We start from the raw sequence: 222,177 nt of genomic DNA on the forward strand, positions 1-222,177 counted from the left end.
GTCGGCGCGTCCGTCCGCGCCCACGTCACCAGCGCCACCCCCACCCCCCCCCCCGCGGCGGCCGCCCGGGCCCCCCCCCCCCCACACCCACCCCCCCCCCCCCCCCCCCCCCCCCCCCCCCCCCCCCCCCCCCCCGACTGCACGAGTACTGCGGGTGTTGCGCTCAGCCCCGGTCGGACTTGAGTGCCTCCATCGCCCGCTCGGTCACGTCGGTGACCTTGCCGAGCGCGGAGATGGTGACCACCAGGCCCTGGGACCGGTAGTAGTCGATGATCGGCTCGGTCTGGGTGTGGTAGACCTCCAGCCGGGTGCGGACCGTCTCCTCGGTGTCGTCGTCCCGCTGGTACAGCTCGCCGCCGCAGACGTCGCAGACGCCCTCGGTCTTCGGCGCGTTGTACTCCACGTGGAAGACGTGCGAGCCGTCGTTCCGGCAGATCCGGCGGCCGGCGATGCGCTTGACCACCTCGTCCTCGGGGACCTCCAGGTCCAGGACCGCGTCGAGCTTGGTGCCCTCGTCCTTGAGCATGGCGTCGAGTGCCTCGGCCTGGCCCACGTTGCGCGGGAAGCCGTCCAGCAGGAAACCGCCCTCGGCGTCCGGCTGGGACATGCGGTCCTTGGCCATCCCGATGGTGACCTCGTCCGGCACCAACTGACCGGCGTCCATGTAGGCGCGGGCCTGCTTGCCAAGGTCGGTGCCCTGGCTGATGTTGGCACGGAAGAGATCGCCCGTGGAGATCTGCGGAATCGACAGGTTCTTGGCAAGGTACGCAGCCTGCGTTCCCTTGCCGGCACCGGGCGGCCCGACGAGGACGATTCGCATCAGCGGAGGAACCCTTCGTAATTGCGCTGCTGGAGCTGACTCTCGATCTGCTTCACGGTCTCCAGCCCCACACCCACGATGATCAGGATGCTCGTCCCGCCGAACGGGAAGTTCTGGTTGGCACCGTTGAAACCTGCCAACGCCATCGTCGGCACAAGAGCGATCAGACCCAGGTACAGCGAGCCCGGCCAAGTGATCCTGTTGAGCACGTAGCTCAGGTACTCGGCAGTAGGTCGACCTGCCCGGATACCCGGGATGAAGCCACCATACTTCTTCATGTTGTCGGCGACTTCCTCGGGGTTGAACGAAATCGCCACATAGAAGAAGGCGAAGAAGACGATCAGGAGGAAGTAGGCCGTGATGTAGTACGGGTGGTCGCCCTTGACGAAGTGGTCCTGGATCCATGTCGCCCAGCCCGCGGTGGAGTTGGAGAACTGGACGATCAGGGCGGGGATGTAGAGCAGCGAAGAAGCGAAGATGACGGGAATCACACCCGCCTGGTTCACCTTCAGCGGGATGTACGTCGAGGTACCGCCGTAGGAACGACGGCCGATCATGCGCTTCGCGTACTGCACCGGGATGCGGCGCTGGGCCTGCTCGACGAAGACGACGAGGCCCACCATCACGAAGCCGATCAGGATGACGGTGCCGAACTCGATCCAGCCGTCGGCCAGCTTGCCGCTGGTCTTGATGGCCCACAGGGCGCCGGGGAAGCTGGCGGCGATCGAGATGAACATCAGGATCGACATGCCGTTGCCGATGCCGCGGTCGGTGACGAGCTCACCGAGCCACATGACGGCCGCGGTGCCCGCGGTCATCGTGATGACCATCACGATGGTGGTGAAGATCGACTGGTTGGGGACGATCTGGTTGGCGACCGGGCAGCCGCTGAAGAGCGCGCCGCTGGTGGCGACGGAGACCAGGCCGGTGCCCTGGAGGATGGCGAGCGCGACGGTCAGGTAACGCGTGTACTGCGTGATCTTGGCCTGGCCGGACTGCCCCTCCTTCTTGAGTGCCTCGAGTCGGGGAATCACCACGGTGAGCAGCTGAAGGATGATGCTGGCCGTGATGTACGGCATGATGCCGAGCGCGAAGATCGTGATCTGCAGCAGCGCACCACCGCTGAACATGTTCACCAGGCCGAAGAGGCTGTTGTTGCCCTTACTGGCCTGATCCACACAGATCTGGACGTTCTCGTAGCTCACTCCCGGTACCGGGATGTGGGCCCCGAGTCGGTAGATCACGATGATGCCGAGCGTGAAGAGCAGCTTCTTGCGCAGGTCGGGCGTCTTGAACGCCCGGGCGAACGCGGTGAGCACGGTGCCTCCTGCGACCCCCGCGCAATGCGAAGAGGTGACGGTCTTGAGGTTCGACGAATAGGTAAACGGTCAAAGGTCCCGGGCAGTGCCCAGGGGGTACCACACAACAACGCACGCCACCTTACCGGCGACCATGCCCCCCTAGGAACGACCAACCGGGGATGCCCCATATGAGAGGCATCCCCGGTCGGATGTTCAGGCCATCGAGTTGTCTCAGACGAGCTCGGTGACGGTACCGCCGGCGGCGGTGATCTTCTCCTTGGCGGAGCCGGAGACGGCGTCAACCGAAACCTGCAGCGCCACGGAGATCTCGCCCTGTCCGAGGACCTTGACGAGGTGGTTGTTGCGCACGGCACCCTTGGCGACCAGGTCGGCCACGGTGACCTCGCCACCCTCGGGGTAGAGGGTCGCGAGCTTGTCCAGGTTCACGACCTGGTACTCGGTGCGGAACGGGTTCTTGAAGCCCTTGAGCTTCGGGAGGCGCATGTGGAGGGGCATCTGCCCACCCTCGAAGCGCTCCGGAACCTGGTAACGGGCCTTGGTGCCCTTGGTGCCACGACCGGCGGTCTTACCCTTGGACGCCTCACCACGACCCACACGGGTCTTGGCGGTCTTGGCGCCCGGGGCGGGCCGGAGGTCATGGGCCTTCAGCGGCTTGTTCTCCGCCATGTCAGTCGACCTCCTCAACCGTCACGAGGTGGCGGACGGTGTGCACCATGCCGCGGAACTCGGGGCGGTCCTCCTTGACGACCACGTCGTTCAGGCGCTTCAGCCCGAGCGAACGAAGGGTGTCGCGGTGGTTCTGCTTGCTGCCGATGTACGACTTCGTCTGCGTGATCTTGAGGCGAGCCATTACGCACCCGCTCCCGCACGCGCACGAAGCAGAGCCGCGGGGGCGACGTCCTCGAGCGGCAGACCGCGGCGGGCCGCGATCTCCTCGGGACGCTGCAGGCCCTTGAGGGCCTCCACGGTCGCGTGCACGATGTTGATCGCGTTGTCGGAGCCGAGCGACTTCGACAGGATGTCGTGGACGCCGGCGCACTCCAGGACGGCGCGCACCGGGCCACCGGCGATAACACCGGTACCGGGGGAAGCAGGCTTCAGCAGGACGACGCCCGCAGCCTTCTCGCCCTGGATCGGGTGGGGGATGGTGCCCTGGATGCGCGGGACCTTGAAGAAGTTCTTCTTGGCCTCTTCCACGCCCTTGGCGATGGCCGCGGGAACTTCCTTGGCCTTGCCGTAGCCGACACCGACGGTGCCGTCACCGTCGCCCACCACGACCAGCGCGGTGAAGCTGAAGCGACGACCACCCTTCACAACCTTGGCGACGCGGTTGATCGCGACGACGCGCTCGACGTACGCGGTCTTCTCGGCGGCAGCTGCGCCGCCGTCACGGCCCTTCCGGTCCCGCCGCTCGCCGCCACCGGCACCGCTTCCGCGGCGCTGGGGTCCAGCCATTGGATTTACCTCTCTCTGTTACGTCCGCTGTGCGTAGGAACCGGGCTCAGAACTTCAGACCGGCTTCACGGGCGGCGTCAGCCAGAGCGGCAATCCGCCCGGCGTACTGGTTACCACCGCGGTCAAACACGACGGCCTCGACGCCTGCGGCCTTGGCGCGCTCAGCGACCAGGGCGCCGACCTGCTTGGCCTGGGTGCTCTTGTCGCCCTCGCCACCACGGATGGAGGCGTCCAGGGTCGACGCCGACGCGAGCGTGTGGCCCGCGATGTCGTCGATGACCTGAGCGACCATGTGGCGGTTGGACCGCGTCACGACCAAGCGCGGGCGCTCCGGCGAACCGGAGATGTGCTTGCGGACACGGATGTGGCGACGCTTGAGGGCGGCACGCTTGTAGGCGTCGCCCTTGGCGATCTTCACGCCGTATGCCATGGCTACTTACCAGCCTTTCCGACCTTGCGGCGGATGACCTCGCCGGCGTACTTGACGCCCTTCGCCTTGTACGGGTCGGGCTTCCGCAGCTTGCGGATGTTGGCCGCGACTTCGCCGACCTTCTGCTTGTCGATTCCCTCGACGGACAGCTTGGTCGGGGACTCGACCTTGAAGGTGATGCCTTCCGGCGCCTCGACGACGATCGGGTGGCTGTAGCCCAGGGCGAACTCCAGGTTGGAGCCCTTCGCCTGGACGCGGTAACCGACACCGCTGATCTCGAGCGCCTTGGTGTATCCCTTGGTCACACCGGTGATCATGTTCGCCACCAGCGTGCGGGACAGGCCGTGGAGGGCCTTGTTCTGACGCTCGTCGTTCGGGCGGGTGACGTTGAGAACGCCGTCCTCACCCTTGGTGACCTCGATCGGCGACGCGACGGTGTGCGTGAGGGTGCCCTTGGGACCCTTCACCGCGACCGTGCGGCCATCGATGGTGACGTCCACACCGGCGGGAACCTGGATGGGGAGCTTGCCGATTCGCGACATGAGCTATTCCTCCGTTCCCGACTACCAGACGTAGGCGAGGACTTCCCCACCTACGCCCTTCTTGCTGGCCTGCTGGCCGGTCAGGAGACCGTGGGACGTGGAGATGATCGCCACGCCCAGGCCGCCGAGGACCTTCGGCAGGTTGGTGGACTTTGCGTAAACACGCAGACCCGGCTTCGAGATGCGCTTGATGCCGGCGATCGAGCGCTCGCGGTTCGGGCCGAACTTCAGCTCGAGGACGAGGTTCTTGCCGACCTCGGCGTCCTCGACCTTCCAGCCGGTGATGAAACCCTCCTGCTTGAGGATTTCCGCGATGTGCGACTTGATCTTGCTGTGCGGCATCACGACGGAGTCGTGGTACGCCGAGTTCGCGTTGCGCAGACGCGTGAGCATGTCTGCGATGGGATCAGTCATGGTCATGAATTGGCCTTCGGCCTCTCTCGCCGGGGTTTCCTGTATGCGCCATCCCTCTCCCCACTCAGTGGCGGGACGGGTGCGGTGCGGGGACCTACGGCGTAGTAAGTCGGTCTTGGGCGGCAGGCGCCCAACCCTTCAAGCCTACGGCATGAAAGGCGGGGCTCCTGCCGACCAGATGCTTACCGAGAGCTTCCGGGTACTTCCAACGCCCAGGGGGCGAGGGAGAGTTACCAGGAGCTCTTGGTCACGCCCGGCAGCTCGCCACGGTGAGCCATCTCACGGAGGCACACGCGGCACAGGCCGAACTTGCGGTAGACGGAGTGGGGCCGGCCGCAGCGCTGGCAGCGGGTGTACCCGCGGACGCCGAACTTCGGCTTACGGGCGGCCTTAGCGATCAGAGCCTTCTTCGCCACGGTCAGTTCTCCTTGAACGGGAAGCCGAGGTGACGAAGGAGGGCACGACCCTCGTCGTCGTTGGTCGCCGTGGTGACCACGGTGATGTCCATGCCCCGGACCCGGTCGATCTTGTCCTGGTCGATCTCGTGGAACATGACCTGCTCCGTGAGACCGAAGGTGTAGTTGCCACGGCCGTCGAACTGCTTCGGCGACAGACCGCGGAAGTCACGGATACGCGGCAGCGCGAGCGACAGCGTACGGTCCAGGAACTCCCACATCCGGTCACCGCGGAGGGTGACGTGGCAGCCGATCGGCTGGCCCTCGCGCAGCTTGAACTGCGCGATGGACTTGCGGGCCTTGGTGACGGCCGGCTTCTGGCCGGTGATCGTGGTGAGGTCGCGCACGGCGCCGTCGATCAGCTTGGAGTCGCGGGCGGCGTCGCCCACACCCATGTTGACCACGATCTTGACCAGGCCGGGGATCTGCATGACGTTCTCGTAGGAGAACTCCTCACGCAGCTTGCCGGCGATTTCCTCGCGGTAGCGCGTCTTGAGACGCGGCGCAGTGGTGGCAGTCATCAGATGTCCTCACCGGTCCGCTTGGCAACGCGGATCTTGTTGCCCTCGTCGTCGAAGCGGTAGCCGACGCGGGTGACGACCTTCTTGCCGTCCTTCTCCACAACCAGCTGTACGTTGCTGACGTGAATCGGGGCCTCGGTGGTGACGATGCCGCCGGTCTGCGAACCGCGAGCCGTCTGACCGGCCTTGGTGTGCTTCTTGACCCGGTTGACACCCTCGACGAGGACACGGTCCTGAGCCGGGTAGGCCACGATGACCTTGCCCTGCTTGCCCTTGTCCTTACCGGTGATGACCTGGACCAGGTCGCCCTTCTTGATCTTCATGCTTACAGCACCTCCGGCGCGAGCGAGATGATCTTCATGAACTTCTTCTCGCGCAGTTCCCGGCCCACGGGGCCGAAGATGCGGGTGCCGCGGGGGTCGCCGTCGTTCTTCAGAATGACGGCGGCGTTCTCGTCGAAGCGGATGTACGAGCCATCCTGACGACGACGCTCCTTGACGGTGCGAACGATGACGGCCTTGACGACGTCACCCTTCTTCACGTTGCCACCGGGGATCGCGTCCTTGACGGTGGCGACGATGACGTCACCGATGCCCGCGTAGCGGCGACCCGAACCACCGAGAACACGGATGGTGAGGATTTCCTTCGCACCCGTGTTGTCGGCGACGCGAAGTCGCGACTCCTGCTGGATCACGTCTATCTCCTGATCGTCTGCCGGTTCCCGGCGGGGGCCGCACAGGGTGACCTGCGCGGCTCCCCGCCGAGCCTGGCGGAACTTGCCTGAGGGGAATGCCCCTCAGGAATTACTTGGCCTTCTCGAGGATCTCGACGATGCGCCACCGCTTCGTGGCGGACAGCGGCCGGGTCTCCATCAGGAGGACGCGGTCGCCGACGCCGGCGGCGTTCTGCTCGTCGTGCGCCTTGAGCTTGTTCGTACGGCGGATGACCTTGCCGTACAGCGCGTGCTTGACACGGTCCTCGACAGCGACGACGACGGTCTTGTCCATCTTGTCGCTGACGACCAGACCCTCACGGGTCTTGCGGAAACCGCGGTCGGTGTTCGTCTCAGTCACAGTCTTCTCGCTCATCAGACGCTCTCCACCGTCTCGATGCCCAGCTCGCGCTCGCGCATCAGGGTGTAGATCCGGGCGATGTCCTTACGGACGGACTTGAGCCGACCGTGGTTCTCGAGCTGCCCGGTCGCCGCCTGGAAGCGGAGGTTGAACAGCTCTTCCTTGGCCTCGCGGAGCTTGTTGAGCAGCTCCTCGTTGCCCAGCTCGCGCAGCTCGGACGCCTTGGTTCCGGCCGACATCACGCCTCACCTGCCTCGCGCCGAACGATGCGGCACTTCATCGGAAGCTTGTGAGCAGCGCGGGTGAGCGCCTCACGAGCAATCTTCTCGTTCGGGTAGGACAGCTCGAACATCACCCGACCGGGCTTGACGTTCGCGATCCACCACTCGGGAGAACCCTTACCGGAACCCATGCGGGTCTCGGCGGGCTTCTTCGTGAGGGGGCGGTCCGGGTAGATGTTGATCCAGACCTTGCCGCCACGCTTGATGTGGCGGGTCATCGCGATACGAGCTGCCTCGATCTGGCGGTTCGTCACGTACGCCGGGGTCAGCGCCTGGATGCCGTACTCGCCGAACGCAACCTGCGTGCCACCCTTGGACATACCGCTGCGCTTCGGGTGGTGCTGCTTGCGGTGCTTGACCCTACGGGGGATCAGCATTTCGGTCAGGCCTCCGTTCCGGTGCTCTCGGCGGCCGGAGCGGCAGCGGCGGGAGCCTCGGCCTTGGGGGCCTCGGCAGCCGGGGCCGACTGCTGCTGCGGCTTGCGGCCGCGGCCGCCACGCTCGCCACCGCGGCCACGACCGGCCGGACGGTCGGCGCCGCCACGGGCCGGGCGGTTGCCGGCGCGGGCAGCGGCGTTCTCGGCGCGGACCTCGGCGATGTTCTTGACGTCGCCCTTGTAGATCCAGACCTTCACGCCGATGCGGCCGAAGGTCGTCTTGGCCTCGAAGAAGCCGTAGTCGACGTTCGCGCGGAGGGTGTGCAGGGGCACACGGCCCTCGCGGTAGAACTCCGAGCGGGACATCTCGGCGCCGCCGAGGCGGCCACCGCACTGGATCTTGATGCCCTTGGCGCCGGCCTTCATCGAGGACTGCATGCTCTTGCGCATGGCCCGACGGAAGGAGACGCGGGAGGAGAGCTGCTCGGCGACGGCCTGGGCCACCAGCTGGGCGTCCACCTCGGGGTTCTTGACCTCGAGGATGTTCAGCTGGACCTGCTTGCCGGTCAGCTTCTCCAGCTCGCCGCGGATGCGGTCGGCCTCGGCGCCGCGGCGGCCGATGACGATGCCCGGACGAGCGGTGTGGATGTCAACGCGGACGCGGTCGCGGGTGCGCTCGATCTCCACCTTGGAGATGCCGGCCCGCTCCATGCCCTTCGTCATCATGCGACGAATGGCGACGTCTTCCTTGACGTAGTCCTTGTACAGCTTGTCGGCGTACCAACGGGACTTGAAGTCCGTGGTAATGCCGAGCCGGAACCCGTGCGGGTTTACCTTCTGGCCCATTACCGGGTTCCTTCCTTGCTGCTGACGACCACGGTGATGTGGCTGGTCCGCTTACGGATCCGGTAGGCACGGCCCTGGGCACGCGGACGGAACCGCTTCAGGGTCGGGCCCTCGTCCACGTACGCCTCGCTGATGACCAGCGTGGAGGCGTCGGTGTGGTCGTAGTTGTGTGCAGCGTTGGCAATGGCGCTGTCCAGCACCTTGCCAACCGGCACGCTCGCGGCCTGCGGGGCGAAACGCAGGACCGCCTGAGCCTCCGTGGCATCCATGCCACGGATGAGGTCCACCACGCGGCGGGCCTTCATGGGCGTGACGCGGATGTACCGCGCCTGGGCCCTGGCTTCCATGGTTGTCCCTTCGGTGTAAGTCATGAGTCGTTCCACCCCGCGATTAGCGGCGCTTCGACTTCCGGTCGTCCTTGACGTGGCCGCGGAAGGTGCGAGTCGGCGAGAACTCGCCGAGCTTGTGGCCGACCATCGACTCGGTGACGAACACCGGGACGTGGATCTTGCCGTTGTGCACCGCGATGGTGTGACCCAGCATGGCCGGGACGATCATCGAGCGACGGGACCAGGTCTTGATGACGTTCTTGGTGCCTGCCTCGTTCTGAACTTCCACCTTCTTGATGAGGTGGCCGTCGACGAAGGGCCCCTTCTTGAGACTGCGCGGCATCTAAACCCGCTCCTAGCGCTTCTTGTTCGTCTTGCGGCGGCGGACGATGTACTTGTTCGATGCCTTCTTCGGCGAACGAGTACGACCCTCCTTCTGACCCCACGGCGAGACCGGGTGGCGACCACCGGAGGTCTTGCCCTCACCACCACCGTGCGGGTGGTCAACCGGGTTCATCGCGACACCGCGGACGGTCGGGCGGACGCCCTTCCAGCGCATGCGGCCGGCCTTGCCCCAGTTGATGTTCGACTGCTCGGCGTTGCCGACCTCGCCGATCGTGGCACGGCAGCGGGCGTCGACCAGGCGGATCTCACCGGACGGCATGCGGAGGTGGGCCATGGTGCCCTCCTTCGCCAGCAGCTGCACGGAGGCACCCGCGGAACGGGCGAACTTCGCGCCGCCGCCGGGCCGCAGCTCGATGGCGTGGATGGTCGTACCGACCGGGATGTTGCGCAGCGCCAGGTTGTTGCCGGGCTTGATGTCGGCGGCCGGGCCGTTCTCGACACGGTCGCCCTGCGTCAGGCCACGGGGGGCGATGATGTAGCGCTTCTCGCCGTCCGCGTAGTGCAGGAGCGCGATGCGCGCGGTGCGGTTGGGGTCGTACTCGATGTGCGCGACCTTGGCCGGCACGCCGTCCTTGTCGTGACGACGGAAGTCGATCACTCGGTAGGCGCGCTTGTGGCCACCGCCCTGGTGGCGAACGGTCACACGACCGGCGTTGTTACGGCCGCCCTTGCTGTGCAGGGGGCGGACCAGCGACTTCTCCGGCGTGGACCGCGTGATCTCGACAAAGTCGGCGACGCTGGAGCCACGACGGCCCGGGGTCGTCGGCTTGTACTTGCGGATACCCATTTCTCAGTCCTCGTCCGATTCCGGACGACTCGACCTCCGTCAGGAGGTCGGGCCGCCGAAGATGTCGATACGGTCGCCCTCGGCGAGGGTCACGATGGCGCGCTTCGTGTCGGCGCGCTTGCCGAAACCGGTGCGGGTGCGCTTGCGCTTGCCCTGCCGGTTGATCGTGTTGACCCCGGTGACCTTGACCGAGAAGACCGCTTCCACGGCCTGCTTGATCTGGGTCTTGTTGGAGCCGGGCGCGACGATGAACGTGTACTTGTTCTCGTCGAGCAGCGCGTAGCTCTTCTCGGAAACAACCGGCTTGACGAGAACGTCGCGCGGGTCCGTGAAGGTCTTGCTGGTAACGGTCGCCTCGCTCATCAGGCGTCGCTCCCTTCGGTCTCAGCGGTCTGGGGGCCAGACACGAAGGACTCGAAGGCGGTCTGGGTGAAGACCACGTCGTCAGAGACGATCACGTCGTACGTGTTCAGCTGGCCCGGCTCCAGGATGTGCACCTGGGGCAGGTTGCGGGCGGACAGCCACGCGGCCTCGTCGGCGCGGTCGACGACCAGGAGCAGGTTCTTGCGCTCCGAGATCTTGCCGAACAGCGTCTTGGCGGCCTTGGTGGAGACGGCACCCTCGACCACGCCGGTGACGACGTGGATGCGGGAGTGACGGGCCCGGTCCGAGAGGGCACCGCGCAGGGCGGCGGCCTTCATCTTCTTCGGGGTCCGCTGCGAGTAGTCACGCGGCTGCGGGCCGTGGACGACGCCACCGCCGGCGAACTGCGGCGCGCGGGTCGAGCCCTGGCGCGCGCGGCCGGTGCCCTTCTGGCGGTACGGCTTGCGGCCACCGCCACGGACCTCGCCGCGGGTCTTGGTCTTGTGCGTGCCCTGACGGGCAGCTGCCAGCTGAGCGACGACGACCTGGTGGATCAGCGGAACGCTGGTCTTGGCGTCGAAGATCTCCGCGGGGAGCTCGACGGTACCGGCCTTGTCGCCCGCCGGCGAAAGGATGTCAATGGTGCTCATTACCTCAAGCCCCCTTGGCCGCGGTACGGACCAGGACGAGGCCGCCGTTCGGACCGGGGACTGCGCCCTTGATGAGGAGCAGACCCTTCTCCGCGTCAACCGCGTGGATGGTCAGGTTCTGGGTGGTGACACGCTCGTTGCCCATGCGACCCGCCATGCGCATGCCCTTGAAGACACGGCCGGGGGTGGCACAGCCGCCGATGGAGCCAGGCATGCGGTGCACACGGTGGGCACCGTGGGACGCCTTGCCGCCCTTGAAGTTGTGACGCTTCATGACACCGGCGAAGCCCTTGCCCTTGCTCTTGCCCGTGACGTCGACCTTGACGCCGGACTCGAACACCTCGGCGGTGACTTCCTGGCCGAGCGTGTACTCGCTGGCGTCGGCGGTGCGGAGCTCCACCAGGTGACGGCGCGGGGTCACATCGGCCTTGGCGAAGTGACCCTTGAGGGGCTTGTTCACCTTGCGGGGGTCGATCTCGCCGAAGGCGATCTGGACTGCCTCGTAGCCGTCGGTGTCGTTGGTGCGGACCTGGGTGACGACACAGGGCCCGGCCTTGACGACGGTCACCGGGACGACCCGGTTGTTCTCGTCCCAGACCTGGGTCATGCCGAGCTTCTCGCCCAGGACGCCCTTAATGTTCTTAGCCATCTCGCGCGTCACCTCAGAGCTTGATCTCGATGTCGACGCCCGCCGGCAGGTCGAGACGCATCAGCGAGTCAACCGTCTTCGGCGTGGGGTCGAGGATGTCGATGAGGCGCTTGTGCGTGCGCATCTCGAAGTGCTCGCGCGAGTCCTTGTACTTGTGCGGCGACTTGATGACGCAGTACACGTTCTTCTCAGTGGGCAGCGGCACCGGGCCCGCGACCGACGCACCAGTGCGGGTCACCGTCTCGACGATCTTCTTCGCCGAGGAGTCGATGACCTCGTGGTCGTAGGCCTTGAGCCGGATGCGGATCTTCTGTCCCGCCATGGCTACTAGTAGTCCTGTCTCTCGCTAACGCTCTGGAACCCGGGAGCTCTGACGACTCCACCTCCGACCCACGCGGTCGGGCGTGTCGCATCCCCTCTACGCAGATCTCCCGAAGGATTTCCCAACCAAGGGGGTGCGGGCCCGAGGACCGCAGGACCGGGGGCGAAACACCCACCGGGCGCCTGGCCGGTGCCCCACTGACGCTTCCCGGAAGATTCCCGTACGTCCGACCCGCAGGGGGTCGACGAGTACTGTGGGACTCGCTTCCGGTCCTCCCGGCGGGAGGCGCGCAGCATTGACACTCAACCGAGCAACCTGGTCAGTGTGCCATACGGGGCGTGGGCCTGGCCAATCGGGCGGAGGATCTTACCCCGCGTGGTCGTCCGGTCAAACGCGGGCGCGCGGCGGTGCGCGCGGAGGCTCCGCCTCCGCCGGCCGCACCGGGTGTCGCGGGCCGTCTCTCCCCCGTTTGCCCGTTCGCTGTTTCCCGTCCGCCCGGCCGCCGCCGCTCCCGGAAATCCGGTCGAGCACCGCCCTCCCCCGCCCCTACAGTGACGGGTCGGGCAACACCGTCGGCACCAGGGGCTTGCATCATGCGTACGCACTATCCGCGCACCGCGCACCTGCCCTGGTCCCCCGGGGCCACCTCGGACGACGTGCGGATCGCGGACCTCTCCGGGCTGACCGGCCGCGAGGTCGTCGTCACCGAGAAGCTGGACGGCGAGAACACCACGCTCTACCCCGACGGACTCCACGCCCGCTCCCTCGACTCCACCCACCACCCCTCACGGGGCTGGGTGAAGGCCCTCCAGGGCCGGATCGGGGCCCGCATCCCGGCCGGACGGCGGATCTGCGGCGAGAACATGTTCGCCCGTCACTCCCTGCCGTACGACGGTCTGGAGAGCTACTTCTACGGCTTCTCCGTCTGGGACGGGGAACGGTGCCTGGACTGGGACCGGACCGTGGCGTTCCTGCGCGACCTGGGGATACCGGTGCCGCCCGTGCTGTGGCGCGGGGTGTTCGACGCCCGCGCCGAGAAGACCCTGCGGGCGCTGCGGCCGGACACCGGACGACAGGAGGGGTACGTGGTGCGCCCCGCCGACGGTTTCGACGCCCCGGACTTCGGCCGCCTGGTCGCGAAGTGGGTGCGCCCCGGGCACGTGCGGACCGACACGCACTGGATGCACGCCGCCGTGGTGGAGAACGGGCTCGGCCCGGCCGCCGCCCTGTGGGCCGTACGGTCCGGGGCCCCGGTCGACCCGGCGGCGCTGGCCGCCACGACGGGCACGGAGACCGGGGACGAGGGGGCCGCCCGCGCGATGGTCACGGCCCTCGACGCGGCGGGCCGCACGGGCGACGACCGGCTCGCCGGGGTGCTGGCCGCGCTGCTGCGCCGTTCCCCCCGCGCCGCGCTGGCGCCCGCGCTGGCCCGGACGGTGGGGATGCCGCTCGCCCGGCGCGTCGCCGACCTGGTCGGGCTCCACCCCTCGCTGCACCGCCCGTACCCGGACGAGGAGCGCCGTACGGGCCTGGTCCGGATGTCGTTCGCCGCCGATCTGCCGCTGCTGCACGCGCTGGCCGGCGCGGTCGCGGAGGACGACGCGGCCCGCGAGCAGGTGGAGTGGTCGGCGCTGCACGCGGAGGAGCTGCGGGAGCCCGAGGGGCTGCGGGACGCCTTCGCGGGCCTGGCGCCGGACGCCGCCGACCGCTGCCTGGCGCAGGCCCGCGAGGCGTACGCGCTGGGCCGGGTCGCCACTGCCGAGGAGGCGGTCGCGGCGACCTGGCGGTGGCGGTCGGGGGACTTCCCCCGCCTGGTCCACCTGGTCGGCCCGTCCGGCAGCGGCAAGAGCACCTTCGCGCGCGGACTGCCCGGGGTCGGCGCGTACGTCTCGCTGGACGACCTGCGGCTGGCCCGGGGTTCGCGCGCCAGCCAGAAGGCCAACGGCGAGGTGCTGCGCGAGGGGCTCGACCGGCTGGACGCGGCGCTCGCCGCGGGCGGCACGGTCGTCTGGGACGCCACCTCGCTCAACGCGCACCAGCGTTCCCTGGTGCACGCGGTCGCCCGGCGCCGGGACGCGCTGCTCACGCACGCCGTGGCCCTGGTCGACGAGGCGGAGCTGCTGCGCCGCAACGGCCGGCGCGACCACCCGGTGCCCCCGGAGGTGCTGGCCTCCCAGCTGCACCGGTTCGTTCCCCCGTACCCCGGCCAGGCGCACCGCACCTGGTACATCGGGGCGAGCGGAACCGTGGAGGACAGGGCGTGACGACGGAGGGCGGGGCGTAGATGCGCACCAGCGAGGAGATCTACCACCGGGTCCGCTGGGACGCCCGGTTCGACCCGGCGCGCTTCGTGCTGGGCGTGGCGCAGCGCGGGACGGTGCCCAAGCGGGTGCCGCTGCCCCGGTTCACACCGGGCGGGGACGTCCCCTGGCACCGGGTGCTGTTCTTCGAGGCGGACGGCGAGGTGGTGTGGGACCGGTCCACGGGGGTGGACCGGATCGACGCGACGGACGCCGGGCGGGTGCGCGCCCCGCGCCGGCTGCCGTCCCCGTACTTCACCTCCCGCACGCCGCACGCGTACTCCGCCCCGCGGGCCGCCTGGACGCCGGTGCCCGAGGACGCGCCCGCGCCCCCGCGGGGCTCCGGGCCCCCGACCCTGCTGACCTGGAACACCCTCTGGGACCGCTACGACAGCGACCGCATCGACACCGCCCGCCGCAGGCCGCTCCTGCTCGACGCGCTGGAGGCCGCGGACGCCGACGTCATCGCCCTCCAGGAGGCCGAACCCGCCCTGCTCGCCCTGCTGCTGGCGGCGCCGTGGGTCCGCCGGGACTACACGTTCTGGGCCGATCCGGCGGGCCGGGACGTCGCCGACTGCGGGCTGCTGCTGCTCAGCAGGTGTCCGGTACGGGAGGCGGGGCTGCACGCGCTCGGCCCGCACAAGGCGGTCGCGGCCGTCGTCGTGGAGACGTCCGACGGACCCTTCACGGTCGCGGTCACCCATCTCAGCAGCGACCACTCGTCGAACGGCGCCGGACGGCGCGCCGCCGAACTGACCGATCTCGCAACGGGGCTGGCGGCGGTCGAGGGCGACGTGGCGCTGCTCGGCGACTTCAACGACGGCGGGGACACCCCGCAGGAGCGGCTGGGGATGGCGGACGCCTGGAGCCGGGTGCACGGCGCCGGTGACCGGACGCCGACCTTCGACCCCTCGGTCAACCCGCTGGCCGCGGTCTCCTCGCTGACCGGGCGCGCGTCCCGGCTGGACCGGGTGCTGCTCCGCTCGGAGCGGCTGCGCCCGGTGGCGGCGGTGTTGCTGGGCGACACGGCGGCGCCGGACGGGCTGTACGTCTCGGACCACTTCGGGGTCCGGGTCGAGCTGGTCCGTTCCGCGGGAACGCCCGAGGCCGATGATTCGGCGGAAACGGAAGCTGCCGTCGCCGCGGAGGGCGTGCTGGCGGCGGAGATCGTGCGCCGGGTGGCCGCCGCCCTGCCCGAGGGGTGCGTCCACCTGGTCGGTTCGCGCCGCACGGGGTGCGCGCTGCCCGGCGCCGATGTGGACCTGGTCGCGGCGCTGCCGGGCGACGGGGACCTGCCGGGGGTACGGGCGCGCCTGGCCGCCGCGCTGCCGGAGGCCGTCGGGACGCGCGAGGTGGCCGGGGCCCGCGTGCCCGGTCTGCGCTTCGAGGCGGACGGGCTCCGGGTGGACCTGGTGACCGTCGCGACGGGCGATGTGCCCCCGGCCGGGGCGGTCGCCCGCCGTACCGGACTGGGTGCGGCGGCGGCCGTCGCGCTCAGCGCGGTGAGCGACGCGGACGCCGTGCTCGCGGCGGCGGGCCCGCACCGGGAGGCGTTCGTCCGGCTCGCCCGCGACGTGAAGGCGTGGGCACGGGCGCGCGGCCTGGACTCCGCCCCGTGCGGCGGGCTGCCCGGCCTCGCCTGGTCGGTGCTCGCGGCCCGTACCGCCCACGAGGCGGGCGACCTGCCGCCGCTCGCCCTGCTGCGGCACTTCTTCGCGAGCTGGGCGGCGTGGGACTGGGACCGCCCGGTCGGCGGGGAACCGCCCTCCGGCGACGCCGACGGATTCCCCCTCACCGTGCTGACCCCGACCGCCCCCGTGCGTTCCTGCACCGCGCAGGTCTCGGCGGCGGGCCGCGACCTCGTCGCCGAGGAACTGTTCCGCGCCTGGGAGATCCTGGACTCCGCCGCCGACTCCGACCCCGTGCCGCGTGCCCGGCTCTGCGCCCCGCCGCCCCTGCGCGAACGGCACGCCGCCTGGGCGGTCGTCCCGGTGCGACGGGGCGAGGACGAGGGCCGCTTCCGGGGCCGCCTCCTCGCCCTGCTCGCCGCCCTCGCCGACGCGGGCTCCCCGGACGCCCACGCCTGGCCACGGCCGTACGCCGCCGACGCCTCCCACCTCCAGTACGCCATCGGCCTCGGCCGCACCCCGCCCGCCGCGTCACGGCTGGCGGAGATCGGCGGCGAGCTGCTGCGCGGCATCCAGGGGGCGGAACTGCGCCGGGTGGACGGGGACGAGATGCGGAACCTGCGGTGAACCGCGGGACCACGCCCGCCCCGAGCCCGGCCCGAGCCCAGGCTCCGGCCCGCGGGTATCCGTCCACGAGCACCACCGCCACGGCCTGGTCCCTGCGCCCCGCGCGACCCGGGGACGTCGAGGAGCTGGCCGAGCTGCGGGCCGTCGTGATGCGTCCCGACCTGGAGCGGCTCGGGCGCTACGACGAGCATCGGGTGCGGCAGCGGTTGCGGGACTGCTACGCACCGGAACACACCTCGATCGTGGTCGTGGACGGCGCCCTCGCGGGCTCGGTCACCCTGCGCCCGGTCGGGGGCGGGCTGTGGCTGGAGAACTTCTACCTTTCCCCCACCCTCCAGGGGCACGGCATCGGCACCGCCGTGCTCCGTCCGCTGCTCGCGCGGGCCGACGAGGAGGGCGCGACCGTCCGCCTGGACGTGCTCCGGGGCAGCGCCGCCCGCGCGCTCTACGAGCGTCACGGCTTCACCGAGGAGCGGCGGGACCCGATCGACGTGTTCATGGTCCGGCCGCCGACCCGCCCGGCCTGATCCGTTCCGGGCCCCGAAGAACCGCTCAGCTGCCGCAGACGTACGAGACGAAGCCTTCCCACGCCCCCGCCGTGAAGGAGAGCCGGGGCCCCTGGCAGTCCTTGGAGTCACGGACCCGCACCGCCCCCGGGGCGGACGCGACCTCGACGCAGTCGTTCCCGTCGCCACTGCTGCTGTAGCTGCTCCTGAACCACGCCGATTCGGAGCCGTTCCCGACAGAGGTCTTCCGGATCATGTCTCCCCCAGCAGTTTTTCGATGAAGGCCGGCGATTCCCGTGGCGTCAGCGCCTGGGCCCGGATCATCCCATAGCGCATCTCAAGGATCCTGAGCTGCTTCGGATCGGAGACCGGACGGCCGCTGAACGCTCCCTCGGAACGGCCCACGGCGGTGCCGTCGGGGAATCTCAACACCTCGATCAGCCCGCCCGTCCCGGGGTGCTCCTCGCACAGGGTCGGCAGCACCTGGATCGACACGTTCCGCAACTGCCCCAATTCCAGGAGGTGTTCAAGCTGTCGGCGCCACACCGTCCTGCCGCCGACCGGACGGCGGAGCGTCACCTCTTCCTGTACGAAACTGAGCGCGGGGAGGGAAGCCCGCTCGAAGATCGACTGGCGTGCCGTGCGGGCGGCCACCACACGCTCCATCTCATCCACCGTGTAGGCGGGGAGCCACGATGCGAACAGAGCCCGCATGTGTTCCTCGGTCTGCAGAAGGCCATTGATGTTGTGGTTGTGGTAGGCCTCCAGCTCAACCGCTTTCGCCTCCAGCTTCGCCAGATCCCGGATCTTCTTCGGGTACCGGACCTCCGCCACGTCCTGCTTCATCGCGGCGATCTTCCCGCCCGCCCCCAGCACCTCGTCCGCCTTGTCCAGGAACTCCGGTCGGGGGATCCGCCGTCCACCCTCCACCTTGTAGACCAGGTCCTCCCCGTACCCCATCGCCGCGCCGAACTCGCCGGCCCGCAGCCCCGCGGCCTCCCGCCAGGCCTTGATCTGCCGCCCCACGGCGGCGACCACCGCGACGCCCGACTCGTCGTCGGGATCGACGTCCCAGCCCGGCTCGTCCGCCCCGCCGTCACCGCTCCGCTCCGTACCGACTCCGTCCACGCTCATCCGTGCCCCGCTTCCGACCGCGCCCACCGTTCCTGACCCAACCCCTGGTGTCCCCCGCACGTCACCCCGGACAGCCCGGACAACACCGGGCGAGCCCCGGACAACTCCCGTACGCGCAGGGCTCATCGCCCCTCACAGTACGGAGACCCGGTCGCGCCGGGAGACATGGTCCGAGAAGTCACCCGAACCGGATATTCCGCCTGTGTCCCGTCCCACTGCCCGGACCAGGCAACCCTCCCCCGTCGATCTTCGTCTATCCCCCCGCGGCAACCGCTCACCCCCCTCCGGCGGTCCGCACGCGAATCGGCACGCAGCACAGGGTCGCCCGACCGCCCGCTGCGGGGGAACGGACGGAGCACGGTGTGACGGATCGACCCTTGTCGCGCGCATCCCGCACGGGAACGACGCGGCGCACCCTGATGACGGCGGCGGTCGGCGCGACCGGGATCGCGGCCCTCACCTCCTGCGCGGCGCCCTCCTCGCCCCGGCGCCGCGACCCGGCCGCGGACCCCCTGCCCGGTCTGCCGATCAGCACCTCGCACCCGGCCCTGATGATGCAGTTCCTCGCCCACCCGGACGACGACCTGTACTTCATGAACCCGGACACCCAGCAGGCCCTCGACGCCGGTAACCCCCTCGTCTGCGTCTATCTGACCGGCGGCGAGGCCGACGGCGTCAACCGAATACCCGGCCGCCCGCTGCCCCCGCCCGACAAGGCCGCGTACTCCTCGTCCCGCCACCAGGGGCTCCGCCAGGCGTACGCGACCCTGCTCGGCCTCGACCGGTTCACGGCGTGGGACAAGTCCGTCGTCGAACTGCACGACGGCCACCGCGCCGAGATCAACACCCTCTCCTCCGGCGGCCGCAGGGTCGAACTGATCTTCCTCAACACCGCCATGCACACCTCGTACGGCCGCCTCGGGCTGCCCAGTCTCTGGCAGGACCGGCGGCTCGTCCTGCGCACCGTCGTCGCCGACGACTCCCCGCTGACGAAGGCGGGCTCGTACACCTACGACGGGCTGATCGACGTGCTGGTCGGGCTCCTGGACCGGTACCGGCCCAGCGTCGTGCACACCCTGGACCCGGACCCGGACATCCAGCACAGCAGCGAGGCCGTCCGCCGCCGGGACAGCGAGCAGCCGGGCTACTCCGACCACCCCGACCACACCGCCGCCGCGTCGTTCACCTGGGCGGCGCTGATCCGGTGGGTGGCGCGGTCCACCCGGGACGGCGACGGGGTACCGGCCTTCACCACCACGTCGTTCCGGGCGTACTACAACCGGCACTGGCCGAAGAACCTGCCGCCCGCGGTGCTGGCCGAGAAGGCCTCGCACCTGGTGCCCTACGGCGGCTCGGTGGACTGGCGGTGCGGCAACCCGGCGGGCTGCGGGGACTACAACGTGGGCGGCGACCGGCCGCTGACCAACCGCAAGGGCTGGGTGCGGTCCACCCACCACCGCCACCCGGGCCCCCGAGCGCAGGTCGCCGCCGGGGCGGACGGCCGGCTCACCCTGTACGGGGTGCTGGGGCTGCGCGCGGCCCGGTGGCGCGAGAGCGCGCCCGGCAGCGGGCTCTTCGAGGCAGCGGACGACCTCGGCGGCGGTCCGCTCGCCCCGGTGCTGGGCTCGGCGACGACGGCGGACGGGCGACACCTGCTGTTCGGGCTGCGGTTCGCGGCGCTCGGCGGGCACGGCTCGGACAACGAGCGCGAGATCGTGCTGCTGGAGCAGGGCGCACCGGGCGGCCCCTTCCGCGCCTGGCGCGGGCTCGGCAACCCCTCCGCCGGAGCGGACCACGGGCGGCGGATCGGCGTGCCCGTCGCCGTGGCGGCCCCGGACGGCCGCGTCCACCTCTTCGTACGGAACGCGGAGAAGGGGCTGAGCACCCGGGTGCGCGACGCGGGGTCGGGGCGCTGGAGCGAGTGGCGCGATCTGGGCGGCGGCGAGGTGCAGGACGGGCTGACCGCAGTCGTGGACACGGCGGGGTGCGTCCATGTGTACGCGGCCGGGCACCACTCCGTGCACCACTGGACCCAGGACTCCCCCGACACCGACGTCACCGCCCGTGCCCAGCTCACGGACGCTCCCACACCGGCGCACGCCCCCGGCGCGCTCCCCGCGCCGGACGGGTCCGTGGAGCTGTACTACCGGCCTGCCGCACGGTCGGAGCTCGCCGTCGTACGGTCCGGCGGCGGCCCCGCGCCCCGCTTCGGGGGGTACGGTCCGGTGACCGCCGCCGCCGCGCCGGGCGGCCCGGTCCTGCTGGGCCGGACCCCGGAGGGCCACATCCGGCTGCGGACCGCCGGGGGCTCCGCCGTACGGTCGCGGGGGCCGGTCGCCCTGGATGGCACCGCGCTCCACGTCGGCGCTGACGGGCGGCCGGTCGTCGTGGGGTTCGGGGTGGACGCCGCACCCTGGGCGTGGCGCCCGTAGAGGCGGCCGTATCCGCCCCAACTGCCGTTCCATAAGGCCGTGTTATTCCCAAACGCTAGTACCTCTGCCTCGTCGCGCTCCGGCACCCTGTTGCCCACCATCCCCCATGGACACGCCAACCCCAGCGTGTCGCGCGAAACGAGGAAGCATGCGTATATCCAGGCTCGTGCCCGCTGCCGCCGCCGCAGCGGCCTGTGTCCTCGCCCTCTTCGCACCGTCCGCGTCGGCCGCCCCGGAGCCTCCGCTCCAGGACTCCCCGCCGCCCACCACCCAGATCATCGGCGGCGGTCAGGCGACCAACGCCCCCTGGGCCGCCCGCCTCTTCTCGAACGGCAGAGAGACCTGTTCGGCGACGATCATCGCGCCCACCTGGATCCTCACCGCCAAGCACTGCGTCGCCGGCGGCGGCCTGTCGTTCCGCATCGGCAGCCTCGACCAGCACAGCGGCGGTGTGGTCGCCAACGGCACCCAGACCTACACGCACGGCTCGGACCTGGCACTGGTGCGCCTGGACCGTTCCGTGCAGGCGACCTACTCCCGCCTCGGCTCGCCCGGCTCGGTGAGCATCGGGCAGAGCGTCCAGGTCTGGGGCTGGGGCGCCACCTCGCAGTGCGGCTCCGAGGCCAACTGCCAGTCGCGCTACCTGAAGGTCGCCAACGTGACGGTCACCGGCGGCTGCAGTGACGCGTACGGCGGCTCGGCGATCTGCGCCCGGCGCGGCAACGGCATCACCGCGGGCGGCGACTCCGGCGGCCCGATGACCGCGAACGGCATCCAGGTCGGCGTCGCCTCCACCAGTGACCGGCAGACCACGACCGCGTACACGAACGTCACCGCGTACCGGTCCTGGATCCAGTCGATCGCGGGCGTCTGACCGACGCCGCCGACCGGGACGGCGGGCACCTGACCGGCCCGCCCTCCCCGTGAACCGCAGGGCCCCGGTACCTCGCCGCTCCGAGGTACCGGGGCCCGCACCCGCTCCTGGCCCCGCCCGATCCGTACCGCGTCGACGAGGATGCGGACGTGCAGCTTGCCGACCGTCGACGAGAGCTGGTCGCGTACAGTGCCGACGCCGAGGAACAGCTCGGCGACGATCTCCCGGGAGTGCCCCCTGCGGCCGGCCGCAGGACCTCGGCCTCCCGTCCGGTGGGCGGGCTGGCGCCTCGCATCCGGAGGTCGGCTCCCCGGCCGCCCGCGGCGATCCGCCGGATGGCGTCGGCGGTCCGCGCGGGGTGGCGCTCCTGAGCAGGTACCCGACGGCCCCGGTTTCCAGCGCCCGGCGCCGCGGTGACCTCGCGCACCCGGCAGGATCGGCGGAGTGCCGGCGCCGGGGGCGGTCCGGCCGCGCTGCCCGGGGCGGACGGCCCCGTCGAGCTGTTCCGCCGCGCGGCGGCGAAGGCCGCCCCGCCGACCGTACGGACCGGCCGGACGGCGGCCGGGGCCGGTCCCGGCGGCCCCGCGCACCGGGCCGTCGACCTGCCGGGCCTCGACGGGTACGGTGCGGTGGCCGTGGCCCGTACGCCGCGCGGCCCGGTGCTGCTCGGCCGTACCGCGAAGGGCCTGATCCGGCTGCGTACGCCGGACGGGACCGTCGTGCGGCGGCAGGGGCCGCCGGCGTCGGACGGACCCGCGCTCCGCGTGGGGAAGGACGGGCGGCCGGTGGTGGCCCTGGGCCCCGACGCCCCGCCCCGGGTCCGGCGCCCTGATCGGCTGTCCCGGAACCGGCCGGGGCCCCCGCCGCCCCCGGTCCCGACCGGGGTTGACCCTCGACCTGGTCAAGGGCCCAGAGTTCCGGACGTGGAGATCGACATGCGCAGCATCGGCGAGATGGCCCGTGACAGCGGACTGGGCGTGAGTGCCCTGCGGTTCTACGACGGGGCCGGCGTGCTGGTCCCGGCCCGGGTGGACCCGGACAGCGGCTACCGCTGGTACGGGCCCGAGCAGCTCGCGGAGGCCGTGCTGCTGGCCGGGCTGCGCCGGACCGGTATGCCGCTGGCGGACATCCGGCTGGTGCTGGCCGGGTGGTCCGCCGCCGACACCGAGCTGATCCGGACGCTGATGCGGACGCATCTGCACCGGCTCGAAACAGGTCTGTCCGATGCCCGTGCCGAGTTCTCCAGGATCCGAGCCGTACTCGAACGCAGGGAGAACCCCATGGCCTCGCTCCGCACCACAACGCTCCGATCGGCCGTTTCCGGCCCCGGGCTGGCCGCCGCCCTGGACGCGGTCCGCTTCGCCGCCGGCACCGACCCCGAGCTCCCCATGCTTCACGGCGTCCTGTTCGACTTCGAGGACGACGGGCTCCGGGTCGTGGCCACCGACCGCTACCGGCTGGCCGTCGCACACACCGGCACGACCGGGCACGAGGGCCCCGGCGTGCAGATCGTCGTACCGTCCCCGCTCGTCGACGCCATGCGGGCGCTGCTCACCGACGGCGCGGACACCCGCCTCACCGTGGACGGCGACCGGGTGGCCCTGGAGGCGGGCGACCGCCAGGTGGCGGGCCAGTGCCTCGATCACGGCTTCCCCGACTACCGCCGCCTCGTCCGCCTGCCGGCCGGGCGCCGCGTGACCGTCGACGTCCCGGCCCTCCGGCAGGCCGTCGAGAACGGCCCCGTCCGTACGGACCCGGCCGGCGAACAGGACGGACCGGGCGGCGGGCTCACCCTGCTCGCACCGACCGACGAGGGCACCGTGGCCGTCCACGAGGACGCCGACGGCCACCGGGACGACCTGATCGCCCTCAACCGGGAGTTCCTGCTGCACGCCCTCGCCGCCGGGGCCCGCGACCGGCTGGTCCTGGAGCTGGGCACGCCGACCGCCCCCGTCGCGATCCGCCGGACCGACTCCGAGGACACCTTCTCCCTGCTGATGCCCGTCCGGCTGGACAACTGACCAGGGGCCCCGTACCCACACCGGAAAAGCCCCTCACACACCGAGAAACCCCCCGCACACACCGAAGGGCCCCGGTCCACCGCTCACGCGGCGGGCCGGGGCCCTTCTTGGTGCTCTGTGCGGAGCAACCAGGTCAGACGGTCAAATAATTACTTGACGATCTTGGTGACCTGGCCGGCGCCCACGGTCCGGCCACCCTCACGGATGGCGAACTTCAGGCCCTCCTCCATGGCGACCGGCTGGATCAGCTGGACCGACATGACGGTGTTGTCGCCCGGCATGACCATCTCGGTGCCCTCGGGGAGGGTCACGACGCCGGTCACGTCCGTGGTACGGAAGTAGAACTGCGGGCGGTAGTTGTTGAAGAACGGGGTGTGACGGCCACCCTCGTCCTTCGACAGGATGTAGGCCTGGGCCTCGAACTCGGTGTGCGGCGTGACCGAACCGGGCTTGATGATGACCTGGCCGCGCTCGACGTCCTCGCGCTTGATGCCACGGAGGAGCAGACCGACGTTCTCACCGGCCTGGCCCTCGTCGAGCAGCTTGCGGAACATCTCGATGCCGGTGACCGTGGTGGTGGTCTTCTCGTTCTTGATACCGACGATGTCGACGGTCTCGTTGACCTTGAGGACACCACGCTCGATACGACCGGTGACGACGGTGCCACGACCGGTGATCGTGAAGACGTCCTCGATCGGCATCAGGAACGGCTTGTCGACGTCACGCTCGGGCTGCGGGATCGCCTCGTCGACGGCGGCCATCAGGTCGAGGACCGACTGGCCCCACTCCTTGTCGCCCTCGAGGGCCTTGAGCGCCGAGACCTTGACGACCGGAACGTCGTCGCCCGGGAACTCGTACTCGGAGAGCAGCTCACGGACCTCGAGCTCGACGAGCTCCAGGATCTCCTCGTCGTCCACCATGTCGGCCTTGTTCAGGGCGACGACGATGTACGGAACGCCGACCTGGCGGGCCAGGAGCACGTGCTCCTTGGTCTGCGGCATCGGGCCGTCGGTGGCGGCGACCACGAGGATGGCGCCGTCCATCTGCGCGGCACCGGTGATCATGTTCTTGATGTAGTCCGCGTGACCCGGGCAGTCGACGTGCGCGTAGTGACGCGACTCCGTCTGGTACTCGACGTGCGCGATCGAGATGGTGATACCGCGCTGGCGCTCCTCGGGAGCCTTGTCGATCTGGTCGAAGGCCGAGGCCTCGTTCAGGTCCGGGTACGCGTCGTGCAGCACCTTGGTAATGGCGGCCGTGAGGGTCGTCTTACCGTGGTCGATGTGACCGATGGTGCCGATGTTGACGTGCGGCTTAGTCCGCTCGAACTTCGCCTTCGCCACTGGGTCCTCCTGTGGAGTGGTTCTGTACGCCTTGCTTCATCGGCGCCAGGGTGATCTTTGCTGGGATGCCGGGGCCGGGGGCATTCAACACATTGCCTTCGCTCTGCGAGGAATGCCCCACCAGGCTCCGGTGACAAGCCTAAAGCGTGAGCTCGGGAGAGTTACTCGCCCTTGGCCTTCGCGATGATCTCCTCGGCGACGTTCCGCGGAACCTCGGCGTAGGAGTCGAACTGCATCGAGTAGCTTGCGCGACCCGAGGTCTTGCTGCGGAGGTCTCCGACGTAGCCGAACATCTCCGAGAGGGGCACGAGGCCCTTCACGACGCGAGCGCCGCTGCGCTCCTCCATGGCCTGGATCTGGCCACGGCGGGAGTTGATGTCGCCGATGACGTCACCCATGTAGTCCTCGGGCGTGGTGACCTCGACGGCCATCATCGGCTCGAGAAGAACCGGGGACGCCTTCCGCGCGGCCTCCTTGAAGGCCTGCGAACCGGCGATCTTGAAGGCCAGCTCGGAGGAGTCGACCTCGTGGTAGCCACCGTCGAGAAGAATGACGCGAACGCCCGTCATCTCGTAGCCGGCCAGGATGCCGAACTGCATGGCTTCCTGGGCACCCGCGTCCACCGACGGGATGTACTCCCGGGGGATGCGGCCACCGGTGACCTTGTTGACGAACTCGTACGCCGCCTCGCCGCCCTCGATGGGCTCGATCGCGATCTGCACCTTGGCGAACTGACCGGTACCACCGGTCTGCTTCTTGTGGGTGTAGTCCACGCGCTCGACGGCCTTGCGGATCGTCTCGCGGTACGCGACCTGCGGCTTGCCGACGTTCGCCTCGACGCGGAACTCGCGCTTCATGCGGTCGACGAGCACCTCGAGGTGAAGCTCGCCCATACCGCCGATGACGGTCTGGCCGGTCTCCTCGTTGGTGTGCACCTGGAAGGAGGGGTCCTCCTCGGAGAGACGCTGGATGGCAACACCCAGCTTCTCCTGGTCGCCCTTGGACTTCGGCTCGATCGCGACCTCGATGACCGGCGCCGGGAAGTCCATGGACTCCAGGATCACCGGGTTCTTCTCGTCGCAGAGCGTCTCACCGGTGGTGGTCTGCTTCAGGCCCATGACGGCGATGATGTCGCCGGCGCCCACCGACTCGATCTCCTCACGCTTGTTCGCGTGCATGCGGTAGATCTTGCCGATGCGCTCCCTCTTGCCCTTGACGGAGTTCAGCACCGAGGTGCCGGACTCCAGGCGGCCCGAGTAGACCCGGACGAAGGTGAGCTTGCCGAGGTGCGGGTCGCTCATGATCTTGAACGCCAGCGCCGCGAGGGGCTCCTCGTCGGACGGCTTGCGCTTGACGACGACCTCGGCGTCCTTGACGTCCTGGCCCTCGATGGCCTCGACGTCCAGGGGCGAGGGGAGGTAGCGCACGACGGCGTCGAGCAGGGGCTGAACGCCCTTGTTCTTGAACGCGGTGCCGCAGAACACCGGGGTGACGGTCGTCTCGCCGCCCTTGCCGGAGTTGATGGTGATGCGACGGATGCCCTCGTAGAGCTGCTCCACGGAAGGCTCTTCGCCCTCCAGGTAGAGCTCCATGAGCGCCTCGTCGTTCTCCGCGGCGGCCTCGAGGAGCTTGGCCCGGTACTCCTCGGCCTGCTCCGCGAGCTCCGCGGGGATGTCGACGATGTCGTACGCCTCGCCCTTGGTGGCTTCCGCGGGGTAGACGAACGCCTTCATCGTCACGAGGTCGACGACGCCGGTGAAGTCGGCCTCGGCACCGATCGGGAGCTGCATGACGATCGGGGTCGCACCGAGGCGGTCCGTGATCATCTCGACGCAGCGGAAGAAGCTGGCACCGGTGCGGTCGAGCTTGTTGACGAAGCAGATGCGCGGCACGCCGTAGCGGTCCGCCTGACGCCAAACGGTCTCGGACTGCGGCTCGACGCCCGCGACACCGTCGAACACGGTGACGGCGCCGTCGAGGACGCGGAGCGAACGCTCCACCTCGACGGTGAAGTCGACGTGACCCGGGGTGTCGATGATGTTGATGGTGTGGTCAACATCATTGAGCGGCCAGTGGCAGGTCGTCGCGGCGGACGTGATCGTGATGCCGCGCTCCTGCTCCTGCTCCATCCAGTCCATCGTGGCAGCGCCGTCGTGGACTTCACCGATCTTGTACGAAACGCCGGTGTAGAACAGGATCCGCTCGGTGGTGGTCGTCTTGCCCGCGTCGATGTGGGCCATGATCCCAATGTTGCGGACCTTGGCCAGGTCAAGCGAAGTGGTGGCCATAAGGCTCAGTCTTCTCTCGGTCTCGATGTGGGTAGCGACTACCAGCGGTAGTGCGCGAAGGCCTTGTTGGACTCGGCCATCTTGTGGGTGTCCTCACGCTTCTTGACGGCAGCGCCAAGACCGTTGGAGGCGTCGAGCAGCTCGTTCATGAGGCGCTCGGTCATGGTCTTCTCGCGGCGGGCGCGGGAGTAACCCACGAGCCAGCGCAGCGCGAGGGTGGAGGCGCGACCGGGCTTGACCTCGATCGGCACCTGGTAGGTGGCGCCACCGACACGGCGGGACTTGACCTCGAGCGAGGGCTTGACGTTCTCAAGCGCGCGCTTCAGCGTGATGACCGGGTCGTTGCCGGTCTTCTCGCGGAGGCCCTCCATGGCGCCGTACACGATCCGCTCGGCGGTGGAACGCTTGCCGTCCAGCAGGATCTTGTTGATCAGCGAGGTGACAAGAGGAGAGTTGTAGACCGGGTCGATGATGACCGGGCGCTTCGGGGCGGGGCCCTTACGAGGCATTCTTACTTCTCCTTCTTGGCGCCGTAGCGGCTGCGGGCCTGCTTGCGGTTCTTGACACCCTGGGTGTCGAGCGAACCGCGGATGATCTTGTAACGAACACCCGGCAGGTCCTTCACACGGCCACCACGCACGAGCACGATGGAGTGCTCCTGCAGGTTGTGCCCCTCACCCGGGATGTAGGCCGTGACCTCGATACCGGAGGTCAGACGCACACGCGCGACCTTACGGAGTGCCGAGTTCGGCTTCTTCGGGGTGGTCGTGAACACACGCGTGCAGACGCCGCGGCGCTGGGGCGAACCCTCGAGTGCGGGCGTCTTGTTCTTCTCGACCTTGTCCTGCCGGCCCTTCCGGACCAGCTGCTGGATCGTAGGCACTACTTCTCCGGTTTCTGTGTGCCGTTCGTGAAACTAACCTGGAACGTCACCGACCCACGCGGTCGGGTGTGTCGAATGCTGCGGACTCCTGCCGCAAGGCAGAGGCAGCGCAGATCACGGTGGCCCCTGACGGACTCGCCATGCGGTTGAGGACACGCACACGAGCCCAGGCACACCCCAGGCACAAGGTCTGAGCGTACCTACCTCACCGACTCCGGTCAAAACAAATGCTGTCCACCGGAACACGCCGAGGTCCTGATCCGTCTCCACGGCAGCCTTTGCCGCACCTTCGGGCCGAGGTATTCGCCTGGAATCAATCCCCCTGCCCGCTCTTCAGCCCGTGGTCGTTCAAATAGTTCTGAATCAAGACGAGATCCTCTCGGTCCTTCCAGCGATTGGATCTCCTCTTCCAGGAGGCCACCTCGACGAGCGGGCAGAACGGTATGCCCTGGATGAACTCGGCTGTCTCGATCAGTTCGTCGGGCCCTGCGGAGCCGGGCAGCCAGCGGTCGAACACTTCCAGGCAACCGTCGAAGAGCAGCACCATATGGCCGTGCCCGGACGGTGCCGGAACGGGGTCGGCCAGGCCGGCTGCCGTCTTCCAGGCCGCCCCCCTGGCCACGACGTCCAGGTCCCCCACGGTCTTCCTGAGCCCATGCGCCAGCATGGGACCGCTGCCCGCGACGACATAGTCGCCGAGTGCCAGGTCGAGGGACAGGAGCTTCCGGACAAATGGATGTTCGGTCAGGTCCAAAGGCCCTCCTCCTAGAGGACGGGCAGCCCAACCGCGGAGCGAGCGGCCATGCCCATCGCCAGGGACGCGATGACACTGGCCAGCGTACCGATGAGGAAGTATTCCGAGGCGTGCTTGCCGTGGTCGTTCGTCGGTACGCGTGCCAGCGACTTGGCCGCCAGGACCAGAGCGGCGGCTTCGGGCTGACCGGCGGCAATGAAAGCGAAGAGAAGTCCGCGCTCCAGCAATCCGATGTTCTTGCTGCCGCTCATGAAATCCAGGGCCTTGGTCTTTTCCGGTCCGTCCTGCATCGACTCGACTTCGGCACGGACCGGATCCGTGGCCGCCTTGGCCAGAGATCCGCCGCCGAACACCGCGAGGAGAAGGGCCGACAGAAAGATCGCCGCTCGGTCACTGTGCAACAGGTCGCCGCCCAGGGTGACTGTTGTCCCACCCGCCGTCCACAGCGACAGCAGCGCGGCGACGATCAGCAGGGCCGCACCCGCACGTCTCGTCGCCGGCGAGGAGCCCGCCGTCAGGGGAAGCGTGATCGAGAAGCCCGGCGGCGGCATCGCGGCCGCGCCATGGAGCAGAACCGATCCGTGGGCGAGCAGCACGGCGGTGGCCAACGCCGACCAGGACCTCGGCTCGTGCACGTACGGAGCGATGGTGTACACGCCGTACAGGGCCACGAAGGCAACTGCCGACCACGGACGAGTCCGCTGCCAGCCTGTCCCCCATGGCACCGATAACGCCGCCGTCATACCGAAGAAGACACGTGCCGTCTCCAAACCCGCCCCCATGCTCAACCGTCGAGCCCCTCGGCCGAGAGCGGACTTTACCCGGGCGCCCCCGCACACACCGCGACTTCGCCGAACCGACACGCACGCCGGAGGGCGGCCACCCCGTGCGATACGGGGTGGCCGCCCTCCGGTTCGTTCAGGCGACTCGCACCTGCCTACTGGTTGTACGGACCGTAGTCGTAGTCCTCCAGCGGAACGGCCTGGCCGGAGCCCGTGCCGAACGGCGAGTAGTCCATGTCGTCGTAGCCGACGGCCGAGTACATCGCGGCCTTGGCCTCCTCGGTCGGCTCGACCCGGATGTTGCGGTAGCGGGACAGACCCGTACCGGCCGGGATGAGCTTACCGATGATGACGTTCTCCTTGAGGCCGATGAGGCTGTCGGACTTGGCGTTGATCGCCGCGTCCGTCAGGACTCGGGTCGTCTCCTGGAAGGAGGCGGCCGACAGCCAGGATTCCGTCGCCAGCGAGGCCTTGGTGATACCCATCAGCTGCGGACGGCCGGAGGCGGGGTGACCGCCCTCGGTGACCACACGACGGTTCTCGGTCTCGAACTTCGAGCGCTCGACGAGCTCGCCCGGCAGCAGTTCCGCGTCGCCGGACTCGATGATCGTCACGCGGCGCAGCATCTGCCGGATGATGATCTCGATGTGCTTGTCGTGGATCGACACGCCCTGCGAGTTGTAGACCTTCTGGACCTCGCCGACCAGGTGGACCTGGACCGCGCGCTGGCCGAGGATGCGGAGCACGTCGTGCGGGTTGGTGGCACCCACGGTGAGCTTCTGGCCCACCTCGACGTGGTCGCCCTCGCCCACCAGCAGACGGGCGCGCTTCGAGATCGGGAACGCCGTCTCGTCGCTGCCGTCGTCCGGGGTGACGACGATCTTCTTGGTCTTCTCGGTCTCCTCGATGCGGACGCGGCCGGCCGCCTCCGAGATCGGGGCGACACCCTTGGGCGTACGGGCTTCGAAGAGCTCGACGACTCGGGGCAGACCCTGGGTGATGTCGTCACCGGCCACACCACCGGTGTGGAAGGTACGCATCGTCAGCTGGGTACCGGGCTCACCGATGGACTGGGCGGCGATGATGCCGACCGCCTCACCGATGTCGACCAGCTTGCCGGTGGCGAGCGAGCGTCCGTAGCAGAAGGCACAGGTGCCGACCGCGGACTCGCAGGTCAGGACCGAGCGGGTCTTGACCTCCTCGACGCCGTGCATGACCAGCTGGTCGATGAGCACGTCACCGAGGTCGACGTTGGCGGGCGCGATGACCTTGCCGTCGACGACGACGTCCTCGGCGAGCATGCGGGCGTAGACCGAGGTCTCGACGTCCTCCGTCTTGCGGAGCACGCCGTCGGCGCCCTTCTCGGCGATCTTCAGCTTCAGGCCGCGGTCGGTGCCGCAGTCCTCCTCGCGGATGATCACGTCCTGCGAGACGTCCACCAGACGACGGGTCAGGTAACCCGAGTCGGCGGTACGCAGGGCGGTGTCCGCCAGACCCTTACGGGCACCGTGCGTGGAGATGAAGTACTCCAGAACGGTGAGGCCCTCACGGAAGGACGCCTTGATGGGACGCGGGATCGTCTCGTTCTTGGCGTTGGACACCAGACCACGCATACCGGCGATCTGACGCATCTGCATCATGTTTCCTCGGGCACCCGAGTCAACCATCATGAAGATGGGGTTCGTCTTGGGGAAGTTCGCGTTCATCGCCTCGGCGACCTCGTTGGTCGCCTTGGTCCAGATCGCGATGAGTTCCTGCGTGCGCTCGTCCTTGGTGATCAGACCGCGCTCGTACTGCTTCTGGACCTTCTCGTCCTGCGCCTCGTAACCGGCGACGATCTCCTTCTTGGCCTCGGGGACCACGACGTCGGAGATGGCCACGGTGACGCCGGAGCGGGTCGCCCAGTGGAAGCCGGCCGCCTTCAGGTTGTCGAGCGTCGCCGCCACGATGACCTTGGGGTAGCGCTCGGCGAGGTCGTTGACGATCTCGGAGAGCTGCTTCTTGCCGACCGAGTAGTCGACGAACGGGTAGTCCTCGGGCAGCAGCTCGTTGAAGAGCGCGCGGCCCAGGGAGGTCCGCAGCCGGAACGAGTCGCCCGGCTGGAACTCGCGCTCCCCGACGCCGTCGTCCCCTTCCTCGGAGACCGGCGGCACCCAGCCGCGCGGCGGGATGGTGCCCACCGGGAAGCGGATGTCGACCTTCGCCTGGAGCGACAGCTCGCGGGCGTCGAAGGCCATGATCGCCTCGGCCGTGGAGCCGAAGGAGCGGTCCTGTCCGATGACGTTGCGCTCCTCCTCGTCCGTGGTGAGGAAGAACAGGCCCAGCACCATGTCCTGGGTCGGCATGGTGACGGGACGGCCGTCGGCCGGCTTCAGAATGTTGTTCGAGGACAGCATCAGGATGCGGGCCTCGGCCTGCGCCTCCGCGGAGAGCGGCAGGTGGACGGCCATCTGGTCACCGTCGAAGTCCGCGTTGAACGCGGTGCAGACGAGCGGGTGGATCTGGATGGCCTTGCCCTCGACCAGCTGCGGCTCGAAGGCCTGGATGCCGAGGCGGTGCAGCGTGGGCGCACGGTTCAGCAGCACCGGGTGCTCGGCGATGACCTCTTCGAGGACGTCGTACACCACGGTGCGGCCGCGCTCGACCATGCGCTTGGCCGACTTGATGTTCTGCGCGTGGTTCAGGTCGACCAGGCGCTTCATCACGAACGGCTTGAAGAGCTCCAGCGCCATGGCCTTCGGCAGACCGCACTGGTGCAGCTTGAGCTGCGGACCGACGACGATCACGGAACGCGCGGAGTAGTCCACGCGCTTGCCGAGCAGGTTCTGACGGAAACGGCCCTGCTTGCCCTTGAGCATGTCGGACAGCGACTTCAGCGGACGGTTGCCGGGGCCCGTCACCGGGCGGCCACGACGGCCGTTGTCGAAGAGCGCGTCGACGGCCTCCTGGAGCATGCGCTTCTCGTTGTTCACGATGATCTCGGGCGCGCCGAGGTCGAGAAGCCGCTTCAGGCGGTTGTTGCGGTTGATCACGCGGCGGTACAGGTCGTTCAGGTCGGAGGTCGCGAAGCGGCCACCGTCCAGCTGCACCATCGGACGCAGGTCCGGCGGGATGACCGGCACGCAGTCGAGCACCATGCCCTTGGGCTTGTTGCTGGTCTGCAGGAACGCGGAGACGACCTTGAGGCGCTTGAGCGCGCGGGTCTTCTTCTGGCCCTTGCCGGTGCGGATGATCTCGCGGAGGCGCTCGGCCTCCTCGTCGAGGTCGAAGGACTCCAGGCGCTTCTGCAGGGCGGCGGCGCCCATGCAGCCGTCGAAGTACGTGCCGAAGCGGTCACGCAGCTCGCGGTAGAGCAGCTCGTCGCCCTCCAGGTCCTGGACCTTGAGGTTCTTGAAGCGGCTCCACACCTCGTCGAGGCGGTCGATCTCGCGCTGCGCGCGGTCGCGCAGCTGCTTCATCTCGCGCTCGGCGCCCTCGCGCACCTTGCGGCGCACGTCGGCCTTGGCGCCCTCGGCCTCCAGCTCGGCCAGGTCGGTCTCGAGCTTCTTGGCGCGGGCTTCGAGGTCGGCGTCGCGGCGGTTCTCGATCTGCTGGCGCTCGACGGAGACGTGCGCCTCCAGCGAGGGCAGGTCGCGGGTGCGGCGCTCCTCGTCCACGAAGGTGATCATGTACGCGGCGAAGTAGATGACCTTTTCCAGGTCCTTCGGCGCGAGGTCGAGGAGGTAGCCCAGGCGCGACGGGACGCCCTTGAAGTACCAGATGTGGGTGACAGGAGCGGCGAGCTCGATGTGTCCCATGCGCTCACGGCGCACCTTGGCGCGCGTGACCTCGACGCCACAGCGCTCACAGATGATGCCCTTGAAGCGGACACGCTTGTACTTGCCGCAGTAGCACTCCCAGTCCCGGGTCGGACCGAAGATCTTCTCGCAGAAGAGTCCGTCCTTTTCGGGCTTGAGGGTGCGGTAGTTGATGGTCTCCGGCTTCTTCACTTCGCCGTGGGACCAGGTCCGGATGTCGTCCGCGGTGGCAAGGCCGATCCGCAGCTCGTCGAAGAAGTTGACGTCGAGCACTTGTCGTCAATCCCTCTTTCGGGGGTTCGAGCCCCCTCGCGTCAGGCGAGAAAACGGGGCACTTCAGCAATGGTCTGAACGGGTCCGGGGAGAGCCGGCCGGATCACTGGGATCCGGCCGGCCAACCCGTCAGACCTCTTCGACGCTGCTCGGCTCGCGCCGGGACAGGTCGATACCGAGCTCCTCCGCCGCGCGGAAGACGTCCTCGTCCGTGTCGCGCATCTCGATGGACATGCCGTCCGAGGACAGCACCTCCACGTTGAGGCAGAGCGACTGCATTTCCTTGATGAGCACCTTGAAGGACTCGGGGATGCCGGGCTCGGGGATGTTCTCGCCCTTGACGATGGCCTCGTAGACCTTCACGCGGCCGGTCACGTCGTCGGACTTGATCGTCAGGAGCTCCTGGAGGGCGTATGCGGCGCCATAAGCCTCAAGGGCCCACACCTCCATCTCACCGAAGCGCTGTCCACCGAACTGGGCCTTACCACCGAGCGGCTGCTGGGTGATCATGGAGTACGGCCCGGTCGAACGCGCGTGGAGCTTGTCGTCGACCAGGTGGTGCAGCTTGAGGATGTACATGTACCCGACCGAGACCGGGTCCGGGAACGGCTCGCCGGAGCGGCCGTCGAACAGCTTGGCCTTGCCGGAGGGCTGGACCAGGCGGTCGCCGTCGCGGTTGGGGATCGTGGCGCTGAAGAGACCGGAGATCTCGTCCTCGCGCGCACCGTCGAAGACCGGGGTGGCGACGTTGGTGCCGGGGGCGACCTGGTCGGCGCCGATGGCCTGCAGGCGCTTGGCCCACTCGTCACCGAGGCCCGAGACGTCCCAGCCGCGGCTGGCGAGCCAGCCGAGGTGGATCTCCAGGACCTGTCCCGGGTTCATTCGGGACGGGACACCCAGCGGGTTGAGGATGATGTCGACCGGGGTGCCGTCCTCCAGGAACGGCATGTCCTCGATCGGCAGGATCTTCGAGATGACGCCCTTGTTGCCGTGACGGCCGGCGAGCTTGTCACCGTCGGTGATCTTGCGCTTCTGCGCGACGTAGACGCGGACCAGCTGGTTCACGCCGGGCGGCAGCTCGTCGCCCTCCTCGCGGTCGAAGACGCGGACGCCGATGACCTTGCCGATCTCACCGTGCGGCACCTTCAGCGAGGTGTCGCGCACCTCGCGCGCCTTCTCACCGAAGATCGCGCGGAGCAGGCGCTCCTCGGGGGTCAGCTCGGTCTCGCCCTTGGGCGTGACCTTGCCGACGAGGATGTCACCGGCGACGACCTCGGCACCGATCCGGATGATGCCGCGCTCGTCGAGGTCGGCGAGGACCTCCTCGGAGACGTTCGGGATGTCCCGGGTGATCTCCTCCGGGCCGAGCTTGGTGTCACGGGCGTCGACCTCGTGCTCCTCGATGTGGATCGAGGAGAGGACGTCGTCCTGCACGAGGCGCTGCGACAGGATGATCGCGTCCTCGTAGTTGTGGCCCTCCCACGGCATGAACGCCACGAGGAGGTTCTTGCCGAGCGCCATCTCACCGTTCTCGGTGGCCGGACCGTCGGCGAGGACCTGGCCCTCGATGACCCGGTCGCCCTCGGAGACGACGACCTTCTGGTTGACCGAGGTGCCCTGGTTGGAGCGCGAGAACTTGGCGATGCGGTACGTGGTGTACGTGCCGTCGTCGTTGGTGACGGTGATGTAGTCCGCGGAGACCTCCTGGACCACACCGTCCTTCTCGGCCTTCAGCACGTCACCGGCGTCGGTGGCGCAGCGGTACTCCATGCCGGTGCCGACGAGCGGGGCCTCCGACTTAATCAGCGGCACCGCCTGACGCATCATGTTCGCGCCCATGAGGGCACGGTTGGCGTCGTCGTGCTCCAGGAAGGGGATCATCGCGGTGGCGACGGACACCATCTGGCGCGGCGAGACGTCCATGTAGTCGACCTCGGCCGGCGGCACGTAGTCGACCTCGCCGCCGCGGCGGCGGACCAGGACGCGGGGCTCGGTGAAGCGCAGCTCGTCGGAGAGGGTCGCGTTCGCCTGGGCGATGACGAAGCGGTCCTCCTCGTCGGCCGTGATGTAGTCGACCTCGTCGGTGACCTGGCCCTCGACGACCTTGCGGTACGGCGTCTCGATGAAGCCGAACGCGTTGACGCGGCCGTACGAGGCGAGCGAACCGATCAGACCGATGTTCGGGCCTTCGGGGGTCTCGATCGGGCACATGCGTCCGTAGTGGGACGGGTGCACGTCTCGGACCTCGAAGCCGGCCCGCTCACGGGACAGACCACCGGGGCCCAGCGCCGAGAGACGACGCTTGTGCGTCAGACCCGACAGCGGGTTGTTCTGGTCCATGAACTGGGACAGCTGGCTGGTGCCGAAGAACTCCTTGATGGAGGCGACGACCGGCCGGATGTTGATCAGGGTCTGCGGCGTGATCGCCTCGACGTCCTGGGTGGTCATGCGCTCGCGCACGACGCGCTCCATACGGGCGAGACCCGTACGGACCTGGTTCTGGATGAGCTCGCCGACGTTGCGCAGGCGGCGGTTGCCGAAGTGGTCGATGTCGTCGGTCTCGACGACGATCTCCCGGCCCGACTCACCGATCGTCTCGGTCTCACCGGCGTGCAGCTTGACCAGGTACTTGATGGTCGCGATGACGTCGTCGGTGGTGAGGACCCCGGCGTCCAGCGGCTCGTCCGCACCGAGCTTCTTGTTCACCTTGTAGCGGCCGACCTTCGCCAGGTCGTAGCGCTTCGGGTTGAAGTAGAGGTTCTCCAGCAGCGTCTGGGCGGCCTCGCGCGTGGGGGGCTCGCCCGGACGGAGCTTGCGGTAGATGTCGAGCAGCGCGTCGTCCTGGCCCTGGGTGTGGTCCTTCTCCAGGGTGGCGCGCATGGACTCGTACTCGCCGAACTCCTCCAGGATCTGCTCGGTCGTCCAACCGAGGGCCTTGAGGAGGACGGTCACGGACTGCTTGCGCTTGCGGTCGATGCGCACACCGACCATGTCGCGCTTGTCGATCTCCATCTCCAGCCAGGCACCCCGGGACGGGATGATCTTGGCGGAGAAGATGTCCTTGTCGGACGTCTTGTCGATGGAGGAGTCGAAGTAGACACCCGGCGAACGGACCAGCTGCGACACGACGACACGCTCGGTGCCGTTGATGACGAAGGTGCCCTTGTTGGTCATGAGCGGGAAGTCGCCCATGAAGACCGTCTGGGACTTGATCTCGCCGGTCTCGTTGTTGGTGAACTCGGCCGTGACGAAGAGCGGGGCGGCGAACGTGAAGTCGCGCTCCTTGCACTCGTCGATCGAGTTCTTCGGGGGCTCGAAGCGGTGGTCGCGGAACGTAAGCGACATCGACCCGGAGAAGTCCTCGATCGGGGAAATCTCCTCGAAGATTTCCTCCAGGCCGGACTTGGTGGGGACGTCTTGTCCACTGTCCAGAGCAGCCTCGACGCGAGCCTTCCAGGCGGCATTGCCGAGGAGCCAGTCGAAGCTCTCGGTCTGCAGCGCGAGGAGGTTCGGAACCTCGAGGGGCTCCTTGATCTTTGCAAAGGAGATGCGCAGCGGGGCGGTGCTGGCACCGTTGTTCGTATTCGCGGTCGAGGCGTTGCGCGAGGCGGCCAAGAGGGGGTCCTTCCGAGGGCTCGGACTCACTACGCGCGTACCGGTCCCAAGCCGGCCACGTAGACAGTCCGTTCCTGAGTCGGCCGGAAAAGGCCAGGTCAGGGGCGTTCGGTCATCGGTGCTCTAGCGTGGGCATGCCCCTGGTGACGGGCAGGGGGCAGCTAACAGGCAGCGCAAAGGGTCAGTGTAGCCAAACGGCACACTGATGTCCAGTCGGGGTTCTCAGAGACCCACGTTGCTCTCAACAGCTGTTCTCAACACCCATGACTCGGTTGTCGCGCGTGGTGCGCTCTTCTTTACTGCCCGCTCCGCCCACGATCCATGCCTCGGATTCGGATCGATGTGGCGACGCGTCCTGAGAATTGCGCGCCGCGTGCGGTTCGTCAAGGCCCCCCAGCGGGGTCGGTCGCCCCGAGGTCCTCGCCCGGGCGCCTCCCGGCGCCGGTCGGCCGCCCCGCGAGGCAACGGCGATGATCACCATACTCGTCACCGCCGGAAGAGCAAGGCAGCCGCCTCGGGTACGCCGAAGGGCGACCACCCCGATGGGTGATCGCCCTTCGTCAGATGACGTCCGTGCCGTGCGGCACGGGGCGCCAGGAGGAGTCAGAGGACTCCCTGAGTCACTTGACCTCGACGGAAGCGCCGGCGGCCTTGAGGGACTCGGCAGCCTTCTCGGCGGCCTCCTTGGCGACCTTCTCGAGGACCGGCTTCGGGGTGCCGTCGACGAGGTCCTTGGCCTCCTTCAGACCCAGCGAGGTCAGCTCACGCACGACCTTGATGACCTGGATCTTCTTGTCGCCGGCACCGGTGAGGATGACGTCGAACTCGTCCTGCTCCTCGACGGCGGCGGCGTCGCCACCAGCGACACCACCGGCGGCGGCAACGGCGACCGGGGCGGCGGCGGTGACGTCGAACTTCGCCTCGAAGGCCTTCACGAACTCGGAGAGCTCGATGAGGGTCATCTCTTCGAACTGCGCGAGCAGGTCGTCCTGGGACAGCTTCGCCATGATGGCGTCCTTCCACTAATTCGGCTGGTGCCGGATGTACATGTAGGCGGGCGTACGTTCGGCCCGCTGCGACCGTCGCCCGGGTGGGCGTCGATCAATGCGCGAGCCGAATTACTCGGCACCGCCCTGCTCGGCCTGCTTGGCACGAAGCGCCTCCGCGGTGCGGACGAACTTCGAGGGAAGCGCCTGGAAGAGCGCGGCAGTCTGGGACTGCTTGCCCTTCATGGCGCCCGCCAGCTTGGCGAGCAGAACCTCGCGGGACTCGAGGTCCGCGAGCTTCTTGATCTCATCGGCGGACAGCGCCTTGCCGTCAAGGACACCGCCCTTGATGACGAGGTTGGGGTTCTCCTTGGCGAAGTCACGAAGACCCTTCGCCGACTCCACCGGGTCACCGGTGACGAAGGCAACCGCCGTCGGACCCGTGAACAGGTCGTCGAGCGCGTCGATCCCGGCCTCGTTGGCCGCAATCTTGGTCAGCGTGTTCTTCACCACGGCGTACTGGGCGTTCTCACCGAGCGAACGGCGCAGCTGCTTGAGCTGGGCCACGGTGAGACCCCGGTACTCGGTCAGCACGGCGGCGTTCGAGCTGCGGAACTGGTCCGTCAGCTCGGCTACCGCGGCAGCCTTGTCGGGCCTTGCCATGAGCGTCGGCCTCCTTCCGGGTGATGAGGACCGCTCAGAAGGGGCCGGGAAAGACGAAACGCCCCGGCACAGGCGCCAGGGCGTAGCTCGACCGAACATGATCCGGGAGCTTTCCACAGTCACCTGCGCAGGTCGCCCGTACTCAACGGATCCTTCGGTCGCCATCTCCCTCTTGCGAGGACACGGCAACGACCAGCGGTCTTTGGCTTCTGCAGAAGATTACGCGACCGGGGCCGCGTCGAGCAAATCCGTCCCCCCGCGGGGGATCCGGGAGGGTCAGGAGGCGCCGCCGGCGGCGCCCTGCTGCTGCTTCAGGAGCTCCTTGAAGTCGACCGTGTCGGAGGCCGCGGGCATCTCGACCGAGGCGTCGGTGCCGTAGTCGCTGTAGTACACCGTGGAGTTGAGCTCCCCGGTCTTCATCTGGCCGCGCTCGGTCTTCTTGACCAGCAGGTCGTTCTTGTCGACCCAGATGTCGACCTGCTCCGTGGTGATGCCGGCGTCGCTCAGCTGCTTCTTCAGCTGGGCGAGCTGGTCGGCGTCGAGCTCGGAGTTCTTCGCGGTCAGCTCGGCGACGTCGACGGTGCCCGAGTAGTGCGTGGTGGGGACACCGCGCACGTCCTCCTCGCCGACCTTCTTCACGTCGCCGGAGGCCAGCAGCGACTTCACGCCCTGGTCGGGGGTGGTGTTCTCCATCTGCTGCTTCATCGCCTCGCCGGAGGCGCCCGCCATCTTGGCGATGTCGGCGTAGCTGTAGTTGATCCAGTGCTTGCCGCCGGACTGCTTGGCGAACGCGTCGCCCATGTTCACGACGTAGCCGTTCTTGAAGTACCGGGCCTGCATCGTGCCGTTGCCGCCGGACTGCTTGATGGCGTCCGCCATGCTGCCGCCGGTGTAGGTGATCTCCATGGCGCCGGTGAGGCCGTCGGACCAGTCGATGGAGCCGGTCTGCTTCATGGACATGGTGGTGCCCATCTGCGTGGTGCCCTCGACCTTGGCCGAGCTCTGCCCGTTGGTCTTCTTCTGGACGTCGAGCAGCGCGGCTATGGGGTCGGCCTTCGCCACGCCGCTGCCGCGGTCCGTGCTCTTCCCGCTCTTGTCGCTCTTGTCGCCGTCGGACCCGTTGCAGGCCGCGACCGACGTCAGCGCCGCCGCCACTGCCACCGACAGGCACACGCGTCGTACGGTACTGGTCCTCATAGCTTCCACCCCTCGTTCGGCTCTGTCGGGGGCTCACGCTAACGCACGGGTCCGACAGCGCCTTTCGGTACGTACATACGAGGACGGGCCCCGCACCTCGAAAGGTTGCGGGGCCCGTCGATGTCACACGTGACACGGCGTGCTGCGGAGCGCGAGGGCTCAGACGGCGGCCGGGTCCTCCTCGACGAGGAGGTTACGGGTGCGGTTGGCGTCCAGCGGGATGCCGGGGCCCATCGTGGTGGTCAGGGCGGCCTTCTTGATGTAGCGGCCCTTGGCGGCGGACGGCTTCAGACGGAGGACTTCCTCCAGCGCCGCCGCGTAGTTCTCCACCAGCTTGGTGTCGTCGAACGAGACCTTGCCGATGATGAAGTGCAGGTTCGAGTGCTTGTCGACGCGGAACTCGATCTTGCCGCCCTTGATGTCGGTGACGGCCTTGGCGACGTCGGGGGTGACGGTGCCGGTCTTCGGGTTCGGCATCAGACCACGCGGACCGAGCACGCGGCCGAGGCGGCCGACCTTGCCCATGAGGTCCGGGGTGGCGACGACGGCGTCGAAGTCCAGACGGCCCTTCGCCACCTCGTCGATGAGCTCGTCGGCGCCGACGATGTCGGCGCCCGCGGCTTCCGCGGCCGCAGCACGGTCACCGGTCGCGAAGACCAGGACCCGGGCGGTCTTGCCGGTGCCGTGCGGGAGGTTCACGGTGCCACGGACCATCTGGTCGGCCTTGCGGGGGTCGACACCCAGACGGAAGGCGACCTCGACAGTGCCGTCGAACTTCGTGGTCGCGGTCTCCTTGGCGAGACGGACGGCCTCGAGCGGGGCGTAGAGGCGCTCCCGGTCGACCTTGGCGTCCGCAGCCCGGAGGTTCTTGCTGCGCTTCACTTCTGCTCCTGTGGTTTCAGGGTGTGGAGTCGTGGTGCGGGCCAGCGCTTGGCCCTACCACTGAGGACGTGAGGGGCTGATTCAGCCTTCGACCGTGATGCCCATGGAACGGGCGGTGCCAGCGATGATCTTCGACGCGGCGTCGAGGTCGTTGGCGTTCAGGTCGGGGAGCTTCGTCGTGGCGATCTCACGGACCTGGGCAGCCGTCAGCTTGGCGACCTTGGTCTTGTGGGGCTCGCCGGAGCCCTTCTCCACGCCCGCGGCCTTGAGGATCAGCTTGGCGGCCGGCGGAGTCTTGGTGACGAAGGTGAAGGAACGGTCCTCGTAGACCGTGATCTCCACCGGCACGACCATGCCGCGCTGCGACTCGGTCGCGGCGTTGTAGGCCTTGCAGAACTCCATGATGTTGACGCCGTGCTGGCCGAGCGCGGGGCCGACCGGCGGGGCCGGGTTGGCGGCGCCCGCGTTGATCTGGAGCTTGATAAGCCCCGTGACCTTCTTCTTCTTGGGAGGCATTGCTCTCTCCGGGTCCTAGTGAGAGTGTTTCGCCGCCGTCCGATCATCCGGATGGAGGCATACCGCACAACGATAACGGGTATGGCTGCGCGTCCAAAAACCGAGCAGGTCAGACCGGCTTTTCAGCCGGTCTGACCTGCTCGGTAGGCATGTGCCCAGAAACCGCCGCCGGTGGCGTCAGTTCTTCTGGATCTGGTCGAAGCTGAGCTCCACCGGGGTCTCGCGGCCGAAGATCTCGACGAGGCCCTTGACCTTCTTCGAGTCGGCGTTGATCTCGTTGATCGTCGCCTGCAGCGTCGCGAACGGGCCGTCGGTGACGGTGACCGAGTCGCCGACCTCGAAGTCGAGCACCTGGACCTCGACCTTGCGGGCCGGAGCCGGCTTGCCCTCGGCCTCGGCGGCCTCGCGGGCGGCCTTCTCCTCGGCCTCCGGGGCGAGCATCTTGACGATCTCGTCCAGGGTCAGCGGGTAGGGGTCGTAGGCGTTGCCCACGAAGCCGGTGACGCCGGGGGTGTTGCGGACGACGCCCCAGGACTCGTTCGTCAGATCCATGCGCACCAGGACGTAGCCCGGGAGCTTGTTCTGGCGGACGTTCTTGCGCTCGCCGTTCTTGATCTGGACGATCTCTTCCTCGGGCACTTCGGCCTGGTAGATGAACTCCTCGACGTTGAGCGAGACGGCGCGCTGCTCCAGGTTGGCCTTCACGCGCTTCTCGTACCCGGCGTACGTGTGGATGACGTACCACTCGCCGGGGAGGCCGCGCAGCTCCTCGCGCAGGGCCGCGACGGCGTCGACGGGGGCGGCCGGCTCGGCCTCCTCCGCCTCGTCCTCGTCGCCCTCGGTCTCCGCCTCGTCCTCGACGTGCAGGGCGTCCTGCTCGGCGGGCTCGCCAGCGGCGGCGTCGGCAGCCTCGGCCTGGTCCGGCTCCTCGGCGTCCGCCGCCTCGACGATGTCGAGCTCGTCCTCGGCGGACTCGAAGGCGCCCGCCGTCGGCTCGACGGCGTCGTTCAGGTTCGGGTCAGACACGGTGGCTGCTTCTTCCTGGATACAAATGGGTGGAACATGCGAAAGGGGCGCCTTCTGTGAGGCGCCCTCCGCGGGATCAGCCGAAGACGTACTTCATGACCCGCTGGAAACCGAAGTCAACCACGGTGACCAGACCGATCATGACGACGACGAAAACAATCACCACTGTGGCGTACGTCGTCAGCTGGCTCCGGGTCGGCCAGACGACCTTGCGCAGCTCGGCGATGATCTGGCGGTAGAACAGCGCAAGGCGGCCCAGAGGGCCCTTCTTCCCGCGCTTTCCGCCCTTCCGGGTCTTCTTCCTCGACTCGGGTACTTCATCCTCGGCATCAGGCATGTCGATGGAGCCCACGGCGTCCGTCACGCTTCTCACCTGATTCCGGGTCATGGCCGTGCCGCGCCCGGTGGAGCCGCACGGCGGTGCATTGAAGTACGTACATGCGCACACATCCTGGCGAAGGAGTGTGTAGCAGGGCCGGAGGGACTTGAACCCCCAACCGCTGGTTTTGGAGACCAGTGCTCTACCAATTGAGCTACGACCCTTTGTGGTTTCCACCAACCTACCGCATCCCCCGGGATGACCCGAGTGCGGGAACGGCGCGGCTGGTGAAGGCCAACGACAGGTGAGTGTACGTGTTCAGCGGCCCGGCGTCGAACAGATACCTCCGGGCGACTCGCGGTCCGGGTCCGTCCGCATGCTGTCGGAGTCCTGTCCGGTCCTTGAAACCCGTGCGCTGCCGGGGATCGGGGTCTGGGACCATGGGGGCCATGAGCGCTGCAACTTCCCCCTCCGAGCGCCGGGTCTCCGCCCGCATCGGTGCGATCTCCGAGTCCGCCACCCTCGCCGTCGACGCCAAGGCCAAGGCCCTCAAGGCCGCCGGTCGTCCGGTGATCGGCTTCGGCGCCGGTGAACCCGACTTCCCGACCCCCGACTACATCGTCGAGGCCGCGGTCGACGCCTGCCGCAACCCGAAGTACCACCGTTACACGCCGGCGGGAGGGCTCCCGGAGCTCAAGGCCGCCATCGCGGAGAAGACGCTGCGCGATTCCGGCTACGAGGTCGACGCCTCCCAGATCCTGGTGACCAACGGCGGCAAGCAGGCCATCTACGAGGCGTTCGCCGCGATCCTCGACCCGGGCGACGAGGTCATCGTCCCGGCCCCGTACTGGACCACCTACCCCGAGTCGATCCGCCTCGCGGGCGGCGTCCCGGTGGAGATCGTGGCCGACGAGACGACCGGTTACCGCGTCTCGGTGGAGCAGCTGGAGGCGGCGCGCACGGAGCGGACCAAGGTCGTCCTGTTCGTCTCCCCGTCCAACCCGACCGGCGCCGTGTACAGCGAGGCCGACGTCGAGGCGATCGGCCGCTGGGCCGTCGAGCACGGCCTGTGGGTGCTGACCGACGAGATCTACGAGCACCTGGTCTACGGGGACGCGAAGTTCACCTCGCTGCCCGCGGTCGTGCCCGAGCTGCGCGACAAGTGCATCGTGGTCAACGGCGTCGCCAAGACGTACGCGATGACCGGCTGGCGGGTGGGCTGGGTCATCGGCCCGAAGGACGTCGTCAAGGCCGCGACCAACCTCCAGTCGCACGCCACGTCCAACGTCTCCAACGTGGCCCAGGTCGCCGCGCTGGCCGCCGTCTCCGGGAACCTGGACGCGGTCGCCGAGATGCGCACCGCCTTCGACCGGCGCCGGCGGACCATCGTCCGGATGCTCAACGAGATCGACGGCGTGCTGTGCCCGGAGCCCGAGGGCGCGTTCTACGTGTACCCCTCGGTGAAGGAGCTGCTCGGCAAGGAGATCCGCGGGAAGCGCCCGGCCACCTCGGTCGAGCTGGCCGCGCTGATCCTGGACGAGGCCGAGGTCGCGGTCGTACCGGGCGAGGCCTTCGGCACGCCGGGGTACCTGCGCTTCTCGTACGCCCTGGGCGACGACGACCTCGTCGAGGGCGTCTCCCGGATCCAGAAGCTGCTGGCGGAGGCCAGGGCGTAGGCGTTCGCGAGAACCCATGGGCGACCCCCGGCCCCCGGCCGGGGGTCGCTCGTTTGTTCCGGCTTCACCCCCGATTGGCGAAGCGGCTACCGGAGCACCCCGCGGATGCGGCAAGATCCGGGGATGGAGCGTGATGTACGGCTGTTGCCCAAGGCCCACCTGCACTTGCATTTCACCGGGTCGATGCGGCCCACCACCCTGCTCGAACTCGCCGACAAGTACGGCGTGCACCTGCCGGAGGCGCTGACCGGCGGCGAGCCGCCCAAGCTGCGGGCCACGGACGAGCGCGGCTGGTTCCGCTTCCAGCGTCTCTACGACATCGCCCGCTCCTGTCTGAGGGAACCCGACGACATCCGGCGGCTGGTGCGCGAGGCCGCCCAGGAGGACGTCGCGGACGGCTCCCGCTGGCTGGAGATCCAGGTCGACCCCACCTCGTACGCCCCGCTGCTCGGCGGGCTGATCCCGGCCATCGAGATCATTCTGGACGCGGTGGAATCCGCGTCGCGCGAGACGGGGCTGCCGATCCGGGTGGTGATCGCGGCGAACCGGATGAAGCACCCGCTGGACGCCAGGACGCTCGCCCGGCTCGCGGTGCGGTACGCCGACCGGGGCGTGGTCGGGTTCGGGCTCTCCAACGACGAGCGCCGCGGGATGGCCCGGGACTTCGACCGGGCCTTCGCCATCGCCCGCGAGGGCGGTCTGCTGGCGGCCCCGCACGGCGGCGAGCTGTCCGGCCCCTCCAGCGTGCGGGACTGCCTGGACGACCTCGACGCGGCCCGGATCGGGCACGGGGTGCGGGCCGCCGAGGACCCGCGGCTGCTGCGCACGCTGGCGGAGCGCGGGGTGACCTGCGAGGTCTGCCCGTCGTCGAACGTGGCGCTCGGCGTCTACGACAAGCCCTCCGACGTCCCCCTGCGCGCGCTGTTCGAGGCCGGGGTGCCGATGGCGCTGGGCGCGGACGACCCGCTGCTCTTCGGTTCCCGGCTGGCCGCGCAGTACGACCTCGTGCGGCGCCACCACGCGTTCACGGACGAGGAACTGGCGGAGCTGGCCCGGCAGTCGGTGCGCGGGTCCGCCGCCCCGGCCGCGGTGCGGACGGAGCTCCTGGCCGGCATCGACGCCTGGCTGGCGAGGCCCGCGGGCTGAGGCCGGGCCCCGGCCGCCGGGCTCTCCAGCAGCCCGGGACCCGGTCCGTCGGGCCCGACGGACCGGGGAAGCGGCCTACGGCCGGGGCACTTCTTCCCGCCTACGCCCCGACGCCGCGCATCAGCACCCGGGCCAGGGACGCGGCGAACTCGTCGAGGGGCTGCGGGGGCTCCCCTCCCGTCATGGCCTCGTAGGCGAACGCCCGCTGCGCGCAGGCCCCCATCAGCAGCGACGCGGCCGCGTACGTGTCCGCGTCGGCCCGTACCCGTCCGGCGGCCTGTTCGGAGCGCAGATAGGCGTCCAGGCCCCGGATGGGCATGTGCGGGCCGGTGCCGAGCTCCCGCATCGCCTCGTTGTGGCGTTCCTTGAGCCGGGGGTCGGCGTACAGCGAGGCGGCGATCGGGAAGCTCTGCTCGTAGAAGAGGGCGGCCTGGCGGGCGATCTCGGTGAGGTTCTCCTCGACGGTCCGCTCCCCCGCCCCCGGGGAGACCAGGAGCCGCTTCAGCAGCGGGTTGAGCCGGGGCAGCCGCTCCTTGAGCACGGTCACGAACAGCTCCTCCTTGCTCGCGAAGTGCTTGTAGAGCGCGGCCTCCGAGCAGCCGGCCGCGCGGGCGATCTCCTTGGTGGTGGCGCGGGCCAGGCCGATGGTGAGCATCAGCTGGTGGGCGGCGTCGACGATCCGGACGCGGGCCGGCTTCTGCTCCATGTGCGCTCCCGAGGGCTTGACGGGGTGGTGAGTGCCCACTCACCCTATGGGTAAGTGAATACTTACTCACCTCGGGAAGGTGCGCAATGAGGATCACGGTGTTCGGCGCGACGGGCGGTGTGGGGCAGGAGATCGTGCGCCAGGCGGTGGCGGCGGGGCACGAGGTGACGGCAGTGGTCCGCGATCCGGCGGGGCTGCCCGTACCGCTCTCCGAGGTCCAGGTGTGCGCGATGGCGCGGCTGGACGATCCGGAGGCGCTGTGCGAGGCGGTCGCGGGCCGGGACGCGGTGCTCTCCGCCCTCGGCTCGCGCACCCGGCGGGCGGACGGCGTCGCCGAGCGGCTCACCGGTTCGGTGCTGGCGGCGATGGAGGCGGCGGGGACGCGGCGGCTGCTGGTGGTCAGCGCGGCCCCGGTCGGGCCCCGAGCGGCCGACGACCCGCTGCTGGACCGGCTGGTGCGCAAGGGGGTCGGGGCGGTCCTGAAGGAGGTCTACGCGGACCTGACGCGGATGGAGGCCGCGCTGGCCCGCAGCGCGACGGACTGGACGTCGGTGCGGCCGCCGAAGCTGACGAACGGGCCGCTGACGGGGAGGTACCGCACGGTCGTCGGTGGCTTCCCGCGCAGCGGCCGGACACTCTCCCGGGCCGACGTGGCGCACGCGATGCTGGCGCTGGCCGACGACCCGGCGGCGGTGAAGCAGGGCGTGGGAGTGGCGTACTGATCCGGCACGCCAACGGCGCACCGGCGCGGCGGAACAGCCGCGCCCTCGGGACGAGGGGCCCGGTTACAGACTCACGCCGACCGTCACGGGCTCGTTGACGAGCGTGACGCCGAACGCCTCGCGGACCCCGGTGACGACCTCGCGGGCGAGCGCGAGGAGGTCCTCGGTGGTCGCCTCGCCGCGGTTGGTGAGGGCGAGGGTGTGCTTGGTGGAGATGCGGGCCGGACCCGTGCCGTACCCCTTGGTGAAGCCGGCCCGGTCGATGAGCCAGGCCGCGGAGGTCTTGACGCGTCCCCCGTCCGCGGGGAAGGCGGGGGGCGTCACGTCGGGGCCGAGGCGTTCCCCGACCCGGGCGAGGAACGCCTCGTACTCGGCCTGTTCCAGGATCGGGTTGGTGAAGAAGGAGCCGGCCGACCAGGTGTCGTGGTCCTCGGGGTCCAGCACCATGCCCTTGCCGGCGCGGAGTCCGAGCACCGTCTCGCGGGCGGCCGCGGCGGGCACCCGGTCGCCCTGTTCGACGCCCATGGCGCGGGCCGTCTCGGCGTACCGCAGCGGCGCGGACAGCCCGCCCGCGTCCTCCAGCCCGAACCGGACCCGCAGCACCACGAAGCGGTCGGGCTCGGCCTTGAAGCGGCTGTGCCGGTACGAGAACGCGCAGTCGGCGTTCGGGATGGTGACCGTTTCGCCGGTGCGGCGGTCGTGGGCGACGACCTCCGTGATGGTGGCGGAGACCTCCTGCCCGTAGGCGCCGACGTTCTGGATCGGCGTCGCCCCGGCGGAGCCGGGAATGCCTGCCAGGCACTCGATGCCCGCGAGACCGGCCTCGACGGTGCGGGCCACGGCGTCGCTCCAGACCTCGCCCGCGGCCAGCTCCAGGGTCGTGCCGTCCAGGGCGAAGCCCTTGGTCGCGATGCGCAGGGCGGTGCCCTCGAAGCCCTTGTCCCCGATGACCAGGTTGCTGCCGCCGCCGATGATCAGGAGCGGGGTACCGGCGTCGTCGGCCTCGCGCACGGCTTCGATCACCTCGGCGTCGGTCGTCGCCGTGATCAGGCGGGTGGCCGGGCCGCCGAGCCGGAAGGTGGTCAGGGGGGCGAGGGGGGCGTCATGGAGTTCCTGCACGGGGACAAGAGTACGGTCCGGTGCCCCGCCACTCGGGCGGGGCACCGGACCGTACGTGTGGAACCGCGGCCCGGGCGGCGACGGGGACGATCCCCCGGCCGCCCCGGGCCCGGGGCGGCCGGGGCGGCCTCAGGCGAGCTGCACCACGGCGCGGGACATGCCCAGCACCTTCTTGTCCTCGCTCGTCACCGTCAGGTCCACCCGCACCCGCCTGTCGTCAAGCAGGGCGGCGACCTTGGCGCCGACCTCGATCAGGGCGCCCTTGTCGTCGTTCGGCACGACGACCGGCTTGGTGAACCGCACCCCGTACTCGACGACCGCGCCCGGGTCGCCGGCCCAGTCCGTGACCACCCGGATCGCCTCGGCCATGGTGAACATGCCGTGCGCGATGACGTCCGGCAGGCCGACCTCACGGGCGAACTTCTCGTTCCAGTGGATCGGGTTGAAGTCGCCGGAGGCGCCCGCGTACTCCACCAGCGTCGCCCGGGTCACCGGGAAGGACTGCGCCGGCAGCTCCGTACCGACCTCGACCGACTCGTATGCGACCTTCGCCGTCATCACGCCTCCTCGGCGGCACGCGCCACCAGCTTCGTCCACGCGGTCACGACGTGCTCGCCGGACTCGTCGTGGACCTCGCCGCGGACGTCCAGGATCTCGTTGCCCGCCATGGACTTGATGGCCTCGATCGTCGAGGTGACCGTCAGCCGGTCCCCCGCCCGCACGGGGCGCGTGTAGGCGAACTTCTGGTCGCCGTGCACCACACGGCTGTAGTCCAGGCCCAGCTGCGGGTCGTGGATCACCTGGCCGGCGGCCTTGAAGGTGATGGAGAAGACGAACGTCGGCGGCGCGATCACATCGCTGTGGCCGAGCGCCTTGGCGGCCTCGGGGTCGACGTACGCCGGATTCGTGTCGCCCACCGCCTCGGCGAACTCGCGGATCTTCTCCCGCCCGACCTCGTACGGCGGGGTGGGCGGATAGGTCCGCCCGACGAAGGACTGGTCGAGCGCCATGGGCTCGCTACCTCCTGGTGAAAGATGAACAGGCCGAAGTACAGCCTTCATACAACGACACGAGGCCGCCCCCTAAGGGGGCGGCCTCGTGTACGAGCCTGATTCAGCGCGTTTCGCGGTGCGCGGTGTGCGAGTTGCAGCGCGGGCAGTGCTTCTTCATCTCAAGACGGTCCGGGTTGTTGCGCCGGTTCTTCTTGGTGATGTAGTTCCGCTCCTTGCACTCCACGCAGGCCAGCGTGATCTTCGGGCGGACGTCGGTGGCAGCCACGTGAGTGCTCCTTGGACGGACGGATGGACGGATGAACGCAAAAAAGAGTAGCCGATCGAAGGACCGACCCCACAATCGGCTACCGTAAGTAGCGGTGACCGGACTTGAACCGGTGACACAGCGATTATGAGCCGCTTGCTCTACCGACTGAGCTACACCGCTTTGATGAAACAGGTCCCCCCGCCGAAGCGGGGATTCCCGATCACCAGAGCCCCAATGCGGAATCGAACCGCAGACCTTCTCCTTACCATGGAGACGCTCTACCGACTGAGCTATTGGGGCGAGCGATGAAGACATTACACGGTCTTTCGCCGATCGCCCAAATCCGTATCCGGGCCCCCGCCGGAGCCCCCGATCGACGCCCCGCCGATCGCCCGCCGGCCCCTCCTCGATTCCGCGGCCGACCGGCTCCGTACCGACCTGGCAGCGCCGTGATCAGCGCCTCCGTCGCCCCGCGGTGCACGACCGCCCCGGCCGTGCACTCACGCACCAAGTGCCCCTGCGGCCACACCGGTACGACTATTTCGCTCCTCCTCGAACCGGGCCGAACACGCCCCTAGGCTCGACTCACTCTGCGTGACCTTGTCCCCATATTTCTCAGGAGCGCGATGCCCGACAGCCAACCGTGGCAGCCGGACGACCACCCCGCCGACGGCCCCGGCCCCGCGGCCGGGACCGGCACCCTGGTGCTCTGCGGGGCCCGTCTCACCGACGGCCGTGTCGTGGACGTACGGCTCGGCGGCAGCCGCATCGAGGCGGTCGGCACCGCGGGCAGCCTGACCACGACCGGTCCGCGCCTGGATCTGCGCGGCTACCTGCTGCTCCCCGCCCCCGCCGAACCCCACGCCCACAGCGACACCGCGCTCACCGCCGCCGGGGCGGGGCCCGGCGGCCCCGGGCCGGTGTCGCACCGCCCCGAGGACATCCGGCGCCGCGCCACCGAGGCCGCCCTGCTCCAGCTCGGCCACGGCGCGACCGCGCTGCGCTCGCACGTACGGATCGGGGACGTCCGGGGCCTCACCGCCTTCGAGGCCGTCCTGCAGGCGCGCCGCTCGCTGAGCGGGCTCGCCGACCTGACCCCGGTCGCCGTGCCCCGGCTGCTCACCGGCGTCGCGGGCGCCGACAACCTGGCCCAGCTGCGCGACGCGGTGAAGATGGGGGCCGGGGCGGTCGGCGGCTGCCCCGACCTCGATCCCGACCCCGCCGGGTACACCGAGGCCGTACTGGAGATCGCCGCCGAGCAGGACCGCCCCGTCGACCTGCACACGGACGGCGACGACCCCGCCCGGCTCGGCCGGCTCGCCGCCATGGCCGGCGGACTGCGGCCCGGAGTCTCCATCGGCCCGTGCGCGGGCATCTCCCGGCTTCCCTCGCACGCCGCAGCCCGGGTCGCCGACCAGCTGGCCGCGGCCGGTGTGACGGTGATCTGCCTCCCGCAGGGCGGCTGTTGCGGGGTGGAGGGCCCGGGCACCGCGCCGGTACGGCTGCTGCGCGCGGCCGGGGTGCGGGTCGCGGCGGGCGGCGGGGCGCTGCGCGACATCGCCAACCCCGTGGGGCGCGGCGACCCGCTGGAGGCCGCCTACCTGCTGGCCTCGCAGTACGGGCTGCGGGCCGGCGAGGCGTACGGGGCGGTGTCCTCGGTCGCGCGGAAGGCGATGGGGCTGCCCGAGGTCCGGGTCGAGGCGGGTTTCCCGGCCGAGCTGCTCGCCGTGCGCGGGGAGGAGCTCTCCGGCGTGCTCTCGCTCGCCTACAGCCGGATCGTGGTGCACCGCGGCCGGGTGGTGGCGCGGACGAGCGCGGTGCGCGAGTACTGCGATTCGGAGGCCGTCGTCGCCCTCGACCTGCCCCGCCAGGGAAGATCCGCACCCGGTGCCTGCGGCGGGCCCTGAGCGCGGTCGGCCGGTGCGGCGTACGGTCGGGAACATGCGCATTGTCATCGCAGGTGGACATGGTCGGATCGCACTGCGGCTGGAGCGGTTGCTCGCCGCGCGCGGGGACGAGGCCGTGGGCGTCATCCGCAGTCCGGAGCAGGCCGGGGACCTGCGGGCGGCGGGTGCCGAGCCGGTCGTGCTGGATCTCGAATCGGCCTCCGTGGAGGAGACCGCGCAGGTGCTGCGCGGTGCCGACGCGGCGGTCTTCGCGGCCGGCGCGGGCCCGGACAGCGGCGCGGAACGCAAGGGGACGGTGGATCGCGGGGCGGCGGTGCTGTTCGCGGACGCGGCCCAACTGGCGGGCGTCCGGCGCTTTGTCGTGGTCTCGTCGATGGGCGCCGACCCCGATCATCCGGGCGACGAGGTCTTCGACGTGTATCTGCGGGCGAAGGGCGCCGCGGACGCGTACGTGCGCTCCCAGGAGGCGCTCGACTGGACGATCCTGCGCCCCGGCATGCTGACGAACGACGCGGGCACGGGGCTGATCCTGCTGACCGCCTCGACCGGACGCGGCCCGGTGCCGCGCGACGACGTGGCGGCGGCGCTCCTGGAGCTGCTGGACACCCCGGCGACGGCGGGACTGACGCTGGAGCTCATCTCGGGAAGCGTGCCGGTGTCGGTCGCGGTGAAGGACATCGCGGGGAACTGACCCCGGGGCCGGGAGACGGCCGCATCGCTGCGGACCGCGCTTCCGGGGCCTCCCGTCCCGCGCACCGGCCCCGTGGCCCGGCTCAGTCGCGCGGCGCCGGGCGGACCGTGATGCCGTGGCGGGCCAGCAGGGCGACGGTGACGCCGTCGCCCTCGCGGAGCGTGCCCGTGAACGTGCCGTCGTAGAGCGTTCCGCACCCGCAGGACGGGCTGCGGGGCATCAGGAGCGCCTCCGTGCAGCCGGCCCGGCGCGCTGCCTCCAGGGCGCGTTCCGCGCCGTCCACGAACTGCGCCGTCACGTCGTGCCCGGTGTCGTCGACGACGCGGGCGCGGCCGTCGAGCACGTCGTGCCCGTCGCCGCCGACGATCTCCGCGGGGCGGCGCGGGGTGGACAGTCCGCCGGCGACCTCGGGGCAGAAGGCGACGGGGCGGCGACCGGCGAGCGCCTCGGCCACCGCTCCGGACGCCCTGCCCCGGCCGTCGTAGCGGCAGGGCACACCGCGCAGGCAGGCGCTGACCAGTACGGGTTCCATGTCCATGCCCTTCGTGGTCCGACTCTTCGCGAGGGCTCGCGGGGAAACGAAGAAGGCCCCCGTCCTGAGACAGGGGCCTTGTTCCGTGGCGGCGCCAGGATTCGAACCTGGGAAGGCGAAGCCGGCAGATTTACAGTCTGCTCCCTTTGGCCACTCGGGCACACCGCCGGGAATTGCTGCTGTGGGAACCGTTTTTCGCGGTGCTCCCTGGCAACGACGTAAACGATACCTGATGCCCGGGGGTGCTACGCCACCGGATTGATCAGCGGTCCGATCGGGCTCGGGTGGCCAAGGGCTGTCCCGTAATCCCTGGTGGATCAGCGCGCGGCGTCAGATGCGGTGCATCGCAAGGCGGAAGGGCGTCCGCATACTGGATGTATTCGGACGTTCCGACAACGCAGCGAGGTGCCGTAGCTGTCGTCGTGCGCCCGCCGGGGATTACGGGACAGCCCTTAGGCTTTGATCGGCGGGGCCGGGCGGACAGGCCCGCCGCCGCCTGTTTGTGCACCCCGTTTCCAGGACCCCCGATACAAGGAGCCACACGTCATGGCCGACTCCAGTTTCGACATCGTCTCGAAGGTCGAGCGGCAGGAGGTCGACAACGCCCTCAACCAGGCCTCCAAGGAGATCTCGCAGCGCTACGACTTCAAGGGCACCGACGCCTCGATCTCGTGGTCCGGCGAGAAGATCCTGATGCAGGCGAACGGCGAGGAGCGGGTCAAGGCGATCCTCGACATCTTCCAGTCCAAGCTGATCAAGCGCGGCATCTCGCTGAAGTCCCTGGACGCCGGTGAGCCGCAGCTGTCCGGCAAGGAGTACAAGATCTTCGCCACGATCGAGGAGGGCATCTCCCAGGAGAACGCCAAGAAGGTCGCGAAGGCCATCCGCGACGAGGGCCCGAAGGGCGTCAAGGCGCAGGTCCAGGGCGACGAGCTGCGGGTCAGCTCGAAGAGCCGGGACGACCTGCAGGCCGTGCAGGCGCTGCTGAAGGGCAAGGACTTCGACTTCGCGATCCAGTTCGTGAACTACCGCTAGTCCGCCGGTTCGTCCGGCCGTCGCTCGGGGTGGGGCCGTGGACGGCTCCACCCGCCTCCCACCGGGGCGCGATGTCCGAATACCGCCGGTCCCGGTGCGGCGGGCGACGCAGACTGGTGCGTGCCGGAGGGCGGCCGGGTCGAACGGCGACCCGGCGGGGCTTCGGCCCGAGGGCGGAAAGAGGGACGAGCCATGACCATGTACGCGACGGTCGACAGCCCGCTGGGCGAACTGCTGCTGGTCGGTGAGGAGACCGCGGACGGCGGGATCGCGCTCGCCTCGCTCTCGCTGCCCGGCCAGAAGGGCGCGGCGGTCGTCGAGGACGGCTGGGTCCACGCGCCGGACGCCTTCGCCGGCGTCGCCGCGCAGCTGCGCGCGTACTTCGAGGGGCGGCTGACCCGCTTCGACCTCGTGTACGCGGACGGCGCGGGCACCGACTTCCAGCGCCGGGTGTGGGCCGCGCTGGACACCGTCCCGTACGGGGAGACGGTGTCGTACGGGCAGATCGCCGAGCGGGTCGGCGCCTCCGGCGCGGGTGTCCGGGCCGTGGGGACGGCGATCGGGCGCAATCCGCTGCTGGTGGTCCGGCCCTGCCACCGGGTGATCGGCGCCGACGGGACGCTGCGGGGCTACGCGGCGGGCGTGGAGCGCAAGGAGCGGCTCCTGGGGCTGGAAGGCGCCCTGGCGGTGCGCTGAGGTGTCCGGGCTCTTCCCGCGTCCGCGGACCGTCGTCGCGCCGGGGGCCGTGCACGTACCGGAGTGGCTCCCGCCGGAACGCTGCCGGGAGCTGGTGGCGGCCTGCCGGGATTGGGCTCGCGGTCCGGTGCCGCTGCGGCATCCGGTGCTGCCGGGCGGCGGGGTGATGTCGGTGCGGACGGTCTGTGTGGGCCGGCACTGGCAGCCGTACCGGTATGCGCGCACGGCCGACGACGTGAACGGCGCGCGGGTGGCCGAGTTCCCCGACTGGCTGGCGGAGCTGGGCCGGGAGGCGCTGGTGGCGGCGTACGGGGACGAGTGCCCCGTGGGGGCGTACGCGCCGGACGCCGCGATCGTCAACTTCTACGACGGCTCGGCACGCATGGGCATGCACCAGGACAGGGACGAGCGCTCGGGTGCCCCGGTGGTGTCGCTCAGCATCGGCGACACCTGCGTCTTCCGCTTCGGGAACACGGAGAACCGCGCGCGGCCCTACCGGGACGTGGAGCTGGCCTCCGGCGACCTGTTCGTCTTCGGCGGGCCGTCGCGCTTCGCGTTCCACGGCGTGCCGAAGGTCTTCCCGGGGACGGGCGGTCCCGAGTCGGGGATGGCGCGCGGCCGGCTCAACCTGACCCTGCGCGAGACCGGCCTGGACTGATGCCGGACCTCGCCGGACGGGGCGGACCTCGCCGGACGGGAGCGGGCCGGACCGGGCGTGGTGATCTTGGAGTCGTACGGTCGTGGCAACCGTACGGCCCCCGGATGCGTCTTGCCCCGGACGCCGTTTCGTCGCGGCGTGCGGGCCCGGGACCGATACTGACGATGCACAGCGACGACGGGCAACACCCGTGGAAGGCGAGTGACCATGAAGCTCCTGCAGCTGATCCTGAACATCCTGTGGGTGGTGTTCTGCGGATTCTGGATGGCCCTCGGGTACCTGGTCGCCGCGATCATCTGCTTCGTGCTGATCGTGACGATCCCGTTCGGCATCGCGTCCCTGCGCCTCGCGGGCTACGTGCTGTGGCCGTTCGGGCGGACGACCGTGGAGCGGCCCGACGCGGGTGCGCCCTCCTGCGTGGGCAACGTGATCTGGCTCGTCTTCGCCGGGTGGTGGCTGGCGCTGGGGCACCTGCTCACCAGCATCCCGCTGTTCGTGTCGATCATCGGCATCCCCTTCGGCTGGGCGAACCTGAAGCTCATCCCCATCTCGCTCATGCCGCTGGGCCGTGAGGTGGTCCCGAGCGACCAGCCCTTCGGGGCCCGGTAGGACCCTCTCCCTCATCCGCCCGTGACGGTGTTCGGCCGCTGCCCCCGGGGGCAGCGGCCGAACACCGTCACGGGCGGTGGCCCGCCATCTGTTCCAGTCTGGCGATCCGTTCCGCCATCGGGGGGTGGGTCGAGAACAGCTTGGACAGGCCCTGTCCGGGCCGGAACGGGTTCGCGATCATCATGTGGCTCGCGGTCTCGATCCGCGGCTCCGGGGGCAGCGGAAGCCGCTTCGTGCCCGCGTCGAGCTTCCGGAGGGCACCGGCCAGGGCGAGCGGGTCGCCGGTCAGCTGGGCCCCGGAGGCGTCCGCCTCGTACTCGCGGGAGCGGCTGACGGCGAGCTGGATGACGGAGGCGGCGACCGGGCCGAGGATCATGATCAGCAGCGTGCCGAGGAAGCCGGGGCCCTCGTTGTCGTTGGACCGGCCCGCCGGGATCAGCCAGGCGAAGTTGACCAGGAACATGACGACGGAGGCCAGCGCCCCGGCGACGGACGAGATCAGGATGTCGCGGTTGTAGACGTGGCTCAGCTCGTGGCCGAGCACTCCGCGCAGCTCCCGCTCGTCCAGGATCTGGAGGATGCCCTCGGTGCAGCAGACCGCCGCGTTGCGCGGGTTGCGGCCGGTGGCGAAGGCGTTGGGCGCCTGCGTCGGGGAGATGTAGAGCCGGGGCATGGGCTGCCGGGCGGCCGTGGAGAGCTCCCGGACCATGCGGTAGAGCTGCGGGGCCTCGAACTCGCTGACGGGCCGGGCCCGCATGGCCCTGAGTGCCAGCTTGTCGCTGTTCCAGTACGCGTAGGCGTTGGTGCCGACGGCCACGAGGACCGCGACGATCAGTCCCGTACGTCCGAAGAAGCTTCCGATGACGATGATGAGGGCGGACAGGCCCCCGAGGAGTACGGCAGTTCTCAGCCCGTTGTGCCGGCGGTGCACGGTACGCCCTCCAAGTGGTGCGGCAGGGGAACCCTTTGCTCGGTGGTCTCCACTCCCCCAGTGGAGCCTCCCGTACAGGTCAACGCCAGGCGGGAGGAGCTGGTTCCCCGGCCCCGCGCCGCCGCGGGGCGGGGCCGGTCCGGCGCTCACGGGCCGGAGAGGGCGCTGGGCCGTACGGGTCAACGGCCGCGCGTACGGCTCCGGCACCGGGCGCCCGAGGGCCGTCCCGGTGCCGGAGGGGGTGGCTCAGCGCTGGGCGGGGAGCCCGGCGACCGCGAGGGCCTCGGGGTCCGGCACGACCTCGCTGGTGCAGTGGGCGCAGCGGGAGGCGATGGCCGGGATCTCGGTGTAGCAGCGGGGGCAGTCGCGCAGGGCGGCCTTGATGTCGACCTTCTCCTCCGCCTTGGCGAAGCGGTTCTGGACCTTCGCCATGGGGACGACGACGCCGAAGTAGAGCACCGCCGCGGTGATCAGGAACGCGATGGCGGCGGCGAGGAACTTCCCGTACGGGAAGATGGCGCCCTCGACCGAGAACTGTGCCGAGCTGAAGTCGCCGACGGACCCGGTGGCGAGGCCGATCAGCGGGGTGATGAAGGCCGTGCTGAAGCCGGTGACCACTGCGGTGAACGCCGCTCCGACGGCCAGACCGATGGCCATGGAGATGATGTTTCCGCGCAGGATGAAGTCCTTGAACCCGTTCAGCACTGCTTTCGCTCCTCTGGGAATGGCTCTGGTGGGGGGATGTGCGGGCAAGACCATGCCCTGTACGAGCCTTTCCGGGCAAACCGATCTTCAGTAAGTCGGAAGAGTCGGGTGCCTCGGGGAGGGTGTCAGAAGAGGCTGACGGCGGCGAACCTGAGAACGGTCTGCGGGGCGCCGGAGAGCACGATGCCGGCCACGGCGGTGAGGGCGATCGCCGCGGTGAGGGAGGCCGGGACGCGGTGCTCCGCGGGGGCGGGCGCGGGGGTGGTCACCGCGGGCTCCGGGGTCTCCTCCCCGGCCTCCCCGGGGGCGCCCTCCGGGGCGCGGAAGAGCGTCGCAGTCCACTGGAGGTAGTAGTAGAGCGCGATCACGACGTTGACGGCCATGACGACGGCGAGCCAGCCGAGTCCGGCGTCGACGGCCGCGGAGAAGACCGTGACCTTGGCGAAGAGGCCGATGATGCCGGGCGGCAGGCCGGCCAGGCAGAGCAGGAAGAAGGCCATCGCCAGGGCGGCGAGCGGGCGGGTGGCGTACAGGCCGCGGTGGTCGGTGATCCGGTTGCCGGGGTTCGTACGGGAGACGAGGGCGGCCACCGCGAAGGCGCCGAGGTTCACTACGGCGTACATGAGGGCGTACGCGACGGTGGAGCCGATGTGTTCGTCGCTGGAGTACCCGGCCGCGGCGATCGGCACCAGGAGGTAGCCGGCCTGGGCGACGGACGACCAGGCGAGCAGCCGTACGGCGCTGCGGGCGCGGCCGGCGTCCTGGCGCAGGGCGGCGACGTTGCCGACCGTCATGGTGAGCGCGGCGAGGACGGCGAGGGCCGGTCCCCAGACGTCGGCGTACGCCGGGAACGCGATCACGGTGACGAGGACGAGGCCGGAGAAGCCGACCGCCTTGCCGACGACCGAGAGGTACGCGGCGATCGGCAGGGGGGCGCCGACGTAGGTGTCGGGGACCCAGAAGTGGAAGGGCGCGGCGGCCGTCTTGAACGCGAAGCCGACCAGGGTGAGGGCGACGCCGGCCCCGGCGAGGGTGGTGAGTCGGTCGGGCACGTCGTCGAGCCGGGCGGCGATCTCGGTGAGGTGCAGGGTGCCGGTGACCGCGTACACGAAGCTGACGCCGAGCAGCATGACGGCGGTCGCGACGACGGAGGAGAGGAAGAACTTCAGCGCGGCCTCGGAGGAGCGCCGGTCGCCGCGCTTGATGCCGACGAGGGCGAAGGCGGGCAGCGAGGCGACTTCGAGGGCGATGACGAGGGTGGCGAGGTCGCGGGCGGCGGGCAGGAGGGCGGCGCCGGCCGCGGAGGACAGCAGCAGGAACCAGAACTCGCCCGCCGGGAGCCTGCGGGTGTCACCGGCCGAGAGCAGGGCGGTGAGGAGGGCGCCGCCGAGCACGAGGGCCTGGATGACCAGGGCGAAGTGGTCGGCGGTGTAGCTGCACGCGGTGCCGCCCGTCGCGGCGGCCTCGGTGAGGCAGAAGGTGGAGCGGTCGCCGGAGCGCAGCGGGACGAGGAGGGCGAGTGCGGCGACGAGTCCGGTGACGGCCAGCGGGCCGAGGAGCCGCTTGCGCCCCTCGGGGAGGAACAGGTCGGTGACCAGGACGATCAGGGCGAAGGCCGCCACGACGACCGGGGGTGCGATGGCGAGCCAGTCGACGGACTGGACGAGGCCGGTCACGTCCTCGGCCGCGGCGGTGACGAGGCCGGGGGCGCTCCCGGCCGCGGTGGTGACGGGGCCGGTGGTGCTCCCGGCCGCGGTGGTGACGAGGTCCGGGGTGAGGACGGCTGCGGTCACGACTTGCCTCCTGCGAGGAGCTTCTGCACGGCCGGGTCGGTGAGGCCGAGGAGGACGGCGGGCCACAGACCGGCGAGGACGGTGAGCGCGACGAGCGGGGTCCAGGCGGCGAACTCGTACGCCCGGACGTCGGCGAGTTGCGGCTCCGCACGCTTCTCGCCCATGCAGACCCGGCGTACCACCATGAGCATGTACGCGGCGGTGAGCAGGGTGCCGAACGCGGCGATCGACATGAAGGTGAGGAAGGCCGGGCGGCTGAGGCCGTCGGCGGGGTCGAAGGAGCCGAACAGGGCGAGCATCTCGCCCCAGAACCCGGCGAGGCCCGGCAGTCCCAGGGAGGCGACGGCGGCGAAGGCGAGGAGACCGCCGAGGCGGGGGGCCCGGCCGTAGAGCGCGGCGCCGGTGGCGCCGGAGAGGGTGTCGAGGTCGGCCGTGCCGTACCGGTCCTTGACCGCGCCGACCAGGAAGAACAGCAGGCCGGTGATGAGGCCGTGGGCGATGTTGGCGAAGAGCGCGCCGTTGACCCCGGTGGGCGTCATGCTCGCGATGCCGAGGAGCACGAAGCCCATGTGGCCGACGGAGGAGTACGCGATCAGCCGCTTGAGGTCGCCCTTCGAGCCGGGGCGGACCAGGGCCAGGCAGGCGAGTGATCCGTAGATGATGCCGACGACCGCGAAGGCGGCGAGGTAGGGCGCGAAGGTGTGCATCCCGTCGGGGGCGACGGGGAGCAGGATGCGGACGAATCCGTAGGTGCCCATCTTCAGCAGGACGCCCGCGAGGAGGACGGAACCGACGGTCGGGGCCGCCGTGTGGGCGTCGGGCAGCCAGCTGTGCAGCGGCCACATCGGGGTCTTCACCGCGAGTCCGATGCCGATCGCCAGAACGGCGATGACCTGCGTGGACGCGGTGAGCCCGCGGCCGTTGTCAGTGGCGAGTGCCACCATGTCGAAGGTGCCGCTCTTCAGCCCGACGAGGAGCAGGCCCAGCAGCATGATCACCGAGCCGAGCAGTGTGTAGAGGATGAACTTCCAGGCCGCGGCCTGCCTCTGCGCGCCGCCCCAGCGGGCGATGAGGAAGTACATCGGGATGAGCACCATCTCGAACGCCAGGAAGAACAGCATCAGGTCGAGGACGGCGAAGGTCGCGAGGGTGCCGGACTCCAGGACGAGGAGGAGCGCGACGAATGCCTTCGGGGAGGGGCCCGCGGGCATCTTGAAGTAGCTGTGGAGCGCGCAGAGGAAGGTCAGCAGCGCGGTCAGCACGAGAAGGGGGAGCGAGATGCCGTCGGTGCCGAGGTGGATGCGGACGTCGAGCGCCGGAATCCAGCTGATGTCGGTGGTGGCCTGCATCTTCGACGGGTGGCCGTGGTCGAAGCCCGCGGCGAGCAGGATCGCGGCGAGCAGGACGGCGCCGGTGACGGTCACGCCGTGGCGGAGCACGGCCTGGTCGGGGCCGCTGCCCTTCAGCCCGGGCGGGGCGGGCAGCAGGGCGGCCACGGCGCCGAGGAGCGGGGCGGCGACGATGAACGCGAGAAGGAACTGCATCACGGATTCGCTGATATCGATCACGGCTCACGACCCGGCGTTGAGGTTGGCGAGGACGACGGCGGCGATCGCCAGGACCAGGGAGCCGGCGAGCAGCGCGCCGAGGTAGGTCTGCACGTTGCCGGTCTGGGCGCGGCGGACGGCGGTGCCGAGCAGGCGTGTGCCGGCTGCGGAGCCGCGTACGTAGGTGTCGACGACCTCGCGGTCCAGGAAGCGGACGAGGCTCGCCGCGGCCCGGACGGGGCGGACGAAGAGCGTCGTGTACAGGGCGTCGAGGTGGAAGCCGGCGGCGGCCGGGCGGTGGAGCGGGCCGAGCAGCAGGCGGCCGGGGTCGGCCGGGTCGGGGACCTCGCCGTCGGTCCCGTAGGCGGCGGTGTGTGCCGACAGGGCCTGGGCCTCGACGAGGGCGGGTTCGGTGTCGGGGTGGGCGACGACCGTGCCGACGGGGGTACGGGCGGCGAGCGCCGAGGTGCGGAGCCAGGCGGCGTAGGTGACGAGGCCGCCGGCGAGGCCGACGCCGGTGGAGAGGACGGCGGTGGTCACGGACGGGGTGAGGGCGTTGCCGTCGAGCCACTCCGTGAGCGCGCCGGCGGCCAGTCCGAAGGCGATGGTGGGGACGGCGAGCACCCACAGGGGGGCGGTCATCGCGGTGGGCTGCCTGCCGTGGTCGGGGGCCTCGGCGCCGCGGCCCCGGAAGGCGAGGAGCCAGAGGCGGGTGGCGTACGCGGCGGTGAGGACGGCGGCGAGCAGCCCGGCGACGAGCACGGTCCAGCCGGCGGCGGCCGGGGCGACGTCCCGGTCCCCGAGCGCGGTGTGCTCGGCGGCGACGAGGACGGCTTCCTTGGAGAAGAAGCCGGCGAACGGCGGGATGGCGGCGAGGGCGAGCAGGGCGACGGTCATCGTCCAGTAGGCGTCCGGGACGCGCTTGGTGAGGCCGCTCATGCGGGACATGGCGGCCAGCGAGTTGGTCCCGGCGGCGTGGATGACGACGCCCGCCGCGAGGAAGAGGACGGCCTTGAACGCGCCGTGCGACAGGAGGTGGAAGACGGCGGCCCCGCGGTCGCCGACGGCCAGGGCGCCGGACATGTAGCCGAGCTGGCCGATGGTCGAGTAGGCGAGGACGCGCTTGATGTCGTCCTGGGCGAGGGCGGCGAGGCCCGAGCCGATCATCGTGACCGCCGCCATGACGGCGAGGACGACGAGGGCCGCGCCGGAGGCGGCGAAGACGGGGAGGAGGCGGGCCACGAAGTAGATGCCGGCGGCGACCATCGTCGCGGCGTGGATCAGCGCGGAGACGGGGGTGGGGCCGGCCATCGCGTCGGGCAGCCAGGTGTGCAGGGGGAACTGCGCCGACTTGCCCGCGACGCCCGCCAGGAGCAGCAGGGCGATGAGGGTGGGGTGGTCGAGGCCGCCGTGGGCGACGGCACCCAGGATGCCGGTGATGCGGAAGGTGCCGGTGTCGGCGGCGAGCGCGAACAGGCCGATCAGGAAGGGGACGTCGCCGAGCTTGGTGACCAGGAACGCCTTGAGGGAGGCGGCGCGGGCCTCGGGGGTCTCCCAGTAGTGGCCGACGAGGAAGTACGAGCAGATGCCCATGATCTCCCAGCCGACCAGGAGCACCATCAGGTCGCCGGAGTAGACGACGAGCAGCATCGCGGAGGTGAACAGGGAGACGAGCGCGGCGTACGAGGGGTAGCGGGGGTCGTCGCGCAGGTAGGCGGTCGAGTAGATCTGCACGCAGGTCGCGACGAGCCCGACCAGGACGGCGACGAGGACGGCGAAGCCGTCGAGGTGCAGGGCGAGGTCGATCGGGACGGAGCCGGTGGGCGTGAGCTGTGTCGCCGCGTCGATGGCCCGGCCGCCGCCCTGGCGCGAGGCGACGAGGACGGCGAGGACGAAGGCGGCGAGGGTCGGCAGTACGGCCAGGGGGCGTACGTATCCGGGGGCGGTGCGCCCCAGAAAGAGGCCGGCCGCGGCGCCCAGGAAGGGGAGGAGGGGGACGAGGACGGCGAGGGTCGTGGTGGTCACGCGGTGGCCTCTGCCTTCTTTGCCTTCCCTGCCGCAGCAGTGGCCTGGTCTTCGGTGCCGGTCCCGGTCTCGGTGCCGGGTCCGTCGTCGGGGAGGGATTCGGCGGCGTCGGTCTCGGCTGTGTCGCGGAGCCGGTCGACGTCCGAGGTGCCGCGGTTGCGGTACACGGCGAGGACGATCGCCAGGCCGATGCCGATCTCCGCCGCCGCGACGGCGATGGTGAAGAGGGCGAGGGCCTGGCCGGCGTGCAGGGTGTCGCGGAGCCAGACGTCGAAGGCGACCAGGTTGAGGTTGACCGCGTTGAGCATCAGCTCGACGGACATCAGGACGAGGATCGCGTTGCGGCGGGCGAGCACGCCGTACAGCCCGACGCAGAAGAGGAGGGCGGCGAGCACGGCGGGGTAGGCGAGGTGCATCAGCTCTGCTCCTTACCGCTCTTGCGGGACAGGACGACCGCGCCGACCAGGGCGGCGAGCAGCAGGACGGAGAGCGCTTCGAACGGCAGCACCCAGTGCCGGAAGAGGAAGGAGCCGGTGACCTCGGTCGAGCCCCGGGCGGGGCCGTCCAGGTCGATCCAGGTGGTACGGAAGGCGTCGACGACGACCCAGACGAGTGCGCCGGCGGCGGCGACCGCCACGCCGAGGGCCGCCCACCGGTTGCCCGAGTCGGCGTCCGGGGAGCGGCCGATGGGGGCCTTGGTGAGCATCAGCCCGAAGAGGAGGAGGACGACCACGGAACCGACGTAGATCAGTACCTGCACCCAGGCGATGAACTCCGCGGTGAGCAGGAGGTACTCGACGGCGAGCCCGCCGAGCGCCACGACCAGCCAGAGGGCGGCGTGCACCAGCTGCTTGGTCGTGACGGTGACGAGGGCCGCGCCGAGGGTGGCGAGGCCGACGAGGAGGAAGGCGATCTCGACGCCGGTCGGCGAGAGGAAGCCGGAGGGGGCCGTGGTGGTCGCGGGGGGCGCGGTGACCGCTGTGACCGCAGTGACCGCGGTGGCTGCGAGTGTCACTCCTCCCCCTCTGCTTCCTTCTGGTCCTGCCGGGTTTCCTGGGCTTCCTGGGCGCGCTGGGCTTCGAGTTTCTCCGCGGTCTTGCGGGCGGCGGCGATCTCCTTCGGCTCCTCGGCGCCGGGGTCGAGCGCGGGCGGTTCGGGCACCGTCCACATCCAGGCGCGGAGTTTGTCGCGCTCATGGGTGAGTTCGAGGATGTCCGTCTCCGCGTACTCGAACTCCGGTGACCAGAACAGCGCGTCGAAGGGGCACACCTCGATGCAGATGCCGCAGTACATGCAGAGCGAGAAGTCGATCGCGAAGCGGTCCAGGACGTTGCGGCTGCGTTCGCGGCCGCCGGGGGCGGCGGCGGGCACCGTCTCCTTGTGGGAGTCGATGTAGATGCACCAGTCCGGGCACTCGCGGGCGCAGAGCATGCAGACCGTGCAGTTCTCCTCGAACAGCGCGATGACGCCGCGGGAGCGGGGCGGGAGTTCGGGCTGGACGTCGGGGTACTGGGCGGTGACCGTCTTCCGCGTCATCGTCCGCAGGGTGACGGCCAGGCCCTTGGCCAGGCCGGATCCGGGGATGCGGGGCCGGGAGGACGGGTGTGACGCGGTCATCAGTTGATCGCCACCTTCACGATGCCGGTGAGCGCGATCTGCGCGAGGGCGAGCGGGACGAGGGTGGTCCAGGCGAGCTTCTGCAGCTGGTCCTCGCGCAGCCGGGGGTAGGTCACCCGCAGCCAGATGACGACGAAGGCCAGGACGGCGGTCTTGAGGAGCGTCCAGACCCAGCCGAGTCCGTCGGCGCCGAGCGGACCGTGCCAGCCGCCGAGGAAGAGGACGCTGGTCAGCGCGCACAGGACGACGATGCCCGCGTACTCGGCGAGCAGGAAGAGCGCGAAGCGCAGCCCGGTGTACTCGGTGTACGCGCCGAAGATGATCTCCGAGTCGGCGACCGGCATGTCGAAGGGCGGGCGCTGGAGTTCGGCGAGGCCGGCCACGAAGAAGACCAGGGCGCCGACGATCTGCCAGGGCAGCCACCACCACTCGAAGGCGTCGAGGATGCCCGTGAGGGAGACGGTCCCGGCCGCCATCGCGACGGACGCGGCGGCGAGCAGCATCGGCAGTTCGTACGCGAGCAGCTGGGCGGCGGTGCGCAGGCCCCCGAGCAGGGAGAACTTGTTGGCCGATGCCCAGCCCGCCATCAGCGAGCCGAGCACCCCGATGCCCATCACGGCGAGCACGAAGAAGATGCCCGCGTCGACGGCCTGCCCGACCGCGCCCTCGCCGGGCCCGACCGGGATGGCGACGAGCACGAGGAGGTACGGCAGGAGCGCGACGGCCGGGGCGAGCTGGAAGACCCTGCGGTCGGCCCGCTCCGGGACGATGTCCTCCTTCTGCGCGAACTTCACGCCGTCCGCGACGAGCTGTGCCCAGCCGTGGAAGCCGCCCGCGTACATGGGGCCGAGGCGGCCCTGCATGTGGGCCATCACCTTGTGCTCGGTCTGCCCCACGACGAGCGGGAGGACCATGAACACGGCGAAGACGATGACGAGCCGGAGGGCGACGTCGAGTACGTCGTTCACGCGGTATCGCCTCCGGCGGGGGTGTCCGGGGCCTCGGGAGTGTCCGGGGTTCCGGTGGATTCGGGGGTTCGGGGGGTCTTGGGGGCCTCGGGAGTCCCAGGTGCCTCAGGAGTCCCGGAGGTCTCGGATGCCTCAGGAGTCCCGGAGGTCTCAGGAGCCCCGGGGGCCTCAGGAGTCCCGGAGGTCTCAGGAGCCCCAGGGGCCTCAGGACTCTCGGGCGCCTCGGGGGGCGTGTCCGGGTCGAAAGCCGGGCGGGCGTGGTGCCAGGGGGCGTCGCTCGTGCCCGTACCCGTGTCCGCGCCCGGCTTCGCCGGGGCGGGGGACGGCTCGTCCGGGGCGGGGGCCGGCTCGCGGTGCTGGCTGGCCGAGCCCTGCGAGGCGCTCCGGTTGCGGCGCGGCCGCGCGGCACGCGCCGTGCCGGGAGCGCCCGCATCCGGAGCGCCCGCCTCCGGGGCGGCCCCGGGAGCGGCGCCCTCGGGAGCGGGTGTCTCGGGCGCAGGTGTCTCGGTGGCGGGCGTCGCGGCGCGCTGACCCGCCGAACCCTCGCTCGCGCTGCGGCTGCGGCGCACGGGGCGGTCGCCCGCCGCGCGCGGGGTGCGGGCCGGACGGGACGGCGCGGGCGGGAGCTGCCCCTTCAGGGGGCCCCACTCGTTCGGGTCGGGCACGCCGGGCGGCAGCATCGTGCGCCGCTTCGCGCCGCCGTGCTCCGACTCGCCCGGTTCCTTCGCACCCGGCCACGCCTTCGCGACGCGTGCCGCCAGCACGAAGTCCTTGCGCAACGGGTGCCCCTCGAACCCCTCGGGCAGCAGCAGCGGCACCAGGTGCGGGTGGCCCTCGAAGCCGATGCCGAACATCTCGTGGGTCTCGCGCTCGTGCCAGGCGGCGCCCGCGTAGACGCCGACGGCCGTGGGAAGGACGGCGGCCTCGTGCGGAACGGTCGTACGGATCAGGAGCCGTCGGACCCCCTTGCCGGTCAGGGCCACGACATGGGCGCAGACCCGGAAGCCGGTGCCCGGTTCGTCGACCGCGCTCAGCCAGTCGAAGTAGGTGCAGCCCAGCCGGTCGCGGGCCGTTTCGAGGGCGGGGATCCAGGAGGCGGCCGGTACGTCGACGGTCAGCAGCTCGTGGGCGTGCTCGGCCGTCGCGCCCTCGCCGAAGAACTCGGCGGCGGCGTCCGGCAGCCGGTCGTGGGCGTCGGCGGCGTCGGTGCCGGTCATGCGCGGTCCTCTCCCGGAGTCTGCGGGGCTTCCGAGTTCTGCGAGGCTTCCGGGGCCGAGGGGGCTCCGGGGTCCGACGGAGCTTCCGGGGCCTGCGGGGCGGTGATCAGGCCGCTGCGCAGTGCGGCGGTGGAGGGTCGGCCGCCGCCCGTCGCGTACCGCTCCCCCAGCGACTCGCGGGCGATCTTCTCCTGGAGCTTGAGGATGCCCTGGAGCAGCGCCTCGGGCCGGGGCGGGCAGCCGGGGACGTAGACGTCGACCGGGATGATCTGGTCGACGCCCTTGGTCACGGAGTACGAGTCCCAGTACGGGCCGCCGCAGTTGGAGCAGGCGCCGAAGGAGATGACGTACTTGGGCTCGGGCATCTGCTCGTACAGCCGCTTCACGGCCGGGGCCATCTTGTCCGTCACCGTGCCGGAGACGATCATCAGGTCGGCCTGGCGCGGGCCGGGCGCGAACGGGATCACGCCGAGCCTGATGAAGTCGTGCCGGGCCATGGAGGCGGCGATGAACTCGATGGCGCAGCAGGCGAGCCCGAAGTTGAAGACCCAGAGGCTGTAGCGGCGGCCCCAGTTCAGGACCACCTTCATCGGCTCGGGCGCCAGGCGCGACAGGACGCCGAGCCGCTTGGGCTCCGGCAGGAAGGTCGGCACGGGCTGCTGCCCGGCTCCCCCGTCGTCCGGCGTGCTGGTCACGTCCATTCGAGGACGCCCTTCTTCCATGCGTAGAGCAGTCCCACGGCCAGGAAACCGAGGAAGATGAACATTTCGATCAGCGTCGTCGCCCCGTAGCCCGGCGCGGCGAATACCGTCGCCCACGGGAACAGGAAGATCGAGTCGACGGCGAAGATCACGTACAGGAAGGCGTAGACGTAATAACGGACCTGGGTGTGTGCCCAGCCCTCGCCCACCGGGTCCACGCCGCATTCGTACGTCAGGAGTTTCTCCGGCGTCGGCACCACGGGGCGCAGCAGTCGGCCGGCCCCGAAGGCGACGGCGACGAACAGCACGCCGATCACGGCGAGCAGTCCGACCACTGAATATCCGTGGAAGTAGTCCGACGCGAGAACGGCCGGTGTCGATTCCGGCAGGTCCGGCAGGTCCGCCACGTGCGCCCCTCGCTCCCCTGGAATCCGTACGGTGATCTGTACGCACGGGAGTCTAGGCCCTGTTAAAGGGCGGGTAAGCAGCCGCATCGGGCAAAAGAGTCCTCCGGGAATGTCCCGGGGTGGGGTTATCCCCACCCCGCCCCACCCATGAGCCCCATGGCGTGCGCCGATCCGTACCGGCAGGCTGGACGCATGACCATGAGCCCCCAGGTGCCGGACGAAGACCGGCCGCCACCCGCCCGCATCATTCCCGACCCATGGACGTGGAAGGAGATCAGTCATCTCCTGGCCGACCTGCCGCTGACCATCGTCGGGTTCGTCTACGCGGTGGGCATGATCGGGGTCGGCGTGGCGCTCACGGTCACCGTGGTCGGGCTGCCCCTGCTCGCGGTCTCGCTGCACGGGGCGCGGCTGATCGGCCGGGTCGAGCGGGGCCGGGCGCGGATGATGCTCGGGGTCCGGATCGACGAGCCGAGCCCGGTGGTCCTGTCGCGCCGGGAGACGGGGTTCTTCCCGTGGCTGTGGTCGAGCATCAAGGACCCGGTGGGCTGGCGGGCCGTGCTCTACTCCTTCATCCGGCTGCCCTGGGGCGTGGTGGCCTTCGGGGTGACGCTGGTGAGCCTGATCGTGCTGTGGCCGGTGCTCCCGTACATCACGCGGTTCCTCGGCAACGCGGACCGGGCGATGGTGCGCGGGCTGCTCTCGCCCTCCGACGAGCTGGAGCGCCGGATCGCGGAGCTGGAGGCGGACCGGGGGGTCGTCGTCGACACCGCCGCCGCCGACCTGCGCCGCATCGAACGCGACCTCCACGACGGCGCACAGGCCCGCCTCGTCGCCCTCGCCATGGGCCTGGGCCTGGCGAAGGAGCGGCTGACCGAGGACCCGGAGGCGGCCGCGCGGATGGTCGACGAGGCCCACGGCGAGGTCAAGATCGCCCTCCAGGAACTGCGCGACCTCGCCCGCGGCATCCACCCCGCCGTCCTCACCGACCGCGGCCTCGACGCCGCACTCTCCGCCATCGCCTCCCGCTGCACCGTCCCCGTCACCGTCGGTGTGGACCTCCCGGCGCGCCCCGCGGAGGCGATCGAGGGCATCGCGTACTTCACCGTCTCCGAGCTGCTCCAGAACGTGAGCAAGCACTCCCGGGCCACCCGCGCCTCCGTCGAGGTCTGGCGCACCGGCGACCGGCTCATGCTCCAGGTCACCGACGACGGCCGGGGCGGCGCCCGGATGGACGGCGGTACGGGGATGGCGGGGCTGGCCGAACGGCTGGGCGCCGTGGACGGGCTGTTCGTCCTGGACTCGCCGGCCGGCGGGCCCACCACGGTCACCGCCGAGCTGCCCTGGCGCGACCGCGACCCGGCCAAACGGACCGGGGCCGAGCCCCTCCGGCGCGGCTGAGCACCCCCCGCCAACAGCAGCACCCCGCACATGAGCAGCAGGAACCGAGAGGAAACGGACACACCCATGGCCACGGCATACGGACCGGACACGCGGGACCCCCAGCGGTCCGGGGCCGGCTCCGGGGAACCCTCCCCGCTGAAGCGACTGCTGCCCGCCGCGCTGCGGGCCCCGTTCGAGGGCAGGACCTGGCGCGAGTTCACGTACCTGGTGCTGAGCCTGCCGATCAGCCTGGTGCTGTTCAGCTCCTCGATCGTCCTGATGTCACTGGGCGTGGGAACGCTGATCACCTTCCTCGGGGTCCCGATCCTGGCCGGCACGCTGGCCCTGTGCCGGGGCTTCGGCGTACTGGAGCGGGCGCGGGCACGGGCGCTGCTCGGGACGGACGTGGCGGCCCCGGCGCCGGTGCGCGGGGCCACCGGCGGTCTGATGTCGTGGATGGGCGCTTCCCTGAAGAGCGGGACGTCCTGGCGGCACCTGCTCTACTCGCTGCTGCACCTGCCGTGGGCGCTGGTCGTCTTCTCCTTCGTGGTGCCGCTCTGGACCTGCGGCTGGGTCGTCGTCACGTATCCGCTGTGGCACTGGGTCCTCCCCTCGGACCTGAGCCGCGGCGGCATCCAGGTGTACTCCGACCGCAACCACACGACGTCCATCGACACCCCCGTCGATCTGGTGCTGTCCTTCGCGATCGGCCTGGTGCTCCTGCTGGTCATGTCGTGGGCCATCCGGGCGCTGGCGGGCGTGGAGCGGTTCCTGGTGAGCGGGCTGCTCGGCCCGTCCCGGCTCGCGACCCGGGTCTCGGAGCTGGAGTCGGACCGGGGGGTCGTCGTCGACACCGCCGCCGCCGACCTGCGCCGCATCGAACGCGACCTCCACGACGGCGCACAGGCCCGCCTCGTCGCCCTCGCCATGGATCTGGGCCTGGCGAAGGAGAAGCTCACCGCCGACCCGGAGGCGGCCGCGCGGATGGTCGACGAGGCCCACGGCGAGGTCAAGATCGCCCTCCAGGAACTGCGCGACCTCGCCCGCGGCATCCACCCCGCCGTCCTCACCGACCGCGGCCTCGACGCCGCACTCTCCGCCATCGCCTCCCGCTGCACCGTCCCCGTCACCGTCACCGTGGACCTGACCGACCGGCCGGCCCAGGCGATCGAGGGCATCGCGTACTTCACCGTCTCCGAGCTGCTCCAGAACGTGAGCAAGCACTCCCGGGCCACCCGCGCCTCCGTCGAGGTCTGGCGCACCGGCGACCGGCTCATGCTCCAGGTCACCGACGACGGCCGGGGCGGCGCCGACCCCTCGGCGGGCAGCGGGCTGGCCGGGCTGACCGAACGGCTGGACGCGGTGGACGGCGTGCTGGCCGTGGACTCCCCGCAGGGCGGCCCGACCCGGATCACCGCCGAGCTGCCCTGGCGCGGCTGAACCGGCCCGTACGAGGAGGGCCCGCGCGGCGGGGCGGGCGCCCGCGCGGCGGGGCGGGCGCCCGCGCGGCGAGCAGCCCGTACGGTGCCCGCGAGTGCGACAGGACGCGGAGGACACCGCACCACCGATTACTGGGATGCTGGAACCGTACAAACGGACCGAACAGCAGAGACGGACCAGTGGGGGACGCGGCTTCATGGTGGAGGACAGGGTGCGAGTGGTCATCGCCGAGGATTCGGTGCTGCTCAGGGAAGGGCTGACCCGGCTGCTGACCGACCTGGGGCACGAGGTCGTCGCCGGCGTCGGGGACGCCGAGGCCCTGATCAAGACGGTGAACGACCTGGCGGGGCAGGACGCCCTGCCCGATGTGGTGGTCGCCGACGTGCGGATGCCCCCGACGCACACCGACGAAGGGGTGCGGGCGGCCGTGCGGCTGCGGAAGGAACACCCCGGCATCGGGGTCCTGGTCCTATCGCAGTACGTGGAGGAGCAGTACGCGACCGAGCTGCTGGCCGGGTCCAGCCGGGGCGTGGGCTACCTGCTGAAGGACCGGGTCGCCGAGGTCCGGGAGTTCGTGGACGCGGTGGTCCGGGTGGCGCAGGGCGGGACGGCGCTGGACCCGGAGGTGGTGGCGCAGCTGCTGGGCCGGAGCCGCAAGCAGGACGTCCTGGCCGGGCTGACGCCGCGCGAGCGCGAGGTGCTCGGGCTGATGGCGGAGGGCCGGACGAACTCCGCGGTGGCCAAGCAGCTGGTGGTGAGCGACGGCGCGGTGGAGAAGCACGTCAGCAACATCTTCCTGAAGCTGGGTCTGTCCCCCAGCGAGGGGGACCACCGGCGCGTCCTGGCGGTGCTGACCTACCTGAACTCCTGACCGTCCGCAACCGGCCCGGGGCGGTGCGACCGGCCCCGGGCGATGCGGTCGCGCCCGCACGATGCGACCGGATCCCGCACGATGCGGCTGCGCCCCGCACGATGCAGCCGTACCTCCATGGATATTTGACGACCCGTCAGATAACGTGCCGCCCCTCGGGGCCACCCTCCCCGATCGAAGGCCGCCCGCGCTCCGGCCCACTCCCGGTCCAACCCCGGTCGAGGCCGACGGGAGCGGACGGGGTCCTAGCACCAAAGGATGAGGCCGCAGAGGCTTCGCCGGGCGAGCGAGGGGCATGCAAAACGCGACAAAAAGGGATCGATTCGCGTCCCGAGATCACGTCCATCATGTGATCGGTCCAGGGAAGGGGACCCTTGCAGTCGTAGGGTGGGCCTTGGGGACCGTCGGCGGGCCGGCCGGTCCCGAGCCGCCGCCCCGAGGGAGGTCCAGTTCAGTGACCAGCCAGGTCAGTAGCCCAGCCGAACAGGCCGATGAGGCCAGCGAGGCGCTCGTCGGGGGACAGCGCGCCCCCCGCTCCGATCGCGCTGGAGCCGGCGACAAGGAGATTCGTCGTCTGGACCGGGTGATCATCCGTTTCGCGGGTGACTCGGGGGACGGTATGCAGCTCACGGGTGACCGTTTCACTTCGGAGACGGCGTCGTTCGGGAACGATCTGTCGACGCTGCCGAACTTCCCGGCCGAGATCCGTGCTCCCGCGGGGACGCTGCCGGGGGTTTCGTCGTTCCAGCTGCATTTCGCGGACCATGACATCCTCACGCCGGGTGATGCGCCGGACGTGCTGGTCGCGATGAACCCGGCCGCGCTGAAGGCGAACATCGACGACGTGCCGCGCGGCGCGGAGATCATCGTGAACACCGACGAGTTCACCAAACGCCCGATGGCGAAGGTCGGTTACCACACCTCTCCGCTGGAGGACGGGTCGCTGGAGGGGTACCGGGTGCATCCGGTGCCGCTGACGACGTTGACGGTCGAGGCGCTCAAGGAGTTCGGCCTGTCGCGCAAGGAGGCCGAGCGTTCGAAGAACATGTTCGCGCTGGGCCTGCTGTCGTGGATGTACCACCGCCCCACGGAGAACACCGAGGCGTTCCTGCGCCGCAAGTTCGCCAGGAAGCCGCAGATCGCCGAGGCGAACGTGGCCGCCTTCCGGGCCGGGTGGAACTTCGGGGAGACCACCGAGGACTTCGCCGTCTCCTACGAGGTCGCTCCCGCCACCCACGCCTTCCCCCCGGGCGTGTATCGCAACATCTCGGGGAACCTGGCCCTGTCCTACGGGCTGATCGCCGCCTCCCGCCAGGCCGACCTGCCCCTGTACCTGGGCTCCTACCCCATCACCCCGGCCTCCGACATCCTGCACGAACTGTCCCGCCACAAGAACTTCGGCGTGCGCACCTTCCAGGCCGAGGACGAGATCGCCGGGATCGGGGCCGCGCTGGGCGCCGCGTTCGGCGGCTCCCTGGCGGTGACGACCACCTCCGGGCCGGGTGTGGCCCTGAAGTCCGAGACGATCGGGCTGGCGGTCTCCCTGGAGCTGCCCCTGGTGGTGGTGGACATCCAGCGCGGGGGGCCCTCGACGGGGCTGCCGACCAAGACCGAGCAGGCCGACCTGCTGCAGGCCATGTACGGGCGCAACGGCGAGGCCCCCGTCCCCGTCATCGCTCCCCGGACCCCGGCCGACTGCTTCGACACCGCCCTGGAGGCGGCCCGCATCGCCCTGACGTACCGCACCCCCGTCTTCCTGCTGTCCGACGGCTACCTCGCCAACGGCTCCGAACCCTGGAAGATCCCCGAACCCGACGAACTGCCCGACCTGCGCGTCCAGTTCACCACCACCCCCAACCACCAACTGGCCGACGGCACCGAAGCGTTCTGGCCCTACAAACGCGACCCCCACACCCTGGCGCGCCCCTGGGCGGTGCCCGGCACCCCCGGCCTGGAACACCGCATCGGCGGCATCGAGAAACAGGACGGCACCGGCAACATCTCCTACGACCCGGCCAACCACGACCACATGGTCCGCACCCGCCAGGCCAAGATCGACGGAATCGAGGTCCCCGACCTCACCGTCGACGACCCCGACCACGCCCGCACCCTGGTCCTGGGCTGGGGCTCCACCTACGGCCCCATCACCGCCGCCGTCCGCCGCCTGCGCAACGACCACACCCCCATCGCCCAGGCCCACCTGCGCCACCTCAACCCCTTCCCCCCCAACCTCGGCACCATCCTGGCCCGCTACGACCAAGTGATCATCCCCGAGATGAACCTCGGCCAGCTCGCCACCCTCATCCGCGCCACCTACCTCACCGACACCCACAGCCACACCCAGGTCAACGGCATGCCCTTCAAAGCCGAACAACTCGCCACGGCCCTCAAGGAGGCCATCGATGCCTGACACCGACGTGGCCAACCAGCTCCTGAACCTGGTCCCCAGGGCCGAAGCCGAACAGACCATGAAGGACTTCAAATCCGACCAGGAAGTCCGCTGGTGCCCCGGCTGCGGCGACTACGCCGTCCTGGCCGCCGTACAAGGCTTCATGCCCCAACTCGGCCTCGCCAAGGAAAACATCGTCTTCATCTCCGGCATCGGCTGCTCCTCCCGCTTCCCCTACTACATGAACACCTACGGGATGCACTCCATCCACGGCCGCGCCCCCGCCATCGCCACCGGCCTGGCCACCTCCCGCCGCGACCTGTCCGTCTGGGTCGTCACCGGCGACGGCGACGCCCTGTCCATCGGCGGCAACCACCTCATCCACGCCCTGCGCCGCAACGTCAACCTCAAGATCCTGCTGTTCAACAACCGGATCTACGGCCTCACCAAGGGCCAGTACTCCCCCACCTCCGAAACCGGCAAAATCACCAAGTCCACCCCGATGGGCTCCCTGGACGCCCCCTTCAACCCCGTCTCCCTCGCGATCGGCGCGGAAGCCTCCTTCGTCGCCCGCACCATCGACTCCGACCGCAAACACCTCACCGGCATCCTGCGCGCCGCCGCCGACCACCCCGGCACCGCCCTGGTCGAGATCTACCAGAACTGCAACATCTTCAACGACGGCGCCTTCGAAGCCCTCAAGGACAAGGAACAGGCCCAGGAAGCGGTCATCCGCCTCGAACACGGACAGCCCATCCGCTTCGGCACCGACCACAACCGGGGCATCGTCCGCAACCCCGACACCGGCGACCTCGACATCGTCACCGTCACCCCGGACAACGAACACCGCATCCTGGTCCACGACGCCCACAACCCCTCCCCCACCACCGCCTTCGCCCTCTCCCGCCTCGCCGACCCCGACACCCTCCACCACACCCCCATCGGCGTCCTGCGCGACATCCAACGCCCCGTCTACGACACCCTCATGGCCCAGCAACTCGACACCGCCGTCGAACAACAGGGCAAGGGCGACCTCGCCGCACTCCTGGCCGGCAACGACAACTGGACCGTCATCGGCTGACCCCCCACCACCCCCACCACCCGCACCCGCACCACCCGCCGTCCCGCCGGACGGGCCACACCACGGCCCGTCCGGCAACGCCGTACCAGGAACCGGCCCGGCCGACGCGCACCATGGCCCCATGGCCTCCGACCGCCCCGCGTACCGCATCAAACGACGCCTGCTCGGCAGGCCCCTCACCACGGAGCGCATCAGCGAGGAGAAGCTGAGCAACCGCACGGCGCTCGGGGTCCTCGCCTCCGACTGCATCAGTTCGTCCGCGTACGGCTCCGAGGAGATGCTCCGGGTCCTCGTACCCGTCGTCGGGGCCGCCGCCTTCACCCTGCTGATGCCGGTGACCGGCGCGATCCTGCTGGTCCTGCTGCTCCTGACGCTCTGTTACAGCGACGTCGTCATGATCTACACCCGGGCGGGCGGATCGTACGTCGTCGCGCGCGAGAACTTCGGGCCGAACGTCGCGCAGATCGCCGCCGTCGCCCTACTCGTCGACTACATCGTCACCGTCGCCGTGCAGGTCTCGGCCGGCACCAACGCGCTGATCTCGCTCGCCCACCTGGTCGGGGAGGACTTCACCGGCCTGGACCACCTCCAGCTCCCGGTCTCCGTCGGCGTCATCGTGCTGCTCGCGTACGGGAACCTGCGCGGCATCCGCGAGGCGGGCCGGGCCTTCGCGCTGCCCGCCTACCTGTTCATGACCGCCATCGGGCTCGTCCTCGTCGTCGCCCTGCTGCGCGAGCTGACGGGCGGGCTGCCGCACGCCGACCCGCACGCGGCCGGGGCCGTGCCGTTCGGCACCCCGGGCGAGGGCTGGCTGTACGGCGCCTCGCTCTTCATCGTGCTGCGCTCGTTCGCCAACGGCGGCTCGTCCCTCACCGGGCTCGAAGCGATCTCCAACGGCATCTCCGCGTTCCGCGAACCGCAGGGCCGCAACGCCCGCCGCACCCTGATCGCGATGAGCTGCGTGCTCGGCGTCCTGGTCCTCGGCGTCTCCACGCTGGCGCACTTCACCCACGCCGTCCCGTACGTCGACGGCACCCCGACCGTCATCGCGCAGGAGGCGCACCTCGCCTTCGGCGACGGGCCGGCGGGGACGGCCGGGCTGGTCCTCGTGCAGCTGGCGACCGCGCTGGTCCTCTACACCGGGGCCAACACCCCGTTCACCGGCTTCCCGTTCCTCGCCAGTTTCGTCGCCGAGGACCGGTTCCTGCCCCGGCAGCTGACCCGGCGCGGGCACCGGCTGGCGTTCTCCAACGGCATCGTCGCGCTGGCGGTCGTCTCGACGGCGCTGCTGCTGGTCACCGACGCCAGCGTGGACAGGCTGGTGGCGCTGTACGCGATCGGCGTGTTCACCGCCTTCACCATGGCCGGTGCCGGGCTCACCGCGTATCACCTGCGGCGCCGCGAGCCGTACCGCCGGACGAAGATCGCGGTCAACGGGCTCGCCGCGGTCATCTCGGCCGCGGTCGTGCTGATCTTCGCGGTCACCAAGTTCACCGAGGGGGCCTGGCTGGTCGTGGTGGTCTTCCCGCTCGGCGTGTGGGCGCTGACGCGGATCAACCGCGAGTACCGGCGCGAGGCCGCCGCGCTCCAGAGCCTTCAGCCGCCGGGGGCCGACCGGCCCCGGGGCCGCCGCCATCTGGTCTTCGTCCTCGTCGAGACGCTCGACCTGGCGACGATCAAGGCGCTGCGGTACGCGCACGAGCTGCGCCCGGACGAGATCAGGGCCGTGCACTTCGCGATCGACGAGGCGCACGGCCGGCGGCTGGCCGCCCGCTGGGAGGCGACGGCCGCCACGTCCGTACCCCTGGAACTGGTGGCCTGTCCGGACCGGCGGCTGCGCCACGCGATGGAGGAGCTGGCCGTCCGCACCACGCAGGACGGGACGACGGGGCTGACGGTGCTGGTGCCGCGGCGGATGTACACGAACGTGCTCGGCAAGCTGCTGCACCGGGGCACGGGCGAGCAGATGGCCAAGACGCTGGCGCGGCTGCCGCACGTGGCGGTGACGATCCTGCCGTTCGACGTGTCGCATGCGCTGCGCGAGCTGGAGGAGGGACGCGCGCCCCAGCCGGACTGAACCCGCGCACCGTGCGGGTGCGCGGGGCGTGCGGAGGGGTTACGGGGTGCGCGAGGCGTGTGCCTTCTGTTCGTCGTACGCCTCGCGCGCCGCCCGCACCGCGTCCAGCCGGCTCTCGGTCCAGCGCCCCAGCGCGACCACCTGCTCGGCGGCCTCCCGGCCCAGGCCGGTGAGCGAGTAGTCGACCCGGGGCGGGATCACCGGCTTCGCGTCCCGGTGCACGAACCCGTCGCGCTCCAGCGTCTGGAGGGTCTGGGCCAGCATCTTCTCGCTGACGCCGCCCACCTCGCGGCGCAGTTCGCTGAAGCGGTACGAGCGCTCCAGCAGCGCGGCCAGGATCAGGACGCCCCAGCGGCTGGTGACGTGTTCGAGCACCAGCCGGGAGGGGCACATCTGCCCGCTCACCACCTTCACACCGGGCCACCGGCCCTGGTTGCTCACTTCCATGCCAGTACCTTACTTCAAAGTGGGTACTTTCGATTAGTTAGTGAACCTCTTACGGTGGGTCCAGGAGCCCGAACAAGGACAGGCGCCACCCCCAGAAGGAGAAACCCATGAGCATCGTCGTCACCGGAGCCACCGGAGCGCTCGGCCGTCTCGTCGTCGAGGAACTGCTGGCCACCGTGCCCGCGAGCGGGATCGCCGCCGTCGTGCGCGACGCGGAGAAGGCGGCCCCGCTGGCCGGCCGCGGCGTCGAGCTCCGCATCGCGGACTACAGCCGGCCGGAGACCCTGAAGGACGCCTTCCGGGCCGGTGACCGGGTGCTGCTCATCTCCGGCAGCGAGGTCGGCCACCGCGTGCCGCAGCACACCGCCGTCATCGAGGCGGCCAAGGAGGCGGGCGTCGCCCAGCTCGCGTACACCGGCATCCTGGGCGGCCCCGACGCCGACTTCCGGCTGGCCGACGAGCACCGGGCCACCGAGCGGCTGATCCTCGAATCCGGCCTGCCCCACACCTTCCTGCGCAACGGCTGGTACACCGAGAACTACACGGCCAACCTCGCCCCGGTCCTGGCGCACGGCGCCGTCGTCGCCAACGCGGGCGAGGGCCGGATCGCCTCCGCCACCCGCGCCGACTACGCCGCCGCGGCCGCCGCCGTACTGACCGGTGAGGGCCACATCGGCGCGGCCTACGAGCTGAGCGGCGACGTCGCCTGGTCGCTGGCGGAGTACGCGGCCGAGATCGCGCGGGCCACCGGCAGGGAGATCGCGTACCGGAACGTCCCCGCCGCCGCGCACCGGGACATCCTGGTCGGCGCCGGTGTGCCCGAGCCCTTCGCGGAGATCCTCGTCGACGTCGACGAGGCGATCGGGCGCGGCCGGCTCGCCGGCACGAGCGGCGACCTGGCCCGGCTGATCGGCCGCCCCACGACCCCGCTCGCCGAGACCGTGGCCGAGGCCGTCGCCGCGGCCTGACCCCGGCACGCCCCCGGCGGACCGGGCGCCTCACCGGCGCCGCCCCGCCGGGGCCGCCCCATCGGGGCGCCTCCCGCGCGGCCCGGCGACCGGCCGGCGCCCCGGCGCACCACTCCCGCCGCGAAAGCGCCCCTGCCGCATCACCACCCCCACCCGCCCCGGCAGTCGGGCGTCATGACCGTAATGCGATACGGGTATGACTTGCGCCCCGCACGGCGCTACCGTCATGCAGTTGACGGAGCAACCGAATCGACCAGCCGGGAGGGCCCGTGAAGGGGAACAACGAACAGCGGGCCGGACTCCTGTCCGGCTTCGCGGCGTACGGCATGTGGGGGCTCGTCCCCCTCTTCTGGCCGCTGATGAAGCCCGCCGGGGCGGTCGAGATCCTCGCCCACCGCATGGTCTGGTCCCTCGGGTTCGTCGTGATCGCGCTGCTGGCGCTGCGCCGATGGGCCTGGATCGGCGAGCTGGTGCGACAGCCCCGCAAGCTCGCGCTGATCTCGGTGGCCGCGGCCGTGGTCACGGTCAACTGGGGCCTGTACATCTGGTCCGTGAACCACGACCACGTCGTCGAGGCGTCGCTCGGCTACTTCATCAACCCGCTGGTCACCATCGCCCTGGGCGTGCTGGTCCTGGGCGAACGGCTGCGCCCCGCCCAGTGGGTGGCGGTGGGCATCGGCGCCGCGGCGGTGCTGGTGCTGGCGATCGGCTACGGGCGGCCGCCGTGGATCTCGCTGACGCTGGCGTTCTCCTTCGCGCTGTACGGGCTGGCGAAGAAGAAGGTCAACATGGGCGGCCTGGAGTCGCTCACCGCCGAGACCGCCGTGCTGTTCGTGCCCGCGCTCGGCTATCTGCTGTGGCTGGGCGCGCGGGGCGAGTCGTCGTTCACCTCCGAGGGGCTCGGCCACACGGCCCTGCTGGCCTCGACGGGCCTCGTCACGGCGGTCCCGCTCGTCCTGTTCGGGGCGGCGGCGATCCGGGTGCCGCTCTCCACGCTGGGCCTGTTGCAGTACCTGGCACCCGTCTTCCAGTTCGGCCTGGGCGTCCTGTACTTCCACGAGGCGATGCCGCCGGAGCGGTGGGCCGGGTTCGCCCTGGTGTGGCTGGCCCTCACCCTGCTGACCTGGGACGCGTTCCGGACGGGGCGGCGCACCAGGATGCGGCTGCGGGAGGCCGGCCCGGCGACGGACCGGCCGGAGCACCCGGAGCGGCGGCCGTCCCCGGCACCCGTCCCCCACGAGGCCGCGGACACACAAATTTAGTTACTTGGTTGCTTCTTTAACTCGGTTGCGTTTTCCTGGAGGTCCACGGAAACACGACTGAGGAGTCCGCATGTCCGCAACAGCGCCCGTCACCCCCGTACTCGTCGTCGGTTCGGGCCCGACGGGTCTGACCCTCGCCTGCGACCTGGCCCGGCGCTCGGTCCCCGTACGGATCATCGACCGGTCCGAGGAGTTCCCGCGCAGCTCGCGGGCCAAGGGCCCCAACCCCCGCTCCCTGGAGATCCTGGAGGACCTGGGCGTCGTCGACCGGGTGCTGGCGGAGGGCTCCGCGCCGCTGCCCATGCGCAAGTACCGCGACGGGCTGCCGGTCGCCGACGCCGACCCGTCCGCGGGGACGCACCCCACGCCGGACGCCCCGTACGCCCATGGCCGGCTGATCGCCCAGTGGCAGCTGGAGGAGATCCTGCGCGACCGGCTGGCGGAGCACGGCGTCCGGGTCGAGCTGGGCACCGAGGCGGTCGGCCTGTCGCAGGGGCCCGAGTCGGTGACCGTCGCCCTCGCCGACGGCCGGAGCATCGAGGCGCGGTACGTGGTGGGCTGCGACGGCGGCCACAGCCCGGTGCGCAAGATGCTCGGCCTCCCGTTCGAGGGCAGGACGGCCGAGGAACAGGTGATGGTCTGCGGGGACGTCGAGGCGGAGGGACTCGACCGCGCCCTGTGGCACCAGTGGTTCGACGAGGACGGGGCCGTGATGCTGTGCCCGATCCCGGGCACGCGGACGGGCTGGTGGTTCCAGGCGGGGCCGGAGCGGGACGGGGCGGGAGCCCCGGTGCCGCCCTCCCTGGAGAGCTTCCGGCGGCTGTTCGCCAAGCACACCCGGCTGCCGGGCGACCGCCTCACGCGGGCCACCCTGCTGTCCACGTACCGGGTCAACGAGCGGATGGTGGACCGCTACCGGGTGGGCCGGGTGCTGCTGGCCGGGGACGCCGCGCACGTGCACTCCATCGCGGGCGGGCTGGGCATGAACACCGGCATCCAGGACGCGTTCAACCTGGGCTGGAAGCTCGCCCGGGTCGCCACCGGCCGGGCGTCGTCCGCACTGCTGGACACCTACGAGGAGGAGCGGCTGCCCGTGGCCGCCTGGACGCTGGACGTCTCCTCGGAACGGCTGCGGGCCACCCTCGAAGCGATCAAGCGACCGGGCGGCGGCCTGGACACGGCGATCACCGGGCAGACGACGGGGCTGGACCGGGGCTACCGCTGGAGCTCGCTCTCCCCCGCCGGTACGGTCGCCATCGGCCTGCGGGCCGGTGACCGCGCCCCCGACGCCCCCTGCCGCGACACGGCGACGGGCGAGCCGGTCCGCCTGTTCGAGGCGTTCGCCGGACCGCACTTCACGCTGCTGGGCTTCGGCCCGGACACGGCGGACGCGCTGCGGACGGTGGAGGCGGCGCACGGCGACACGGTGCGGGCGTACGGGGTGGACGCGGGGGCGCCGCGCGACCTGACCGACGAGGCGGGCCACGCCCGTACCGCGTACGGGGCCGGACCGGACACCGACGCCCTCGTCCTGGTCCGCCCCGACAACCACGTGGGGCTGATCGCCCCGGCGACGGAGGGCGGGGCGGTCGTGGACTACCTCGACCGGCTGGTGGGGACGGCCGGCGCGGCGTGATCCCGGTCGGCGGGGGGCCTTCCGGGCGCCCCGCCGACCGGACTTCCGCCCCACCCCGCCCCCTTGGCGCCGGCTCCGGTCAGCAGAGCGCCCCGGCGATCTCGTCCATCACCCGCCGCCAGTGCGCGCGGCGCTCCTCGCGTTCCGCCGCGTCCGCCAGGTGCTCCTGGTGGAAGCGCAGGACCGACTTCGTGCCGCCGGCGCCGGGCGCGGGCGAGACGGTGACCTGGACGGTCGTGGACCCGTGGGTGAGCCTGATCCGGCTGCCGGGGCGGTGGCCGCGCAGCTCGCCGGCCACCCCGTCGGTGGTGCGGTACGGCTCGCCCTTCTCCGTGGGCAGCCCGCCCGCCCCTTCGACCGGCCCGAGCCAGAGCCGTACGCCCTCCTGACCCGTGAGGAAGTCCCATACGGCCGCCGGGGGCAGGGGCAGGGTCCGCGAGACGCCGATCTCCCAGCCCGCGTCCTTCGTCAGTCCAGTGGGCATCATGACTCCTTCGGAGTGTGCCGGGCGCGGTGCGCCCGTACCTTGTGGAGGTTTCCGCAGCGCTCCATCGCGCACCAGCGCCGCCTGCCCGGCCGCGAGGTGTCGACGAAGAGCAACTTGCAGCTGTCGGAGCCGCATTCGCGGACGCGGTCGGCGTACGGGCCGGTGAAGAGTTCCACCGCGTCCCGGGCGACCGTCGACAGCAGGGCGGCCCCGGTGGCGTCCGGCGCCCAGGCCAGGGCCCCGGTGCCGGGGTCGATGCGGGGGACGAGCGGCGGCCCGGCCGCCGCCGCGTTCACCACGGCGAGATCGGACCGGGCGAGGGCCCGGCCGTGCGCCCGGTCGGCGGTCAGGCGCCACAGCGCGGCCCGCAGCTCGTGCGCCCGCGCCAGCTCCTCCTCGCTCACCGACAGGGAAAGCCCGCCCGGCAGCCGGCTCTCGCCCGCCCAGCGCACCAGGTCGTCGGGGGTGTGCAGCACCTCGTACGCGGTGTACCGCGAGTGCCCCCCGGTGGGCAGCAGCTCCAGGCACAGGGCCCCGGGATCGAAGCGGTAGGGACGGCCCTCCGGCGTATGAAGTACCAGCCCCGGAGCGTCCGTTGACGACTCACTCATGTAACCACTATAAACGGTTTCCATGACTCTGCACTGGAAAGTCGTCATCGACTCGACCGACCCGCACGCCCAGGCCGCCTTCTGGGGCGAGGCCCTCGGTTACCTCGTGGAGGACCACAGCGTCCTGATCGAGCGCCTGCTCGGCTTCGGAGCGGTCCCCGAGGACGTCACGCCGATGACGAACGGCCGCCGCGCCTGGCGCGACCTCGCGGGGGTCCGGCACCCCGACGACCCGTACGACGAGGACAGCGGGGCGGGCCTCGGCCGACGGCTCCTGTTCCAGCGCGTCCCGGAGGCCAAGACCACGAAGAACCGCCTCCACCTGGACGTCCACGCCGAACCGGGCCGACGCGAGGCCGAGGTCGAACGCCTGGTGGCCCTGGGCGCGACGGTGGTCCGCGAGGTCGCGGAGCAGGGCGGCACCTGGACGACGCTCACCGACCCGGAGGGCAACGAGTTCTGCGTGCAGTGACGCGGGTCGGCGCCCGGACCGCCTCCGGCCGACCGGAGGCGGTCCGGGCGGGTCGGGGACGAACGGGTCGGGCCCGTCGGCGGTTCTCAGACGGGCCAGGCCCGGTCCGGGGTGTCCAGCCAGACGGTCTGCCCTTCCGCCGTCACGGTGAGCCCGAACCGCTCGTGCCCGGGCCTTCCCTCGCCCTCCCACCAGCCATGGGCGGCCTCGGCCTCGTCCCAGAGCCGGCGGGGACCCGACTGCCAGACGCGGGCGGTGCCGCCGTCGCGGAACATCACGCACGCCCAGGAGCGGTCGGTGAGTCCGTAGAACCAGACGGGCCGTGCCCCGTCCCGCTTCTCCGCGACCACGTGGTGGCAGTGGGGCACCCGGAGACCGACCGCGAATTGCCGGGGGCCGAACCGCTCCCCCAGGAACGCGTCCTCCGTGAGCCGGGTGGACGACGCGTCCCGGCCCTCCGGACCGCTCGTCACGTAGTCGCCGTGGACGACCGGGGAGAGCCGCTGGGCCCGGAGCTTCATGAACTCGACCGGTCCGGTGAAGGACCCGGACGCGCTCCTCCCGTCCGGGGCGACGACGAGCCGGGCCACGCCGTCGCCGTTGCCGTAGTGCGTCCCCCAGGGAACGACGATCAGCCCGCCCGGCCGGGTCTGCTCCACCCAGGCGAAGGGGATGCGGCGTGCCCCGGCGGTGACGACGGCCCGGTCGTACGGGGCGCCCTCGGGGTGGCCTTCGTACCCGTCCCCGTGGACCACCCGCACCGCGGCCCCGAACCGGTCCAGCGCGGCTTGTGCCCGCTCGGCGACCACCCCGTCCACTTCCACCGTGACGACGTTCTCCGCACCGGCCCGGTGGGCCAGCAGAGCCGCGTTCCAGCCGGTACCGGTGCCGATCTCCAGCACCCGGTGCCCGGGGCGTACGTCCAGGTCCCGGAGCATCCGGAACACCACGCTCGGCATGGATGCCGACGACGTGGACACCTGCCCGGGCTCACGCCCGGCGTGCCGCCCGTCGTCCCACTGGGTGACCACGGGCACGTCCGCGTCCGCGTACCGGTGCCAGCTCTCCGGTTCGTCCGCGCGGGACACGGCGACACTCGCCCCCGCGCCCATGTCGAAGGGCCACATCAGCTCGGGAAGGAACGCCGACCGGGGCACGGCCTCGAAGGAAGGCACCCACTCCGGGTGGAGGGCCCCGCCCGAGATGAGGGCGCGCCCCAGTTCGGTCCAGCCCGGACGGCCCTGACACGTATCGGCAGTCATGGGTGCCCCCTCACTTCTTGGGCGGGTTGGGAACGCCGGGGCCTCCGTCCGGAGTCGGCGGAAGGGGCGGTCCGGGCCACGGCTCGCCCGGCAGACCGTCGCCCCCGTCGCCGCCATTGTTCTGAAGAATGCAGTAGGTCATGCCAGTTCCTTCCTGTTGTCGCTCAGTCGATTGCGCTCGGCGAGGCGATTGCGGATCAGACGGTTCGCTCGGGCCGTACGGAGAGGGTGTAGGTGCAGTCGGCGTCGGGGACGACGACGAGGAGCGGGTGGCCGTTCTTGAGGTGGGCGTGGGCGGCGCGCTGGCCGTGCTGGTCCCGGTACCAGGCGCGCAGTTCGGCGCTGTGGTCGGGGCCGGGGGTGTCGGGGAGGCGCATGGAGGGCTGGACCCAGGCGGAGCGGTGGGGGTCGGGGTCGAGCCGGTCCACGATCCACAACGCCTGCCCGCCCAGCCACCGCACCGCGAGCACGGGCGAGATGGTCCGGAAGGTCCCCAGCACGTACCGGGCCGTACGCCCGACCCCGTACACCGGCCCCTCCGCCACCGCCTCGCACCAATAACTCCCCGGCTGCACACGCCCGTTGATCTCGGCGTTCATGCGGGGCCGTCCATCCACATCACCCACGGCCGCTCGACCATCTCGGCGAAACCCGTGTGATCGGGATTGGCCCGCCAGTGCCCGAACGCCCACTCCTGCGCCCGCGAGGGATCGGTGAACGCGGCGGAATGCGCCCCGCACTCGTCGTCGAAATCATCCAGCGCGACGCACCGGAACCGATGGGTGACGGGCGGTGCGTCCGGCTCGGTGTCGGGCCGCAGCACCCACTTCACGAACCGGAACCTGCGCACGCTCACAGAATCCGCCCCGCACTGCGGGCATTGCACCGCGCGATCTCGGCCCTCAACCGCTCCATGGGCTCCGGAGCCCGGACGTTCGCCGGCTCGGCCTCCCACTCCGTACCGCCGCACACCGGCCGTAACGACCAGTACGGACCGGACACACCCCGGAACTCACCCACCCGGTTCCGATGGCCGGTATCCACCAACAGCGTTCCGGTAAGCGGAACTTGTGGGGGTTCCTGCTGACTCGCGGCAGTATTCTCTTCGGACACCGCCGACTCCTCTCCGTAACGGTTCCGCTACCAAGGGGGATCAGCGTGGCCTAGAGTCAGGAACCCTTCAAGTAACCGAAATAGAAGGAAGGGATGCGTGGAAGCATGGTCAATCGCAAGCAGTTAGACCCTGAAGCCGGCCCGGAAGCGGCCTACGGAGCCCGTATGCGCAGGCTGAGAGAAGGGCACGGCTGGAGTCAGGAAGACTTGGCCAGGCTGCTGGGATATTCCAGCCAGCATATTTCGGCCATTGAAACTGCTCGGAAGTCAGCAACCCTTCCGTTCTCGTCCAAGCTTGATGCCGCCTTCGGCGCCGCCGGCTCCGCCGACTCGTTCGAACGGGAGTGGCACAAGATCCGGCACGGGGTGCTGCTGCAAGGGTTTCCCGAGTACGTGGGCTACGAAGGCCGAGCAGCAGAGATTCGGCTCTACAACGTCGGAATCATTCCCGGTCTGCTCCAAACACCGGCGTACGCAAGAGTGTTGGCGGACAGCGCTGTACGGCGGGGAGCGATCACACCTGACCAGGCTGCCGAACGAGTCGCGTTTCTGGCCGAACGGCAAGCAGCACTGAAACGGCCCCATCCCCCCATGATGTTTGTGACCATGGACGAGAGCTGCATCCGTCGGCCCATTGGCGGGACTGATGTCATGGACGCCCAGCTGGCATACCTGCAAGAGTTTGCCGAGCTGCCGAACGCCCTGCTCCAGGTGGCGCCGTACGAGATAGGCGAGCGACGTACGTTCGACCTGCCCGTCAATCTCCTGACGATGCCTGATCGATCCGTGATCTGCTACGCCGAGTCCCAGGCCCAGGGACATCTCGACCGTGAGAGTGCGTCTGTACTGCCCATGTTGACGGCCTACCATCAGTTGCAGGGCGAAGCGCTGTCTCCGGCAGCGTCCATGGCCATGATCAGCCAGTTGCGAAAGGGCACCCCGTGACGACCGAATCCCCCCGCTGGTTCAAGTCCTCGTACAGCAACAACGGCGGCGACTGCATCGAGGTCGCCGCCAACCTTGTCGCCTCGCGCGGCGTGGTTCCCGTCCGCGACTCCAAGAACCCGCACGGCCCGGTGCTGAACGCCTCCCCCGCCTCGTTCACCACCTTCGTCGCAGGCATCAAAGCCGGAGAGTTCGGCGCCATCTGACCAGCAGGACCAGCGCATCCGCTCCGAGAGCACCCCGCCGCACAACACACGGCGGGGTGCTCTCGTTGTCGTGAGTTGGGGGCTGTTGGTTTGTTCTCCCGGCCCGGAGGGCACCTGGCACGCGACACGACCCCGGACTCGAAAGGGCACCCCGTGACGACCGAATCCCCCCGCTGGTTCAAGTCCTCCCACAGCGAGAACGGCGGACAGTGCGTGGAGGTCGCCACCGACCTCACCGCCGTCCGCGACTCCAAGAACCCGCACGGCCCGGTGCTGAACACCTCCCCCGCCTCGTTCACCACCTTCGTCGCAGGCATCAAAGCCGGAGAGTTCGGCACCATCTGACCATCGGGGGCCCTGCCGGAGGCAACGCCCGGTCTGGTCGGCGGATCATCGGTCTCGGGAGGCCGGACATGGACCCTTCCCGTCGCAGCGTGCTCGGTGCCGCCCTGTTCTCCGTCGCGCTGACCGTCCCCGACTGGCCGGACGTGGTGGGGCGCATGGAGGCCGTGCAAGAAGGCACCCGAACCCGCATCGGCATGTCCGACGTGCACACGGTGTCGGCCATGACGGAACAACTCTCGTCGATGGACGATCAGTTCGGGGGCCGGACCGCCCGTCCCCTCGCTGCGGCCTTCCTGGTGAACACCGTTGCCCCGTTCCTCAGGACCGACGGCCCCGAGTCCGTGCGCAGAGCCATGATGTCCGCCGCCTCCGACCTCTGCTACCTCACCGGGTACATGGCGGTCGACGAGGGCCTGCACGGGCTCGCCCAGCGCTACTACCTGAAGGCGCTGGAGCTCGCGGGAGCGTCGGAGGACCATCTGACGTACTGCACCACGCTCCGGGGAATGAGTGTGCAGGCGGTGGATCTGGGGCAGGGGCCGATCGCCATGCGGCTCGCGGATGCCGCTGCGGCCTCCTCTCCTCAGGCCGGACCGCGCATGCGTGCCTTTCTCGTCGGCCAGCAGGCGCACGCCGCCGCACAGATCGGTGACCGTCGTTCCGCGCTCATACATTTGCAGGAGGCCGAGACCGCCATGGACAAGGCGGAGTCCCGCGGGAAGACGTTCGGCTCGTACGACCCCGCGTCGCTCAACTACCACACCAGCCAGGTGCGGTTCGAAATGGGCGATGTGCACGGCGCCGTTGCCGCCATGCAGGAGTCGGACCGGCTCCGGCACGGCGTCTACCGGCGCACCCGTGTCAAGGAACGGGCGATCCTCGCCGAGCGGCAGCTCGCCGTGGGGCACCTCGAAGCCGCGTGCCGGACCTGGGGGCTCGCGCTGGACGACTACCCGCTGGTCGACTCCGGGCGCATCGACAAGCGGATGACGGACATGTTCGATCTCATCCGCCCCCACATCCGGAACCACGAAGCCCAGCAGCTGTACGAACGTGCGCGGGAGACCGTTCGCCCCGAACTCGTCCCGGCATGACGAGCGCCCTCGGGCGGGCGGCGCGAGGTCAGTGGTCAGGGGCGGACAGGTCCTCGTCGCACAGGCCGGTTCGGCAGCACACGGGCAGCCAGTCGGCCGCGACCTCCCGGACCCGTTGCAGGCGTGCCCGGTCCGGCTCCACCACCGTGAGGATCTCGAACGCGGCGCCGGCGGTGCCGAGGGACCGGTTCGACATCACCTCTCCGTAGAGCAGCCAGAGGCCCTGCCGGGCGAGGCCCCGGCACAGTTCCGGAAGATGGAGGCCCCGCCGGGCGGATTCCCCGTCCGTTCCCTCGCCCGCCACCAGGTGGTGCAGGAGGTCGAGGAACCGCTCCCGGGCCGTCGGTACGACGTCGTCGTCCGCGAGGGCGGCCAGGGCGACGGACGCCACCGCGGGGGCCGGCTCCCACAGAACCACCGCGGACCAGACGTGCTCTTCGAGGTCGACGCCGCCCGGTTCCCGCCCGGCTCCCCCGCCCGCCAGCCGCCGCAGGTCCCGGGCCAGGTGCTGCGCCGGGCCGCCGCATCCGCACAGCATGCCGCCCCAGTCGTGCCGGGCGATCTCCATCTCGACAAGTCGCATGGCTCCCGTGCCTCAGGTGGTCATGCCGGTCGATGACGCGGCGGCGGGCGGGACGGGCGTGGCCTGGTGGTAGTACATCTGCCACGTCCCGGCCGCACCCTGCTTGCGCCAGAGCGAACTGCGCCGCGCCCGCTCGCCGTCCAGCGTGGTCTCGTAGGTGAGGTGCACCAGCCCGGGTGCCAGCAGGACACCGGTGAACCCCGAAGGTTCGTAGTGCGGACCGCTTTCCGTCGCGCTGTCCATCTCGGGCAGCGCGGCGAGCATCTCGTCGTACGTCCACCGTCGTCCCGAAGCGCCGACCTCCACGAATTCCGGGTCCAGCAGCTCTCGGGCGAGTGCGCGTGACATGCGGACACCGGGGTCCATGAGGCGCAGCTCGCCCGCGATCGCTTCGTTTACCTCGTCCGTCTCTCGGCTCATGCGGGCATCCTCGCCCGGGGGACCGGGTCCGCCGCAACCGGGTTACCGCGCGCAGGGCGCAGCCGGCCTCCGAGCCGGGTCCGAAGACGTCCGTTCCGCGGATCGACGCGCTGCGACCATGGATGGATGACAAGCCACAACGAGCCCGTCGACTGGCAGGCGCTGGCCGACAGCATCGGCGCCGATCCGCAGTCCGGCGGCGACCGCACCGCCCGGCGGGCCATCTCCTTCCTGCTGGGTGACGAGGCGATGCGCGGGGCGGTGGACTGGTACGTCGAGGGCCTCCCGGCCTCCGAACACGCGCGTTCGGTCCTGCGGCTGCTGCAGCCCGACGCCGCCCGGTCCCGGTGCCTGGAGATCTACCGCACCGACCCGGATCCGGAACGTCGGCGCCTCGCCGTCGAGTTGCTGCGTGTCGTCGCCACGGCCGATGACCTCCCGCTGGTCGGCGAGTTCCTCGCCGACGCCGATCCGGCCGTCCAGACCTGGGGCATCGGCGTGCTCGACCAGCTGTTGTTCCGCGGCCACATCGACGCCGACGACGCGGAGCCCTTTCTGCGAGCCGCGGAACACCATCCGAACCCGCAGGTCCGCGAGAAGCACGCGTACCTGCGGGCTCACCTGGAATCCTCCGCCCATCGCGGTTGAACGCCGGTGCGGCCCCGCCGGGTTCTCCCGATGGCCCGGCGGTGCGCCGGACGAATTCCGGGCCGGCTCCTCCTAGCCGAGGCGCGCCATCTCCTCCTCCGAGAGACGCAGCGCGCCGGCCGCCACGTTCTGGGCGAGGTGGTCCGGGTCGCCGGTGCCCGGGATCGCCAGGACGTGCGGGCCCTGGTGCAGGGTCCAGGCCAGCCGGATCTGCGCGGGGGTCGCACCGTGCGCGCGGGCGACGGCACGCACCTCCTCGTCGGCGCCGGGGGCCGGGCCCGCCTCCCGGCCGGAACCGGCGATCGCGAAGAACGGGACGAAGGCGATGCCGAGTTCGCCGCAGCGCCGCAGGAGCGCCCGGTCCTCGCTCGCCGCGCCGATCCCGTACGGGTTCTGCACGCAGACGACCGGGGCGATGGCCAGGGCCTCGGTCAGCTGCCCGGACGTGACGTTGGAGACGCCGAGGTGGCGGATCAGCCCGGCCTCGCGCAACTCGGCCAGGGCCCCGAAGTGCTCGGCGATCGACCCGTTGCGCCGGCTCGGCGGCACGCGCAGGTTCACCACGTCCAGGTGGTCGCGGCCGAGCTGGCGGAGGTTCTCCTCGACCTGGCCGCGCAGCTGCTCCGGGTCGGCCCACCACCACGCGCCCGAGGGGTCGCGGGCCGGCCAGACCTTGGTGGTGATGACCAGGTCGTCCGGGTACGGTGCCAGCGCCCGGTTGATCAGTTCGTTGGCGGAGCGCGTCGCGGAGAAGTAGAACGCGGCGGTGTCGATGTGGTTCACGCCGAGTTCGACCGCCCTCCGGAGCACACCGATCGACCGCTCGCGATCACGCGGGACGCCGCCGAAGGGCTCGGTACCGGTCAGGCGCATCGCGCCGAACCCGACGCGGTTGACGGTCAGGTCACCGAGCCGCCAAGTCCCGGTTGTTTCCTGGGGGTTCGTCCGTATGTTCATGGCATGGCCCATCTCTTGCGGGTCGGGAAACGAGGAACCGGCGGGCCGCCCGGAGGGTGTCTCACGACAGGCCCCCACCGGCGCCGGGGCAGGCCCCGGGCATGAAAAAAAGCCTCCCCGGCGGATCGGAATCCGCGCCGGGAAGGCTCATCTGCTGGTCGGGACTTTAGCAGGCGGTCGAACACGGGGACTGCGGAGGGGAAGGTTTCCCGGTGGCCCAGCAGGGGGCCTCGGCAGCGGGGTTCTCGGCAACGGTTGAGGAGCCCGTACGCCCGGCCCTCCGTCACCGGGGCGGGGCGTACGGGTCACAAGTCCGGTGATCCGGTTACCGGCAGCACCCTCCGGCCCCGGGGCCGGTTTCGGCGGCCTCCCCGGCCGCGGCGGGAGTGCCGAGCTGGACGAGCTGCGGCTCGGGCGCGCAACAGCCGCCGTCGCCCCGAGCGGCTTCGGGGGCGTCGAAAAGGCCGGCGCCGCCGCAGACCCCGGTCTCGGGCAGGGTGAGTTCCACGCGGTCGGCGGACTCGATGTCGCCGGCGAGGGCGGCGGCGACGGAGCGGACCTGCTCGTAGCCGGTCATGGCGAGGAAGGTCGGGGCGCGGCCGTAGGACTTCATGCCGACCAGATGGACGCCCTGCTCCGGGTGGGAGAGTTCGCGGTGGCCGTGCGGGTAGACGGTGCCGCAGGAGTGCTGGTTGGGGTCGATCAGCGGAGCCAGGGCGACGGGGGCCTGGAGTCGTTCGTCGAGGCCCAGGCGCAGCTCGCCGAGGAAGGACAGGTCGGGGCGGAAGCCGGTCAGCACGATCACCTCGTCGACCGGGTCCAGGCGGCGCCCGTCCTCGCCGACCAGAACGAGGCGGCCGTCGGCGCCGGGCTCGATCGCCTCGGTGCGGAAGCCGGTGACCGCGTCCGCGTGACCGGCGTCGACGGCGGCCTTCGCCGCCAGGCCGAGCGCGCCGCGGGCGGGGAGCTGGTCGGCTTCGCCGCCGCCGAAGGTGGTGCCGGAGATGCCCCGGCGCAGGATCCACACGCCCTTCGTACCCGCACCCTCGTCGGTCCCGGCGAGGTCGGCGAGTTGGGCGAGAGCGGTGAAGGCGGAGGCGCCGGAGCCGATGACGGCGGTGCGCCCGCCCGCGTACCGGGCGCGCACGGCCGGGTCCCTCAGGTCCGGGACGCGGTAGGTGATCCGGCCCGCGGCGGCCTTCTCGCCGAGCGCGGGCAGCCCGCTGCCGCCGGCCGGGCCCGGCGTGGCCCAGGTGCCGGAGGCGTCGATGACCGCGCGGGCGAAGAGGCGCTCCTCACGGCCGTCGGCGGGGGTGAGGTGCACGACGAACGGCTGCCGCTCACGGTCGGCGTCCACGATCCGGTCCCGGCCGGCCCGGGAGACACCGGTGACGGTGGCGCCGGTGCGGACGCGGTCGCCGAGCGCGTCGGCGAGCGGCTGCAGGTAGAGGTCGGCCCAGTCGCCGCCGGAGGGGTAGGCGGCCGGGTCGGGGTGTGTCCAACCGGTGGGGGTCAGCAGCTTCTCGGCCGCGGGGTCGACGACTTCGCCCCAGGTGGAGAACAGGCGCACGTGCGACCACTCGCGCACCGCGGCGCCGGCCGCCCCGCCCGCCTCCAGAACCAGGGGCTCGACGCCCCGGTCGAGCAGGTGGACGGCGGCGGCCAGGCCGACGGGCCCGGCCCCGATCACGACGACGGGCAGCTCGGTGGCAGTGGACGCGTGCACGGCGACTCCTCACTTGTTTCGACATCCGTCGATGGCTTGCACGGCCCAGAATGACACCTGCATCGATGAGCGTCAACATAGACATTCATCGAAATCAGGCGTTCACCGATGGAGCGCATCCACGGCACCGCCGCCGGCGCTCTCGATACCACCGGGGCGACCGGACGCCGCCGACATACCTCCTCCCACTGGTTCGACATGTGTCAACATAGATACATGTCGAATGCGAAGGTGCTGCCGCTGCTCGAACCCGTCGACGGCCGGAGCGTGGCGCCGTGCTGCCCGCCGCTGACCGAACGCCCGATGACCGCGGAAGAAGCCGGGACGGCCGCGCGGATGTTCAAGGCGCTGGGCGACCCGGTCCGGCTGCGGCTGTTCTCCGCCGTGGCCTCGCACGAGGGCGGCGAGGCATGCGTGTGCGACATCTCCGACGTCGGCGTCTCCCAGCCGACCGTCTCCCACCACCTGAAGAAGCTGAAGGAGGCCGGGCTGCTCACCTCCGAGCGGCGCGGCACCTGGGTGTACTACCGCGTCGAGCCCTCGGTGCTCGCCGCGATGGGCAAGCTGCTGACTCCGTCGGCCGCGGCCTGACGGTCGTCGGGGAGGGGGGAGAAGCGTTGAGCGGAGCATCGGGCGCGGTGGTCGTGCCGCTGACGGCGGAGCACGCCGAGCAGGTGCTGGCCATCTACCGGGCGGGCATCGACGAGGGCGACGCCACCTTCGAGACCAGCCCGCCGACCTGGGAGGAGTTCGACGCCGCGAAGCTGCCCGAACACCGCTTCGCCGCCCTCGACGAGGCGGGGGCGGTGCTGGGCTGGGTGGCGGCGAGCCGGGTCTCGGACCGGTGCGCGTACGCGGGTGTGGTCGAGCACTCCGTCTACGTCCACCCCGCCGCCCGCGGCCGGGGCGTCGCCTCCGCCCTGCTCAAGGCCCTGGTCGACTCCACCGAACGGGTCGGGATCTGGACGATCCAGTCGGGGATCTTCCCCGAGAACACCGCCAGCCTCGCCGTTCATCGGCGCACCGGTTTCCGGGTCATCGGCACGCGCGAGCGGATCGGACGCCACCGCGGCGTCTGGCGCGACGTGGTCCTCGTCGAGCGCCGCAGCCCCGCCGTCACCTGACCGTCAGTCCCGCCGTCACCCGCCTGCCGGGCCCGCCCCTCGGTCCCGCCCGGCGGTCGCGCGGGCGGCGTCGCGGGCCGGGCGGCCGACGCCGATGAGGGTGGCCGAGGCCGGGCCGGTCCAGTCCCCGTAGCCGAGCAGGTGCAGCCGCGGCTCGCCGAGCGCCCGCGTACCGGCGGTGGGGATGTGTCCGCGCGCGCCGCGCAGATCCAGCGGGGCGAGGTGGGACAGGGCCGGGCGGAAGCCGGTGCACCAGATGACCGCGTCCACAGCGGCGTGGCTGCCGTCGGCCCACCGGACGCCGTCGGCGGTGAGCCGGTGGAACATCGGCTTCGCGGTCAGGAGTCCGGCGTCGCGGGCGGCGCGTACGGGCGGCACCGCGACGATGTCGCCGAGCGAGGCCACCCCGCCGGTGTCGTCGCGGCCGGCGTCGAGTGCGCGGCGGCGGGCGGTGGCGACGTCGAACAGGGCGCGGCCGTCGATGTCGTCCGGGAGGAAGCGCGCCGGGCGCCGGGTCGCCCACGTCACTTCGACGCGGCCGTCGAGGGCGAGGTCGGCGGCGATCTGGGCGCCGGAGTTGCCGCCGCCGACCACGAGGACGCGTCGGCCGGCGAACCCGGACGGGGAGCGGTAGTCCACGGTGTGGAGCTGTTGCCCGGTGAAGACGCCGCGGCCGGGGACGGCGGGGAGGAAGGGCCGTGACCAGATGCCGGTGGCGCTGATGACCGCGCGGGCCCGCCAGGTGCCGCAGTCCGCCTCGACCAGGAGGCGGCCCGCGTCGCGGCGTACCGCCTCCACGCGGGTGCCGTGCTGGACGGGAAGGTCGTAGCGCTTCTCGTAGTCGGCGAGGTAGCTCACCACGTGTCGGGCGTCCGGGTACGTCTCACCCGTCTGTGCGGGCATGAGGCGGCCGGGCAGGGAGGAGTGCTGTGCCGGGGAGAACAGGTGCAGCGAGTCCCACATGTGCTGCCAGGCCCCGCCCGGCGCCGGATCGGCGTCGAGAATCACGAAGTCCAGGCCCTGGCGGCGCAGGTGGTAGCCGGCGGCGAGACCTGCCTGGCCGCCGCCGACCACCACCACGTCGGTGCGCCGGGTCATGGAGCCGTCGTCACCGCGTCGGCGGCGAACTTCCTTCGCCAGGCGAGCGCGACGTACACGAGTCCGATCAGGACGGGTACTTCGATGAGCGGTCCGACGACGCCGGACAGGGCCTGGCCGGAGGTGACGCCGAAGGTGGCGATGGCGACCGCGATGGCCAGTTCGAAGTTGTTGCCCGCCGCGGTGAAGGCGAGGGTTGCCGTGCGGTCGTAGGCCAGGCCCAGCCCCTTGCCGAGCAGGAAGGTGCCGAAGAACATGACCGCGAAGTACACCAGCAGCGGCAGCGCGATCCTGACCACGTCCAGGGGCTGCGAGGTGATCGTCCTTCCCTGGAGGGCGAAGAGGACGACGATCGTGAAGAGCAGCCCGTACAGGGCCCACGGGCCGATCTTCGGCAGGAACTTCGCCTCGTAGCCGGCGCGGCCCATCTTCCGCTCGCCGATGCGGCGGGTGAGGAAGCCGGCCAGCAGCGGGATGCCGAGGAAGATGATGACGTTGAGGGCGATGTGCCATACGGAGACGTCCAGGCCCTGGCCGTCGCCGAGGTTCAGCCACCTGGGCAGCAGGTCGAGGTAGAACCAGCCGAGCAGGCCGAACGCGAGCACCTGGAACACGGAGTTGAGGGCGACGAGGACGGCGGCGGCCTCGCGGTCGCCGCAGGCGAGGTCGTTCCAGATGATGACCATGGCGATGCAGCGGGCGAGCCCGACGACGATCAGACCGGTGCGGTACTCGGGCAGGTCCGGCAGGAAGATCCACGCGAGGGCGAACATGACGGCCGGGCCGACGATCCAGTTGATGACCAGCGAGGAGACCATCAGCTTGCGGTCGCCGGTGACGGTGTCGAGCCGGTCGTAGCGGACCTTGGCCAGCACCGGGTACATCATGACCAGCAGGCCGAGCGCGATCGGCAGGGAGATCCCGCCGATCTCGATCCTCGCGAGCGCGTCGTTCATCCCCGGGACCAGACGCCCCAGCCCCAGGCCGACGGCCATGGCCAGCAGGATCCACACCGCGAGGTAGCGGTCGAGGGTGGAGAGCTTCCGGACGATCGAGTCGTCCCCGGCAACCCCGGCAGCGGTGGTGGGTTCGGCGGGGGTCACGGGCAGGCCCTCTTGTTCTCGGCGGCGGTGCGGGCGGAGGCGGCGAGTTCGGCGAACTGCTTGGACAGACCGGCCATGACCTCGGGCCTGAGCCTGTAGTACGTGAACCGGCCGCACGGCTCGGTCTCCACGATCCCGGCCTCGCGCAGCACCTTCATGTGGTTGGACAGGTTGGTCTGCTTGGCTCCGGTCTCCTCGACCAGGTGCGTCGTGCAGAGCGTCTCGCGCGCCAGCAGAGTCACGATCTTCAGGCGGAGCGGATCGCCCAGCACCCGGATCACATCAGCGTCGACTGAAGTCAGCATGCACTGATACTGTCACATCACCGCCCGCTGATACCAGTGGGGGCTGAACCCATCGGCGGCCTCCGCCGCGTGACGAAAGAGAACGATCGCCATGGCCGAGTCCTCCGACAAGCCGTCCGTCCTGTTCGTCTGCGTCCACAACGCCGGCCGTTCCCGGATGGCCGCGGCCTGGCTCGCCCACCTCGCCGGGGACCGGATCGAGGTCCGCTCGGCGGGGTCCGCCCCGGCCGATTCGGTCAATCCGGCCGCCGTCGCGGCGATGGCCGAGGTCGGCATCGACATCTCCGCCGAGGTCCCCCAGCTCCTGACCGTCGATGCCGTCCGGTCCTCCGACGTCGTCATCACGATGGGCTGCGGGGACGCCTGTCCCGTCTTCCCCGGCAAGCGCTACCTCGACTGGCGGCTCGACGACCCGGCGGGCCTGGGCGTCGAGGCCGTCCGTCCGATCCGGGACGAAATCAGGTCCCTGGTGGAGGAGTTGATCGCCGGGATCGCGCCCGCCTGAGCGGGTCCGGCCCCGGGGGCATGTCCGCCGCTACGGGTCAGGCGGGGGTGCAGCGGCTGTCGGTCCGGCCGACCGGCCCGTTCGGGGGGCGTCCGTGAAGGGGCGAGACGTCGGCGGGCCCTGCCGGCGTACTTCTTGACTGCGGGCACCGTCACGCCGAGCACGTGCGCGATGTGGTCGAACGGCACGGCGAACAGGTCGTGCAGGACGTGGGCGACCCGTTGGGGCGGGGTCAGCCGGTTCAGCGGACCACGAGGGCACGGAAGACGCCCCCTTGCGGAGCAACTCCTCGTCCACGGTCAGCTGTTCGGCCGGGATCTCGAAGCAGCGGTGCCCGAACGGTGCTGCCCTAACCCTGCTGGGTGGCGAACAGTTCCAGGTGCCCGCAGTGGGGGCACCGGTAGGCGTCGATCTGCAGATGCGGCCGGCCCATCCGCTTGGCATTGCCCAAGGGGCCCTTCTCAAGGGGGCCCGCGACCCACTGAGAGAACCCGCGGGCTCCCTGTCCGAGGTCTTCGATGAAGCCCTGTTCCAGCCCCACCGCACCGCATTGGGTGCACCGTATGTTGTTCGACATGCTGTTCATCGGGGGAGTCTAGACGGCGGTCGCGGGCGTGGGAGCCCCTTGGGACCCGGCCCTTCCCGTCGCTCCGGCCGCCCCCACCGGCGGGCCGGGGATCAGGCGTCGGCGTACTGGGCCGCGTACTCCTCGCTGGGCGGGACGACCGTGATGACGTCGATCAGCACGCCGTCGGGGGCGGCGACGATGAAGTGGCGCTGGCCGAACTCCTCCGTGCGCAGCGACAGCACCTCGGGGAGGCCGGCCACCGTCACGAGCCGCCGGTGCTCGGCGTCCACGTCGTCCACCTCGAAGTTCAGCAGCAGGCCGCCCCGGAGCGCGCTCCGGTGGCTCTCGGGGTAGGTCGGGTGGGTGTGGTCCAGCAGGGCCAGCTCGTACTGCGGGGCGTCGGAGCGGCGCAGGCTCACGTACCAGTCCGCCTCGAAGGTCACCTCGAACCCGAGGTGGCGGGTGTAGAAGTCGCGGGAAGCGGCCACGTCGCGGGTGGCCAGCACCGGGTAGAAGCCGCCGAGTCCGGCCGGGCGGCCGTCCGTGGTGGCAGCGCGGCCGTCCGTGGTGGCAGGGGTCTTCGTCATGGCAGGGTCCTTCCGTCAATTTCACATACCCCGGGTATGTGAATCGTGATGTTAGCGTACCCCGGGTATGTGAATGGAGAGGGAGGTCCGCACGCGATGGCGGTCAACCGGGCGGAACAGCGGGCGGCCACGCGGCGGGCGCTGCTGGACGAGGGGCGGCGCCGGTTCGCGGCCGACGGCTACCACCACGTGGTGCTGGCCGAGGTGGCGCGGGCCGCCGGGGTCACCAAGGGGGCCGCCTACCACCACTTCGACAGCAAGGCGGGGCTCTTCCGGGCCGTCGTCGCCGAGGTCCAGCAGGAGCTGGGCGAGCGGGTGGCCGCCGCGGCCGAGCGGTACGAGGACCTCTGGGAGCAGCTCCGGGCCGACTGCCGGGCCTTCCTCGCCGCGGGGACCGATCCGGCCGTGCGGCAGATCCTGCTGGTCGACGCGCCGACCGTACTGGGCTGGGACGAGTGGCGGGCCATGGACGAGGAGTCCTCGGCCCGGCACCTCGCGGAGGCCCTGGCGGCGCTCGCCGGGGCCGGGATCATCGCGGATCAGCCGGTGGAGCCCCTGGCCCGGCTGCTCTCGGGGGCGATGAACGAGGCAGCGCTCTGGATCGCCCGGGGCGGGGATCCGCAGGCCGCGGAACAGGCGCTCGACCGGCTCCTGTCCGGGCTGCGCGCCCCGGCCTGAGCTCCCGCGCAGCCGCAGGACGGCGAGGGCCCGGACGGCCGGGGACGCCGGAAGGCCCGGGATGCCAGGGGCCCGGACGGGCGGGGACGCCGGAGGCCGGGGCCTTTCGGTTCCCCGGCCGTACCGGTCATCGCCCGGCGGGCCCTTCCGTCACTTGCGCCAGAACAGGTGGTGCGTCACGCCGCTCGGGCTGGGCACGACGTCGAGGTGGAACCGGTCGAGCAGTTCGTCGGGGGACTCCCAGAGCCGCGAACCGGCCCCGAGCTTCACCGGTGAGACCGCCACGTGCAGGGTGTCGACGAGATCGGCTTCGAGGAACTGCCGGATGGTCGCGGCCCCGCCGCCCAGCCGGACGTCCTTGCCCCGCGCCGCCTCCCGCGCCTTTTCGAGCACCGCGGCCGGTTCGTCGTCGATGAAGTGGAACGTGGTGTCGGAGAGCGTGAACGAGGGCCGCGTGTGGTGCGTCATCACGAACACCGGGGTGTGGAACGGGGGTTCGTCGCCCCACCAGCCGAGCCAGTCGTGGTTCTGCCAGGGTCCGCGCTGGGGGCTGAACTTGTTGCGGCCCATGATCTCGGCGCCGATGTTGTTCGCGAAGTCCCGCGTGAAGTAGTCGTCGAGGCCGCGGCTCCCGCCGGGGTCGGTGCGGTTGGGCCAGCTCGCCGTGGCCCCGGCCCAGCTGAACATGGTCCCCGGGTCGGCGTGTCCGAACGGCCTCTCCAAACTCTGGCCCTCACCAGCGCCGAACCCGTCGCTCGACACGTTGAAGTTCTGGACCCTCAGCAGTTGTTGCACGTACTTCCTCCTGTGCTCGGCATCGGTGAATGAGACGGTTCGGACCGGGAAAACTCATCGGGGCCGGGCCGGCGTCGGCGCACGGTCGCGACCGACAGCCGCCCGCGCTTCAGGCCCACACCACTTTGACCATGGCCCGCCCTGCCGAAGCCGCCCGCCCGTAGAGCCGGCGAAGATCTTCGTGATGACGCAGGAACTCCTGCCTGACCTGCGCTTCTCCTCCGAAACGGCCGCAGGCCCCCGCACCGGCGAGGCTCCACAACTCGTCGAAGGAGACCCTCGCGAGGAAGTCCGCGGCCCGCGCCACCCCGGGCGGCTCCAGAAGCATCATGGGCGGGTCGGAGGGGGCGGCACCGGCTCCGTGCGCCACGGGGCGGCCGCCGTAGACCGGTAGCTCCCAGATCCTGCCCCCGCCCCCGTCCACGTCCATGTCCGTGTCGGGGGCATCGGCCGCGGCGTAGAGGTCGTTCACGAAGCCGAAGACCTTCTCGATCGAGCCGGCCACACCCTCCGCGTACTCGGCGGGGTGGTTCTGCCACGCCTCGTACATGAACGCCGCGAGCCAGGTGTGGTCGTCCCGGATCTCCGACTGCGCGACGGCGCGAAAGTGCAGGTGGATACTCATCGCGACGAGTCCCCGGTTCAGCGGCCCCTGGTCGGGCCGGGCGGACAGACCCTATTCGACGGCACTGACAATCGAGGGCCCGTCTCCCGGCGGTGCGGCGATCCGCTTCTCGAACCAGTGGTGGGCGTACGGCTCGTCGTTGAAGGCCGCGACCTCCTGGAAACCGAAGGACCGGTACAGGTTGATCGCGGCGCCGAGCGCCCTGTTGGTGTCCAGCCGCAATGTGTCGCAGCCGTGCCGGGCGGCCCGGTCCTCCAGTTCGGCCAGGAACCGGCGGCCGAGTCCGAGCCTGCGGGCCCGGGGGGCGACCCACATGCGCTTGATCTCCGCCGGGCCCCCGGGCGGCAGCTTCACACCGGCGCAGCCGACGGGCTCGCCGTGCAGCCGGGCGACCAGGAACAGGCCGCGCTCCGGCCGGAGTTCGCCCGCGTCGGGCAGCAGGCTGAGCGCGGGGTCGAAACCGGTCTCGAAGAGCCCGCGCACCTCGTCGAAGTAGGACGTGAGGCAGTACCGGGCGTCGGGGTGGTCGGGGTCGACGACGTCCAGGGCGACCGTCGCCGCGGTCAGCAGCCGGTCCACCTCGGCCATGGCCGCGACCAGCCGGGCGCGTTGCGCGGAGTTGAGCGGTTCCAGGAGGGAACCGGCCAGCTCGTTGCTGCGGTCGTCGATCAGGGACCGCTCCGCCCGCCCCCTCCCCGTGAGCCGCACCGTGCGCACGCGCCCGTCCCGGGGGTGCGGCTCCACCACCACCAGGCCGTCGGCCTCCAGGGAGCGCAGCAGCCGGCTGACGTACCCGGAGTCGAGCCCGAGCCGCTCGCGCAGACGCCGTACGTCCAGGCCCTGTTCGCCGATCTCCCAGAGCAGCCGGGCCTCGCCGACCGGCCGGTCGCGGCCCAGGTAGTGGTCGTGGAGCACGCCCACGCGTTCGGTGACGGTGCGGTTGAACCGCCGTACCAGGTCGATCCGTTCATCCATTCTCTGACCTTAGTCAGAGAATGCTGCGGAGGCGGGGCGGATGCACCGTGCCGCGGCCCCGGACGGGGAGCGTCCCCCGTCCGGGGCCGCGCCCGGCCGGTCAGTCCTTCACCACGTCCTGCGGGTACCAGCGCAGCTCGACGGTGTTGCCGTCCGGGTCCCGGACGTACACCGACTGCGCCTCGCCCCGGGCGCCGGACCGGGAGACCGGGCCCTCCAGCACGTCGAAGTCGCCCGAGTCGATGACCTCCTGCCAGTCCAGCGGCTCGACGACCAGGCAGATGTGGTCCACGTTCGACTCATGGCGCGGCCGGCCCAGCAGGTCGATGATCGTCACCGGGCTGACCCGTACCGAAGGGAACGGGAACGTGCCCGCCCGCCACTCGTCCACCTTGATCGGCTCCAGGCCGAGAAGGCCGCAGTAGAACTCCAGGGATCGCTCGACGTCCTGCACGTTGAGCACCAGATGGTCGAAGTCCTTCACTCTCACTCGCACGTACGGCCTTTCTCCCGCCCGAAAGCGGTTCTGTCCGATTCGGTTCTGTCCGATTCGGTTCGGTTCGCATGGCTCAGGGAGCCGGGGGCGCGGGAGGCCAGGGGATGCCGGCCAGCAGGGGCAGCAGCTGCTCCTCCTCGTGGTCGAGGTGCGCGTTCAGCTCCGTGGACATCCTGTCGAGTTCGGCGCGGAAGCGCTCGGGGTCGGCGGCCGCGATGTCCGCCAGCAGGGTCACCAGCTCACCCTGGAGGCGGGCGACCGTGCGGTGCTCCTCGGCGAGCCGGTCGAAGGTGGCGGCCAGTGCCGGGTGGTACCGGGCGATCCCGGGGAACAGGTGCGCGTCCTCGCTGGTGTGGTGGAACTCCAGGGTCCGGCAGAATGCCAGGCAGCGCTGCCTGATCTGCAGCCCGAGGCCCGGGGCCGGGGGCGCGCCGGGGCCCCGGTGGGCGGCCCGTGCCGCGAAGTGGGCCGCCACCTCCTCCTGGACCTGGCGCAGCTGGTCGCGCAGCCAGGTGTGGACCTCCATGAGCTTCCCGGCGAGGGTGGTGACCTCGCGGGGTTCCCAGCCGTCGGGCTCGGCGCGTTCCAGCGCCACGACCGGCAGGAGCCGGGTGGTGGCGGCCTGGTAGGCGGCGTATCCGGGGGACGTCCGCACGACGTGCTCGAACAGTTCCCCGCGCCGCTCCCCCTCCGCGGGGACCGCGAGGGCCTCGAACGTACGGGTGCCGGCCTCGACCCGGACCACGGGGTGGGCGAGCAGGTTGTGGTACCAGTCCGGGTGCTTCGGGGCACCGAGGTTGGAGCCGACGACCAGCAGGGTGCCGCCGTGCCGGACGTAGCCGAGGGGCGTGGTGGTCTCCTTGCCCGACCTGGCGCCGGTGGTGGTCAGCAGGAGCAGGTCCCCGCCTTCGAAGGGGCCGCCGACCTTTCCTCCGTTGGCGCGGAACTCGTCGATGACCGATTGGTTGAACGGTGTGGGCATACGGGTCTGTGTCTCCGTGGGTCCGGATGCGGCCGGGGCCGCGGTGAGCTGCGGGAACGGGTGGTCATGACGCGCGAGCGCGTACCGGTCCGTGCGGGGATCGCGCACGCGGGACGGCGGACCGCACCCGGTCCACGGCGCCGGACGCGGACGGCGCACGGCGACGGAACGGGGTGCCCGGTGCGAAATCGCGGACACGGGACGCGGGGCGCGTACGACGACGTGCGGCCGTGCCGCCACGTCGGGCGTCGGCGTCAGGCGCAGGGCGTGGAGTATGAACTCATGAGGGCCCCCTCGTGCGAAGGGTGTTCGCCCGACCACCGGCCGGCCCACTGCTCTTGGCCGGCGTCACGCGACACCGCGCCCATTACACGCACCCCGGCGGGAGCTGTCAACGCGGGTCCGGTCGCCCGCCGGGCGCTTCTACCCTTTGCACCATGCACATTCCGCCCGCACATGCGCTCGTGGCCACCGACCTGGACGGCACGCTGCTGCGCCGTGACGACACCGTGAGCACCCGCACCCGTGCCGCGCTCGCCCTGGCCGCCCGCGCCGGGGCCCGGCACCTCGTGGTCACCGGGCGGCCCGTGCCCGGGACGCGCGCACTGCTCGCCGGGCTGGGGTACCGGGGCCCGGCGGTCTGCGGGCAGGGCACCCAGCTGTACGACGCCGGGTCCGGGCGGCTGGTGCGCACGGTCACCCTGGACCGGGAGGCGGCCGGCACCGCGCTCGGCAAGATCGAGGCCGAGGTGGGGCCGGTCTTCGCGGCCGTGGACCAGGACGGGCCCGAGGGCCGCACCCTGATCGAGCCGGGCTACCGGATGCCCCACCCGACGCTGCCCGCCCAACGCACCCGCAGCCGCCACGAGTTGTGGTCCGCGCCCGTGGTCAAGGTGCTCGTCCGGCATCCGGAGCTGACCGACGACGCACTGGCCGAGGCGGCCCGCGGGGTCGTCGGCGACCTCGCCACCGTCACGCACTCCGGCCCCGGCACGGTCGAACTGCAGCCGTACGGGGTCGACAAGGGGACCGGTCTCGCGCTGGCCGCCGAGTACCTCGGGGTGGCCGTGGACACGGCGATCGCCTTCGGGGACATGCCCAACGACCTGCCCCTGTTCCGTACGGCCGGGCACGGCGTCGCCATGGCCAACGCCCACCCGGACCTGCGCGCCGCGGCGGACGAGGTGACGTCGTCGAACGAGGACGACGGGGTCGCGAAGGTGCTGGAGCGGGTGTTCGGCTGAGCGCGAGCGGCGCGGGCGCGGGACGGGGAAGGAATCCCCCGCCGGTGGCGGAAGGTCAGAGCGACATCAGGCAGTACAGCCGGTGCGGCTCGCTCCGGGACGCGGCCTCCTCGGCCAGCTCCGCCAGCCCTCCGAGGAAGTCGGACAGGTCCTCGGGCCGGGCGTTTCCGCCGAACTCCTCGATGTGCGACCAGGATTCGGCCACCGCGGCGAATCCGCCGGGCCGCGCGGCCACCAGGGCGTCACGCAGTTCGTCGGTCAGCGTGACCAGCCAGCGGGAATCGTCCTCGGGAGAGCTGAGCAGCCGGTTGAAGCGCGGCAGCGGCGTGATCTCGTCGTACGGCGTGCCGGTGAGCAGGCTCTCGGCCTGCCCCAACTCCACGTACGGGTCGATGCCCTTGACCGGGAGCACCGGCAGTCCGGCGGCCTCGGCCCCCTCGTCGAACGCCGTCAGGGCCGTCGGGTCGTCCGGTGCGCTGAAGTAGTCGTACAGATTTCCCATGCGCGCATGCTCGCACGGCCCACCGACAACGGGGCCGGACGCGGCACACCCCCCGTGCGGGGTCCGGGTGCGGGGCGTCGTTCGCCCTCAGGGTTCCGGCGGTGCCCCGATCGCCCGCAGCACGTGCGCGACCAGGGCGGCGATCTCCTCCTCGTCCTGGATCGGCATGCGCAGGACGTGGCGGTAGTACATCGGGCCGTACAGCATCTCCACGGCCAGCGGGAGATCGGCGCCCGGCGGGATCTGGCCCTGTTCCTGGGCCCGGCGCAGCCTGGCGACGGCCTCCTCGCAGCGGGGGGCGATCAGCTTCGACCTGACGATCTCGGTGAGGGCGTCGTCGTGGTGCATCTCGGAGAGGATCCCGGAGTACGCGGGGCCGAAGGGCGGCGTGGAGATGAGCCGCACCGCGCCCATCACGTTGCTCCGCAGGTCGGCGGCGATGTCCCCGGTGTCGGCGAACGGCGTCGTGCCGACCAGGGCCTCGGTGAACGCCTCCAGGATCACCGCGCTCTTCGACGGCCACCAGCGGTAGATCGTCTTCTTGCTGACGCCCGCCCTGGCCGCGATGGCCTCGACGGTGACGCGCCCGTACCCCTTCTCCGTGCACAGTTCGAGGGCCGCCTCCAGGGTCGCCCTGCGTGATCTCTCGCTGCGGCGCAGTGAACTCGGCGATGTGATCATTCGGTGAGCATAGGGGTGTGTGGACCGGGTCTTGTTGACAGCCTGTCGCCAAAGGTCGAACAATACCCAGGCGGAAACGGAACGTGCCGTGTCGTGTCGTTCCCGTGACCCGCACCGTTCGTGCCGTTCGTGCCGCGACGAGCCGATCGGGGGACGGCTCGCCCGGCCGACGGCGCGAGCGGTGACCGCACTCCGCGCTCCGCTCACCGGACCGGAACCGGCCCCGTGCTCCGCATACCGGACCGGAACCGCTCCCACGCCCCGCGCACCGCACGGCCGGCCGGGGGCGCCCCCGTGCGTCAGGCGGTGATGTCCTTCGCCGTGAAGCGGGCCCAGGCCGCCGAGCCGAACACCGCCGCGTACAGGCTCTGAAGCCCCAGGTTCTTGACCACTTCGTCCCAGTAGACCGGGGCCCGCATCAGGTCCGCGTACGACATCCAGTAGTGCGGGAAGAGGTAGGGGTGGATTCCGCTCAGCTGCGGGATGCCGTCCACGATCTGGACCGTGATCAGTATCCCGACGGTGGCGGCCATGGCCGCGATTCCGCTGCCGGTGAGGGTCGAGATGAACAGGCCGACGGCCGCGAACCCGATCAGCGACGCGGCGACGACCACCGCGACCAGTCCGGCCCGCAACAGCCCCTCGCCGAAGCCGATCCGCGTCCCCGAGATGGTCGTGACCTCCCCGACGGGGAAGAGCAGCGCGCCCACGGCGAGCGCGGACAGGGCCACGACCAGGGTCGCGACCAGGCAGAACACCAGCACCGATGCGTACTTCGTCAGCAGCAGCCGGGTCCGGCCGGCCGGGGCGACCAGCAGGTAGCGCAGCGTTCCGGCGCTCGCCTCGCCCGCGACCGAGTCACCGGCGACGACCCCGACGGCCATCGGCAGGAAGACCGGGAGGGTCACCGCGAGGGCCGCGAAGACCAGGAAGAGCCCGTTGTTGGTGACCTGGGAGAGGAACGCCGGGCCCGCCCCGCCGCCGCCCGGCCCGTGCGGGGAGCCGCCGCCCGTCTCGATCCGCACGGCGATGCCGATCAGCACGGGCACGGCGGCCAGCACCCCGAGCAGGGCCAGGGTGCGCCAGCGGCGCAGGGTGGTGACCAGCTCGGAACGGAGGATGCCGAAGGTCCACAACGGGTTCCTCCGGATCCTCGCGGCCCGGGGCGCGCTTTCAGCCTGCGACATCGAAACCCTCTCCGGTGAGTGCGACGAAGGCGTCCTCCAGCGAGGCCCGTTCGACGCCGAAGGACCGCAGGCGCACTCCTGCGTGGACCAGTGCCGCGCTGAGGTCGGCGAGTTCGACGTCGCCCGGCGGCGCCTCGGCGCTCACCCGGTCGCCGTCGGCCGTGACGCCGGTGACGCCCAGTTCCGTCAGTACCCGGGCGGCGTCGCCCGGGTCGGGGGTGGTGACGGTCAGCCGGCCGCGGGTGCCCGCCGCCAGTTCCGCGACCGGGCCCTGGACGACCAGCCGGCCCCGGGCCATCACCGCGGCGTGCGTGCAGACCTGTTCGATCTCGTCGAGGAGGTGCGAGGAGAGGAAGACCGTGGTGCCCTCCGCCGCCAGCTCCCTGACCAGGGCGCGGATCTCCCGCATGCCCTGCGGGTCGAGGCCGTTGGTCGGTTCGTCGAGGACGAGCAGGCGGCGCGGCCGGAGCAGGGCGGCGGCGAGCCCGAGGCGCTGCTTCATGCCCAGGGAGTACGCCCTGGCCTTCTTGCCGGCCGCCGCGGCCAGCCCGACCCGTTCCAGGGCCTGCTCCACCCGGGCCCGGCGGGTGCGCGGGTCGGCGGTCGGGTCGGCGGAGTCGTACCGCAGCAGGTTGTCCCGGCCGCTCAGGAAGCCGTACAGCGCGGGCCCCTCGATCAGCGCGCCGACCTGCGGGAGCACGGTGCGGGCGGCGTCCGGCACGGGGTGGCCGAGGAGCCGCGCCGTGCCGGCCGTCGGGGTGATCAGGCCCATCAGCATCCGGATGGTGGTGGTCTTGCCCGAGCCGTTGGGGCCGAGGAAGCCGAAGACGCTGCCGGCGGGAACGCTGAGGTCGAGGCCGTCCACGGCGAGCTGTCCGCCGCGGTAGCGCTTGGTGAGGCCCCGGGTCTCGATCACGGCCGCCGGATCGTCACCGCTCCCCGGCCCGTTCCACGGACCGTCATCGGGCCCGGGGGTCTCGGACGCCTCGGGGCTGCCGGGCGCCCCGGGGCTGCCGGCCGGGCCGGTGGCCGCTCCCGGCTCGGGAGCCTCTTTCGGCTCGACCTCGGTCCCGGGCTCTGTCATGCGTACTCCCCATGGGTCGGCAGGGTTCGTCCGGCCGGGCGGACCGGACGTTCCTGGGCCGTGCTCCGGCGGTGCCGCCCGCCCGAGGGGCGGACGTGGCGAACCGCCCCGCCGTACGGAGCGTACGGCGGGGCGGGTGAACGGTGTCGGGGCGCGCGGCGCGCCCCGGCGTCAGGAGGCGTTGTTCGCCGCCTCGACCAGCGCGTCCTTCGTGACCGCGCCGACGTAGACCTTGCCGTCGTCGGTCATCAGCGCGTTGACCAGGCGGGTCTTGAAGACCGTGCCCGAGCCGAACTTGCCGGTGACCTTGTCGCCGAGCGAGTCCAGGAACTGCTGGGCCTCGGCCGGCATCCCGTCCGACTCCTTCGAGGGGAGACCGGTGCCGCCCGGGGTGCTGATCTCCGCGATCGTGTTCCAGCCCTCGCCGATGATCTTCGTGTCCTCGGCCCTGCCGCCCCCGGCGCCCAGCCGGTCGGCGCCCGGGAACAGCCCGTCGAGGCCCTTGCCCAGGTCCTTGGCCGGGCCCTTGCCCCGCTCGTGCTGCGCCTTCGCGTCGTCGGCCTCGGTCACCTCGGTGCCCTTGGGCGGGGTGAACGTGAACAGGGAGGCGTCCGGCTTCGCGAAGTCGACCTCGGTGAACCCGGCGTCCACGACGGGCTTGCCGCCGGCGCTCGCGAGGAGGGTGAACTTCAGCGGCACGCCGTTCTCCGCGTCGACCGCGACCGTGGCCGAACCGATCGTGGAACCGCCCTGCTTCGGCTTGACGACCAGCTTGTACGCGTCGCGTCCGGCGACCCGGGCGGTGCCGTCGACCGTCACGGACGTGGTGGGGCCCGCCGTCTCCAGCAGCTGCTCGGCCAGCTCCTTCGGGGTGGCCGGGGCGCCCTCGGGGGCGGGGTGCGCGGACTTCCCGCCGGTGCCCCGCGCGGACTTGTCCGCGGTGGCGTGGTACGCCTGGTCGGAGCCGCTGTCGTAGGCCCAGACCTCGTCGCCGTTGCGGATCAGGCTGTACTCCGAGGCGTTGTCCATGATCGACAGCCGCTGCTTGTCGGGCCCGTCCGCGGCGACCCGGAGCGTGTGCGTGCCGGACACCAGCTCCGTCATCCGCTCCTGCGGGTCGGCGCTCGCGCCGCCCCGGCCGGCCCCGCCGCCCTGGACGAAGGCGTCGGCCAGGCCGCCGAGCGAGGGGATGCCGAGGTCGGTGCTGATGCGCACCGTGCCGGAGAGCCGCTCGGTGTCCGAGGCGGCGATCCTCTCGATGAGTTCCTGCGCGGTGATCTTCGGCAGATCGGGGTCACCGGTGCTCGCGAGCGCCGGCACGAGACCGATCGTCGCGGCCGCCACTCCCGCCACCGCGACCGGGACGATGTAACGCGCCGCCTTGCGACGGCCGACGGCGGTGCCCCTGGTCCCGCCGCCGGTCTCTGCGCTGTCGTTCGGTGCCATGTGTGCCCTACCTCCGTGGTCGGCGGCTTCCGTCCGGTTGCACTCGTCCACTCCGTGCCGCCATTCTCACCGATTTGGTCAGGAGTGGACGTTCTCCATCTGACCAAACCGGTGGCCCGAAGGCGTCAGCCCGCGGGAGCAACTCCGCCTACCTCTTCGGTATGACACCGCGCGGATGCGGCTCCCTCGTCCCGTAGGGGGCGTGCGACGGGGGAAGTTGGGGTCGCGGTCCGCGCACGGACCCGTGACCGGCGTCCGCCGTCCGGCCGGGAGGCCGTCCGACGGGTACTCAGCCCGCCCGGTGCACCACCGCGTCGCACAGCTCCTCCAGCGCGGCCTTCGCGTGGCTCCCGGGCAGCGGCGCCAGTGCCGCCCGTGCCTCCTCCGCGTACCGGATGGCGTCCCGCTTGGCCTGCTCCAGCGCCGGGTGGGCGCGCAGCCTGCGCAGCGCCTCGGCGTGCCGGGCGTCGTCCTCCAGGCCGCCGTCCAGCAGCGCGACGAGCTCCAGGTCCTCCGGCCGGCCCTCGGCCGCCGCCCGCGCCCGCAGGTGCAGCACGGGAAGGGTCGGGATGCCCTCGCGCAGGTCGGTGCCCGGGGTCTTGCCGGACTCGTGGGAGTCGGAGGCGATGTCGAGCACGTCGTCGGCCAGCTGGAAGGCCATGCCGAGCCGCTCGCCGTACTGGGTGAGGATGTCGACGGTCGACTCGTGCGCACCGGCCATCATCGCGCCGAACCGGCAGGCCACCGCGATCAGCGAGCCGGTCTTGCCGCGCAGCACCTCCAGGTAGTGCTCGATCGGGTCGCGGCCCTCCGCGGGGCCGGCGGTCTCCAGGATCTGGCCGGTGACCAGCCGTTCGAACGCCTCCGCCTGGATGTGGACGGCCTCCGGGCCGAGATCGGCCAGTATGTGCGAGGCGCGGGCGAAGAGGAAGTCGCCGGTCAGGACGGCCACCGAGTTGCCCCAGCGGCTGTTGGCACTGTCGACACCGCGGCGCACGTCCGCCTCGTCCATCACGTCGTCGTGGTAGAGCGTCGCGAGGTGCGTCAGCTCGACGACGACGGCGGCGGGCACCACGCCCGGCGCGTCGGGGTCGCCGAACCGGGCCGCCAGCATCGCCAGCAGTGGCCTGAAACGTTTGCCTCCGGCTCGGACGAGATGCTGCGCGGCCTCCGTGATGAAGGGCACGTCGCTCTTGGTGACGTCGAGCAGCCCGGCCTCGACAGCAGCCAAACCGGCCTGGACATCGGCCTCAAGAGCATGGTCCCGCACGCTCAGTCCGAACGGCCCGACGACGGTCACGAGGGGATCTCCTGTCTGCTGACGATCACACGGAATGTCGATGTGTCGCTGCCATCACTCAAGTCAGCGTATCCGGTCCGCTTTGGATCACCGTGGGCGCCTTCCCGCCACCGCCGGTATGTTCGTGATCAGCTCGTACGATCAGGAGTATCCCCTTTGTCCAACGCAGCCGCAGACACCGGATCGACACAGCCCCCTCCGGGCGATGACCAGGCATTTTTCGGCCAGCCTCGGGGGCTGATGACCCTGTCCGGCCTGGAGGTCTGGGAACGGTTCTCGTTCCTCGGCATGCAGGCGATCCTGGTCCTCTATTTCGCCGACACGGTCGCCCACGGCGGCATGGGCATGGAGCCGGGCACCGCCGCGTCCGTCTCGGCGGCCTACGGAACCCTGGTCTACCTGGTCTCCGTGGCGGGCGGCTGGCTGGCCGACCGGATGCTCGGCTCGTACCGCGCCGTCCTGTACGGCGGCATCCTCATCGCCTGCGGGCATTACGCCATGGCGGTGCCCACCGACGCGATGACCTGGATCGGCCTCGGCCTGATCAGCGCCGGCACCGGGCTGCTCAAGCCCAATGTGGCCACCATGGTCGGCAAGCTCTACCGCACCGAGGACGAGCGCCGCGACGCGGGCTTCGCCCTCTACTACATGGGCATCAACATCGGGGCGTTCCTCGGCCCGCTGATCACCGGATGGCTCGGGGACCACGCGAGCTGGCACTGGGGCTTCTCGGCCGCCGCCTTCGGCATGACCCTCGGCCTCGCCCAGTACGTACTGGGCCGGCGTCACCTGGCCGGGCGAAGGCACGGTGCCGAATTCGCGCTGGCACCGGCGCCCATGCGCCGCGCCGTCCGGCTGATCGTCGCCGGTGCCGTCGTGGTCGCGGCCCTCGCCACCGTCCTGGCCCTGACGGGGTGGCTGACCATGGACCGCTTCGTGAACCTGCTCACCCTCGTCTCGGTGATCGCGCCGGTCGTGTACTTCGTGGTGATGTTCCGCAGCCCGCAGGTCACCGGCGAGGAACGCGGCAGGCTGCGCCCGTACGTGGTGCTGTTCCTGGCCTCCGTCGTCTTCAACTTCATCCTGTTCCAGGCGTACTCGACGATGATGCTGCTCGCGTCGACCAACGCCCGCACCGAGATCCTCGGCTTCCACTTCCCGGCGAGCTGGTACGCCTCCGCGCTCGGCGCCTTCGAGGTGGCGCTCGCCCCGGTGGTCGCCGCGGTCTGGGCCCGGATGGGCCCGCGCCAGCCGCACGTCTCCAACAAGATCGCCCTCGGGGTGATCCTCGGCGGGCTGTCCTTCCTGCTGATGGTGGTGCCGACCTCCGGGCACTCCGGCGACACCTACCGGATGGCCGCCTGGTGGATCGTCGGCTCCTACCTGCTGCTCGGTCTCGGCGACATCCTGCTGGAGACCTCCGGCATGTCCGCGACCACCAAGCTCGCCCCCGCGGCGTTCGCCAGCCAGACGATGGCGCTCTGGTTCCTCTCGCTGGCCCTCGCCAACGGCATCCAGGCCCAGGTCGTGAAGTTGTACGGAGAGGTCTCCAACCCCGCCTACTTCGGTGTCAACGGCGCGATCGCGGTGGTGGCCGGTCTGGCCGTCGTCGCCGCCGCGCCCTGGCTCAAGCGCACCATGCACCCCGTCCACTGAGGTGACGCCATGCACATCCGCACCACGTTCCCGTACGACACCACCCATGAGGACGTCCGCATCCCGTTGCCGGACGGCACCCGGCTGTACGCCCGGATCTGGCGGCCCGTCACCGACGAGCCGGTGCCCGCGCTCCTCGAATACCTGCCGTACCGGCTGAGCGACTGGACCGCGCCGCGCGACTGGCAGCGCCACCCCTGGTACGCGGGCTACGGCTACGCCTCCGTCCGGGTGGACGTGCGCGGCCACGGCAACAGCGAGGGCCTGCCGGGCGACGAGTACGACGCGACGGAACTGGCCGACGGCGTCGAGGTCGTGCACTGGCTGGCCCGGCAGGACTGGTGCTCCGGCCGGGTCGGCATGTTCGGCATCTCGTGGGGCGGCTTCAACTCGCTCCAGATCGCCGCCCTGGCCCCCGAACCGCTGAAGGCGGTCGTGACCGTCTGCTCGACCGACGACCGCTACGACAACGACGTCCACTACATGGGCGGCTCGGTGCTCGCCGTCGACATGCACGCCTGGGCGGCCACCATGCTGGCCTTCGTCGCCCGGCCGCCGGACCCGGCACAGGTCGGCGAGGGCTGGAAGGAGATGTGGCGCGGCCGGCTGGCGTCCGTCGAGCCCTTCATCCACACCTGGCTGGCCCACCAGACCCGCGACGACTACTGGAAGCACGGCAGCGTCTGCGAGGACTACTCCGCGATCCGGGCGAACGTCCTCGCGGTGGGCGGCTGGCACGATCCGTACCGCGACACCGTCCTGCGGCTCGTCGAGCACCTCGACCCGGACCGGGTGCGCGGGCTGATCGGGCCCTGGTCGCACCAGTACCCGGACCGCGGGCTGCCGCCGGGCCCGTCGATCGGCTTCCTCCAGGAGACGCTGCGCTGGTGGGACCAGCACCTGAAGGACGAGGACACCGGCGTCATGTCCGAACCGCTGCTGCGGGCCTGGATCAGCGACTCGCACCGCCCCGCCACCGTGTACGAGACGCTGCCGGGACGCTGGGCGGGCGAGACCCGCTGGCCGTCGCCGAACGTCACACCGGTGGCTTACGCCTTCCGGGGCGGACCGCGGATCGTCGACTCGCCGCAGCAGACCGGACTGGACGCCGGGCGGTTCTTCCCGTTCGGCAACGACGCCGACCTGCCGCCCGACCAGCGCGACGAGGACGCCAAGTCGGTCTGCTTCGAGTTCCCCGTCGAGGGCGAGCCGATCGAGATCCTGGGCCGCCCCCGGGTGAAGCTGCGGATCCGGATGGAGGCCCCGCGCGGCCAGGCCATCGCCCGGCTCTGCGACGTGGCGCCGGACGGCTCCTCCACCCTGGTCACCCGGGGTGCGCTCAATCTGGCCGCCCGGCACGGCCGCGACCGCGCCGACGACTGGCCGGTCGGCGCCACCGAGGACGTGACCTTCGAACTGAACGCCATCGGGCACTCCTTCCCGCCCGGCCACCGGATCAGGCTCGCGGTCTCCTCCACGTACTGGCCGTGGATCTGGCCGCAGGCCGGATCGGCCGGATTCACCCTGGACGCCGAGGGCAGCCTCCTCGAACTGCCGGTGCGCCGCCGCACCCAGGACCCGAACATCCGCTTCGAGCGCCCGGAGCAGTCCGAGCCGCTCGGCGTCGTCCACCCGGTGACGCTCGACGAACAGCGCCCCGAACGGCTGGTGGTCCGCGACGTCGCCAAGGGCGAGTGGCGGCTGGAGGTGGACCCGCGCTACGGCGGCACCCGCATCTACCCGGACGGCCTGGAGTTCACCGAGGACGCCCTGGAGACGTACACGATCCGGGAGGACGACCCGCTCACCGCACACGCCCGCTCCGACTGGGCGATCCGGCTGCACCGGCCGGAGATGGCCTGGGACGCCCGGATCGAGACCCGCTCCGAGATCGGCGCGGACGCCACCGACTTCATCACGTCCAACGAGGTGATGTGCAAGGAGGGCGGCGAGGTGATCTTCCACCGCACCTGGGAGAAACGGATCCCGCGCACGGCGGGCTGAGCCTCCGTCACGCGCCGTGCCCCGGGAGGGGCACGGCGGAACTTTCCGGGCATCAGGGGTGGTTGGGGCACTCCCGCCGGGCGGCGGCACCCACGTAACGTGTCCCCCAAGCGACCTGGAAAGCGAGGCAGCAACACATGCCCGAGCAGAGCAGCCCGCTCGATCTGGCCGAGGGCGACCCCTTCGGTCCGCACAACCTTCCGTACGGAGTGTTCTCCACCCCCGACCACCCCGAGGAGCGCCGGGTCGGCGTCCGCATCGGCAACCACGTCCTGGATGCCGGAGCCGCCGCGCACGCGCTCGGCTCGCCCTACGCGCAGCTCCTCGGCCGGCCGGACCTGACCGCGCTGCTGGCGGCGGGCCGCACCGCCTGGCGGGACGTCCGGCGGGCCCTGACCGCCTGGGTCACGGTCCCGGCGCACCGCGCCGACATCGAACCGCTGCTGCATCCGCTCGACACCGTGACGCTGCACCTGCCCTACGCGGTCGCGGACTACGTCGACTTCTACGCCAGCGAGAACCACGCCTCCAACGTCGGCCAGATCTTCCGGCCGAACGGCGAGGCGCTGACGCCCAACTGGAAGCACCTCCCGATCGGCTACCACGGCAGGTCCGGCACCGTCGTCGTGTCGGGCACGGACGTGGTGCGCCCCTCCGGCCAGCGCAAGACGCCGGCCGACCCGGCCCCCGTCTTCGGCCCCTCCGTCAAGCTGGACATCGAGGCCGAGGTCGGCTTCGTCGTCGGCGTCGGCTCCGAGCAGGGCATCCCCGTCCCGCTCGGCGACTTCCGCGACCACGTCTTCGGGCTCTGCCTGCTCAACGACTGGTCGGCGCGGGACATCCAGGCATGGGAGTACGTCCCGCTCGGCCCGTTCCTCGGCAAGTCCTTCGCCACGTCCGTGTCGGCCTGGGTGACCCCGCTGGAGGCGCTGGAGTCGGCCCGGATCGCACCCCCGGCCCGCGACCTCCCGCTGCTCCCCTACCTGGAGGACGCGGACGAGGACGAGGCCGGCGGCTTCGACCTGCGGATCTCCGTCGCGATCAACGGACAGGTGGTCGCCGAGCCGCCGTTCGCCACCATGTACTGGACGGCGGCCCAGATGCTGGCCCAGATGACGGTGAACGGCGCGTCGCTGCGCACCGGCGACCTGTACGGCTCCGGCACGGTCAGCGGCGCCGAGCCCGGCCAGCGCGGCTCCCTCCTGGAGCTGACCTGGAACGGCCGCGACCCGCTGGACCTCCCGGACGGCAAGCGCACGTTCCTGGAGGACGGCGACGTCGTGACGATGACGGCCTGGGCACCGGGACCGGACGGCACCCGGGTCGGGATCGGCGAGGTCACCGGAAGGATCGTGCCCGCGTCATGACGTCCCCCGCCCCGGAGCTCACGCTCCCCGAGGAACTGCTGTTGCTCGCGCTGGACCCGCTGCGCGGCAAGTCGCTGTGCCGCGACCGCTTCCTGGAGTACGGGGTGGCGGGCGCGGCCCTGCGGGAGCTGGAATTCCAGGGCCGGATCGTCGAACGGTCCGGGTGGATCCGGGTGGTCGACCCGCTCGCTCCCCCGGACCCGTTCCTCGCCCAGGTGCTGGGAAGCCTGTCGGCCCCGGAGGCGGGCGGGTCCGGGGGCGGGGCCGACGTGCGGCGCTGGGTCCGGCAGGCCGGCCGGTACGCCGGGGAGCTGTGCACGGAGCACCTGGTGCGCCGCTCGGTCCTGCGCCGGGAAACCCACCGCCTCCTCGGCCTGCTGCCGTACCACCGCCACCCGGCGACGGACCCGGCCCGGTCCCTCGCGCTCCGGGACCGCTTCGCCGCCGCCGGTGCCGCCCGGTTCCCGGACCAGCGCGGCCGGGCCCTGGCCGCGCTGGTCTCGGCGGTCGACCTGGCGGCCGAGGTGGGCGGGGGCGGCCTGCGTGCGCGTTGGGCGATGCGCGCCCTGACCGACGACGACTGGGCCGCCCACGCGGTGCACGAGAACGTCCGCCGGGACCGGTCGTCCGGAAACCGCGGACCGCTCTTCAGCTCGAACAGCAGCTCGGGCGACGACTGAGGGTGCCATCAGGCCCTGGAAAACCGCCGGTCAGCTGCATGCGGGGGGTTCACACGTCCGGGGGGCCTTCCCCTGTTTCCGACGGACAGGGGGGAAGGCCCGCGAGGCTCTGTGCCATGGAAGCACCGATGAGCACCGGCCCCGAGGACCCCGAGCCGCGGTGGGCGGTTCCGCCCGTGGGCGGCTGGACCGCCGATGACCTGGACACACTCCCGAATCTGCCTCCGCACACGCAACTGATCGACGCGAGTCTTGTTTTCCGGCCTCCGCAGACCATGTTCCACATGCGAGCGGTCGATTTCTTCACCTGGCAGTTGCAGTCGTGCGCGCCACACGAACTCGAAGTCGTGCGCGAGTTCACCATCGACATCGACCGCCACAACCGGCCCGAACCCGATGTGGTCGTCGTGCGCGCGGACGTGGTCGAAGGACTGAGGCAGACCCGCTTTCCCGCGGACGGCGTGCTGCTGGCCATCGAGGTCGTGTCCGAGGAATCCGTCACCCGGGACCGCGAGACCAAGCCCGTGAAGTACGCGCGGGCGAAGATCCCGCACTACTGGCGGGTGGAGAACCACGACGACCGGGCGGTGGTCCACGTCTTCGAGCTGGAGCCGTCGACCGGGGCCTACACCTCCACCGGCATCTTCCACGACCGGATGAAGGTCTCCGTACCCTTCCCCGTCGACCTCGACCTCACCGCGATCACCGCGCGCCGCCGGGCGGCGGAGCCGCAGTAGTCCGCCCCGCCGCCCGCCCCGTACCGCTCGCTCGTACCCGGATCACTCGTACCCGGATCACTCGTACCCGGATCACTCGTACCCGGATCACTCGTACCCGGGTCAGTCGTACTCGGGTCAGTCGTACTCGGGGGGCTCCTCGTCCCAGCCGAACTCCGGGTCGTCGTCGGGGGCCGCCGGGGCCGCGGGTGCCGACGGGACCCGTGCGGCTTCCGGGGCCGGGGTGGACTCCAGGGACGGCTGTTCCGAAGCCGGGGCCGGAGCCGGGGCCGCCGTCGTTCCCGTCTCCCCGAACGTGGCCAGGACCTCCAGCACCCCCTCCCCGTACGTCGCCAGCTTCTTCTCGCCCAGGCCGCTGATGCCGCCCAGCGCGCTCGTCGAGTCCGGTCGCACCGTGGCGATCTCGCGCAGCGTCGCGTCGTGGAAGATGACGTACGCCGGGACGCCCTGTTCCTTCGCCCGTGCGCCGCGCCAGGCCCGCAGCGCCTCGAAGACGGGGACGGCCTCGGGTGCCAGCTCGGCCCCGGCCGTCTGCGACTTCGCCTTGCGTTCGCCCTTCGTGGACCGCGACGCGGGCTTCGGGGCCTCCTTGCGCAGCAGCACCTCGCGCCCGCCGCCGAGCACCGAGCCGCTCTCCTCGGTCAGCACCAGCGTGCCGTACTCGCCCTCGACCGCGATCAGCCCCTGGGCCAGCAACTGCCGTACCGTGCCGCGCCATTCGGCCTCGGTCAGCTCGCCGCCGATGCCGAAGACCGAGAGCTGGTCGTGGTCGAACTGGATGACCTTGGCGGTCTTGCGGCCGAGCAGGATGTCGATGATCTGGCCCGCGCCGAACTTCTGCCCGCGCTCCCGCTTCAGCCGCACCACGGTCGACAGCAGCTTCTGGGCGGCCACCGTGCCGTCCCAGTTCTCCGGCGGGACGAGGCAGGTGTCGCAGTTGCCGCAGGACTCCTCGGTCGGGTCCTGGCCGAAGTACTTCAGGAGCTGGCCGCGCCGGCACCGGACCGTCTCGCACAGGGCGAGCATCGAATCGAGGTGGGCGGCGGCGCGGCGGCGGAAGGACTCGTCGCCCTCGCCGCCCTGGATGAGCTTGCGCTGCTGCACGACGTCCTGGAGTCCGTACGCCATCCAGGCCGTGGACGGCTGCCCGTCACGGCCGGCCCGGCCGGTCTCCTGGTAGTAGCCCTCGACCGATTTCGGCAGGTCGAGGTGGGCGACGAAGCGTACGTCCGGCTTGTCGATGCCCATCCCGAAGGCGATGGTCGCGACGACGACCAGGCCCTCCTCGCGCAGGAACCGGGACTGGTGGGCGGCGCGGGTGCCCGCGTCGAGCCCCGCGTGGTACGGGACGGCCTCGATGCCGTTGCGGCAGAGGTACTCGGCGGTCTTCTCCGTCGAGTTGCGCGAGAGGCAGTAGACGATGCCCGCGTCCCCGGCGTGCTCCTCCTTGAGGAAGGAGAGCAACTGCTTCTTCGGGTCGGCCTTCGGCACGATCCGGTACTGGATGTTGGGCCGGTCGAAGCTGGCGACGAAGTGCTTGGCGTCGGGCATGCCCAGGCGCCGGGTGATCTCCTCGTGCGTGGCGGCGGTCGCGGTCGCCGTCAGGGCGATGCGCGGCACCTCGGGCCAGCGCTCGCCGAGGACCGACAGGGCCAGGTAGTCGGGGCGGAAGTCGTGGCCCCACTGGGCCACGCAGTGCGCCTCGTCGATCGCGAAGACGGAGACCTCGCCGCGGGAGAGCAGCGCCAGCGTGGAGTCGAGGCGGAGCCGTTCCGGAGCCAGGTAGAGCAGGTCGAGCTCACCGGCGACGAACTGCGCCTCCATCGAGCGGCGCTCGTCGAAGTCCTGCGTCGAGTTGATGAAGCCGGCGCGCACGCCGAGCGCCCGCAGGGCGTCCACCTGGTCCTGCATCAACGCGATCAGCGGGGAGACGACGACGCCCGTGCCCGGTCTGACCAGGGACGGGATCTGGTAGCAGAGCGACTTTCCGCCACCGGTCGGCATGAGGACCACGGCGTCCCCGCCGGCCACCACGTGGTCGACGATCGCTTCCTGCTCGCCCCGGAACGCCTCGTATCCGAACACCCGGTGCAGCGTCCGCCGTGCGTCGCTCTCGGTCACATCCATGGTCCCGCCCGTCGTGCCATCGTCCTGTCCCGGCTCCGTCCCGGACCGGTCGCGGCTCGTCCTTGTCCGCCGCCGTCCCCTGCCACGATAGGCGCCGCGTACGACAACGCCGGACGGGCTTGACTTCCAGGGCCCGTCCGGCGTCGTCGCTGCTGTGCGCGTTGTGCTACCGCACGAAGACTCCCGCCTGGCTCGCCAGGTCCAGGAAGTACTGCGGGGCCAGGCCCAGCACCAGGGTGACGGCGACGCCGACCGCGATCGTCGTCATCGTCAGCGGGGACGGGACGGCGACCGTGGGGCCGTCCGCCTTCGGCTCGCTGAAGAACATCAGCACGATGACCCGGATGTAGAAGAACGCGGCGATGGCCGAGGAGATCACACCGACCACGACCAGACCGCTCGCCCCGCCGTCCGCCGCCGCCTTGAAGACGGCGAACTTTCCGGAGAAACCGGAGGTGAGCGGGATGCCGGCGAAGGCCAGCAGGAACACCGCGAAGACCGCGGCGACCAGCGGCGAGCGGCGGCCTAGCCCGGCCCACTTCGACAGGTGCGTGGCCTCCCCGCCCGCGTCGCGCACCAGGGTGACGACGGCGAACGCGCCGACCGTCACGAAGGAGTACGCGCCCAGGTAGAAGAGGACCGACGAGATGCCGTCCGGCGTCGTGGCGATCACACCGGCGAGGATGAAGCCGGCGTGGGCGATCGAGGAGTAGGCGAGCAGCCGCTTGATGTCGGTCTGGGTGATGGCGACGATCGCGCCGCCCAGCATCGTGACGATCGCGACGCCCCACATCACCGGGCGCCAGTCCCAGGCGAGCCCCGGCAGCACCACGTACAGCAGGCGCAGCAGCGCGCCGAACGCGGCGACCTTGGTGGCCGCGGCCATGAAGCCGGTGACCGGGGTCGGGGCGCCCTGGTAGACGTCCGGGGTCCACATGTGGAACGGGACGGCGCCGACCTTGAAGAGCAGGCCGGTCAGGAGCAGCGCGCCGCCGATCAGGAGCAGCGCGTCGTTGCCCATGGTGTCGGCGAGCGCCGGGTCGACCTGGGTGACCGAGCCGTCGATCACCTGGGCGATGCGCGCGTACGAGACGGAGCCCGCGTACCCGTAGAGCAGGGCGATCCCGAAGAGCAGGAACGCCGAGGAGAACGCGCCGAGCAGGAAGTACTTCACCGCGGCCTCCTGCGACATCAGCCGCTTGCGGCGGGCGACGGCGCACAGGAGGTAGAGCGGGAGGGAGAAGACCTCCAGGGCCACGAAGAGGGTCAGCAGGTCGTTGGCCGCCGGGAAGACCAGCATGCCGGCCACCGAGAACAGGACCAGCGGGAAGACCTCGGTGGTGGTGAATCCGGCCTTGACCGCGGCCTTCTCGCTGTCGCTGCCGGGGACCGAGGCGGCCTGGGCGGCGAAGGAGTCCACCCGGTTGCCGTGCGCGGCCGGGTCGAGGCGGCGCTCGGCGAAGGTGAAGACGGCGACCAGCGACGTCAGCAGGATGGTGCCCTGCAGGAACAGCGTCGGCCCGTCGATCGCGATGGCGCCCATCGCGGCGATGTGGGCCTTCGTCGTGGCGTATCCTCCGGCGGCCAGGCCGATGACCGCGGCGAACGCGGCGGCCAGGGCGACGACCGTCAGGAAGACCTGGGTGTAGTGGCGGGCCCGGCGCGGCACGAATGCCTCGACGAGCACGCCCAGGACGGCCACACCGATCACGATGAGGACCGGCATCAGCTGGGTGTACTCGATGACCGGCGCCTCGAACCTCTCGCCCGGGGCCGCCGTCGTCACCTCTCCCGCCGTCGTCCACAGGTTGTGGACAGCTGTTGCGCTCACTTGGCGGCCTCCACCTCGGGCTGGGGGTCCTTCTTCTGGACGTCCGACATGGTGTGCTGCACCGCCGGGTTGACGATCTCGGTCAGCGGCTTCGGGTAGACGCCCAGGAAGAGCAGCAGCCCGATCAGCGGGACGACCACGGTCAGTTCCCTGACCTTGAGGTCCGCCATGCCCCGGACCTCTTCCTTCACCGGGCCCGTCATCGTCCGCTGGTAGAGGACGAGGACGTAGAGCGCGGCGAGCACGATGCCGGTCGTGGCGACGATGCCCGCCGCCGGGTAGGCGCTGAACGCGCCGACCAGGACCAGGAACTCACTGACGAACGGGGCGAGTCCGGGCAGCGACAGGGTGGCCAGACCGCCGATCAGGAAGGTGCCGGCCAGGACGGGCGCCACCTTCTGCACCCCGCCGTAGTCGGCGATGAGCCGCGATCCGCGCCGGGTGATCAGGAAGCCCGCCACCAGCATCAGCGCCGCGGTCGAGATGCCGTGGTTGACCATGTAGAGCGTGGCGCCGGACTGGCCCTGGCTGGTCATCGCGAAGATGCCCAGGATGATGAAGCCGAAGTGCGAGATCGACGCGTAGGCGATCAGGCGCTTGATGTCGCGCTGGCCGACGGCGAGCAGCGCCCCGTACACGATGCTGATCAGCGCCAGGACGACGATCACCGGGGTCGCCCACTTGCTGGCCTCCGGGAAGAGCTGGAGGCAGAAGCGGAGCATCGCGAACGTGCCGACCTTGTCGACGACCGCGGTGATCAGGACGGCGACCGGGGAGGTCGCCTCGCCCATGGCGTTGGGCAGCCAGGTGTGCAGCGGCCACAGCGGGGCCTTCACCGCGAAGGCGAAGAAGAACCCGAGGAACAGCCAGCGTTCGGTGCCGGTCGCCATGGACAGCGAGCCGTCGGCGCGGGCCGCGGCGATCTCGGAGAGCGAGAACGTCCCCGCGACCACGTACAGCCCGATCACGGCGGCCAGCATGATGAGCCCGCCGGCCAGGTTGTAGAGGAGGAACTTGACCGCGGCGTACGAGCGCTGGGCCGCCGCGTTCTCGTCGCTGCCGCTGTGCGCCCGGTCCCCGAAGCCGCCGATGAGGAAGTACATCGGGATGAGCATGGCTTCGAAGAGGATGTAGAAGAGGAAGACGTCGGTGGCCTCGAAGGAGAGGATCACCATCGCCTCGACCATCAGGATCAGGGCGAAGAAGCCCTGGGTCGGACGCCAGCGCGAGGAGCTGGTCTCCAGGGGGTCGGCGTCGTGCCAGCCGGCCAGGATGACGAAGGGGATCAGCAGCGCAGTGAGCGCCATGAGCGCCACCCCGATGCCGTCCACGCCCAGCTCGTAGCGGACGCCGAAGTCCTTGATCCAGGCGTGCGATTCGGTGAGCTGGTAGCGGTCGCCGCCGGGCTCGAAGCGGGCGAGCGCGACGCCCGCCAGGACGAGCGTGGCCAGCGAGAACACCAGCGCCGTCCATTTGGCGGCGGTGCGCCTGGCGGCCGGGACGGCGGCGGTGGCGACCGCACCGATCGCCGGGAGTGCCGCCGTCGCTGTCAGGAGGGGAAAGGACATGGTGATCAGACCGCCCTCATCAGCAGGGTCGCGGCGATGACGATCGCCGTACCGCCGAACATCGAGACCGCGTAGGAGCGGGCGTAGCCGTTCTGCAGCTTGCGCAGCCGGCCGGAGAGCCCGCCCATCGAGGCGGCCGTGCCGTTGACGACGCCGTCGACCAGGGTGTGGTCGACGTACACCAGGGAGCGGGTGAGGTGCTCGCCGCCGCGGACCAGGACCACGTGGTTGAAGTCGTCCTGGAGGAGATCGCGGCGGGCGGCCCGGGTGAGCAGCGAGCCGCGCGGGGCGACGACCGGCACGGGCTTGCGTCCGTACATCGCCCAGGCGATGGCGACGCCGATGACGAGCACCACCATCGTCGCGGCGGTGACCGTCGTGGCGCTGACCGGCGCGTGGCCGTGGCGGTGGCCGGTGACCGGCTCCAGCCAGTTCAGGAAGCGGTCGCCGATGGAGAAGAAGCCTCCGGCGAAGACCGAGCCGAACGCGAGGACGATCATGGGGATGGTCATCGACTTCGGGGACTCGTGCGGGTGGGGCTCGGTGTGTTCACCGCGGGTCTCGGCCGCCGGCTCGACGTCCGGCTCGGCGGGCGAGGGGGTCGATGTCCGCCACCGCTCCTCGCCGAAGAACGTCATCAGCATCACGCGCGTCATGTAGAACGCGGTGATCGCGGCGCCCAGCAGGGTCACCGCGCCGAGGATCCAGCCCTCGGTGCCGCCCTTGGCGAAGGCCGCCTCGATGATCTTGTCCTTGGAGAAGAAGCCGGACAGTCCGGGGAAGCCGATGATCGCCAGGTAGCCGAGGCCGAAGGTGACGAAGGTGACCGGCATGTACTTGCGCAGGCCGCCGAACTTCCGCATGTCCACCTCGTCGTTCATGCCGTGCATGACCGAACCGGCGCCGAGGAAGAGCCCGGCCTTGAAGAAGCCGTGCGTCACCAGGTGCATGATCGCGAAGACGTAGCCGATCGGGCCGAGCCCGGCGGCCAGGATCATGTAGCCGATCTGCGACATCGTCGACCCGGCGAGGGCCTTCTTGATGTCGTCCTTCGCACAACCGACGATCGCACCGAAGAGCAGCGTGACCGCTCCGACGATCACGACGACCAGCTGTGCGTCCGGCGCGGCGTTGAAGATCGCGCCGGACCTGACGATCAGGTACACGCCCGCGGTCACCATCGTCGCGGCGTGGATGAGGGCCGAGACCGGGGTCGGGCCCTCCATCGCGTCACCGAGCCAGGACTGCAGCGGCACCTGGGCCGACTTGCCGCAGGCCGCGAGCAGCAGCATCAGGCCGATCGCCGTCAGCTTGCCCTCGCCGGTCTCCCCGGTCGCTTCGAGGACCGGGCCGAAGGCGAAGGTGCCGAAGGTGGTGAACATCAGCATGATCGCGATCGACAGGCCCATGTCGCCGACGCGGTTGACCAGGAACGCCTTCTTGGCGGCCGTGGCCGCGCTGGGCTTGTGCTGCCAGAAGCCGATCAGCAGGTACGACGCCAGGCCGACGCCCTCCCACCCGGCGTACAGCAGCAGGTAGTTGTCGGCGAGGACCAGCAGCAGCATCGCCGCGAGGAACAGGTTCAGATAGCCGAAGAAGCGGCGACGGCGCTCGTCGTGCTCCATGTAGCCGATCGAGTAGATGTGGATCAGGGTGCCCACACCGGTGATCAGCAGCACGAACGTCATCGACAGCTGGTCGAGCTGGAAGGCCACGTCGGCCTGGAAGCCCTCGACCGGAACCCAGCTGAACAGCTTCTGGTGCAGCGTCCGGTCCTCGGCGCCCTTCCCCAGCAGGTCGAGGAAGAGCACCACGCCGATGACGAACGAGGCGGCGGCGAGCAGGGTGCCGAGCCAGTGTCCGGCGCGGTCCAGCCGCCGGCCGCCGCAGAGCAGGACCGCCGCTCCGAGCAGAGGCGCCGCGACGAGCAGCGCAATCAGATTCTCCACGATTCAACGTCCCCTTACAGCTTCATCAGGCCGGCGTCGTCGACCGAGGCCGAGTGGCGGGAACGGAACACCGACACGATGATCGCGAGCCCCACCACGACCTCCGCGGCGGCGACGACCATCGTGAAGAAGGCGATGATCTGGCCGTCGAGATTGCCGTGCATCCGGGAGAAGGTCACGAGCGCGAGGTTGCAGGCGTTGAGCATCAGCTCCACGCACATGAACAGCACGATCGCGTTCCGCCGGATCAGCACACCGGACGCGCCGATCGTGAACAACAGGGCGGCGAGATAGAGGTAGTTGACCGGATTCACTTGGCGACCTCCTCTTCGTCGGCCCGGTCGGATTCACCGGTGCGGCCGGGCTCGGCGGTCCGGCCGAGCCGCTCGCCGGAGCGCTGCTCCAGCGCCTTGAGCCGGTCCAGCGACTCGTGCGACACGTCGCGGATCTGACCGCGGTCGCGCAGCGTGCGCATGACGGTGAGATCGGCCGGGGTGCCGTCCGGGAGCAGCCCCGGGATGTCCACGGCGTTGTGCCGGGCGTACACACCGGGCGCGGGCAGCGGCGGCAGCTGCGTGCCGCGCACCCGCTCCTCGGACAGCTCCCGCTGGGTCCTGGCCCGCTCGGTGCGCTCCCGGTGGGTGAGCACCATCGCGCCGACCGTGGCCGTGATCAGCAGGGCGCCGGTGATCTCGAAGGCGAAGACGTACTTGGTGAAGATGAGGCTGGCCAGCCCCTCCACGTTCCCGCCGTGCGCGGTGTTGGCGGCGCCCAGTCCGTTGAAGCTGTTCAGCGAGGCGTTGCCGATGCCCGCGATCAGCAGGACGCCGAAGCCGAGGCCGCAGCCCGCGGCCAGCCAGCGCTGCCCCTTGAGGGTCTCCTTCAGCGAGTCGGCCGCGGTGACGCCGACGAGCATGACCACGAAGAGGAACAGCATCATGATCGCGCCGGTGTAGACGACGATCTGGACGATGCCCAGGAAGTACGCGCCGTTGGCGAGGTAGAACACCGCCAGGACGATCATGGTCCCGGCGAGGCTCAGCGCGCTGTGCACGGCCTTCTTCATCAGTACGGTGGACAGCGCGCCGATCACGGCGACGACGCCCAGCACCCAGAACTGGACGGCCTCGCCGGTCGAGGCCGCGGCGGCCAGGGCGGTCATGCGTCCACCTCCCGCGCCGAGCCGTTGCTCTCGTGGGCGTCGTCCGAGGGCTTCTCGCCCTTGGAGACCGCGGTCTGACGCTCCGTGCCGGGGGCGGCGCCGGAGACCAGGCCCCGGTAGTAGTCCTGCTCGTCCATCCCCGGGTAGATCGCGTGCGGGGTGTCGACCATGCCCTCCTCCAGGCCCGCGAGGAGCTCGTCCTTGGTGTAGATGAGGCTCTCGCGGGTGGTGTTGGCGAGCTCGAACTCGTTGGTCATCGTGAGCGCCCGGGTGGGGCACGCCTCGATGCACAGCCCGCAGAGAATGCAGCGCGCGTAATTGATCTGGTAGACGCGTCCGTAGCGCTCGCCCGGGGAGTAGCGCTCCTCGTCGGTGTTGTCCGCGCCCTCCACGTAGATCGCGTCCGCCGGGCAGGCCCAGGCGCACAGCTCGCAGCCGACGCACTTCTCCAGGCCGTCCGGGTGGCGGTTGAGCTGGTGCCGGCCGTGGAAGCGCGGCGCCGTCACCTTCGGCGTCTCCGGGTACTGCTCGGTCAGCCGCTTCTTGAACATGGCCTTGAAGGTCACGCCGAAGCCGGCGACGGGGTTCTGGAACTTCTCGGAGGATTCCGGGGACTTCGAAGATCCCGAGGACTCTGATGACTCAGACACCGTCCGCCTCCTTTCCGTCACTCGCGTGTTCTTCACTCTGAGTATCCGACCCGCCACTGACAACGAGCTCCCGCTCGCCCCGCGGCCTGCGGCGCGGCACCGGCGGCAGGGTCTGGCCCGGCAGCGGCGGTACGGGGAATCCGCCCGCCATCGGATCGAACTCCGGCTCCGGGCCCGCCTTCTCGGCCTCCGCCCGGACCTTCTTGTCGCGGAAGACGTCGACGACGAAGGAGATCAGCAGGATCGCGAGCACCGTGCCCGCCACGTACAGCACGATCCGGGAGAAGTCGTAGCCCTCGTTGCTCAGCGCCCGCACGGTGGCGACCATCATCAGCCAGAGCACGGAGACCGGGATCAGGACCTTCCAGCCGAGCTTCATCAGCTGGTCGTAGCGGACCCGGGGCAGCGTGCCGCGCAGCCAGATGAAGAAGAACAGCAGCAGCTGGACCTTGATGACGAACCAGAGCATCGGCCACCAGCCGTGGTTCGCGCCCTCCCAGAAGGTGCTGATCGGCCACGGGGCCCGCCAGCCGCCCAGGAAGAGGGTCACCGACACCGCGGAGACCGTCACCATGTTCACGTACTCGGCGAGCATGAACATCGCGAACTTGATCGACGAGTACTCGGTGTTGAAGCCGCCGACCAGGTCGCCCTCGGACTCCGGCATGTCGAACGGGGCCCGGTTGGTCTCGCCGACCATCGTGACGATGTAGATGATGAAGGAGACCGGCAGCAGCAGGATGAACCAGCGGTCCTCCTGCGCCTCCACGATCTTCGAGGTCGACATCGACCCGGAGTAGAGGAAGACCGAGGCGAACGCGGCCCCCATCGCGATCTCGTAGCTGATCATCTGCGCGCAGGAGCGCAGACCGCCCAGGAGCGGGTACGTCGATCCGGACGACCAGCCCGCCAGCACGATGCCGTAGATCCCGACCGAGGCGACCGCGAGGATGTAGAGCATCGCGATCGGCAGGTCGGTGAGCTGCATCGTCGTGCGGTGCCCGAAGATCGAGACCTCGTTGCCGGACGGGCCGAACGGGATCACGGCGATCGCCATGAACGCCGGGATGGCGGCGACGATCGGCGCGAGCACGTACACGACCTTGTCGGCACGCTTGACGATGACGTCTTCCTTCAGCATCAGCTTCACGCCGTCGGCCAGCGACTGGAGCAGGCCCCAGGGCCCGTTCCGGTTGGGGCCGATGCGCAGCTGCATCCAGGCGACGACCTTGCGCTCCCACACGATGGAGAAGAGCACCGTCACCATCAGGAACGCGAAGCAGAACACCGCCTTGATGCCGACGAGCCACCACGGGTCGGTGCCGAACATCGACAGGTCCTCGGCGGCGAGTACGGCACCGTGCGGCGCCGCGGCCAGTTCAGCGAAGGCACTCACGCCCCCACCTCCGATGCGATGTCGTGGGAGCCCGGCGCGGCGGGGCCGATCCGGACCAGGCCGCCGGGCCGGGCGCCGGTGTCGGCCGGGACGCCCCGCCCGACGGAGTTCAGCGGCACCCAGACCACCCGGTCCGGCATGTCGGTGACCTTCAGCGGGAGCTCGACGACGCCCGTGGGGCCGGTGACGGCCAGCAGGTCGCCGTCCTTGACGCCCGTCTCGGCCGCGGTGGCGGCGGAAAGCCGGGCGACCGCGGCGTGCCGGGTGCCGGCCAGGGCCTCGTCGCCCTCCTGGAGCCGGCCCAGGTCGAGCAGCATCCGGTGGCCCGCGAGGACCGCCTCGCCGGTGCCGGGCCGGGGCAGCGGTCGCGCCGTCTCGTTCGGGTCGTCGGCGTGCGCGCCGGTCCAGCCGCCGAGCCGGTCCAGCTCACGGCGCACGGACCGCAGGTCCGGCAGCGCGAAGCGGGCCGGCCCCTCGGCGTCCGTGACCCCGGCCAGGGCGTCGGCCAGCATGTGCAGCACCCGGGCGTCGGTCGGCGCGAGGGTGCGTGTCATCTGCTCGGGCTTCAGCGCCGCCTCGAACATCCGCGCCCGACCCTCCCAGTTGAGGAAGGTGCCGGACTTCTCGGCCGCAGCGGCGACCGGGAGGACCACGTCGGCGCGTTCGGTGACCTCGCTCGGCCGCAGCTCCAGCGAGACCAGGAAGCCGACCTCGTCGAGCGCCTCCAGGGCCCGTGCCGGGTCCGGCAGGTCCCTCGGCTCGACCCCGGCGACGAGCAGCGCGCCCAGTTCGCCGGTGGCCGCGGCCTCCACGATCTGGCCGGTGTCGCGGCCGAAGCGGGAAGGGAGTTCGGCGACGCCCCAGACGGCCGCCACCTCGTCCCGGGCCCGCGGGTCGGTCGCCGGGCGGCCGCCGGGCAGCAGCGACGGCAGCGCGCCCGCCTCCACGGCGCCGCGCTCACCGGCCCGGCGCGGGATCCACACCAGTCCGGCCCCGGTCGCGGTGGCGGTCCGTACCGCGGCGGTCAGGGCGCCGGGCACCGCGGCGAGCCGCTCGCCGACCACGATCAGGGAGCCCTCGCCGCGCAGCGCCTCGGCCGCCACGGCTCCGTCGCCTTCGAGGCCGACGCCGCCCGCGATCGCGTCCAGCCATTCGGTCTCGGTGCCGGGAGCGGCGGGAAGCAGCGTGCCGCCCGCCTTCTCCAGGCCCCGGGTGGCGTGCGAGGCGATGGCGAAGGTGCGCTGTCCGTGCTTGCGCATCGCCTTGCGCAGCCGCAGGAAGACGCCGGGCGCCTCCTCCTCCGACTCGAAGCCGACCAGCAGCACCGTCGGGGCCTTCTCCAGCGAGGTGTACGTGACCCCGGTGCCGTCCAGGTCCCGGCCGCGTCCGGCGACGCGGGCGGCCAGGAAGTCGGCCTCCTCGCCGCTGTGCGCGCGGGCCCGGAAGTCGACGTCGTTGGTGTCCAGCACGACCCGGGCGAACTTGCCGTACGCGTAGGCGTCCTCGACGGTCAGCCGGCCGCCGGTGAGCACGCCCGTCCGGCCGCGCGCGGCGGCCAGTCCGGTGGCTGCGGCGGCCAGGGCCTCGGGCCAGCTCGCCGGTTCCAGGACGCCGTCCGCGTTGCGCACCAGCGGGGTGGTGAGCCGGTCGCGCTGCTGGGCGTAGCGGAAGGCGAAGCGGCCCTTGTCGCAGATCCACTCCTCGTTGACCTCGGGGTCGTCGGCGGCGAGCCGCCGCATGACCTTGCCGCGCCGGTGGTCGGTGCGGGTGGCGCAGCCGCCCGCGCAGTGCTCGCACACCGACGGCGAGGAGACCAGGTCGAAGGGCCGGGAACGGAACCGGTACGCCGCCGAGGTCAACGCCCCGACCGGGCAGATCTGGATGGTGTTCCCGGAGAAGTACGACTGGAACGGGTCGCCCTCGCCGGTGCCGACCTGCTGGAGCGCGCCGCGCTCGATCAGCTCGATCATCGGGTCGCCCGCCACCTGGTTGGAGAACCGGGTGCAGCGCGCGCAGAGCACGCAGCGTTCGCGGTCCAGCAGCACCTGGGTGGAGATCGGGACGGGCTTCTCGTAGGTGCGCTTCTTCCCCTCGAAGCGGGAGTCCGCGTCGCCGTGCGACATCGCCTGGTTCTGCAGCGGGCACTCGCCGCCCTTGTCGCAGACCGGGCAGTCCAGCGGGTGGTTGATGAGCAGCAGCTCCATCACACCCTTCTGCGCCTTCTCGGCGACGGGCGAGGTCAGCTGCGACCGCACCACCATGCCGTCGGTGCAGGTGATGGTGCAGGACGCCATCGGCTTGCGCTGGCCCTCGACCTCGACGATGCACTGGCGGCAGGCGCCGGCCGGGTCGAGGAGCGGGTGGTCGCAGAAGCGCGGGATCTCGATGCCGAGGAGTTCGGCGGCCCGGATGACCAGGGTGCCCTTGGGCACGCTGATCTCGATGCCGTCGATGGTCAGCGTGACCAGGTCCTCGGGCGGGATGGCCGCCTCGCCGCCCCCGGAGGGCGCACTCGTGGTGACTGTCATGCGTTCACCCCCTGGTGAGCGTTCTTGTCGTCGGCCCAGAGGGTCGATTTGGCGGGATCGAAGGGGCAGCCCTTGCCCGTGATGTGCTGCTCGTACTCCTCGCGGAAGTACTTCAGCGAGGAGAAGATCGGCGAGGCGGCGCCGTCGCCGAGGGCGCAGAAGGACTTGCCGTTGATGTTGTCGGCGATGTCGTTCAGCTTGTCGAGGTCGTCCATCCGGCCCTTGCCCGCCTCGATGTCGCGCAGCAGCTGGACGAGCCAGTACGTGCCCTCGCGGCAGGGCGTGCACTTGCCGCAGGACTCGTGGGCGTAGAACTCGGTCCAGCGGGTGACGGCGCGCACGACGCAGGTGGTCTCGTCGAAGCACTGGAGCGCCTTGGTGCCGAGCATGGAACCGGCGGCGCCGACGCCCTCGTAGTCGAGCGGGACGTCGAGGTGTTCGTCGGTGAACATCGGGGTGGACGAGCCGCCCGGGGTCCAGAACTTCAGCCGGTGCCCGGGGCGCATGCCGCCGCTCATGTCGAGCAGCTGGCGCAGCGTGATGCCGAGCGGGGCCTCGTACTGGCCCGGGCTCGCGACGTGTCCGCTGAGCGAGTACAGCGTGAAGCCGGGTGACTTCTCGCTGCCCATCGACTTGAACCAGTCCTTGCCCTTGTTCAGGATCGCGGGAACCGAGGCGATGGATTCGACGTTGTTCACCACGGTGGGGCAGGCGTACAGACCGGCGACCGCGGGGAAGGGGGGGCGCAGCCGGGGCTGGCCGCGGCGCCCTTCGAGCGAGTCGAGCAGTGCGGTCTCCTCACCGCAGATGTACGCGCCGGCGCCCGCGTGCACGGTGAGTTCCAGGTCGAGCCCGGAGCCCAGGATGTCCTTCCCGAGGAAGCCCGCCGCGTACGCCTCGCGCACGGCCTCGTGCAGTCGCCGCAGTACGGGGACGACCTCGCCGCGCAGGTAGATGAAGGCGTGCGAGGAGCGGATCGCGTAGCAGGCGATCACGATGCCCTCGATGAGGCTGTGCGGGTTGGCGAACAGGAGCGGGATGTCCTTGCAGGTGCCCGGCTCCGACTCGTCGGCGTTGACCACCAGGTAGTGGGGCTTGCCGTCGCCCTGCGGGATGAACTGCCACTTCATCCCGGTGGGGAAGCCCGCGCCGCCGCGGCCGCGCAGGCCGGAGTCCTTGACGTAGGCGATGAGGTCGTCCGGTGCCATGGCGAGGGCCTTGCGCAGTCCCTCGTAGCCCTCGTGGCGCCGGTAGGTCTCCAGGGTCCAGGACTCGGGTTCGTCCCAGAAGGCGGAGAGGACGGGGGCGAGCAGTTTCTCGGGGCTCTCCCCGCTTCCGTGGCCGCTTCCGTTGTCGTTGATCTCGGTCGCCAACGTCATCACTCCCCCTCCTCGGCGGTCGGGCCGGCCGGGTGGTCCGGGTCGGAGGCCGAGGTCTGCTGCGGTGCGTCGTGCGAGCTGAGGTGCTCGGACGGCGACGGGTCGTGGGGCTGGGCGCCGGTGGGGCGTTCGCCGCGCGGGGCGACGACGCGCGGGTGCGGCTCCTCGCCCCTGGCGAGCCGGAGGCCGGTCAGCGAGGCGGGGCCCGCGCCGCCGGACGCCTCGACGGCGCCGGGGCGCTCGTCGGGGAAGCCGGCCAGGATGCGGGCGGTCTCCTTGTAGGAGCACAGCGGGGCGCCACGGGTGGGTTCGACGGTGCGCCCGGCGATCAGGTCGTCGACCAGGCGGGTCGCGCTCTCGGGCGTCTGGTTGTCGAAGAACTCCCAGTTGACCATGACCACGGGGGCGAAGTCGCAGGCCGCGTTGCACTCGATGTGTTCAAGGGTAATCTTCCCGTCCTCGGTGGTCTCGTCATTGCCGACGCCGAGGTGTTCCTTGAGCCGGTCGAAGATGGCGTCGCCGCCCATCACCGCGCACAGGGTGTTGGTGCAGACACCGACCTGGTAGTCGCCACTGGGCCTGCGCCGGTACATCGTGTAGAAGGTGGCGACGGCGGTGACCTCGGCGGTGGTGAGGCCGAGCACGTCCGCGCAGAACGCCATGCCGGTGCGGGAGACGTACCCCTCCTCGGACTGCACCAGGTGCAGCAGGGGCAGCAGGGCGGAGCGGCTGTCGGGGTAGCGGGCGATCACCTCCTCCGCGTCCGCTTCGAGCCTGGCGCGCACCTCGGCCGGGTAGGCGGGGGCGGGGAGCTGCGGCATCCCCAGACTGACTTCCTGACGTGCTTCGGTCACCGGTCGACGCCTCCCATCACGGGGTCGATGGACGCGACGGCGACGATGACGTCGGCGACCTGGCCGCCCTCGCACATCGCCGCCATGGCCTGGAGGTTGGTGAAGGACGGGTCGCGGAAGTGGACCCGGTAGGGGCGGGTGCCGCCGTCCGAGACGACGTGCACGCCGAGCTCGCCCTTGGGGGACTCGACGGCGGTGTACGCCTGCCCGGCCGGGACCCGGAAGCCCTCGGTCACCAGCTTGAAGTGGTGGATCAGGGCCTCCATGGAGGTGCCCATGATCTTCTTGATGTGGTCGAGCGAGTTGCCCAGACCGTCCGGGCCGAGCGCGAGCTGGGCCGGCCAGGCGATCTTCTTGTCGGCGACCATCACCGGCCCGGGGGCGAGCCGGTCGATGCACTGCTCGACGATCCGCAGCGACTGGCGCATCTCCTCCAGGCGGATGAGGAAGCGGCCGTAGGCGTCGCAGCTGTCGGCGGTGGGGACGTCGAACTCGTAGTTCTCGTACCCGCAGTAGGGGTCGGTCTTGCGCAGGTCGTGCGGGAGTCCGGCGGAGCGCAGCATCGGGCCGGTGACGCCGAGCGCCATGCAGCCGGTCAGGTCGAGGTAGCCGACGTCCTGCATGCGGGCCTTGAAGATGGGGTTGCCGGTGGCGAGCTTGTCGTACTCCGGCAGGTTCTTCTTCATGGTCTTCACGAACTCGCGCAGCTGGTCGACCGCGCCGGGCGGCAGGTCCTGGGCGAGTCCGCCGGGCCGGATGAACGCGTGGTTCATGCGCAGGCCGGTGATCAGCTCGAAGAGGTCGAGAACGAGTTCACGATCGCGGAAGCCGTAGATCATGATCGTGGTGGCGCCGAGTTCCATGCCGCCGGTGGCGATGCACACCAGGTGCGAGGAGATCCGGTTGAGCTCCATCAGCAGCACGCGCAGGACGCTGGCCCGGTCGGGGATCTGGTCCTCGATGCCGAGGAGCTTCTCGACCCCCAGGCAGTACGCCGCCTCGTTGTAGAACGGCGTCAGGTAGTCCATGCGCGTGACGAAGGTGGTGCCCTGGGTCCAGTTCCGGAATTCGAGGTTCTTCTCGATGCCGGTGTGGAGGTAGCCGATGCCGCAGCGGGCCTCGGTGACGGTCTCGCCGTCGATCTCCAGGATCAGCCGCAGCACCCCGTGCGTGGACGGGTGCTGGGGACCCATGTTGACGATGATGCGCTCGTCGTCGGACTTGGCCGCGGACTGGACGACCTCGTCCCAGTCGCCGCCGGTGACTGTATATACAGTCCCCTCGGTCGTGTCGCGGGCGTCCGAGAGGGGCGTCCCGGAGGGTTCCGACGCGGTGCGGTGGGGGTGGGGAGTAGACATCAGGAGTACGACCTCCGCTGGTCCGGAGCCGGGATCTGGGCGCCCTTGTACTCGACGGCGATGCCGCCGAGCGGGTAGTCCTTGCGCTGCGGGAAGCCCTGCCAGTCGTCCGGCATCATGATCCGGGTGAGGGCGGGGTGCCCGTCGAAGACGAGCCCGAAGAAGTCGTAGGTCTCGCGCTCGTGCCAGTCGTTGGTCGGGTAGACCGGGACGAGGGACGGGACGTGCGGGTCGCTGTCCGGGGCCGACACCTCCAGCCGGACCAGCCGGCCGTGCGTGATCGAGCGCAGGTGGTAGACGGCGTGCAGCTCCCGGCCCTTGTCGCCGGGGTAGTGGACGCCGCTCACGCCCGTGCAGAGCTCGAAGCGCAGTGCCGGGTCGTCGCGCAGGGTGCGGGCGACCTGGACGAGGTGTTCGCGGGCGATGTGGAAGGTGAGCTCGCCGCGGTCGACGACGGTCTTCTCGATGGCGTTGGCGGGCAGCAGGTCCTGCTCCTCCAGGGCCCCTTCGAGTTCGTCCGCGACCTCGTCGAACCAGCCGCCGTACGGCCGGGAGGCGGCGCCCGGCAGGGCCACCGTGCGGACGAGGCCGCCGTAGCCGGAGGTGTCGCCGCCGTTGTCGGCGCCGAACATGCCCCTGCGTACGCCGATGACCTCGCCGCCCTCGCCGCGCGGGGCGGGCACGCCGTTGCCGTCGCGCTCCTCGTGGTTGTGGCTCTCGCTCATCGCAGCAGCCCCTTCATGTCGATCAGGGGCAGTGCCTTGAGGGCCGCTTCCTCCGCCTCGTGGGCGGCCTCCTGCGCGTTGACCCCGAGCTTGGAGCCCTGGATCTTCTGGTGGAGCTTGAGGATCGCGTCCATCAGCATCTCGGGCCGCGGCGGACAACCCGGCAAATAGATGTCAACCGGAACAATGTGATCAACACCCTGAACAATGGCGTAATTGTTGAACATTCCGCCCGATGATGCGCAAACCCCCATGGAGATCACCCACTTGGGGTTGGGCATCTGGTCGTAGACCTGCCGCAGGACGGGAGCCATCTTCTGGCTGACCCGTCCTGCCACGATCATCAGATCCGCCTGCCGCGGCGATCCGCGGAAGACCTCCATCCCGAAACGGGCCAGGTCGTAACGCCCGGCTCCGGTCGTCATCATCTCGATGGCGCAGCAGGCGAGGCCGAAGGTGGCGGGGAAGACGGAGGACTTCCGTACCCAGCCGGCGGCCTGCTCGACAGTGGTCAGCACGAAGCCGCTGGGCAGCTTCTCTTCGAGTCCCATGGTGTGCCCCTCAGCCCCTCAGTCCCATTCCAGGCCGCCGCGACGCCATACGTACGCGTAGGCGACGAAGACGGTGAGCACGAAGAGCAGCATCTCCACGAGCCCGAAGATCCCCAGGGCGTCGAAGGTGACCGCCCAGGGATAGAGGAAGACGATCTCGATGTCGAAGACGATGAAGAGCATCGCCGTCAGGTAGTACTTGATGGGGAAGCGGCCGCCTCCGGCCGGTGTCGGAGTGGGCTCGATGCCGCACTCGTACGCTTCGAGCTTCGCCCGGTTGTACCGCTTGGGGCCGATAAGCGTGGCCATGACCACGGAGAAGATCGCAAACCCTGCCCCGAGGGCGCCGAGCACGAGGATGGGCGCGTAGGCATTCACGCTCCTCGCTCCTTCCAGTCGTCCTTGACCGTTGGACCGCATCGGGCGACCGGCTCACCACCCCAGCAAGATCGTGCACATGTGAGGCAGTTCACAAGCCCGACTGCCCCGCATCCTATGCCCGTCGTCCTGTGATCTGCGACACGGGGTACAGCAACGTCTTTGTGATCTCCACCACCTGACGAAGGATCATGAAGTCGGATGAGCGGTGATCTTCACACGTGAAGCGGTCGAGTGATCACGAGACGTGACATCTGATGCTGTTACCGCTGGTCAAATGGGTGTCGCACTATCAAGAGATGGCCCTGCCAAGCAAATTGGAGCTGGACGGCCCGGGGTGATAGAGGAGCCCGACGATCTACGACCCCGATCCGGTCCCCTTCGGTCCCGGCCGGACCCGCTCCGGCGATCCGGGATCCTCGCCCTCCGGCCGGGGCACCCGACCTCACCCGAGCGAGGGATCACAAAGGCGCGAAGTGGACACATATGAGCATGTGCGATTTTCGGAGCGAACGGGACATCGCCCGTCACCCGGCGCCGCCCTGAGGGTCCGTCGCGCGCGCGGGAGCCACACCGGGACTGACACGTGACCTGCGTCACACCGTCAAGGCCCCGACAAAAGCGGGCTTGGCCATCGGCGTGAACGGATGGTAGGCGGCGGGCAATTCGGACGTATTACCGAAAGCCCGTGATCACAGCCGTGATCACTCATGCCCGCTTTGTCCGTTACGGCGTCAATAAGGGCCACCGGAAAGCGGATTCACAGATTCCGTACGTAACTGTGTCGCAACACACGTTTCTTGATGGGAGCCCCGGGGCCTGATAGCGCTAGTACTCATGTCCCACACCGCTCACATACCCAGCCACCGGAAGCCCCGCCGAAACGCCCCCAAGACGGCGCTGCGGGCCGGAGTTGCCGGTGGCGTCCTCAGCACCATCGCGGTCGCAGGCGCTGCCGGTCCGGCCCAGGCCGAGCCGGTGACCCAGACCATCGAGATGCCCACCATCACCTCCGGGCTCTCCACCGCCGTCGCCGCGTCCGCCCAGGCCACGCAGCAGGTCGCCCAGGACCTGCAGACGCAGGCCCAGCAGGACGCCGCGGCCGCCAGCGCCGCCAAGGACGCCAAGAAGGCCAAGGCCGAGGCGGTCCGCAAGGCGGAGGCGAAGAAGAAGGCCGAGGCGGCCGCCAAGGCCAAGGCGGAGGCAGCCGAGCGCGCCTCCCGCACCGCCGAGCGCACGACGCTCAGCGCGAACTCCGGCTCCTCGTCCTCCTCCGCCCCGTCCTACTCGTCGTCGAACGCGACCGGTTCGGCCGCGGCCGTCATCGCCTTCGCGAAGGCCCAGATCGGCGACGCGTACGTGTCCGGCGGCACCGGCCCCTCCTCGTGGGACTGCTCCGGCCTCGTCCAGGCCGCGTTCCGTTCGGTCAGCATCGACCTGCCGCGCGTCTCGCAGGCCCAGTCCACCGCCGGCACCCAGGTCTCCCTGAGCAACCTCCAGCCCGGCGACATCCTGTACTGGGGCGGCGCGGGCAGCGCGTACCACGTCGGGATCTACGTGGGCGGCGGCGAGTTCGTCGGTGCGCAGAACTCCAGCACCGGTGTGGTGCAGCGCCCGCTGTCCTACGACCCGCCGTCGGGCGCGGTCCGCGTTCTCTGATTCACAAGCGCCTTCGCGGCGCGGTCGGAACGCGCGTGGAACAGCACGCACGAAAACGGTGAAGGGCCGTCGCTCCCCCGCTCGGGAGCGACGGCCCTTCACCGTTCGCGGCGCTGCGGTCCTACGGTCCTGCGGCGCTGCGGTCCTGCGGTCCTGCGGCGGGTACGCGACATCACCCCCGGCCGGTGACGTCGACGTCGTGAACCTGCCGGACACCGTGCACCGCCGCTTGTGAACTGGGGCGAACAGCCCCCGCGTCACCGAGCACAGGACGGCACCGCCATGACCGGCACCACGGCCACCACCCCCGCCGAACGCACCGTCCCGCCTCCCCGCACCCCCGTGCGCGGCCGGCTCGCCGTCGTCTCCGTCATGCTGGGCATCTTCTCGATCGTCACCACCGAGATCCTGCCGATCGGCCTGCTGACCTCGATCGGGTCCGACTTCGCCGTCTCGGACGGCACGGCGGGCCTGATGATGACCATGCCCGGACTCCTCGCGGCCGTCTCCGCCCCCGTGGTCACGGTGGCCACGGCGCGGGTCGACCGGCGCGTGATGCTCTGCGCCTTCATGCTCCTGCTGGCCCTGGCCGACTTCCTCGTCGCCGCCGCGAGCGACTACCGACTCGTCCTGGTCTCCCGGGTGATGGTCGGGATCACCATCGGCGGCTTCTGGTCCATCGGCGCCGGACTGGCGGGCCGGCTGGTCCGCCCGGCATCGGTCGGCCGGGCGACAGCGGTGATCTTCTCGGCCGTCCCGCTGGGCTCCGTGCTCGGCGTCCCCGCCGGTACGTTCCTCGGCGGCCTGGCCGGCTGGCGGACGGCGTTCGTGGTCATGGGGGCGCTGAGCGTGGGCGTACTGGCCCTGATGCTCCTGGTGGTTCCGCCCCTGCCGCCCGCACAGGTCACCCGCGCGCGCCTGCTGGGCACGGTACTGGCCCGGCCCGGCACCCGGTTCGCCCTTCTCCTCACCTTCCTCGTCGTTCTGGCCCACTTCGCGACGTACACCTACGTCACCCCCTTCCTGGAGCGGGTCACGCACGCCGGTCCGACACTGATCACGGTGTTCCTGCTGGTCTACGGAGCCGCCGGGATCGTCGGCAACTTCGTCGGCGGCGCACTGGTGACGCGCCGCCCGCGCCTCGCGGTCTCCCTCGCCGCGGGCCTGATCGCCGCCTCGGCCGCCCTGCTCCCGGTCCTGGGCGGGCGGCCGGCCGGAGCCGTCGCGCTGCTGGCCGTCTGGGGAGTGGCCTACGGTGCGGTGCCGGTCTGCTCGCAGACCTGGTTCGCCGGGGCCGCGCCCGAGGCGCCCGAAGCCGCGTCCGTCCTGTTCACCGCGTCCTTCCAGGCGACCTTCGCCCTCGGTGCCCTGACGGGCGGAGCCGTACTGGACCACGTCTCCGTGTCGGCGGTCATGACGCTCGGCGGCGCGACCGCGGCCCTCGCGGTGATCGCGGCGGCCGTGGCGGGGCCACGCCCCGGGAGCCCCCGCGTCCGGGCGCGGGGGTGAACCGCACCGCCCCGGGCACGGTGGCCCGCCCCCGTACGTGGTGGGGAGAACCCCACCACGGCATGCGGTGCTGGCACCCCGATGAATTCGGGGGGCCGCTTTACTGCCCGATTCTTCTGCCGACAGCACGATGTGTGTATGCAGCAGACGCAGGCTCATTCACCCGGTCGCGGCCGTGATCCATTCATAGATGTCATCAGGGCACTGTGCGTGCTGGCAGTTGTTTCCCAGCACTGGCTCATGCCCGTACTCGCCTACGAGAACGGGCACTTGAGCACCGGAAATGCGCTCGCGAGTCCCGGCTGGTGGATCGTCACCTGGCTGACTCAGGTCATGCCCATGGTTTTCTTCGCCGGTGGCGCCGCCAATTTCTTCTCGTTCCGGCCGACGAAATCGACGCGCGCCTGGCTCCGGAGCAGAATCGCGCGCCTCCTGGTGCCGGTCGTGCCCCTGGCGGCCGTATGGCTGCTGCTGCCCCATGTGCTGATCGGCGCGGGGGTGCCGGAGCAGCCGGTGCTGCTGGCGGGCAGGATCGCCGGTCAACTGCTCTGGTTCCTCGCCGTCTACGTCCTCGTGGTCGCGCTCACCCCGGTGATGTACCGGTGGTACCGCCGGTACGGGTGGCGCGTGGTCGGCGTACTCGCCGCCTGCGCCCTGGTCGTCGACGTGCTGCGCTTCGAGGCCGGCCCCGCGATCGGTTTCGTGAACGCCCTGTTCGTCTGGCTGGCGGTCCACCAGATCGGCTTCCACTACGCCGACGGCGGTCTGCGCGTACGGAGCGGATGGCCGTCGGCTGTGCTGTCCGCGGCCGGCTTCGGCCTCACCGCGGCCGCCGTGTTCTTCGGGCCCTACCCGGCGTCGATGATCGGAATGCCCGGCGCCCCGGTCTCCAACATGAGCCCTCCGACCGCGCTGATGCTGTCGCTGGCGGTCGGCCAGCTCGGACTCTGGCTGACGCTCCGGCCCGTCATCACCCGGCTCGCCGCACGTCCGTCGGCCGCCGCCGTCCTGCGGTGGTGCGGAACCCGGTTCATGACCCTGTATCTCTGGCACATGCCCGCGCTCGTGATGACGGCGGGAATCGCGATCGTCGGACTCGGATTCTCGACACCGGTCCCCGGCAGCCCGATGTGGTTCGCGGTGGCACCGCTGTGGGTCGGCGTTTCGGGAGTATTCCTGATGTGCTTCACCAGGACGTTCGGCCGGTTCGAATTCCGTCGCCGTTCCGGTACGGCATCGGAAATGGGACTCGGCAAGCTCGTTCTCGCCGCGGTCCTTTCCGCCGGCGGCCTTCTCGGGCTCGCCGCCCAGGGATTCGTCTCCCCCGGAAATCCGCTCGCTCCGGTGCTCTGGGTGGCCCTGGTGCTGACGGGACTGCTCGTCGTACGGGAGCGGACCGCCCCGGCGGCCATGGCCGGACAGGGCGCCCGCCTCGTGCCCGTTCAGCTGGGTGTGCGCCATGAGGATGCCGGGAGCGAGGGCGCCCGCACCGAGGAGGTCCGGGGCGGGAACGCCGGGGATGAGCATGCCCGGACCGGGGAGGTCCGGGGCGAGGAGGTCCGGGTTCTCGCCCGGCACGGCAGCGGGTGAGGGTCTCGCACTCCGGTGCGGGGGCCGGGCGGGGGTTCCCCCGCCCGGCCCCCGCGCTTCCGCGTCTCACGCCCCGTCGGCCGCGAGTTGTTGCCGGACCAGTCCGACCAGACCGTCGACGAGGGGGCCGGGCCCGATGGACGGGTCGAGCGACCGCTGGAGCAGATAGCCGTCGATCGCCGCCGTGAGGGTGACCGCCACGGCGAGCGGGTGCGCGACACCCCGGGCCCCGAACCAGTCGCACAGCCGCTGCCGCAACTCGGCCAGCAGGGCGGCGATCTCGGCGCGCAGCTCGTCGTCCCGGCTCGCGGCGACGAGGGACTCGTAGAGCAGCAGCAGTTCCGGATCGCGCGGATCGTTGGCGGACAACGCCCGGAGCATGGTCTCCACCGCCTCGGCCGGATCCTCCGACGACAGGGCCCCGTCGATCCGGTCGAGGAAGAACGTCCGGATCTTCCGCACCGCGGCGATGCGCCGGAGTTCGCCGATGCTCCCCACGTGGTAGTGGATCACCCCGGTGTTCACACCCGCGCGCTCCGCCACCCGCCGACTGCTCACGTCGCCCCAGCCCAGCTCGGGAATGAGGGAGGCGGCGGCTTCGATGATCTTCTCGCGGGTCTCCGTCCCGCGCGAGGAGTTCGCGGGCCCGTCGCTCACAGCCGTACCCCCTGGATCGCGATCACGGCGAGCACACCGGCCGAGGCCAGCGCGATCGCTTCGAGAACGAGCAACTGTACCGGCAGGGGGTCGCGCACGACGGGGAAGACCGCCCCGAGGTCGGCCGCGAAGACCGCGACGTGGCCGAGGCTCAGCACCAGCGCCGCCACGAAGGCCCAGTGCTGCCCGGCCATGGCGAACCCGGCCACCACGAAGCCGGCCAGCCCGAGGGAGGTCAGATACACGTTGAAGCCGTTGTACTGCCACCGGGGAAGCGAGGAGAAGTCCCTCGTGTCGATCAGCTTCCCCGGGACCATGGGAATCAGCAGCAGCGTCTCCCAGACCAGGAGTGCCGCGGTCACCGTCGCCAACAAGGATTGATTCATCACGCTCTCCGTCACCTGTGCGGGGGAAGTCGGCCGTCCTTTTGGACGATAGTCCTGGACAGTCGTCCAAATCAACCGGAGAGGTAGTCCTCGTCGCAGCCGGCCTCCTCCGCGCCCACGGTCGGCCTGCCGTCACGCACAGCACCAGCGCGACGCGCCACAACCCCGAGGGCAGGACACACAGCGGAGTGACAGGGGCGCCCCGGACCGCCCGGCGGGGAACGGGCCCGACGAGCTCACGGCCGGGCGCGCGCCGACCGGCGCCTCCGAGAAGGGCGTCGGCACATCGAATGCCCCAACCGCACGAAAATCCGCATGGGCTAGGCTCGCCGGGGTGCAGTGAGGGGCCTCGAACAGGGTCCGGGTCACCCGTGCCGCCGGATCGGAACCGCCACCGGCCCCGCCCCGCCCTGAGCAGCAGCCCCGGAGAAACCGGAAGAAACTGTTCAGGTATCGGCCCCATGGGCCGGGATGTGAGGCCGCCCGTGCGGGACTACTTGCTCATGCTGCTCATCACGGCCGCGGTGACCCTTCTCCTGACCGGCCCCGTCCGGAAGTTCGCCATCTCGATCGGGGCGATGCCGGAGATCCGGGCCCGCGACGTCCACCGCGAACCCACCCCGCGCCTGGGCGGCGTGGCCATGTTCGGCGGGCTGCTCGCCGGGTACCTCGTGGCCTCGCACCTGCCCCATCTCGAAGAGATCTTCGCCCAGAGCTCGACACCGCGGGCCCTGCTGTCCGGGGCCGCCCTGATCTGGCTCCTGGGGGTGCTCGACGACAAATGGGGCGTCGACTCGCTGATCAAGCTCGGCGGCCAGGTGATCGCCGCCGGGGTGATGGCGTTCCAGGGCCTGACCATCCTCTGGCTCCCCGTGCCCGGCACCGACGGGATCTACCTCTCCGACGGCCAGGGCACCCTGCTGACCGTGGCGTTGATCGTGGTCACCATCAACGCGGTCAACTTCGTCGACGGCCTGGACGGACTGGCCGCCGGAACGGTGGGCATCGCGGCGACGGCGTTCTTCCTGTACGGCTACCGGCTCTGGTACGGCTACGGGATCGAGGCCGCCGCGTCCACCACGCTGTTCTCCGCGATCCTGGCCGGCATGTGCCTCGGCTTCCTGGTCCACAACTCGCACCCGGCCCGGATCTTCATGGGCGACTCCGGCTCGATGCTGCTGGGGCTGCTCATCGCCGGATGCGCGGTCTCCGTCACCGGCGAGGTGGACCCCAGCCTCCTCAAGCAGTCGGTCGACGGCTCGTCCGGCTCGGCCGCGATGGTGCCGGTCTACATCCCGCTGCTGCTGCCGCTGTCCGTCATCGCACTGCCGGTCGCGGACCTGGTGCTCGCCGTCGTCCGGCGCACCTGGAACGGGATGTCCCCCTTCGCCGCCGACAAGGGCCACCTCCACCACCGCCTGCTCCAGCTCGGCCACTCGCACCGCCGGGCCGTGCTGCTCATGTACTTCTGGTCGGCGCTGTTCTCGTTCGGGATCGTGGCCTTCTCGGCACGCGGCGCCAAGTCCTGGATCCTGTACGGCGTCGCGTTCGTCTGCGGGGTCGGCCTCCTCCTGCTGCTCCAGCCCCGCTACGGCTCCGGCCTCACCCTCCGCCGGAAGCGACCCGAACCCCCGACGACACCCTCCAAAACCCCCGACCGACGCATCCCCGCGAACACCGGCCACCGAAACGGCTGACGACCCGCCCCACCCGAACGGCTCCCTCTCTCAACTTCCGCTCGGCGAGCCCGTGGGAATCGGTTCGCTCGACGACCAGAAGGAATCATTCACGTTGGGCCGCGGAACGGGGTAGTCGTAGTCGGGCCCGTTCGGGGAGGCAGAGGGCGCTGCCACTTCCGACTTCTCGACGCAGGGAGAGTCGGCGGAAAAGGTGAACTGCCCCTCCCCTCCCACGCTCACGGAGATCCCGAATCCGTCATCCGTCGCCGCGAAGATCGCAGGAAACTCGCGACTCCTGTTGACGGACTTGATTGCGTACCCACGCTTCTCCCACGAACGTTGCACCATGCCGAGCAGGTTGCCGCGCCGTTCCTCGGAGACGATCGTCATCACCACCCGCCGTCGGGTCACATCGCACTTTCCCGTCGTGGTCGCACCATGCGTCCAGCGCAGGCTGGGCATGATCGCGTTCATCGTCGCATCCAGCATGCCGTCCTGGCGCTGCGCGGCTTCTTGCATGGTCATCCCCATGGCCTTCTCATGCTCCCCTGCCGTATCTCCGGAAGTATCCCCATTCGCGCTGCACGCCGAAGCCGCCAGGCAGGCGGCAAAAGCGACCAGAGCGGCCCTGCGAATCTTCGTCACCGTGGCTGCTCCCTGCTGATTTCGCTCGAATTACCGGACACGATCAAAGAAATGTTTCTCTCCGACTCGGACGGCCGCCTGGCACCCACTCCGTCATTGACGTCGAAGTAGTCGGAGTGGGCAGGAGTCGCACCTTCACCACCGATGAATGGCGCTGGGCCGTCATCCACCGCAAAACGTGTCGCACCGAATTCACGGTGGGACGGATCGGTTCCGAACCACACCTGACTGCCGGAAGGGTCCGCAAGCACGGCAGGAATGATCCCGCTCACGAGCCCCGCAGCCTGCGTTCTCGATGGCAGCCTGGTCACCAGGTCATTGTCGGACGCTCCGACAAAAACATGGCTCTTGTCCACGTTCAATTCCTGGGCATGGCTGGCACCCGTCCCGGGGCTGCCCACCAGGACGATGTCGTCGGCGCCAGGAATCCCGCCGTCACGTTGCGCAGCCTGGCCGACAGTGAAGGATCCATACGAATGGCCAATCGCTGTGATGTGCGGATCGGCGTGCTCGTTCGTTGCGGAGATTCCTGCCATGAAATTGTTGTAGGACGTAGCTCCGGCACTTGCCTTCTCCGCACCCATGACGTCAAGGTTTCGAATGTTTTGCGGCAAGTCGCTGTCAAAGCCGATCTGCGGGGCGTCGTAGCCGAGCCAGGCGATCGAAGCACTCGATGCATCGAACGACTGGGCATCGATAGCGATGTCACTGGCCCGTTTGAGGTCGCCCCCTGCGAAACCTGCATCCAGTGACGTGCCCAGACCGGGAACGTAAGCAGAGACATTCCTCGCCGTGTCGGGGTTCCCGTAGGCGACGATGGCCCGGCCGTTCCCCTCGGCAGCGATCCCCAGCAGATACATGGGAGGAGCCTTCGGATCCTGGTGCAGCAGCTTGCGCTGGATCTCTTTCAGCCCCTCCACCATGGTCTGGGACTTCGCGTCCTGTTGACCGTCCAGCTGGGCAATGAGCATCTGGAGGTTCTCGCAGTTCGCCTCGTCGCGTGCCAGGGCCGGGATGCCGTCCAGGTTGCCGATCAGCCCCGGGAACGCGGAGATGTACTCCTCGCGCTGCTCCTCGCTGAGGTGGTCCCACCACTCCTTGCGTTCTGCGGGGGACCTGTCGAGCGGGAGGTTCTTCCCCAGGTGCTCCCTCGCGGCCCCGCTCACCGCATCGGCGTCGGACGCGACGTCCGCCCACGTCCTGCTGTCGACCGTGAGGCCCGGGGCGGCCCTGAGCTTGTCGAGTGCCGAGCTGTACCGCTCGTCGATCTCGTGCGCCTCCCGCAGGGCGTGGGCGATGCGGTCGGCGATGTCCTGGGCCTTGGCGCGGTGCGGGTTGGGGTTCTTCGGGGTGGGGGTGCCGGGGGCCCTGGCGGGGTCGTACATGCCGTTGGCGTCGTAGTACAGCCCCGGGTTTCCGGCGCCGATGAGGCCGTTGTCGCCCACCACGGAGCCACCGGGGAAGGTGTCGCCGGTCAGCTCGTTGCTGCCGCCGGCCGGGTAGTCGACGCTGCCGTTGTCGTCGACGGTGTACCCGAGGGAGACCGCGTCGGCGAGGGCGTCGCGTAACTTGCGTTGTGGGGCGGACAGTTCGTCGGCCAGCCCGTCGAGGGTGCCTCGGATCAGGCCGGTCTCGGTGTGGACGTAGTGGTAGTTCTCGCTCAGCCGCCCCAGCCGTTTCACGGCCGCCCGGGCGGACTCGCTGTCCTGGGTTCTGGTGAGCCTGCCGCTCATGTCGCCGTCGACGCGTTCGCGGGCGGCGTCGGCGAACGCGGAGGCGGCGCGCCAGCCGTCGGCCGCCTCGGTCAGTTCCGCCGGCCTGAGGTCGCGAAGACGCTGCCAGGTCAGCCCGGGTGCTGCGCCCATGGCCTACTCACCCCTCCGGGTGCCGGGCACCGTGACCGCCTCGGCGCTGTTCCCCACCTCGGCGTCCACTTCGCCCAGGATCACGGCCACCTGCCGCAACTTCGGTTCCAGGGAACCGCATTCGTCACGGAGCCTGCCGAGGCGTTCGTCCCACGAGGCGAGTACGGACTTGAGCGCTCCGAGGCAGGCCAGCCCGGTCAGCCCGTCGGCGGTGCCTTCGTGGGACCTGCGCAGGTCGGCCCGCGCGGTGGTGGTACCGGTCCGGAGGTCGCCCGCGGTGCCGGCCGCCCGTGTCCACGGGGCGCCCCCGTGCCTGAGTGTTCCGGCGCCGCCCCCACCACCGCTCTCCGGCAGGCCGTCGATCCGTAATCGCGTGGGGTGCTGCCCGGCGGCCTGTTCCTTGAGTCGTTCCCACTCGTCCCACGCCATGCGCGCGTCCTCCCGTGCCCGAGCACCCCGCCCGCGGCGGCCCGTGCTCGTCGTGACTGTCGCCACAGACGTTACGGACGGGCGCTGGGTGTCACGTCCGTACGGTCACTCGTATGAGGTATGAGTACCCGTACCTGTCCGCCGGGGCCGGGGGACGTGCGCGGCCGGTCAGGCCCTCGGGGCCACCTTGGAGAGGCCGTTGATGATGCGGTCCATCGCGTCGCCGCCCGTGGGGTCGGTGAGGTTGGCGAGCATCTTCAGCGTGAACTTCATCAGCAGCGGGTGCGTCAGGCCGCGCTGGGTGGCGATCTTCATGATCTTCGGGTTGCCGATCAGCTTCACGAAGGCGCGGCCCATCGTGTAGTAACCGCCGTAGGTCTCCTTGAGCACCTTCGGGTAGTTGTTCAGCGCCAGTTCGCGCTGCGCGGGGGTGGTGCGGGCGTGGGCCTGGACGATGACGTCGGCGGCGATCTGGCCCGACTCCATGGCGTACGCGATGCCTTCGCCGTTGAACGGGTTGACCATGCCGCCCGCGTCGCCGACGAGCAGCAGGCCCCTGGTGTAGTGCGGCTGGCGGTTGAAGGCCATCGGGAGGGCGGCGCCGCGGATCGGCCCCGTCATGTTCTCCGGGGTGTAGCCCCAGTCCTCCGGCATCGAGGCGCACCACGCCTTGAGGACCTCGCGCCAGTCCAGCTCCTTGAAGGCGGAGGAGGAGTTGAGGATGCCGAGGCCGACGTTGGACGTACCGTCGCCCATACCGAAGATCCAGCCGTAGCCGGGCAGCAGCCGGTCCTGGGGGCCGCGGCGGTCCCACAGTTCCAGCCAGGACTCCAGGTAGTCGTCGTCGTGGCGGGGCGAGGTGAAGTACGTGCGCACGGCGACGCCCATCGGGCGGTCCTCGCGGCGGTGCAGGCCCATGGCGAGCGACAGCCGGGTGGAGTTGCCGTCGGCGGCGACGACGAGCGGGGCGTGGAAGGTGACCGGGGTCTTCTCCTCGCCGAGCTTGGCGGTGACGCCGGTGATGCGGCCGGTGCGGTCGTCGACGACCGGGGCGCCGACGTTGCAGCGCTCGTACAGCCTCGCGCCGGCCTTCTGCGCCTGGCGGGCCAGCTGTTCGTCGAAGTCGTCGCGCTTGCGGACCAGTCCGTAGTTCGGGTACGCGGCGAGGTCCGGCCAGTCCAGCTGGAGGCGGACGCCGCCGCCGATGATCCGCAGGCCCTTGTTGCGCAGCCAGCCGGCCTCTTCGGAGATGTCGATGCCCATGGCGACGAGCTGCTTGGTGGCGCGCGGGGTGAGGCCGTCGCCGCAGACCTTCTCGCGGGGGAAGGCCGTCTTCTCCAGGAGCAGGACGTCCAGTCCGGCCTTGGCGAGGTAGTACGCGGTCGTGGATCCGGCCGGGCCTGCCCCGACGACGATCACATCCGCGCTGTGCTCGGAGAGGAGCTGCTCGGTCACGGTCGGATCTCCCGAAGACTCGAAATCGCGTGCCGCGCGGCACCTGTCCCGTGCAGTCTATGGGGGTCTGCTGATCAACTTCCGAAGGGCTCCCAGATGTCGACCGAGCATTCCGGCGTTCCCTCCGCTCCCTCCCTGCGGCTGCGCGTCCCGACCGACGAGGACGCGCTCGCCTGGCACCGCGCCTTCGACGACCCCGAGGTGATGGAGTTCTTCGGCGGCGTGCCGGAGGAGCTCTCCCTGTACGAGGAGTGGACCGCCCGTCAGCGCAAGCTCGACGCGGAGCTCGGCTACTGCCTCTGGACGGTGCTCGACGAGGACGGCGAGGTGGTCGGCTTCACCGGTGCCCAGCCCTGGCCGCGGACCGAGTACGGCCCGGTGGGCGAGATCGAGATCGGCTGGCGGCTGGCCAGGCCGGCCTGGGGCCGGGGGTACGCCACCACCGCCGCGCGCATCACGATGGAGCGGCTGCGCGCGGCGGGGGTGGAACGGGTGGTCGCGTTGATCGACGCGGGCAACGAGCGGTCGATCGCCGTGGCCCGGCGGCTGGGCATGGAACGGGCGGAGAGCTTCACCGACCCGGGGACGGGACGGCGGGTGGACTGCTTCCGGCCGGCATCGTGACCGGGGCCAGGGTCTTTCGTTTGGATCGGGCCGGCTCAGTGACCGGGGCACGCGAGCCCGGCCCGATCCGAACGAGAGGTCCTAGCCGTCCATGAGGAACAGCACGCCCGCGGTGGCGCCGCCGCCGACGAGCAGCGCCGCGAGGAGCGTGCCGGTCCAGACGAACGCGGTGCGCCTGCGGGAACGGGCCGCCGGGGCGGGCCGGGAGACGGACGACGTGCCGGGCGCGGCCGACAGCTGCGCGTCGTACGGGCCGGGTGCCTGGGCCTGCGGCTGGATCGAAGTCTGAGCCGGGTCCTGGGGCGGGGTCGGCGGAGCCGGATGTTCCGGAGTCGCCCGGGGCGGTGCGGGGTGGGCCGGGGTTCCCGGGGCCGCGCCCGGTTGCGCCGGTACGACCGGGGCCGCGCCCGGGTGCACCGGGGGCACGCCCGGGGGCGTCGGGCCGGGCGTGCCGGGCGGGGCGGGCGGAGTGCCCCGGCCCGTCATGCGCAGCAGGTACGGCGCCACGAACACCGCACCGCCCACCCACAGCAGTCCGAACAGCAGCGCGTCCGGCACGCTCGGCGCGAACTCCGCCGTGCCCTGCCCGCCCATCTCCGCGAAACCGCCCGACAGTTCCGTGGACACCCCGCCGATACCGCACAGCACCAGGAACATCGCGAGGAACAGGGCGCCCGCGGCGGCCTGTTCGCGCCGGTCCGCCGAGCGCCGCGCGGCCATGATGCCCACCGCGAGCGCGCACACCACACCGGTCACCACCGCGCAGGTCACCGCCCAGCCGCCGACCTCGTCGCCCAGTTCGGAGAGCCCGAAGCCGCCGTGCTCCGTCCCCGAGCCGAGGTAACCGACCCGGCCCCGCACGTCGTACTCGACCGGGGCGCCCCAGCACACGCCGAGCACCGCGATCCCGATGTTCGGCAGCAGCGGCAGCGCGATCAGCATCGCCTCGCCGTCCACGTCGTCGATGTTGGCGTAGGAGATGAACCCGATCAGGGAGCAGAGCAGGAGCACCGCGCCGAGCGCCCGTACCGCCGTCCCGGCCACCCGGGCCGCGGCGTGCACGGCGGGCCGCTGCGTCCGCCACCGGCCCGAATCGTCGAGGCACAGCGCCCCGGTGGTGACGAGCAGCGACAGGACCAGGGCCCCGAGCGTGGCGAGCAGCGGCGCGGACGAGACCGAGACCCCGGCGATCTCGGGCTGGGAGAACAGCCCGAGCACCAGCACGACGGCCGAGGCCACGAGGCTGATCCGGACCGCGGACTCCATGCCCTCGCCCCGCTTGCGGGCCGCCCTGGCGGCCAGGAACAACGCTCCCAGCCACAGCACGGTGACGGTCAGCGGGACGACGGAGAGCACGGCGCCCCGCGTCACGTCCCCGTCCAGGCCGTAGCCGTCGGAGTCGTAGCCGCCGCCGTAATCGCTTCCGTAGTCGTTCCCGTAGTCCTCCCCGTAGCGGCCGGCCGGACCCACGGCCCGCAGTTCGAAGTTGCCGCCGAACGCCTGGAGCAGCATCGCCAGCGCGATCCGCAGCCGGTCCGTCCAGCCGACGACGACCGTGTCGTCCTGCCCGTACGTGGGGATGGCGAGCGCCACCGCGAGGGCTATCAGCAGTCCGCTGGGCCAGGCCGCCGCCTTCGCGGCACCGGCCCAGCCACCGCGCAGGACGCGGCCGAAGAACTCCCCGACGGGCGACGGCCCGGCAGGGGCCATCGGAGGGGCCGACGGCATCGGCGCGTACCCGGGCGCGGGAACGCCGTACGCGGGAACGCCGGTGGTGGGGGCTCCGGTTGCCGGGGCTCCCGGCGCGGGGCCGGTGGGCGGCGGGGGCTGGAGCGGTGGTGGCTGGAGCGGCGGGGCCGGGGACACCGGCGGCCGGGACGGGGGCTGTGGGGGTGCCGCGTCCGGCGTCGGCGGCGCGGCGGCCTCCGCCGGGGGTGTGTCCGGACGCTCGCGCCCGCATTTCATGCAGAAGCGGGCCTCGTCCGGGGCCGGGGTTCCGCAGAAGGGGCAGTAGGACGACATGAAGGCTCCGACGGCAGATACGGAAACGGGAACAGGGCGCGGGAAGACGTGACCTGTCAGGGACACATCTTCACCGACGCCCGGTTCCCGTCGGCGAAAGTCACCGGAGCGTTACGTGGCGGGCCCGCGCCCGCCGGGGTTCAGGGGCGTACGCCCCGGTGCAGCGCCACCACGCCGCTGGTGAGGTTGCGCCAGGCGACCTTCGACCAGCCGGCCCGCTGGAGCGCTGCCGCGAGACCGGGCTGGTCGGGCCAGTCTCGGATGGACTCGGCGAGGTAGACGTACGCGTCGGGGTTGGACGAGACGGCGCGCGCGACCGGCGGCAGCGCCCGCATCAGGTACTCGGTGTAGACCGTGCGGAACGGCTCCCAGGTCGGCTGGGAGAACTCGCAGATCACCACCCGGCCGCCCGGCTTCGTCACCCGGTACAGCTCGCGCAGCGCGGCGTCCGTGTCCTGGACGTTGCGCAGCCCGAAGGAGATCGTCACCGCGTCGAAGGTCTCGTCGCGGAACGGCAGCCGGGTGGCGTCGCCCGCGGTGAAGGGCAGCCAGGAGTGGCGCTTCTTGCCCTCCTCCAGCATGCCGAGGGAGAAGTCGCACGGCACGACGTACGCGCCCGTCGCGGCGAACGGCAGCGACGACGTCGCCGTGCCCGCCGCCAGGTCGAGGACCTTCTCCGCGGGCCGGGCGTGCACCGCCTTCGCGACCTCCTTCCGCCACAGTCTGGCCTGGCCGAGGGACAGCACGTCGTTGGTGAGGTCGTAGTTCGCCGCCACCTTGTCGAACATCGTGGCGACTTCGTGCGGCTGCTTGTCCAGGGAGGCTCGGGTCACCCGTCCATTCAAGCAGCCCGGTCCGCGGCGCCACGCGTCGGCCGGGAGTCACCGTCCAATGGACTGAACCAACCGGGTCCGTCGGCGGTCAGTACAGGAGGGGGCACCGGGCCTCCCGGGGCCGGGGAGGCACGGATGTCGGTACGGAATGCGCGTCGGCGGGGGCGGCCGGAGCGGGGCCGCGGCCGGCTGTGGGCCGTGGTCGTCGTACCGGCGGCGCTGGTCTGTGCCGTGGTCGTGGCGGGGCCGCCCCGGCTCACCGGGGACGGGGAGGAGCCGGAGGCGCCCGCCGCGTCCAGGACGTCGCCGGACGGCACCGGCGCGTTCGCCGTCGCCCGCGCCGAGCCCCGGGACGGCAGGAAGCGGGACGGCAAGCCGTACCGGGTCGAGGTGGAGAAGGGCACGGGCGTCGATCCGGACCGGGCCGCCGCCGAGATCGCCCGCGTCCTGGCCTCGCCGCGCGGCTGGTCGCACCACGGCGAGCACACCTTCCGCCGGGTCTCCGAAGGACCGGCCGGTCTGGTGATCCGCATCGCCACGCCCGCGACCACCGACACCGTCTGCGGCCAAAGCGGCCTCGACACCCACGGCGAGGTCAACTGCCGGGTCGGCACCGACGTCATGGTCAACCTCAAGCGCTGGCAGCAGGGGTCGCCCGAGTTCCGCGGCCCGCTGGCCGAGTACCGCGCCCTGATCATCAACCACGAGGTGGGCCACTGGCTGGGCCGGGGCCACGAGACCTGCCCGGGCAGCGGCCGCCCCGCCCCCGCGATGATGCAGCAGATATACGGGCTGAAGGGCTGCGTCTCCAACGCCTGGCCGTACGACGCGAAGGGGCGCTACCTGGGCGGCCCCGCGGTGCCGTGACGGGGCCGGGCCGAAGCGCCCCTCAGCGGCGCCGGAAGACCAGCCGTCCGTCGAGCACCGTCGCCGTGCAGCACCCGGCGCCCTCGGCGAGCAGCGCCGCCAGGTCCGGTGCGTCGAACACCGCCAGGTCCGCCGGGCCGCCGATGTCGAGGGCCGTCGCGAACGCCCCGGCCGGTCCCGGACCGGCGGCCAGCGGGTCCAGCGCCGCGGGTCCCGCCGCCGGTCCGGCGGGGGCGTGGACGCGCAGGCCCGAGCGGGCGACGGCGGTGCGCACGGCGGGCCGGACGAAGGGGCCCCGGACGGCGGTCGTGCCGTGCCGCAGCATGCGTTGCAGTCCGCGCCGGGCGCTCGCGCCCCAGCGTGCGTCGTCCATGCCGAGCGCGGCGAGCGCGTCGCCGGTGAGCGGCCGGTCGCCGAGCTCGTCCGCCTCTCGCGGGTCCGGGTGGTAGGCGGCCTCCAGCAGTTCCGGGGCACCCGCGTTCAGCAGCCCCGGGGTGATCAGGCCGGACCACCGCCGGATCCGGGCCGCCGGCCGGGCGGCGGCCAGTTCCGCGCACGGCCCGACGGCGACGACCACGGCACCGTCCACGGCCACGGCGTCGGCCCCGTCCGGTCCCCCGTGCACCGCGTCGGCGGCGTGGATCGTCAGCAAAGCGGCCTCAGTTGGCGTTCAGGAGCTTCAGTTCGGGGTGCGCCGTGCCGCCCTCGATCGCCGTGGACGAGATGTGCGAGACCACCCGGTCGTCGACCGGGTCGTTCGCCGGGTCGTCGTGGACGACGAGGTGCTCGTACGTGGTGGCGCGCTGCGCCGGTACCCGGCCCGCCTTGCGGATCAGGTCGATGATCTCCATCCGGTTGGAGCGGTGCTTGGCACCGGCCGAGGAGACCACGTTCTCCTCCAGCATGATCGAACCGAGGTCGTCGGCGCCGTAGTGCAGGGTCAGCTGGCCGACCTCCTTGCCGGTGGTCAGCCAGGAGCCCTGGATGTGCGCGACGTTGTCGAGGAAGAGCCGGGCGATGGCGATCATCCGCAGGTACTCGAAGAGCGTGGCCTGCGTCCGGCCCTTCAGGTGGTTGTTCTCCGGCTGGTACGTGTACGGGATGAACGCCCGGAAGCCGCCCGTCCGGTCCTGGACGTCGCGGATCATCCGCAGGTGCTCGATGCGCTCGGCGTTGGTCTCGCCGGTGCCCATGAGCATGGTGGAGGTGGACTCGACGCCGAGGCCGTGCGCGATCTCCATGATCTCCAGCCAGCGTTCGCCGGACTCCTTGAGCGGGGCGATCGCCTTGCGCGGCCTGGCCGGCAGCAGCTCGGCACCGGCGCCCGCGAAGGAGTCGAGACCGGCACCGTGGATGCGCCGGATGGCCTCCTCGACGGAGACCCCGGAGATCCGGGCCATGTGCTCGACCTCGGAGGCGCCCAGCGAGTGGATGACCAGTTGCGGGAACGCCTTCTTGATCGCGGAGAAGTGCTCCTCGTAGTACTCGACGCCGTAGTCCGGGTGGTGGCCGCCCTGGAACATGATCTGGGTGCCGCCGAGTTCGACGGTCTCCGCGCAGCGGCGCAGGATGTCGTCGAGGTCGCGGGTCCAGCCCTTGGCGGTGTCCTTCGGCGCGGCGTAGAAGGCGCAGAACTTGCAGGCCGTGACGCACACGTTCGTGTAGTTGATGTTGCGCTCGATGATGTACGTCGCGATGTGCTCCGTACCGGCGTAGCGCCGTCGGCGAGCGGCGTCGGCGGCCGCGCCCAGGGCGTGCAGCGGCGCCGAACGGTAGAGGTCGAGCGCCTCTTCCGCGGAGATCCGACCGCCTTCGGCGGCTCGGTCGAGGATGGGCTGAAGGTCGGCCTTCTCGGTCACCGGGCTGTCACCTTTCGGCGGTTTTTCAACGATCTACGGACCGGTTCAGCGTACGCCAGCCCCTGTCGGGGTCAGCCGCCGGACCGGGCCAGCGTGCCGTACGGAAGCCCCGCGCCCCGTTCCTCGGACCGGAACTCCAGGGTGCCCTCGGCGGTGCGGGTGAAGTGGACGACGGCGGTGGTGGAGGTGCACAGGCCGGGGGTGCTGGGGCGGTCCGGGTCGGTGCGTTCCGCGAGCGTCACCTCCTTGCCCTCGACGGAGGTGAGGGTGGCGACGCTGTTGCAGCTGACGGTGATGCCGAGGCTGGTCAGCTCGGTGTTCATGCGGACCACGTCCGCGCCCTTCTTCCCGGCGGTGAAGACGGCCGTCAGCGTTCCGTGCGGCTGCCCCGAGGTCTTCTCGGTGACCGGGCCCTTCCACGTACCGACGAACTCCTTCGGGAGTGCGGCGACCTCGGCCGCACCACCCCCGGAGTCGCCCGATCCGCTGGGCCGCGAGGGGCTGGGCCGGGAGGCGCCCGGCTCGGGGCTGTCGGTGCCGTGCCCGGCGTCGGCGTGGGTGTTGCCGCCCGGCATCAGGTCGAGGAGGAACGCGCCGCCCACGGTCACGGCGGCGAGTGCACCCGCCACGGCGAGCGCGACGGTGCAGCTCAGCCTCCGGCCGCGGTTCGCGTCCGGCCGGGCCGGGGTGGCGTCCGCGCCGACGGTGACGGAGAAACGGGGGTCGGCGGTCCGCGGTCCGGGCAGCCCGGACGTGTCGGACCGTCCGTACGGCCCGGCCGTCCCCGGCGCCCCGACCGGCTCGGCCGCACCGGACGCCGTGGGCCAGGAGGGCAGTATGCCCGGATGGGACAGCCGGGTCGGGTCGTGCGTGGGGAAGGGCTCGACCGGCGGCCCGAAGCCGCCGCCCGCGCCGGCGGGCCCGCCGGTGTTCCCGTTCCCGTTCCCGCCGCCCGTGCCCCACGCCGCGCCGCTGAACGGCACCGGCCCCGACTGCACCGGCGCGTCCTGCGGCTCCAGGTCCAGCAGCGCGACCGCCGCCCGGCTGACCTCGCGCACCAGCGGTCCGGGCAGCCAGCCGGCCGCCACCAGCGCGGCGGCCCCGTTCGGCGCCAGCCGCCGGGCCAGTTCCAGGGGCGTGGGCCGGTCCCGGGGGTCCTTCATCAGGCAACCGGCGACGATCTCCCGCAGGTCCCCCTCCAGCTCGCCCAGCTCGGGCTCCTCGTGCACCACCTTGTAGAGGAGCACGGCCGAGGAGTCGCCGAGGAAGGGGGCGGCCCCGGTCGCCGCGTACGCGAGCACCGCGCCGAGCGAGAAGACGTCGGCCGCGCCCGAGACGTCGACGCCCCGGATCTGCTCGGGCGCCATGTAACCGGGCGAGCCGACCGACACCCCGCTGGAGGTGAGCGAGGCGGTGGCACCGAGGGCGCGGGCGATCCCGAAGTCGATCAGGCGGGGGCCGTCGAGGGCCAGCAGCACGTTGGACGGCTTCACGTCGCGGTGGATGAGGTCCTGCGCGTGCACGGCGGCCAGCGCCTCCCCGAGCCCGGCGCCCAGCGTCCGCACCGCGTTCTCGGGCAGCGGCCCGTGCTCGGCGACCGCGGCGGAGAGCGGCGGCCCGGCCACGTAACCGGTGGCGACCCACGGAATGGGCGCGTCCGGGTCGGCGTCCAGCACCGGCGCCGTCCACTGCGCGCCGATCCGCCGCGCCGCGTCCACCTCGCGCCGGAACCGGGCGCGGAACTGCTCGTCGAGGGCGAAGTGGGGGTGCACGACCTTGACCGCCACGGTGCGCCCTCCGGCGCTGCGCCCCAGATAGACCCGGCCCATGCCGCCCGCACCGAGCCTGCCGAGCAATCGGTAGGCGCCGATGCTCAACGGTTCGCCGGCTTCCAGCGGCTGCATATGGACTCCCCCTGTGTACCGGCCCGACCTCCGACCGAAGCCTAGGGGGCGAAGGTCATCGGGTCACAGAGGAAACCATCCGCCTATTTCGCCCCTGAGGGAACGAACGGCAACTTTCGGCACAACAAAAGGCGTGAATGAGTCGTTCACCCGAGCGATTACGGTGCGCCCACCGGCTCGTCGTCCCTCGCCTTCGGGCAATCGGCTATTCGACGCGCATTGCCCCGAATCGATGGCCGGACGGACCGGGAACGGAGCGAAGGGAACAGAAGGGGCACGGAAAGGGGCGGGAAGAGAGCGGGAAGAGGGGGCGGGAGCGGATAAGCGCCCGGGAAAGTACAGGATTCATCCATGTCCGGCGCATTCCCCCGGCGGCCCGATCCGCACATTCGCCTCCCGCCGCCTCCCGCGCCCACACCCGCGCCCCGCGCCCGCGCGGTCAGCCGCCGAGCAGCTCGACCTTCACGTCCGCCGGGAAGCCGGTCGTCGGGCCGACCCGGCGCGCGAACTCCGCCACGCCCGCCAGCTGGTCCGGCCCGAAGCGGAAGTCCAGGGTCGTGAAGTACCGCTCCAGCACCTCCGAGTCGAACGCCTCCCAGCGCGCCGCCTGTTCCGCGACCTTGGTGACCTCCTCCAGGGAGAGGTCCCGCGAGGCCAGGAACGCCTCGTGCACCTCGCCCACCCGGTCCGGCTCGATCGCCAGGTAGTCCTTGCGGGCCGCCCAGACCGCGAAGACGAACGGCAGCCCGGTCCACTCCTTCCACATCTGCCCGAGGTCGTGGACCTGGAGGCCGAGCCGGGGGGCGTCGTGCAGGTTGGCGCGCAGCGCGGCGTCGCCGATCAGCACGGCCGCCTCCGCCTCCTGCATCATCAGGCCCAGGTCCGGCGGGCAGGTGTAGTAGTCCGGGTTCACCCCGTACCGCTCGGCGAGCAGCAGCTGTGCCAGCCGCACGGAGGTGCGCGAGGTCGAGCCGAGCGCCACCCGGGCCCGGTCCAGCCGCTCCAGCGGGACCTGCGACACGATCACGCACGACATGACGGGGCCGTCGCAGCCCACCGCGATGTCGGGGAAGGCGACCAGGTCGTCGGCGTTGCGCAGGAACTCCACCAGCGTGACGGGGCCGATGTCCAGATCGCCCCTGATCAGCTGCTCGCTGAGCCTTTCCGGGGTGTCCTTCGACAGCTCCAGGTCGAGCAGGGTCCCGGTGCGCGCCAGCCCCCAGTACAGCGGCAGGCAGTTGAGGAACTGGATGTGGCCGACGCGCGGCCGGTTGCGGCGGCCGTCGCCCGCGACGGTTGAAACGGTTGAATTGTCCACATCGCGAGGCTAGACCCGCGGCACCGCCCGCACGGCACCGGGGGCGCGGGGGGCGTTCCCGGTCCCACCCCCCGGAGTACTCCCGCCGCATTCCCCGGAGTGTTCGCGTCCGGTTCCCGGAGTGCCCGCGTCCGGTTTCCGGTGGCATCCGCGCCGCCTTCCGGAAGTGCCGCGAGGACCCCTTCCGTACTCCTGGAAGACCCCTCCGCGACACCCTCCGGTGCGCCCACTTCGCGAGGTCATCGGCACGGCAATCAAACATCCGAGTGAAGTGATCTTTCCCTCTACCCCTCGATACACGCTGCGTGCTAGGCTCGACGCAAGTTGCAGTTTGGTTTCCCTTGCAGTACAGAGCCTGCGGAGCATGTAACCCGCAGGCTTTTGTAGTTTTCAGACTTCTATGCAGGTTCTGGAGCAGGGCAACCCTTTGGCCCAAGGAGGGCTTATGGCTACCGGAACCGTCAAGTGGTTCAACGCTGAAAAGGGCTTCGGCTTCATCGCCCAGGACGGCGGCGGCCCGGATGTCTTCGTCCACTACTCCGCGATCAACGCGTCCGGGTTCCGCTCCCTCGAGGAGAACCAGGTCGTGAACTTCGACGTCACTCAGGGACCCAAGGGTCCGCAGGCTGAGAACGTCACCCCGGCCTAGTTGCCCGGGTCGGCCGATCGCGGCCGGCTAGTAGTACCCAAGGAGCCCCGCTCCTCCGCCTCGGCGGGGAACGGGGCTCCTGCCTTTCCCGTTTTTTTGCTTCCCGCGCCTTCCCGCCCACCCCTCCGTTTCCCTCCCCCTCCCCCCTCTTCCGCAGGGTTTTGCCGCCCGCGCGCGGGTGCACCGGCGACGGAACGGAATTCCTTCCCGCCGGCCGTTCCCGCGCCTGCTCCCCGCCCCTTCCTTTTCCGCTTCCGCGGCTTTCGGTACGACGGCGCTTGACCTTGACACCGTGTGAAGCCGTGGAGTGAAGACATCATGTTCACCATCGGAGACTTCGCCCGGTACGGGCGGGTGTCGGCCCGGATGCTGCGCCACTACGACGCCATCGGGCTGCTGCACCCCGACCGCACCGACCCCGCCACCGGTTACCGCTTCTACGGGGCCGCCCAGCTCGCCCGCCTCAACCGCATCATCGCCCTCAAGGATCTCGGCTTCACGCTCCAGCAGGTGCAGGCCATCCTCGACGAGCAGGTGGGGCCGGAGGAGCTGCGCGGAATGCTGCGGCTGCGCCGGGCGGAACTGGAGGAGGCCATGCGGGCCGCCGCGGCGCGGCTGGCGCAGGTCGAGGCGAGGCTCCGGTCGATCGAGAGCGAGGGACACATGTCCACGAACGATGTCGTCGTCAAGAAGGTCGCGGCGGTACGGGTCGCCGAGCTGACCGGCACCGCGGCGAGCTACGCGCCGGAGCACATCTCCCCCGTGATCGGCCCGCTGTACGAGCGGCTGTTCCCCCTGCTGGAAGCGGCGGGCACCGTGCCGAGCGGGCCGGGGATCGCGTACTACGAGGACGCCCCGGAAGGCGGTGCGGTCGTCGTCCACGCCGGGATCACGGTCTCCGCCCCGGTGGGTCCGGTCGGTGACACCGGGATCACGGTGGTCGAACTTCCGGCGTTCGAGGCCGCGACGATCGTGCACCGGGGGGCGATGGACGGCGTGCTGCCGACGTCCCAGACCCTGGCCCGCTGGATCGACGCCCACGGTTACCGGTCCGCGGGGTACGCCCGCGAGATCAGCCTGGAGTGCCCCGAGGACCGGGACCAGTGGGTGACGGAGCTCCAGGAGCCGATCACCCGGGCCTGATCCTCGCGGTCCGGCCCGGGGCCCGGCCCCGGCTCCGGTCCCCTCCGATGCGCTTCGGGCGCGCCTCGGGTGCGGGAGGAACGTGACACTCCGCCCCGGAGCGTCACGTTCTTCCCGCCCCCTACCGCTTTCCCCCGCTCCCCGCCCACAGCCCGTCGTCCGTCAGCCCCAGCAGGTCGATCGCGTTGCGGCGCACGATCCGGTCCACCACGTCGGCGTCCAGGTGCCCCATCTGCGCCTCGCCGACCTCGCGCGACTTGGGCCAGGTGGAGTCGGAGTGCGGGTAGTCCGTCTCGTACAGGACGTTCCCCACCCCGATCGCGTCCAGGTTCCTCAGGCCGAAGGCGTCGTCGAAGAAGCAGCCGTACACGTGCTCGGCGAACAGCTCCGACGGCGGGCGGTGGACCTTGTCGGCGACGCCGCCCCAGGCCCGGTTCTCCTCCCAGACCACGTCGGCGCGTTCCAGGACGTAGGGGATCCAGCCGATCTGGCCCTCCGCGTACATGATCCGCAGGTTCGGGAAGCGTTCGAACTTGCCGCTCATCAGCCAGTCGACCATGGAGAAGCAGCAGTTGGCGAAGGTGATGGTGGACCCGACGGCGGGCGGGGCGTCGGCCGAGGTGGACGGCATCTTCGAGGACGAGCCGATGTGCATCGCGATCACCGTCCCCGTCTCGTCGCAGGCCCGCAGGAACGGGTCCCACTCGTCCGTGTGGATGGAGGGCAGGCCGAGGTGCGGGGGTATCTCGGAGAACGCCACCGCGCGCACGCCGCGCGCCGCGTTGCGCCGGACCTCCTCGGCGGCCAGGTGCGCGTCCCAGAGCGGGATCAGGGTGAGCGGGATGAGCCGGCCCCGCGCCTCGGGGCCGCACCACTCCTCCACCATCCAGTCGTTGTAGGCGCGCACCCCGAGCAGCCCCAGCTCGCGGTCGTTCGCCTCGGTGAAGGTCTGGCCGCAGAAGCGGGGGAAGGTGGGGAAGCAGAGGGCGGACTGGACGTGGTTGACGTCCATGTCGGCGAGCCGCTCGGGCACCGAGAACGAACCCGGACGCATCTGCTCGTACGTGATGATCTCCAGCTTGATCTCGTCCCGGTCGTAGCCGACCGCGGTGTCGAGCCGGGTGAGCGGCCGGTGCAGGTCCTCGTACACCCACCAGTCGCCGATCGGTCCGTCGTCGCCCCGCTCCCCCATCACGGGTGCGAACCTGCCGCCCAGGAACGTCATTTCCTTGAGCGGCGCGCGGACGATGCGCGGACCTCGGTCGAGGTACTTGGACGGGAGCCGGTCCCGCCAGACATGAGGGGGCTCCACCGTGTGGTCGTCCACCGAGATGATCTTCGGGAAGGTCTCCATGCCCACCACGGTAGCGCCGATCTGACGAACCGTCAGCTATCTGTGCGGCCACCCTTTCCGAAATCGTTGTCGAGGGCTTGTGCAGAGCGTCACCCACTGCTGTCGTGCCCGCCCAAGACAAGGCAGACTGTTGAGCGCGATACCAGCGGTACCGAGCAATCCGGATCCATCCGACCCGGACCGGTACAGGGACGGGTGATCCGGACGGGCGGCACCGGCACGACCGGCGGCACCGGCGGGGCGAGCAGGGCAGGAGGCAGCAATGGACCGTGATCACGGGCCGCGCGCGCGTGTTCCGGAGCAGCGTGCTCCGCAGCAAGGGGCGGCACACGGTGCCGACCTGCGCTTCTCCGTGCTCGGTCCGGTGCGGTCATGGCGCAACGGCGAGACGTTGCCGTCCGGTTCACCGCAGCAGCGCGCTCTGCTGACCGCGCTGCTGCTGCGCGAGGGCCGCACGGCCACCGCCGCCGAACTCATCGACGCCATCTGGGGCGACGAGCCGCCCTCGCAGGCGCTCGCCGCCATACGCACGTACGCCTCCCGGCTCCGCAAGGTGCTGGGCCAGCAGACGCTGATCAGCGACGCCGGCGGGTACGCGATCCGGGCCGACCGGGACGCCCTCGACGTGAACGTGGTCCGGGACCTGGCGGCCGAGGCGGAGAAGGCCCGTGCGGGCGGCGACCGCGCCCAGGCCCGCGCCCTCCTCGGCAAGGCGCTCGGGCTGTGGGACGGCGAGGCGCTGGCCTCCGTGCCCGGCCCGTACGCCGAGAACCAGCGGACCCGGCTGGAGGAGTGGCGGCTCCAGCTCACCGAGACCCGCCTCGACCTGGACCTGGAGGTCGGCAGCCACGCGGAGGCGGTCTCCGAACTGACCGCGCTCACCGCCGCGCACCCGCTGCGCGAGCGGCTGCGCGAACTGCTCATGATCGCCCTGTACCGCAGCGGCCGACAGGCCGAGGCGCTCGCGGTGTACGCCGACACCCGCCGGCTGCTCGCCGACGAACTGGGCGTCGACCCGCGCCCCGAGCTGGCCCAGCTCCAGCAGCGCATCCTCCAGGCCGACGAGGAACTGGCCCGCCCGACGGACGAGCCGGCCCCGGCCCCCGCGCCGGTGCGCCCCGCCCAGCTCCCGGCCACCGTGCCGGACTTCACCGGCCGCACCTCCTTCGTGCGCGAGCTCGGCAACCGGCTGGCGACCGCCGAGGGGTCCGTCATGGCCGTCTCGGCCCTGGCCGGCATCGGCGGCGTCGGCAAGACGACCCTCGCCGTGCACGTCGCCCACCAGGCCCGCCAGCACTTCCCGGACGGCCAGCTGTACGTGGACCTCCAGGGCGCGGGGGCGCGGGCCGCCGAACCGGAGACGGTCCTCGGCGCGTTCCTGCGCGCCCTGGGCACGGCGGACTCGGCGATCCCCGACTCGCTGGACGAACGCGCCGCGCTGTACCGGTCCACCCTGGACGGCCGCCGCATCCTGGTCCTCCTCGACAACGCCCACGACGCGGCCCAGATCCGCCCCCTCCTCCCCGGCACCCCGGGCTGCGCGGCCCTGGTCACCAGCCGCGTCCGCATGGTCGACCTGGCCGGCGCCCACCTCGTCGACCTGGACGTGATGTCGCCCGAGGAGGCGCTCCAGCTCTTCACCCGGATCGTGGGCGAGGAACGGATCAACTCCGAACGCGAGGCGGCCCTCGACGTGGTCGCCGCCTGCGGTTTCCTCCCCTTGGCCATCCGCATCGCCGCCTCCCGCCTGGCCGCCCGCCGCACCTGGACGGTCTCCGTCCTCGCCGCCAAGCTCGCGGACGAACGCCGCCGCCTGGACGAGCTCCAGGCCGGTGACCTCGCGGTGAAGGCCACCTTCGAACTCGGCTACGGCCAGCTCGAACCCGCCCAGGCCCGCGCCTTCCGCCTGCTCGGCCTGGCCGACGGCCCCGACATCTCCCTCGCCGCGGCGGCCGCCCTGCTCAACCTGGACGTGCACGTGGCGGAGGACCTCCTGGAGGCCCTGGTCGACACCAGCCTCGTGGAGTCGGCGGCCCCGGGCCGGTACCGCTACCACGACCTGGTGCGCCTCTACGCCCGCTCCTGCGCGGAACGCGGCGAGGAGCCCCCGGAGGAGCGGGAGTCGGCCCTCTCCCGCCTGCTGGACTTCTACCTGGCGACGGCGGCGGGGGTGTACGCACTGGAGCGGCCGGGGGACCGCGCCGTCGCCCATCTGGTGGGCACCGAGCACCCCGGGCTCGAATTCGCCAACGGGCACGAAGCGGTGGACTGGCTGTACAGCGAAGCCGATTCGCTGCTCGCCTGCGCCCACCAGAGCGCGTCGAACGGAATGCTGCAGCGGGCCGTCGACCTGCTCTGCGCGGCGAAGGACCTCGCCGAATCGGGGGCGAACTCCCGCCAGTACGAAATCACCGGTGCGGCCCTGCGCGATGCCGCGCGGGCTGCCGCCGACCCCCGTTCCGAGGCGCGGGCCCGCGCCTCGCTGTCCACCGTCTACCTCGTCTCCGGCCGTTTCGCGCTGGCCGACGAGGAGGCCGGGCACGCGATGGAGCTGGCCAGGAGCACCAAGGACCCGATCCCCGCGTGCTGGGCGCCCAACGACCGCGGCATCATCGCGTTCTACCAGGGTAGGCACGAGGAGGGCGAGGAGTTCCTGCAGGAGGCGATAGACCGCTACCGGGCGGACGGAAACCTGGTCGGCGAGGCCTCCGCGCTGTGCAACCTCTCCCGCATCCACGTGAACATGGACCGCACGGCCAGCGCGGTCGAGCTCGCCCAGCAGGGCACGGCCATCTTCGACGGGATGGGGCTCAGCCTCCGTACCGCCAACGGCCGCTTCGCGCTGGGCATCGCGCTCACCCAGGCCGGGAGGCCGACCGAGGCGCTGAAGGAGCTCGACGAGGCGCTGCGCGTGTTCCAGAACAACCGCCAGCGGCTCTGGGAGGGGTCGACCCACTTCCGGATGGCGGAGGCACACCTCGCCGACGCGCGCCCCGCGCGGGCGGCCCAGCACGCGGAACAGGCACTCGCCCTGCGCGTCATCGGGGGCGAGTGGATGCGGGGCAATGTTCTGATCACTCTGGGACACGCCCTCGAACGCCTCGGCCAGATCGACCGTGCCCATGCATGCTGGACCGAAGCCCTGGCCATCCACGAGCAGTTCGGGGCCGTGGAGGCCGACAAGGTCCGGGCCCTGCTCACTCCGGTCGACACCGTCTGAGACGCCTGAGCCGGAAGAGAACCGTCGGCGTTCATCGAACGTTTATCGCCACTCGTCAGTCTTAGGTCCATCGATCCGCCGTGTCGGGGGGCAGACGGATCGCAGGGGGGACCACACCGCTAGGGTGAACGGCCCTGAGATGCCCGTCCAGCAGTCCACGGGGGAACAGCTGGACGGGCATCGCCGACCGAGCAAGCAAGATTTCTGGGGAGTTGACAGGCATGAGCGACGCACTGAAGCCGAAGACCGGTGCCGCGATCACACAGGAGAACCACGCCGGCAGCCCGAGCAGCGGGGGGACCGTCAAGCCGCTGGAGAACCACGCGGGCAGCGTCGGCGAGGACATCACGACCCTGGAGAACCACGCCGGCAGCACGCCGAAGGACCTCCTCAAGACGCAGGAGAACCACGCGGGTTCCGAGAAGGCCTGAAACCTCACTCGACGGGGGAGCGGCCGCGGCGGCGCGGAGGGGGAGCCGTCGCGGCCGCCACATGTTCGCGGACGCGGGCACACAGCGGTGGAAGGGGCACGGGCCGGTCGGGCTCGTGCCCCTTCGTCATGCCCGTCCCCACAGCCCCCGGACCAGCACCTCCGGGCCGCACAGCTTCCCCATGCCGTCCTCGTCCGAGGTGAGGACCACCACCCGGCCCCGCTGCCGCCCCGCGATCACCGCGAGGGCGGCGTCGATGGCGTATTTGTGACCGTGCGGGCCGGTGTCCGCCAGCAGGCCGATCGCCTCGTCCGCGACCTCCTTGGTCACGGGTTCGACGACGACCCGGGACATCGCCCGGTTCCACTCCGCGCGCCGGATCCCGTCGTGATGCGCCTCGATGAGAGTCATGGAGCTGGTCAGGACCCGAATGTTCGCCCGGTGCGCGTCCTTGAGCTTGGCCTTCATCCCCGGATCTCCGAGTGCGGCCCGCGAAAGCGCCTCGCAGTCCAGCACGTGGCAGACGGCCGCCATCAGGAAGCGTCCCCGTGCGCCTTCACGTCCGCCTCCTGGGCGTCGAACCAGCGCTCGATCTCACGACGTTCGGCCTCCGCCGCCGCCAGTTCCTCCTCCGTGGGCGGCCCGCCCTTCTCCTGCATCCACGCCACCAGCTCCCCCAGCCGGTCGTGCTCGCGCCGGCGCTCCATGGCACGGGTGACGTACGCGCTGAAGGCCCCCGGGCCCACCTCGCTGCGGATCTCCTCCGCGAGCTCCTCCGGCAGCGTGACCGTGTATTTCTTGGTTGCCATACCGGTCACCATGCCCTCGGACGGATCCGGCCGACGACTCCGCTCGCTCCATGGAGTGAGCGCCCCCTCAGCCCCCCGCCCGCCCCCGCAGCTCCCCCTTCAGCACCTTGCCGCTCGCGTTGCGCGGGAGGCCGGGGACGAACTCGACCGTGCGGGGGACCTTGTAGTTCGCCATCTCGCGTCTCGACCAGGCGATCAGGTCGTCGGCGGTCGTCGTCGCGCCCGGTCTGCGGACCACGTACGCCCTGCCGACCTCGCCGAGCCGGGGGTCCGGGACGCCGATCACCGCCACGTCGGCCACGTCCGGGTGCAGGCCGAGGAGCTGTTCTATCTCGGCCGGGTACGCGTTGAAGCCGCCGACGATGAACATGTCCTTGATCCGGTCGGTGATCCGGAGGTTGCCCGCCGCGTCGAGGACGCCCACGTCGCCGGTGCGGAGCCAGCCGTCCGGGGTGATCGCGGTGGCCGTGGTCCCGGGGTCCTCGAAGTAGCCCGCCATCACGTTGAAGCCGCGGACCAGGATCTCGCCGGGCTCGCCGGGCTCGGCCAGGACGCGGACCTCGGTGCCCGGGATCGCCCGGCCCGAGGTGGCGGCGATCGTCTCCGCCGGGTCGCCGCGGCGGCACATCGTGACGATGCCGCTCGCCTCGGAGAGGCCGTACGCGGTGAGGACCGTCGCGATGCCGAGCTCCGTGCGCAGGCGTTCCACCAGTTTCAGGGGGACGGCCGCCGCGCCCGTCACCACCAGGCGCAGGGCGGAGAGGTCGTGGGCGGAGCGTGCCGGGTGGTCCAGGAGGGACTGGTGGAGGGTGGGCGGGCCGGGCAGGACCGAGATGCGTTCGGCGGCGATGTTGGCCAGGGCGGTGTCCACGTCGAACACCGGTTGCGGGACCATCGTCGCGCCCCGCATCAGGCACGCGATGACGCCCGCCTTGTAGCCGAAGGTGTGGAAGAAGGGGTTCACGATCAGGTAGCGGTCGCCCTCGCGCAGACCGGCCAGTTCGCTCCAGATCGCGTAGCAGCGCAGGGTCTGGGCGTGGGTGATCACCGCGCCCTTGGGCCGGCCCGTGGTGCCCGAGGTGTAGACGATGTCGGAGGGGTCCGAGGGGGCGATCGCGTCGGCCCGGGCGCGCACCTCGGCCCCGGACACCTCCTCCCCCGCCGCCAGGAAGTCCTTCCAGGTGACGTAGTCGTCGGGGGCGGAGTCGGCGAGCACCACCACCCGTTCCAGGTGCGGGAGCGGCACTCCGGCCCGGCGCAGGGAGGCCACGTAGGAGGTGCCGAGGAAGGTGCCCGTCACGAAGAGGAGCCTCGCCCGGCTGCGGTCCAGGACGTATGCCGCCTCCGCGCCCTTGAAGCGGGTGTTGAGGGGGACGAGGACCGCGCCCGCCGTGACCGCGCCGAGTGCGGAGACGATCCAGTCCAGGCTGTTCGGGGCCCAGATCGCGACCCGGTCCCCCGGTTCCACGCCCGAGGCCAGGCACGCGGCGGCGGCCCGTTCGACGCGTTCGCCGAGTTCGGCGTACGAGATCCGGGTCCGGCCCTCGACGACCGCCTCCCGGCCCCCGTACCGCCGCGCCGCCGCCCGTACCAGCTTCGGGATGCTGCCCCACTCCTCGTCGCCGCGCATCGCTCGCCCTCCTGACGCAATAGCTGACTATCCGTCAGATTAGCTGTAGCCTCAGCCGCTGTCAGCAGTCATGACTGCCTGGGAGGTGGCGGTGACGGCGCTCAAGGACGCGACGGCGATAGCCGGCATAGGACAGACGGACTTCGCGAAACGGCTCCCCGAATCCGAGAAGACCCTGGCCTGCCGGGCCATCGTCGCGGCGCTCGACGACGCGGGCATCGCCGCGTCGGAGGTGGACGCGTTCGCCTCGTACACGATGGAGGAGACCGACGAGGTCGAGATCGCCAAGTCCATCGGGGCGGGCGATGTCACCTTCTTCAGCAAGGTGGGGTACGGGGGCGGCGGCTCCTGCGCGACGATCGCGCACCTCGCCGCCGCCGTGGCGACCGGGCAGGCGAGCGTGGGTGTCGCCTGGCGGTCGCGGAAGCGGGGCTCGGGCCCCCGGCCGTGGAAGAACACGGCGGCGCAACTGCCCACCCCCGGCCAGTGGACCCGCCCGTACGGGCTGCTGCGGCCGGCCGACGAGATCGGGATGCTGGCCCGGCGGTACATGCACGAGTACGGGGCGACCCGCGACCATCTCTTCAACGTCGCCCTCGCCTGCCGCAACCGGGCCAACCAGAACCCGGACGCGATGATGTACGAGCGGCCGCTGACCCGCGACATGTATATGACCTCGCGCTGGATCAGCGAACCGCTCTGCCTGTTCGACAACTGCCTGGAGACGGACGGGGCGCTGGCCTGCGTCGTGGTGTCGGCGGAGCGGGCCCGCGACTGCCGCCGCAAGCCCGTCTACATCCACTCCGTCGCCCAGGGCCTGCCCGCCCAGCACCACGGGATGGTCAACTACTGGAACGACGACCCGCTCTCCGGCCCCGCCTGGACGGCCGCCCGACAGCTCTGGAAGCAGGCCGACTTCGGCCCGGACGACGTCCATGTGGCGCAGATCTACGACGCGTTCACCCCGCTCATCCCGCTCTCCCTGGAGGGCTACGGCTTCTGCGGGCGCGGCGAGGGCGCGGCGTTCACCGAGGGCGGGGCGCTGGAGAGCGGGGGCCGGCTGCCGATCAACACCGGGGGCGGCGGGCTCAGCGAGGCGTACGTGCACGGCTTCAACCTGATCACCGAGGGCGTGAAGCAGTTGCGCGGCGTCTCCACCGCCCAGGTCCCCGGTGCCGCCACGTGCCTGGTCACCGCGGGCGAGGGCGTGCCCACGTCCGCCGTACTGCTGAGGAGTTGAGGGAGTTGACCGGGATGGACGGAATGCTGCTGCCCGTCGTGGACGAGGACGGCGCCCCGTTCTGGGAGTACGCGTCCCGGGGCGAGCTGCGGGTGCAGGCGTGCGCGGCCGAGGGGTGCGGGAAGCCCCGTTTCCCGCCCCGGCCGTGCTGCCCGCACTGCCAGTCCTTCGACAGCGAGTGGCGGCCGACGAGCGGGCGCGGGCGCATCTGGTCGTACGTGCTGCCGCACCCGCCGCTGCTGCCCGCGTACGCCGCGCAGGCCCCGTACAACGCCGTGGTGGTCGAACTGGCCGACGCGCCGGGCATCCGGCTGGTCGGGAACGTGGTGAGCGGGCCGGACGCCCCGCTGGACTCGGTCGATCCGGCGCGGCTGCGGATCGGCGCACCGGTGCGGGCGGTGTTCTGCCCGGCCGGGTCCGGGGCGACGCTGGTGCGCTGGCTGCTGGAGAGGTGAGCGGCGGTGGCACTGCGCACGGAGCGGAACGCGGAAACCGGGGTCGCGCTCGTCACCCTCGACCGGCCCGGCCGGCTGAACGCGGTCGACCTGGAGACGGCGGACGAACTGGCCGCCGTCTGGCGGGCGTTCCGCTTCGACGACGGGGTGCGGGCGGTCGTGGTCACGGGAGCGGGCGGCCGGGCCTTCTGCACGGGGATCGACCGGGGGGTGGACGTGCCGCAGCCCTCGTCCCCGTACGCGATCGACGACCCGCTGATCGCGATCGGGCCCAAGGCCAACGACCTGTGGAAGCCGGTGATCGCGGCCGTGGAGGGAATGGCCTGCGGCGGGGCGTTCTACCTGCTGGGCGAGGCGGAGTTCGTGATCGCGTCCGAGGGGGCGACGTTCTTCGACCCGCACACCACGTACGGCATGGTCAGCGCGTACGAGGCGATCTCCATGGCGCAGCGGATGCCGTTCGGCGAGGTGGCCCGGATGTCCCTGATGGGAACGGCCGAACGCGTCTCGGCCCGGCGCGCGTACGAGATCGGGTTCGTCGGCGAGGTGACGGAGGACGGCGGCGCGGTGGCGGCGGCGCTGCGGGCGGCGGAGGTCATCGCCTCGTACCCGACGGCGGCGGTGCAGGGGACGGTACGGGCGGTGTGGTCCGCGAAGGAGGCGGCCAGGGCGCAGGCCATGGCCCATGCCCCGCACCTGATCGCGCTGGGGAACCTGCCGCCGGAGCAGCAGGCCGAGCTGTTCCGGGGCCGGGGACCCGGCGGCGGCCGGGACGGCAGCGGGGGCGGGTTCCGGACCCGGTGAGGGCGGGGACCCGGCGGCCGGCCCGATGGAGCCGGCCGCCGGGTCCCCCACCGGGTGGGGTCAGTAGCTCAGCTCGGCCTCGACCCGGCAATTCTTCACCTGGGAGACCTTGCGCGAGCTGTCCATCCGCACCTTGACGGCCTTGGTCTCGCCGCCCTCGGCGGTCACGGTGGTGTGACCGCGGTCGATGGTGTTGCCGGCCGCGTTGAGGAACTCCACCTCGACCTCGTAGGTGTGCGAGCCGGTGGCGTTGGCCGTGAGCCGGACGGTGGAGGCGGTGACGGCCTTGCGCTTGCCCTTGCGGGGCTGGGCGCAGCGGACGACGTCCGCCTGGGGCGCGTCCGAGGCGGTGGGGGCCGGGGTGGCGTAGTCGGTGCCGCCGGAGGAGGAAGAGGAACTCGACGAGTCGCCGTAGTCGTAGTCGCCGCTGCCGCTGCCGTAGTCGCCGCTGCTGCCGTTGCTCTTCTTGGAGTTGGAGCAGCCCCCGCCGCTGCTGCTGCTCGACCCCTTGCTCTTGCCGCTGCGACCGCCGTGGCTGGACGTGGAGAACCCGGTGAGGGCGAGTACCACCACGACCAGTACCGCGGAAAGCTTGATGTGCTGCCGCATCATCGATGCAGCCCCCCTTGTGTTGTTGTCCATCTCAACTGCTTGTCGAACGACCGCGCGACACGCTAGCGCACGGTGGCGGGGGTGAGGGGGCGGGCGTAGCGTCGAGGCCGAGAGCGGTGCAGAAGCGATGCAGAGCTGTCATACCTGCCCGTACACCGCGGGAGGCCGGTGATGATCCGCAACGTCCTCGGCGCGGTCCTCGCTCTCGCCGGAGCGGCGGCCGCCGTGCTGAGCCCCTTCCGTGACTGGTACGACGGCCGCCCCGGGCCGGGGTGGGGCGTGGCCCAGGCCGCCGCGGGCTGGGTGCTGCTGCTGGTGGGCGTGGTGGTGATGTCGGGGTGGCCCGGCCGCAGGGCGCGCGACCGGCCGTACGCGGCGCCCGGTTCGGAACATCCGGACACCTGGCCGCCCACGCAGGAGCCGGGCCCGTCCGTCCAGACCAGCACGCTGCCGGAGCCCGAACCGGAGCTGTACACGGGACCGCCCCCGGGGCACCACGAGGACGCGGACCGCGGGGGTCAGGACGCCGCCCCGCGCCCTTCCGCGTCGGCCGAGGACGAGGGTCCGGGCGCCGGTCGCCCGCCGGGCGGCTGACACCCGCGGGTCCCCGGGCGCGGGCGCCTCACGCCCGGGCCCGGCCTCCCGTGCCCGTGCCCTTCAGCGCGTCCAGCGCGTACACGCAGCGGTCCTTGCTGCACGCGTACACGACGCCGCCCTGCGCCACGGGCGAGCCCGTGATCTCGCCGCCCGTCGCCAGCTTCCAGCGGAGCTGTCCGCCCGCCGCGTCCAGGGTGTACAGGACGTGGTCGGCGGAGCCGAAGTGGACCCGTCCGTCGGCCACCACCGGGGAGCCCACCACCTCGCCGCCGGCCGCGAACCGCCACTTCGGGGTGCCGGTGACCGCGTCGAGCGTGTACAGGGCGCTGCCGCTGCCGACGTGCACGTTCCCGGCCGTGACCAGGACCGGTTCGATCGACTGGCGGGCCTCCGTGGCGATGCGCCAGCGGTCCTTGCCTGTCGAGGCGTCGATCGCGTAGACCGTGCCGAGGTAGTCGGCGAGGTACACGCCGCCGCCGGTGACGGCCGGGCCCGGGGCGAAGGCGGGCGGGGAGAGGAAGACCGAGGGCGACTCGAAGTGCCAGCGGACGTGGCCGGACATGGTCTCGACGGCCAGCACCCGGGCCCCCGCGCTGACGTAGACGTAGCCGTCCGGGGCGGCCGTCACCCGGACCGGCACGCCGCCGCAGGAGGCCGCGTCGCCGATGGGGTAGGACCAGCGCTCGATGCCGGTGCGGGCGTCCACGGCGCGCAGCCGGGCGTCCTGCCACAGGTAGACCGTGCCGTCGTGGATCACGGGCCCGGCCTCGGCCGTCTCGAAGTCGGTCTGCAGGCCGCTGCTCTCCCACAGCTTCTCGCCCGAGGACGCCTCCCACGCCTGGACGCCGCCGCCGCGGGTGCCGGTGACGACGGTGCCGCGCCCGGCCTTGAGGGAGTACACCCAGGCGTCCGTCTGCAACCGCCACTGCTCGGTGCCGGTCGCCGCGTCCAGGGCGTACAGGGACGGGCCGTCGGAGGCGTGGATCCTGCCGCCCTCGACGGCCATCACCCAGGCCACGTCGCGGGTCTTGAACTGGCGCCGCCCGTTGCCGACGTCCAGGGCGTGCACCTCGAACGACGTGACGTAGAGCAGGTCCCCGGCGACGACGGGCGTTCCCCACACGTCGTTGGACATCCGAAACCGCCAGGGCCGCCAGCGGTCCGGCTCGGGCGGGGGGTCGGCGGGCTGCGCGGGGCCGGGCACGGGGGCGGGGGCGGGAGCGGTCCGGGTGGCGCCGTTCACCCCGGCGGGCGGGCGCACCCAGCCGGTCGCGGGACCCGCGTCGGCGACGGCCGGGGCCGTGGCGCGCACGTCCTGGGCCCGCGGGCCGGGGCCGATCGGCACCTTCGCCCCGGGCAGCCGCACCGGGCCGCCCGGGTCGGGGGCGTGCGCCGGCAGGGAGGCCGAGGAGCGCGGATCGGGGGCGGGGCGCCGTCCGCCGTCGGGGGCACCGGGCGGCGGTCCGGGCGGCGGGGGCGGCGGGGCGACCGGAGAGGCGGGCGCGGGCCGTCGGCCGCCGCGGCGCTGCTCGATCATCGTGGTGGCGGAGGCCGGCAGCCACGCCGAGGCCGTACCGCTGTCGTCGCCGCCGGAGGCGAACAGGTGCGGGGCGAGCTGGGCCTGGAGGTCGGCGGGGGTGGGCCGCAGCGAGGCGTCCATCTGCATGCAGGACTCGATCAGCGGGCGCAGCTCATCGGGCAGGCCCTCCAGGTCCGGGCCCTCGCGCAGCAGCATGAAGACGGTCTCGACGGGGTTGGCGCCGTGGAACGGGGCGTGGCCGGTGGCGGCGAAGACCAGAGTGGAGCCGAGCGAGAAGATGTCGCTGGCGCCGGTGACGCTGCGCGAGTCCCTGGCCTGCTCGGGCGACATGTAGGCGGGGGTGCCGACGGCGACGTTCGTCATGGTCAGGCGGGTGTTGGAGACCCCGGACGCGATGCCGAAGTCGATCACCCGGGGGCCGTCCTCGACGACGAGCACGTTCGACGGCTTCATGTCGCGGTGGACGAGCCCGGCGCCGTGGATGGACTGGAGCGCCTCGGCGATCCCGGCGGCCAGCCAGCGCACCGCCTGGACGGGCATGGGCCCGCACTCGGTCACTATCTCTTCCAGCGAGGGGGCCGGCACGTAGGCGGTGGCCAGCCACGGCACGGCGGCCCGCGGGTCGGCGTCCACCACCGCGGCCGTGTAGAAGCCGCTGACGGCCCTGGCCGCCTCCACCTCGCGCGTGAAGCGGACCCGGAACAGCTGGTCCTCGGCGAGCTCCGTGCGCACGGTCTTGATCGCCACCCGCCGGCCCGAAGCCGAGCGGGCGAGGTAGACGAGCCCCATGCCGCCGGCGCCGAGCCGGCCCAGCACCTCGAACGGGCCGATCCGCCTCGGGTCGTGCTGCGTCAGCTGCTCCACCACTTGCCCTGCCACCTCCCCGTACGGGCCTCAGGAACAGAAGCCCGCGAAAACCCGCCCTGTACGGCGTCTCACCACTGGGCACCACCCGGCGGTGCGCACCCCCGATTCTTCCTGGCTGAGCCCCCGGTTGCGAACCCGGGGGCGGATCGGGGTGTCACAGCTCACTCCACCCCCATCCCGGACACAGAGGGACGGAACGCACCGAACCCGACGTCGCGGCCACCCCGCCGAAGCGGCGTCCGGACCGTCGCACCACGGTTCGCAGTAGCACTTTTGCCGCACTCCCGCCGCTTCCCGGACACGAAACGATCGCGCCACGTCCGCACTCCGGCCGCGGTCGCCCGCCGTCGCACCGGAAACGGTGCACATCCCGCCCACCCGCGCCCCACGACCCATTTCGGTGACACTCATCACAGTTGCGGCGACGACGGGGCGTGCGGGACATCCACTGGCCCGACGAAAACGAACAAAGTTTCGATGGAAAAGTTCCATACTCACAGCATCACGGAAAGTTATCCACGGAAGTTATCCACAGGCTGTTGATACGACTTACCGTTGAGCGGTGCGCATCCGTCGAAATCCGGCCACTCCCCCCACCGCTCCTGCGGGGCTCCCCATTTGCACTCGGCCGAATCGCGCTCCGATCACCCCTCGGTAAGCTGACGGCATGACAGGACAAGTACGCACCGTCGACGGCCGCGTGGCCGGTCGACGCGGACAGGCGACGCGGCAGAAGCTGCTCGATTGCCTCAGCGAGATGCTCAGCTCCTCGCCGTACCGGGACGTCAAAGTCATCGACGTCGCCCGGAAGGCGGGGACTTCCCCCGCGACCTTCTACCAATACTTCCCCGACGTCGAGGGCGCCGTCCTCGAAATCGCCGAGGAAATGGCGAAGGAGGGTGCCGGGTTGACCGAACTGGTCGCCGGACGCTCCTGGGTCGGCAAGGCCGGCTGGCAGACGGCCGAGGAGCTCGTGGAGGGCTTCCTCGACTTCTGGCGGCACCATGACGCGATCCTGCGCGTGGTCGACCTCGGTGCGGCCGAGGGCGACAAGCGCTTCTACAAGATCCGCATGAAGATCCTGAACTCGGTCACCAACTCCCTCACCGAATCGGTGAAGGAGCTCCAGGCCAAGGGCAAGGTCGACAAGGACGTCAGCGCCGCCGCGATGGCGGGCTCGCTGGTCGCGATGCTGGCCGCGGTCGCCTCGCACCAGAAGGGCTTCACGACCTGGGGCGTTAAGCAGGCCGAACTCAAGCCGAACCTCGCCCTGTTGGTACATCTGGGCATCACCGGCAGGAAACCGACGAAGTAGCACCGGCGCCAACGCCCCATCCCCCACTGGGCATCGCGCGGCAGTTCCGGGCGCCCCAGGTCCTGTCTCACCGACGGCGGACCACTCAGGTGGTCCGCCGTCGGTGTACCCGGACCGTTTCACGCACACGGCGCACGCCCCCGTACGCGTCCGACACCTCCGTACGCGTACGTACGCCACCACGCGCCCCACACACCGTCACGCGCTCCGCATGCCCCGAGTGCCCCGAGTGCGCCCGCATGCTCCGAGTGCGCCCGTATGCCCTCCCGCGTTCGCGTCCGGTTCAGGACGCCGGGTCGTCCCGCCGCTCCAGTCTGAACAGCCTGATCTCCCGGTCGACCCGCGCCTGGTAGGCCGCATACGGCGGCCAGAACTCCAGCGCCCTGCGCCACACCGCCTCCCGTTCCGCCCCCTCCAGCAGCACGGCCCGTACCGGGATGTCCCGGCCCCTGCGGTTGACGACGGCCTTGTCGGGGCCGGCCAGCAGGTTCGCGGTCCAGGCCGGATGCCCCGGACGGCCGAAGTTGCTGCCGATCAGAATCCAGCCCGTCTCCGCCCCGCCCCCGCGCCTGCCCCCGCCCTCGTTCCCGTACTCCGGCATGCAGGCCAGCGGCGTGACCCGGGGCCGGCCGCTCCGCGCGCCCGGCACCGTCAGGACCAGCCCCGGCAGCATCTGCGCACTGAGCAGCACCCTGCCGCGCGTGAGCCGGTGCACCGTACGGTCCATGGCGGGGACGACGTGCGGGGCGATCCGCGCGAACGTGCGGGTGGCGGAGACCTTGCGGACCAGCCGGACGCCGGGGGTCATCGGACCACCACCCGTTCGGCCGCTTCCGGACCGGCGGAGGAGTCGGCGGCCGGGACATCGGCGCCCGGCGCACCGGCGTCCGGTGGGGCGAACAGTCCGGCCTGCCGGGCCGCGTGGTCGCGGAGCGCGTGCACCGGGCCGAGGAGCAGTTCGGCGGCGGCGGCCCGCTTGAAGTACAGGTGCGCCTCGTGTTCCCAGGTGAAGCCGATCCCGCCGTGCAGCTGGACGGTCTCGGCGGCGGTCAGCCGCAGCGCCTCCAGGGCCTGGGCGAGGGCGAGCCCGCCGGCCGTCGGGTCCCAGGCCGCGTAGTACGCGGCGGAACGGGCCGCCCGCACCTGTACGTACAGGTCCGCCAGGCGGTGCTTCACGGCCTGGAACGAGCCGATCGGCCGGCCGAACTGTTCGCGCGCCTTCACATGTTCGACGGTACGTTCCAGCGCGCCCGCCGCCGATCCCACCGCCTCCGCGGCGAGCAGCGCGGCGGCCGGTCCGCCCACCGCGGCCAGGGCGCCGGTGACGTCCCGTGTGTCGTCCGCGCCGAGGAGTTCGGCCCCGGTGTCGCGGAGTTCGACGCGGGCCGAGGGGCGGGTCCCGTCCAGCGTGGTGTGCCGGGTGCGGACGAGACCGGTCGCGGCTTCGGGGCGGACCAGGAAGAGGAGCGTACGGCTGCGCGGGAAGCCGCCGGTGTGGGCCGCGACCAGGAGGAGGTCCGCGCTGTGCCCGTCGAGGACCTGGTCCACCTCCCCGTAGAGCCGCCGGGCCGTCGCGCCGTCGGCGGCCGTCGTGCCGGTGGCGGCCGAGGCCGCCTGCACGCCGCCCGCCCGGCCGCCGCCCGACCAGGTGCCGCCGGTGGGGTCGGCGGTGAGGCCGAGCGCGGCGGTGAGCGCGGCACCGGGGACGGCCAGGGCCGCGGTCAGTTCACCGGCCGCGATGCGCGGCAGCAGCTCGGCGCGCTGGGCGGCGGTGCCGAGCGCGGCGATCAGGGGTGCGGCGAGGGCGGCGGTGGCGATCAGCGGGGAGGGCAGCAGGGCCCGGCCGGTCTCCTCGCAGGCGACGGCCAGCTCGGCGAGGCCGCAGCCGACGCCCCCGTACTCCTCCGGCAGGGCGAGTCCGGGCAGCCCGAGGTCGCGGGCCAGCCGTCGCCACAGGGCGGTGTCGTACCCGTCGGCGGTGAGCGCGGCGCCCCTGACGTCGTCGGGTGTGCCGTGCCTGGTCAGCAGTGTGCGCAGGGTGCGTCGGATCTCGTCCTGTTCCGCGCTGAAGGCGGCGTCCATCGGCGGGCTCCTTCCCCCGGGGGCTTCCGTTTTCCCCGCGGGGGCTTCCGCCCCCGATCTGACGGGCCGTCATATTAGGGGTGAATCCACGAGATGCCCAGAGTCGCGCGGCGTCGCCTCCCTCACCTCCCCGCGCCCGGACGCCGCCCCGCAGGGGAGGTTCCCCCGTCCCACATCTGATGTACCGTCAGATCCATGCCTTCTTCCCACCGCAAGGTCGCTGTCGTCGGCATATCCCTCGCCGACTGCGGGCGCGTCGAGACGGCCACCCCGTACGCCCTGCACGCCCAGGCCGCCCGCCGGGCGCTGGCCGATTCGGGACTGGACCGGTCCGTGGTCGACGGTTTCGCCTCCGCCGGGCTCGGCACGCTCGCCCCGGTCGAGGTCGCCGAGTACCTGGGGCTGAAACCCACCTGGGTGGACTCCACCTCGGTCGGCGGCTCGACCTGGGAGGTGATGGCGGCCCACGCGGCGGACGCCATCGCGGCGGGGCACGCCAATGCCGTACTGCTGGTGTACGGGTCGACGGCCCGGTCGGACGTGAAGGCGGGCCGCCGCACCTCCAACCTCTCCTTCGGCGCGCGCGGCCCGCTCCAGTTCGAGGTGCCGTACGGGCACTCGCTGATCGCCAAGTACGCGATGGCCGCCCGCCGCCACATGCACGAGTACGGGACGACCCCGGAGCAGCTCGCCGAGGTGGCGGTCCGGGCGCGGGCGAACGCGGCGGCCAACCCGGACGCCATGTTCCGGGACCCGATCACCGTGGACGACGTGCTGTCGGGGCCGATGATCGCGGACCCGTTCACCAGGCTGCACTGCTGCATCCGCAGCGACGGCGGCTGCGCGGTGCTGCTGGCCGCCGAGGAGTACGTGGCGGACACCGCGAGGACCCCGGTGTGGGTGCTCGGCACGGGGGAGCACGTCTCGCACTCCGCCATGTCCGAGTGGGCGGACTTCACGGTCTCCCCCGCGGCGGTCTCGGGCCGCCTGGCGTTCGAACGGGCCGGGGTGCGGCCCGCGGACGTCGACCTCGCCGAGATCTACGACGCGTTCACCTACATGACGCTGGTGACGCTGGAGGACCTGGGTTTCTGCGCGAAGGGCGAGGGCGGCCCGTTCGTGGAGAAGGGCCGGACGGGGCTGACCGGCGAGCTGCCGGTGAACACCGACGGCGGCGGTCTGTCCGCCTGCCACCCCGGGATGCGCGGGCTGTTCCTGCTGGTGGAGGCGGTACGGCAGCTGCGCGGCGAGGCGGGCGACCGCCAGGTGCGCCGGGCCGGCGGCCGGCTCCCGGAACTGGCGGTGGCCTCGGGCACGGGCGGCTGGTTCTGCTCGTCGGGCACCGTGGTGCTGGGGCGGGGATGAGAAACGGGCGGGGCCCGCGACCGGCCGGCCGGTCACACCGGGACGACGGTGAGCGCCCCCTCCAGCCCCTTGAAGTCGTCCGCGTCGCGCGTGTAGAGCGGCAAGCCCCTGACCGATGCGATGGCCGCGATCATCAGGTCCATACGGCGGGGGCGGGGATCGCGCCGGGTGATGGTCTTCATGCGGACAAGCGTGGCAGGCCGTGTCCCGCCGTGCTACAGACGTGCCCCGCCCGCCGCGCCGTGCGCTGGAATGGGGGCATGAGCGACGCACAGAAGAAGACCGGCGCGGCGGCTGCCGACGCGCACCGGGAGTTCCTGGAGCTGCTGCACGCCCAGCGGGTCTGGGACGTCGGGCTTCCCGCCTTCGATCCGGCCGCCGCGCCCGCCGCCCCGCTGCCCCTGTTCCACGCCTGGTTCGCCGGGGCCGTGGCCGCCGGGCAGGTGGAGCCGCACACGATGTCGCTGGCCACCGCGGACGAGGCGGGACGGCCCGACGTGCGGACGGTGATGCTGCACGACGCGGACGAGCGGGGCTGGCACTTCGCCACGCACCGCACCAGCGCGAAGGGCCGCCAGCTCACCGCCCGGCCGCACGCGGCCCTCGGCTTCTACTGGCCCGCGCAGGGCCGGCAGGTACGGGTACGGGGCCGGGTCACGGCCTGCACGCCCGCCGAGAGCAGCGCCGATCTGCACGCCCGCTCCACCGGGGCGCTGGCGTCGGCGCTGGTCGGGCGGCAGAGCGAGGTGCTCGGCTCGTACGAGGAACTGGGCCGCGCCTCGGACACGGCCTGGCAGCGGGCACGGGCGGAACCGGACGCGGAGGTCGCGAGCTGGACCAGGTACGTGGTCGAGCCGCAGGAGGTCGAGTTCTTCCAGGGCGACGCCGGGCGCCGGCACGTCCGGCTGCGCTACCGCCGGCGGACGGACGGCGCGGACGCCGCGGACGGCTGGGAACGGGAGCTGCTCTGGCCCTGACGGCGAGCGGGGCGGGGGCGGGGCGCGCCGGTACGGCAACCGCCCGACGCTCCCCGCCCCGCTCCCGTCAGTCGACGGTGATCGCCTGTACCGGGCAGGCGCGGGCCGCCTCCTTGACGAGGGGGCCTTCCAGGGCGTCCTCGTAATCGGGCAGCAGCTCGCTGAATCCGTCGTCGTCCTGGGTGAACACCTTCGGTGCGGTGAGCGCGCACTGCCCCGCGCCGATGCACCGGTCCCTGTCGATGCCGATACGCATCCCGGTATTCCTTTCCGATCCGGTCCCGTTCACCGCGTGACGGGAATCGTTCACCACGTCACGGGCATTTCGATCAGCCCCTGGATGGTGTCCCCGGGTTTGAACGGGACCTCCTCCGCGGGCACCGCGAGCCGCAGCCCCGGAAGGCGCCGGCAGAGGGTGCGCAGCGCGATCTCCATCTCGGCGCGGGCCAGGTTCTGGCCCAGGCACTGGTGGACCCCGAAGCCGAAGGCGACGTGGTTGCGGGCGTTGCGGCCGAGGTCCAGTTCGTCCGGCGACTCGTACGCGGTCCCGTCCCGGTTGATCGTCGACGTGGACAGGATGACGCCGTCGCCCTTCCTGATGGTCACGCCGCCCGCCTCGATGTCCTCGACGGCCACCCGGGAGATCCCGTCGGCGATGGACAGGAAGCGCAGCAGTTCCTCGACCGCGGAGGGCATCAGATCGTCCGAGTCCCGCATCCGGGCCAGCTGGTCGGGGTGCTGGAGCAGCGTGAACGTGCCGAGCGAGATCATGTTCGCGGTCGTCTCGTGACCGGCCACGAGCAGGATCTCCGCCAGCCGTACCAGCTGCTCGCGGTCCACGGCCCCGGTCTCCAGCTGCTTCTCGACCAGCTCGTCGAGCAGTCCCTCGCCGGGGGCGGCCCGCTTCCGGTCGATCAGCACCCGGAAGTACTCGTCCAGGGCCTCCCGCGCGGACTCGACGTCGGCGGCGGCCGGGCCGCGGAGCAGCTTGCGCGACTGTGCCTCGAAGAACTCGTGGTCGGCGTAGGGGACCCCGAGGAGCGCGCAGATGACCATGGAGGGCACCGGCAGCGCGAAGGCGCCGACCAGGTCGGCCGGCGGCCCCTGCTCGATCATCCGGTCCAGCAGCCCGTCCACGGTCCGCTGGATCTGCGGGCGCAGGGCCGCGGTCCGCTTCACGGTGAAGCTCGGGATCAGCATCCGGCGCTGGACGTTGTGCTCGGGGTCGTCCACGCCGAGCAGTTCCACGCGCCGCAGGCTGGACGCGGCCAGCCGTTCGGCGAACAGCGGGAAGTCCGGGTTCTCCCGGTCGGACGACAGCCTGGGGTCCACCAGGAGGGAGCGCGCCTCGGCGTGTCCGGTGACCAGCCACACCACCCGGCCGTCGAAGAGCCGGGCGGGTGACACCGGCCGCCGGTCGCCGGAAGTGCCTCGGTACTGCGTGGGCGGCTGATAGGGGCAGGTGCGGTTCTGCGGGAACGGGATGGTGTCGGCGTCTGCCATGTCGGAGCCTCGCAAGGGGGGAGGGAGTCCTACCGATCTCCGCCCACTAGATGCCTGGGGCACCTAATGGGTCCAGGTAATGTTCGGCCAAATATCCTCCGGCGCCCGATCGGGCACCCCCCTGATCCTTTTCACCTCTGTCTGCCATGTTCCCGCAGCATCTCCGGGCACGCTTTCGAGCCAGCTCCAGAAATCCGATTTCCCCTGCGAAAGGGGCAATATGGAAGGCGTCGGGGGGAATGGAGGCGACAATGAGCCGAACCCGCTCCCGCTACGCCCCGGACCGCGGGCTGACCACGCGCATGGTCGGCACCATGTTCCTGATCGGCCTGCTGTACGTGGTCCTGGTCGGGGTGCTGCTCGCCGTGCTGCGCGGTGCCTGGCCGATCATCCTGCTCCTCGTCGGCGGCATGTTCGTCGCGCAGTTCTGGTTCAGCGACCGCATCGCGGCGTTCGGCATGGGGGCCCGCGAGGTCACTCCGGAGGAGGCTCCCGAGCTGCACGGCGCCGTCGACCGGATCTGCGCTCTTGCCGACATGCCGAAACCGCGCGTGGCCATCGCCCGGAGCGATGTGCCGAACGCCTTCGCGACCGGCCGGAACGAGCGGACCGCCCTCGTCTGCGCCACCACCGGGCTCCTGCGCAGACTGGATCCCCCGGAGCTGGAGGGGGTGCTCGCGCACGAGATGTCGCACGTCGCCCACCGCGACGTGGCCGTCATGACGATCGCCTCGTTCCTCGGCGTGCTCGCCGGCCTCATCACCCGGGTCGCCCTGTGGGGCGGGCTCTCCCGCAACAGCCGCGGCAGCGACCCCATCGGCATCGCGATCCTGCTGATCCCGCTGGTCAGCGCGGTCGTGTACGCCCTGGGCTTCCTGCTGACCCGGCTGCTCTCGCGCTACCGCGAGCTCTCCGCCGACCGCACCGCCGCCCTGCTCACCGGACGCCCCTCCGCGCTCGCCTCCGCGCTCACGAAGGTGAGCGGCCAGATGGCCCGCATCCCGACCGAGGACCTGCGCAAGGCGGAGCCGTACAACGCCTTCTACTTCGTCCCCGCGTTCTCGTCCAAGGAGAGCCTGGGCCGGCTGTTCTCCTCGCACCCGCCCCTCGAACAGCGCCTCGACCAGCTGGCCCGCATCTCCGCCGACCTCGCCCGCCCGTGAAGCCCGCTCGCGAAGCCCGTCCATGAAGCCCGTCCGTGAAGCCCGCTCGCGAAACCCGTCCGGAGGTACGTCCATGGGCCTTCTCGACACCATCCTCGGCCGCAGCAAGCCGGTCCGCCCCGACCTCGACCAGCTCTTCGCCGTGCCGTCGGCGGCCCTCACCCTCCGGGCGGGCGCCGGGTTCGCCCCGACCGGTCTCGGGTCGGTCTGTTTCGCGGGCGTCGAGGGCGGCGCCTTCAACCGCCTCCAGCAGGACGTACGCGAACTGCTCGACGCCGACACCGGCCGCGGCGGCATCCCGGTGCGGTTCAGCCAGGACGGCTACGGCTACACCTGGCTGCTGGCCGAGCACTCCCCCGACGACACGGCCGGCCTGGTCAACGACCTGCACGCGGTCAACACCCTGCTCCAGGACGGCGGGTTCGGCCCGCACCTGCTCTGCTCGCTGATCGGTTTCCGGGACGAGCGGGACCGGCCGCTGGCGCTGGTCTACCTCTACAAGCGCGGCACGTTCTACCCGTTCGCACCCCTGCCCGGCGGTTCGGAACGGCGCGACAACCAGCTGGAACTGGAGGTCAGAGCGGTGCTCGGGGACGACCTCCGCGTCGAGCGGGACCTGGCCCGGTGGTTCCCGGTGTGGGGCGCGCCGGGGCTGTGACCCGAAGGACGCCGGACGGGCCGGGGCGCCCGGTGCGGGCCGTACATATCATCGCCCCCATGACTGTCGACCCCTCACGTTCCGCCGGCCGTATGCGCGCTTCCGACGCCGATCGGGAGGCGGTGGTCGAGCAGTTGCGGGAGGCGGCGGCCGACGGCCGCATCGACATGGAGGAGCTGGACACCCGGCTCGGGCAGGCCCTGTCCGCCAGGACCCACGCCGAGTTGGCGCCGCTCACCGAGGACCTCGGCCCCGTGGTACCGGTCGAGCCGCTGGTCCTCAAGGGGGGCATGCACGGGGCGAGCCGTTCGGGCCGCTGGGAGGTGCCCCCGGTGATCCTCGCCCACGCGGGGATGGGGAGCGTCAAGCTCGACTTCACCCTCGCCGAGTGCCGGCCGCGCGAGGTCGAGCTGGAGGTGTACGGCGAGATGGGCGGGATCATGATCGTGGTCCCGCAGGGCTGGACCGTGCGGACCGAGGCGCTGGACCCCGCCATCGGCGGCCTGAAGGACCGGACCGGGGGCACGGGCACGCCCGGCGCCCCGGTGCTCCGGCTGACGGGCTCCTGCGGCATGGGCGGAGTGACCGTCCGCCACCCCAACTTCCGCGAACGCCGCAAGCTGCGCGACGCCAAGTAGCCCGGCACCGAGCGGCGTGCCGAAGGCCCCGCGCCGTCCACCGCTCAGGGCCGGAAGACCGGTACGGCCTCCTGCCCCTCCTCCCGCCTGAAGGTCACCCGCAGCGCCATGCCGATGGCGAGGGCGGACTCCGGGCACTCCACGATCTCCGTCATCATCCGCGGCCCCTCGGCCAGATCGACCACGGCGGCGACGTACGGGACCCGGGCGCCGAACGGCGGCAGGTCGTTGCGGTGGACGACGGACCAGGTGTAGAGCGTGGCCCGCCCGCTCGCCGGCTGCCAGACGACGTCCTCGCTCCAGCAGTGCGGGCAGAACTCGCGCGGGTAGTGGTGGGTCCGCCCGCAGGTGCGGCAGCGGCGCAGCAGCAGCTGCCCCCGGGCCGCGGCGTCCCAGTAGGGCCTGGTGAAGGCGTCGGGCTCGGGCAGGTCGAAACGTGCTGCCGCCGCGGTCACGGGAAGAGTCCGATCGCCGCGTCGAGGGACCAGGTCTGCCAGGCCATCGCGAACAGCGCGACGAGCGAGATCAGCGCCATCATCGCGTTCTGCCCCTGCTCCGCCCAGTCGTGGATCATCAGCACCAGGTAGAGCAGGTTGAGCAGCAGCCCGGCGACCAGGGCCACGGGGGTCAGGAACCCCGTCACCAGGCCGAGCCCCAGGGCGAGTTCCGCGTACACGACGACATGGGCCATGAGCTTGGGGCGCGGCGCGACGATCCGGTCGAAGCCCCTGCCCACCACCGGCCACCGGTGCTTGCCCGCCACGTCGGCGGCCCAGGCGATGCCCGTACCGCGTTCGAACCAGCCCTTCTTGTCCTTGTGCCGCCAGCTCTCCAGCCACCACAGGCCGAGCCCCACCCGGAGGACGGCCAGCCACTCCGCTCCGCTGAGCCAGATCGTCTGCACGGTGCCTCCCCAAGGAATCTGACGGTACGTCAGTTCACCTGATGACGACCGCCGTGCGCAAGGGTCGTGCCGCAGGCGGGTGAGGGGGCGGGCCGGGGGCGGGCGACAGGCGTGACCAATTCGCAATCGATTCCGGTCTTGACCGAGACCCATCAACCGGGTGCGCGATTACGCTCCGGTTCATGTCCGACAGCGCACGTACCGCCGATGGTTCCGTCCCGGCCCCCCTCGTTCTCACCGAGGACCGGCCCGTCTACGTCGTCGGCGGCGGTCCGGGCGGTCTCGCCGTCGCCGCGTCCCTGCGCGAGCGGGGCGTACGGGCGGTGGTGCTGGAGAAGTCCGGGGACGTGGGCGCCTCCTGGCGCCGCCACTACGACCGGCTGCACCTGCACACCACCCGCCGCTGGTCCGCGCTGCCGGGCCTGGCGATGCCGCGCCGGTTCGGGCGCTGGGTGGCCCGGGACGACATGGTGCGCTACCTGGAGAAGTACGTCGAACACCATGAGCTGGAAGTGGTGACGGGCGTCGAGGTGTCCCGGATCGACCGCGCCCCCGACGGCACGGGCTGGCAGCTGACCGCGAGCGGCGGCCGGGTGCTGACCGGCCGGGCCGTCGTCGTCGCCACCGGCTTCAACCACACCCCGCGGCTGCCCGACTGGTCCGGCCGCGACGGCTTCACCGGTGATCTGGTGCACGCCGCCGAGTACCGCGACGCCGCCCCCTACGCGGGCAAGGACGTCCTCGTCGTCGGGATCGGCAACACGGGGGCGGAGATCGCCGTCGACCTGGTGGAGGGCGGGGCGGCCCGGGTACGGATCGCGGTGCGCACCGCGCCGCACATCGTGCGCCGCTCGACGGCGGGCTGGCCCGCCCAGGCGAACGGCGTGCTGGCCCGCCGGCTGCCGGTCCGGCTGGTGGACCGGGCGGCGGGCGCCATGACCCGGTTCGCCGTGCCCGACCTCACCGAGCACGGGCTGCCGCGCCCGGACACCGGCCTGTACACCCGGGCCAGGCAGGGCGCCATCCCGGTGCAGGACGTGGGGCTGATCGACGCGGTGCAGGGCGGCCGGGTGGTGCCGGTCGCGGCCGTCGAGTCGTTCGACGGGGACGCGGTGGTGCTGGCCGACGGGGAACGGATCACCCCGGACGCGGTGATCGCGGCGACCGGCTACCGGCAGGCCCTGGAGGGACTGGTCGGCCACCTCGACGTGCTGGACGCCCGGGGCCGCCCGGTGGTGCACGGCGCCCGCACCCCCCGGCAGGCCCCCGGCCTGTACTTCACCGGCTTCACCAACCCGATCAGCGGCATGCTGCGCGAACTGGCCCTGGACGCCGGGAAGATAGCGAAGAAGCTGGCCTCCGGGAAGTAGCCGAACCGCTCCGGCCCGGCTTCCCCGGCCGCCGCGGTGACCGCGCCCGTCCCGGCCGGCCCCTTCCCGAGCCCGGACCGGAGCCCGGCACCGGACGGACCGGACCCCGGCACCGCACAGCGCCGCCAGGAGCCCGTCAGGAGCTCGTCAGGACGACGAGCTGCCGGGTCGCGCGGGTCATCGCGACGTAGCGGTCGACCGCCCCTTCGACGCCCTCGCCGAACGACTCCGGGTCGACGAGGACGACCAGGTCGAATTCGAGCCCCTTGGACAGCTCCGGGGTCAGCGCCCGGACCCGGGACGTCGCCCGGAACGTCGCCCGGAACGCGGCATCGCCGATGACACAGGCGGTGCCCTCGTCGTGGGCGGCGAGCCAGGCGTCCAGGACCGGGCGAAGCTCCGAGACAGGTCCGTGCACGACGGGTACGCCACCGGCCCGGATGGAGGTCGGCACATTGGCGTCCGGGAGCACGGCCCGGATCACCGGCTCGGCCTCCGTCATGATCTCCTCCGGCGTCCGGTAGTTGACGCTCAGGGAGGCCAGGTCGATCCGGTCGATCCCGACCCGCTCCAGCCGCTCCTGCCACGACTCCGTGAACCCGTGCCGGGCCTGGGCCCGGTCCCCGACGATGGTGAAGCTCCGGGACGGGCAGCGCAGCAGCAGCATCTGCCACTCCGCGTCGGTCAGCTCCTGGGCCTCGTCCACGACGACGTGCGCGAACGGACCGGCGAGCAGGTCCGGTTCGGTGCCGGACACCTCGCTCCCGTCGACCAGGGTGTCCTTCATGTCCTGGCCGTGCAGCATCGTCATCACGCCCTCGCCGTCGGGGTCGGCCGCGATCAGGGAGTCGACGACCTTGGCCATCTGCTCGCGCTCGGCGGCCACGGACGCCTTGTGCCGACGTCTGCGCCGGGCCGCCTCCGGGTCGCCGATCCGCTGCCGCGCCGCGTCCAGGAACGGCAGGTCGGACACCGTCCAGGCCCGGGCGTCCGCCCGCTGCAACAGCCGTACCTCGTCGGGGCCGAGCCAGGGCGCACACCGGCGCAGGTACGCGGGTACCGACCACAGGTCCCCGACCACGTCGGCCGCCTCCAGCAGCGGCCACGCACGGTTGAAGGCCGTGACCAGTTCCCGGTTCCGCGTCAGCGACCTGCGCAGCAGCTCGGCCGGGGCGTCGCCGTCGTGCTTGTCCATCAGGATCGTGAGCAGCTCCTCCCAGACCTGGTCGCGCGCCTCGTTGTGCGGGGTGCCGGGGTCCGCCGCCTCGAAGGCCACGGCCCAGTCCTCGGCGGTCAGCTCGATGCCGGACCAGTGGGTCGTGACCGTCATGCCCCGGGCGGGCGGTTCCTCGTAGAACCGGACGGCCGCCTCGACCGCCCGCACCAGCCGCGCGGACGACTTCAGCCGGGCCGCGTCCGGGTCGGTCTCGGCCGTGGCCCCGGCCCCCTCGGCGACGAGGTCCCGCAGGGTGCAGGTCTGTACGCCCTCCTCGCCGAGGCTGGGCAGGACGTCGGCGACGTACCCCAGGTAGGGCTCGTGCGGGCCGACGAACAGCACGCCGCCCCGCCGGTGCCCCAGGCGGGGGTCGGAGTGCAGGAGGTAGGCGGAACGGTGCAGGGCGACGACGGTCTTGCCCGTGCCCGGCCCGCCGTCGACGACGAGCGCCCCGCGGGCCCCCGCCCGGATGATGGCGTCCTGGTCGGCCTGGATGGTGCCGAGCACGTCCCGCATCCGCTCCGAGCGGTTGCTGCCGAGGCTGGCGATGAAGGCGGACTGGTCGTCGAGCGCGGCGTGCCCGGCGAACGCGTCCGGGGTGAACACCTCGTCCCAGTAGTCGCTGATCCTCCCCCGGGTCCAGCGGTACCTGCGGCGGCTCGCCAGACCCATCGGGTTGGCGTGGGTGGCCCCGAAGAACGGCTCGGCGGCGGGGGAGCGCCAGTCGATCAGCAGCCGGCGCCCCGTGCTGTCGGTGAGGCCGAGCCGTCCGACGTACAGGGGCTCGGAGCCGTCCGCGCCGACCATGTGCCCCAGGCACAGGTCCAGGCCGAAGCGGCGCAGCGCGCGCAGCCGGGAGGACAGCCGGTGGATCTCCAGGTCCCGGTCCATCGCCTGCCGCCCCGCACCGCCGGGCGCCCTGCGTTCGGCGTCGAGCCGGTCGGACAGTTCGGCGATCGTCTCGTCGAGGCACCGCGCGATGGCCGCGAAGTGTTCCTCGTCGCGGGCGGTCAGCGCCGGGTCGGCCTTGGCCGCGAGACGCTCGGGAAGGTCGAAAGCACTGGTGGCGAGGGGGTTCACGGCGTCTTCTCCGATTCCGGGTCCACTGCGGGACCGCTTGAGAACGGAGATTCTGCGCCATCTTGGGGGCCTTGCCGCAAGTCCCCCCGTGCGCTATAGCTTGAGAGTGGCAAGGAGTGGGTACTCCTCCTGCCCTTCCCGTACGCCGGAGCCGAGGCCCGGCCCCGAGGCCGGACCCCGCATCGCGGCGATCTTCCCGCCCCGGGTACGGCAGGTGCCGTCGGCGGGAACGTCACCGTTCGGGCAGTCGTGATGTTCTGCCGCCAATGCCGCCTGACCGCACGCGGTGTCCGTGGCCCGAAGGTGCCCGGTATGACTGAGCTCACGCCGTGGCGGCGCGGTGCAGCGTGAACCAGAACGTCGGGACGGGGTTCGTGCCGGGCGTCACGTCGACCAGCTGCCACCCGGCGAACCTGGCGCGGAGTTCGTCCGCGGTGACGCCGGACCACGAGTCGTCGAACGCCCCGGGCCCGTAGCCGAACATCAGCAATCGCGCACCGGGGGCGGCACGCTCGGTGAGACCGGCGGCGTAGGCGTCGCGGCGGTGCGGCGGAATCCCGCAGTAGCAGCTCAGGTCGAAGAACAGATCGTACGGGCCGTGCACGCCCACCTCGTCGAGCCGGGTGGCGTCTCCGCACAGCACCGTGACGTCCGCTCCGGCCGCGTCGGCCTTCTCCCGAGCCTGCCGAACCGCGCGGTCGACCAGGTCGACGGCCGCCACCCGCCAGCCGTGCCGGGCCAGGTACACCGCGTTGGTCCCGGTGCCGCAGCCGAGTTCGAGCGCCTGGCCCGGCATCAGCGCGCCGGGCCCCTCCACCAGGGCCACCAGCTCGGGCGGCGTGACGCCGCTGTCCCACGGTGGCTTGCCGTCCCGGTAGAAGTCCTCCAGCACGCTGCGCACAGCCGCCTCTTGGTCGAGCTCCGCAGCCGTCCGATTCTTGCTCATCGCTACCTCTCCAAGAATCTAGAGTTCAACTCCAGTGACTGACTCTAGAGATAGACTCTCGACATGGATGCGGTCAAGGGATCCGATGGACAGAACGTCAAGCGCCCCGACAAGCGGGCCGAGCGCTCGCGGCGTACCCGCGAGAAGATCGTCGCGGCGGCACGGGACCTGTTCGTCGCGCAGGGGTACGGCGTGACAAGCCTTCAGGAGGTGGCGGATCGCGCGGGTGTGGCCGTCCAGACCGTGTACTTCGTCTTCCGCAACAAGCGCGCGCTGTTCAAGGACGTCGTCGACACGTCCATCGCGGGCGACGTCGAACCGGTCGCCACGATGGACCGCGACTGGTTCCGCGCCGCGTGCGCCGAGCCCACCGCGGCCGGGCAGCTGCGCGCCCACGTGCGGGGCGTACGTGACATCCTCGGCCGGGTCGCCCCGATCATGCCGCTGATCGCGGCTGCGGCGGCCACGGACCCGGAGATCGCCGCGCAGTGGCCCGCCCACCCCGACCCGCGCTACACCGTCCAGCACGCTGCGGCGAAGGCACTGACCTCCAAGCCCGACGCCCGCCCCGAGGTCGACACCGCCCGCGCCGCCGACCTGCTGTACGGGCTGCTCAGTCCGGAGCTGTACCTGATCTTTGTCCGCGACCGGGGCTGGTCCCCCGAAGCCTGGGAGGAGTGGGCATGTGTGGCCCTGACTGCCCACCTCTGCGCAGACCCCGAGTAGGCCACCGGTCCTTCGGCGGCGGCAGGTGTCGTCGACCGGGTCGACGACGCGGAGCACGTGCCCGGCCTCGGCGATCCGCCCGTACTCGGCGAATGCCTGCCCCAGCGGGTTCGGGCGGCCCTCGCGTCCGAAGCCCTTCGGGGACGCGGGGCGGCGTTGATGGTGCGGACGGGAACGAGGAACCCGTAGCCCGTCGGCCGGGGCCGGCAAGGCCGTCGCCCCGGTACCGCACGATCGGCACCCGGCCCTGCGCCTCGATCAGTGCGGCGTTCGCCGCGGCAATGATGCCGACCCGCAGGCAGAACTGGTCGACGTGCACCGGCCGGGAACGGTGAAGCGCCTCATGTGCGGGGTTGGATGATCGGGGTCATGCCGATGTTGCACGCCTCCGAGACCAGAAGGGCCACCAGTGAGGTGGTCAGATCCCTCATGCGGGTCGTGCCGTCGCCCAGGTGCACCAAGGCGTCCAGGAACCCGGTCCAGCCGTGCACCTCGAACAGCGGCTCCGGCAGGTCGATCTTCGGAAGCGTCTTCTCCACCCGCCCCCGTGGCCACGCCGACGGCCTCGGTTCACCCAGTGCGCCCAGTTCGGACACGTTCAGCTTCACCCCGGCCCGGCGGAACCGGTGAGGTCGGCCACCACCGACTCGGCCGCCCGTACCGGGTCCCCGCCGACGCGGGCGAGCAGCGCGGCCACGTCGTAGGCCGCGTCGGCCGTCCCCCGGTGGGTCACTTCCATCCCGTGCACCGACGCGTAGCGCGGTGAGCTGAGCGCCGCCCCGAGGTCGGGGCGCAGCCGTTCCAGCTCCACGACGACCGCCCAGGCGTCGTCCTCCATCCGGACCCGCCGCACCGGGTCGCAGGCCGCGACGGCCCGGTCGGCCTCGGCCGGGTCGGGCTCGTAGGCGGCCAGAGCCGGCAGGAGTTCGGGAACGCCCAGGATCTCCGCCGCGTCGAGGGTGAAGACGTGGGCCCCGTCGTCGGATTCCAGCAGCCGCGCAATCAGCGGGACGGCCCGTGGATCGTGCCGCCTGGCCAGCCCCCGCGCGCCCTCTTCCCGGACCTCGCCGTGCTCATCGGTGGTGCACTCCCACAGTGCGTCCCTGATGGCGGTCGTGTCCTGGTCCAGCTGGAATCCCAGCGTGAAGGCCGCCCAGTTGCGAACCTCGGGGTCCCGGTCCCGGGTGAGCCGGATCAGCGCCCGGACGTCGGGCCCGTCGGGCAGCCCGCTGTTGACGAAGGTGAGCTCCGAGGCGACCTGACGCCTCAGGTCGGCGTCCTCGTGTCCGGAAAGCCTCACCAGTACGGGAACGGCGCGCGGGTCCTTCGCCCGGCCCAGGCCGCAGACGAGGGACGACAGCACGCAGGTCTCCGTCTCCACCTCGGCCAGCGCCATCAGGGCGGTTGCCGCCTCGCCGCGCAGGGCCTCGTGCGCGTCGGCCACGTTTCCCACCAGGTCGCAGCCCACCTTCCGCCCCAGGGCCTCGGCCGACCGCAGCAACCCCGCCCCACAGTGCAACGCACTCGCCCGGTCCTCCCCGCTCTCCCCCTCCGCGGTCTCCCGGACCAGCCTCCAGTAGGCATGCTCGTCGAGGTCCTCCCCCGAGCCCGCCGCCACTCGCGCCGCAGCCATCAAGTGCCCGGCCATCCCCGCCGTGTTGTCCATGTGCGCATTCTCGCCGGGGGCCCTGTACCGGGCACTGATTTTCCCCGCCGCCCCCGCCCGTACCGGCACTCCGCCCCACCGCTCCGGCGGTGGGGCGGTAGGGCGACGGTGAGAACGAGAGTGTCCCGCCACTCACTGCATGGCGGGACACTCTCGGATCACACTCACTGCACCTGCCGATATCAGACGGCGCCGAACTCTCCGGCCTTGACACCCGCCACGAAGGTGGCGAAGGAGACGGGGGACGTGTTCAGGACGGGGCCGTGCGGGTTCTTGGAGTCACGGACGGGGACGACGCCGAGCGAGGTGGCGAGGTTGGCGGCGACCTCGATGCAGGCACCGCCATTGCTGCTGTACGAGGATTTGAACCAGAGGGGGGATTCAGTCGTCACGGGGAGCCCTTTCGAGTCCGGAGTCGTGTCCGGGGCCAGGTGCCCTCCGGGCCGAGAGAACAAACCAACAACAACGAGAGCACCCCACCGCATGTTGTGCGGCGGGGTGCTCTCGAATCGGACGCGCTGGACCTGCCGGTATCAGACGGCGCCGAACTCTCCGGCCTTGACACCCGCCACGAAGCTGGCGAAGGAGACGGGGGACGTGTTCAGGACGGGGCCGTGCGGGTCCTTGGAGTCACGGACGGGAACGACGCCACACGAGGCGACGAGGTTGGCGGCGACCTCGATGCAGGCACCGCCGTTGTTGCTGTACGAAGATTTGAACCAGAGGGGGGATTCGGTCGTCACGGAGAGCCCTTTCGTAACTGGCTGATCATGGCCACGGAGGCGGCTTGCGAGAGCGCCTCGGCCTGTAGTTGATGGTAGGCCGTCAACAAGGGGACCACCGAAGCGCTTTCCCGGTCGAGATGGCCCCGGTGGGAAGACTCGGCGTACGACATGAGCTGGCGATCCGGCATCGTCAGCACATACAGAGGCAGGTCAAATGGACGGTGCTCCGCCATGTCGAACGGAGCGATCTGAAGCACGGTGTTGGGCATCCTGGCGAACTCGATCAGCCGCGCCAACTGAGCGTCCATGACTTCGGGTCCACCGATGGGGCGACGGATACAGCTTTCGTCCAACACCATCAGGATCAACGGCGGGTGTGTGCGGGCGAGCGCGGCCTGCCGCTCAGCGACGAGCGAGATCCGCTCCTTCGCCTGGTCGCTGGTGATCGCCCCTCGCTTGACGGCGCTCTCCGCGAGCACGGTCGCGTACTCGGGCGTCTGGAGCAGGCCGGGCACGACGCCCACTTCGTACACCCGGACCTCCGCAGCCCGGCCCTCGTAACCGACGTATTCCGGGAAGCCCTCCAGCAGTGAGCCGTGCTGAATCTCCCGGTACTGGCGTTCGAACGTGTCAGCTGTATCTCCAGTGCCGAAAGCACGGTCCGCACTCCGCGAGAAACGCAAGGTCGGAAGTTTCCGACTGGTTTCGACCGCCGAAATATGGGTGCTGGAGTACCCCATCCGGTCGGACAAGTCCTCCTGCGTCCAGCAGCGCTCCTCACGTGAGCTGCGAAGACGTGCACCGAAGGCCGCCCCCGGGGAACTGTCCGGGTTCAACTCCTTGCGGTTCAAAGGATTATCACCAACCTTCCATCCAGGTTCGGCACGTTGATCGGGTTCCGACTGTAGGTCACCCTGAATCGCCTTGGTAGTGGGATCGCTACGGAGCGGAGTTGACGATGCCCGAAGAAGACATTCCCCCCACCCAACAAGAACCCCCACAAGTCCCGCTTACCGGAACGCTGTTGGTGGATACCGGTCACCGGAACCGGGTGGGTGAGTTCCGGGGTGTGTCCGGTCCGTACTGGTCGTTACGGCCGGTGTGCGGCGGTACGGAGTGGGAGGCCGAGCCGGCGAACGTACGGGCTCCGGAGCCCATGGAGCGGTTGCGGGCCGAGATCGCGCGGTGCAATGCCCGCAGCGCGGGGCGGATTCTGTGAGCGTGCGCAGGTTCCGGTTCGTGAAGTGGGTGCTGCGGCCCGACACCGAGCCGGACGCGCCGCCGGTCACCCATCGGTTCCGGTGCGTCGCGCTGGATGATTTCGACGACGAGTGCGGGGCGCATTCCGCCGCGTTCACCGACCCCTCACGGGCGCAGGAGTGGGCGTTCGGGCACTGGCGGGCCAATCCCGATCACACCGGCTTCGCCGAGACGGTCGAGCGGCCGTGGGTGATGTGGATGGACGGCCCCGCATGAACACCGACACCAACAACCTTGCGCAGCCGGGGAGTTATTGGTGTGAGGCGGTGGCGGAGGGGCCGGTGTACGGGATCGGGTACACGGCCCGGTACGTGCTGGGGACCTTCCGGACCATCTCTCCCGTGCTCGCCGTGCGGTGGCTGGGCGGGCAGGCATTGTGGATCGTGGACCGGCTCGACCCCGACTCCCACCACTCCGCCTGGGTCCAGCCCTCCATGCGCCTCCCCGACACCCCCGGCACCCCCAGCCCCGACCACAGCGCCGAGCTCCGCGCCTGGTACCGGGACCAGCAGGGCCAGCGCGCCGCCCACGCCCACCTCAAGAACGGCCACCCGCTCCTCGTCGTCGTCCCCGACGCCGACTGCACCTACACCCTCTCCGTACGACCCGAGGCTCCCCCGGCCGGGTGACGGGGCCGGTACCGCAGGGCTTCGGCGGCGATCACATGGGGGCAAACAGCGGTCGAGGGCCGCACTCCACTCCGGGAGTGCGGCCCTCGATGCATGTGGTTACGAGGGCCAGCCGCCGTACGGAACGGTGATGAGTTCCATGGCGTGGCCCGCCGGATCCATGAAGTACACGCCGCGACCACCGTCGTTGTGGTTGATCGCGCCGGGCTGCTTCCGCTGGGGGTCGGCGTAGTGCTCGATGCCGCGCTGACTGATCTGCGCGTACGCCGCGTCGAACTCCTCCTCGGAAACCAAGAAGGCGTAGTGCTGAGGGGTGATGGTGTCCGCGGGGACAGTGGCGAAGTCCAGTGTGACGCCATTGCTCAGGCCGACCGCGATGAACGGGCCCCACTCTGCGGTGATCTCAAGGCCGAGCAGATTCGCGAAGAATTCTGCGGACTCCCGGTTGTTCCGGGCGTGGACGATCGTGTGGTTCAACTCAACTGACAAGGAATGCCTCCGACGGCATGTCCCGACACCTCCATGCCTCACCCAGCCGGTGACCGACACGCGATGTTGTCGTGGACCCTACCACGGGGAACAGCCCAGCTCCACGCGCTCCACCCCATGATCGACCCAACGGGCAATCACCCCACAGGACTTCGTCCAGGATCACCGGCAGGGTCCAGCCGACAGGGGGCCGGTGGCGTCATGTCTGGATGGCGTACAGGCTGCGGTCCTTGCTGCCGACGTAGACCACATCGCCCACCACCGTCGGGGAAGCCCCCAGACCAGCGCCTGTATGGAAGGCCCAGTGCTTCTTCCCTGTCCGTGCATCCACCGCGTACAGGTTGCCGTCCTCACTGCACACGTAGACCACCCCGTCCTCCACAGCCGCGGCGGGGAAGACACTGTTCTCGGTTTCGAAAGCCCAGCGCTTCTTGCCTGTCGCGGCGTCCAGCGCGAACAGATACTCGATGCTGTCGCCGACGTACACCACGCCGTCGGCCACCGTCGGCGCCGAGAAAGAACGGTGGCCGGGCAGCATCTTGTATTTGATGCCGGTGCGGGACCATCGCTGCTTCCCCGTTGCGGCATTCACCGCGTACAGGCGGCTGGTGGAGATGTAGACCAGGCCGTTGGCCACGACCGGGGCGGAGTTCACGCCGTCGAGCATGGGGAAGGCCCAACGTCGTTTTCCCGTCCCGGCGTCCAGCGCGTAGAGATGGTTGTCGTCGCTGCCGAAGTACACGACACCGTTCGCCACGACCGGCTGCTCCGTCACCGAGCCGTTCTTGCGGCAGCGAAAGCTCCATATCTTTTTGCCCGTCACCGCGTCCACCGCGTAGAAGTGCTCGTCACCGCTTCCGACGTAGACGACGCCGTCGACCACGGCCGGCGACGCGCATTCCGATCCGCCGGTGGCGAAGACCCAGCGTTTCTTGCCGGTTGCGGCGTCCACCGCGTACAGGCCGTTGTCGTAAGTGCCCACATAGAGCAGATCGCCCACGACGACGGACGTCGAGTAGAGCACACTGCCGGTGTCGAGCGACCAGCGCTTCTTGCCCGTGGCAGCGTCCAGCGCGTACAGGTTGCGGTCGTTGCTGCCGAAGTAGACGACGCCGTTCGCAACGGTCGGCTTCGTCATCACCTCGTCGCCGGCGTAGAAGGACCAGACTTTCTGGCCCGGCTTGCGGGGGGCCGGTGGAGCGGTGGTACGGGTGGGCTTTCGCGCGGATGGCTGGAGGGCGGAGGGCGAGCCGGCGGACCCGGAACCCCTGTCGGCGGTCTTCCAGACCGCGACGGCGAGTCCGGCGGCGGCTGCCGTACCCGTCACGGCGAGCAGGACGCCGCGCCGGGAGAGGGGCGGGGGCGGGGCGCCGGGGCTTTGCGCGGCATGGTCGGCGCTCTGGGTGAGTGCGTCGTGCAGGGCCGGGGCGGCGGCCGGGGAAGTGTTGTCGGTCGCGGCGGGCGTCGCGGGCGCGGCGGGCGTCCGCACCGGTTCGGGCGCGGCTCCGTGCGGTGCGGCGGGTATGTCCGGCGCGGTCGGGGTCGGGGTCGGTACTGCGGCGGGCGTCGGCGTCGGGGCGGGGTTGCGGGGCAGCGGGGTGGCGGCCTTCGCCCGGACCAGCCGGTCGACCTCGTCGGGCATCCAGCCGGGCTCCGTGAGCAGGGGCGCCGCTTCGGCCGTATCCCCCTCGCCCGGGGTGGTCAGCCGGTGCAGCAGGTCGGCCACGGTGGGCCGCCGATCGGGCTCCTTGGCCAGGCAGGCCGCCACGATTCCGCGCAGTTCCGGCGGAAGGGCGTCGAGGTCGGGCTCCTCGTACACGGCGCGGAAGTGCAGGGCGTGAGGGGTGCCGGTGCCGAATGGGCCGATGCCGACAGCGGTGTGGGCGAGCACCGCGCCGAGTGCGAAGACGTCGCTGGCTGGGCCGACGGACCGGCCGGTGAGTTGTTCCGGGGACATGAAGCCGGGCGTGCCGATCGTCATGCCGGTGTGGGTCAGCGCGCTGGCCTCGCTCGCCGTCGAAATGCCGAAGTCGATCACTCGGGGACCGTCGGGGGCCAGCAGGACGTTGGAGGGTTTCAGATCGCGGTGCACGACGCCGGCGGCGTGGATCGCCTCCAGCGCCTCCGCCAGACCGGCGCCGAGTGCCAGCACGTGCTCGGCCCGCCACGGCCCGTGCCGGGCAACCGCCTCGCCCAGCGACACACCGGATACGTAGACGGTTGCCAGCCAGGCCGGTGAACCGTCGGGTTCGGCGTCGACGACCCCGGCGGTGAAAGCCCCGTTCACCCTGCGGGCCGCCGTCACCTCACGAACGAAGCGGCGCCGGAAGTCCACGTCCCGGGCCAGCTCCGGACGCACCACCTTCAGCGCGACCGGACGGCCACCGGGCGAACGCCCCAGATACACCTGCCCCATGCCGCCCGCGCCGATCCGCGCCACGATCCGGTACCGCCCCACCTGCCGCGGGTCCTCCGGCTCCAGCCCGTCGAACACGGCCCCTCCTCTGCGAACGGCGCAGCCCTCCCAGGCACTGACAGCGCATCATGCCAGAACGGGTCGGGGCGGGAGAGCGGAGCGTCAACGGGGCCACTGGGACTCAACTACCCAGTCGGTTATCCGGTGTTGGGCCGTCCGGGCCCGGCAGATCGGGCCGCGCACGGCACCGCACGGCAGCGGTCAATGAAGCCGGCACTCCCAGGGCTCGATGTCCGGCTCCCCCGGAGGCAGCTCCCCGGTGCAGTACCGGTGGAGCCAGACCGCGGCCCGGCGCTCCGCGTGCTTCTCGTTGACCGGTTCGCCCCGCTCGTCCAGTTCGAGGACGTTGGCGAAGATCGCGACGCAGATCTCCATCTGGGAGGGCGACTCGCGCAGCTCTTCCCAGTAGTCGATCCCCTCCAGCATCGGATGGCCCACCGATCCTCGGGCGAGCCATCCGGCGAAGCGTCGCAGGGCCCCCGAAGCGCCATGACTGAGGTGCGAAGACATGCGAAGAATCTAGTCCCGGCCTTCCCGGATCGTTCCCTGGCCCACCACTCCGGGAGCCCGCCGAGGTCCTGGGCCGACGGCTGCCTGCGGCCTGTCCGCGCCGCACACGGCCGGTCTTCCGGTCGGCCCCTTCCACGAGGGCCGCCAAGGCGCCCCGCCCGCGCGGCACCTGGCGGATCGCCCGTGACGAGTGCGCCCGGCCGGGCCTTCACGCACCCATCCGAGTCATCCGTCGGGGGACTCCGGCAGCGAAGAGACCGTATACCGGGACAATGCATGACACGTTCCATTCATGAAACTGATCAGCGCCATCGTGGCGACAGCCGCAGGTGCCGCACTCGCGGCCGGGCCGGTGCCGGACGCGTCGGCACAGCGGTACTGGAACAAGAAGGTGCGGTGCGAGCAGACCGATCCCGAGGGACGGGTGATCCCCACGCGGTACGGGAATGGCGAACTCGGCTGGAACCACTTCTCCGGCAAGCACAACATCAAGAGGTGCCGGATCGTCGAGGCGGCTCTGGCCGGGAAGGTGGACAAGAAGAACGGGGGACGCCTGGAGTACCACGGGGTCGCCCGCAACGGCACCCGACTGGTCAATATCGTGGTCATCGTGCAGTACGCCCGCCGTACGGCCGACGGCGAATACGACGCGGGCAAGGGCAAAAAGGTCGGCGTGATCACGGCCTACTGCAAAGGCGTCAACAAGTGTCCGGACTGGATCAACCAGTGAACGGCCCGTACGAGGAGACGGTCGAGCAGCAGGCATACGTCACACAGTTCCTCCTCGACCACACGGCGGTGCCTTTCGTCGGCGGGACCTTCCTGCGCGGGGTGCTGCCGACACGGGATGCGGTCCGGGTCGTGACCGGCACCGGCATCGACACCGACGCCGTGGAACCGGATGCACCGGTCGTCTACGAGGTACCGCTAGTGGACGACGATGACGAGCCGGTCACCGCCCCGCTGGTACTGGGCTGGGTCCGGACGCTCGTGGCCGACGGTCCCCCACGTCCGGATGCGTCCGTGATGGGCATGGGTCTGGTCCGGGTGGACGCCTCCGCCGTCGAACCCGCCCCGCCGACACGCACGGACCGCGTGCTGCGCGTGCTGCGAACCCTGACCCGGCCGTTCGCCGAGACACCGCCGGACCCCCCGCTGTGCGGCTTCCTGCTCACCGGGCAGGACAGGATGAGGCTCTACGTCGCGGTCGAGGAGGCCGACGGGCCGGTCGCGGTCGATGTGCGTCTCACCGGTGCGCTGACCGCGCTGCTCGCCGCGCTCCCCGCCCTCGTACGCGAGGAGGAGCGCTGGACGACCGACGGAACCGATCCGCACTGCGTCCGCGCGGTCGACCTCACCGCCTGGTGAGAAGGGGGTCCGCGGGCTCGGGGTGCGGGCTCGGGGCGCGGGCTCGGATATGGGCGCGGACCATGACCGAAGAGACACCTGGGTCGCCGAAAAAACTCGGTTGATCCGGAGCCCGGCATCGGAATACTGGCCGTCGTCCCAGTCGATCCGGACTGCCTCCTTCGTTTCGGACCGGACCAGTGGAAGGGCCTGCCAGATTGGCCATGCACGATGACCAAGTGCACGTGACCACCGACATCGTCGCGACCTTGATCAAGGAACAGTTCCCTCGGTGGAGCGGCAAGGCGGTCCGGCACCTGACGTCGACCGGTACGGTCAACGCCGTCTTCCGCATCGGGGACGACCTCTCCGCGCGTTTCCCGCTGCGTCCGACCGATGCCGCGGAGGCGCTGGCGGTCCTGGAACGGGAAGCCCGGGCGAGCGCGGAACTGGCACGGGTGTCCCGGTTCCCCGTTCCGGAACCCGTCGCCCTGGGAGAGCCCGGAGCGGGTTACCCCATGCCGTGGTCGGTCCAGACATGGCTGCCGGGGACGGTCGCCCTCGATGCCGACCCGAGTGGGTCGGACGCTTTCGCCGAGGACCTCGCGGCCTTCATCGCAGCCCTGCGGGGCGCCGGGACGCAGGGGCGGCGCTTCAGCGGCGAGAACCGTGGGGGCGTTCTCGCCCACCACGACGACTGGGTGGCGAAGTGCTTCGAGGAGAGCGAGGGGCTGCTCGACGTACCCCGGCTGCGCAAACTGTGGAGCCGCTTCCAAAAGTTACCGCGCACGGCCGCCGACGTGATGAGCCATGGTGACCTGATTCCCGGCAACGTACTGGTCGCGGGAGGCCGGCTCAGCGGCGTGCTCGACACCGGCGGCTTCGGCCCGGCCGACCCCGCCCTGGATCTGGTCGGCGCCTGGCACCTGTTGGAGTCAGGGCCCCGGCAAGTGCTCCGGCAGGCACTGGCCTGCGACGACCTGGAGTGGGAGCGCGGCAGGGCATGGGCCTTCGAGCAGGCGATGGGTCTTGTCTGGTACTACGCCGAGAGCAATCCGGCGATGAGCGGAATGGGGCGCCGGACACTCGACCGCATTCTGGAGCCGACGAAGTGATGCCGCCCCGTTCGTACGAGCCGGAACGGGCGGTCGGCACCCACTGACACAGGTCACCCGGAACCGTCGGCAGTGCCCCGGAACTGTCGGTGGTGACCGGGAACTGTCAGTGCCACGGGCGAGGATGAGCGTGCACGGCCCCGGCGGTCCGGGAGGCCCCTTCTCCCGGCCCGCGCCCGGCCCCAGGACGGGCATCGGCCCGACGTCCCCGAAGGAAACCCGTGACGGCAACGCTTCCGGAAATCACCGCCCTGCTGGGCGAGCCCCACTTCAACTGGACCGATCCGGCCCCGTGGACCGAGCTGGAACGGGAGCTCGGGGTCACGTTCCCCGAGGACTTCCGCGAGATCGTGGACGCCTACGGTTCGGTCCAGGTCAACAACCAGCTGTATCTGACGCATCCCGCCGGCCATCTCCTGCACAGCCTGGGGAAGGACATCAGGGACGACCTCGAACTCTGGCGCGACGAGGACATGGTGGAGTTCCTGCCCGGTCCGGCGGGGTCGGGGCCCGGGGAACTGATACCGGTGGCGTCGGCCACGACCGGCGAGGCGGTCTTCCTCCGGATTCCCGACGGCCCCTCGGCGCCCTGGCGGGTGGTGGTCCAGGAGTTCGACAGCCCGGCCTGGACCCTCTACGAGATGACGTTCGGCGAGTGGCTGCTGGCCTATCTCAAGGGCCGGGACGTGACGTTGTGTTCCCGCAACTTCGTGTCCGACGGGCCGTTCTACGCGTTCCTGCCCTGAGCCGCGGAGCCGGAGCGGCGCGGGGCGCGGCCGGGAGGACCGGGCGCGCCCCGCGCCGGGGCGTGGGGATCAGGCGGTGGGCGTGGCGTTCACCACGAGCTGGGCGGTGTTGTTGCCGGACTGCGGGTCGAACGGGAAGGACGCGGGGCCGGAGCCGCCGGTGGTGAGCATGACCCGGCCGGTCGCGTCGGGGATCACCTGGTCGATGCGCAACTCGAAGGGCAGGGACCGCGTGGTGTCGGGCAGCGCCCAGTACGGCATCTCGCAGCTGTAGCGCGGGGCGCCGGTCGCCTGCGGGTAGTGGCCGCCGCTCAGGGTGCGCGGTTCACAGCCCTCGGGGGCGGAGGTGACGGTGACGCCGCCGGGGACGGTGAAGTCGACGGTCGCGACCGAGTCGCCGGAGCCGAGGTTGCCGATCCAGGCCGGGCCGTTGTTGCGGAAGCCGAGTTCGGCGGTGACGGTCTCGCCCGCGGCGCCGGAGACGTTCGCGCCCCGGGCCTCGAAGTCCGCCGTGTTGGCCGCGGTGAAGCGGGCCATGGCGTAGTTGTCCTCGTCCGAGAGGTCAGCGGCGCCGTTGCCGGGCTCGACGGTGATGTCCAGCCGCTCGCCGTACGCGTGCGCGGAAAGGGCCATCCGGAGCGGTGCGGGCAGCGCGAAGGAGCCGCCGGGCTCGATCACCTGGTCGAAGGAGCAGGTGGCCTCGGTCATCGGGACGTAGTCGGCGTCGCCGATCGTCGCGTACGTGCACTCGGCGTACCGGTTGAGGAACTCCAGGCCGTACGAGGCGGTGAACCTGGCCGTGAGGCCCTCGGAGCGCTCGCCGCCCTTGTTCGTCACCGCGAACGGAACGGTCCGGACGTCGCCCGGCAGGAGTCCGCCCACCGGGGAGATCGGCCCGAGGGACAGGTCGGGGCCCGAACCGACCGTGACCGTGGTGTCGAACGAGTCGCGCGGGGCCTCCAGCATGCCGTCGGGGCCGCCGGTGGCCGTGGCGGCGTAGGTGATCCGGCCCTGGGCGCCGAGCGCGGCGCCGTCGGCGGCGCGGACCGTGAGGTGGACCTGCGGGCTGTAGGCGTCACCGATGACGGGCACCTGGGGAACGGTGCACACGGCCGTGGTCCCGGTCGGCGCGCAGTTGTCGGGCCAGGTCACCTCGGCGACTCCGGCGACACCGGAGATGTCGACCGTGAGCCGGCCGTCGGTGACGGTGAAGTTGTCGTTGTCGTGGTACAGCCCGATGTCCAGCGGGCTGCCCTGCGACGGGTCGCCGACGGCCGTCACCTTCTGCTCGCCGGGCGCCTGTATCCAGAGCTGGTCGGACTGTTCCTCCGCGAACGCGGGAGCCGCGAGCCCTGCGGTCAGCAGTCCGGCGGCCGCGGCGGCGCAGAAGCCGAGACGCACGGTGCGTCGGGTGGAGAGGGGTCTCATGTTTCTCCCCGGGGGAAGCGCCAGGAGTGGCGGACGACGGCCGGTGAATCCGGCCCGCACGTTGGACAACCAAGATCACCCGGAGGTTGTACGAATCCGGCCGACCGGCTTCGGCCACTCCGGCTCCCCTCGCTCCCTCCCTCTTCCCCCTCCTCCCTTCCCGCCTCCCTCTCCGTCTCCCTTCCCGCCTCCCTCTCCGTCTCCCTTCCTCCAGCCTTTGCCTGCACACCCATTCCTGACGAGCCGTCAGTTCAGTAACCTGACAGAGTGTCAGCTACGGGCTGGCCGGGCACGATCACCCGACGGACCCCGAGCAGAAGTGGGCGGAACGATGCTTGGATCGACTCACGGCACCCTCACCACCGACTTCCGCGCCCGGGTGGTGGCCTGCGGCGAGGAACCGCACGCCGCCGTCCACAGCACGACGGCCGCCGCCGCGGAGGGCCTCCTCGACGTCAGCGGCCGGCCGCTGCACGCGGCCGTGCCGGACCTGGACCGGTTCTTCCGGCCCGAGTCCGTGGCCGTCGTCGGCGCGTCCGACGCCGAGGGGCGCCCCAACACCGGAATCACCCGGCAGCTGATCGACTGGGCCGAGCGGGTCGGGGCGCGGCTGTATCCCGTGCACCCCACGCGGGAGTCCGTGTTCGGGCGGCCCTGCTCCCCTTCCGTCGCGAAGCTGCCGGAGCGGGTCGACCTGGCGGTGCTGCTGGTCGGGGACCCGCTCCCGGTGATCGAGGAACTCGCGCAGGCAGAGGTGCGGTTCGCCGTCGCCTTCGCCTCCGGGTTCGCCGAGACCGGTGAGGAGGGCGCCGCCGCCCAGGAGCGGCTGGCCGAGGCGGTGGCCCGCTCCGGACTGCGGCTGCTCGGGCCGAACACCAACCTCAACGCCTTCGAGCGGTTCCGGGACGACCTCGACGGACCGGCGATCGCGCTGATCACCCAGTCCGGTCACCAGGGCCGCCCCGTCTTCACCCTCCAGGAGCTGGGCGTACGGCTCTCGCACTGGGCGCCCACGGGCAACGAGGCGGATCTGGAGACCGCCGACTTCATCTCGTACTTCTCGCAGCGCCCCGAGGTCGGGGCCATCGCCTGTTACGTGGAGGGGCTCAAGGACGGGCGCTCCTTCCTGCTCGCCGCGGACCGGGCGGCCCGGGCCGGGGTCCCGGTCGTGGCGGTCAAGGTGGGACGTACGGAGGCGGGGGCCAGGACCGCCGCGTCACACACCGGCAAGCTGACCGGCGCCGACCAGGTGGTGGACGCGGCGATGCGGCAGTTCGGCGTGATCCGGGTGGACGGGCTCGACGAGCTCCAGGACACCTCGGCCCTGCTCGCCCGGGCGCGCAGGCCGCAGGCCGAGGGGGTCGTGGTGTATTCGATCTCGGGCGGCACGGGCGCGCACTTCGCGGACCTGGCGACCGGGGCCGGGCTGAGCCTGCCCACCCTGTCCGAGGCCAAGCAGCGCGAGCTGCACGAGTGGATCCCCGACTACCTGAACGTGGCGAACCCGGTCGACAACGGCGGCCATCCGGTGGGCGACTGGCGCGGCCGGAAGATCATCGACGCGATCCTCGCCGACCCCGATGTCGGGGTGCTGATCTGCCCGATCACCGGCCCCTTCCCGCCGATGAGCGACCGGCTCGCGCAGGACCTGGTGGACGCCGCGGAGAGCACGGACAAGCTCGTGTGCGTGGTGTGGGGGTCGCCGGTCGGCACGGAGGAGGCGTACCGCACGACGCTGCTCGGCTCCTCCCGCGTCGCCACCTTCCGCACCTTCGGCAACTGCATCACCGCCGTACGGGCCTATCTGGAGCACCATCGCTTCGCGGCCTCCTACCGCTCCCCCTTCGACGAGGCGCCCCGCACGCCCTCGCCCTCGTTCCGCAAGGCGCAGGCGCTGATGCGGCCGGGCCGCCAGTTGAGCGAGCACGCGGCGAAGCAGCTGTTGCGGGCGTACGGGATACGGGTGCCGCGCGAGCAGCTGGTGACCAGTGCCGCGGCGTCCGTCCGGGCCGCGGGGCTGGTCGGCTACCCGGTCGTCATGAAGGCGTCCGGCGCCCGGCTCGCCCACAAGACCGAGCTGGGCCTGGTCAAGGTCGGGCTCACCTCCGCGAGCCAGGTCCGCGACGCGTACCGCGAACTGACCGACATCGCGCGCTTCGAGGACGTCGAGCTGGACGGGATCCTGGTCTGCCAGATGATCGAGCGGGGCGTCGAGATGATGGTCGGCGTCACGCACGACGCGCTCTTCGGGCCGACGGTGACGGTCGGGCTCGGCGGCGTACTGGTCGAGGTGCTGCACGACGCGGCGGTGCGGGTGCCGCCGTTCGGCGAGGACCAGGCGCGGTCGATGCTGGCCGAACTGCGCGGCCGGGCCCTGCTGGAGGGCGTGCGCGGCGGGCCCCCGGCGGACGTGGACGCGCTCGTGGAGGTCGTGCTGCGGGTGCAGCGGATGGCACTGGAACTGGGCGACGACCTCGCCGAGCTGGACATCAATCCACTGATGGTGCTGGGGCGCGGCCAGGGCGCGGTGGCGCTGGACGCACTCGCCGTCTGCCGCTGACCGGCCCCACCGCCACCCCCGCCACGGGCCGCGCCACCAGGGGCCCGGTGCGTCGGGGCCGCCGCGGCGCGGGCCCCGTGCCCGCCGCCCCGGCCCCCGTACGGCCCCGGTCCCCGCCCGGCGCCCCGACGCCGGAAACGGAGCCACGAACCGTCACGGCCCCCACCGCAACGGCCCCCGCGCCACCACCGAACATCCCGCCCGGAACCGCCCCGCCGAACACCCCGCAGTCCGTTCCGTCGTCCGCCCAGGAGTTGCCCCATGCCGTCCTCCCCCGAAGACACCACCGAGTCCGCCGGGTCCCCCGACCCGCTTGATTCATTGGTACTCCACGCCACTGACAACGGCGTCCTCCTGATCACGCTCAACCGCCCCGAAGCGATGAACGCCCTCACCCGTGACCAGCGGGAACGTGTCATCTCACTGCTTTTCGAGGCGTCCGCCGACCCGGCGGTCCGGGCCGTCGTCCTCACCGCCACCGGCCGCGGCTTCTGCGCGGGCGCCGACCTGCGCGGCGCCACGACGAGCGGGGAGCGGGTGCCCGGCGACGTGGCCCGTACGATCCGGCTCGGCGCGCAGCGGCTGATCGGGGCGGTCCTGGACTGCGAGAAGCCGGTGGTCGCGGCCGTCAACGGCACCGCGGCCGGTCTCGGCGCCCACCTCGCGTTCGCCTGCGACCTGGTGCTGGCCGCCGAGTCGGCGAAGTTCATCGAGGTGTTCGTGCGCCGCGGCCTGGTGCCGGACGCCGGCGGCGCGTATCTGCTGCCCCGGCTGATCGGCCCGCAGCGCGCCAAGGAGCTGATGTTCTTCGGCGATTCGCTGCCGGCGACGGAGGCGGAACGGCTGGGCCTGGTCAACCGGGTCGTGCCGGACGGGGAGTTGGCGAAGACCGCCCGGGCGTGGGCCCGGCGGCTGGCCGACGGCCCGACCCGGGCCATCGCCCTCACCAAGCAGCTCGTCAACGCCTCCCTGGACGCCGACCGCACGACGGCGTTCGCCGCCGAGGCCGCGGCGCAGGAGATCAACATGACGACACGGGACGCCAACGAGGGCGTGGCGGCCTTCGTGGAACGCCGGGCCCCGGAGTACCGGGGGCTGTGAGGCGTACGGGGCGGCGGAGCGCGGTCGTGGCGCCCCGCGGCTCACACCGGTCACACGGGCGACAGCCCGCCGGTGTCCAGGTCCAGGTCGAACGGCTCCGGCAGCCTCAGGACCGTACCGAACGGGTGCGGGCCGTCCACCCGGGTGTAACCGAGGTGGCCGGGCTCGGAGAACAGGGTCGCGCTGCCCTCGATCCGGTCGACGAGCAGGTACAGCGGCGCCCGGTACTCGGCGTAGCGGCGGCGCTTCACGACCCGGTCGGTCTCCGCGTTCGACTCCGAGGTGACCTCGACGACCAGGAGCGTCTGGTCGGGGAGCAGCGCCCCGCCTCCCCTGGCGAGCTCCTCGGGCACGACGGCGATGTCGGGGACGTACCAGTTCGACGAGCCGGGCAGGTCCAGGTTGCCCGAGCCCTCGACACAGCCGAGTTCGTCGACCCGGTCCTCGATCTGCCGGCGGACGACCCGGGCCGCCCGTTCGTGGTCCCAGGTCGGTGTCATGGGCTCGATGATCCCCTCGATGATCTGGGCCCGGTCCCCGCGGATCCGCTGCACCGCGAACTTCAGAGCGCATTCGGAGTCGATGCCCCGGCTGTAGTCGGGCGCACTGGTCATCCGGTGCCTCCTCCCGCCTGGTTGGGTCGTACGACCCAAGTTAGCAGTGCACGGCGGAGCGTGTTCGCGGTGTGCGGGGTCAGCCCGGGGCCGTGCGGCTGAGGGTTTCCCAGGCGAGGTACTGCTCGGTGCGGGCCCGGTCCATCTCCTGGACCAGGTCGAAGGACCGGCTGCCGAGGATCAGGCGGAGCGGCGGGTCCGGCAGGGCGGCCAGTTCCAGGAGGGCGGGGGCCGCCTCGCTCGGGTCGGGTCCGGCGTCGTCGCCCCACATCTCCGCCAGGCGGGTGCGCAACTCCTCGTAGGCGGGGTCGGGTTCGGTCGTCGTGGTGCCGGTCGTGAAGAGCCCCGTGGCGTAGCCGCCCATCTGGACGACGGTGACCTTGATGCCGAACTGCTCGACCTCCATCGCCAGCGCCTCGCCGACCGAGCCGAGCGCCGCCTTGCCGGCGCCGTAGAACCCGACGGAGGCCATGCCGCCGCCGCTGCCCATCGACGTGATCTGCAGGAGGCGGCCGGTGCCCCGGGCGCGCAGGTGCGGGACCACGGCCTGGGCGACCCAGACCGCGCCGAAGAAGTTGACGTCGAAGTGGTCCCGGATCTGCTGTTCGGTGGCCTCCTCCACCATGCCGTACAGCATTCCGCCGGCGTTGTTGACCACCACGTCGAGGCCGCCGAAGGCCGCCGCCGCGCGGTCCGCGGTCTCGAACACGGCCCGGCGGTCGGAGACGTCGAGGGGCAGCGCGAGGAAGTCGTCCGGGTGCCGCTCCGCGAGGCCGGCGAGCGGGGCGATGTCGCGCGCGGCGGCCACGACCCGGTCCCCGGCGGACAGGGCGGCCTCGGTGAAGGCGCGCCCCAGGCCGCGGGAGGCGCCGGTGATGAACCACGTCCTGGTGTTCGGCACGGGGCCGCTCCTTCGTTCGTGACCGGCGCCGCGTTCCGTGTCCGGTGTTCCACGGCGTCCGGTCCTGAGCATTGACGAGACGGAACGTTCCGTCTCGCTGGGGACCTTAATCCATCCCCGCGCCCCGCGCCAGCCCGTTCCGGGCCGGGGCCGGTCCGGGAACCGTGACTTTCGGCAGTGCCGGGAAACCCCCGGTCTGCGTACCGTCGTCCGGGTGGACAGAGCGACGATCATCGGCGCGGCCGGGCGGGCCGCCACCCGGGGCGGTCTGCTGACCGTCACGGCGGCGGCCTGTGTCGGGCTGAGCGCCGTCAGCCCGTGGTGGGCGCTGCCCGCCGCCGCGGCCGCCCTCCTCGCCGGGCGGGAGCCGGGCAGGACCGGGTCCGCGCTCCTCGCACTGGTCGCGCTCCTCGCGGGCGGGGTGGTGGCGGTGGCCCTGGTGCCCTCCTGGCTGCTGATGGCGGGACGGTTCGTCGCCGTGGTGGCGGTGGCCGCGGTGCTGCCGTGGTTCGTGGGGCGCTTCTGGCGCCAGTACCAGGAACTCGCCCGGGCGGGCTGGGAGCGGGCCGCCCGGCTGGAGCGCGAACAGCAGCTGGTCGCCGAGCAGGCGCGATCCCGGGAGCGGGCCCGGATCGCCCGGGACATGCACGACGTCCTCGGGCACGACCTCAGCCTCATCGCCCTGTCGGCCGGGGCCCTCAAGCTGGCCCCCGGGCTCGACGACGCCCACCGGGCGGCGGCCGGGGAGATCCGGTCCCGCGCCGCCGCTTCGGTGGAGCGGCTCGGCGAGGTGATCGGGCTGCTGCGCGAGGAGGCCGACGACGAGCCGCCGGGCCCGCCCGGCACCGGCATCCCCCGGCTGGTGGAGGAGGCCGCGGCGGCCGGTCTCGCGGTGGACCTGCGGGTGGAGGGGCACGCGGACGCCGCGCCCCCGACCGCCGCGCGGGCCGCCCACCGGGTCGTCCAGGAGGCCCTGACCAACGCGGCCAAGCACGCGCCGGGGGCCCGGGTGGAGGTGCGGGTGGCGCACACCGCCGGGGGGACGACGGTCCGGGTGGAGAACGGGCCCCCGCCCGCCCCGGTCCGCGCCGGGGGTGCCCCGGGCACCGGGCGGGGGCTGATCGGGCTCGACGAGCGGGTGCGGCTGGCGGGCGGGACGTTCGGGCACGGCCCGTACGGGGGCGGCTTCGCGGTCACCGCGCGGATCCCGCACACCCCGCCCGCCCACCGGCCGCCCGCCGTGTCCCCGGCCCCGTCGTCGGCCGCCGCCCCGGCCCTGCCGCCGGAGCACCGGCACGCCCGCAGCCGGGTCCGCCGGGCGCTGGTCCTGGCGGTCGTGCTGCCCCTGGTGGTGTGGGCGCTGCTGACCGCCGCGCTGATGGCCTGGGACGTCCACTCCGCCCGGCAGTCGGTGCTGGACCCGGGGGACTACGCCCGGCTGCGGGTGGGACAGGATCGGGAGGCGGTCGGGCGGCTGCTGCCCGACCGGGAGACCAGGCAGCGGCCGGTGGCCGGGGAACCGAGGGGAAAGGGCATCACATGCGCGTACTACGCGATGACGGCGGACCGTTTCGACGACCGGTCGGGGGACGCCTACCGGCTCTGCTTCCGGGACGGCCGGCTGATGTCCAAGGAGGCCCTGGCCCCATGAGTCCGACCCGCCTTCCCGGGAGCGGCCGGTGATCCGGGTGCTGATCGCCGACGACGAGCCGATGATCCGCGCCGGGGTGCGCGCCGTGCTGTCCACCGACCCCGGCATCGAGGTCGTCGCCGAGGCCGCCGACGGGCGGGAGGCCGTGGAACTGGTGCACGCCCACCACCCGGCCGTCGCCGTGCTCGACATCCGGATGCCCCGGACGAACGGCATCGAGGCCGCGGCCGAGATCCGGCGCACCGCCCCGGGGACGGGGGTCGTGATGCTCACGACGTTCGGCGAGGACGACTACATCCTCCGGGCACTGGGGGGCGGCGCCGCCGGGTTCCTGATCAAGTCGGGCGAGCCCGAGGAACTGATCGCGGGAGTGCGCGCGGTGGCCGACGGCGCCGCCTATCTGTCACCGAAGGTCGCGGCGCGGGTCGTCGCCCACCTCTCGGCCACCGGCGCGGGCGCCCTGGCCGGCCGCCGCACCGCCGCCCGGGAACGGGTCGCCGCGCTCACCGCCCGGGAACGCGACGTACTGGCCTTCCTCGGCAGCGGGCTGTCCAACGGGCAGATCGCCCGGCGGCTCCACGTGGTGGAGGGGACGGTCAAGGCGCATGTGAGTTCCATCCTGGCCCGGCTGGGCGTGGACAACCGGGCCGCCGCTGCGGTCGTCGCCCACGAGGCCGGAATCGTCGCGCCCGCGCAGCCGCCGTCCGATCGCTGACGCCGCCGTCCGGGCGAGCGGCAGGAAGGCGAACAGCACGGCCGCGACCACCGAGGCCCCGAGGACCGCTCCGGCCAGCACGTCGTGCGGGTAGTGCGCCCCGACCACGACCCGCAGCAGCGCCGCCGCCGCGCCCACCGGCAGGGTGACGGCGGCCAGGCGCGGGCGCAGCAGGGCCAGGCCCACCGCGAGGCCGACGGCCAGGGTGGCGTGGTTGCTCGGGAAGGACCAGTCGCCGGGCGGCGGGCACTCGGCGGCCGTCTCCGCGATGCGGTCGAGGGCCCGGCAGGGGCGTTCCTCGTCCACCACCAGTTTCACGGCCTCGCTGACGCCGTACGCCAGCACGGTGCCGATGCCGGTGAGGACCGTACCGGCGGTCACCCGGTCGTCCCGCCGTCGCACGGCGCTCCACCACACCCACACCAGCAGCAGGCCGAGGACCACCAGGGTGCCCTCGGTGGCCGCCTCCAGCACCGGCCCCGTCCAGGACGGGGCCTCGGCCACCGCCCCGGTCACCGAGCGGTACGCGGACGCCGACGCGCCGCCCGTCACCTCCACGGCACGGTCCGTGCCCAGGCCGCCGGGGGCGAGGCCCACGACGGCCACCGCGCCCGCGCCCAGGACGGCGCAGGCGAGCAGGGGCCGGGCGGCGCGCGTACCGGCCCTGGTGCCGGTGCCGCTTCCGGCCCTGTTTCCGGCTTCTCGTTTCACTCGTCTCATGGGACGCGAACCTAGGAGCGGGGGACGCGGGGCACCCGGGCCGAACGGCAGGCCGGACCCCCGACGAACGTCGGGGGTCCGGCCGGGAACCGGATGCCGACGACCGTCGGGGACCGGTCACCGCAGGGTGAACGTGTACCAGCCCGGTGAGTCCGGGTCGCCGTACCCACTGCTGAATTCGAGCCGGTCCGGGGTACCGCCGATCCGCCACCCGTCGGGGTCGTCCAGGCCGGGGCAGTCCTCGATCCGGATCCACACGCGCTGGTCCCACGTCGTGGCTTCGCCCTCGCCGTAGCTCCAGGTGCCCCGCCCCGAGCAGCGGTACTTCGCGGCGGTGGGCTCCGCGTCGTCCGCGTACGCCTCGGCATGGTCCGTCACCCCCTCGGCGAAGGCCGTGCCGTCGGCGACCAGCTCCAACGTGCCGCCCCCGCCGTCGGTCCAGCTCCCGGCCAGCTCCGCCGCGTCGACCCTCGGCGGCCGGTACTCCGGGACCAGGCCGGTGGCGAACACTCCCGTGCCGACCGCGAACACGGCCACCGCGGCCACCGCGCCCCAGCCGAGGACGTGCCGGACCCTGCCTCCGCGCAGTGCGGTGCGGCGGGCCACGAGAGCGGCGGCCGTGAGCAGCGTCGCGCCCGCCGACCAGCCCAGGGCCGACGGGCCGGGACCGAGGTGCCAGGCCCGGCCGAGGGCCGCGGCACCCACCGCGGCCACGACCGACGCGATCACCGGCACCCACCACCACGCGTCACGGCCGGTGAACCGGGTCCCCGCCCAACGCGCCGCCGAGACCGTGGGAAGCACCAGGAGCGGGCCCGCCACCAGGGCGAACGGGCCCCCGAAGCAGATCAGGAACGGCGCGATCAACAGCGCCGCCCAGGGGCCGGGCGGTGGCCCGAGGGACGGGCGGGCGAGCTGCGCGAACCCGTCGATCTCCACGCCGAGCACGGCCCCCATGTACAGCGTGCACGCGGCCGCCAGGATCGGCCGCGCGGCCCACACCGCCGGCGCGTCGTCCGCTTCGGACGCGGGCGGGGAGGCGGGCGGGGAGGCGGGCACGGATACGGGACCGGGCTCGGACTCGGGGGCGGGTGTCGTGGCGGCCTTCACCGGCCCGGTGCTTCCCGTCGGATCGGCGCCCTCCGCAGGCCCGGTACTTCCCTCCGGCCCGGCACTTCCCTCCGGCCCCGTGCTTCCTCTCGGCCCGGCGTCCTCCGCCTCGGACATCGGCATGCGCCTTCCCCCGTCCCTCGCCCCGGCCCTGCCTGTGGGGCGAGAGTAGCCAGGCCCCCGCGCCCGGCCTCCACCACCACCCCCCTTCCAATCTGACGAGCCGTCAGCTCTAATCGAAGGATGATGGGACACGCAGGCATGGCCGCAACCGCCCTCCGGTATCTCAGGTCCGTCGGCGCCGCCACCGGTACGGGACCGGCATCCGTCGACCCGCTGCCGCGCCCGGAGCTGCGAGCGGTCGCCGACGACGAGCACCCTCCCGTCGACCCGGCCGAATTCCGCCGCGTACTCGGCCACTTCGCCAGCGGGGTCACCGTCGTCACCGCACCCGCCCCTGACGGCGAGGAGGACCTGACGGGCTTCGCCAGCGGGGTCACCGTCGTCACCGCACCCGCCCCTGACGGCGGGGAGGGCCCGGCGGGCTTCGCCTGTCAGTCCTTCGCCTCGCTCTCCCTCGATCCGCCGCTGGTCGCCTTCATGGTCGCCCGCACCTCGACGACCTGGCCGCGCATCGCCCGCGCCGGGGTCTTCTGCGTCAACGTCCTCGGCGCGGACCAGGGCGAGTTGTGCCGGGGCTTCGCGGTGAGCGGGGCGGACAAGTTCGCGGGGGTGGCGTACGGGGCGGCACCGGTGACCGGGTCGCCGCTGCTGGAGTCCGTACCGGCCTGGATCGACTGCCGCATCCACGCCGTCCACACCGGGGGCGACCACCTGATCGTCGTCGGCCGGGTGGAGGCGCTGGGGACGGCGGGGACGGCGGACGGGGCGGGGCCGCTGCTGTTCCACCGGGGGATGTTCGGACGGTTCGGACCGCTCGACGGCTGAACACCCCGGCCCCCGGCGGACAGCCGCCCGGACCGCTTCCGCGGCCCCCCGGGGTCCTCTTCCGCAGCCCCGGCGGACGGTCGTTCAGCCCGCGGCCTCGCGCAGCAGCTCCCGCAGTGCCAGCGCCGCCGGAAGCGGGGCGGCGGCGGGCAGCGCGACGTGCACGGTGCGGCGCGGAGCGAGGTCGCCGAGCCGGCGGACGGAGAGTTCGGCGGGGACCGCCCGGACGGCCAGCGAGGGGACCAGCGCGACTCCCAGCCCGGCGGCCGCGAAGCCGAACTTTCCGGTCCACTCGGCGATCCTGATCGTCCTCCTCGGCCTGAAACCGGCTCGGGCACACACCTCGGCGAGCAGCGTGGGCCGGTCGGCGGACACGTCCTGGAGCCAGGTCTCGTCGCGCAGTTCGCGCAGGTCGACCGTCCCGGCCCCGGCCAGGCGGTGCGTGCGGGAGAGCACGACGAACAGTTCGTCCTCCAGCAGGACCTCGGTCGTGACGGCGTCGAAGGACGGCAGGCCGGCCGGGTAGTCGCTCACCACGGCCAGGTCGAGCGCCCCCTCCGCGAGGCCCCGCATCAGCGCACCGCTCCGTCCCTCGGTCGCGATGACCTCGACGTCCGGCGCGGACCGCGAGAACGCCCGCAACGCGCCGGGGACCAAGGAGATGTTGGCCGTGGCGAACGCCCCCACCCGCAGCGTCCCGCCCCGCCCCGCATGGATCGCGGCCATCTCGTGTTCCGCCCTCGCCAGGCGGTCGAGCACCTCCACGGCGTGCCGGTGCAGCACGTGCCCGGCCGGCGTCAACCGCACGCCCCGGGCGAGCCGTTCGAAGAGCGGGCCGCCCGCCCGTTTCTCCAGCGAGGCGATGCGCCGGGACACCGCGGACTGGGTATAGGCGAGTTGTGCCGCGGCCTTCGTGAAGGACCCGGTCTCGGCCACAGTCACCAGCAGACGCAGTGCGTCGATCTCGAACACATTCCATCCAAGCATGGCTCGCATGCGATCCAGTCGCTGGTGGGATGCCCGATGTCGCCCTAGCGTCGAGGAACGGGTTCGGACGTCGCCGCCGACCCCGCTCCGCCGGCATCCGACGCCCCTGCGCACCCGAGGAAGAAATCCATGGCAGCAGCACCGAGACCCCTGTCGCCCGAGGCCGTCGAACTGGCCTCCGCCCACCGACTCGGCGCCCTGGAGGGCACGTTCGTCCCCAAGCGCCTGAACAAAATGATCTTCGCCCTCTACATCTTCATGACGATCCACCTCCTGGCGATGTTCGTGATACCCGGTCTGCTGTTCCTCTGGTGGCTGCGCCGGACACCGGACTTCAGCCGGAAGCAGGCCGCCAAGCGCCTCCACCTGTTCGAGAACGGACTGATCGTGAACCCGCAATCCGGCGACGGCACGGTCGCCATCCGCTGGGATTCCGTGCGGCTCTACCAGGACATCACCCAGAAGATCATCAACGGCGTCCCGGGCCCCACCGAGTACGTCTACTCCGCGGTGGGGCCGGGCCGCGACAACGCGGGCATCACACACTTCTACGAAGGCCCCGAGATCTGGGGGCCCCACATGCAGCAGTGCATCCTGCGCGCCCAGGGTCCGGCGGCCCTGCAATCGGCCCTGGAGGGCGGGACGGTCGACTTCGGGTACTTCTCGCTCTCCCGTACCGGCATCACCGCCAGGACGATGGGGCGCCTCCCCTGGTCCGAGGTCCGGGAGATCCGGATCGCGTCGGGCAGGGTCCTCGTCACGAGGGCCGGCGGATCCAGTGTCTGGTGCAACGCCGCGGTCAGCGACGTCGTGAACCTCCACGTCTTCCTGGCCGTCGCCGGGGAACTCTCCGCCGACGGCCGGGCGGCCTGAAGCGCGGGCCGCCCCGCCCGCCGCTCAGCCCGTGGCCCCGGCCGCGTCCTCCGGTGCGCGGACCCGCCGGATCACCAGGGCCATCAGCGCCGCCGTCGCGCACAGCGCCCCCGACGCGTACCAGACCACGTCGTACGAGCCGAACGTGTCCCGCGCGACTCCGCCGAGGAACGCCACCAGCGCCGCGCCCACCTGGTGGGAGGCGAGGACCCAGCCGAAGACGATGGCGCTGTCCTTGCCGTACTGCTCCCGGCACAGGGCCAGTGTCGGCGGGACGGTGGCCACCCAGTCCAGGCCGTAGAAGACGATGAAGAACACCATCGGCGGCTGCACCGTCGGCGCCATCAGCATCGGCAGGAAGAGCAGCGAGATCCCGCGCAGCGCGTAGTAGACGGCGAGCAGCCTGCGGGCGTCGAAGCGGTCGGTGAGCCAGCCGGAGAAGACCGTGCCGATGACGTCGAAGATCCCGATGACGGCGAGCAGCGAGGCGGCGGCGGTGATCGGCATGCCGTGGTCGTGGGCCGAGGGCACGAAGTGCGTACGGATCAGGCCGTTGGTGGAGGCGCCGCAGATCGCGAACGTCCCGGCCAGCAGCCAGAACGGTCCGGTGCGCGCCGCGTCGGCCAGGACGCGCACGGCCCGTCCCGCAGCGCCCCGTTCGGGCGCGGGCTTTTCCACGTACGCGCCGCCGTACGGGGCGAGGCCCACGTCGGCCGGGTGGTCGTGCAGCAGGAACCAGACGAACGGGACGACGACCAGGGCCGCGAGCCCCACGGTCACCGAGGCCGGGCGCCAGCCGTGCTCGGAGACGATCCAGGCGCACAGCGGCAGGAAGACCAGCTGGCCGGAGGCGCCGGCGGCGGTCAGGATGCCGGTGACCAGGCCGCGCCGGGCCACGAACCAGCGGTTGGTGACGGTGGCGGAGAACGCCAGCGCCATGGAGCCGGTGCCGAGGCCGACGAGCAGGCCCCAATAGATCATCAGCTGCCAGGAGGCGGTCATCCAGACACTGGCCAGCGCCCCGGCCGCCACCGCGCCGAGCGCGACGACGACCACCCTGCGGATGCCGAAGCGGTCCATCAGCGCGGCGGCGAACGGCGCGGTCAGCCCGTACAGCGCCATGTCGATGGAGACGGCGAGCCCGATCTCCCCCCGCGACCAGCCGAACTCCGTGTGGAGCGGGTCGATGAGGAGGCCGGGCAGGGAGTTGAAGGCGGCGCCGCCGATGATCGTCACGAAGGTGACGACGGCGACGATCCAGGCACGGTGGACGCGTCGGCGGGCGGGGCGGCGAGGGGCCCCGGAGGCCGCCCGCCGGTCGCCGTTCCGGCCGCCGTCCTGGTCGGCGGGGCTTTGGGTTGTCTGGGTCACGTCACCCAGCATCCGGTCGGGCGCGTACCGCCACGAGTGGCCGGAGGGACACGGTTCGCAGGAATCGGGCCACGGGGGCCGTCGCCTCCCCGGCCGGAGGAGCGGGGCCGGGTGCGCGTACGATCGCCAGTCGGCCGACGGGCCGGGCCCGCCGGCCCCGTCGCGCGCCGGTCCGGGGGGATTCCATGCAGTGGGCGGCACGTCAGCACTTCCACCACCGCTCCGCGCTGATGCAGGTCTGGGGCGCCGTACTGCTGCTCATCGCCTGCGTTCTGTGGGTCTGGCTGGGCTGCCTGCTGGCGGACCCGGAGGACACGTACTACTACGGGGGCACGGCGGTGTACAAGGTGGAGAGCGGCGTACCGAAGCAGCTGACCCTTCTGGGGATCTCCGTGCCCCTGTCCGTCCTCGGTACGGGGCTGCTGGTCGCCGGCGGTGTGCGCAGGCAGACCAGCGCCCACGTCTTCGAGGTCATCGAGATGCAGAAGTCCGAGGAGCGCAGCCGGGAGAAGGGGAAGTAGCCAGGGCCGCCACCGCCCCGGCGAGCCCCGCCCCCACCGCGTACCAGAACAGGTCGGGCGCGTTGAAGGTCGAGCCGAGCACCAGCCGTGCCACCGCGCCGTGGCGGGCGAGGTCCGCCGGTATCCCGGTCAGTTGCAGCAGCTCCACCGCCCAGCTGAACACCAGCCCCGCCCCGGCCACGACGACCGGGCGCGCGCCGGGCGCGAGCACGGCGACCAGGGCGCAGATCAGTACGGTGTAGAGCGCGTCCCCGGCGTACTTGGCGAAGTCGCCGTTCGCGAACGCCCTGACCCCGAGCCCGGCGAGGAGGGTCAGCACCGCGCCCCCGGCCGCGACCGCGCGGGCGCGCCAGGTCGCACGTGCCCGCCGGTCCGGGCGTGCGCACCGAGCCGTACGGGACTCCCCCGTCACCGTTTCCTCGCCCATCTCCCCGCTCCCCTTCCGTCCCACCTGCCGCAGCGTGCCCCCGGCAGACCTCGGCGCCCATGTTTCCGGGTCCGCCCCCGGGGACGGGCCGGGGGTGCGACGAGGACGTACGGGGGCGCCGGGCCGGGAATGCGCGGGGGCGTCCCCGGCCTTGTCCTCCTCGTGCGACGACGCACGACGGCTTGTGGTCTATACCAAGTAGGTCTATACCAGCTAGGACGAGGTGAAGGGAGTCCGCCCATGCCGCCCATGCCGCACCGGATCGCCGTCCTGGCCCTCGACGGGCTGCTCCCCTTCGAGCTGGGCATCCCGCAGAGGATCTTCGGCCGCTCGTTCGGCACCGAAGCGCACGACAAGGGCCGCCGCCTGTACGAGGTGGTGACCTGCTCCGTCCGCGCGCCGGGCCCGATCCGTACCGACGCGGACTTCACGATCACCGTCGAGCACGGCCCGGAGGCCCTGGCCACCGCCGACACGGTCGTGATCCCCGCCAGTTACGAACTCGGCCCCGTCCACACGGAGGGCCGGCTCACCGACGAGCTCGCCGCCGCCTTCGCCCACGTCCGGCCGGGCACCCGGATGGTCTCCATCTGCACGGGCAGCTACGTGCTGGCCGCCGCCGGGTACCTCGACGGGCGGCCCGCCACCACCCACTGGTGGCACGCCGACCACTTCCAGCGGCTCTTCCCGAAGGTCCGGGTCGATCCGGACGTCCTGTTCATCGACGACGGGGACGTCCTGACCTCCGCCGGGGTCGCCGCCGGGATCGACCTCTGCCTGCACATCGTGCGCCGCGACCACGGCGCCGCCGTCGCCAACGACGTCGCCCGGCGCACGGTCGTGCCCCCGCACCGGGACGGCGGGCAGGCCCAGTACATCCAGCGCCCCGTGCCCGACCCCCAGTTCTCGACCACCATCACCGCGCGCACCTGGGCGCTCGGGCGGCTGGAGCGGCCGATCATGCTGCGCGACATGGCGCAGCAGGAGTCGATGAGCGTGCGGACGTTCACCCGCCGGTTCCGGGAGGAGGTCGGGGTCAGCCCCGTGCAGTGGCTGACCCGGCAGCGGGTCGAACGGGCCCGGCAGCTGCTGGAGTCGACGGACCTGTCGATCGACCAGGTGGCGAGGGACGCGGGCTTCGGCACGTCCACGTCACTGCGCCAGCACCTCCAGGCGGCGCTGGGGGTCTCCCCGACGGTGTACCGGCGCACGTTCCGGGCCGGGCAGGCGTGAGGGCCCCCGCAGGCGGTCAGAACACCAGCACTCCCCGGGCCACCCGGCCGTGGCGCGCGTCGTCCGCCGCCCCGGCGAAGTCCTCCACCGGGTAGGTGCGGGTGACCAGTTCGTCCAGGAGCAGCCGGCCCTCCCGGTACAGGTCCGCGTAGAGCGCGATGTCCCGCTGCGGGCGCGAGGAGCCGTACCGGCAGCCCAGGATCGACTTGTCCAGGTACATCGACGAGACGAGGAACGACGCCTCGGCCGTCGCGGCCGGGACGCCCAGCAGGACCGCCTGGCCGTGCCGGTCCAGCAGATCGACGGCGGCCCGGATCAGTTCCGTGCGGCCGACGCACTCGAAGGCGTGGTCGGCGCCGTGGGGCAGGATCTCCCGCACCCCGTCGGCCGAGGTCAGGAAGTGGGTGGCGCCGAACCGCCGGGCCGTCTCCGCCTTCTCCGGGTTGCTGTCCACGGCGACGATCGTCAGCGCGCCCGCGAGCCGGGCGCCCTGGATCACGTTGAGCCCGATGCCGCCGGTGCCGATCACCACGACCGTGTCGCCGCGGTCCACCTTCGCCCGGTTCAGCACGGCACCGACCCCCGTCAGCACCCCGCAGCCGATCAGGGCCGCGGAGGTCAGCGGCAGCTCCTTCGGGATCTTCACCGCCTGCACGGCCCGGACCAGGGTCCGTTCGGCGAAGGCCGAGTTGGAGGCGAACTGGTACAGCGGCTTCCCCTGCCGGGAGAACGGCTGCCCCGGCATCCCGATCGCCTTGCGGCACATGGTCGGCCGGCCCCGGTCGCACTGGGCGCAGGCCCCGCAGTTGGCGAGCGTGGACAGCGAGACGTGGTCGCCGGGCGCCACGTGGGAGACGCCCGCGCCGACCGCCTCGACCACGCCCGCGCCCTCGTGCCCGAGCACCACCGGCGCCGGGAACGGGATCGTCCCGTCGATCACGGACAGGTCGCTGTGGCACAGTCCGGCCGCGGCCACCGCCACCAGCACCTCGCCGGGGCCCGGTCCGCGTATCTCCAGGTCGTCGACGACCTCGGTCCGGATGCCGTCGAAGACGACGCCTCTCATCCCGTCTCCCTCGGTAGGCCGAGCACCCGCTCGGCGATGATGTTCCGCTGGATCTCGTCCGAGCCGCCGTAGATGGTGTCGGACCGGCTGAACAGGAACAGCCGCTGTGCCTCGTCGAGTTCGTACGGGGCCTTCGCCGACCAGTCGGCCGGACTGACGGCGCCCGCCGCGCCCCTGACCGCCACGGCCAGTTCGCCCAGGCGCTTGTGCCAGCCGCCCCACAGCAGCTTCGCCACGCTGGGCGCGCCGGCGCCGGCCGCGGCGCCCAGGGTGCACAGGGCGTTCCAGCGCATGGTCCTGAGCTCCGCCCACTGGCGGACGAGGCGTTCGCGCAGCACCGGGTCGGTGACGGCGCCGGTGGTCACGGCGGCCCGCACCACCCGGTCGAGCTCGGCGGCGAACCCGATCTGCTGGACGAGCGTGGAGACGCCGCGCTCCAGGGCGAGCAGCCCCATGGCGACCCGCCAGCCGTTGCCCTCGCCGCCGACGCACTCCTCGGCCCGCGCCCCGTCGAAGAAGACCTCGTTGAACTCGCTGGTCCCGGACATCTGCCGGATCGGGCGCACCTCGATCCGGCCCGGCTGGTCCATCGGCACGAGCAGGAACGACAGTCCGTGGTGGCGCCGCGAGCCGGGCTCGGTACGGGCCAGCACGAAGCACCAGTCGGCCTCCCGCGCCAGCGACGTCCAGACCTTCTGCCCGGTGACGCGGTGGCCGCCGGCGGCACCGTCGGGCACCGCGACGGTCCGCACCGCGGCGAGGTCCGAGCCGGCTTCCGGTTCGCTGTATCCCTGGCACCAGAGCTGCTCGCCGCGGGCGACGGCGGGCAGGAAGCGGCGCCGCTGCTCCGGGCTGCCGTGCGCGATCAGGGTCGGGGCGAGGAGGTTCTCGCCGATGTGGCCCACCCGGGCGGGGGCGGCGGCGCGGGCGTACTCCTCGGCCCAGACGACCTGCTGGGTGAGGGTGGCGTGCCGGTTGCCGTGGCCGGTGGCGCGGTCGTCCCAGCCGAGGCCGATCCAGCCGGCCCGGCCCAGCTCGCGCTCCCAGGCCCGGCGGACCGCGAAGCCCTGGTGCTCGCTGCCGGGGCCGCCGGTGCCGGCCGCCGCCGCGTACTCGCCGACCAGGTGCGCCGCCAGCCAGCCGCGGGCCTCCTCGCGGAACGCGGTGTCGTCGGGGCCGAAGTCGAAGTCCACGGTGCCTCCCTGCTGTTGCCGCCGTTTCCGCCGGTGCCGGTTCCGGTGCCACGACCGCTGTTGTCGCCGCTGCCGTTCCCGCCGGTACCGCTGCCGCTGCCGCCCTTGTCCAAGAAGCGGGCCGTCAGGCGTTCGGCCTCGTCCCGGCCTTCGCCGCGGCGGCCATCTCCTCCAGCCGCGCCAGCATCGGCATCGGGTCCGTGCCCACCGTCCCCGGCAGGAAGTCCGCGATCCGTTCCGGGGTCCACGCCCCCTCCACGTACCCCGCCCGCAGCTCCCTCGGCTGGGCCCAGACCGCGATCTTCGGGCCCGCGACCGTGTACACCTGGCCGGTGATGCCCTCCTTGCGGGCCCGGTCGCCGAGCAGGTAGACGACGAACGCGGCCACGTCCTCCGGTTCGCCGATCTCCTTGAGCTCCATGGGCACGCCGGCGGACATCCGGGTCCGGGCGACCGGGGCCACGGCGTTGGCCGTGACGCCGTACTTGTGCAGGCCCAGCGCCGCGCTGCGCACCAGCGAGATGATCCCGCCCTTCGCGGCGCTGTAGTTCGCCTGGGCGACGCTGCCCTGGTGGTTGCCGCTGGTGAAGCCGATCAGCGTGCCGCCGCCCTCCTGCTTCCGCATCACCGCCGAGGCGGCCCGGAAGACGGTGAAGGTGCCCTTGAGGTGGGTGGCGACCACCGGGTCCCACTCCTCCTCCGACATGTTGAACAGCATCCGCTCCCGCAGGATGCCGGCCACGCACACGACCCCGTCGACGCGCCCGTACCGGGTGAGCGCCGTGTCCACGACCCGCTGCCCGCCCGCCATCGTGGAGATGTCGTCGGCCACGGCCACCGCCTCGCCGCCCGCCGCCACGATCTCCTCGACGACGGACTCGGCGACCTCGCTGCTCGGCTCGCCGCCCCCGACGGCCACCCCGTAGTCGTTGACGACGACCCGGGCCCCCTCGGCCGCCGCCGCGAGCGCGACGGCCCGCCCGATGCCGCGCCCGGCCCCCGTCACGGCGACCACCTTGCCTGCCAAGAAGTTCCCCACGCCCGGCCCCTTCCCGCGGTTTCTGACGGACCGTTAGATTTTATGGGCCATCAGGTCCACGAGCACAAGCCCCGGGAGGCACCGTGTCACTGCCGGCCGAGTTCCACGAGATCGCCGAGCGGGTCAACAACTGGGGCCGCTGGGGCGCCGACGACGAGATCGGGACGCTCAACCTGATCACCGACGCCGTCGTGCGCGAGGCGGCCGCCACCGTGCGCAGCGGGCTGCGCGTCCCGCTCGCCCTCCCCCTCGGGCAGGACGGCGTGCAGAGCGGACTGGTCCCCGGCCGGATCAACCCGGTGCACACCATGGTCCAGATCAACCAGGAGCTCTTCGGCCCCGGCACCGTCGCCACCAGCGACGACATGGCGGTCCTGAGCCTGCAGACGGCCACCCACTGGGACGCCCTGACCCACGCCTCGCACTCGGGGAGGATCTACAACGGCCGCCCGGCCGACACCATCACCGCGCACGAGGGCGCCCGGTTCGGCGGGATCGACAAGGTGCCGCACGTCGTCTCGCGCGGGGTGCTGCTCGACGTGGCCCGCGCGCACGGCACGGACCGGCTGCCCGGCGGCCACGCCGTCACCCCCGAGGACCTGGAGGCGGCGGAGGAACTGGCGGGCGTCCGGGTCCGGGCGGGCGACATCGTGCTCGTACGGACCGGGCAGATGCGGGTCCTCCTGGCGGGCGACCGGAACGCGTACGCCCACCCGTCGCCCGGCCTCTCGGTCCGTACCCCCGAGTGGTTCCGCGCGCGCGACGTCGCGGCCGTCGCCAACGACACCCTGACCTTCGAGATCTTCCCGCCGGAGATCGACGACCTGTGGCTGGGGGTGCACGCGCTGGACCTGGTCGAGATGGGCATGATCCAGGGCCAGAACTGGAACCTGGAGGAGCTGTCCACGGCCTGTGCGCAGGAGCGGCGGTACGCCTTCCTGCTCTCCGCGATGCCGGAACCGTTCACGGGCGCGACCGGCACCCCGGTCGCACCCGTCGCCGTCCTCTGAACGGCACCGGCTCCCGCCGGGCAGCACGTGCCCCTGACCGGGGGCACGGGCCTTTCCGCAGGCCGGGGCCGCGGCCGGGCGCAGCCGTGCGCCGCAGTCGCCGCGGCCACCGCGGGCCGGGCCCCCGCAGCGGCGTCCGCCGTTCGACGCCGGCGCACGGACCCGCTCCGGGAGACTGCTTTAACCTTTATGCACCTCGGGTGAGGGGGCGCGAGGGCTGATACGCGGCGCGGTCCCCACCGCCCGCCTCCTGCCCCCCGTGCGCGCTCCGCGTGCCGTGGACGCCCGGTGCGTCATGGCCGCCCGGCACGTCCCGGAATCCCGGGCCCCCGGGCGCGACCGGTCCGGTCCGGTGCGCCGGTACGACCTGGATCACCGGCGCGCCGCGGTCCACCTCGCACCAGATGCGCTTGCCCGCGCCCTCCGGCTGCCAGCCCCAGCGGTCGGCGAGGCCGTCGACCAGCTCCAGGCCCCGGCCGTTGGTGTCCTCGCCCTCGGCGTGCCGCTGCTGCGGGGGGCGGCAGCTGGCGTCGGCCACCTCGACCCGCACGGTCCCGGAGCCGCCCGCCGAGCCGAACAGCATGCGCAGCACGGCCGGGCACCCGGTATGGACCACCGCGTTGGTGACCAGCTCCGAGATCAGCAGGATGAGCGTCTCCGCCAGCGGCTCGTCGTCCCGTATCCCGGACCCGATCAGCCTCGACCGCGCCCATCTACGGGCCCGCCCGACCTCCGCGGGATCCGGCCCGACTTCCAGCTGAACCTGAAGCACCTGCACCGCTCACACCATCCGAACCGGCGGACACATCGCCTCGCGCCTCCTCGGGGTCACGGAACGTGACTCCCCTACGAGACAGCATGGTTGACGTACAGTCACCGCAACAAGCGCTTCGGGCATATTCCAGCGCGAAGGAGTACGCGTGGTGCATACTGTGCGACGCACATTGCGGGGGGTCGAACAAAAGCCCGGGCGGGGTGCCGGAATCGTCTTCCGGGCAGGCCCCGAGCCTCTGTGCGAAATACGAGCAGCGCACCGGAGCCGGACCGGGGCCGCCGCACGGCCCACCACCGGATCGCCCGATTCCAGTTGCTGTCGCATCAAACGGAGCGTACCCGAGCCCGGCACCGACTCCGTCCCGTGACGAATCATGGAGGGGACACGCATCCGGGCCCGCGCCCGCCGACTGCGCTGCGTGACTCCGCAGCGTGAAGCTCGCACCCCGGCCTGCCGGGCGCGGGTGACCCGCCGCAGCCCGCGCCGGGACCGCGCGGCAACCGCCCGGACTCAGCGCAGATCCGCCGCGAGCACCTCCTCGGCCGCCTCCGCCGTCATCCACCGCCCGGCCCGCAGCCAGGCCCGTTTGAGGTGGAGATGGACGTCGGACTCCCAGGTGAAGCCCATGCCGCCGTGCACCTGGAGACAGTCGCGGGCGTTGCGGACCGCGGCCTCGTCGGCGAGCAGCTTGGCGCCCGCGATCTCCACCGGGTCCGCCGTCACGGCCGCCGCGTACACGGCGGAGCGGGCGAGTTCGGCTCGGACCAGCATCTCCGCGCACAGGTGTTTGACCGCCTGGAAGGACCCGATCGGTGAACCGAACTGCTCGCGCGCACCGGCGTGTTGAACGGCCATGTCGGTGGTGCGGACGGCACTCCCGAGTTGTTCGGCAGCAGTCAGGAGCGCCCCCTCCGCCCGTAACCGCCCCCCGTCCGACACCTGTTCCCCCGTCTCAGGAGGATTCGTCACCCGCCACAACGGGGTGAACGGATCGAGCGACCGTACGGGAACGGCGGATTCCCGCACCCGGCCGGCGTCCCGCAGCACTCCCGCCCCCTCGCTCCCCAGTACGAGCAGCGCGTCGGCCCCGTCCAGATGTGCCACCGGCAGGCCCGGTTCCCGCACCGTCACCACCGCCTCGCCCTCCGCCGCGCCCTTCACCGCGCCGGCCGCGAGCTGGGTGGCGATCAGGGGCCCCGGCAGCAGCGCGGCCCCCGCCTCCTCGAAGAGGAGGACCGATTCCGGCAGCCCGAGCCCGACGCCCCCCTCCGCCTCCGGCAGCCGCAGCGCGAAGAACCCGGCCCGCGCGAGATCCCGCCACAGCGTCCGGTCGAGTCCCGCACCGGCGTCGAGGGCGGCCCGCATCCGGTCCCTGCCGAAGCGTCCGGCGAGCAGTTCCCGCACCCCCGCCCGCAGGGCCCGCTGGTCGTCCGAGAGCTGGAAGTCCATGCCGCGTCAGCGCCCCTTCGGCAGGCCGAGCAGCCGCTCGGCGACGATGTTCCGCTGGATCTGCGAGGTGCCCGCGGCGATGGTGTACGAGAGCGAGGACAGCCGGTCCAGGACCCACTCCCGGTCCAGGTCCGCGCCGTCCGCGCCGAGCACCTCGGCGGCCGCCTCGTACAGCTCCTGGCGGGCCTGCGAGTAGCGCAGCTTGAAGACGGAGCCGCCGGTGCCCACGACGCCGCCCCGCCCGGCCTCGCTCACGTTCCACTGGGTGAGCCGCCACAGCGCCCGGAACTCCGCGTTCAGCCGGCCCAGCCGACGGCGCAGCACCGGGTCGTCCCAGCGGCCGTTGGCCCGTGCTTCGCCGGCCAGGGCGGACAGGGTGCGGCGGCAGGCGACGACCTCGCCGACGAACGCCGTGCCGCGCTCGAAGGAGAGCGTGACCATGGTGACCCGCCAGCCGTCGTTCTCCGCGCCGACCCGGTGGGCGACCGGCACCCGGACCTCGTCGAGGAACACCTCGGCGAACTCGGTGGAGCCGGCGAGGGTGCGCAGCGGGCGGACGGTGACCCCGGGGGCGTCCATCCGCATCGCGAGCCAGGTGATGCCCCGGTGCCTGGGCGCCGCCGGGTCCGTGCGCACCAGGAGTTCGCACCAGTCGGCGACCTCGGCGTGCGAGGTCCAGATCTTGCTGCCGCTCACCACGTAGTGGTCGCCGTCGCGCACCGCCCTGGTGCGCAGCGCGGCGAGGTCAGAACCGGCGTCGGGCTC

Annotated in this window: 226 protein-coding genes, 4 tRNA genes and 2 pseudogenes (1 of these 232 only partly in view); 78 read left to right on the plus strand and 154 right to left on the minus strand. The window is 71.4% G+C overall.

Annotated features, from left to right (window positions below; genetic code table 11):
* Window positions 1–163: 163 nt before the first annotated feature.
* The 23 genes from ACFYW1_RS14350 to rpsJ all read right to left on the minus strand — a co-directional run bounded on the left by ACFYW1_RS14350 (window position 164) and on the right by rpsJ (window position 12,040).
* On the minus strand, window positions 164–820 hold the full coding sequence (locus ACFYW1_RS14350) for an adenylate kinase (protein WP_388991435.1): 657 nt from the start codon (window positions 818–820) through the stop codon (window positions 164–166).
* Complete coding sequence (gene secY, locus ACFYW1_RS14355; protein ID WP_388991437.1) at window positions 820–2,139, minus strand: preprotein translocase subunit SecY; 1,320 nt, start codon at window positions 2,137–2,139, stop codon at window positions 820–822. The genes ACFYW1_RS14350 and secY overlap by 1 nt, the downstream gene beginning before the upstream one ends.
* A 213-nt stretch (window positions 2,140–2,352) precedes the next feature.
* On the minus strand, window positions 2,353–2,808 hold the full coding sequence (gene rplO, locus ACFYW1_RS14360) for a 50S ribosomal protein L15 (RefSeq protein ID WP_018519290.1): 456 nt from the start codon (window positions 2,806–2,808) through the stop codon (window positions 2,353–2,355).
* Window position 2,809: 1 nt separating this feature from the next.
* On the minus strand, window positions 2,810–2,992 hold the full coding sequence (gene rpmD / locus ACFYW1_RS14365; protein WP_005313525.1) for a 50S ribosomal protein L30: 183 nt from the start codon (window positions 2,990–2,992) through the stop codon (window positions 2,810–2,812).
* Window positions 2,992–3,597 carry a 30S ribosomal protein S5 gene (rpsE, locus tag ACFYW1_RS14370; RefSeq protein ID WP_072485533.1) on the minus strand — a complete coding sequence of 202 codons (606 nt, stop codon included), beginning with the start codon at window positions 3,595–3,597 and terminating at the stop codon, window positions 2,992–2,994. Before rpsE ends, rpmD begins: the two co-directional genes overlap by 1 nt.
* A gap of 46 nt (window positions 3,598–3,643) precedes the next feature.
* A complete protein-coding gene (rplR, locus tag ACFYW1_RS14375; protein ID WP_072485534.1) occupies window positions 3,644–4,027 on the minus strand; it encodes a 50S ribosomal protein L18 in 384 nt (127 codons plus the stop codon).
* A 2-nt stretch (window positions 4,028–4,029) separates the two neighbouring features.
* On the minus strand, window positions 4,030–4,569 hold the full coding sequence (gene rplF / locus ACFYW1_RS14380) for a 50S ribosomal protein L6 (RefSeq protein ID WP_148838709.1): 540 nt from the start codon (window positions 4,567–4,569) through the stop codon (window positions 4,030–4,032).
* Window positions 4,570–4,590: 21 nt separating this feature from the next.
* Window positions 4,591–4,989: a 30S ribosomal protein S8 gene (gene rpsH, locus ACFYW1_RS14385; RefSeq protein ID WP_148838708.1), complete on the minus strand. Its 399-nt coding sequence runs from the start codon at window positions 4,987–4,989 to the stop codon at window positions 4,591–4,593.
* Between the two features lie 224 nt (window positions 4,990–5,213).
* Window positions 5,214–5,399, minus strand: a complete 186-nt coding sequence (locus tag ACFYW1_RS14390) for a type Z 30S ribosomal protein S14 (RefSeq protein ID WP_003948630.1) — start codon at window positions 5,397–5,399, stop codon at window positions 5,214–5,216.
* A gap of 2 nt (window positions 5,400–5,401) precedes the next feature.
* Window positions 5,402–5,959, minus strand: coding sequence for a 50S ribosomal protein L5 (gene rplE / locus ACFYW1_RS14395; RefSeq protein ID WP_037688009.1), 558 nt, complete (start codon window positions 5,957–5,959; stop codon window positions 5,402–5,404).
* A complete protein-coding gene (rplX, locus tag ACFYW1_RS14400) occupies window positions 5,959–6,282 on the minus strand; it encodes a 50S ribosomal protein L24 (RefSeq protein ID WP_073786786.1) in 324 nt (107 codons plus the stop codon). Before rplX ends, rplE begins: the two co-directional genes overlap by 1 nt.
* A 2-nt stretch (window positions 6,283–6,284) precedes the next feature.
* Entirely contained in the window at window positions 6,285–6,653 is a 369-nt protein-coding gene (rplN, locus tag ACFYW1_RS14405; protein WP_003966950.1) for a 50S ribosomal protein L14, read from the minus strand.
* A 109-nt stretch (window positions 6,654–6,762) separates the two neighbouring features.
* Entirely contained in the window at window positions 6,763–7,047 is a 285-nt protein-coding gene (rpsQ, locus tag ACFYW1_RS14410; RefSeq protein WP_073786784.1) for a 30S ribosomal protein S17, read from the minus strand.
* Window positions 7,047–7,271, minus strand: a complete 225-nt coding sequence (rpmC, locus tag ACFYW1_RS14415; protein ID WP_014047786.1) for a 50S ribosomal protein L29 — start codon at window positions 7,269–7,271, stop codon at window positions 7,047–7,049. The genes rpsQ and rpmC overlap by 1 nt, the downstream gene beginning before the upstream one ends.
* Window positions 7,271–7,690, minus strand: coding sequence for a 50S ribosomal protein L16 (rplP, locus tag ACFYW1_RS14420; protein ID WP_072485538.1), 420 nt, complete (start codon window positions 7,688–7,690; stop codon window positions 7,271–7,273). Before rplP ends, rpmC begins: the two co-directional genes overlap by 1 nt.
* A gap of 5 nt (window positions 7,691–7,695) precedes the next feature.
* Window positions 7,696–8,535, minus strand: coding sequence for a 30S ribosomal protein S3 (gene rpsC / locus ACFYW1_RS14425; protein ID WP_148838707.1), 840 nt, complete (start codon window positions 8,533–8,535; stop codon window positions 7,696–7,698).
* A complete protein-coding gene (rplV, locus tag ACFYW1_RS14430; protein WP_009997296.1) occupies window positions 8,535–8,882 on the minus strand; it encodes a 50S ribosomal protein L22 in 348 nt (115 codons plus the stop codon). The genes rpsC and rplV overlap by 1 nt, the downstream gene beginning before the upstream one ends.
* A 43-nt stretch (window positions 8,883–8,925) precedes the next feature.
* The gene (gene rpsS / locus ACFYW1_RS14435; RefSeq protein ID WP_093540761.1) at window positions 8,926–9,207 is read right to left on the minus strand and encodes a 30S ribosomal protein S19; all 282 of its coding nucleotides are present in this window, start codon (window positions 9,205–9,207) and stop codon (window positions 8,926–8,928) included.
* Between the two features lie 12 nt (window positions 9,208–9,219).
* Window positions 9,220–10,056: a 50S ribosomal protein L2 gene (rplB, locus tag ACFYW1_RS14440; protein WP_124716938.1), complete on the minus strand. Its 837-nt coding sequence runs from the start codon at window positions 10,054–10,056 to the stop codon at window positions 9,220–9,222.
* Between the two features lie 39 nt (window positions 10,057–10,095).
* On the minus strand, window positions 10,096–10,419 hold the full coding sequence (rplW, locus tag ACFYW1_RS14445; RefSeq protein WP_148838706.1) for a 50S ribosomal protein L23: 324 nt from the start codon (window positions 10,417–10,419) through the stop codon (window positions 10,096–10,098).
* Window positions 10,419–11,069 (minus strand): 50S ribosomal protein L4, encoded by a 651-nt coding sequence (gene rplD / locus ACFYW1_RS14450; protein WP_388991445.1) that lies wholly within the window; start codon window positions 11,067–11,069, stop codon window positions 10,419–10,421. Before rplD ends, rplW begins: the two co-directional genes overlap by 1 nt.
* A gap of 4 nt (window positions 11,070–11,073) precedes the next feature.
* Window positions 11,074–11,718, minus strand: a complete 645-nt coding sequence (rplC, locus tag ACFYW1_RS14455; protein ID WP_356933861.1) for a 50S ribosomal protein L3 — start codon at window positions 11,716–11,718, stop codon at window positions 11,074–11,076.
* Window positions 11,719–11,731: 13 nt separating this feature from the next.
* Window positions 11,732–12,040, minus strand: a complete 309-nt coding sequence (rpsJ, locus tag ACFYW1_RS14460) for a 30S ribosomal protein S10 (protein ID WP_003948644.1) — start codon at window positions 12,038–12,040, stop codon at window positions 11,732–11,734.
* 593 nt (window positions 12,041–12,633) lie between these two features.
* Between rpsJ and ACFYW1_RS14465 the strand changes: the two genes are divergently transcribed.
* The 3 genes from ACFYW1_RS14465 to ACFYW1_RS14475 all read left to right on the plus strand — a co-directional run bounded on the left by ACFYW1_RS14465 (window position 12,634) and on the right by ACFYW1_RS14475 (window position 17,122).
* On the plus strand, window positions 12,634–14,304 hold the full coding sequence (locus ACFYW1_RS14465) for an RNA ligase family protein (protein ID WP_388991447.1): 1,671 nt from the start codon (window positions 12,634–12,636) through the stop codon (window positions 14,302–14,304).
* 20 nt (window positions 14,305–14,324) lie between these two features.
* The gene (locus tag ACFYW1_RS14470) at window positions 14,325–16,595 is read left to right on the plus strand and encodes a poly(A) polymerase (RefSeq protein ID WP_388991449.1); all 2,271 of its coding nucleotides are present in this window, start codon (window positions 14,325–14,327) and stop codon (window positions 16,593–16,595) included.
* A 92-nt stretch (window positions 16,596–16,687) separates the two neighbouring features.
* A complete protein-coding gene (locus ACFYW1_RS14475) occupies window positions 16,688–17,122 on the plus strand; it encodes a GNAT family N-acetyltransferase (RefSeq protein ID WP_388992097.1) in 435 nt (144 codons plus the stop codon).
* A 25-nt stretch (window positions 17,123–17,147) separates the two neighbouring features.
* On the opposite strand, the gene ACFYW1_RS14480 is transcribed toward ACFYW1_RS14475, so the two are convergent.
* Window positions 17,148–17,357 carry a DUF397 domain-containing protein gene (locus tag ACFYW1_RS14480; protein ID WP_388991451.1) on the minus strand — a complete coding sequence of 70 codons (210 nt, stop codon included), beginning with the start codon at window positions 17,355–17,357 and terminating at the stop codon, window positions 17,148–17,150.
* On the minus strand, window positions 17,354–18,235 hold the full coding sequence (locus ACFYW1_RS14485; RefSeq protein WP_388991453.1) for a helix-turn-helix domain-containing protein: 882 nt from the start codon (window positions 18,233–18,235) through the stop codon (window positions 17,354–17,356). Before ACFYW1_RS14485 ends, ACFYW1_RS14480 begins: the two co-directional genes overlap by 4 nt.
* A gap of 419 nt (window positions 18,236–18,654) precedes the next feature.
* Between ACFYW1_RS14485 and ACFYW1_RS14490 the strand changes: the two genes are divergently transcribed.
* The 3 genes from ACFYW1_RS14490 (at window position 18,655) to ACFYW1_RS14500 (ending at window position 23,562) form a co-directional block, all read left to right on the plus strand.
* Complete coding sequence (locus tag ACFYW1_RS14490; RefSeq protein WP_388992100.1) at window positions 18,655–20,667, plus strand: PIG-L family deacetylase; 2,013 nt, start codon at window positions 18,655–18,657, stop codon at window positions 20,665–20,667.
* 148 nt (window positions 20,668–20,815) lie between these two features.
* Window positions 20,816–21,541, plus strand: a complete 726-nt coding sequence (locus ACFYW1_RS14495; RefSeq protein ID WP_148838698.1) for a trypsin-like serine protease — start codon at window positions 20,816–20,818, stop codon at window positions 21,539–21,541.
* A gap of 935 nt (window positions 21,542–22,476) precedes the next feature.
* Window positions 22,477–23,562 (plus strand): MerR family transcriptional regulator, encoded by a 1,086-nt coding sequence (locus ACFYW1_RS14500; protein ID WP_388992104.1) that lies wholly within the window; start codon window positions 22,477–22,479, stop codon window positions 23,560–23,562.
* 149 nt (window positions 23,563–23,711) lie between these two features.
* Here ACFYW1_RS14500 and tuf read toward each other — a convergent pair whose 3' ends face one another.
* The 16 genes from tuf to ACFYW1_RS14580 all read right to left on the minus strand — a co-directional run bounded on the left by tuf (window position 23,712) and on the right by ACFYW1_RS14580 (window position 43,110).
* A complete protein-coding gene (gene tuf / locus ACFYW1_RS14505) occupies window positions 23,712–24,905 on the minus strand; it encodes an elongation factor Tu (protein WP_388991456.1) in 1,194 nt (397 codons plus the stop codon).
* Window positions 24,906–25,066: 161 nt separating this feature from the next.
* The gene (gene fusA / locus ACFYW1_RS14510; RefSeq protein ID WP_388991458.1) at window positions 25,067–27,193 is read right to left on the minus strand and encodes an elongation factor G; all 2,127 of its coding nucleotides are present in this window, start codon (window positions 27,191–27,193) and stop codon (window positions 25,067–25,069) included.
* 38 nt (window positions 27,194–27,231) lie between these two features.
* Window positions 27,232–27,702, minus strand: coding sequence for a 30S ribosomal protein S7 (gene rpsG / locus ACFYW1_RS14515; protein WP_072485550.1), 471 nt, complete (start codon window positions 27,700–27,702; stop codon window positions 27,232–27,234).
* A 2-nt stretch (window positions 27,703–27,704) separates the two neighbouring features.
* Complete coding sequence (gene rpsL / locus ACFYW1_RS14520) at window positions 27,705–28,076, minus strand: 30S ribosomal protein S12 (protein ID WP_003948652.1); 372 nt, start codon at window positions 28,074–28,076, stop codon at window positions 27,705–27,707.
* Window positions 28,077–28,389: 313 nt separating this feature from the next.
* Window positions 28,390–28,830, minus strand: a complete 441-nt coding sequence (locus tag ACFYW1_RS14525; protein WP_388991461.1) for a hypothetical protein — start codon at window positions 28,828–28,830, stop codon at window positions 28,390–28,392.
* Between the two features lie 11 nt (window positions 28,831–28,841).
* Entirely contained in the window at window positions 28,842–29,501 is a 660-nt protein-coding gene (locus ACFYW1_RS14530; RefSeq protein WP_388991463.1) for a hypothetical protein, read from the minus strand.
* A gap of 266 nt (window positions 29,502–29,767) precedes the next feature.
* Window positions 29,768–33,682, minus strand: coding sequence for a DNA-directed RNA polymerase subunit beta' (locus tag ACFYW1_RS14535; RefSeq protein ID WP_388991465.1), 3,915 nt, complete (start codon window positions 33,680–33,682; stop codon window positions 29,768–29,770).
* 129 nt (window positions 33,683–33,811) lie between these two features.
* Complete coding sequence (gene rpoB / locus ACFYW1_RS14540) at window positions 33,812–37,297, minus strand: DNA-directed RNA polymerase subunit beta (protein ID WP_388991467.1); 3,486 nt, start codon at window positions 37,295–37,297, stop codon at window positions 33,812–33,814.
* Window positions 37,298–37,917: 620 nt separating this feature from the next.
* A complete protein-coding gene (rplL, locus tag ACFYW1_RS14545; protein ID WP_388991469.1) occupies window positions 37,918–38,304 on the minus strand; it encodes a 50S ribosomal protein L7/L12 in 387 nt (128 codons plus the stop codon).
* A gap of 111 nt (window positions 38,305–38,415) precedes the next feature.
* Entirely contained in the window at window positions 38,416–38,946 is a 531-nt protein-coding gene (gene rplJ, locus ACFYW1_RS14550) for a 50S ribosomal protein L10 (protein ID WP_388991470.1), read from the minus strand.
* Window positions 38,947–39,222: 276 nt separating this feature from the next.
* On the minus strand, window positions 39,223–40,143 hold the full coding sequence (locus ACFYW1_RS14555) for a hypothetical protein (RefSeq protein WP_388991471.1): 921 nt from the start codon (window positions 40,141–40,143) through the stop codon (window positions 39,223–39,225).
* Between the two features lie 159 nt (window positions 40,144–40,302).
* Window positions 40,303–41,025, minus strand: coding sequence for a 50S ribosomal protein L1 (gene rplA / locus ACFYW1_RS14560; RefSeq protein WP_148838688.1), 723 nt, complete (start codon window positions 41,023–41,025; stop codon window positions 40,303–40,305).
* Between the two features lie 81 nt (window positions 41,026–41,106).
* Window positions 41,107–41,541 (minus strand): 50S ribosomal protein L11, encoded by a 435-nt coding sequence (gene rplK / locus ACFYW1_RS14565; protein ID WP_006126872.1) that lies wholly within the window; start codon window positions 41,539–41,541, stop codon window positions 41,107–41,109.
* A 177-nt stretch (window positions 41,542–41,718) separates the two neighbouring features.
* Window positions 41,719–42,567, minus strand: coding sequence for a transcription termination/antitermination protein NusG (gene nusG, locus ACFYW1_RS14570; protein WP_388991473.1), 849 nt, complete (start codon window positions 42,565–42,567; stop codon window positions 41,719–41,721).
* A gap of 76 nt (window positions 42,568–42,643) precedes the next feature.
* Entirely contained in the window at window positions 42,644–42,931 is a 288-nt protein-coding gene (gene secE, locus ACFYW1_RS14575; protein WP_388991475.1) for a preprotein translocase subunit SecE, read from the minus strand.
* Window positions 42,932–43,037: 106 nt separating this feature from the next.
* Window positions 43,038–43,110: transfer RNA gene (locus ACFYW1_RS14580), tRNA-Trp, on the minus strand.
* A 225-nt stretch (window positions 43,111–43,335) separates the two neighbouring features.
* Here ACFYW1_RS14580 and ACFYW1_RS14585 point away from each other — a divergent pair.
* The gene (locus ACFYW1_RS14585; RefSeq protein ID WP_388991477.1) at window positions 43,336–44,562 is read left to right on the plus strand and encodes a pyridoxal phosphate-dependent aminotransferase; all 1,227 of its coding nucleotides are present in this window, start codon (window positions 43,336–43,338) and stop codon (window positions 44,560–44,562) included.
* A gap of 123 nt (window positions 44,563–44,685) precedes the next feature.
* Complete coding sequence (locus tag ACFYW1_RS14590; protein WP_388991479.1) at window positions 44,686–45,708, plus strand: adenosine deaminase; 1,023 nt, start codon at window positions 44,686–44,688, stop codon at window positions 45,706–45,708.
* 100 nt (window positions 45,709–45,808) lie between these two features.
* Here ACFYW1_RS14590 and ACFYW1_RS14595 read toward each other — a convergent pair whose 3' ends face one another.
* Window positions 45,809–46,414 carry a TetR/AcrR family transcriptional regulator gene (locus ACFYW1_RS14595; RefSeq protein WP_388991481.1) on the minus strand — a complete coding sequence of 202 codons (606 nt, stop codon included), beginning with the start codon at window positions 46,412–46,414 and terminating at the stop codon, window positions 45,809–45,811.
* A gap of 86 nt (window positions 46,415–46,500) precedes the next feature.
* On the opposite strand from ACFYW1_RS14595, the gene ACFYW1_RS14600 reads away from it, so the two are divergent.
* On the plus strand, window positions 46,501–47,136 hold the full coding sequence (locus ACFYW1_RS14600; protein WP_388991483.1) for an NAD(P)-dependent oxidoreductase: 636 nt from the start codon (window positions 46,501–46,503) through the stop codon (window positions 47,134–47,136).
* A gap of 63 nt (window positions 47,137–47,199) precedes the next feature.
* Here ACFYW1_RS14600 and ACFYW1_RS14605 read toward each other — a convergent pair whose 3' ends face one another.
* The 6 genes from ACFYW1_RS14605 to ACFYW1_RS14630 all read right to left on the minus strand — a co-directional run bounded on the left by ACFYW1_RS14605 (window position 47,200) and on the right by ACFYW1_RS14630 (window position 49,815).
* Window positions 47,200–48,255 carry a UDP-N-acetylmuramate dehydrogenase gene (locus ACFYW1_RS14605; protein WP_388991485.1) on the minus strand — a complete coding sequence of 352 codons (1,056 nt, stop codon included), beginning with the start codon at window positions 48,253–48,255 and terminating at the stop codon, window positions 47,200–47,202.
* Window positions 48,256–48,384: 129 nt separating this feature from the next.
* Window positions 48,385–48,813, minus strand: coding sequence for a MaoC family dehydratase (locus ACFYW1_RS14610; RefSeq protein WP_388991487.1), 429 nt, complete (start codon window positions 48,811–48,813; stop codon window positions 48,385–48,387).
* Entirely contained in the window at window positions 48,813–49,265 is a 453-nt protein-coding gene (locus ACFYW1_RS14615; protein ID WP_388991489.1) for a MaoC family dehydratase N-terminal domain-containing protein, read from the minus strand. Before ACFYW1_RS14615 ends, ACFYW1_RS14610 begins: the two co-directional genes overlap by 1 nt.
* Before the next feature lie 103 nt (window positions 49,266–49,368).
* Window positions 49,369–49,533: a 50S ribosomal protein L33 gene (gene rpmG / locus ACFYW1_RS14620; protein ID WP_003956487.1), complete on the minus strand. Its 165-nt coding sequence runs from the start codon at window positions 49,531–49,533 to the stop codon at window positions 49,369–49,371.
* Between the two features lie 89 nt (window positions 49,534–49,622).
* A tRNA-Met gene (locus ACFYW1_RS14625) sits at window positions 49,623–49,695 on the minus strand.
* A gap of 47 nt (window positions 49,696–49,742) precedes the next feature.
* Window positions 49,743–49,815 (minus strand) — tRNA-Thr (locus tag ACFYW1_RS14630).
* 326 nt (window positions 49,816–50,141) lie between these two features.
* Between ACFYW1_RS14630 and ACFYW1_RS14635 the strand changes: the two genes are divergently transcribed.
* Window positions 50,142–51,422: an amidohydrolase family protein gene (locus tag ACFYW1_RS14635; RefSeq protein ID WP_388991491.1), complete on the plus strand. Its 1,281-nt coding sequence runs from the start codon at window positions 50,142–50,144 to the stop codon at window positions 51,420–51,422.
* 34 nt (window positions 51,423–51,456) lie between these two features.
* Entirely contained in the window at window positions 51,457–52,113 is a 657-nt protein-coding gene (locus tag ACFYW1_RS14640) for an SDR family oxidoreductase (protein ID WP_388991494.1), read from the plus strand.
* 82 nt (window positions 52,114–52,195) lie between these two features.
* On the opposite strand, the gene ACFYW1_RS14645 is transcribed toward ACFYW1_RS14640, so the two are convergent.
* Both ACFYW1_RS14645 and ACFYW1_RS14650 read right to left on the minus strand, forming a co-directional pair.
* The gene (locus ACFYW1_RS14645; protein ID WP_388992107.1) at window positions 52,196–52,645 is read right to left on the minus strand and encodes a DUF523 domain-containing protein; all 450 of its coding nucleotides are present in this window, start codon (window positions 52,643–52,645) and stop codon (window positions 52,196–52,198) included.
* A gap of 86 nt (window positions 52,646–52,731) precedes the next feature.
* Window positions 52,732–52,813 (minus strand) — tRNA-Tyr (locus tag ACFYW1_RS14650).
* Between the two features lie 378 nt (window positions 52,814–53,191).
* Between ACFYW1_RS14650 and ACFYW1_RS14655 the strand changes: the two genes are divergently transcribed.
* The 4 genes from ACFYW1_RS14655 to ACFYW1_RS14670 all read left to right on the plus strand — a co-directional run bounded on the left by ACFYW1_RS14655 (window position 53,192) and on the right by ACFYW1_RS14670 (window position 55,643).
* Window positions 53,192–53,680, plus strand: a complete 489-nt coding sequence (locus ACFYW1_RS14655; RefSeq protein ID WP_148838675.1) for a YajQ family cyclic di-GMP-binding protein — start codon at window positions 53,192–53,194, stop codon at window positions 53,678–53,680.
* Window positions 53,681–53,872: 192 nt separating this feature from the next.
* On the plus strand, window positions 53,873–54,376 hold the full coding sequence (locus ACFYW1_RS14660; protein WP_388991496.1) for a methylated-DNA--[protein]-cysteine S-methyltransferase: 504 nt from the start codon (window positions 53,873–53,875) through the stop codon (window positions 54,374–54,376).
* Window position 54,377: 1 nt separating this feature from the next.
* Complete coding sequence (locus tag ACFYW1_RS14665; RefSeq protein ID WP_388991498.1) at window positions 54,378–55,034, plus strand: alpha-ketoglutarate-dependent dioxygenase AlkB family protein; 657 nt, start codon at window positions 54,378–54,380, stop codon at window positions 55,032–55,034.
* Window positions 55,035–55,241: 207 nt separating this feature from the next.
* Window positions 55,242–55,643 carry a YccF domain-containing protein gene (locus ACFYW1_RS14670; protein WP_283853388.1) on the plus strand — a complete coding sequence of 134 codons (402 nt, stop codon included), beginning with the start codon at window positions 55,242–55,244 and terminating at the stop codon, window positions 55,641–55,643.
* 67 nt (window positions 55,644–55,710) lie between these two features.
* Here ACFYW1_RS14670 and htpX (ACFYW1_RS14675) read toward each other — a convergent pair whose 3' ends face one another.
* From htpX (ACFYW1_RS14675) to ACFYW1_RS14730, 12 genes are all read right to left on the minus strand, one after another.
* Window positions 55,711–56,574 (minus strand): zinc metalloprotease HtpX, encoded by an 864-nt coding sequence (gene htpX, locus ACFYW1_RS14675; RefSeq protein WP_388991500.1) that lies wholly within the window; start codon window positions 56,572–56,574, stop codon window positions 55,711–55,713.
* A 246-nt stretch (window positions 56,575–56,820) separates the two neighbouring features.
* Window positions 56,821–57,279 carry a large conductance mechanosensitive channel protein MscL gene (gene mscL / locus ACFYW1_RS14680; RefSeq protein WP_388991502.1) on the minus strand — a complete coding sequence of 153 codons (459 nt, stop codon included), beginning with the start codon at window positions 57,277–57,279 and terminating at the stop codon, window positions 56,821–56,823.
* 125 nt (window positions 57,280–57,404) lie between these two features.
* The gene (locus tag ACFYW1_RS14685; RefSeq protein ID WP_388991504.1) at window positions 57,405–59,072 is read right to left on the minus strand and encodes an NADH-quinone oxidoreductase subunit N; all 1,668 of its coding nucleotides are present in this window, start codon (window positions 59,070–59,072) and stop codon (window positions 57,405–57,407) included.
* A complete protein-coding gene (locus ACFYW1_RS14690; protein WP_388992110.1) occupies window positions 59,069–60,616 on the minus strand; it encodes a NuoM family protein in 1,548 nt (515 codons plus the stop codon). The genes ACFYW1_RS14685 and ACFYW1_RS14690 overlap by 4 nt, the downstream gene beginning before the upstream one ends.
* A gap of 27 nt (window positions 60,617–60,643) precedes the next feature.
* Complete coding sequence (locus ACFYW1_RS14695) at window positions 60,644–62,644, minus strand: NADH-quinone oxidoreductase subunit L (RefSeq protein ID WP_388991506.1); 2,001 nt, start codon at window positions 62,642–62,644, stop codon at window positions 60,644–60,646.
* Entirely contained in the window at window positions 62,641–63,060 is a 420-nt protein-coding gene (gene nuoK, locus ACFYW1_RS14700; RefSeq protein ID WP_388991508.1) for an NADH-quinone oxidoreductase subunit NuoK, read from the minus strand. Before nuoK (ACFYW1_RS14700) ends, ACFYW1_RS14695 begins: the two co-directional genes overlap by 4 nt.
* Window positions 63,060–63,659, minus strand: coding sequence for an NADH-quinone oxidoreductase subunit J (locus tag ACFYW1_RS14705; protein WP_388991510.1), 600 nt, complete (start codon window positions 63,657–63,659; stop codon window positions 63,060–63,062). Before ACFYW1_RS14705 ends, nuoK (ACFYW1_RS14700) begins: the two co-directional genes overlap by 1 nt.
* Window positions 63,656–64,261, minus strand: a complete 606-nt coding sequence (locus ACFYW1_RS14710; protein WP_388991512.1) for a NuoI/complex I 23 kDa subunit family protein — start codon at window positions 64,259–64,261, stop codon at window positions 63,656–63,658. The genes ACFYW1_RS14705 and ACFYW1_RS14710 overlap by 4 nt, the downstream gene beginning before the upstream one ends.
* Window positions 64,261–65,229: an NADH-quinone oxidoreductase subunit H gene (locus ACFYW1_RS14715; RefSeq protein ID WP_388991514.1), complete on the minus strand. Its 969-nt coding sequence runs from the start codon at window positions 65,227–65,229 to the stop codon at window positions 64,261–64,263. Before ACFYW1_RS14715 ends, ACFYW1_RS14710 begins: the two co-directional genes overlap by 1 nt.
* Window positions 65,226–66,446: an NADH-quinone oxidoreductase subunit C gene (locus tag ACFYW1_RS14720; RefSeq protein WP_388991516.1), complete on the minus strand. Its 1,221-nt coding sequence runs from the start codon at window positions 66,444–66,446 to the stop codon at window positions 65,226–65,228. Before ACFYW1_RS14720 ends, ACFYW1_RS14715 begins: the two co-directional genes overlap by 4 nt.
* Complete coding sequence (locus ACFYW1_RS14725) at window positions 66,443–67,147, minus strand: NADH-quinone oxidoreductase subunit B (RefSeq protein ID WP_388991518.1); 705 nt, start codon at window positions 67,145–67,147, stop codon at window positions 66,443–66,445. The genes ACFYW1_RS14720 and ACFYW1_RS14725 overlap by 4 nt, the downstream gene beginning before the upstream one ends.
* On the minus strand, window positions 67,138–67,545 hold the full coding sequence (locus tag ACFYW1_RS14730) for an NADH-quinone oxidoreductase subunit A (RefSeq protein WP_388992114.1): 408 nt from the start codon (window positions 67,543–67,545) through the stop codon (window positions 67,138–67,140). The genes ACFYW1_RS14725 and ACFYW1_RS14730 overlap by 10 nt, the downstream gene beginning before the upstream one ends.
* Window positions 67,546–67,746: 201 nt before the next feature.
* Between ACFYW1_RS14730 and ACFYW1_RS14735 the strand changes: the two genes are divergently transcribed.
* The 6 genes from ACFYW1_RS14735 (at window position 67,747) to ACFYW1_RS14760 (ending at window position 76,795) form a co-directional block, all read left to right on the plus strand.
* A complete protein-coding gene (locus ACFYW1_RS14735) occupies window positions 67,747–68,955 on the plus strand; it encodes a sensor histidine kinase (RefSeq protein WP_388991520.1) in 1,209 nt (402 codons plus the stop codon).
* 66 nt (window positions 68,956–69,021) lie between these two features.
* Window positions 69,022–70,377 (plus strand): sensor histidine kinase, encoded by a 1,356-nt coding sequence (locus ACFYW1_RS14740; protein ID WP_388991522.1) that lies wholly within the window; start codon window positions 69,022–69,024, stop codon window positions 70,375–70,377.
* 196 nt (window positions 70,378–70,573) lie between these two features.
* Window positions 70,574–71,248 carry a response regulator transcription factor gene (locus ACFYW1_RS14745; RefSeq protein ID WP_316248378.1) on the plus strand — a complete coding sequence of 225 codons (675 nt, stop codon included), beginning with the start codon at window positions 70,574–70,576 and terminating at the stop codon, window positions 71,246–71,248.
* 454 nt (window positions 71,249–71,702) lie between these two features.
* A complete protein-coding gene (locus ACFYW1_RS14750) occupies window positions 71,703–73,658 on the plus strand; it encodes a 2-oxoacid:acceptor oxidoreductase subunit alpha (protein WP_388991524.1) in 1,956 nt (651 codons plus the stop codon).
* Window positions 73,651–74,718, plus strand: coding sequence for a 2-oxoacid:ferredoxin oxidoreductase subunit beta (locus ACFYW1_RS14755; protein WP_388991526.1), 1,068 nt, complete (start codon window positions 73,651–73,653; stop codon window positions 74,716–74,718). Before ACFYW1_RS14750 ends, ACFYW1_RS14755 begins: the two co-directional genes overlap by 8 nt.
* Window positions 74,719–74,839: 121 nt before the next feature.
* Entirely contained in the window at window positions 74,840–76,795 is a 1,956-nt protein-coding gene (locus tag ACFYW1_RS14760) for an APC family permease (protein WP_388991528.1), read from the plus strand.
* A gap of 39 nt (window positions 76,796–76,834) precedes the next feature.
* On the opposite strand, the gene ACFYW1_RS14765 is transcribed toward ACFYW1_RS14760, so the two are convergent.
* On the minus strand, window positions 76,835–77,242 hold the full coding sequence (locus ACFYW1_RS14765) for a winged helix-turn-helix transcriptional regulator (RefSeq protein ID WP_388991530.1): 408 nt from the start codon (window positions 77,240–77,242) through the stop codon (window positions 76,835–76,837).
* A gap of 107 nt (window positions 77,243–77,349) precedes the next feature.
* Between ACFYW1_RS14765 and ACFYW1_RS14770 the strand changes: the two genes are divergently transcribed.
* From ACFYW1_RS14770 to ACFYW1_RS14780, 3 genes are all read left to right on the plus strand, one after another.
* Entirely contained in the window at window positions 77,350–78,210 is an 861-nt protein-coding gene (locus ACFYW1_RS14770) for an SDR family oxidoreductase (RefSeq protein ID WP_388991532.1), read from the plus strand.
* A gap of 269 nt (window positions 78,211–78,479) precedes the next feature.
* Window positions 78,480–79,472 (plus strand): EamA family transporter RarD, encoded by a 993-nt coding sequence (gene rarD, locus ACFYW1_RS14775; protein ID WP_388991534.1) that lies wholly within the window; start codon window positions 78,480–78,482, stop codon window positions 79,470–79,472.
* A gap of 70 nt (window positions 79,473–79,542) precedes the next feature.
* Window positions 79,543–81,108, plus strand: coding sequence for an FAD-dependent monooxygenase (locus ACFYW1_RS14780; protein WP_388991536.1), 1,566 nt, complete (start codon window positions 79,543–79,545; stop codon window positions 81,106–81,108).
* 79 nt (window positions 81,109–81,187) lie between these two features.
* Here ACFYW1_RS14780 and ACFYW1_RS14785 read toward each other — a convergent pair whose 3' ends face one another.
* Together ACFYW1_RS14785 and ACFYW1_RS14790 are read right to left on the minus strand one after the other, a co-directional pair.
* Window positions 81,188–81,592 carry an SRPBCC domain-containing protein gene (locus ACFYW1_RS14785; protein ID WP_388991538.1) on the minus strand — a complete coding sequence of 135 codons (405 nt, stop codon included), beginning with the start codon at window positions 81,590–81,592 and terminating at the stop codon, window positions 81,188–81,190.
* On the minus strand, window positions 81,592–82,206 hold the full coding sequence (locus ACFYW1_RS14790) for a CGNR zinc finger domain-containing protein (RefSeq protein WP_388991540.1): 615 nt from the start codon (window positions 82,204–82,206) through the stop codon (window positions 81,592–81,594). The genes ACFYW1_RS14785 and ACFYW1_RS14790 overlap by 1 nt, the downstream gene beginning before the upstream one ends.
* A 22-nt stretch (window positions 82,207–82,228) precedes the next feature.
* Between ACFYW1_RS14790 and ACFYW1_RS14795 the strand changes: the two genes are divergently transcribed.
* Window positions 82,229–82,678, plus strand: a complete 450-nt coding sequence (locus tag ACFYW1_RS14795) for a VOC family protein (protein ID WP_388991542.1) — start codon at window positions 82,229–82,231, stop codon at window positions 82,676–82,678.
* Between the two features lie 86 nt (window positions 82,679–82,764).
* On the opposite strand, the gene ACFYW1_RS14800 is transcribed toward ACFYW1_RS14795, so the two are convergent.
* The 4 genes from ACFYW1_RS14800 to ACFYW1_RS14815 form a co-directional block, all read right to left on the minus strand.
* Entirely contained in the window at window positions 82,765–83,940 is a 1,176-nt protein-coding gene (locus ACFYW1_RS14800; protein WP_388991544.1) for a methyltransferase domain-containing protein, read from the minus strand.
* A 197-nt stretch (window positions 83,941–84,137) separates the two neighbouring features.
* The gene (locus ACFYW1_RS14805; RefSeq protein ID WP_388991546.1) at window positions 84,138–84,539 is read right to left on the minus strand and encodes a hypothetical protein; all 402 of its coding nucleotides are present in this window, start codon (window positions 84,537–84,539) and stop codon (window positions 84,138–84,140) included.
* Complete coding sequence (locus tag ACFYW1_RS14810; protein WP_388991548.1) at window positions 84,536–84,790, minus strand: hypothetical protein; 255 nt, start codon at window positions 84,788–84,790, stop codon at window positions 84,536–84,538. The genes ACFYW1_RS14805 and ACFYW1_RS14810 overlap by 4 nt, the downstream gene beginning before the upstream one ends.
* 2 nt (window positions 84,791–84,792) lie before the next feature.
* Window positions 84,793–85,053 carry a hypothetical protein gene (locus ACFYW1_RS14815; protein ID WP_388991550.1) on the minus strand — a complete coding sequence of 87 codons (261 nt, stop codon included), beginning with the start codon at window positions 85,051–85,053 and terminating at the stop codon, window positions 84,793–84,795.
* A 105-nt stretch (window positions 85,054–85,158) separates the two neighbouring features.
* Between ACFYW1_RS14815 and ACFYW1_RS14820 the strand changes: the two genes are divergently transcribed.
* The 4 genes from ACFYW1_RS14820 to ACFYW1_RS14835 all read left to right on the plus strand — a co-directional run bounded on the left by ACFYW1_RS14820 (window position 85,159) and on the right by ACFYW1_RS14835 (window position 87,643).
* Complete coding sequence (locus ACFYW1_RS14820) at window positions 85,159–85,998, plus strand: Scr1 family TA system antitoxin-like transcriptional regulator (protein ID WP_388991552.1); 840 nt, start codon at window positions 85,159–85,161, stop codon at window positions 85,996–85,998.
* The gene (locus ACFYW1_RS14825; RefSeq protein WP_388991554.1) at window positions 85,995–86,204 is read left to right on the plus strand and encodes a DUF397 domain-containing protein; all 210 of its coding nucleotides are present in this window, start codon (window positions 85,995–85,997) and stop codon (window positions 86,202–86,204) included. The genes ACFYW1_RS14820 and ACFYW1_RS14825 overlap by 4 nt, the downstream gene beginning before the upstream one ends.
* A 153-nt stretch (window positions 86,205–86,357) precedes the next feature.
* Window positions 86,358–86,549 carry a DUF397 domain-containing protein gene (locus tag ACFYW1_RS14830; protein WP_388991556.1) on the plus strand — a complete coding sequence of 64 codons (192 nt, stop codon included), beginning with the start codon at window positions 86,358–86,360 and terminating at the stop codon, window positions 86,547–86,549.
* Window positions 86,550–86,617: 68 nt separating this feature from the next.
* Window positions 86,618–87,643, plus strand: a complete 1,026-nt coding sequence (locus ACFYW1_RS14835) for a transcriptional regulator (protein WP_388991558.1) — start codon at window positions 86,618–86,620, stop codon at window positions 87,641–87,643.
* Between the two features lie 28 nt (window positions 87,644–87,671).
* Here ACFYW1_RS14835 and ACFYW1_RS14840 read toward each other — a convergent pair whose 3' ends face one another.
* A complete protein-coding gene (locus ACFYW1_RS14840) occupies window positions 87,672–88,226 on the minus strand; it encodes a hypothetical protein (RefSeq protein ID WP_388991560.1) in 555 nt (184 codons plus the stop codon).
* A 12-nt stretch (window positions 88,227–88,238) separates the two neighbouring features.
* Entirely contained in the window at window positions 88,239–88,646 is a 408-nt protein-coding gene (locus tag ACFYW1_RS14845) for a DUF4440 domain-containing protein (protein WP_388991562.1), read from the minus strand.
* A gap of 126 nt (window positions 88,647–88,772) precedes the next feature.
* On the opposite strand from ACFYW1_RS14845, the gene ACFYW1_RS14850 reads away from it, so the two are divergent.
* On the plus strand, window positions 88,773–89,294 hold the full coding sequence (locus ACFYW1_RS14850; RefSeq protein ID WP_388991564.1) for a HEAT repeat domain-containing protein: 522 nt from the start codon (window positions 88,773–88,775) through the stop codon (window positions 89,292–89,294).
* Window positions 89,295–89,366: 72 nt separating this feature from the next.
* Here ACFYW1_RS14850 and ACFYW1_RS14855 read toward each other — a convergent pair whose 3' ends face one another.
* A complete protein-coding gene (locus tag ACFYW1_RS14855; protein WP_388991566.1) occupies window positions 89,367–90,251 on the minus strand; it encodes an oxidoreductase in 885 nt (294 codons plus the stop codon).
* Between the two features lie 325 nt (window positions 90,252–90,576).
* A complete protein-coding gene (locus ACFYW1_RS14860; protein ID WP_388991568.1) occupies window positions 90,577–91,977 on the minus strand; it encodes an NAD(P)-binding domain-containing protein in 1,401 nt (466 codons plus the stop codon).
* Between the two features lie 216 nt (window positions 91,978–92,193).
* Between ACFYW1_RS14860 and ACFYW1_RS14865 the strand changes: the two genes are divergently transcribed.
* Entirely contained in the window at window positions 92,194–92,568 is a 375-nt protein-coding gene (locus tag ACFYW1_RS14865) for an ArsR/SmtB family transcription factor (protein WP_388991570.1), read from the plus strand.
* Between the two features lie 26 nt (window positions 92,569–92,594).
* Window positions 92,595–93,101 carry a GNAT family N-acetyltransferase gene (locus ACFYW1_RS14870; RefSeq protein ID WP_388991572.1) on the plus strand — a complete coding sequence of 169 codons (507 nt, stop codon included), beginning with the start codon at window positions 92,595–92,597 and terminating at the stop codon, window positions 93,099–93,101.
* A gap of 15 nt (window positions 93,102–93,116) precedes the next feature.
* On the opposite strand, the gene ACFYW1_RS14875 is transcribed toward ACFYW1_RS14870, so the two are convergent.
* Genes ACFYW1_RS14875 through ACFYW1_RS14885 form a run of 3 tightly spaced genes read right to left on the minus strand, consistent with a single transcriptional unit; the run spans window position 93,117 to window position 95,607 of the window.
* The gene (locus tag ACFYW1_RS14875) at window positions 93,117–94,199 is read right to left on the minus strand and encodes an ArsO family NAD(P)H-dependent flavin-containing monooxygenase (protein WP_388991574.1); all 1,083 of its coding nucleotides are present in this window, start codon (window positions 94,197–94,199) and stop codon (window positions 93,117–93,119) included.
* Window positions 94,196–95,302 (minus strand): ACR3 family arsenite efflux transporter, encoded by a 1,107-nt coding sequence (gene arsB / locus ACFYW1_RS14880; RefSeq protein WP_388991576.1) that lies wholly within the window; start codon window positions 95,300–95,302, stop codon window positions 94,196–94,198. Before arsB ends, ACFYW1_RS14875 begins: the two co-directional genes overlap by 4 nt.
* Window positions 95,299–95,607: an ArsR/SmtB family transcription factor gene (locus ACFYW1_RS14885; RefSeq protein WP_388991578.1), complete on the minus strand. Its 309-nt coding sequence runs from the start codon at window positions 95,605–95,607 to the stop codon at window positions 95,299–95,301. The genes arsB and ACFYW1_RS14885 overlap by 4 nt, the downstream gene beginning before the upstream one ends.
* A 91-nt stretch (window positions 95,608–95,698) precedes the next feature.
* Here ACFYW1_RS14885 and ACFYW1_RS14890 point away from each other — a divergent pair, with 91 nt between their 5' ends.
* Window positions 95,699–96,112: an arsenate reductase ArsC gene (locus ACFYW1_RS14890; RefSeq protein WP_388991580.1), complete on the plus strand. Its 414-nt coding sequence runs from the start codon at window positions 95,699–95,701 to the stop codon at window positions 96,110–96,112.
* On the opposite strand, the gene ACFYW1_RS14895 is transcribed toward ACFYW1_RS14890, so the two are convergent.
* From ACFYW1_RS14895 to ACFYW1_RS14905, 3 genes are all read right to left on the minus strand, one after another.
* Window positions 95,995–96,300 carry a hypothetical protein gene (locus ACFYW1_RS14895; protein WP_388991582.1) on the minus strand — a complete coding sequence of 102 codons (306 nt, stop codon included), beginning with the start codon at window positions 96,298–96,300 and terminating at the stop codon, window positions 95,995–95,997. The two genes, ACFYW1_RS14890 and ACFYW1_RS14895, sit on opposite strands and share 118 nt — an antisense overlap.
* Before the next feature lie 161 nt (window positions 96,301–96,461).
* Window positions 96,462–96,689 carry a hypothetical protein gene (locus tag ACFYW1_RS14900; RefSeq protein WP_388992118.1) on the minus strand — a complete coding sequence of 76 codons (228 nt, stop codon included), beginning with the start codon at window positions 96,687–96,689 and terminating at the stop codon, window positions 96,462–96,464.
* A 101-nt stretch (window positions 96,690–96,790) separates the two neighbouring features.
* The gene (locus tag ACFYW1_RS14905) at window positions 96,791–97,267 is read right to left on the minus strand and encodes a VOC family protein (protein WP_388991584.1); all 477 of its coding nucleotides are present in this window, start codon (window positions 97,265–97,267) and stop codon (window positions 96,791–96,793) included.
* Between the two features lie 96 nt (window positions 97,268–97,363).
* Here ACFYW1_RS14905 and ACFYW1_RS14910 point away from each other — a divergent pair, with 96 nt between their 5' ends.
* Window positions 97,364–97,945 (plus strand): TetR/AcrR family transcriptional regulator, encoded by a 582-nt coding sequence (locus ACFYW1_RS14910; RefSeq protein ID WP_388991586.1) that lies wholly within the window; start codon window positions 97,364–97,366, stop codon window positions 97,943–97,945.
* A 150-nt stretch (window positions 97,946–98,095) separates the two neighbouring features.
* Here the strand turns inward: ACFYW1_RS14910 and ACFYW1_RS14915 are convergent, their stop codons facing one another.
* The 5 genes from ACFYW1_RS14915 to ACFYW1_RS14935 form a co-directional block, all read right to left on the minus strand.
* Window positions 98,096–98,740: a dihydrofolate reductase family protein gene (locus ACFYW1_RS14915; RefSeq protein WP_388991588.1), complete on the minus strand. Its 645-nt coding sequence runs from the start codon at window positions 98,738–98,740 to the stop codon at window positions 98,096–98,098.
* Between the two features lie 109 nt (window positions 98,741–98,849).
* Window positions 98,850–99,365, minus strand: coding sequence for a DUF1877 domain-containing protein (locus ACFYW1_RS14920; RefSeq protein ID WP_388991590.1), 516 nt, complete (start codon window positions 99,363–99,365; stop codon window positions 98,850–98,852).
* A gap of 51 nt (window positions 99,366–99,416) precedes the next feature.
* A complete protein-coding gene (locus ACFYW1_RS14925) occupies window positions 99,417–100,340 on the minus strand; it encodes a GNAT family N-acetyltransferase (protein WP_388991592.1) in 924 nt (307 codons plus the stop codon).
* Window positions 100,341–100,440: 100 nt separating this feature from the next.
* Window positions 100,441–100,830, minus strand: coding sequence for a VOC family protein (locus tag ACFYW1_RS14930; protein WP_388992121.1), 390 nt, complete (start codon window positions 100,828–100,830; stop codon window positions 100,441–100,443).
* A gap of 79 nt (window positions 100,831–100,909) precedes the next feature.
* Window positions 100,910–101,818, minus strand: a complete 909-nt coding sequence (locus tag ACFYW1_RS14935) for a nitroreductase/quinone reductase family protein (protein ID WP_388991594.1) — start codon at window positions 101,816–101,818, stop codon at window positions 100,910–100,912.
* A 437-nt stretch (window positions 101,819–102,255) separates the two neighbouring features.
* On the opposite strand from ACFYW1_RS14935, the gene ACFYW1_RS14940 reads away from it, so the two are divergent.
* Window positions 102,256–103,062, plus strand: a complete 807-nt coding sequence (locus ACFYW1_RS14940) for an HAD family hydrolase (protein WP_388991596.1) — start codon at window positions 102,256–102,258, stop codon at window positions 103,060–103,062.
* Window positions 103,063–103,117: 55 nt separating this feature from the next.
* Here the strand turns inward: ACFYW1_RS14940 and ACFYW1_RS14945 are convergent, their stop codons facing one another.
* From ACFYW1_RS14945 to ACFYW1_RS14970, 6 genes are all read right to left on the minus strand, one after another.
* Entirely contained in the window at window positions 103,118–103,564 is a 447-nt protein-coding gene (locus ACFYW1_RS14945) for a hypothetical protein (RefSeq protein ID WP_388991598.1), read from the minus strand.
* An 87-nt stretch (window positions 103,565–103,651) separates the two neighbouring features.
* Window positions 103,652–104,245: a TetR/AcrR family transcriptional regulator gene (locus ACFYW1_RS14950; protein WP_388991600.1), complete on the minus strand. Its 594-nt coding sequence runs from the start codon at window positions 104,243–104,245 to the stop codon at window positions 103,652–103,654.
* A 299-nt stretch (window positions 104,246–104,544) separates the two neighbouring features.
* Window positions 104,545–105,432: an ABC transporter permease gene (locus tag ACFYW1_RS14955; RefSeq protein ID WP_388991602.1), complete on the minus strand. Its 888-nt coding sequence runs from the start codon at window positions 105,430–105,432 to the stop codon at window positions 104,545–104,547.
* A complete protein-coding gene (locus ACFYW1_RS14960) occupies window positions 105,419–106,516 on the minus strand; it encodes an ATP-binding cassette domain-containing protein (protein ID WP_388991604.1) in 1,098 nt (365 codons plus the stop codon). Before ACFYW1_RS14960 ends, ACFYW1_RS14955 begins: the two co-directional genes overlap by 14 nt.
* A 171-nt stretch (window positions 106,517–106,687) precedes the next feature.
* Window positions 106,688–107,962, minus strand: coding sequence for an outer membrane lipoprotein carrier protein LolA (locus tag ACFYW1_RS14965; protein WP_388991606.1), 1,275 nt, complete (start codon window positions 107,960–107,962; stop codon window positions 106,688–106,690).
* Window positions 107,963–108,251: 289 nt separating this feature from the next.
* Entirely contained in the window at window positions 108,252–109,262 is a 1,011-nt protein-coding gene (locus ACFYW1_RS14970) for a polyprenyl synthetase family protein (protein ID WP_388991608.1), read from the minus strand.
* Between the two features lie 156 nt (window positions 109,263–109,418).
* On the opposite strand from ACFYW1_RS14970, the gene ACFYW1_RS14975 reads away from it, so the two are divergent.
* From ACFYW1_RS14975 to ACFYW1_RS14995, 5 genes are all read left to right on the plus strand, one after another.
* Window positions 109,419–110,918, plus strand: coding sequence for a peptide MFS transporter (locus ACFYW1_RS14975; protein ID WP_388991610.1), 1,500 nt, complete (start codon window positions 109,419–109,421; stop codon window positions 110,916–110,918).
* 9 nt (window positions 110,919–110,927) lie between these two features.
* Complete coding sequence (locus ACFYW1_RS14980; RefSeq protein ID WP_388991612.1) at window positions 110,928–112,922, plus strand: CocE/NonD family hydrolase; 1,995 nt, start codon at window positions 110,928–110,930, stop codon at window positions 112,920–112,922.
* A gap of 137 nt (window positions 112,923–113,059) precedes the next feature.
* A complete protein-coding gene (gene fahA, locus ACFYW1_RS14985; protein WP_388991614.1) occupies window positions 113,060–114,289 on the plus strand; it encodes a fumarylacetoacetase in 1,230 nt (409 codons plus the stop codon).
* A complete protein-coding gene (locus ACFYW1_RS14990) occupies window positions 114,286–114,969 on the plus strand; it encodes a GPP34 family phosphoprotein (protein ID WP_388991616.1) in 684 nt (227 codons plus the stop codon). Before fahA ends, ACFYW1_RS14990 begins: the two co-directional genes overlap by 4 nt.
* Before the next feature lie 128 nt (window positions 114,970–115,097).
* Window positions 115,098–115,706 carry a Uma2 family endonuclease gene (locus tag ACFYW1_RS14995; protein WP_388992124.1) on the plus strand — a complete coding sequence of 203 codons (609 nt, stop codon included), beginning with the start codon at window positions 115,098–115,100 and terminating at the stop codon, window positions 115,704–115,706.
* Window positions 115,707–115,823: 117 nt separating this feature from the next.
* Here ACFYW1_RS14995 and recQ read toward each other — a convergent pair whose 3' ends face one another.
* From recQ to ACFYW1_RS15070, 15 genes are all read right to left on the minus strand, one after another.
* Window positions 115,824–117,833 (minus strand): DNA helicase RecQ, encoded by a 2,010-nt coding sequence (recQ, locus tag ACFYW1_RS15000; RefSeq protein ID WP_388991618.1) that lies wholly within the window; start codon window positions 117,831–117,833, stop codon window positions 115,824–115,826.
* Between the two features lie 166 nt (window positions 117,834–117,999).
* A complete protein-coding gene (gene nuoN / locus ACFYW1_RS15005) occupies window positions 118,000–119,664 on the minus strand; it encodes an NADH-quinone oxidoreductase subunit NuoN (protein WP_388991620.1) in 1,665 nt (554 codons plus the stop codon).
* The gene (locus ACFYW1_RS15010; protein ID WP_148838618.1) at window positions 119,661–121,232 is read right to left on the minus strand and encodes an NADH-quinone oxidoreductase subunit M; all 1,572 of its coding nucleotides are present in this window, start codon (window positions 121,230–121,232) and stop codon (window positions 119,661–119,663) included. Before ACFYW1_RS15010 ends, nuoN begins: the two co-directional genes overlap by 4 nt.
* A gap of 5 nt (window positions 121,233–121,237) precedes the next feature.
* The gene (gene nuoL, locus ACFYW1_RS15015) at window positions 121,238–123,181 is read right to left on the minus strand and encodes an NADH-quinone oxidoreductase subunit L (RefSeq protein ID WP_388991623.1); all 1,944 of its coding nucleotides are present in this window, start codon (window positions 123,179–123,181) and stop codon (window positions 121,238–121,240) included.
* A 14-nt stretch (window positions 123,182–123,195) separates the two neighbouring features.
* Window positions 123,196–123,495, minus strand: a complete 300-nt coding sequence (gene nuoK / locus ACFYW1_RS15020) for an NADH-quinone oxidoreductase subunit NuoK (RefSeq protein ID WP_362021207.1) — start codon at window positions 123,493–123,495, stop codon at window positions 123,196–123,198.
* Window positions 123,492–124,343: an NADH-quinone oxidoreductase subunit J gene (locus tag ACFYW1_RS15025; protein WP_388991626.1), complete on the minus strand. Its 852-nt coding sequence runs from the start codon at window positions 124,341–124,343 to the stop codon at window positions 123,492–123,494. Before ACFYW1_RS15025 ends, nuoK (ACFYW1_RS15020) begins: the two co-directional genes overlap by 4 nt.
* The gene (gene nuoI, locus ACFYW1_RS15030; protein ID WP_388991629.1) at window positions 124,340–124,993 is read right to left on the minus strand and encodes an NADH-quinone oxidoreductase subunit NuoI; all 654 of its coding nucleotides are present in this window, start codon (window positions 124,991–124,993) and stop codon (window positions 124,340–124,342) included. The genes ACFYW1_RS15025 and nuoI overlap by 4 nt, the downstream gene beginning before the upstream one ends.
* Window positions 124,986–126,323: an NADH-quinone oxidoreductase subunit NuoH gene (gene nuoH, locus ACFYW1_RS15035; RefSeq protein ID WP_388992127.1), complete on the minus strand. Its 1,338-nt coding sequence runs from the start codon at window positions 126,321–126,323 to the stop codon at window positions 124,986–124,988. The genes nuoI and nuoH overlap by 8 nt, the downstream gene beginning before the upstream one ends.
* A 62-nt stretch (window positions 126,324–126,385) precedes the next feature.
* Window positions 126,386–128,917 carry an NADH-quinone oxidoreductase subunit G gene (locus ACFYW1_RS15040; protein WP_388991632.1) on the minus strand — a complete coding sequence of 844 codons (2,532 nt, stop codon included), beginning with the start codon at window positions 128,915–128,917 and terminating at the stop codon, window positions 126,386–126,388.
* On the minus strand, window positions 128,914–130,296 hold the full coding sequence (gene nuoF / locus ACFYW1_RS15045; RefSeq protein ID WP_388991635.1) for an NADH-quinone oxidoreductase subunit NuoF: 1,383 nt from the start codon (window positions 130,294–130,296) through the stop codon (window positions 128,914–128,916). The genes ACFYW1_RS15040 and nuoF overlap by 4 nt, the downstream gene beginning before the upstream one ends.
* On the minus strand, window positions 130,296–131,117 hold the full coding sequence (gene nuoE / locus ACFYW1_RS15050) for an NADH-quinone oxidoreductase subunit NuoE (protein WP_388992131.1): 822 nt from the start codon (window positions 131,115–131,117) through the stop codon (window positions 130,296–130,298). Before nuoE ends, nuoF begins: the two co-directional genes overlap by 1 nt.
* 29 nt (window positions 131,118–131,146) lie before the next feature.
* Window positions 131,147–132,508, minus strand: coding sequence for an NADH-quinone oxidoreductase subunit D (locus tag ACFYW1_RS15055; protein WP_388991638.1), 1,362 nt, complete (start codon window positions 132,506–132,508; stop codon window positions 131,147–131,149).
* Complete coding sequence (locus ACFYW1_RS15060) at window positions 132,508–133,233, minus strand: NADH-quinone oxidoreductase subunit C (protein ID WP_388991641.1); 726 nt, start codon at window positions 133,231–133,233, stop codon at window positions 132,508–132,510. Before ACFYW1_RS15060 ends, ACFYW1_RS15055 begins: the two co-directional genes overlap by 1 nt.
* Window positions 133,230–133,784 (minus strand): NADH-quinone oxidoreductase subunit B family protein, encoded by a 555-nt coding sequence (locus ACFYW1_RS15065; RefSeq protein WP_148838608.1) that lies wholly within the window; start codon window positions 133,782–133,784, stop codon window positions 133,230–133,232. Before ACFYW1_RS15065 ends, ACFYW1_RS15060 begins: the two co-directional genes overlap by 4 nt.
* Window positions 133,785–133,802: 18 nt before the next feature.
* Window positions 133,803–134,162, minus strand: a complete 360-nt coding sequence (locus ACFYW1_RS15070) for an NADH-quinone oxidoreductase subunit A (protein WP_003992243.1) — start codon at window positions 134,160–134,162, stop codon at window positions 133,803–133,805.
* Window positions 134,163–134,999: 837 nt separating this feature from the next.
* Here ACFYW1_RS15070 and ACFYW1_RS15075 point away from each other — a divergent pair.
* From ACFYW1_RS15075 to ACFYW1_RS15085, 3 genes are all read left to right on the plus strand, one after another.
* On the plus strand, window positions 135,000–135,821 hold the full coding sequence (locus tag ACFYW1_RS15075; RefSeq protein ID WP_388991644.1) for a C40 family peptidase: 822 nt from the start codon (window positions 135,000–135,002) through the stop codon (window positions 135,819–135,821).
* A 282-nt stretch (window positions 135,822–136,103) separates the two neighbouring features.
* Complete coding sequence (locus tag ACFYW1_RS15080) at window positions 136,104–137,330, plus strand: MFS transporter (RefSeq protein ID WP_388991647.1); 1,227 nt, start codon at window positions 136,104–136,106, stop codon at window positions 137,328–137,330.
* Window positions 137,331–137,468: 138 nt separating this feature from the next.
* Entirely contained in the window at window positions 137,469–138,920 is a 1,452-nt protein-coding gene (locus ACFYW1_RS15085; RefSeq protein WP_388991650.1) for an acyltransferase, read from the plus strand.
* Between the two features lie 66 nt (window positions 138,921–138,986).
* Here ACFYW1_RS15085 and ACFYW1_RS15090 read toward each other — a convergent pair whose 3' ends face one another.
* Together ACFYW1_RS15090 and ACFYW1_RS15095 are read right to left on the minus strand one after the other, a co-directional pair.
* On the minus strand, window positions 138,987–139,577 hold the full coding sequence (locus ACFYW1_RS15090) for a TetR/AcrR family transcriptional regulator (protein ID WP_388991653.1): 591 nt from the start codon (window positions 139,575–139,577) through the stop codon (window positions 138,987–138,989).
* On the minus strand, window positions 139,574–139,963 hold the full coding sequence (locus ACFYW1_RS15095; RefSeq protein ID WP_388991656.1) for a hypothetical protein: 390 nt from the start codon (window positions 139,961–139,963) through the stop codon (window positions 139,574–139,576). Before ACFYW1_RS15095 ends, ACFYW1_RS15090 begins: the two co-directional genes overlap by 4 nt.
* Before the next feature lie 485 nt (window positions 139,964–140,448).
* Between ACFYW1_RS15095 and ACFYW1_RS15100 the strand changes: the two genes are divergently transcribed.
* Window positions 140,449–141,660 (plus strand): MraY family glycosyltransferase, encoded by a 1,212-nt coding sequence (locus ACFYW1_RS15100; RefSeq protein WP_388991659.1) that lies wholly within the window; start codon window positions 140,449–140,451, stop codon window positions 141,658–141,660.
* 30 nt (window positions 141,661–141,690) lie between these two features.
* On the opposite strand, the gene ACFYW1_RS15105 is transcribed toward ACFYW1_RS15100, so the two are convergent.
* The 4 genes from ACFYW1_RS15105 to ACFYW1_RS15120 all read right to left on the minus strand — a co-directional run bounded on the left by ACFYW1_RS15105 (window position 141,691) and on the right by ACFYW1_RS15120 (window position 146,036).
* A complete protein-coding gene (locus ACFYW1_RS15105) occupies window positions 141,691–142,287 on the minus strand; it encodes a hypothetical protein (protein ID WP_388991662.1) in 597 nt (198 codons plus the stop codon).
* A complete protein-coding gene (locus tag ACFYW1_RS15110; RefSeq protein WP_388991665.1) occupies window positions 142,284–144,152 on the minus strand; it encodes an alpha/beta hydrolase in 1,869 nt (622 codons plus the stop codon). The genes ACFYW1_RS15105 and ACFYW1_RS15110 overlap by 4 nt, the downstream gene beginning before the upstream one ends.
* Window positions 144,153–144,155: 3 nt before the next feature.
* On the minus strand, window positions 144,156–144,581 hold the full coding sequence (locus ACFYW1_RS15115; protein ID WP_388991668.1) for an amino acid ABC transporter permease: 426 nt from the start codon (window positions 144,579–144,581) through the stop codon (window positions 144,156–144,158).
* Window positions 144,582–144,749: 168 nt separating this feature from the next.
* Window positions 144,750–146,036 carry a geranylgeranyl reductase family protein gene (locus tag ACFYW1_RS15120; RefSeq protein WP_388991671.1) on the minus strand — a complete coding sequence of 429 codons (1,287 nt, stop codon included), beginning with the start codon at window positions 146,034–146,036 and terminating at the stop codon, window positions 144,750–144,752.
* Window positions 146,037–146,132: 96 nt separating this feature from the next.
* On the opposite strand from ACFYW1_RS15120, the gene ACFYW1_RS15125 reads away from it, so the two are divergent.
* Window positions 146,133–146,660, plus strand: a complete 528-nt coding sequence (locus ACFYW1_RS15125) for a GNAT family N-acetyltransferase (RefSeq protein WP_388991674.1) — start codon at window positions 146,133–146,135, stop codon at window positions 146,658–146,660.
* 81 nt (window positions 146,661–146,741) lie between these two features.
* On the opposite strand, the gene ACFYW1_RS15130 is transcribed toward ACFYW1_RS15125, so the two are convergent.
* Both ACFYW1_RS15130 and ACFYW1_RS15135 read right to left on the minus strand, forming a co-directional pair.
* The gene (locus tag ACFYW1_RS15130) at window positions 146,742–148,682 is read right to left on the minus strand and encodes a DUF6350 family protein (protein WP_388991677.1); all 1,941 of its coding nucleotides are present in this window, start codon (window positions 148,680–148,682) and stop codon (window positions 146,742–146,744) included.
* Between the two features lie 140 nt (window positions 148,683–148,822).
* A complete protein-coding gene (locus ACFYW1_RS15135; RefSeq protein ID WP_388991680.1) occupies window positions 148,823–149,515 on the minus strand; it encodes a demethylmenaquinone methyltransferase in 693 nt (230 codons plus the stop codon).
* Window positions 149,516–149,650: 135 nt separating this feature from the next.
* On the opposite strand from ACFYW1_RS15135, the gene ACFYW1_RS15140 reads away from it, so the two are divergent.
* Window positions 149,651–150,382 (plus strand): DUF3152 domain-containing protein, encoded by a 732-nt coding sequence (locus ACFYW1_RS15140; protein WP_388991683.1) that lies wholly within the window; start codon window positions 149,651–149,653, stop codon window positions 150,380–150,382.
* A gap of 22 nt (window positions 150,383–150,404) precedes the next feature.
* On the opposite strand, the gene ACFYW1_RS15145 is transcribed toward ACFYW1_RS15140, so the two are convergent.
* The 4 genes from ACFYW1_RS15145 to ACFYW1_RS15160 all read right to left on the minus strand — a co-directional run bounded on the left by ACFYW1_RS15145 (window position 150,405) and on the right by ACFYW1_RS15160 (window position 155,463).
* Window positions 150,405–151,034 carry a hypothetical protein gene (locus ACFYW1_RS15145; RefSeq protein ID WP_388991686.1) on the minus strand — a complete coding sequence of 210 codons (630 nt, stop codon included), beginning with the start codon at window positions 151,032–151,034 and terminating at the stop codon, window positions 150,405–150,407.
* A gap of 7 nt (window positions 151,035–151,041) precedes the next feature.
* Window positions 151,042–152,241 carry a cyclic dehypoxanthinyl futalosine synthase gene (gene mqnC / locus ACFYW1_RS15150; protein WP_388991689.1) on the minus strand — a complete coding sequence of 400 codons (1,200 nt, stop codon included), beginning with the start codon at window positions 152,239–152,241 and terminating at the stop codon, window positions 151,042–151,044.
* Window positions 152,242–152,312: 71 nt separating this feature from the next.
* The gene (locus tag ACFYW1_RS15155; protein ID WP_388991692.1) at window positions 152,313–154,145 is read right to left on the minus strand and encodes a serine/threonine-protein kinase; all 1,833 of its coding nucleotides are present in this window, start codon (window positions 154,143–154,145) and stop codon (window positions 152,313–152,315) included.
* 439 nt (window positions 154,146–154,584) lie between these two features.
* Window positions 154,585–155,463 carry a menaquinone biosynthetic enzyme MqnA/MqnD family protein gene (locus ACFYW1_RS15160; RefSeq protein ID WP_388991695.1) on the minus strand — a complete coding sequence of 293 codons (879 nt, stop codon included), beginning with the start codon at window positions 155,461–155,463 and terminating at the stop codon, window positions 154,585–154,587.
* A gap of 445 nt (window positions 155,464–155,908) precedes the next feature.
* On the opposite strand from ACFYW1_RS15160, the gene ACFYW1_RS15165 reads away from it, so the two are divergent.
* Together ACFYW1_RS15165 and ACFYW1_RS15170 are read left to right on the plus strand one after the other, a co-directional pair.
* Complete coding sequence (locus tag ACFYW1_RS15165) at window positions 155,909–156,112, plus strand: cold-shock protein (protein ID WP_003967102.1); 204 nt, start codon at window positions 155,909–155,911, stop codon at window positions 156,110–156,112.
* Between the two features lie 318 nt (window positions 156,113–156,430).
* Complete coding sequence (locus ACFYW1_RS15170; RefSeq protein ID WP_388991699.1) at window positions 156,431–157,255, plus strand: MerR family transcriptional regulator; 825 nt, start codon at window positions 156,431–156,433, stop codon at window positions 157,253–157,255.
* A gap of 121 nt (window positions 157,256–157,376) precedes the next feature.
* Here ACFYW1_RS15170 and ACFYW1_RS15175 read toward each other — a convergent pair whose 3' ends face one another.
* Window positions 157,377–158,609 (minus strand): amidohydrolase family protein, encoded by a 1,233-nt coding sequence (locus tag ACFYW1_RS15175; RefSeq protein ID WP_388991702.1) that lies wholly within the window; start codon window positions 158,607–158,609, stop codon window positions 157,377–157,379.
* A 262-nt stretch (window positions 158,610–158,871) separates the two neighbouring features.
* Here ACFYW1_RS15175 and ACFYW1_RS15180 point away from each other — a divergent pair, with 262 nt between their 5' ends.
* Window positions 158,872–161,829, plus strand: a complete 2,958-nt coding sequence (locus ACFYW1_RS15180; RefSeq protein WP_388991705.1) for a BTAD domain-containing putative transcriptional regulator — start codon at window positions 158,872–158,874, stop codon at window positions 161,827–161,829.
* Between the two features lie 221 nt (window positions 161,830–162,050).
* Window positions 162,051–162,260, plus strand: a complete 210-nt coding sequence (locus ACFYW1_RS15185; RefSeq protein ID WP_388991708.1) for a hypothetical protein — start codon at window positions 162,051–162,053, stop codon at window positions 162,258–162,260.
* A gap of 126 nt (window positions 162,261–162,386) precedes the next feature.
* On the opposite strand, the gene ACFYW1_RS15190 is transcribed toward ACFYW1_RS15185, so the two are convergent.
* From ACFYW1_RS15190 to ACFYW1_RS15200, 3 genes are all read right to left on the minus strand, one after another.
* The gene (locus ACFYW1_RS15190; protein WP_388991711.1) at window positions 162,387–162,794 is read right to left on the minus strand and encodes a hypothetical protein; all 408 of its coding nucleotides are present in this window, start codon (window positions 162,792–162,794) and stop codon (window positions 162,387–162,389) included.
* A complete protein-coding gene (locus ACFYW1_RS15195) occupies window positions 162,794–163,069 on the minus strand; it encodes a hypothetical protein (RefSeq protein WP_388991714.1) in 276 nt (91 codons plus the stop codon). The genes ACFYW1_RS15190 and ACFYW1_RS15195 overlap by 1 nt, the downstream gene beginning before the upstream one ends.
* A 67-nt stretch (window positions 163,070–163,136) precedes the next feature.
* A complete protein-coding gene (locus ACFYW1_RS15200) occupies window positions 163,137–164,699 on the minus strand; it encodes a FadD3 family acyl-CoA ligase (protein WP_388991717.1) in 1,563 nt (520 codons plus the stop codon).
* Window positions 164,700–164,790: 91 nt separating this feature from the next.
* On the opposite strand from ACFYW1_RS15200, the gene ACFYW1_RS15205 reads away from it, so the two are divergent.
* Genes ACFYW1_RS15205 through ACFYW1_RS15215 form a run of 3 tightly spaced genes read left to right on the plus strand, consistent with a single transcriptional unit; the run spans window position 164,791 to window position 167,198 of the window.
* The gene (locus ACFYW1_RS15205) at window positions 164,791–165,939 is read left to right on the plus strand and encodes a lipid-transfer protein (RefSeq protein WP_388992134.1); all 1,149 of its coding nucleotides are present in this window, start codon (window positions 164,791–164,793) and stop codon (window positions 165,937–165,939) included.
* Between the two features lie 14 nt (window positions 165,940–165,953).
* Window positions 165,954–166,394, plus strand: coding sequence for a Zn-ribbon domain-containing OB-fold protein (locus ACFYW1_RS15210; RefSeq protein WP_388991720.1), 441 nt, complete (start codon window positions 165,954–165,956; stop codon window positions 166,392–166,394).
* A 6-nt stretch (window positions 166,395–166,400) separates the two neighbouring features.
* Window positions 166,401–167,198: an enoyl-CoA hydratase/isomerase family protein gene (locus ACFYW1_RS15215; RefSeq protein WP_388991723.1), complete on the plus strand. Its 798-nt coding sequence runs from the start codon at window positions 166,401–166,403 to the stop codon at window positions 167,196–167,198.
* 60 nt (window positions 167,199–167,258) lie between these two features.
* Here ACFYW1_RS15215 and ACFYW1_RS15220 read toward each other — a convergent pair whose 3' ends face one another.
* The gene (locus ACFYW1_RS15220; protein ID WP_388992137.1) at window positions 167,259–167,810 is read right to left on the minus strand and encodes a hypothetical protein; all 552 of its coding nucleotides are present in this window, start codon (window positions 167,808–167,810) and stop codon (window positions 167,259–167,261) included.
* A gap of 171 nt (window positions 167,811–167,981) precedes the next feature.
* Between ACFYW1_RS15220 and ACFYW1_RS15225 the strand changes: the two genes are divergently transcribed.
* The gene (locus ACFYW1_RS15225) at window positions 167,982–168,404 is read left to right on the plus strand and encodes a hypothetical protein (RefSeq protein WP_388991726.1); all 423 of its coding nucleotides are present in this window, start codon (window positions 167,982–167,984) and stop codon (window positions 168,402–168,404) included.
* Window positions 168,405–168,432: 28 nt separating this feature from the next.
* On the opposite strand, the gene ACFYW1_RS15230 is transcribed toward ACFYW1_RS15225, so the two are convergent.
* Entirely contained in the window at window positions 168,433–170,814 is a 2,382-nt protein-coding gene (locus ACFYW1_RS15230) for a PQQ-binding-like beta-propeller repeat protein (RefSeq protein WP_388991729.1), read from the minus strand.
* A 667-nt stretch (window positions 170,815–171,481) separates the two neighbouring features.
* Between ACFYW1_RS15230 and ACFYW1_RS15235 the strand changes: the two genes are divergently transcribed.
* On the plus strand, window positions 171,482–172,129 hold the full coding sequence (locus ACFYW1_RS15235; RefSeq protein ID WP_384228070.1) for a TetR family transcriptional regulator: 648 nt from the start codon (window positions 171,482–171,484) through the stop codon (window positions 172,127–172,129).
* A gap of 283 nt (window positions 172,130–172,412) precedes the next feature.
* Here ACFYW1_RS15235 and ACFYW1_RS15240 read toward each other — a convergent pair whose 3' ends face one another.
* Together ACFYW1_RS15240 and ACFYW1_RS15245 are read right to left on the minus strand one after the other, a co-directional pair.
* The gene (locus tag ACFYW1_RS15240) at window positions 172,413–172,937 is read right to left on the minus strand and encodes a nitroreductase family deazaflavin-dependent oxidoreductase (protein ID WP_388991732.1); all 525 of its coding nucleotides are present in this window, start codon (window positions 172,935–172,937) and stop codon (window positions 172,413–172,415) included.
* A complete protein-coding gene (locus tag ACFYW1_RS15245; RefSeq protein WP_388991735.1) occupies window positions 172,934–174,211 on the minus strand; it encodes an acyl-CoA dehydrogenase family protein in 1,278 nt (425 codons plus the stop codon). The genes ACFYW1_RS15240 and ACFYW1_RS15245 overlap by 4 nt, the downstream gene beginning before the upstream one ends.
* Window positions 174,212–174,406: 195 nt before the next feature.
* Here ACFYW1_RS15245 and ACFYW1_RS15250 point away from each other — a divergent pair, with 195 nt between their 5' ends.
* Window positions 174,407–175,576, plus strand: coding sequence for an acetyl-CoA acetyltransferase (locus ACFYW1_RS15250; protein WP_388991738.1), 1,170 nt, complete (start codon window positions 174,407–174,409; stop codon window positions 175,574–175,576).
* 32 nt (window positions 175,577–175,608) lie between these two features.
* Here the strand turns inward: ACFYW1_RS15250 and ACFYW1_RS15255 are convergent, their stop codons facing one another.
* Complete coding sequence (locus ACFYW1_RS15255) at window positions 175,609–175,758, minus strand: hypothetical protein (protein WP_388991741.1); 150 nt, start codon at window positions 175,756–175,758, stop codon at window positions 175,609–175,611.
* Window positions 175,759–175,836: 78 nt separating this feature from the next.
* Between ACFYW1_RS15255 and ACFYW1_RS15260 the strand changes: the two genes are divergently transcribed.
* The gene (locus ACFYW1_RS15260) at window positions 175,837–176,553 is read left to right on the plus strand and encodes a pyridoxal 5'-phosphate synthase (RefSeq protein WP_388991744.1); all 717 of its coding nucleotides are present in this window, start codon (window positions 175,837–175,839) and stop codon (window positions 176,551–176,553) included.
* A 67-nt stretch (window positions 176,554–176,620) separates the two neighbouring features.
* On the opposite strand, the gene ACFYW1_RS15265 is transcribed toward ACFYW1_RS15260, so the two are convergent.
* Entirely contained in the window at window positions 176,621–176,809 is a 189-nt protein-coding gene (locus ACFYW1_RS15265) for a ferredoxin (RefSeq protein ID WP_283853285.1), read from the minus strand.
* 50 nt (window positions 176,810–176,859) lie between these two features.
* A complete protein-coding gene (locus tag ACFYW1_RS15270) occupies window positions 176,860–178,056 on the minus strand; it encodes a cytochrome P450 (protein WP_388991747.1) in 1,197 nt (398 codons plus the stop codon).
* Between the two features lie 251 nt (window positions 178,057–178,307).
* Between ACFYW1_RS15270 and htpX (ACFYW1_RS15275) the strand changes: the two genes are divergently transcribed.
* From htpX (ACFYW1_RS15275) to ACFYW1_RS15285, 3 genes are all read left to right on the plus strand, one after another.
* Complete coding sequence (htpX, locus tag ACFYW1_RS15275; protein ID WP_388991750.1) at window positions 178,308–179,219, plus strand: zinc metalloprotease HtpX; 912 nt, start codon at window positions 178,308–178,310, stop codon at window positions 179,217–179,219.
* Window positions 179,220–179,292: 73 nt separating this feature from the next.
* Window positions 179,293–179,877 carry a hypothetical protein gene (locus ACFYW1_RS15280; protein WP_388991753.1) on the plus strand — a complete coding sequence of 195 codons (585 nt, stop codon included), beginning with the start codon at window positions 179,293–179,295 and terminating at the stop codon, window positions 179,875–179,877.
* A gap of 59 nt (window positions 179,878–179,936) precedes the next feature.
* On the plus strand, window positions 179,937–180,515 hold the full coding sequence (locus tag ACFYW1_RS15285) for a DUF1707 domain-containing protein (protein ID WP_388991756.1): 579 nt from the start codon (window positions 179,937–179,939) through the stop codon (window positions 180,513–180,515).
* Window positions 180,516–180,559: 44 nt separating this feature from the next.
* Here the strand turns inward: ACFYW1_RS15285 and ACFYW1_RS15290 are convergent, their stop codons facing one another.
* On the minus strand, window positions 180,560–180,970 hold the full coding sequence (locus ACFYW1_RS15290) for a Zn-ribbon domain-containing OB-fold protein (protein ID WP_388991759.1): 411 nt from the start codon (window positions 180,968–180,970) through the stop codon (window positions 180,560–180,562).
* The gene (locus ACFYW1_RS15295; RefSeq protein ID WP_388991762.1) at window positions 180,967–181,419 is read right to left on the minus strand and encodes a DoxX family protein; all 453 of its coding nucleotides are present in this window, start codon (window positions 181,417–181,419) and stop codon (window positions 180,967–180,969) included. The genes ACFYW1_RS15290 and ACFYW1_RS15295 overlap by 4 nt, the downstream gene beginning before the upstream one ends.
* A 182-nt stretch (window positions 181,420–181,601) precedes the next feature.
* Between ACFYW1_RS15295 and ACFYW1_RS15300 the strand changes: the two genes are divergently transcribed.
* A complete protein-coding gene (locus ACFYW1_RS15300) occupies window positions 181,602–182,789 on the plus strand; it encodes a flavin-containing monooxygenase (RefSeq protein WP_388991765.1) in 1,188 nt (395 codons plus the stop codon).
* A 136-nt stretch (window positions 182,790–182,925) separates the two neighbouring features.
* Here the strand turns inward: ACFYW1_RS15300 and helR are convergent, their stop codons facing one another.
* Window positions 182,926–185,085, minus strand: coding sequence for an RNA polymerase recycling motor ATPase HelR (helR, locus tag ACFYW1_RS15305; protein WP_388991768.1), 2,160 nt, complete (start codon window positions 185,083–185,085; stop codon window positions 182,926–182,928).
* Window positions 185,086–185,407: 322 nt separating this feature from the next.
* A complete protein-coding gene (locus ACFYW1_RS15310) occupies window positions 185,408–186,031 on the minus strand; it encodes a class I SAM-dependent methyltransferase (RefSeq protein WP_388991771.1) in 624 nt (207 codons plus the stop codon).
* Window positions 186,032–186,094: 63 nt separating this feature from the next.
* Here ACFYW1_RS15310 and ACFYW1_RS15315 point away from each other — a divergent pair, with 63 nt between their 5' ends.
* Window positions 186,095–186,757 carry a TetR/AcrR family transcriptional regulator gene (locus ACFYW1_RS15315; protein ID WP_385603462.1) on the plus strand — a complete coding sequence of 221 codons (663 nt, stop codon included), beginning with the start codon at window positions 186,095–186,097 and terminating at the stop codon, window positions 186,755–186,757.
* 137 nt (window positions 186,758–186,894) lie between these two features.
* Here the strand turns inward: ACFYW1_RS15315 and ACFYW1_RS15320 are convergent.
* The 5 genes and pseudogenes from ACFYW1_RS15320 to ACFYW1_RS15340 all read right to left on the minus strand — a co-directional run.
* Window positions 186,895–187,365 (minus strand): annotated as a pseudogene (locus tag ACFYW1_RS15320) (Tn3 family transposase); the annotation flags it as partial.
* Complete coding sequence (locus ACFYW1_RS15325) at window positions 187,362–188,423, minus strand: HEAT repeat domain-containing protein (protein WP_388991775.1); 1,062 nt, start codon at window positions 188,421–188,423, stop codon at window positions 187,362–187,364. The pseudogene ACFYW1_RS15320 and the gene ACFYW1_RS15325, both read right to left, overlap by 4 nt.
* A 182-nt stretch (window positions 188,424–188,605) precedes the next feature.
* Complete coding sequence (locus ACFYW1_RS15330; protein ID WP_388991778.1) at window positions 188,606–188,815, minus strand: DUF397 domain-containing protein; 210 nt, start codon at window positions 188,813–188,815, stop codon at window positions 188,606–188,608.
* Between the two features lie 141 nt (window positions 188,816–188,956).
* Entirely contained in the window at window positions 188,957–189,166 is a 210-nt protein-coding gene (locus tag ACFYW1_RS15335) for a DUF397 domain-containing protein (protein ID WP_388991781.1), read from the minus strand.
* Window positions 189,163–189,999, minus strand: a complete 837-nt coding sequence (locus tag ACFYW1_RS15340; RefSeq protein WP_388991784.1) for a helix-turn-helix domain-containing protein — start codon at window positions 189,997–189,999, stop codon at window positions 189,163–189,165. The genes ACFYW1_RS15335 and ACFYW1_RS15340 overlap by 4 nt, the downstream gene beginning before the upstream one ends.
* Window positions 190,000–190,106: 107 nt before the next feature.
* Between ACFYW1_RS15340 and ACFYW1_RS15345 the strand changes: the two genes are divergently transcribed.
* From ACFYW1_RS15345 to ACFYW1_RS15355, 3 genes are read left to right on the plus strand one after another with little or no spacing between them, the layout of a single operon-like run.
* Window positions 190,107–190,367, plus strand: a complete 261-nt coding sequence (locus tag ACFYW1_RS15345) for a hypothetical protein (RefSeq protein ID WP_388991787.1) — start codon at window positions 190,107–190,109, stop codon at window positions 190,365–190,367.
* A 2-nt stretch (window positions 190,368–190,369) separates the two neighbouring features.
* The gene (locus ACFYW1_RS15350) at window positions 190,370–190,624 is read left to right on the plus strand and encodes a hypothetical protein (protein WP_388990673.1); all 255 of its coding nucleotides are present in this window, start codon (window positions 190,370–190,372) and stop codon (window positions 190,622–190,624) included.
* Window positions 190,621–191,037 (plus strand): hypothetical protein, encoded by a 417-nt coding sequence (locus ACFYW1_RS15355; protein ID WP_388991790.1) that lies wholly within the window; start codon window positions 190,621–190,623, stop codon window positions 191,035–191,037. The genes ACFYW1_RS15350 and ACFYW1_RS15355 overlap by 4 nt, the downstream gene beginning before the upstream one ends.
* A 99-nt stretch (window positions 191,038–191,136) precedes the next feature.
* On the opposite strand, the gene ACFYW1_RS15360 is transcribed toward ACFYW1_RS15355, so the two are convergent.
* The 3 genes from ACFYW1_RS15360 to ACFYW1_RS15370 form a co-directional block, all read right to left on the minus strand.
* Window positions 191,137–191,526 (minus strand): VOC family protein, encoded by a 390-nt coding sequence (locus ACFYW1_RS15360; RefSeq protein ID WP_388991793.1) that lies wholly within the window; start codon window positions 191,524–191,526, stop codon window positions 191,137–191,139.
* 199 nt (window positions 191,527–191,725) lie between these two features.
* Window positions 191,726–194,020, minus strand: a complete 2,295-nt coding sequence (locus ACFYW1_RS15365) for a PQQ-binding-like beta-propeller repeat protein (protein ID WP_388991796.1) — start codon at window positions 194,018–194,020, stop codon at window positions 191,726–191,728.
* 183 nt (window positions 194,021–194,203) lie between these two features.
* Window positions 194,204–194,512: a hypothetical protein gene (locus tag ACFYW1_RS15370; RefSeq protein ID WP_388991799.1), complete on the minus strand. Its 309-nt coding sequence runs from the start codon at window positions 194,510–194,512 to the stop codon at window positions 194,204–194,206.
* A 292-nt stretch (window positions 194,513–194,804) separates the two neighbouring features.
* Here ACFYW1_RS15370 and ACFYW1_RS15375 point away from each other — a divergent pair, with 292 nt between their 5' ends.
* The 4 genes from ACFYW1_RS15375 to ACFYW1_RS15390 all read left to right on the plus strand — a co-directional run bounded on the left by ACFYW1_RS15375 (window position 194,805) and on the right by ACFYW1_RS15390 (window position 197,720).
* On the plus strand, window positions 194,805–195,242 hold the full coding sequence (locus ACFYW1_RS15375; RefSeq protein WP_388991802.1) for a hypothetical protein: 438 nt from the start codon (window positions 194,805–194,807) through the stop codon (window positions 195,240–195,242).
* Entirely contained in the window at window positions 195,218–195,880 is a 663-nt protein-coding gene (locus tag ACFYW1_RS15380) for a hypothetical protein (protein WP_388991805.1), read from the plus strand. Before ACFYW1_RS15375 ends, ACFYW1_RS15380 begins: the two co-directional genes overlap by 25 nt.
* Before the next feature lie 203 nt (window positions 195,881–196,083).
* The gene (locus ACFYW1_RS15385) at window positions 196,084–196,974 is read left to right on the plus strand and encodes an aminoglycoside phosphotransferase family protein (RefSeq protein ID WP_388991808.1); all 891 of its coding nucleotides are present in this window, start codon (window positions 196,084–196,086) and stop codon (window positions 196,972–196,974) included.
* Window positions 196,975–197,195: 221 nt separating this feature from the next.
* Window positions 197,196–197,720, plus strand: a complete 525-nt coding sequence (locus ACFYW1_RS15390; RefSeq protein ID WP_388991811.1) for an SMI1/KNR4 family protein — start codon at window positions 197,196–197,198, stop codon at window positions 197,718–197,720.
* A gap of 69 nt (window positions 197,721–197,789) precedes the next feature.
* Here ACFYW1_RS15390 and ACFYW1_RS15395 read toward each other — a convergent pair whose 3' ends face one another.
* Window positions 197,790–199,148 carry a hypothetical protein gene (locus tag ACFYW1_RS15395; protein WP_388991814.1) on the minus strand — a complete coding sequence of 453 codons (1,359 nt, stop codon included), beginning with the start codon at window positions 199,146–199,148 and terminating at the stop codon, window positions 197,790–197,792.
* Window positions 199,149–199,479: 331 nt separating this feature from the next.
* On the opposite strand from ACFYW1_RS15395, the gene ACFYW1_RS15400 reads away from it, so the two are divergent.
* Both ACFYW1_RS15400 and ACFYW1_RS15405 read left to right on the plus strand, forming a co-directional pair.
* Window positions 199,480–201,708: an acetate--CoA ligase family protein gene (locus ACFYW1_RS15400; RefSeq protein ID WP_388991817.1), complete on the plus strand. Its 2,229-nt coding sequence runs from the start codon at window positions 199,480–199,482 to the stop codon at window positions 201,706–201,708.
* A 261-nt stretch (window positions 201,709–201,969) separates the two neighbouring features.
* Window positions 201,970–202,809 (plus strand): enoyl-CoA hydratase/isomerase family protein, encoded by an 840-nt coding sequence (locus tag ACFYW1_RS15405; protein WP_388991820.1) that lies wholly within the window; start codon window positions 201,970–201,972, stop codon window positions 202,807–202,809.
* A gap of 50 nt (window positions 202,810–202,859) precedes the next feature.
* Here the strand turns inward: ACFYW1_RS15405 and ACFYW1_RS15410 are convergent, their stop codons facing one another.
* Window positions 202,860–203,423, minus strand: coding sequence for a Uma2 family endonuclease (locus ACFYW1_RS15410; RefSeq protein WP_388991823.1), 564 nt, complete (start codon window positions 203,421–203,423; stop codon window positions 202,860–202,862).
* Window positions 203,424–203,502: 79 nt separating this feature from the next.
* Entirely contained in the window at window positions 203,503–204,324 is an 822-nt protein-coding gene (locus ACFYW1_RS15415) for an SDR family NAD(P)-dependent oxidoreductase (protein ID WP_388991826.1), read from the minus strand.
* A gap of 214 nt (window positions 204,325–204,538) precedes the next feature.
* On the opposite strand from ACFYW1_RS15415, the gene ACFYW1_RS15420 reads away from it, so the two are divergent.
* Window positions 204,539–205,975: a sensor histidine kinase gene (locus tag ACFYW1_RS15420; protein WP_388991829.1), complete on the plus strand. Its 1,437-nt coding sequence runs from the start codon at window positions 204,539–204,541 to the stop codon at window positions 205,973–205,975.
* Window positions 205,976–206,003: 28 nt separating this feature from the next.
* Window positions 206,004–206,690, plus strand: coding sequence for a response regulator (locus ACFYW1_RS15425; protein ID WP_388991832.1), 687 nt, complete (start codon window positions 206,004–206,006; stop codon window positions 206,688–206,690).
* 93 nt (window positions 206,691–206,783) lie between these two features.
* Here ACFYW1_RS15425 and ACFYW1_RS15430 read toward each other — a convergent pair.
* A pseudogene (locus ACFYW1_RS15430) lies at window positions 206,784–207,410 on the minus strand (phosphatase PAP2 family protein); the annotation flags it as partial.
* A gap of 117 nt (window positions 207,411–207,527) precedes the next feature.
* Entirely contained in the window at window positions 207,528–208,520 is a 993-nt protein-coding gene (locus ACFYW1_RS15435; RefSeq protein ID WP_388991835.1) for a hypothetical protein, read from the minus strand.
* A 261-nt stretch (window positions 208,521–208,781) separates the two neighbouring features.
* Here ACFYW1_RS15435 and ACFYW1_RS15440 point away from each other — a divergent pair, with 261 nt between their 5' ends.
* A complete protein-coding gene (locus ACFYW1_RS15440; protein WP_388991838.1) occupies window positions 208,782–209,468 on the plus strand; it encodes a flavin reductase family protein in 687 nt (228 codons plus the stop codon).
* Between the two features lie 84 nt (window positions 209,469–209,552).
* Here the strand turns inward: ACFYW1_RS15440 and ACFYW1_RS15445 are convergent, their stop codons facing one another.
* Entirely contained in the window at window positions 209,553–210,455 is a 903-nt protein-coding gene (locus ACFYW1_RS15445; RefSeq protein ID WP_388991841.1) for a LysR family transcriptional regulator, read from the minus strand.
* A gap of 129 nt (window positions 210,456–210,584) precedes the next feature.
* On the opposite strand from ACFYW1_RS15445, the gene ACFYW1_RS15450 reads away from it, so the two are divergent.
* Entirely contained in the window at window positions 210,585–211,328 is a 744-nt protein-coding gene (locus ACFYW1_RS15450) for a DUF6585 family protein (protein ID WP_388991844.1), read from the plus strand.
* 24 nt (window positions 211,329–211,352) lie between these two features.
* Here the strand turns inward: ACFYW1_RS15450 and ACFYW1_RS15455 are convergent, their stop codons facing one another.
* Complete coding sequence (locus ACFYW1_RS15455) at window positions 211,353–212,711, minus strand: MFS transporter (protein ID WP_388991847.1); 1,359 nt, start codon at window positions 212,709–212,711, stop codon at window positions 211,353–211,355.
* Window positions 212,712–212,884: 173 nt separating this feature from the next.
* Between ACFYW1_RS15455 and ACFYW1_RS15460 the strand changes: the two genes are divergently transcribed.
* Window positions 212,885–213,220, plus strand: a complete 336-nt coding sequence (locus ACFYW1_RS15460; protein ID WP_388991850.1) for a hypothetical protein — start codon at window positions 212,885–212,887, stop codon at window positions 213,218–213,220.
* Here ACFYW1_RS15460 and ACFYW1_RS15465 read toward each other — a convergent pair.
* A complete protein-coding gene (locus ACFYW1_RS15465) occupies window positions 213,171–213,647 on the minus strand; it encodes a DUF2809 domain-containing protein (RefSeq protein WP_388991853.1) in 477 nt (158 codons plus the stop codon). The two genes, ACFYW1_RS15460 and ACFYW1_RS15465, sit on opposite strands and share 50 nt — an antisense overlap.
* A 249-nt stretch (window positions 213,648–213,896) precedes the next feature.
* Between ACFYW1_RS15465 and ACFYW1_RS15470 the strand changes: the two genes are divergently transcribed.
* The gene (locus ACFYW1_RS15470; RefSeq protein WP_388992140.1) at window positions 213,897–214,880 is read left to right on the plus strand and encodes a GlxA family transcriptional regulator; all 984 of its coding nucleotides are present in this window, start codon (window positions 213,897–213,899) and stop codon (window positions 214,878–214,880) included.
* Between the two features lie 16 nt (window positions 214,881–214,896).
* Here the strand turns inward: ACFYW1_RS15470 and ACFYW1_RS15475 are convergent, their stop codons facing one another.
* The 3 genes from ACFYW1_RS15475 to ACFYW1_RS15485 form a co-directional block, all read right to left on the minus strand.
* Window positions 214,897–215,946 (minus strand): Zn-dependent alcohol dehydrogenase, encoded by a 1,050-nt coding sequence (locus ACFYW1_RS15475; protein ID WP_388991856.1) that lies wholly within the window; start codon window positions 215,944–215,946, stop codon window positions 214,897–214,899.
* Window positions 215,943–217,139, minus strand: a complete 1,197-nt coding sequence (locus ACFYW1_RS15480) for an acyl-CoA dehydrogenase family protein (protein WP_388991859.1) — start codon at window positions 217,137–217,139, stop codon at window positions 215,943–215,945. The genes ACFYW1_RS15475 and ACFYW1_RS15480 overlap by 4 nt, the downstream gene beginning before the upstream one ends.
* Before the next feature lie 124 nt (window positions 217,140–217,263).
* A complete protein-coding gene (locus ACFYW1_RS15485; RefSeq protein ID WP_388991862.1) occupies window positions 217,264–218,178 on the minus strand; it encodes an SDR family oxidoreductase in 915 nt (304 codons plus the stop codon).
* Window positions 218,179–218,261: 83 nt separating this feature from the next.
* Between ACFYW1_RS15485 and ACFYW1_RS15490 the strand changes: the two genes are divergently transcribed.
* On the plus strand, window positions 218,262–219,188 hold the full coding sequence (locus tag ACFYW1_RS15490; RefSeq protein WP_388991865.1) for a cyclase family protein: 927 nt from the start codon (window positions 218,262–218,264) through the stop codon (window positions 219,186–219,188).
* 187 nt (window positions 219,189–219,375) lie between these two features.
* On the opposite strand, the gene ACFYW1_RS15495 is transcribed toward ACFYW1_RS15490, so the two are convergent.
* From ACFYW1_RS15495 to ACFYW1_RS15505, 3 genes are all read right to left on the minus strand, one after another.
* Window positions 219,376–219,966, minus strand: coding sequence for an ATP-binding protein (locus tag ACFYW1_RS15495; RefSeq protein WP_388991868.1), 591 nt, complete (start codon window positions 219,964–219,966; stop codon window positions 219,376–219,378).
* A 507-nt stretch (window positions 219,967–220,473) separates the two neighbouring features.
* Window positions 220,474–221,412, minus strand: a complete 939-nt coding sequence (locus tag ACFYW1_RS15500) for an acyl-CoA dehydrogenase family protein (RefSeq protein WP_388991871.1) — start codon at window positions 221,410–221,412, stop codon at window positions 220,474–220,476.
* A 6-nt stretch (window positions 221,413–221,418) separates the two neighbouring features.
* Window positions 221,419–222,177: the 3' portion of an acyl-CoA dehydrogenase family protein gene (locus ACFYW1_RS15505; protein ID WP_388991874.1), read on the minus strand. It continues 393 nt past the right edge of the window; the window shows 759 of its 1,152 coding nt (coding positions 394–1,152); the start codon falls outside the window, past its right edge; its stop codon occupies window positions 221,419–221,421.

Origin of the sequence: Streptomyces sp. NPDC002669 (assembly GCF_042889165.1) — a bacterium.
Classification (GTDB): Bacteria; Actinomycetota; Actinomycetes; order Streptomycetales; family Streptomycetaceae; genus Streptomyces.

Bases quoted from the DNA above. Each gene is read 5' to 3' on its own strand.
- ACFYW1_RS15225 (WP_388991726.1), top strand. From the start codon at position 167,982: ATGATCCGCAACGTCCTCGGCGCGGTCCTCGCTCTCGCCGGAGCGGCG.
- ACFYW1_RS14850 (WP_388991564.1), top strand. From the start codon at position 88,773: ATGACAAGCCACAACGAGCCCGTCGACTGGCAGGCGCTGGCCGACAGC.
- ACFYW1_RS14500 (WP_388992104.1), top strand. From the start codon at position 22,477: ATGCGCAGCATCGGCGAGATGGCCCGTGACAGCGGACTGGGCGTGAGT.
- ACFYW1_RS15075 (WP_388991644.1), top strand. From the start codon at position 135,000: ATGTCCCACACCGCTCACATACCCAGCCACCGGAAGCCCCGCCGAAAC.
- ACFYW1_RS15080 (WP_388991647.1), top strand. From the start codon at position 136,104: ATGACCGGCACCACGGCCACCACCCCCGCCGAACGCACCGTCCCGCCT.
- ACFYW1_RS14800 (WP_388991544.1), bottom strand. From the start codon at position 83,940: ATGACTGCCGATACGTGTCAGGGCCGTCCGGGCTGGACCGAACTGGGG.
- ACFYW1_RS15395 (WP_388991814.1), bottom strand. From the start codon at position 199,148: ATGAGACCCCTCTCCACCCGACGCACCGTGCGTCTCGGCTTCTGCGCC.
- ACFYW1_RS14465 (WP_388991447.1), top strand. From the start codon at position 12,634: ATGCGTACGCACTATCCGCGCACCGCGCACCTGCCCTGGTCCCCCGGG.
- nuoE (WP_388992131.1), bottom strand. From the start codon at position 131,117: ATGCCGCAGCTCCCCGCCCCCGCCTACCCGGCCGAGGTGCGCGCCAGG.
- ACFYW1_RS15245 (WP_388991735.1), bottom strand. From the start codon at position 174,211: ATGGACGCCGCCTTCAGCGCGGAACAGGACGAGATCCGACGCACCCTG.
- ACFYW1_RS15500 (WP_388991871.1), bottom strand. From the start codon at position 221,412: ATGGACTTCCAGCTCTCGGACGACCAGCGGGCCCTGCGGGCGGGGGTG.
- ACFYW1_RS15270 (WP_388991747.1), bottom strand. From the start codon at position 178,056: ATGGCAGACGCCGACACCATCCCGTTCCCGCAGAACCGCACCTGCCCC.
- ACFYW1_RS14610 (WP_388991487.1), bottom strand. From the start codon at position 48,813: ATGACGGCGAAGGTCGCATACGAGTCGGTCGAGGTCGGTACGGAGCTG.
- ACFYW1_RS14965 (WP_388991606.1), bottom strand. From the start codon at position 107,962: ATGGCACCGAACGACAGCGCAGAGACCGGCGGCGGGACCAGGGGCACC.
- ACFYW1_RS14960 (WP_388991604.1), bottom strand. From the start codon at position 106,516: ATGACAGAGCCCGGGACCGAGGTCGAGCCGAAAGAGGCTCCCGAGCCG.
- ACFYW1_RS15310 (WP_388991771.1), bottom strand. From the start codon at position 186,031: ATGAGCAAGAATCGGACGGCTGCGGAGCTCGACCAAGAGGCGGCTGTG.
- ACFYW1_RS15025 (WP_388991626.1), bottom strand. From the start codon at position 124,343: ATGACCGCCCTGGCCGCCGCGGCCTCGACCGGCGAGGCCGTCCAGTTC.
- ACFYW1_RS14805 (WP_388991546.1), bottom strand. From the start codon at position 84,539: ATGAACGCCGAGATCAACGGGCGTGTGCAGCCGGGGAGTTATTGGTGC.
- rpmD (WP_005313525.1), bottom strand. From the start codon at position 2,992: ATGGCTCGCCTCAAGATCACGCAGACGAAGTCGTACATCGGCAGCAAG.
- fahA (WP_388991614.1), top strand. From the start codon at position 113,060: ATGCCCGAGCAGAGCAGCCCGCTCGATCTGGCCGAGGGCGACCCCTTC.
- ACFYW1_RS15210 (WP_388991720.1), top strand. From the start codon at position 165,954: ATGGACGGAATGCTGCTGCCCGTCGTGGACGAGGACGGCGCCCCGTTC.
- ACFYW1_RS14875 (WP_388991574.1), bottom strand. From the start codon at position 94,199: ATGACCCGGCGCACCGACGTGGTGGTGGTCGGCGGCGGCCAGGCAGGT.
- ACFYW1_RS15475 (WP_388991856.1), bottom strand. From the start codon at position 215,946: ATGAGAGGCGTCGTCTTCGACGGCATCCGGACCGAGGTCGTCGACGAC.
- ACFYW1_RS15220 (WP_388992137.1), bottom strand. From the start codon at position 167,810: ATGATGCGGCAGCACATCAAGCTTTCCGCGGTACTGGTCGTGGTGGTA.
- ACFYW1_RS14940 (WP_388991596.1), top strand. From the start codon at position 102,256: ATGCACATTCCGCCCGCACATGCGCTCGTGGCCACCGACCTGGACGGC.
- rpsG (WP_072485550.1), bottom strand. From the start codon at position 27,702: ATGCCTCGTAAGGGCCCCGCCCCGAAGCGCCCGGTCATCATCGACCCG.
- ACFYW1_RS15110 (WP_388991665.1), bottom strand. From the start codon at position 144,152: ATGGGCGCAGCACCCGGGCTGACCTGGCAGCGTCTTCGCGACCTCAGG.
- ACFYW1_RS14835 (WP_388991558.1), top strand. From the start codon at position 86,618: ATGGACCCTTCCCGTCGCAGCGTGCTCGGTGCCGCCCTGTTCTCCGTC.
- rplX (WP_073786786.1), bottom strand. From the start codon at position 6,282: ATGAAGATCAAGAAGGGCGACCTGGTCCAGGTCATCACCGGTAAGGAC.
- ACFYW1_RS14790 (WP_388991540.1), bottom strand. From the start codon at position 82,206: ATGAGTGAGTCGTCAACGGACGCTCCGGGGCTGGTACTTCATACGCCG.
- ACFYW1_RS15450 (WP_388991844.1), top strand. From the start codon at position 210,585: ATGGCAGCAGCACCGAGACCCCTGTCGCCCGAGGCCGTCGAACTGGCC.
- rplK (WP_006126872.1), bottom strand. From the start codon at position 41,541: ATGCCTCCCAAGAAGAAGAAGGTCACGGGGCTTATCAAGCTCCAGATC.
- ACFYW1_RS15265 (WP_283853285.1), bottom strand. From the start codon at position 176,809: ATGCGTATCGGCATCGACAGGGACCGGTGCATCGGCGCGGGGCAGTGC.
- ACFYW1_RS15300 (WP_388991765.1), top strand. From the start codon at position 181,602: ATGTCCGACAGCGCACGTACCGCCGATGGTTCCGTCCCGGCCCCCCTC.
- ACFYW1_RS14770 (WP_388991532.1), top strand. From the start codon at position 77,350: ATGAGCATCGTCGTCACCGGAGCCACCGGAGCGCTCGGCCGTCTCGTC.
- ACFYW1_RS14725 (WP_388991518.1), bottom strand. From the start codon at position 67,147: ATGGACGTGACCAGCACGCCGGACGACGGGGGAGCCGGGCAGCAGCCC.
- ACFYW1_RS14640 (WP_388991494.1), top strand. From the start codon at position 51,457: ATGCGCATTGTCATCGCAGGTGGACATGGTCGGATCGCACTGCGGCTG.
- ACFYW1_RS14920 (WP_388991590.1), bottom strand. From the start codon at position 99,365: ATGAGTATCCACCTGCACTTTCGCGCCGTCGCGCAGTCGGAGATCCGG.
- rpsE (WP_072485533.1), bottom strand. From the start codon at position 3,597: ATGGCTGGACCCCAGCGCCGCGGAAGCGGTGCCGGTGGCGGCGAGCGG.
- ACFYW1_RS15465 (WP_388991853.1), bottom strand. From the start codon at position 213,647: ATGGGCGAGGAAACGGTGACGGGGGAGTCCCGTACGGCTCGGTGCGCA.
- ACFYW1_RS15315 (WP_385603462.1), top strand. From the start codon at position 186,095: ATGGATGCGGTCAAGGGATCCGATGGACAGAACGTCAAGCGCCCCGAC.
- ACFYW1_RS15405 (WP_388991820.1), top strand. From the start codon at position 201,970: ATGCCGTCCTCCCCCGAAGACACCACCGAGTCCGCCGGGTCCCCCGAC.
- ACFYW1_RS15345 (WP_388991787.1), top strand. From the start codon at position 190,107: ATGCCCGAAGAAGACATTCCCCCCACCCAACAAGAACCCCCACAAGTC.
- ACFYW1_RS15040 (WP_388991632.1), bottom strand. From the start codon at position 128,917: ATGACAGTCACCACGAGTGCGCCCTCCGGGGGCGGCGAGGCGGCCATC.
- ACFYW1_RS15285 (WP_388991756.1), top strand. From the start codon at position 179,937: ATGACTGTCGACCCCTCACGTTCCGCCGGCCGTATGCGCGCTTCCGAC.
- ACFYW1_RS15235 (WP_384228070.1), top strand. From the start codon at position 171,482: ATGACAGGACAAGTACGCACCGTCGACGGCCGCGTGGCCGGTCGACGC.
- ACFYW1_RS14485 (WP_388991453.1), bottom strand. From the start codon at position 18,235: ATGAGCGTGGACGGAGTCGGTACGGAGCGGAGCGGTGACGGCGGGGCG.
- rplW (WP_148838706.1), bottom strand. From the start codon at position 10,419: ATGAGCGAGGCGACCGTTACCAGCAAGACCTTCACGGACCCGCGCGAC.
- ACFYW1_RS15325 (WP_388991775.1), bottom strand. From the start codon at position 188,423: ATGGACAACACGGCGGGGATGGCCGGGCACTTGATGGCTGCGGCGCGA.
- ACFYW1_RS15185 (WP_388991708.1), top strand. From the start codon at position 162,051: ATGAGCGACGCACTGAAGCCGAAGACCGGTGCCGCGATCACACAGGAG.
- ACFYW1_RS14690 (WP_388992110.1), bottom strand. From the start codon at position 60,616: ATGCAGTTCCTTCTCGCGTTCATCGTCGCCGCCCCGCTCCTCGGCGCC.
- ACFYW1_RS14885 (WP_388991578.1), bottom strand. From the start codon at position 95,607: ATGCTGACTTCAGTCGACGCTGATGTGATCCGGGTGCTGGGCGATCCG.
- rpsH (WP_148838708.1), bottom strand. From the start codon at position 4,989: ATGACCATGACTGATCCCATCGCAGACATGCTCACGCGTCTGCGCAAC.
- ACFYW1_RS14590 (WP_388991479.1), top strand. From the start codon at position 44,686: ATGGAGCGTGATGTACGGCTGTTGCCCAAGGCCCACCTGCACTTGCAT.
- ACFYW1_RS14745 (WP_316248378.1), top strand. From the start codon at position 70,574: ATGGTGGAGGACAGGGTGCGAGTGGTCATCGCCGAGGATTCGGTGCTG.
- ACFYW1_RS15375 (WP_388991802.1), top strand. From the start codon at position 194,805: ATGAAACTGATCAGCGCCATCGTGGCGACAGCCGCAGGTGCCGCACTC.
- ACFYW1_RS14740 (WP_388991522.1), top strand. From the start codon at position 69,022: ATGGCCACGGCATACGGACCGGACACGCGGGACCCCCAGCGGTCCGGG.
- ACFYW1_RS15175 (WP_388991702.1), bottom strand. From the start codon at position 158,609: ATGGAGACCTTCCCGAAGATCATCTCGGTGGACGACCACACGGTGGAG.
- rpsQ (WP_073786784.1), bottom strand. From the start codon at position 7,047: ATGAGCGAGAAGACTGTGACTGAGACGAACACCGACCGCGGTTTCCGC.
- ACFYW1_RS14925 (WP_388991592.1), bottom strand. From the start codon at position 100,340: ATGGATGAACGGATCGACCTGGTACGGCGGTTCAACCGCACCGTCACC.
- ACFYW1_RS15250 (WP_388991738.1), top strand. From the start codon at position 174,407: ATGCCTTCTTCCCACCGCAAGGTCGCTGTCGTCGGCATATCCCTCGCC.
- ACFYW1_RS14900 (WP_388992118.1), bottom strand. From the start codon at position 96,689: ATGTCGAACAACATACGGTGCACCCAATGCGGTGCGGTGGGGCTGGAA.
- fusA (WP_388991458.1), bottom strand. From the start codon at position 27,193: ATGGCCACCACTTCGCTTGACCTGGCCAAGGTCCGCAACATTGGGATC.
- ACFYW1_RS14350 (WP_388991435.1), bottom strand. From the start codon at position 820: ATGCGAATCGTCCTCGTCGGGCCGCCCGGTGCCGGCAAGGGAACGCAG.
- ACFYW1_RS14655 (WP_148838675.1), top strand. From the start codon at position 53,192: ATGGCCGACTCCAGTTTCGACATCGTCTCGAAGGTCGAGCGGCAGGAG.
- rplP (WP_072485538.1), bottom strand. From the start codon at position 7,690: ATGCTGATCCCCCGTAGGGTCAAGCACCGCAAGCAGCACCACCCGAAG.
- ACFYW1_RS15460 (WP_388991850.1), top strand. From the start codon at position 212,885: ATGCAGTGGGCGGCACGTCAGCACTTCCACCACCGCTCCGCGCTGATG.
- ACFYW1_RS15115 (WP_388991668.1), bottom strand. From the start codon at position 144,581: ATGGCGTGGGACGAGTGGGAACGACTCAAGGAACAGGCCGCCGGGCAG.
- ACFYW1_RS14495 (WP_148838698.1), top strand. From the start codon at position 20,816: ATGCGTATATCCAGGCTCGTGCCCGCTGCCGCCGCCGCAGCGGCCTGT.
- ACFYW1_RS15255 (WP_388991741.1), bottom strand. From the start codon at position 175,758: ATGAAGACCATCACCCGGCGCGATCCCCGCCCCCGCCGTATGGACCTG.
- ACFYW1_RS15195 (WP_388991714.1), bottom strand. From the start codon at position 163,069: ATGGCAACCAAGAAATACACGGTCACGCTGCCGGAGGAGCTCGCGGAG.
- htpX (WP_388991750.1), top strand. From the start codon at position 178,308: ATGAGCCGAACCCGCTCCCGCTACGCCCCGGACCGCGGGCTGACCACG.
- ACFYW1_RS14955 (WP_388991602.1), bottom strand. From the start codon at position 105,432: ATGTCGCAGGCTGAAAGCGCGCCCCGGGCCGCGAGGATCCGGAGGAAC.
- ACFYW1_RS15440 (WP_388991838.1), top strand. From the start codon at position 208,782: ATGGCCGCAACCGCCCTCCGGTATCTCAGGTCCGTCGGCGCCGCCACC.
- ACFYW1_RS14990 (WP_388991616.1), top strand. From the start codon at position 114,286: ATGACGTCCCCCGCCCCGGAGCTCACGCTCCCCGAGGAACTGCTGTTG.
- ACFYW1_RS15010 (WP_148838618.1), bottom strand. From the start codon at position 121,232: ATGTCCTTTCCCCTCCTGACAGCGACGGCGGCACTCCCGGCGATCGGT.
- ACFYW1_RS14840 (WP_388991560.1), bottom strand. From the start codon at position 88,226: ATGCGACTTGTCGAGATGGAGATCGCCCGGCACGACTGGGGCGGCATG.
- ACFYW1_RS14845 (WP_388991562.1), bottom strand. From the start codon at position 88,646: ATGAGCCGAGAGACGGACGAGGTAAACGAAGCGATCGCGGGCGAGCTG.
- ACFYW1_RS14820 (WP_388991552.1), top strand. From the start codon at position 85,159: ATGGTCAATCGCAAGCAGTTAGACCCTGAAGCCGGCCCGGAAGCGGCC.
- ACFYW1_RS15085 (WP_388991650.1), top strand. From the start codon at position 137,469: ATGCAGCAGACGCAGGCTCATTCACCCGGTCGCGGCCGTGATCCATTC.
- rplB (WP_124716938.1), bottom strand. From the start codon at position 10,056: ATGGGTATCCGCAAGTACAAGCCGACGACCCCGGGCCGTCGTGGCTCC.
- ACFYW1_RS15410 (WP_388991823.1), bottom strand. From the start codon at position 203,423: ATGACCAGTGCGCCCGACTACAGCCGGGGCATCGACTCCGAATGCGCT.
- ACFYW1_RS15130 (WP_388991677.1), bottom strand. From the start codon at position 148,682: ATGTCGTCCTACTGCCCCTTCTGCGGAACCCCGGCCCCGGACGAGGCC.
- rplD (WP_388991445.1), bottom strand. From the start codon at position 11,069: ATGAGCACCATTGACATCCTTTCGCCGGCGGGCGACAAGGCCGGTACC.
- rplJ (WP_388991470.1), bottom strand. From the start codon at position 38,946: ATGGCAAGGCCCGACAAGGCTGCCGCGGTAGCCGAGCTGACGGACCAG.
- ACFYW1_RS14865 (WP_388991570.1), top strand. From the start codon at position 92,194: ATGTCGAATGCGAAGGTGCTGCCGCTGCTCGAACCCGTCGACGGCCGG.
- ACFYW1_RS14755 (WP_388991526.1), top strand. From the start codon at position 73,651: ATGCCTGACACCGACGTGGCCAACCAGCTCCTGAACCTGGTCCCCAGG.
- ACFYW1_RS15165 (WP_003967102.1), top strand. From the start codon at position 155,909: ATGGCTACCGGAACCGTCAAGTGGTTCAACGCTGAAAAGGGCTTCGGC.
- ACFYW1_RS14765 (WP_388991530.1), bottom strand. From the start codon at position 77,242: ATGGAAGTGAGCAACCAGGGCCGGTGGCCCGGTGTGAAGGTGGTGAGC.
- ACFYW1_RS15125 (WP_388991674.1), top strand. From the start codon at position 146,133: ATGTCGACCGAGCATTCCGGCGTTCCCTCCGCTCCCTCCCTGCGGCTG.
- ACFYW1_RS15355 (WP_388991790.1), top strand. From the start codon at position 190,621: ATGAACACCGACACCAACAACCTTGCGCAGCCGGGGAGTTATTGGTGT.
- ACFYW1_RS14785 (WP_388991538.1), bottom strand. From the start codon at position 81,592: ATGCCCACTGGACTGACGAAGGACGCGGGCTGGGAGATCGGCGTCTCG.
- ACFYW1_RS15170 (WP_388991699.1), top strand. From the start codon at position 156,431: ATGTTCACCATCGGAGACTTCGCCCGGTACGGGCGGGTGTCGGCCCGG.
- ACFYW1_RS15400 (WP_388991817.1), top strand. From the start codon at position 199,480: ATGCTTGGATCGACTCACGGCACCCTCACCACCGACTTCCGCGCCCGG.
- ACFYW1_RS14555 (WP_388991471.1), bottom strand. From the start codon at position 40,143: ATGAGGACCAGTACCGTACGACGCGTGTGCCTGTCGGTGGCAGTGGCG.
- ACFYW1_RS14980 (WP_388991612.1), top strand. From the start codon at position 110,928: ATGCACATCCGCACCACGTTCCCGTACGACACCACCCATGAGGACGTC.
- ACFYW1_RS14480 (WP_388991451.1), bottom strand. From the start codon at position 17,357: ATGATCCGGAAGACCTCTGTCGGGAACGGCTCCGAATCGGCGTGGTTC.
- ACFYW1_RS15445 (WP_388991841.1), bottom strand. From the start codon at position 210,455: ATGCTTGGATGGAATGTGTTCGAGATCGACGCACTGCGTCTGCTGGTG.
- ACFYW1_RS15240 (WP_388991732.1), bottom strand. From the start codon at position 172,937: ATGACCCCCGGCGTCCGGCTGGTCCGCAAGGTCTCCGCCACCCGCACG.
- rpsS (WP_093540761.1), bottom strand. From the start codon at position 9,207: ATGCCGCGCAGTCTCAAGAAGGGGCCCTTCGTCGACGGCCACCTCATC.
- ACFYW1_RS14720 (WP_388991516.1), bottom strand. From the start codon at position 66,446: ATGACCGGCACCGACGCCGCCGACGCCCACGACCGGCTGCCGGACGCC.
- ACFYW1_RS14760 (WP_388991528.1), top strand. From the start codon at position 74,840: ATGGCCTCCGACCGCCCCGCGTACCGCATCAAACGACGCCTGCTCGGC.
- nuoH (WP_388992127.1), bottom strand. From the start codon at position 126,323: ATGTTCGGCACCGACCCGTGGTGGCTCGTCGGCATCAAGGCGGTGTTC.
- ACFYW1_RS15140 (WP_388991683.1), top strand. From the start codon at position 149,651: ATGTCGGTACGGAATGCGCGTCGGCGGGGGCGGCCGGAGCGGGGCCGC.
- ACFYW1_RS14905 (WP_388991584.1), bottom strand. From the start codon at position 97,267: ATGACGAAGACCCCTGCCACCACGGACGGCCGCGCTGCCACCACGGAC.
- rpmC (WP_014047786.1), bottom strand. From the start codon at position 7,271: ATGTCGGCCGGAACCAAGGCGTCCGAGCTGCGCGAGCTGGGCAACGAG.
- ACFYW1_RS15065 (WP_148838608.1), bottom strand. From the start codon at position 133,784: ATGGGACTCGAAGAGAAGCTGCCCAGCGGCTTCGTGCTGACCACTGTC.
- ACFYW1_RS15055 (WP_388991638.1), bottom strand. From the start codon at position 132,508: ATGTCTACTCCCCACCCCCACCGCACCGCGTCGGAACCCTCCGGGACG.
- rplO (WP_018519290.1), bottom strand. From the start codon at position 2,808: ATGGCGGAGAACAAGCCGCTGAAGGCCCATGACCTCCGGCCCGCCCCG.
- ACFYW1_RS15385 (WP_388991808.1), top strand. From the start codon at position 196,084: ATGCACGATGACCAAGTGCACGTGACCACCGACATCGTCGCGACCTTG.
- ACFYW1_RS15060 (WP_388991641.1), bottom strand. From the start codon at position 133,233: ATGAGCGAGAGCCACAACCACGAGGAGCGCGACGGCAACGGCGTGCCC.
- rpsJ (WP_003948644.1), bottom strand. From the start codon at position 12,040: ATGGCGGGACAGAAGATCCGCATCCGGCTCAAGGCCTACGACCACGAG.
- ACFYW1_RS15260 (WP_388991744.1), top strand. From the start codon at position 175,837: ATGAGCGACGCACAGAAGAAGACCGGCGCGGCGGCTGCCGACGCGCAC.
- ACFYW1_RS14935 (WP_388991594.1), bottom strand. From the start codon at position 101,818: ATGCCCACACCGTTCAACCAATCGGTCATCGACGAGTTCCGCGCCAAC.
- ACFYW1_RS14595 (WP_388991481.1), bottom strand. From the start codon at position 46,414: ATGGAGCAGAAGCCGGCCCGCGTCCGGATCGTCGACGCCGCCCACCAG.
- ACFYW1_RS14710 (WP_388991512.1), bottom strand. From the start codon at position 64,261: ATGACCGCGTCACACCCGTCCTCCCGGCCCCGCATCCCCGGATCCGGC.
- ACFYW1_RS14890 (WP_388991580.1), top strand. From the start codon at position 95,699: ATGGCCGAGTCCTCCGACAAGCCGTCCGTCCTGTTCGTCTGCGTCCAC.
- nuoF (WP_388991635.1), bottom strand. From the start codon at position 130,296: ATGACGTTGGCGACCGAGATCAACGACAACGGAAGCGGCCACGGAAGC.
- ACFYW1_RS15455 (WP_388991847.1), bottom strand. From the start codon at position 212,711: ATGCTGGGTGACGTGACCCAGACAACCCAAAGCCCCGCCGACCAGGAC.
- ACFYW1_RS15155 (WP_388991692.1), bottom strand. From the start codon at position 154,145: ATGCAGCCGCTGGAAGCCGGCGAACCGTTGAGCATCGGCGCCTACCGA.
- ACFYW1_RS14855 (WP_388991566.1), bottom strand. From the start codon at position 90,251: ATGAACATACGGACGAACCCCCAGGAAACAACCGGGACTTGGCGGCTC.
- rplC (WP_356933861.1), bottom strand. From the start codon at position 11,718: ATGGCTAAGAACATTAAGGGCGTCCTGGGCGAGAAGCTCGGCATGACC.
- ACFYW1_RS14615 (WP_388991489.1), bottom strand. From the start codon at position 49,265: ATGGCGCTCGACCAGTCCTTCGTCGGGCGGACCTATCCGCCCACCCCG.
- ACFYW1_RS14585 (WP_388991477.1), top strand. From the start codon at position 43,336: ATGAGCGCTGCAACTTCCCCCTCCGAGCGCCGGGTCTCCGCCCGCATC.
- ACFYW1_RS14470 (WP_388991449.1), top strand. From the start codon at position 14,325: ATGCGCACCAGCGAGGAGATCTACCACCGGGTCCGCTGGGACGCCCGG.
- ACFYW1_RS15370 (WP_388991799.1), bottom strand. From the start codon at position 194,512: ATGTCTTCGCACCTCAGTCATGGCGCTTCGGGGGCCCTGCGACGCTTC.
- ACFYW1_RS15095 (WP_388991656.1), bottom strand. From the start codon at position 139,963: ATGAATCAATCCTTGTTGGCGACGGTGACCGCGGCACTCCTGGTCTGG.
- ACFYW1_RS15200 (WP_388991717.1), bottom strand. From the start codon at position 164,699: ATGCGCGGCGACGAGGAGTGGGGCAGCATCCCGAAGCTGGTACGGGCG.
- rplE (WP_037688009.1), bottom strand. From the start codon at position 5,959: ATGACTGCCACCACTGCGCCGCGTCTCAAGACGCGCTACCGCGAGGAA.
- nuoK (WP_388991508.1), bottom strand. From the start codon at position 63,060: ATGCACCTCGCCTACCCCGCCGTGCTCGCCGCCCTCCTCTTCTGCGTC.
- ACFYW1_RS14600 (WP_388991483.1), top strand. From the start codon at position 46,501: ATGAGGATCACGGTGTTCGGCGCGACGGGCGGTGTGGGGCAGGAGATC.
- ACFYW1_RS14945 (WP_388991598.1), bottom strand. From the start codon at position 103,564: ATGGGAAATCTGTACGACTACTTCAGCGCACCGGACGACCCGACGGCC.
- ACFYW1_RS14490 (WP_388992100.1), top strand. From the start codon at position 18,655: ATGACGGCGGCGGTCGGCGCGACCGGGATCGCGGCCCTCACCTCCTGC.
- ACFYW1_RS14735 (WP_388991520.1), top strand. From the start codon at position 67,747: ATGACCATGAGCCCCCAGGTGCCGGACGAAGACCGGCCGCCACCCGCC.
- rplF (WP_148838709.1), bottom strand. From the start codon at position 4,569: ATGTCGCGAATCGGCAAGCTCCCCATCCAGGTTCCCGCCGGTGTGGAC.
- rplR (WP_072485534.1), bottom strand. From the start codon at position 4,027: ATGGCATACGGCGTGAAGATCGCCAAGGGCGACGCCTACAAGCGTGCC.
- rpsC (WP_148838707.1), bottom strand. From the start codon at position 8,535: ATGGGCCAGAAGGTAAACCCGCACGGGTTCCGGCTCGGCATTACCACG.
- rplL (WP_388991469.1), bottom strand. From the start codon at position 38,304: ATGGCGAAGCTGTCCCAGGACGACCTGCTCGCGCAGTTCGAAGAGATG.
- ACFYW1_RS14995 (WP_388992124.1), top strand. From the start codon at position 115,098: ATGAGCACCGGCCCCGAGGACCCCGAGCCGCGGTGGGCGGTTCCGCCC.
- ACFYW1_RS14670 (WP_283853388.1), top strand. From the start codon at position 55,242: ATGAAGCTCCTGCAGCTGATCCTGAACATCCTGTGGGTGGTGTTCTGC.
- ACFYW1_RS15280 (WP_388991753.1), top strand. From the start codon at position 179,293: ATGGGCCTTCTCGACACCATCCTCGGCCGCAGCAAGCCGGTCCGCCCC.
- ACFYW1_RS15190 (WP_388991711.1), bottom strand. From the start codon at position 162,794: ATGGCGGCCGTCTGCCACGTGCTGGACTGCGAGGCGCTTTCGCGGGCC.
- rplV (WP_009997296.1), bottom strand. From the start codon at position 8,882: ATGGAAGCCAGGGCCCAGGCGCGGTACATCCGCGTCACGCCCATGAAG.
- ACFYW1_RS14950 (WP_388991600.1), bottom strand. From the start codon at position 104,245: ATGATCACATCGCCGAGTTCACTGCGCCGCAGCGAGAGATCACGCAGG.
- ACFYW1_RS14660 (WP_388991496.1), top strand. From the start codon at position 53,873: ATGACCATGTACGCGACGGTCGACAGCCCGCTGGGCGAACTGCTGCTG.
- ACFYW1_RS14780 (WP_388991536.1), top strand. From the start codon at position 79,543: ATGTCCGCAACAGCGCCCGTCACCCCCGTACTCGTCGTCGGTTCGGGC.
- ACFYW1_RS14645 (WP_388992107.1), bottom strand. From the start codon at position 52,645: ATGGAACCCGTACTGGTCAGCGCCTGCCTGCGCGGTGTGCCCTGCCGC.
- ACFYW1_RS15180 (WP_388991705.1), top strand. From the start codon at position 158,872: ATGGACCGTGATCACGGGCCGCGCGCGCGTGTTCCGGAGCAGCGTGCT.
- ACFYW1_RS14910 (WP_388991586.1), top strand. From the start codon at position 97,364: ATGGCGGTCAACCGGGCGGAACAGCGGGCGGCCACGCGGCGGGCGCTG.
- recQ (WP_388991618.1), bottom strand. From the start codon at position 117,833: ATGGATGTGACCGAGAGCGACGCACGGCGGACGCTGCACCGGGTGTTC.
- ACFYW1_RS14795 (WP_388991542.1), top strand. From the start codon at position 82,229: ATGACTCTGCACTGGAAAGTCGTCATCGACTCGACCGACCCGCACGCC.
- ACFYW1_RS15470 (WP_388992140.1), top strand. From the start codon at position 213,897: ATGCCGCACCGGATCGCCGTCCTGGCCCTCGACGGGCTGCTCCCCTTC.
- ACFYW1_RS14635 (WP_388991491.1), top strand. From the start codon at position 50,142: ATGCCCGACAGCCAACCGTGGCAGCCGGACGACCACCCCGCCGACGGC.